The sequence below is a fragment of the Pseudomonas sp. BIGb0278 genome (assembly GCF_024809895.1).
Lineage (GTDB): Bacteria > Pseudomonadota > Gammaproteobacteria > Pseudomonadales > Pseudomonadaceae > Aquipseudomonas > Aquipseudomonas shirazensis.
Genome location: NZ_JANUEL010000002.1, coordinates 286,962 through 517,647 on the forward strand (window position 1 = coordinate 286,962; position 230,686 = coordinate 517,647).

General features: G+C 63.0%; 202 protein-coding genes and 5 pseudogenes (2 of these 207 only partly in view). 96 read left to right on the plus strand and 111 right to left on the minus strand.

Features of this window, described 5'->3' with window-relative positions; all coding sequences use genetic code 11:
- The 9 genes and pseudogenes from M2396_RS10025 to M2396_RS24335 form a co-directional block, all read left to right on the plus strand.
- Positions 1-234, plus strand: the 3' portion of a protein-coding gene (locus tag M2396_RS10025) for a phosphoribosyl-ATP diphosphatase (RefSeq protein WP_101315683.1). 102 nt of this gene lie to the left of the window's left edge; the window shows 234 of its 336 coding nt (coding positions 103-336); its start codon lies beyond the left edge, outside the window; it ends in the stop codon at positions 232-234.
- A 124-nt stretch (positions 235-358) separates the two neighbouring features.
- Positions 359-643, plus strand: a complete 285-nt coding sequence (locus M2396_RS10030) for a twin-arginine translocase TatA/TatE family subunit (protein ID WP_101315681.1) — start codon at positions 359-361, stop codon at positions 641-643.
- A gap of 3 nt (positions 644-646) precedes the next feature.
- Positions 647-1,063: a Sec-independent protein translocase protein TatB gene (tatB, locus tag M2396_RS10035; RefSeq protein ID WP_259074535.1), complete on the plus strand. Its 417-nt coding sequence runs from the start codon at positions 647-649 to the stop codon at positions 1,061-1,063.
- Entirely contained in the window at positions 1,060-1,851 is a 792-nt protein-coding gene (gene tatC / locus M2396_RS10040; protein ID WP_101315677.1) for a twin-arginine translocase subunit TatC, read from the plus strand. The genes tatB and tatC overlap by 4 nt, the downstream gene beginning before the upstream one ends.
- Positions 1,848-2,555, plus strand: coding sequence for a 16S rRNA (uracil(1498)-N(3))-methyltransferase (locus M2396_RS10045; RefSeq protein WP_101315675.1), 708 nt, complete (start codon positions 1,848-1,850; stop codon positions 2,553-2,555). The genes tatC and M2396_RS10045 overlap by 4 nt, the downstream gene beginning before the upstream one ends.
- Positions 2,556-2,688: 133 nt before the next feature.
- A pseudogene (locus M2396_RS24320) lies at positions 2,689-3,717 on the plus strand (methyl-accepting chemotaxis protein); the annotation flags it as partial.
- A gap of 141 nt (positions 3,718-3,858) precedes the next feature.
- Positions 3,859-4,572 carry a methyl-accepting chemotaxis protein gene (locus M2396_RS24325; protein ID WP_375140262.1) on the plus strand — a complete coding sequence of 238 codons (714 nt, stop codon included), beginning with the start codon at positions 3,859-3,861 and terminating at the stop codon, positions 4,570-4,572.
- A 151-nt stretch (positions 4,573-4,723) separates the two neighbouring features.
- Positions 4,724-5,812, plus strand: a pseudogene (locus tag M2396_RS24330) (methyl-accepting chemotaxis protein); the annotation flags it as partial.
- Positions 5,804-6,667, plus strand: coding sequence for a methyl-accepting chemotaxis protein (locus M2396_RS24335; protein ID WP_375140263.1), 864 nt, complete (start codon positions 5,804-5,806; stop codon positions 6,665-6,667). The pseudogene M2396_RS24330 and the gene M2396_RS24335, both read left to right, overlap by 9 nt.
- 41 nt (positions 6,668-6,708) lie before the next feature.
- On the opposite strand, the gene M2396_RS10060 is transcribed toward M2396_RS24335, so the two are convergent.
- The 7 genes from M2396_RS10060 to pip all read right to left on the minus strand — a co-directional run bounded on the left by M2396_RS10060 (position 6,709) and on the right by pip (position 15,497).
- Complete coding sequence (locus tag M2396_RS10060) at positions 6,709-7,443, minus strand: amino acid ABC transporter ATP-binding protein (protein ID WP_101322925.1); 735 nt, start codon at positions 7,441-7,443, stop codon at positions 6,709-6,711.
- Positions 7,436-8,398 carry an amino acid ABC transporter permease gene (locus M2396_RS10065; RefSeq protein ID WP_150571204.1) on the minus strand — a complete coding sequence of 321 codons (963 nt, stop codon included), beginning with the start codon at positions 8,396-8,398 and terminating at the stop codon, positions 7,436-7,438. The genes M2396_RS10060 and M2396_RS10065 overlap by 8 nt, the downstream gene beginning before the upstream one ends.
- A 79-nt stretch (positions 8,399-8,477) precedes the next feature.
- Complete coding sequence (locus M2396_RS10070) at positions 8,478-9,275, minus strand: transporter substrate-binding domain-containing protein (protein WP_101322924.1); 798 nt, start codon at positions 9,273-9,275, stop codon at positions 8,478-8,480.
- Between the two features lie 280 nt (positions 9,276-9,555).
- Positions 9,556-12,120 (minus strand): glucans biosynthesis glucosyltransferase MdoH, encoded by a 2,565-nt coding sequence (gene mdoH, locus M2396_RS10075; protein ID WP_101315667.1) that lies wholly within the window; start codon positions 12,118-12,120, stop codon positions 9,556-9,558.
- A complete protein-coding gene (locus M2396_RS10080; RefSeq protein ID WP_224785537.1) occupies positions 12,113-13,828 on the minus strand; it encodes a glucan biosynthesis protein G in 1,716 nt (571 codons plus the stop codon). The genes mdoH and M2396_RS10080 overlap by 8 nt, the downstream gene beginning before the upstream one ends.
- A gap of 263 nt (positions 13,829-14,091) precedes the next feature.
- A complete protein-coding gene (gene dtd, locus M2396_RS10085; RefSeq protein WP_101315663.1) occupies positions 14,092-14,529 on the minus strand; it encodes a D-aminoacyl-tRNA deacylase in 438 nt (145 codons plus the stop codon).
- Positions 14,526-15,497: a prolyl aminopeptidase gene (pip, locus tag M2396_RS10090; protein WP_101315661.1), complete on the minus strand. Its 972-nt coding sequence runs from the start codon at positions 15,495-15,497 to the stop codon at positions 14,526-14,528. Before pip ends, dtd begins: the two co-directional genes overlap by 4 nt.
- Before the next feature lie 186 nt (positions 15,498-15,683).
- On the opposite strand from pip, the gene M2396_RS10095 reads away from it, so the two are divergent.
- On the plus strand, positions 15,684-15,893 hold the full coding sequence (locus M2396_RS10095; RefSeq protein WP_188035180.1) for a hypothetical protein: 210 nt from the start codon (positions 15,684-15,686) through the stop codon (positions 15,891-15,893).
- Between the two features lie 52 nt (positions 15,894-15,945).
- On the opposite strand, the gene hutG is transcribed toward M2396_RS10095, so the two are convergent.
- The 7 genes from hutG to hutC form a co-directional block, all read right to left on the minus strand.
- Positions 15,946-16,749: an N-formylglutamate deformylase gene (gene hutG / locus M2396_RS10100; protein ID WP_188035179.1), complete on the minus strand. Its 804-nt coding sequence runs from the start codon at positions 16,747-16,749 to the stop codon at positions 15,946-15,948.
- A 10-nt stretch (positions 16,750-16,759) separates the two neighbouring features.
- A complete protein-coding gene (gene hutI, locus M2396_RS10105; protein ID WP_259074545.1) occupies positions 16,760-17,965 on the minus strand; it encodes an imidazolonepropionase in 1,206 nt (401 codons plus the stop codon).
- A 15-nt stretch (positions 17,966-17,980) separates the two neighbouring features.
- Positions 17,981-19,384 (minus strand): amino acid permease, encoded by a 1,404-nt coding sequence (locus tag M2396_RS10110; RefSeq protein WP_188035177.1) that lies wholly within the window; start codon positions 19,382-19,384, stop codon positions 17,981-17,983.
- Between the two features lie 155 nt (positions 19,385-19,539).
- On the minus strand, positions 19,540-21,072 hold the full coding sequence (gene hutH / locus M2396_RS10115; RefSeq protein WP_101315650.1) for a histidine ammonia-lyase: 1,533 nt from the start codon (positions 21,070-21,072) through the stop codon (positions 19,540-19,542).
- Between the two features lie 72 nt (positions 21,073-21,144).
- Positions 21,145-22,818, minus strand: coding sequence for a urocanate hydratase (gene hutU, locus M2396_RS10120; RefSeq protein ID WP_101315648.1), 1,674 nt, complete (start codon positions 22,816-22,818; stop codon positions 21,145-21,147).
- Between the two features lie 260 nt (positions 22,819-23,078).
- Positions 23,079-23,651: a HutD family protein gene (locus M2396_RS10125; RefSeq protein ID WP_259074549.1), complete on the minus strand. Its 573-nt coding sequence runs from the start codon at positions 23,649-23,651 to the stop codon at positions 23,079-23,081.
- Positions 23,648-24,358 carry a histidine utilization repressor gene (gene hutC / locus M2396_RS10130; RefSeq protein ID WP_178080811.1) on the minus strand — a complete coding sequence of 237 codons (711 nt, stop codon included), beginning with the start codon at positions 24,356-24,358 and terminating at the stop codon, positions 23,648-23,650. The genes M2396_RS10125 and hutC overlap by 4 nt, the downstream gene beginning before the upstream one ends.
- A gap of 145 nt (positions 24,359-24,503) precedes the next feature.
- On the opposite strand from hutC, the gene M2396_RS10135 reads away from it, so the two are divergent.
- Complete coding sequence (locus tag M2396_RS10135; RefSeq protein WP_259074551.1) at positions 24,504-25,868, plus strand: formimidoylglutamate deiminase; 1,365 nt, start codon at positions 24,504-24,506, stop codon at positions 25,866-25,868.
- Between the two features lie 4 nt (positions 25,869-25,872).
- On the opposite strand, the gene M2396_RS10140 is transcribed toward M2396_RS10135, so the two are convergent.
- The gene (locus M2396_RS10140) at positions 25,873-26,445 is read right to left on the minus strand and encodes a lipocalin family protein (RefSeq protein WP_150571212.1); all 573 of its coding nucleotides are present in this window, start codon (positions 26,443-26,445) and stop codon (positions 25,873-25,875) included.
- The gene (gene bamE / locus M2396_RS10145) at positions 26,442-26,696 is read right to left on the minus strand and encodes an outer membrane protein assembly factor BamE (protein ID WP_101315637.1); all 255 of its coding nucleotides are present in this window, start codon (positions 26,694-26,696) and stop codon (positions 26,442-26,444) included. The genes M2396_RS10140 and bamE overlap by 4 nt, the downstream gene beginning before the upstream one ends.
- A 222-nt stretch (positions 26,697-26,918) precedes the next feature.
- Here bamE and M2396_RS24340 point away from each other — a divergent pair.
- Positions 26,919-27,956 (plus strand): annotated as a pseudogene (locus M2396_RS24340) (cache domain-containing protein); the annotation flags it as partial.
- A 69-nt stretch (positions 27,957-28,025) separates the two neighbouring features.
- A complete protein-coding gene (locus M2396_RS24345; protein ID WP_375140264.1) occupies positions 28,026-28,811 on the plus strand; it encodes a methyl-accepting chemotaxis protein in 786 nt (261 codons plus the stop codon).
- A 53-nt stretch (positions 28,812-28,864) separates the two neighbouring features.
- Here the strand turns inward: M2396_RS24345 and M2396_RS10155 are convergent, their stop codons facing one another.
- The 3 genes from M2396_RS10155 to M2396_RS10165 form a co-directional block, all read right to left on the minus strand.
- Positions 28,865-29,461 carry a DUF924 family protein gene (locus tag M2396_RS10155; protein WP_101315633.1) on the minus strand — a complete coding sequence of 199 codons (597 nt, stop codon included), beginning with the start codon at positions 29,459-29,461 and terminating at the stop codon, positions 28,865-28,867.
- A gap of 3 nt (positions 29,462-29,464) precedes the next feature.
- Positions 29,465-30,475 (minus strand): class 1 fructose-bisphosphatase, encoded by a 1,011-nt coding sequence (locus M2396_RS10160; protein WP_101315630.1) that lies wholly within the window; start codon positions 30,473-30,475, stop codon positions 29,465-29,467.
- 176 nt (positions 30,476-30,651) lie between these two features.
- A complete protein-coding gene (locus M2396_RS10165; protein WP_259074558.1) occupies positions 30,652-33,102 on the minus strand; it encodes a glycogen/starch/alpha-glucan phosphorylase in 2,451 nt (816 codons plus the stop codon).
- A gap of 183 nt (positions 33,103-33,285) precedes the next feature.
- On the opposite strand from M2396_RS10165, the gene M2396_RS10170 reads away from it, so the two are divergent.
- Positions 33,286-33,690, plus strand: a complete 405-nt coding sequence (locus M2396_RS10170) for a YkgJ family cysteine cluster protein (RefSeq protein ID WP_101315626.1) — start codon at positions 33,286-33,288, stop codon at positions 33,688-33,690.
- Between the two features lie 847 nt (positions 33,691-34,537).
- Here the strand turns inward: M2396_RS10170 and M2396_RS10175 are convergent.
- From M2396_RS10175 to thiI, 4 genes are all read right to left on the minus strand, one after another.
- A complete protein-coding gene (locus M2396_RS10175) occupies positions 34,538-35,335 on the minus strand; it encodes a hypothetical protein (protein ID WP_259074562.1) in 798 nt (265 codons plus the stop codon).
- Positions 35,336-35,341: 6 nt separating this feature from the next.
- Positions 35,342-35,926 (minus strand): 2OG-Fe(II) oxygenase, encoded by a 585-nt coding sequence (locus tag M2396_RS10180; RefSeq protein ID WP_150571216.1) that lies wholly within the window; start codon positions 35,924-35,926, stop codon positions 35,342-35,344.
- 235 nt (positions 35,927-36,161) lie between these two features.
- Positions 36,162-37,982 (minus strand): translational GTPase TypA, encoded by a 1,821-nt coding sequence (gene typA, locus M2396_RS10185; protein ID WP_101315624.1) that lies wholly within the window; start codon positions 37,980-37,982, stop codon positions 36,162-36,164.
- A gap of 127 nt (positions 37,983-38,109) precedes the next feature.
- Entirely contained in the window at positions 38,110-39,564 is a 1,455-nt protein-coding gene (thiI, locus tag M2396_RS10190) for a tRNA uracil 4-sulfurtransferase ThiI (RefSeq protein ID WP_150571217.1), read from the minus strand.
- Between the two features lie 502 nt (positions 39,565-40,066).
- On the opposite strand from thiI, the gene glnA reads away from it, so the two are divergent.
- From glnA to ntrC, 4 genes are all read left to right on the plus strand, one after another.
- A complete protein-coding gene (glnA, locus tag M2396_RS10195; protein WP_101315620.1) occupies positions 40,067-41,473 on the plus strand; it encodes a type I glutamate--ammonia ligase in 1,407 nt (468 codons plus the stop codon).
- Between the two features lie 156 nt (positions 41,474-41,629).
- Positions 41,630-42,163: a chorismate mutase gene (locus M2396_RS10200; RefSeq protein ID WP_259074570.1), complete on the plus strand. Its 534-nt coding sequence runs from the start codon at positions 41,630-41,632 to the stop codon at positions 42,161-42,163.
- 262 nt (positions 42,164-42,425) lie between these two features.
- Positions 42,426-43,511: a nitrogen regulation protein NR(II) gene (gene glnL / locus M2396_RS10205; protein ID WP_101315616.1), complete on the plus strand. Its 1,086-nt coding sequence runs from the start codon at positions 42,426-42,428 to the stop codon at positions 43,509-43,511.
- Entirely contained in the window at positions 43,508-44,944 is a 1,437-nt protein-coding gene (gene ntrC / locus M2396_RS10210) for a nitrogen regulation protein NR(I) (RefSeq protein WP_101315613.1), read from the plus strand. Before glnL ends, ntrC begins: the two co-directional genes overlap by 4 nt.
- A gap of 485 nt (positions 44,945-45,429) precedes the next feature.
- On the opposite strand, the gene M2396_RS10215 is transcribed toward ntrC, so the two are convergent.
- On the minus strand, positions 45,430-45,867 hold the full coding sequence (locus tag M2396_RS10215) for a hypothetical protein (RefSeq protein WP_150571220.1): 438 nt from the start codon (positions 45,865-45,867) through the stop codon (positions 45,430-45,432).
- On the opposite strand from M2396_RS10215, the gene trmL reads away from it, so the two are divergent.
- Positions 45,866-46,321: a tRNA (uridine(34)/cytosine(34)/5-carboxymethylaminomethyluridine(34)-2'-O)-methyltransferase TrmL gene (gene trmL, locus M2396_RS10220; RefSeq protein ID WP_103435738.1), complete on the plus strand. Its 456-nt coding sequence runs from the start codon at positions 45,866-45,868 to the stop codon at positions 46,319-46,321. The two genes, M2396_RS10215 and trmL, sit on opposite strands and share 2 nt — an antisense overlap.
- 51 nt (positions 46,322-46,372) lie before the next feature.
- Here trmL and secB read toward each other — a convergent pair whose 3' ends face one another.
- Genes secB through M2396_RS10235 form a run of 3 tightly spaced genes read right to left on the minus strand, consistent with a single transcriptional unit; the run spans position 46,373 to position 47,566 of the window.
- Positions 46,373-46,858: a protein-export chaperone SecB gene (gene secB, locus M2396_RS10225; protein WP_103435737.1), complete on the minus strand. Its 486-nt coding sequence runs from the start codon at positions 46,856-46,858 to the stop codon at positions 46,373-46,375.
- Between the two features lie 38 nt (positions 46,859-46,896).
- A complete protein-coding gene (grxC, locus tag M2396_RS10230; protein ID WP_101315605.1) occupies positions 46,897-47,151 on the minus strand; it encodes a glutaredoxin 3 in 255 nt (84 codons plus the stop codon).
- A 1-nt stretch (position 47,152) separates the two neighbouring features.
- Positions 47,153-47,566 (minus strand): rhodanese-like domain-containing protein, encoded by a 414-nt coding sequence (locus M2396_RS10235; protein ID WP_101315604.1) that lies wholly within the window; start codon positions 47,564-47,566, stop codon positions 47,153-47,155.
- 204 nt (positions 47,567-47,770) lie between these two features.
- On the opposite strand from M2396_RS10235, the gene gpmI reads away from it, so the two are divergent.
- From gpmI to M2396_RS10255, 4 genes are all read left to right on the plus strand, one after another.
- Positions 47,771-49,303 carry a 2,3-bisphosphoglycerate-independent phosphoglycerate mutase gene (gene gpmI, locus M2396_RS10240; protein WP_188035172.1) on the plus strand — a complete coding sequence of 511 codons (1,533 nt, stop codon included), beginning with the start codon at positions 47,771-47,773 and terminating at the stop codon, positions 49,301-49,303.
- 118 nt (positions 49,304-49,421) lie between these two features.
- Complete coding sequence (locus M2396_RS10245) at positions 49,422-50,723, plus strand: murein hydrolase activator EnvC (protein WP_103435734.1); 1,302 nt, start codon at positions 49,422-49,424, stop codon at positions 50,721-50,723.
- Positions 50,724-50,797: 74 nt separating this feature from the next.
- Complete coding sequence (locus M2396_RS10250) at positions 50,798-52,114, plus strand: S41 family peptidase (RefSeq protein ID WP_101315598.1); 1,317 nt, start codon at positions 50,798-50,800, stop codon at positions 52,112-52,114.
- A gap of 7 nt (positions 52,115-52,121) precedes the next feature.
- On the plus strand, positions 52,122-52,886 hold the full coding sequence (locus M2396_RS10255; RefSeq protein WP_101315596.1) for a divergent polysaccharide deacetylase family protein: 765 nt from the start codon (positions 52,122-52,124) through the stop codon (positions 52,884-52,886).
- Between the two features lie 3 nt (positions 52,887-52,889).
- Here M2396_RS10255 and M2396_RS10260 read toward each other — a convergent pair whose 3' ends face one another.
- A complete protein-coding gene (locus tag M2396_RS10260) occupies positions 52,890-57,551 on the minus strand; it encodes a dermonecrotic toxin domain-containing protein (RefSeq protein ID WP_259074578.1) in 4,662 nt (1,553 codons plus the stop codon).
- Between the two features lie 167 nt (positions 57,552-57,718).
- Positions 57,719-59,722: a choline BCCT transporter BetT gene (gene betT / locus M2396_RS10265; RefSeq protein ID WP_150571523.1), complete on the minus strand. Its 2,004-nt coding sequence runs from the start codon at positions 59,720-59,722 to the stop codon at positions 57,719-57,721.
- Between the two features lie 423 nt (positions 59,723-60,145).
- On the opposite strand from betT, the gene betI reads away from it, so the two are divergent.
- The 3 genes from betI to betA all read left to right on the plus strand — a co-directional run bounded on the left by betI (position 60,146) and on the right by betA (position 64,089).
- A complete protein-coding gene (gene betI / locus M2396_RS10270; protein WP_101315590.1) occupies positions 60,146-60,811 on the plus strand; it encodes a transcriptional regulator BetI in 666 nt (221 codons plus the stop codon).
- A gap of 30 nt (positions 60,812-60,841) precedes the next feature.
- Positions 60,842-62,314: a betaine-aldehyde dehydrogenase gene (gene betB / locus M2396_RS10275; protein ID WP_150571524.1), complete on the plus strand. Its 1,473-nt coding sequence runs from the start codon at positions 60,842-60,844 to the stop codon at positions 62,312-62,314.
- 77 nt (positions 62,315-62,391) lie between these two features.
- On the plus strand, positions 62,392-64,089 hold the full coding sequence (gene betA / locus M2396_RS10280) for a choline dehydrogenase (protein ID WP_101315586.1): 1,698 nt from the start codon (positions 62,392-62,394) through the stop codon (positions 64,087-64,089).
- A gap of 36 nt (positions 64,090-64,125) precedes the next feature.
- Here betA and M2396_RS10285 read toward each other — a convergent pair whose 3' ends face one another.
- A complete protein-coding gene (locus M2396_RS10285) occupies positions 64,126-66,279 on the minus strand; it encodes a dermonecrotic toxin domain-containing protein (RefSeq protein ID WP_259074586.1) in 2,154 nt (717 codons plus the stop codon).
- Between the two features lie 160 nt (positions 66,280-66,439).
- On the opposite strand from M2396_RS10285, the gene M2396_RS10290 reads away from it, so the two are divergent.
- The 4 genes from M2396_RS10290 (at position 66,440) to trxC (ending at position 73,696) form a co-directional block, all read left to right on the plus strand.
- Positions 66,440-68,182 carry a potassium/proton antiporter gene (locus M2396_RS10290; RefSeq protein ID WP_101315582.1) on the plus strand — a complete coding sequence of 581 codons (1,743 nt, stop codon included), beginning with the start codon at positions 66,440-66,442 and terminating at the stop codon, positions 68,180-68,182.
- Between the two features lie 47 nt (positions 68,183-68,229).
- Positions 68,230-71,547 (plus strand): mechanosensitive channel MscK, encoded by a 3,318-nt coding sequence (mscK, locus tag M2396_RS10295; protein WP_259074590.1) that lies wholly within the window; start codon positions 68,230-68,232, stop codon positions 71,545-71,547.
- 75 nt (positions 71,548-71,622) lie between these two features.
- On the plus strand, positions 71,623-73,083 hold the full coding sequence (gene selO, locus M2396_RS10300; RefSeq protein ID WP_259074592.1) for a protein adenylyltransferase SelO: 1,461 nt from the start codon (positions 71,623-71,625) through the stop codon (positions 73,081-73,083).
- A gap of 178 nt (positions 73,084-73,261) precedes the next feature.
- Positions 73,262-73,696 (plus strand): thioredoxin TrxC, encoded by a 435-nt coding sequence (gene trxC / locus M2396_RS10305; RefSeq protein ID WP_101315575.1) that lies wholly within the window; start codon positions 73,262-73,264, stop codon positions 73,694-73,696.
- Here the strand turns inward: trxC and M2396_RS10310 are convergent.
- Positions 73,693-74,466 (minus strand): ParA family protein, encoded by a 774-nt coding sequence (locus M2396_RS10310; RefSeq protein WP_150571527.1) that lies wholly within the window; start codon positions 74,464-74,466, stop codon positions 73,693-73,695. The genes trxC and M2396_RS10310 overlap by 4 nt on opposite strands.
- Positions 74,467-74,782: 316 nt before the next feature.
- Here M2396_RS10310 and M2396_RS10315 point away from each other — a divergent pair, with 316 nt between their 5' ends.
- From M2396_RS10315 to M2396_RS10415, 21 genes are read left to right on the plus strand one after another with little or no spacing between them, the layout of a single operon-like run.
- Positions 74,783-75,502 (plus strand): beta-ketoacyl synthase chain length factor, encoded by a 720-nt coding sequence (locus tag M2396_RS10315; protein WP_256585649.1) that lies wholly within the window; start codon positions 74,783-74,785, stop codon positions 75,500-75,502.
- Positions 75,478-76,290 carry a 1-acyl-sn-glycerol-3-phosphate acyltransferase gene (locus M2396_RS10320; protein ID WP_259074597.1) on the plus strand — a complete coding sequence of 271 codons (813 nt, stop codon included), beginning with the start codon at positions 75,478-75,480 and terminating at the stop codon, positions 76,288-76,290. The genes M2396_RS10315 and M2396_RS10320 overlap by 25 nt, the downstream gene beginning before the upstream one ends.
- Positions 76,265-76,537: a phosphopantetheine-binding protein gene (locus M2396_RS10325; RefSeq protein WP_101315568.1), complete on the plus strand. Its 273-nt coding sequence runs from the start codon at positions 76,265-76,267 to the stop codon at positions 76,535-76,537. Before M2396_RS10320 ends, M2396_RS10325 begins: the two co-directional genes overlap by 26 nt.
- Positions 76,538-76,545: 8 nt before the next feature.
- The gene (locus M2396_RS10330; protein WP_101315566.1) at positions 76,546-76,800 is read left to right on the plus strand and encodes an acyl carrier protein; all 255 of its coding nucleotides are present in this window, start codon (positions 76,546-76,548) and stop codon (positions 76,798-76,800) included.
- Positions 76,797-77,342 (plus strand): hypothetical protein, encoded by a 546-nt coding sequence (locus M2396_RS10335; protein WP_101315564.1) that lies wholly within the window; start codon positions 76,797-76,799, stop codon positions 77,340-77,342. The genes M2396_RS10330 and M2396_RS10335 overlap by 4 nt, the downstream gene beginning before the upstream one ends.
- Positions 77,339-79,018 carry an AMP-binding protein gene (locus M2396_RS10340; RefSeq protein ID WP_259074605.1) on the plus strand — a complete coding sequence of 560 codons (1,680 nt, stop codon included), beginning with the start codon at positions 77,339-77,341 and terminating at the stop codon, positions 79,016-79,018. Before M2396_RS10335 ends, M2396_RS10340 begins: the two co-directional genes overlap by 4 nt.
- Positions 79,011-79,745: a glycosyltransferase family 2 protein gene (locus M2396_RS10345; RefSeq protein ID WP_150570355.1), complete on the plus strand. Its 735-nt coding sequence runs from the start codon at positions 79,011-79,013 to the stop codon at positions 79,743-79,745. Before M2396_RS10340 ends, M2396_RS10345 begins: the two co-directional genes overlap by 8 nt.
- Positions 79,742-80,680: a glycosyl transferase gene (locus tag M2396_RS10350; protein WP_150573367.1), complete on the plus strand. Its 939-nt coding sequence runs from the start codon at positions 79,742-79,744 to the stop codon at positions 80,678-80,680. The genes M2396_RS10345 and M2396_RS10350 overlap by 4 nt, the downstream gene beginning before the upstream one ends.
- Positions 80,667-82,205 carry a histidine ammonia-lyase gene (gene hutH, locus M2396_RS10355; protein ID WP_259074609.1) on the plus strand — a complete coding sequence of 513 codons (1,539 nt, stop codon included), beginning with the start codon at positions 80,667-80,669 and terminating at the stop codon, positions 82,203-82,205. Before M2396_RS10350 ends, hutH (M2396_RS10355) begins: the two co-directional genes overlap by 14 nt.
- Positions 82,198-82,623 carry a thioesterase family protein gene (locus M2396_RS10360; protein WP_103435713.1) on the plus strand — a complete coding sequence of 142 codons (426 nt, stop codon included), beginning with the start codon at positions 82,198-82,200 and terminating at the stop codon, positions 82,621-82,623. The genes hutH (M2396_RS10355) and M2396_RS10360 overlap by 8 nt, the downstream gene beginning before the upstream one ends.
- Positions 82,620-83,219: an outer membrane lipoprotein carrier protein LolA gene (locus tag M2396_RS10365; protein ID WP_150570359.1), complete on the plus strand. Its 600-nt coding sequence runs from the start codon at positions 82,620-82,622 to the stop codon at positions 83,217-83,219. The genes M2396_RS10360 and M2396_RS10365 overlap by 4 nt, the downstream gene beginning before the upstream one ends.
- Positions 83,170-85,530, plus strand: coding sequence for an MMPL family transporter (locus M2396_RS10370; protein WP_409035095.1), 2,361 nt, complete (start codon positions 83,170-83,172; stop codon positions 85,528-85,530). The genes M2396_RS10365 and M2396_RS10370 overlap by 50 nt, the downstream gene beginning before the upstream one ends.
- Positions 85,527-86,684 carry a sodium:proton antiporter gene (locus tag M2396_RS10375; RefSeq protein ID WP_259074615.1) on the plus strand — a complete coding sequence of 386 codons (1,158 nt, stop codon included), beginning with the start codon at positions 85,527-85,529 and terminating at the stop codon, positions 86,682-86,684. The genes M2396_RS10370 and M2396_RS10375 overlap by 4 nt, the downstream gene beginning before the upstream one ends.
- Complete coding sequence (locus tag M2396_RS10380; protein ID WP_259074618.1) at positions 86,671-87,918, plus strand: NAD(P)/FAD-dependent oxidoreductase; 1,248 nt, start codon at positions 86,671-86,673, stop codon at positions 87,916-87,918. The genes M2396_RS10375 and M2396_RS10380 overlap by 14 nt, the downstream gene beginning before the upstream one ends.
- A complete protein-coding gene (locus tag M2396_RS10385; RefSeq protein ID WP_259074621.1) occupies positions 87,915-88,646 on the plus strand; it encodes a class I SAM-dependent methyltransferase in 732 nt (243 codons plus the stop codon). The genes M2396_RS10380 and M2396_RS10385 overlap by 4 nt, the downstream gene beginning before the upstream one ends.
- Positions 88,643-89,128 carry a hypothetical protein gene (locus M2396_RS10390; RefSeq protein ID WP_259074623.1) on the plus strand — a complete coding sequence of 162 codons (486 nt, stop codon included), beginning with the start codon at positions 88,643-88,645 and terminating at the stop codon, positions 89,126-89,128. Before M2396_RS10385 ends, M2396_RS10390 begins: the two co-directional genes overlap by 4 nt.
- Positions 89,125-90,318, plus strand: a complete 1,194-nt coding sequence (locus M2396_RS10395; protein WP_259074625.1) for a beta-ketoacyl-[acyl-carrier-protein] synthase family protein — start codon at positions 89,125-89,127, stop codon at positions 90,316-90,318. Before M2396_RS10390 ends, M2396_RS10395 begins: the two co-directional genes overlap by 4 nt.
- Positions 90,315-90,785 carry a hotdog family protein gene (locus M2396_RS10400; protein ID WP_150570366.1) on the plus strand — a complete coding sequence of 157 codons (471 nt, stop codon included), beginning with the start codon at positions 90,315-90,317 and terminating at the stop codon, positions 90,783-90,785. Before M2396_RS10395 ends, M2396_RS10400 begins: the two co-directional genes overlap by 4 nt.
- Positions 90,778-91,506 carry a 3-oxoacyl-ACP reductase FabG gene (gene fabG / locus M2396_RS10405; RefSeq protein WP_101315537.1) on the plus strand — a complete coding sequence of 243 codons (729 nt, stop codon included), beginning with the start codon at positions 90,778-90,780 and terminating at the stop codon, positions 91,504-91,506. The genes M2396_RS10400 and fabG overlap by 8 nt, the downstream gene beginning before the upstream one ends.
- Positions 91,506-92,732, plus strand: a complete 1,227-nt coding sequence (locus M2396_RS10410) for a beta-ketoacyl-ACP synthase (RefSeq protein ID WP_259074627.1) — start codon at positions 91,506-91,508, stop codon at positions 92,730-92,732. The genes fabG and M2396_RS10410 overlap by 1 nt, the downstream gene beginning before the upstream one ends.
- A gap of 26 nt (positions 92,733-92,758) precedes the next feature.
- The gene (locus M2396_RS10415; protein WP_101315533.1) at positions 92,759-93,205 is read left to right on the plus strand and encodes an excinuclease; all 447 of its coding nucleotides are present in this window, start codon (positions 92,759-92,761) and stop codon (positions 93,203-93,205) included.
- A gap of 10 nt (positions 93,206-93,215) precedes the next feature.
- Here the strand turns inward: M2396_RS10415 and M2396_RS10420 are convergent, their stop codons facing one another.
- Complete coding sequence (locus tag M2396_RS10420; protein ID WP_101315531.1) at positions 93,216-94,103, minus strand: LysR family transcriptional regulator; 888 nt, start codon at positions 94,101-94,103, stop codon at positions 93,216-93,218.
- A gap of 74 nt (positions 94,104-94,177) precedes the next feature.
- Between M2396_RS10420 and M2396_RS10425 the strand changes: the two are divergent.
- Positions 94,178-95,466 (plus strand): annotated as a pseudogene (locus M2396_RS10425) (MFS transporter).
- A gap of 37 nt (positions 95,467-95,503) precedes the next feature.
- Here the strand turns inward: M2396_RS10425 and M2396_RS10430 are convergent.
- From M2396_RS10430 to pilM, 11 genes are all read right to left on the minus strand, one after another.
- Positions 95,504-95,851, minus strand: a complete 348-nt coding sequence (locus M2396_RS10430) for a YgiW/YdeI family stress tolerance OB fold protein (protein ID WP_101315527.1) — start codon at positions 95,849-95,851, stop codon at positions 95,504-95,506.
- Between the two features lie 310 nt (positions 95,852-96,161).
- Positions 96,162-97,226, minus strand: coding sequence for a uroporphyrinogen decarboxylase (gene hemE, locus M2396_RS10435; protein ID WP_259074631.1), 1,065 nt, complete (start codon positions 97,224-97,226; stop codon positions 96,162-96,164).
- A 154-nt stretch (positions 97,227-97,380) separates the two neighbouring features.
- A complete protein-coding gene (locus M2396_RS10440; RefSeq protein WP_101315523.1) occupies positions 97,381-98,799 on the minus strand; it encodes an FAD-dependent oxidoreductase in 1,419 nt (472 codons plus the stop codon).
- A gap of 123 nt (positions 98,800-98,922) precedes the next feature.
- Entirely contained in the window at positions 98,923-103,368 is a 4,446-nt protein-coding gene (gene gltB, locus M2396_RS10445) for a glutamate synthase large subunit (RefSeq protein ID WP_101315521.1), read from the minus strand.
- Between the two features lie 374 nt (positions 103,369-103,742).
- On the minus strand, positions 103,743-105,350 hold the full coding sequence (locus tag M2396_RS10450; RefSeq protein WP_181088359.1) for an AAA family ATPase: 1,608 nt from the start codon (positions 105,348-105,350) through the stop codon (positions 103,743-103,745).
- Positions 105,351-105,365: 15 nt separating this feature from the next.
- Positions 105,366-106,463, minus strand: a complete 1,098-nt coding sequence (aroB, locus tag M2396_RS10455) for a 3-dehydroquinate synthase (protein ID WP_101315517.1) — start codon at positions 106,461-106,463, stop codon at positions 105,366-105,368.
- Between the two features lie 97 nt (positions 106,464-106,560).
- Positions 106,561-107,079, minus strand: a complete 519-nt coding sequence (aroK, locus tag M2396_RS10460) for a shikimate kinase AroK (protein WP_101315515.1) — start codon at positions 107,077-107,079, stop codon at positions 106,561-106,563.
- A gap of 4 nt (positions 107,080-107,083) precedes the next feature.
- Positions 107,084-108,355: a type IV pilus secretin PilQ gene (locus M2396_RS10465; protein ID WP_150573352.1), complete on the minus strand. Its 1,272-nt coding sequence runs from the start codon at positions 108,353-108,355 to the stop codon at positions 107,084-107,086.
- On the minus strand, positions 108,276-109,250 hold the full coding sequence (locus M2396_RS10470; RefSeq protein ID WP_259074635.1) for a pilus assembly protein PilP: 975 nt from the start codon (positions 109,248-109,250) through the stop codon (positions 108,276-108,278). The genes M2396_RS10465 and M2396_RS10470 overlap by 80 nt, the downstream gene beginning before the upstream one ends.
- 32 nt (positions 109,251-109,282) lie before the next feature.
- Positions 109,283-109,819, minus strand: a complete 537-nt coding sequence (locus tag M2396_RS10475) for a PilN domain-containing protein (protein ID WP_259074637.1) — start codon at positions 109,817-109,819, stop codon at positions 109,283-109,285.
- Positions 109,819-110,715: a type IV pilus biogenesis protein PilM gene (pilM, locus tag M2396_RS10480; protein WP_259074638.1), complete on the minus strand. Its 897-nt coding sequence runs from the start codon at positions 110,713-110,715 to the stop codon at positions 109,819-109,821. Before pilM ends, M2396_RS10475 begins: the two co-directional genes overlap by 1 nt.
- A 160-nt stretch (positions 110,716-110,875) precedes the next feature.
- Between pilM and M2396_RS10485 the strand changes: the two genes are divergently transcribed.
- Positions 110,876-113,326 carry a penicillin-binding protein 1A gene (locus tag M2396_RS10485; RefSeq protein ID WP_259074641.1) on the plus strand — a complete coding sequence of 817 codons (2,451 nt, stop codon included), beginning with the start codon at positions 110,876-110,878 and terminating at the stop codon, positions 113,324-113,326.
- 507 nt (positions 113,327-113,833) lie between these two features.
- Here M2396_RS10485 and M2396_RS10490 read toward each other — a convergent pair.
- The 3 genes from M2396_RS10490 to rpmE form a co-directional block, all read right to left on the minus strand.
- Positions 113,834-115,102 (minus strand): malic enzyme-like NAD(P)-binding protein, encoded by a 1,269-nt coding sequence (locus M2396_RS10490; RefSeq protein WP_101315503.1) that lies wholly within the window; start codon positions 115,100-115,102, stop codon positions 113,834-113,836.
- A 180-nt stretch (positions 115,103-115,282) separates the two neighbouring features.
- Entirely contained in the window at positions 115,283-116,104 is an 822-nt protein-coding gene (locus M2396_RS10495; RefSeq protein ID WP_259074643.1) for a thermonuclease family protein, read from the minus strand.
- A gap of 2 nt (positions 116,105-116,106) precedes the next feature.
- Positions 116,107-116,322, minus strand: a complete 216-nt coding sequence (rpmE, locus tag M2396_RS10500) for a 50S ribosomal protein L31 (protein ID WP_101315499.1) — start codon at positions 116,320-116,322, stop codon at positions 116,107-116,109.
- Between the two features lie 179 nt (positions 116,323-116,501).
- On the opposite strand from rpmE, the gene M2396_RS10505 reads away from it, so the two are divergent.
- The 3 genes from M2396_RS10505 to M2396_RS10515 all read left to right on the plus strand — a co-directional run bounded on the left by M2396_RS10505 (position 116,502) and on the right by M2396_RS10515 (position 121,272).
- Positions 116,502-118,721, plus strand: coding sequence for a primosomal protein N' (locus M2396_RS10505; protein ID WP_259074646.1), 2,220 nt, complete (start codon positions 116,502-116,504; stop codon positions 118,719-118,721).
- Positions 118,722-118,844: 123 nt separating this feature from the next.
- Positions 118,845-120,581, plus strand: coding sequence for an arginine--tRNA ligase (gene argS, locus M2396_RS10510; protein WP_101315495.1), 1,737 nt, complete (start codon positions 118,845-118,847; stop codon positions 120,579-120,581).
- 1 nt (position 120,582) lies between these two features.
- Positions 120,583-121,272, plus strand: a complete 690-nt coding sequence (locus M2396_RS10515; protein ID WP_101315493.1) for an SPOR domain-containing protein — start codon at positions 120,583-120,585, stop codon at positions 121,270-121,272.
- Between the two features lie 71 nt (positions 121,273-121,343).
- Here M2396_RS10515 and M2396_RS10520 read toward each other — a convergent pair whose 3' ends face one another.
- Positions 121,344-121,763, minus strand: coding sequence for a TM2 domain-containing protein (locus M2396_RS10520; RefSeq protein WP_101315491.1), 420 nt, complete (start codon positions 121,761-121,763; stop codon positions 121,344-121,346).
- Positions 121,764-121,928: 165 nt separating this feature from the next.
- On the opposite strand from M2396_RS10520, the gene M2396_RS10525 reads away from it, so the two are divergent.
- Positions 121,929-122,561 carry a C40 family peptidase gene (locus M2396_RS10525; protein WP_103435688.1) on the plus strand — a complete coding sequence of 211 codons (633 nt, stop codon included), beginning with the start codon at positions 121,929-121,931 and terminating at the stop codon, positions 122,559-122,561.
- 41 nt (positions 122,562-122,602) lie between these two features.
- Here M2396_RS10525 and M2396_RS10530 read toward each other — a convergent pair whose 3' ends face one another.
- Positions 122,603-123,601, minus strand: a complete 999-nt coding sequence (locus M2396_RS10530; protein ID WP_259074651.1) for a type IV pilus twitching motility protein PilT — start codon at positions 123,599-123,601, stop codon at positions 122,603-122,605.
- 65 nt (positions 123,602-123,666) lie between these two features.
- Between M2396_RS10530 and M2396_RS10535 the strand changes: the two genes are divergently transcribed.
- The 9 genes from M2396_RS10535 (at position 123,667) to M2396_RS10575 (ending at position 130,250) form a co-directional block, all read left to right on the plus strand.
- Positions 123,667-124,353 carry a YggS family pyridoxal phosphate-dependent enzyme gene (locus tag M2396_RS10535; RefSeq protein ID WP_101315485.1) on the plus strand — a complete coding sequence of 229 codons (687 nt, stop codon included), beginning with the start codon at positions 123,667-123,669 and terminating at the stop codon, positions 124,351-124,353.
- A gap of 36 nt (positions 124,354-124,389) precedes the next feature.
- Positions 124,390-125,208: a pyrroline-5-carboxylate reductase gene (gene proC / locus M2396_RS10540; protein ID WP_101315483.1), complete on the plus strand. Its 819-nt coding sequence runs from the start codon at positions 124,390-124,392 to the stop codon at positions 125,206-125,208.
- Between the two features lie 10 nt (positions 125,209-125,218).
- Positions 125,219-125,809, plus strand: a complete 591-nt coding sequence (locus tag M2396_RS10545; protein ID WP_101315481.1) for a YggT family protein — start codon at positions 125,219-125,221, stop codon at positions 125,807-125,809.
- 86 nt (positions 125,810-125,895) lie between these two features.
- The gene (locus tag M2396_RS10550) at positions 125,896-127,035 is read left to right on the plus strand and encodes a homoserine O-acetyltransferase (RefSeq protein ID WP_101315479.1); all 1,140 of its coding nucleotides are present in this window, start codon (positions 125,896-125,898) and stop codon (positions 127,033-127,035) included.
- A 7-nt stretch (positions 127,036-127,042) separates the two neighbouring features.
- Positions 127,043-127,663, plus strand: coding sequence for a methionine biosynthesis protein MetW (metW, locus tag M2396_RS10555; protein ID WP_101315477.1), 621 nt, complete (start codon positions 127,043-127,045; stop codon positions 127,661-127,663).
- A gap of 27 nt (positions 127,664-127,690) precedes the next feature.
- Positions 127,691-128,125, plus strand: coding sequence for a DUF4426 domain-containing protein (locus tag M2396_RS10560; protein WP_259074657.1), 435 nt, complete (start codon positions 127,691-127,693; stop codon positions 128,123-128,125).
- Positions 128,122-128,718: an RdgB/HAM1 family non-canonical purine NTP pyrophosphatase gene (gene rdgB, locus M2396_RS10565; RefSeq protein WP_101315473.1), complete on the plus strand. Its 597-nt coding sequence runs from the start codon at positions 128,122-128,124 to the stop codon at positions 128,716-128,718. Before M2396_RS10560 ends, rdgB begins: the two co-directional genes overlap by 4 nt.
- The gene (gene hemW, locus M2396_RS10570) at positions 128,715-129,914 is read left to right on the plus strand and encodes a radical SAM family heme chaperone HemW (RefSeq protein ID WP_101315471.1); all 1,200 of its coding nucleotides are present in this window, start codon (positions 128,715-128,717) and stop codon (positions 129,912-129,914) included. The genes rdgB and hemW overlap by 4 nt, the downstream gene beginning before the upstream one ends.
- Positions 129,915-129,923: 9 nt before the next feature.
- Positions 129,924-130,250: a DUF3392 family protein gene (locus tag M2396_RS10575; protein ID WP_101315469.1), complete on the plus strand. Its 327-nt coding sequence runs from the start codon at positions 129,924-129,926 to the stop codon at positions 130,248-130,250.
- 154 nt (positions 130,251-130,404) lie between these two features.
- On the opposite strand, the gene trmB is transcribed toward M2396_RS10575, so the two are convergent.
- The 4 genes from trmB to M2396_RS10595 all read right to left on the minus strand — a co-directional run bounded on the left by trmB (position 130,405) and on the right by M2396_RS10595 (position 132,655).
- On the minus strand, positions 130,405-131,127 hold the full coding sequence (gene trmB / locus M2396_RS10580; RefSeq protein ID WP_101315467.1) for a tRNA (guanosine(46)-N7)-methyltransferase TrmB: 723 nt from the start codon (positions 131,125-131,127) through the stop codon (positions 130,405-130,407).
- A gap of 9 nt (positions 131,128-131,136) precedes the next feature.
- Positions 131,137-131,931, minus strand: coding sequence for a thiazole synthase (locus M2396_RS10585; protein ID WP_101315465.1), 795 nt, complete (start codon positions 131,929-131,931; stop codon positions 131,137-131,139).
- A 49-nt stretch (positions 131,932-131,980) separates the two neighbouring features.
- Entirely contained in the window at positions 131,981-132,181 is a 201-nt protein-coding gene (gene thiS, locus M2396_RS10590) for a sulfur carrier protein ThiS (protein ID WP_101315463.1), read from the minus strand.
- A 102-nt stretch (positions 132,182-132,283) separates the two neighbouring features.
- Entirely contained in the window at positions 132,284-132,655 is a 372-nt protein-coding gene (locus M2396_RS10595) for a DUF423 domain-containing protein (protein ID WP_101315461.1), read from the minus strand.
- A gap of 30 nt (positions 132,656-132,685) precedes the next feature.
- Between M2396_RS10595 and mtgA the strand changes: the two are divergent.
- Positions 132,686-133,431 (plus strand): annotated as a pseudogene (gene mtgA / locus M2396_RS10600) (monofunctional biosynthetic peptidoglycan transglycosylase).
- A 79-nt stretch (positions 133,432-133,510) separates the two neighbouring features.
- On the opposite strand, the gene rpoH reads toward mtgA, so the two are convergent.
- From rpoH to ftsY, 4 genes are all read right to left on the minus strand, one after another.
- Entirely contained in the window at positions 133,511-134,365 is an 855-nt protein-coding gene (gene rpoH, locus M2396_RS10605; protein WP_101315457.1) for an RNA polymerase sigma factor RpoH, read from the minus strand.
- Between the two features lie 104 nt (positions 134,366-134,469).
- Positions 134,470-135,495 (minus strand): permease-like cell division protein FtsX, encoded by a 1,026-nt coding sequence (gene ftsX / locus M2396_RS10610; protein WP_103435675.1) that lies wholly within the window; start codon positions 135,493-135,495, stop codon positions 134,470-134,472.
- Positions 135,492-136,163 carry a cell division ATP-binding protein FtsE gene (ftsE, locus tag M2396_RS10615; protein WP_101315453.1) on the minus strand — a complete coding sequence of 224 codons (672 nt, stop codon included), beginning with the start codon at positions 136,161-136,163 and terminating at the stop codon, positions 135,492-135,494. The genes ftsX and ftsE overlap by 4 nt, the downstream gene beginning before the upstream one ends.
- A complete protein-coding gene (ftsY, locus tag M2396_RS10620) occupies positions 136,160-137,704 on the minus strand; it encodes a signal recognition particle-docking protein FtsY (RefSeq protein ID WP_259074661.1) in 1,545 nt (514 codons plus the stop codon). The genes ftsE and ftsY overlap by 4 nt, the downstream gene beginning before the upstream one ends.
- Positions 137,705-137,936: 232 nt before the next feature.
- Here ftsY and M2396_RS10625 point away from each other — a divergent pair, with 232 nt between their 5' ends.
- The 6 genes from M2396_RS10625 to M2396_RS10650 all read left to right on the plus strand — a co-directional run bounded on the left by M2396_RS10625 (position 137,937) and on the right by M2396_RS10650 (position 145,233).
- Positions 137,937-139,292 (plus strand): pitrilysin family protein, encoded by a 1,356-nt coding sequence (locus M2396_RS10625; protein WP_259074663.1) that lies wholly within the window; start codon positions 137,937-137,939, stop codon positions 139,290-139,292.
- Positions 139,285-140,799 (plus strand): pitrilysin family protein, encoded by a 1,515-nt coding sequence (locus M2396_RS10630; protein WP_150570386.1) that lies wholly within the window; start codon positions 139,285-139,287, stop codon positions 140,797-140,799. Before M2396_RS10625 ends, M2396_RS10630 begins: the two co-directional genes overlap by 8 nt.
- Positions 140,799-141,401 (plus strand): 16S rRNA (guanine(966)-N(2))-methyltransferase RsmD, encoded by a 603-nt coding sequence (gene rsmD, locus M2396_RS10635; protein ID WP_101315445.1) that lies wholly within the window; start codon positions 140,799-140,801, stop codon positions 141,399-141,401. Before M2396_RS10630 ends, rsmD begins: the two co-directional genes overlap by 1 nt.
- A 95-nt stretch (positions 141,402-141,496) precedes the next feature.
- On the plus strand, positions 141,497-142,819 hold the full coding sequence (locus tag M2396_RS10640; RefSeq protein ID WP_259074667.1) for a pitrilysin family protein: 1,323 nt from the start codon (positions 141,497-141,499) through the stop codon (positions 142,817-142,819).
- Complete coding sequence (locus M2396_RS10645) at positions 142,812-144,179, plus strand: pitrilysin family protein (RefSeq protein WP_150573336.1); 1,368 nt, start codon at positions 142,812-142,814, stop codon at positions 144,177-144,179. The genes M2396_RS10640 and M2396_RS10645 overlap by 8 nt, the downstream gene beginning before the upstream one ends.
- Before the next feature lie 61 nt (positions 144,180-144,240).
- Positions 144,241-145,233 carry a hydrolase gene (locus M2396_RS10650; protein ID WP_259074669.1) on the plus strand — a complete coding sequence of 331 codons (993 nt, stop codon included), beginning with the start codon at positions 144,241-144,243 and terminating at the stop codon, positions 145,231-145,233.
- Positions 145,234-145,245: 12 nt separating this feature from the next.
- Here M2396_RS10650 and M2396_RS10655 read toward each other — a convergent pair whose 3' ends face one another.
- Together M2396_RS10655 and M2396_RS10660 are read right to left on the minus strand one after the other, a co-directional pair.
- Positions 145,246-146,100 carry a sulfurtransferase gene (locus M2396_RS10655; RefSeq protein ID WP_259074671.1) on the minus strand — a complete coding sequence of 285 codons (855 nt, stop codon included), beginning with the start codon at positions 146,098-146,100 and terminating at the stop codon, positions 145,246-145,248.
- Between the two features lie 31 nt (positions 146,101-146,131).
- Complete coding sequence (locus M2396_RS10660) at positions 146,132-146,797, minus strand: TetR/AcrR family transcriptional regulator (protein WP_101315435.1); 666 nt, start codon at positions 146,795-146,797, stop codon at positions 146,132-146,134.
- Between the two features lie 146 nt (positions 146,798-146,943).
- Between M2396_RS10660 and M2396_RS10665 the strand changes: the two genes are divergently transcribed.
- The 4 genes from M2396_RS10665 to ggt all read left to right on the plus strand — a co-directional run bounded on the left by M2396_RS10665 (position 146,944) and on the right by ggt (position 151,024).
- A complete protein-coding gene (locus M2396_RS10665) occupies positions 146,944-148,374 on the plus strand; it encodes a coniferyl aldehyde dehydrogenase (protein WP_259074674.1) in 1,431 nt (476 codons plus the stop codon).
- Positions 148,375-148,500: 126 nt separating this feature from the next.
- The gene (coaD, locus tag M2396_RS10670) at positions 148,501-148,980 is read left to right on the plus strand and encodes a pantetheine-phosphate adenylyltransferase (RefSeq protein WP_101315431.1); all 480 of its coding nucleotides are present in this window, start codon (positions 148,501-148,503) and stop codon (positions 148,978-148,980) included.
- 110 nt (positions 148,981-149,090) lie between these two features.
- Positions 149,091-149,342, plus strand: coding sequence for a YfhL family 4Fe-4S dicluster ferredoxin (locus M2396_RS10675; protein WP_101315429.1), 252 nt, complete (start codon positions 149,091-149,093; stop codon positions 149,340-149,342).
- Complete coding sequence (gene ggt, locus M2396_RS10680) at positions 149,342-151,024, plus strand: gamma-glutamyltransferase (protein ID WP_409035096.1); 1,683 nt, start codon at positions 149,342-149,344, stop codon at positions 151,022-151,024. Before M2396_RS10675 ends, ggt begins: the two co-directional genes overlap by 1 nt.
- A gap of 6 nt (positions 151,025-151,030) precedes the next feature.
- Here ggt and mutM read toward each other — a convergent pair whose 3' ends face one another.
- Both mutM and M2396_RS10690 read right to left on the minus strand, forming a co-directional pair.
- Positions 151,031-151,843, minus strand: a complete 813-nt coding sequence (mutM, locus tag M2396_RS10685; protein ID WP_101315427.1) for a bifunctional DNA-formamidopyrimidine glycosylase/DNA-(apurinic or apyrimidinic site) lyase — start codon at positions 151,841-151,843, stop codon at positions 151,031-151,033.
- Positions 151,844-151,846: 3 nt separating this feature from the next.
- Positions 151,847-152,665, minus strand: a complete 819-nt coding sequence (locus M2396_RS10690; RefSeq protein WP_178080808.1) for an HDOD domain-containing protein — start codon at positions 152,663-152,665, stop codon at positions 151,847-151,849.
- A 252-nt stretch (positions 152,666-152,917) separates the two neighbouring features.
- On the opposite strand from M2396_RS10690, the gene M2396_RS10695 reads away from it, so the two are divergent.
- Positions 152,918-154,114, plus strand: a complete 1,197-nt coding sequence (locus M2396_RS10695) for a class I SAM-dependent rRNA methyltransferase (protein ID WP_103435664.1) — start codon at positions 152,918-152,920, stop codon at positions 154,112-154,114.
- A 54-nt stretch (positions 154,115-154,168) separates the two neighbouring features.
- Here M2396_RS10695 and mgtE read toward each other — a convergent pair whose 3' ends face one another.
- A complete protein-coding gene (mgtE, locus tag M2396_RS10700; RefSeq protein WP_150570392.1) occupies positions 154,169-155,224 on the minus strand; it encodes a magnesium transporter in 1,056 nt (351 codons plus the stop codon).
- A 491-nt stretch (positions 155,225-155,715) separates the two neighbouring features.
- On the opposite strand from mgtE, the gene ilvD reads away from it, so the two are divergent.
- Together ilvD and M2396_RS10710 are read left to right on the plus strand one after the other, a co-directional pair.
- Entirely contained in the window at positions 155,716-157,557 is a 1,842-nt protein-coding gene (gene ilvD, locus M2396_RS10705) for a dihydroxy-acid dehydratase (protein ID WP_103435662.1), read from the plus strand.
- A 247-nt stretch (positions 157,558-157,804) separates the two neighbouring features.
- Positions 157,805-159,196 carry an L-cystine transporter gene (locus M2396_RS10710; protein ID WP_101315415.1) on the plus strand — a complete coding sequence of 464 codons (1,392 nt, stop codon included), beginning with the start codon at positions 157,805-157,807 and terminating at the stop codon, positions 159,194-159,196.
- A 33-nt stretch (positions 159,197-159,229) separates the two neighbouring features.
- On the opposite strand, the gene M2396_RS10715 is transcribed toward M2396_RS10710, so the two are convergent.
- A complete protein-coding gene (locus tag M2396_RS10715) occupies positions 159,230-159,745 on the minus strand; it encodes a dihydrofolate reductase (protein WP_259074680.1) in 516 nt (171 codons plus the stop codon).
- Between the two features lie 54 nt (positions 159,746-159,799).
- On the opposite strand from M2396_RS10715, the gene M2396_RS10720 reads away from it, so the two are divergent.
- On the plus strand, positions 159,800-161,191 hold the full coding sequence (locus tag M2396_RS10720) for a DUF2868 domain-containing protein (RefSeq protein ID WP_259074682.1): 1,392 nt from the start codon (positions 159,800-159,802) through the stop codon (positions 161,189-161,191).
- Positions 161,184-162,548, plus strand: a complete 1,365-nt coding sequence (locus tag M2396_RS10725; protein ID WP_150573027.1) for a GTPase/DUF3482 domain-containing protein — start codon at positions 161,184-161,186, stop codon at positions 162,546-162,548. The genes M2396_RS10720 and M2396_RS10725 overlap by 8 nt, the downstream gene beginning before the upstream one ends.
- A gap of 1 nt (position 162,549) precedes the next feature.
- Here M2396_RS10725 and M2396_RS10730 read toward each other — a convergent pair whose 3' ends face one another.
- From M2396_RS10730 to M2396_RS10750, 5 genes are all read right to left on the minus strand, one after another.
- Complete coding sequence (locus M2396_RS10730; protein WP_181088330.1) at positions 162,550-163,575, minus strand: putative 2-aminoethylphosphonate ABC transporter substrate-binding protein; 1,026 nt, start codon at positions 163,573-163,575, stop codon at positions 162,550-162,552.
- A gap of 30 nt (positions 163,576-163,605) precedes the next feature.
- A complete protein-coding gene (locus M2396_RS10735; protein ID WP_259074686.1) occupies positions 163,606-165,330 on the minus strand; it encodes a putative 2-aminoethylphosphonate ABC transporter permease subunit in 1,725 nt (574 codons plus the stop codon).
- A 1-nt stretch (position 165,331) separates the two neighbouring features.
- Entirely contained in the window at positions 165,332-166,390 is a 1,059-nt protein-coding gene (locus M2396_RS10740; RefSeq protein WP_259074687.1) for a putative 2-aminoethylphosphonate ABC transporter ATP-binding protein, read from the minus strand.
- A gap of 145 nt (positions 166,391-166,535) precedes the next feature.
- Positions 166,536-167,405: a LysR family transcriptional regulator gene (locus M2396_RS10745; protein WP_259074689.1), complete on the minus strand. Its 870-nt coding sequence runs from the start codon at positions 167,403-167,405 to the stop codon at positions 166,536-166,538.
- Between the two features lie 9 nt (positions 167,406-167,414).
- Complete coding sequence (locus M2396_RS10750) at positions 167,415-169,688, minus strand: heavy metal translocating P-type ATPase (protein WP_259074690.1); 2,274 nt, start codon at positions 169,686-169,688, stop codon at positions 167,415-167,417.
- Between the two features lie 134 nt (positions 169,689-169,822).
- Here M2396_RS10750 and cadR point away from each other — a divergent pair, with 134 nt between their 5' ends.
- Positions 169,823-170,266 (plus strand): cadmium resistance transcriptional regulator CadR, encoded by a 444-nt coding sequence (cadR, locus tag M2396_RS10755; RefSeq protein ID WP_101315398.1) that lies wholly within the window; start codon positions 169,823-169,825, stop codon positions 170,264-170,266.
- Between the two features lie 42 nt (positions 170,267-170,308).
- Here the strand turns inward: cadR and M2396_RS10760 are convergent, their stop codons facing one another.
- The 3 genes from M2396_RS10760 to M2396_RS10770 are packed head-to-tail and all read right to left on the minus strand — an operon-like array spanning position 170,309 to position 172,949.
- The gene (locus tag M2396_RS10760; RefSeq protein ID WP_101315396.1) at positions 170,309-171,280 is read right to left on the minus strand and encodes a thymidylate synthase; all 972 of its coding nucleotides are present in this window, start codon (positions 171,278-171,280) and stop codon (positions 170,309-170,311) included.
- 48 nt (positions 171,281-171,328) lie between these two features.
- Entirely contained in the window at positions 171,329-172,138 is an 810-nt protein-coding gene (gene lgt, locus M2396_RS10765; protein WP_101315394.1) for a prolipoprotein diacylglyceryl transferase, read from the minus strand.
- A 28-nt stretch (positions 172,139-172,166) separates the two neighbouring features.
- Positions 172,167-172,949 carry a sulfite exporter TauE/SafE family protein gene (locus M2396_RS10770; protein WP_101315392.1) on the minus strand — a complete coding sequence of 261 codons (783 nt, stop codon included), beginning with the start codon at positions 172,947-172,949 and terminating at the stop codon, positions 172,167-172,169.
- 131 nt (positions 172,950-173,080) lie between these two features.
- On the opposite strand from M2396_RS10770, the gene M2396_RS10775 reads away from it, so the two are divergent.
- Positions 173,081-173,827 carry an NRDE family protein gene (locus M2396_RS10775; protein WP_101315390.1) on the plus strand — a complete coding sequence of 249 codons (747 nt, stop codon included), beginning with the start codon at positions 173,081-173,083 and terminating at the stop codon, positions 173,825-173,827.
- Between the two features lie 23 nt (positions 173,828-173,850).
- Here the strand turns inward: M2396_RS10775 and ptsP are convergent, their stop codons facing one another.
- From ptsP to ilvA, 4 genes are all read right to left on the minus strand, one after another.
- The gene (ptsP, locus tag M2396_RS10780) at positions 173,851-176,130 is read right to left on the minus strand and encodes a phosphoenolpyruvate--protein phosphotransferase (protein WP_150570401.1); all 2,280 of its coding nucleotides are present in this window, start codon (positions 176,128-176,130) and stop codon (positions 173,851-173,853) included.
- Positions 176,131-176,152: 22 nt separating this feature from the next.
- Complete coding sequence (locus M2396_RS10785; protein WP_101315386.1) at positions 176,153-176,632, minus strand: RNA pyrophosphohydrolase; 480 nt, start codon at positions 176,630-176,632, stop codon at positions 176,153-176,155.
- A 126-nt stretch (positions 176,633-176,758) separates the two neighbouring features.
- On the minus strand, positions 176,759-177,184 hold the full coding sequence (locus M2396_RS10790) for a DUF2269 family protein (RefSeq protein WP_101315384.1): 426 nt from the start codon (positions 177,182-177,184) through the stop codon (positions 176,759-176,761).
- 91 nt (positions 177,185-177,275) lie between these two features.
- Positions 177,276-178,790 (minus strand): threonine ammonia-lyase, biosynthetic, encoded by a 1,515-nt coding sequence (ilvA, locus tag M2396_RS10795; RefSeq protein WP_259074695.1) that lies wholly within the window; start codon positions 178,788-178,790, stop codon positions 177,276-177,278.
- A 145-nt stretch (positions 178,791-178,935) separates the two neighbouring features.
- On the opposite strand from ilvA, the gene rpiA reads away from it, so the two are divergent.
- Positions 178,936-179,610, plus strand: coding sequence for a ribose-5-phosphate isomerase RpiA (gene rpiA, locus M2396_RS10800; protein ID WP_103435641.1), 675 nt, complete (start codon positions 178,936-178,938; stop codon positions 179,608-179,610).
- Between the two features lie 50 nt (positions 179,611-179,660).
- On the opposite strand, the gene M2396_RS10805 is transcribed toward rpiA, so the two are convergent.
- From M2396_RS10805 to M2396_RS10820, 4 genes are all read right to left on the minus strand, one after another.
- Complete coding sequence (locus M2396_RS10805; RefSeq protein ID WP_101315379.1) at positions 179,661-180,572, minus strand: SdiA-regulated domain-containing protein; 912 nt, start codon at positions 180,570-180,572, stop codon at positions 179,661-179,663.
- Between the two features lie 80 nt (positions 180,573-180,652).
- On the minus strand, positions 180,653-181,576 hold the full coding sequence (locus tag M2396_RS10810) for an SdiA-regulated domain-containing protein (protein WP_259074698.1): 924 nt from the start codon (positions 181,574-181,576) through the stop codon (positions 180,653-180,655).
- 176 nt (positions 181,577-181,752) lie between these two features.
- Positions 181,753-182,418 (minus strand): fumarylacetoacetate hydrolase family protein, encoded by a 666-nt coding sequence (locus M2396_RS10815; protein ID WP_101315375.1) that lies wholly within the window; start codon positions 182,416-182,418, stop codon positions 181,753-181,755.
- A 25-nt stretch (positions 182,419-182,443) separates the two neighbouring features.
- Positions 182,444-183,841: an FAD-binding oxidoreductase gene (locus M2396_RS10820; RefSeq protein WP_101315373.1), complete on the minus strand. Its 1,398-nt coding sequence runs from the start codon at positions 183,839-183,841 to the stop codon at positions 182,444-182,446.
- Positions 183,842-184,011: 170 nt separating this feature from the next.
- Between M2396_RS10820 and serA the strand changes: the two genes are divergently transcribed.
- Positions 184,012-185,241 carry a phosphoglycerate dehydrogenase gene (gene serA, locus M2396_RS10825; RefSeq protein ID WP_101315371.1) on the plus strand — a complete coding sequence of 410 codons (1,230 nt, stop codon included), beginning with the start codon at positions 184,012-184,014 and terminating at the stop codon, positions 185,239-185,241.
- Positions 185,242-185,364: 123 nt separating this feature from the next.
- Here serA and M2396_RS10830 read toward each other — a convergent pair whose 3' ends face one another.
- Entirely contained in the window at positions 185,365-185,841 is a 477-nt protein-coding gene (locus M2396_RS10830; protein WP_101315369.1) for a DUF4399 domain-containing protein, read from the minus strand.
- Positions 185,842-186,066: 225 nt separating this feature from the next.
- Between M2396_RS10830 and M2396_RS10835 the strand changes: the two genes are divergently transcribed.
- Positions 186,067-186,552, plus strand: a complete 486-nt coding sequence (locus tag M2396_RS10835) for an ABC transporter substrate-binding protein (protein ID WP_101315367.1) — start codon at positions 186,067-186,069, stop codon at positions 186,550-186,552.
- A 15-nt stretch (positions 186,553-186,567) separates the two neighbouring features.
- Here the strand turns inward: M2396_RS10835 and M2396_RS10840 are convergent, their stop codons facing one another.
- Positions 186,568-187,071: a DUF523 domain-containing protein gene (locus tag M2396_RS10840; protein ID WP_150573037.1), complete on the minus strand. Its 504-nt coding sequence runs from the start codon at positions 187,069-187,071 to the stop codon at positions 186,568-186,570.
- Positions 187,058-187,681 carry a 2OG-Fe(II) oxygenase gene (locus M2396_RS10845; RefSeq protein WP_101315362.1) on the minus strand — a complete coding sequence of 208 codons (624 nt, stop codon included), beginning with the start codon at positions 187,679-187,681 and terminating at the stop codon, positions 187,058-187,060. The genes M2396_RS10840 and M2396_RS10845 overlap by 14 nt, the downstream gene beginning before the upstream one ends.
- 120 nt (positions 187,682-187,801) lie before the next feature.
- On the opposite strand from M2396_RS10845, the gene M2396_RS10850 reads away from it, so the two are divergent.
- On the plus strand, positions 187,802-188,554 hold the full coding sequence (locus M2396_RS10850) for a DUF2059 domain-containing protein (protein WP_101315360.1): 753 nt from the start codon (positions 187,802-187,804) through the stop codon (positions 188,552-188,554).
- On the opposite strand, the gene M2396_RS10855 is transcribed toward M2396_RS10850, so the two are convergent.
- Entirely contained in the window at positions 188,555-189,478 is a 924-nt protein-coding gene (locus M2396_RS10855) for an alpha/beta hydrolase (protein ID WP_150570408.1), read from the minus strand.
- A gap of 116 nt (positions 189,479-189,594) precedes the next feature.
- Between M2396_RS10855 and M2396_RS10860 the strand changes: the two genes are divergently transcribed.
- The gene (locus M2396_RS10860) at positions 189,595-190,149 is read left to right on the plus strand and encodes a DUF6436 domain-containing protein (RefSeq protein WP_259074703.1); all 555 of its coding nucleotides are present in this window, start codon (positions 189,595-189,597) and stop codon (positions 190,147-190,149) included.
- Here M2396_RS10860 and M2396_RS10865 read toward each other — a convergent pair.
- Complete coding sequence (locus tag M2396_RS10865; protein ID WP_150573040.1) at positions 190,128-190,694, minus strand: sugar O-acetyltransferase; 567 nt, start codon at positions 190,692-190,694, stop codon at positions 190,128-190,130. The genes M2396_RS10860 and M2396_RS10865 overlap by 22 nt on opposite strands.
- A gap of 85 nt (positions 190,695-190,779) precedes the next feature.
- Here M2396_RS10865 and M2396_RS10870 point away from each other — a divergent pair, with 85 nt between their 5' ends.
- Complete coding sequence (locus M2396_RS10870; protein ID WP_259074705.1) at positions 190,780-193,143, plus strand: penicillin acylase family protein; 2,364 nt, start codon at positions 190,780-190,782, stop codon at positions 193,141-193,143.
- A 68-nt stretch (positions 193,144-193,211) separates the two neighbouring features.
- On the opposite strand, the gene M2396_RS10875 is transcribed toward M2396_RS10870, so the two are convergent.
- The 14 genes from M2396_RS10875 to M2396_RS10940 form a co-directional block, all read right to left on the minus strand.
- Positions 193,212-193,997, minus strand: a complete 786-nt coding sequence (locus M2396_RS10875; RefSeq protein WP_101315350.1) for a MetQ/NlpA family ABC transporter substrate-binding protein — start codon at positions 193,995-193,997, stop codon at positions 193,212-193,214.
- Between the two features lie 180 nt (positions 193,998-194,177).
- Entirely contained in the window at positions 194,178-195,113 is a 936-nt protein-coding gene (locus M2396_RS10880) for a sigma 54-interacting transcriptional regulator (protein WP_259074707.1), read from the minus strand.
- Between the two features lie 63 nt (positions 195,114-195,176).
- The gene (locus M2396_RS10885; protein ID WP_259074709.1) at positions 195,177-195,758 is read right to left on the minus strand and encodes an alpha/beta hydrolase; all 582 of its coding nucleotides are present in this window, start codon (positions 195,756-195,758) and stop codon (positions 195,177-195,179) included.
- Between the two features lie 179 nt (positions 195,759-195,937).
- Positions 195,938-196,339, minus strand: a complete 402-nt coding sequence (locus tag M2396_RS10890; RefSeq protein ID WP_101315343.1) for a biopolymer transporter ExbD — start codon at positions 196,337-196,339, stop codon at positions 195,938-195,940.
- A 1-nt stretch (position 196,340) separates the two neighbouring features.
- On the minus strand, positions 196,341-197,069 hold the full coding sequence (locus M2396_RS10895; RefSeq protein ID WP_101315341.1) for a MotA/TolQ/ExbB proton channel family protein: 729 nt from the start codon (positions 197,067-197,069) through the stop codon (positions 196,341-196,343).
- Positions 197,070-197,127: 58 nt separating this feature from the next.
- Positions 197,128-197,910, minus strand: coding sequence for an energy transducer TonB (locus M2396_RS10900; protein WP_259074712.1), 783 nt, complete (start codon positions 197,908-197,910; stop codon positions 197,128-197,130).
- Between the two features lie 348 nt (positions 197,911-198,258).
- On the minus strand, positions 198,259-199,248 hold the full coding sequence (locus M2396_RS10905) for a sulfate/molybdate ABC transporter ATP-binding protein (protein WP_101315337.1): 990 nt from the start codon (positions 199,246-199,248) through the stop codon (positions 198,259-198,261).
- A 3-nt stretch (positions 199,249-199,251) separates the two neighbouring features.
- Positions 199,252-200,124: a sulfate ABC transporter permease subunit CysW gene (cysW, locus tag M2396_RS10910; RefSeq protein WP_101315335.1), complete on the minus strand. Its 873-nt coding sequence runs from the start codon at positions 200,122-200,124 to the stop codon at positions 199,252-199,254.
- Between the two features lie 13 nt (positions 200,125-200,137).
- Positions 200,138-200,956 (minus strand): sulfate ABC transporter permease subunit CysT, encoded by an 819-nt coding sequence (gene cysT / locus M2396_RS10915; protein WP_101315333.1) that lies wholly within the window; start codon positions 200,954-200,956, stop codon positions 200,138-200,140.
- 89 nt (positions 200,957-201,045) lie between these two features.
- Complete coding sequence (locus M2396_RS10920; protein ID WP_101315331.1) at positions 201,046-202,053, minus strand: sulfate ABC transporter substrate-binding protein; 1,008 nt, start codon at positions 202,051-202,053, stop codon at positions 201,046-201,048.
- Between the two features lie 49 nt (positions 202,054-202,102).
- Positions 202,103-202,285 carry a sulfur starvation response protein OscA gene (gene oscA / locus M2396_RS10925; protein ID WP_101315329.1) on the minus strand — a complete coding sequence of 61 codons (183 nt, stop codon included), beginning with the start codon at positions 202,283-202,285 and terminating at the stop codon, positions 202,103-202,105.
- A 178-nt stretch (positions 202,286-202,463) separates the two neighbouring features.
- Positions 202,464-205,520, minus strand: coding sequence for an efflux RND transporter permease subunit (locus tag M2396_RS10930; RefSeq protein ID WP_259074717.1), 3,057 nt, complete (start codon positions 205,518-205,520; stop codon positions 202,464-202,466).
- The gene (locus tag M2396_RS10935; protein ID WP_101315325.1) at positions 205,517-206,584 is read right to left on the minus strand and encodes an efflux RND transporter periplasmic adaptor subunit; all 1,068 of its coding nucleotides are present in this window, start codon (positions 206,582-206,584) and stop codon (positions 205,517-205,519) included. The genes M2396_RS10930 and M2396_RS10935 overlap by 4 nt, the downstream gene beginning before the upstream one ends.
- Positions 206,581-207,669, minus strand: coding sequence for an efflux RND transporter periplasmic adaptor subunit (locus M2396_RS10940; protein WP_101315323.1), 1,089 nt, complete (start codon positions 207,667-207,669; stop codon positions 206,581-206,583). The genes M2396_RS10935 and M2396_RS10940 overlap by 4 nt, the downstream gene beginning before the upstream one ends.
- A 204-nt stretch (positions 207,670-207,873) precedes the next feature.
- Here M2396_RS10940 and M2396_RS10945 point away from each other — a divergent pair, with 204 nt between their 5' ends.
- Positions 207,874-208,329, plus strand: a complete 456-nt coding sequence (locus tag M2396_RS10945; protein WP_259074721.1) for an REP-associated tyrosine transposase — start codon at positions 207,874-207,876, stop codon at positions 208,327-208,329.
- A 215-nt stretch (positions 208,330-208,544) separates the two neighbouring features.
- Here M2396_RS10945 and M2396_RS10950 read toward each other — a convergent pair whose 3' ends face one another.
- From M2396_RS10950 to M2396_RS10980, 7 genes are all read right to left on the minus strand, one after another.
- Positions 208,545-209,438 carry an ABC transporter permease subunit gene (locus tag M2396_RS10950; RefSeq protein ID WP_101315320.1) on the minus strand — a complete coding sequence of 298 codons (894 nt, stop codon included), beginning with the start codon at positions 209,436-209,438 and terminating at the stop codon, positions 208,545-208,547.
- Positions 209,435-210,355 (minus strand): ABC transporter permease subunit, encoded by a 921-nt coding sequence (locus tag M2396_RS10955; RefSeq protein WP_101315318.1) that lies wholly within the window; start codon positions 210,353-210,355, stop codon positions 209,435-209,437. Before M2396_RS10955 ends, M2396_RS10950 begins: the two co-directional genes overlap by 4 nt.
- Positions 210,352-211,494 carry a polyamine ABC transporter ATP-binding protein gene (gene potA, locus M2396_RS10960; RefSeq protein ID WP_101315316.1) on the minus strand — a complete coding sequence of 381 codons (1,143 nt, stop codon included), beginning with the start codon at positions 211,492-211,494 and terminating at the stop codon, positions 210,352-210,354. The genes M2396_RS10955 and potA overlap by 4 nt, the downstream gene beginning before the upstream one ends.
- A gap of 57 nt (positions 211,495-211,551) precedes the next feature.
- On the minus strand, positions 211,552-212,646 hold the full coding sequence (locus M2396_RS10965) for a polyamine ABC transporter substrate-binding protein (protein ID WP_101315314.1): 1,095 nt from the start codon (positions 212,644-212,646) through the stop codon (positions 211,552-211,554).
- 174 nt (positions 212,647-212,820) lie between these two features.
- The gene (locus M2396_RS10970) at positions 212,821-213,918 is read right to left on the minus strand and encodes a polyamine ABC transporter substrate-binding protein (protein ID WP_101315312.1); all 1,098 of its coding nucleotides are present in this window, start codon (positions 213,916-213,918) and stop codon (positions 212,821-212,823) included.
- Between the two features lie 169 nt (positions 213,919-214,087).
- Complete coding sequence (locus M2396_RS10975; protein WP_101315310.1) at positions 214,088-215,449, minus strand: aspartate aminotransferase family protein; 1,362 nt, start codon at positions 215,447-215,449, stop codon at positions 214,088-214,090.
- A 48-nt stretch (positions 215,450-215,497) separates the two neighbouring features.
- Positions 215,498-216,856 carry a glutamine synthetase family protein gene (locus tag M2396_RS10980; protein ID WP_101315308.1) on the minus strand — a complete coding sequence of 453 codons (1,359 nt, stop codon included), beginning with the start codon at positions 216,854-216,856 and terminating at the stop codon, positions 215,498-215,500.
- A gap of 667 nt (positions 216,857-217,523) precedes the next feature.
- Between M2396_RS10980 and M2396_RS10985 the strand changes: the two genes are divergently transcribed.
- On the plus strand, positions 217,524-218,900 hold the full coding sequence (locus M2396_RS10985) for a glutamine synthetase family protein (protein WP_101315306.1): 1,377 nt from the start codon (positions 217,524-217,526) through the stop codon (positions 218,898-218,900).
- 48 nt (positions 218,901-218,948) lie between these two features.
- Here the strand turns inward: M2396_RS10985 and argA are convergent, their stop codons facing one another.
- Both argA and argE read right to left on the minus strand, forming a co-directional pair.
- Positions 218,949-220,247 carry an amino-acid N-acetyltransferase gene (gene argA, locus M2396_RS10990; protein WP_101315304.1) on the minus strand — a complete coding sequence of 433 codons (1,299 nt, stop codon included), beginning with the start codon at positions 220,245-220,247 and terminating at the stop codon, positions 218,949-218,951.
- Between the two features lie 126 nt (positions 220,248-220,373).
- Positions 220,374-221,516 (minus strand): acetylornithine deacetylase, encoded by a 1,143-nt coding sequence (argE, locus tag M2396_RS10995; protein WP_181105860.1) that lies wholly within the window; start codon positions 221,514-221,516, stop codon positions 220,374-220,376.
- A gap of 153 nt (positions 221,517-221,669) precedes the next feature.
- On the opposite strand from argE, the gene M2396_RS11000 reads away from it, so the two are divergent.
- The gene (locus tag M2396_RS11000) at positions 221,670-223,064 is read left to right on the plus strand and encodes an inorganic triphosphatase (RefSeq protein WP_259074728.1); all 1,395 of its coding nucleotides are present in this window, start codon (positions 221,670-221,672) and stop codon (positions 223,062-223,064) included.
- Here the strand turns inward: M2396_RS11000 and M2396_RS11005 are convergent.
- Positions 223,053-223,523, minus strand: a complete 471-nt coding sequence (locus M2396_RS11005) for an Lrp/AsnC family transcriptional regulator (RefSeq protein WP_101315298.1) — start codon at positions 223,521-223,523, stop codon at positions 223,053-223,055. The two genes, M2396_RS11000 and M2396_RS11005, sit on opposite strands and share 12 nt — an antisense overlap.
- Before the next feature lie 126 nt (positions 223,524-223,649).
- Between M2396_RS11005 and M2396_RS11010 the strand changes: the two genes are divergently transcribed.
- The 3 genes from M2396_RS11010 (at position 223,650) to M2396_RS11020 (ending at position 226,270) form a co-directional block, all read left to right on the plus strand.
- On the plus strand, positions 223,650-223,976 hold the full coding sequence (locus M2396_RS11010; protein ID WP_101315296.1) for a hypothetical protein: 327 nt from the start codon (positions 223,650-223,652) through the stop codon (positions 223,974-223,976).
- Between the two features lie 212 nt (positions 223,977-224,188).
- A complete protein-coding gene (locus tag M2396_RS11015; RefSeq protein ID WP_259074731.1) occupies positions 224,189-225,868 on the plus strand; it encodes a GspE/PulE family protein in 1,680 nt (559 codons plus the stop codon).
- An 87-nt stretch (positions 225,869-225,955) separates the two neighbouring features.
- Positions 225,956-226,270 carry a DUF2388 domain-containing protein gene (locus tag M2396_RS11020; protein ID WP_259074732.1) on the plus strand — a complete coding sequence of 105 codons (315 nt, stop codon included), beginning with the start codon at positions 225,956-225,958 and terminating at the stop codon, positions 226,268-226,270.
- A gap of 99 nt (positions 226,271-226,369) precedes the next feature.
- Here the strand turns inward: M2396_RS11020 and gcvH are convergent, their stop codons facing one another.
- The 4 genes from gcvH to M2396_RS11040 all read right to left on the minus strand — a co-directional run.
- Positions 226,370-226,753 (minus strand): glycine cleavage system protein GcvH, encoded by a 384-nt coding sequence (gene gcvH / locus M2396_RS11025; RefSeq protein WP_150573484.1) that lies wholly within the window; start codon positions 226,751-226,753, stop codon positions 226,370-226,372.
- Positions 226,754-226,805: 52 nt separating this feature from the next.
- Positions 226,806-227,888: a glycine cleavage system aminomethyltransferase GcvT gene (gene gcvT / locus M2396_RS11030; protein ID WP_259074735.1), complete on the minus strand. Its 1,083-nt coding sequence runs from the start codon at positions 227,886-227,888 to the stop codon at positions 226,806-226,808.
- A gap of 124 nt (positions 227,889-228,012) precedes the next feature.
- Positions 228,013-229,635 (minus strand): ABC transporter permease, encoded by a 1,623-nt coding sequence (locus tag M2396_RS11035; RefSeq protein ID WP_409035097.1) that lies wholly within the window; start codon positions 229,633-229,635, stop codon positions 228,013-228,015.
- A gap of 228 nt (positions 229,636-229,863) precedes the next feature.
- Positions 229,864-230,686, minus strand: the 3' portion of a protein-coding gene (locus tag M2396_RS11040) for an extracellular solute-binding protein (protein WP_101315285.1). Its footprint extends 179 nt past the window's final position; the window shows 823 of its 1,002 coding nt (coding positions 180-1,002); its start codon lies beyond the right edge, outside the window; it ends in the stop codon at positions 229,864-229,866.

A 230,686-nucleotide genomic window follows, 5' to 3' on the forward strand; every position in this document is an offset into this window, starting at 1 on the left:
AAGATCCTCGAGAAGGTCGGTGAAGAGTCGGTCGAGACCATTATTGCTGCCAAGGACGCTGCGCACAGCGGCGACTGCAGTGATGTCATCTACGAAACGGCTGACTTGTGGTTCCATAGCCTGGTGATGCTTTCGGCACTGGGGCAACATCCGCAGGCGGTGCTGGATGAGCTGGACCGCCGCTTTGGTTTGTCCGGGCATGATGAGAAGGCAGCGCGGCAGCCTTCGGCCTGATAGTGATGCACTGATTGATGGGGCTGCCTTGCAGCCTGTTCCGACCGATCCGGCGCCCCGGCAAGGCCGCTCCTGTACAAGGAGCGTATTGGCGAAGCCGACACACCTTTTTCAGGAGTACAAAATGGGTATTTTTGACTGGAAACACTGGATCGTCCTGCTGGTCGTGGTGGTCCTGGTGTTCGGCACCAAGAAGCTGAAAAACTTCGGCGGTGACCTCGGTGAGTCGATCAAGGGCTTTCGCAAGGCCATGAGCGATGAAGAGCACAAACCTGCCGAGCAGACCCCGCCGCCGGTGCAGCCAGTGCCGCCAACCCAGCAGCCGCATACCACAGCGCCGCTGACTCAACCGCACACCACCCTCGAGGGCCAGGCCCAGCCGGTCCAAGAGCAGCAGCGGAAAGACTGACCCATGTTCGGCATCAGCTTCAGCGAGTTGCTGCTCGTCGGCCTGGTCGCCCTGGTGGTGCTCGGCCCCGAGCGCCTGCCCGGCGCCGCGCGTACGGCGGGGCTGTGGATTGGCCGGCTCAAGCGCAGCTTCAACAGCATCAAGATGGAAGTCGAGCGCGAAATCGGCGCCGACGACATCCGCCGTCAGCTGCACAACGAGCACATCCTGTCGATGGAGCAGGAGGCCCGGCGCATTCTCAACCCACACGCAGAGCCACCCAAGCCAGCCCAACCGCCGGTAGACGCTGGCGCGCCGACCGTGCCGCTGGCAGAGCCACCAGCCGCCGTGCAGGCCCCTACTGCAGTGCCCGCCGAGCCGAGCACGCCTGTTGCCCCGGCCGCCATCCCTGAGCCGCCCCAGACGCCACGAGCCCCATGAGCGATAGACCGGACCACGACCAGCCGATGCCGCTGGTCTCGCACCTGACCGAACTGCGGACACGCCTGCTGCGCTGTATCGCGGTGATCTTCCTGATCTTTGCCGGGCTGTTCTCGTTTGCCCAGCAGATCTACACCCTGGTCTCGGCGCCGCTGCGCGACCACCTGCCGGCCAACGCGACGATGATCGCCACTGACGTGGCCTCGCCGTTCCTGACGCCGTTCAAGCTGACCATGATCGTTTCGCTGTTCCTGGCGATCCCGGTGATCCTCCACCAGATCTGGGGTTTCATCGCACCGGGCCTGTATCGCCATGAGAAACGCATAGCGATCCCGCTGCTGGTGTCGAGCATCGTGCTGTTCTATGCCGGCATGGCTTTCGCCTACTTCCTGGTATTCCCGCTGATCTTCGGCTTCTTCGCCAGCGCCACCCCGGAAGGGGTGTCGATGATGACCGACATCGCCAGCTACCTCGACTTCGTCATGACCTTGTTCTTCGCCTTTGGCGTGGCCTTCGAGATCCCGGTGGCTGTGGTATTGCTGGTGTGGATCGGCGTGGTCGACGTCAAATACCTGCGCAAGATCCGCCCCTACGTGATCATCGGTTGCTTCGTGGTCGGCATGGTCCTGACTCCGCCGGATATCTTTTCGCAGACCCTGCTGGCCGTACCGATGTGGTTGCTGTTCGAAATCGGCGTGCTCTGTGGTGGCCTGATCCGCAAGCGTGGCCCGCTCGATGAACCCGCTGCCGACGATCCGGAAGACCAGCCGCCAGCGACCCAGCCATGAACCTGCTGCTGCTTGAACAGGCCGACTTCATCGCGGCCGACCGCGTCGTGCTGGCTGATCGGCGCTTCACCCACATGCAGGAGATTCATCGCGTTGCAGTGGGCGACAACCTGCGCGTGGGTCAGATAAACGGGCTGATGGGGCAAGCCAGCGTGGTTCGCCTGGAGGGGCACGAGGCGGAGCTGCAGGTCAGCTTTGATCAGCAGCCACCGGCCAAGCTGCCGTTGACCCTGATCCTCGCCGTACCGCGGCCGAAGATGCTCCGCCGGCTGTTCCAGACCATCGCCACCCTCGGCGTGCCACGGCTGATCCTGCTCAACAGCTACAAGGTCGAGAAGAGCTTCTGGCAAACGCCGTTTCTCACCCCCGAGGCAATCCGCGAAAACCTTATCCTCGGCCTGGAACAGGCGCGCGACACGGTGCTGCCGGAAATCATCATCGAGAAGCGCTTCAAGCCGTTCGTCGAAGACCGGCTACCGGCCATCGCCGCCGACACCTTGGGTCTGGTCGGCCACCCCGGCGACTACCCGGCCTGCCCTCGCGCCGTGCAGCAGCCGGTCACCCTGGCAATCGGCCCGGAAGGCGGCTGGATCCCCTATGAAGTCGACTTGCTGGCCAAGGCAGGCCTGCAACCGGTGCAGTTGGGTGCACGCATCCTGCGGGTCGAGACTGCCGTCACTGCCCTGCTCTCGCGCATTTTCTGACTGATCGGTCAGAACTTTTCCGTCAAGTTTCCCCAGCCAAGGCCGATGCCCTGAGCAGCACAAGAAAAAATCTGCAGCGCCAACGCCGGGGGAGTCGAACATGTTCCAGTGGGTTGCCCAGTCTCTGGGAAATATGAGTGTCAGCCGCAAGCTCGGCTTTGGTTTTGGCCTGGTCCTGTTGCTGACCCTGGCAATCACCTTGACCGGCTGGTCCGGCATCAACGGCGTTACCTCGCGCGGTGACACGCTGGGCAACATCTCGGTGATCCATCAGTACACCCAGGAACTGCGCATCGCTCGCCAGCAATATGAGCGTGACCGCGACGAGAAAGGCGTCGCCGCGCTGGAAACAGCCTTGGGCAACCTGGACCGTCAGGTGCAATTGATGCTCGGCCAAATTGAGCAACCTGCCGACCTACAGCGCCTGGAGCAGCAACGTGAGGCGGTGCGTCAATACCAGCAAGCCTTTGCTGACATCCGCCAGGCCGGCCAGCGACGCGATGCCAGCCGCAGCGTGCTCGGCGACAGTGCCGACAAGGCCGCTGCGCTGATCAGCCAGGTCCAGCAGCGCCTGCTAGCGGCCGGCGATGTCAACCAGTACCAACACGCGGTCGAGGTCAGCGCCCTGCTGCAGCAGGCACGCTTCCAGGTGCGCGGTTACACCTACAGCGGTAAACCTGAATTCCAACAGACCGCTCTGACGGCCATCGACCAGGCCTTGGCCGTGCTCAACGCGCTGCCGACCAAGCTGCCGGCTGAATATGCCGCGGGCCTGGATGACGCCTCCACAGCGCTGGCCGCCTACCGCGATGCGGTCAATCAGTTTGCCAGTGCCCAGACCGCCGCCGAGCAGGCACTGCAGCGCATGACCGAGCAAGGCGCTGTGCTGATCGACACCAGCAAGCAGATGAGCAGTTCGCAAACCGAGGTGCGCGACCAAGGCACCCAGCAAGCCAAGACCGTGCTCGCCGGCGCCACCGCGTTGGCCCTGTTGCTCGGCCTGATCGCGGCATGGGCCATCACCCGCCAGATTGTTGTGCCACTGCGCTACACCCTGACCGCAGCCGAACGGGTAGCCAGCGGCGACCTCAGCCAGAACCTGCAGATCGACCGTCGCGATGAACTCGGCCAGTTGCAGGCCAGCATGCAGCGCATGACCGTGAGCCTGCGCGAGTTGATCGGCGGTATCGGCGACGGCGTCACCCAGATCGCCAGTGCGGCTGAAGAGCTGTCGGCAGTCACCGAGCAGACCAGCGCCGGGGTCAATAATCAAAAGGTCGAGACCGATCAGGTCGCCACCGCCATGAACGAGATGGCCGCCACCGTGCATGAGGTTGCGCGCAACGCCGAACAGGCCTCCGAGGCGGCCCTGGCAGCCGACCAGCAGGCCCGTGAAGGTGATCGCGTGGTCGGCGAAGCCATCGCTCAGATCGAGCGTCTGGCCAGCGAGGTGAACAACTCCAGCGAAGCGATGAATCAGCTCAAGGGCGAAAGCGACAAGATCGGCAGCGTGCTCGATGTGATCAAGGCAGTGGCTCAGCAGACCAACCTGCTCGCCCTCAACGCCGCCATCGAGGCCGCCCGCGCCGGTGAGGCCGGGCGCGGCTTTGCGGTAGTAGCCGACGAAGTGCGCAGCCTGGCCCAGCGCACACAGCAGTCGACCGAAGAGATCGAAGCGCTGATCGCCGGCCTGCAGAGCGGTACTCAGCGTGTAGCCAGCGTGATGGACGCCAGCCGCGACCTGACCGAGAGCAGCGTCGAGCTGACCCGCCGTGCTGGCGGTTCACTGGAGACGATCACCCGCACGGTGTCGTCGATCCAGGCCATGAACCAGCAGATTGCCACTGCCGCCGAGCAGCAGAGCGCGGTCGCCGAAGAGATCAACCGCAGCGTGATGAACGTGCGCGATATCTCCGACCAAACCTCGGCAGCCAGTGAAGAGACCGCCAGCTCCAGCGTCGAGCTGGCGCGCCTGGGCACCCACCTGCAGGGTCTGGTGGGGCGCTTCCGGCTCTAGAAGAGCAGCCGAACTGCGTACGGCTTAGGAATTTTCCTAGGCCTCGCAGTGAACTTTCCTACAGGATTTGCAGGTCAAGTCCTACAACCTCCGCGCCGATGAGCAGGCATGGCCACAGTCCGTGGTCATCTTGAATGGACGGAGGTATGCCATGTTCGGCTTTATCAATCGCACGCTCGGCAACCTGAGCGTCAGGCTCAAGTTGGCGCTGGGCTTCAGCGTGGTGCTGCTGCTTACCCTGGCCACCACAATAAGTGGCTGGAACGCCCTCGACGGCGCCATCAGTCGCTCGCAACAGCTCAGCGAAATCACCCGTATCAATGACTTGAGCAAGGACTTGCGCGCAGAGCGGATCACCTACCGGGTGCTCGCTGACGAGACCAGCAGGACGCGCATCAGTGCCATCATCGAGCAGCTCGAGAGCATGCTCGCCACCCTCCAGCAACGCAGCTCAGTCGACCAGTCACGCAAGCTGCTCACGCAAAAACTGGATCAGCTCAAGCGCCTGCGCGAAGACTTCGGCCTGCTCCAGCAAGCCGTGGCCAAACGCGGCCAGTTGCGCGTCGGTATGCAGCAGCAGGAACACACGCTGGGTGAGGCCATCGACGAGTTGCAGAACCAGACCCTGCTCAAGCTCTCGGCCGATGGCCAACAGAGCAACCTGATCAGCCTAATGGACAGCTTTTCGCGGCATGTCGAGGGTGCCAACCAGCAAAGCCTGCTGCCGGCCTATACCTACTCGCCGCTGGAGGCCTTCGCCAAGGTCGGCGACTCGGCGTTGGCCGCCGCCGACAGTACGCTTGCGCAATTGCGCGGTGCCCTTGCACCGTTGGGCCTGCCGCGCGCCCTGAGGGAGCGGCCAGGCACCGAGCTGGCGCGCTATCGCAGCAGCCTCGAGCAGTACCGCAGCGCTGCGATCGAGGTGGAGCAACTGCACGACAACATGGAGAAACTCGGCGACCAGCTGAGCGCCGCCAGCGTTGCCCTGGCCAAGCAGAAGATCGAGCAGCGCGACCATGAGGCGGTTGAAGACCGCTCGCTGCTGACCAGCGTCGCCTTGTTGGCCTTGGTGGTCGGGGTAATCGCCGCCTGGTTGATCACCGGCCAGATCATCCAGCCCCTGCGCCAGACCCTGGCCCAGGCCGCGCGTATTGCCCGCGGCGACCTCAGCCAACTGGACACGGTTGAGCGGCGCGACGAGCTGGGCCAGCTGCAGGCCAGCATGCGCGACATGACCGTGAGCCTGCGCGAGCTGATCGGCGGCATCGATCAGGGCGTCGGCCAGCTCTCCAGCGCTGCCTCGCAACTGGCTGTCGCCAGCCAGGACACCAAGGCACGGATCAACCAGCAGAAGGAGGATACCGACCAGGTCGCCACGGCCATGAACCAGATGAGCGCCACTGTGCAGGAGGTCGCGCAGAACGCCGAGCACGCTGCACAGGCGGCCACCAGTGCCGATCAGCAGGCGCAACAGGGAGATGCGGTAGTGACCCTGGCCGTGGCTGAGATCGAGCAGTTGGCCGCGCAGATGGACCACTGCCTGGAGGCCATGCACCACCTCGCGGCAGAGAGCCAGCGCATCGGCAGTATTCTGGATGTGATCAAGTCAGTATCGGTCCAGACCAACCTGCTGGCCTTGAACGCCGCCATCGAAGCAGCGCGAGCTGGCGAGGCGGGCCGTGGCTTTGCCGTGGTTGCCGACGAAGTACGCGGCCTGGCGCAACGAACCCAGCAGTCGACCGAAGAGATCGAACAGTTGATCGACAACCTGCACAGCGGTACCGATCAGGTCACGCAACTGCTCGACGACAGCAAGCAGCTCACCGAGCGCAGCGTCGAGCTGAGCCGCAAAGCCGGCGATGCCTTGGGCCAGATCACCCAGACGGTGTCCAATATTCAGGGTATGAACCAGCAGATCGCCACTGCCAGCGAGGAGCAAAGCGTGGTCGCCGAGCAGATCAACCGCAGCGTGCTGAGCGTACGTGATGTGTCCGATCAGACCAGCGCGGCGAGTGAGCAGACCGCCGCCTCAAGCGGCGAGCTGGAGCAGCTGGGCCGGCAACTGCGCAGCATGGTCGGTCGCTTCAGCCTGTAACCCGAGCCCGTCGCCAGTCCGGCTGGCGACGGACCCTGCACTTACAGCACCTGGCGCAGGAAAGCCTGAGCGCGCGGGTCTTTAGGCGAGTCAAAGAACGCCGCCGGTGCCGAATCTTCCAGCAACTTGCCATGATCGAAAAACAGCACGCGGTCGGCCACTTCGCGGGCAAAGCCCATTTCGTGGGTCACGCAGACCATGGTCATGCCTTCTTTGGCCAAGGTCTTCATCACGTCGAGTACCTCGCCGACCATTTCCGGGTCGAGCGCCGAGGTCGGCTCGTCGAACAGCATCACCTTCGGCTCCATCGCCAATGCGCGGGCAATCGCCACGCGCTGCTGCTGGCCACCGGACAGCCGCGACGGGAATTCGTTGGCCTTTTCGGCAATCCCGACCTTGTCCAGCAACGCCCGTGCCTTGGCCTCACGCTCGGCCTTGTTGCGTTTGCGCACGACCTTTTGCGCCAGGCACAGATTCTCCAGCACGGTCATATGCGGGAACAGGTTGAAGTGCTGGAAGACCATGCCGACTTCGCGGCGATAAGCATTGATGTCGGTTTTCGGGTCGGCCAGCGGTATGCCGTTGATCGACACGTGGCCGGCATCGAAGTGCTCAAGGCCGTTCAGGCAGCGCAGGAAGGTCGACTTGCCCGAGCCCGACGGGCCCAGTACTACCACCACTTCGCCCTTGGCTACACCGGTACTGACGTTATCCACCGCGCGCACCATCTGGCCGCGGGTGTCGAATACTTTCAACAGATCACGGACTTCAATCACTTTGCGCAAGCCTCCGCTCGAGCCGGCTGGCGAGGTGCGACAGCGGCAGGTTGATCAGCAGGTACAGCCCTGCCACGCAGAACCAGATTTCAAAGGTCGAGAACGAGGTGGTGATCGCCTCGCGCCCGCTCTTGGTCAGTTCGGTGATGGCGATCACCGAGACCAGCGAGGTGTCCTTGACCAGGCTGATGAACTGCCCGGCCAGCGGCGGCAACACCCGCTTGAACGCTTGCGGCAGGATCACATGGCGCATCGACTGGCTGGCATTCAGGCCCAGCGAGCGCGCGGCTTCGTTCTGCCCACGGGCAATCGACTGCACCCCGGCACGCACGATCTCGGCCACGTAGGCGCCGGTGAACAGCGCCAGCGCGGCCACCCCGGCGAACTCGCGCGAGAGGTTGAGCACCGTGCCGATGAAGAAATAGAAGATGAATATCTGCACCAGTAATGGCGTGCCGCGTACCAGCTCGACGTAGACCGTCGACAGATCGCGCAGGGTCGGGTTGTTGGACAACCGGCACAGCCCGGCAAACAGGCCGATCACCAGGCCCAGCGCCCCGGACACAACCGACAGCCACAGCGTGGTCCACAGGCCCCAGGCCAACGGCCCGGCCGCCCAATGGCGGGTGACACCGATCTGGTCGCCTTCGGCAACGTCATCGCCGCGGCTCAGTTGCAGGCTGTCTTTGACCACGTCCAGTACTTGCTGCTCGCCGTCTTCACCCTTGAGGGTAACGCGTGCGTTGTCGCCCTGGACTACGATCTCGGCAACCGTGCCATAGCTGGCGGCGCGCTGGGCTTCTTCAGCCTGGTAGGCGAAATACTGCGGGACGCGGTTCCAGCGCCACTCGTAGGCCATCATCGACGTGGCGAGGTACAGGCTGATGGCCAGACCGACCAGCACCAGCGCGGTCAGCCCGTGCCAGGGCCACTGGGCTTTCTTGTGTTTGATCACGTGGGTACTTCCGTAAATGCGAACGCGCAGGGTTTGCCTGCGCGTCGGGGGTCAAAGCCTGGGCTTGTGGCCTGGGCCCTTATTCCATTTCCTTGAGCCAGTCCTTGTTCTTGAACCACTTGTCGTGGATCCGATCATAGGTGCCGTCGTGCTTGATCTGGTGCAGGAAGTTGTTGATGAAGTTGATGCTGTCGTAGTCGCCTTTCTTCAAGCCGAATGCCAGTGGCTCGTAGGTGAAGGGTTCTTCGAGGAACAGCAGCTTGCCAGCGCCGGCCTTCTCGACCGCCACCACGTTGTAAGGGGCGTCGTAGACAAAGGCATCGGCCTTGCCGTTGACCACGTCCATGACCGCTTCCTGCTCGTTGTCATAGCCGTGGTACTTGGCTTTGCTGATGAGCTTCTTGGAAACCATCTCGCCGGTGGTGCCGAGCTTGGAGGTGATGCGGTACTTGTCGCTGTTCAGGTCCTTGTACGACTTGATCTCGCCCGCCAGCTCCTTGCGGATCAGCAGGGTCTGGCCGACCACGATGAACGGTTCGCTGAAGTTCAGGCGCAGGTTGCGTTCCTGAGTCAGGGTCATGCCGCTGCCGATCATGTCGAACTTGTTGGTCAGGAGAGCAGGGATGATGCCGTCGTAGGCGGTGGAGACGGTCTCCAGCTTGACGCCCATGGACTTGGCCATGGCTTTGAGGATATCGACTTCAAAGCCGATGATCTCGCCACGCTTGTTGGTCATCTGGAACGGCATGTAGGTGGGGTCCATACCGACCCGCAGGGTGCCGCTCTTGACCGCATCGTCGATGGCGCCGGCCTGGGCCGCAGTCACCGCGACCAGCGCCGTGACGCCGACCAGCAGTCGCGACAGGTATTTCTTCATCATCACCAAGTCCCCTAGCAAAGAAAGAGTACGAATCTTATTGTTGGCACGGCCGTACTGGCCTGCTCGGAATACCGGAAGCGATGCTAACGCATGCGCGGCTCGGGACCTAGAGCTGGGGGGGACTTTGTTGGCCAAAAAGAATGGGTATCTCGGGGGCCCTGGAGGGCGCTCTGCGCCCTTTTCGCGACACAAGGCCGCTCCTACACGGGATCGCGCTGTACCTGTAGGAGCGGCCTTGTGTCGCGAAAAGGGCCGCAGCGCGGCCCTCAGGGTTGTATCAGGCGCCGACCAACGTCGGCTGCCCATCACCCTCGGGATGCAACGGCAACAACGGCGAATGCGGATCGCTGTTGATCGAACTGCGCCAGGCGTCGATCCAGGCTGCATGTTCGCCGGCCCAGACCCGCTCGTGCAGACGCGACAGCGCGACCGGGTCGCTCAACAGCGCCAGGCGCGTATTGCCATCCAGCGCGGCCGGGCCGACTTCCAGCGCCTTGGCGATGCGCTCTTCACGCAGTGCCTCGATCGCCGCCGACTGGCCATGCCGGGCAGTGCCCATGGCGCAGGCAAGCGCATTCTGCCGCGGGTCGACCACAGCCCGCACGAAGCCGTCGTTCAATGCATGCCAACGGTTCTCGTGGGTGTACTGGTCAGTGGCGAGCAGCTCGGTTGGCGTGGCGTATTCCTCAGGAATCAGGAACAGCTTCTCGTCCTTGGCGCGCAGACCGAGGCCCACGCGGCTGGAAATCACCGATACCGGAATCGACAGCATCAGCGAACCAACAATCGGCACCAGCCACCACAGGAAGCTTGGGTTGAGCCAGGCTACCAGCACCGTCCAGGCCACACCGAGCAGGGTCTGCGGACCATGCCGACGCACCGCTTCGCTCCACGGCGTGGAGTCGTCATCACGCTGCGGCGAGTTCCAGGTCGCTGCCCAGCCGAGGAACGCGGCAAGCACGAAGCGGGTGTGGAAGATCATCCGTACCGGCGCCAGCAGCATCGAGAACAGCATCTCGATCAGCATCGACACGGTCACCTTGAAGCGCCCACCGAATTCGGTAGCGCCCTTGGCCCAGATCAGGATGATGCTCAAAAGCTTGGGCAGGAACAGCAACACCACCGTGGTGGAGAACAGCGCAATGGCCTTCTCCGGGTGCCATTGCGGCCACAGCGGGTACAGCTGGAACGGCTCAACGAAGTATTGCGGCTCCATCAAGGTGTTGGTCGCCAGCAACGCCGTCGACAGCACCAGGAAGAAGAACCACAACGGCGCGGACAGGTACGACATCACCCCGGTCAGGAACACCGCGCGGTGCACCGGGTGCATGCCTTTTACCAGGAACAGGCGGAAGTTCATCAGGTTGCCGTGGCACCAGCGACGGTCACGCTTGAGCTCGTCGAGCAGGTTGGGTGGCAATTCTTCGTAGCTGCCGTCCAGGTCATAGGCAATCCACACACCCCAGCCGGCACGGCGCATCAGCGCTGCTTCGACGAAGTCGTGGGAGAGGATCGCGCCGGCAAAGGCACCTTTACCCGGCAACGGCGCCAGCGCGCAGTGCTCGATAAAGGGCTTCATGCGGATGATCGCGTTGTGCCCCCAGTAGTGCGATTCGCCCAGCTGCCAGAAGTGCAGGCCAGCGGTGAACAGCGGGCCGTACACGCGGGTAGCGAACTGCTGCAGACGCGCATACAGGGTGTCCATGCCCGACGCCTTGGGCGCGGTCTGGATGATACCGGCGTCCGGGTTGGCCTCCATCAGGCGCACCAGGCTGCTCAGGCATTCACCGCTCATGACGCTGTCCGCGTCAAGCACGACCATGTACTTGTACTCGCTGCCCCAGCGACGGCAGAAGTCGTCGAGGTTGCCACTCTTGCGTTTGACGCGGCGGCGGCGGCGGCGATAGAAGATCCGGCCAAAGCCTTTGGCCTCGCGGCACACTTCAAGCCAGGCCTGTTGCTCGGCCACGGCGATATCCGGATCGTTGGAGTCGCTGAGTACAAAGAAGTCGAAGCGGTCGAGGTTGCCCGAGGCGGCGACCGACTCGAAGGTCGCGCGCAGGCCGGCGAATACCCGCGGCACGTCTTCGTTGCAGATCGGCATGACCAGCGCAGTACGCGCCTGGGCATCGATCGGCTCGTTGCCGGCACTGCTGCCGGAAATCTTGTACTTGTCGCGCCCGGTGAGCAGCTCCAGGAAGCCCATCAAGGCGGTCCAGAAGCCGGCCGAAACCCAACAGAAGAGAATGCCGAAGAGGATCAGGATCGAGGTCTGCAAGGCATACGGCCAGACCTGCACCACGGTGTCCCACAGCGGTTGGCTGAACACTTCGTCAAGGTCGACGAACGACCAGCCCTGGTACGGCAGGATGCCCTTCATGTACCAGCCAGCAACAATCGTCTGGCCGAGCATCAAGGTCAGCAGGATGTAACGGCGCATCGAGCCGACCCAGCGCCAGCGTGCCGCCGGCAGCTCGCGCTGGGGTGGTTGCGGGGCGTTGGGGCGGCCGGTCATGCGCCGCCACATGCGCACCAGCACATTGGTCCGCCATGGCTCTGGCAACACCCGGGTGCGAGTGATCGGCGGAGCGATCTTCAGGCTCAGGTTGCCATTGCTGTCAACGCCGAGCATCTCGGCCTCTTCCATTTCGCCGGCACTGCCGACGGTCAGGCGGGCAGCCACCGACGCCTCGGCAGAGCCGGCGGCCGGATCGGCCGCCAGACGCTGGTGCAGCTCGCTGAATGAGTTGCAGTCGGCCAGTTGCGCGCGCTGCTCGTCACTCAGGGGCAGGTGGGCCAGATACTCGGCAACCGAGACTGGCCGTAGGTTCGAATTACTCATCGGCAGGCAACTGATAGGTCCAGGTCTCGGTCAACACTTTCTCGGTGGTGGCCGGGGCCGCAGGGGTGGCTGCCGCGTCTGCAGCAGGTTGCTCGGCAGGCTTTTCAGCCTTGGCATGCTTGGCCGCAGCCTTGGCATGCTTGCTGTCCTTGGCCGGTTTTGGCGCTTCTACCGGGACGTCCTGCAGCAGCGCTGCACGCATCTCGGTGGACTTCTTCGGATCCTGGATCTTCAACCGCAGGGTCAGGCGCCAGCCTTTGGTTTCCGGGTTGTAGCGCAGGTTGTTCTCGACCACCTCGGCATTGTCGCCAACGCTGATCTGGCTGCGCACGGTGCTGTCTTCAGGCAGAGCGGCAAGCACGGGACCTGCGAAATCGACCAGGAAGGCTACGCTGCCATCCGGTTGACGGATCAGGTTGGACTGCTTGACGTCACCGGTGGAACGCAGGGTCTGCTTGACCCAACCCAGATCAGGGGCCTGGAACTTGGCCTCGTCGATGGTCCAGTGCAGGCGATAGTTGTAATCCGCTGACTGGCCTGGCTCAGGCAGGGTTTCCGGGCTCCAGAAGGCAACGATGTTGTCGTTGGTTTCATCAGCGGTCGGAATCTCGACCAGATCGACAGTGCCCTTGCCCCAGTCGCCTTGCGGCTCGATCCAGGCGCTTGGACGCTTCTGGTAGTTGTCGTCGAGGTCTTCATAGTCGCTGAAGGCGCGGTGGCGCTGCATCAGGCCGAAACCACGCGGGTTTTCCACGCTGAAGTTGCTCACGGCCAGGTGGCGCGGGTTGTTCAGCGGACGCCACAGCCATTCACCATTGGCTGCATGGATCGCCAGGCCTTCGGAGTCGTGCAGGGCTGGGCGGTAGTTGAGCACTTTGGACGGCTGGTTAGGGCCGAACAGATACATGCTGGTCAGCGGTGCAACGCCCAGACGGCTGACGTGGTCACGCAGGTAGATGCGCGATTTGACGTCGACGATGGTGTCGTTGCCCGGGCGTACGGTCAGCTTGTAGGCACCGGTGGAGCGCGGCGAATCAAGCAGGGCGTAGATCACCAGGTGCTTGTCGGCAGGCTTGGGCTTCTCGACCCAGAATTCGGTAAAACGCGGGAATTCCTCACCCGACGGCAGCGCGGTGTCGATGGCCAGGCCACGCGCAGAAAGGCCGTAGGCGTGGCCCTTACCGACTACGCGGAAGTAGCTGGCGCCAAGCAAGGTCATGATTTCGTCTTGCTTGTCAGCCTTGTTGATCGGGTAGAGCACGCGGAAACCGGCATAGCCGAGGTTTTCCACGGTCTTGGCGTCGTGCGGCACGTCGCCGAAATCGAAACGACTGGCGTCGTACTTGATCTCTTCAACCTTGGAGGCAGTGACTTCGTTGATTTTCACCGGCGTGTCGAAGTGCATGCCCTGGTGATAGAACGACAGCTTGAACGGGGTCTTGTCCTGAGCCCACTCGGCCTTTTCCTGGAGGAAGCGGATCTTCTGGTAGTCGGCGTACTTCATGTCACGGAACACCGTCGGCAGATTGCTCTTCGGTGCTTCGTACTTCTGACCGGCCAGATCCTTCGCCTTGGCGGCGACATCGTCAAGGTTGAATGCCCACAGCTGACCCGCGCTCAGCAGGCCGACCAAGGCCACGCCAGCCGCCAGGGCGGTACGCAACCGATTGCCGGGGATCTTTGGTGCATTACGGGGACTTACAATCACGAGCAACCCTCGCCGAAAACAGATCATGAAACCAACGGCCAGCTACAAATGCCGGGTTGGCGAGCACTGTTCGGACCCCGTAAGGGCTCAATGATTCCCCAAACGGCTCCAGACAGTCCTCAAGTCTTGGTACAACGAACCTGCGAACGCAGGTCCCTACAGCCGCGCGATTATCTAGCAGGCCGCGTGACAACGCATCAGGCGGCAACAACTATTTATCGTCAAAACCCTCTTGTTTTGTACAAACAAGCGGTTATTTCGCCTCAGATTTGTAACATAAATGTTACGGGGCCATCATTGACCAGATGGACCTGCATGTCGGCGCCAAAACGGCCACTGGCTACATCGTCGTGTGACGCCCGCGCCTGCCCCATCAGATACTCGAACAATTCAGCGCCAAGTGCAGGTGGCGCGGCGGTCGAGAAGCCCGGGCGCATGCCACTGCGGGTATCGGCCGCCAGGGTGAACTGCGACACCAGCAGCAAGCCGCCGCCAATGTCCTTCAGCGACAGGTTCATCTTGCCATCGGCATCACTGAACACCCGGTAGTTAAGCAGCTTGTGCAACAGTTTGTCGGCATGCTCGCGCGTATCTGCAGGCTCGACCGCCACCAATACCAGCAAGCCCTGCTCGACCGCACCGACCACTTCGCCGGCAACTTCGACGCGGGCGTTCTGCACGCGCTGCAGCAGGGCCTTCACGCTTCTTCCAACGGCAGGTCCAGCAAGCGCCGGGCCATCTGGTCGGCGGCGCGCACCAGCGCGTCGGTGATACCCGGCTCGGACGCGGCGTGGCCGGCGTCGCGGATCACTTTCAGCTCGCTGTTGGGCCAGGCCTGGTGCAGCTCCCAGGCGTTGTCCAGCGGGCAGATCACATCATAGCGGCCATGCACGATAACCGCCGGCAGGTGGGCGATGCGGGGCATGTCGCGGATCAGCTGATCGGGTTCGAGGAAGGCATCGTTGGTGAAATAGTGGCATTCGATACGGGCAATCGACAGTGCACGCTGCGGCTCGGAGAAGCGATCGACCACCAGCGGATTGGGCCGCAGGGTGGCGGTGCGGCCTTCCCAGGTCGACCAGGCCTTGGCGGCGTGCATCTGCGCGATCTGATCGTTGCCGGTCAGGCGCTTGTGGAAGGCCGTGACCAGATCGCCACGCTCGTCGTGCGGGATCGGTGCGATGTAGTCCTGCCAGTAGTCAGGGAACAGCCGGCTGGCGCCTTCCTGGTAGAACCAGCGGATCTCCTGGGCGCGGGCGAGAAAGATGCCGCGCAGGATCAGCCCGTGCACGCGCTCGGGGTGCTTCTGTGCGTAGGCCAGGGCCAAGGTCGAGCCCCATGAGCCGCCGAACAGCACCCATTTGTCGATGCCCAGGTGCTCGCGAATACGCTCCATGTCCTCGACCAGGTCCCAGGTGGTGTTGTTTTCCAGGCTGGCGTGCGGGGTGGAGCGGCCACAGCCGCGCTGATCGAAGGTAATGATGCGGTACAGGTTCGGGTCGAAATAGCAGCGGCTCTGCGCATCGCAGCCGGCACCCGGACCACCGTGGATGAACACCACCGGCAGACCTTCTGGCGAACCGCTCTCGTCGACATACAGCACATGCGGCGCTTGCACGGCCAGATCGTGACGGGCGTAAGGTTTGATCTGCGGGTACAGGGTCTGCATTGCGCACTCCATGAAGGGCTATTCTTCGGCTGCCGCCATCATAAACCCGAATCATGTCAGGGCGCATCGGCAACGCACGCTAACAGTCTGCGTCACCTGCGCAGTGCTACCGCCTTTAGGATAGCGACCCGCTCTTTCAACAGCCGGAAACACCCTAAGAAAATCCTGCATGTCGCCCTGCTGGCGTTGCTCGCGCCTGCTGCGTTCGCTGCTTCCGACGACCCGCGCCTGGAGCTGCGCAGCGCCATGCTGATGGCCGATGCGGCCCAGCAAGCCGCCGTAGCGCAGGGCTACAACATCGTCATCAACGTGCACGACCAGCACGGCAATCTGAAATACCTGCGGCGCGACGCCGCCGCTGGAGTGCAGGCTTACCAGGCGTCCGCGCCCGAGTGAAGCCTGCGCCTGCCTGGTCTCGAGCAACTGCACAGCCCTGTGCCGTGCGCGTCTAGCGCGCGTACCGCGCCTGCCCCCACGCAAGCATCACTTCGAGCAACTGGCGCAGCACTGCCTGAGTAGGCTGGGCCAGGTCTTCACGATAGGCGAACGGCTCGGTTTCGTTCATGTAGGTGCTCTGCGCCAGCTCCAGCTGCACGGCATGCACGTGTTGGGCCGGGGCGCCGTAGTGACGAGTGATGTGCCCGCCCTTGAAGCGTCCATTGAGCACATGGCTGTAGCCCGGCGCCTGGGCGCAGGTGCGCTGCAGTTGCTCGGCCAGTGCCGCGTCGCAACTGGCGCCATTGAAGGTACCGAAGTTGAAGTCCGGCAGCTTGCCGTCGAACAGGTGCGGGATGTGCGAGCGGATCGAATGCGCATCCCACAGCAGTGCATAGCCGAACTCTTCACGCAGACGCGCCAGTTCCCCGCGCAGGGTGTCGTGGTAGGGGCGCCAGATCTGCTCGAGATACTCCGCCCGCTGCGCCGCAGACGGCGCAAGGCCGGCAACGAACAGCGGCTCGCCGTCGAACAGGGTGGCCGGAAACAGCCCGGTGGTGGCCCCGGCATACAACGGCTGGTCATCTTCTGGCCGATTGAGGTCGATGACGAACCGCGAGTACTCCGCGGCGACCACGCTGGCACCCAGTTCACGGGCGAAGTCATACAGCCGTGGGATATGCCAGTCGGTATCGGGCAAGCTGCGCGCCTGTTCGACCAGGCCGTCGCGCACGGCGGCGGTCAAACCGAGGCCGGCGTGGGGCATGCTGATCAGCAGCGGCAGGCGGCCTTGGTGAAAGCTCAATACGTTGTCCATGAGGCCTCGCTCAAAAAGTTGATTGCACACCGCCGCGCACTACCCGCTTGGGCAAGTCGCCGCCCAGCCAGTACGCGAGGTCGGCCGGGCGATCGATCTGCCAGGCGACAAAGTCGGCGACCTTGCCGGCTTCCAGCGTGCCGTGAGTGCTGCCCAGGCCCAGTGCCGTGGCGGCATGCGCGGTAACCCCGGCCAACGCCTCTTCAGGGGTCATGCGGAACAGCGTGCAGCCCATGTTGAGCATCAGCCGCAGCGACAGGCCAGGCGAGGTGCCAGGGTTGAGGTCGCTGGCCAGAGCGATCTTCACCCCGTGCCGACGCAGCGCGTCCATCGGTGGCAGCTGGGTTTCGCGCAGGAAGTAGAACGCGCCCGGCAGCAGCACCGCGACGGTGCCCGCCGCGGCCATGGCAATGGCGTCGTCTTCGGTCATGAACTCCAGGTGATCGGCCGACAGCGCCTGATAACGGGCAGCCAGGCTGGAGCCGTGCAGCGATGACAACTGCTCGGCATGCAGCTTGACCGGCAAGCCCAGTTCGCGGGCCTTGATGAACACCCGCTCGACCTGCGCCGGCGAGAACGCCAGGTGTTCGCAGAAGGCATCGACCGCATCGACCAGGCCTTCGCCGGCCAACGCTGGCAGCAGCTCGTCGCAGATATGCTGGATGTAGTCATCGGCGCGCCCGGCATATTCCGGCGGCAGCGCATGGGCAGCCAGGCAGGTGCTGCGCACGGTCAGCGGCAGCGCTTCGCCCAGACGCCGAGCGACGCGCAACATCTTGCGTTCGTTGACCAGGTCCAGGCCGTAGCCTGACTTGATCTCAAGGGTGGTCACCCCATCGCGCATCAACGCTTCGACCCGCTGCCGGGCGCTGGCCAGCAGCTGCTCTTCGCTGGCCGCGCGAGTGGCGCGCACGGTGCTGGCAATGCCGCCGCCCTGGGCGGCAATCTCGGCATAGCTGACACCCTGCAAACGCTGCTCGAACTCGCCACTGCGGTTACCGCCAAACACCGCATGGGTGTGGCAGTCGATCAGCCCCGGGGTGACCCAGGCACCGCCCAGATCGACCGTCTCCAGGTCGGCCTGTGGCGCCAGCTCGGCGCGTGGGCCGATCCATTCGATCAGACCGGCGCGGGTGATGATCGCCGCATCCTCGATGATCGAATAGCTGCCGCCGACCATGCTTGCCACATGGCAGTGCTGCCATAACGTTGCCATACACTTCCTCCGTTACTAGCGGTGCAGCTCGGCCTGCTGCTCGGCCAACTGACCCTGACCTGCACGCGGCTTGCACCAGAGCAGGTAGGACGCGACCAGAAACACCACCCACACCACCCCGACCAGCAACGCTGCCTGAGTATCCGGGAAGTAGCCGAGCACACCAAAGATGAACACCATGAAGGCAATCGCCAGGGCCGGCCCATAGGGCCAGAACGGTACCGGGAACTTCAGTTTGGCTGCTTCCTCACGGCTCATGCTGCGGCGCATCGCCACTTGAGTGAGCAGGATCATCAGCCAGACCCAGACCGTGGCGAAAGTGGCGATCGAGGCGATCAGCAGGAACACGTTCTCCGGGATCAGATAGTTGAGCACCACGCCGATCAGCAGCGCCGCGCCCATCACTACCACCGTCAGCCACGGCACACCGTGTTTGGACAGCTGGGCGAAGCCACGCGGGGCATGGCCCTGCTGGGCCAGGCCGTACATCATGCGCCCGGCACCGAAGATGTCGCTGTTGATCGCCGACACTGCCGCAGAAATCACCACTACGTTAAGCACAGCAGCAGCCGAACCGATGCCAAGGTTGCTGAATATCTGCACGAACGGGCTGCCTTGGCTGCCGATCTGCGGCCATGGGTACAGGCTCATCAGCACAAACAGAGTCAGCACGTAGAACAGCAGGATACGCAGCGGCACGGCGTTGATTGCCTTGGGGATGACCCGCTGCGGGTCTTTCGCTTCGCCAGCAGTGATACCGATGATTTCGATACCGCCAAAAGCGAACATCACCACGGCAAACGAGGCGATCACCCCGGCAATGCCGTTGGGCATGAAGCCGCCATGCTCGAACAGGTTGCTCACGCCGACCGCCGAGCCACTACCGACCTGGCCCATGCCGAAGGCCATGATGCCAAGCCCGGCGAGGATCATCGCGACAATCGCGCCGACCTTGAGCAGCGACAGCCAGAATTCCATCTCGCCGAACACTTTGACGTTGCACAGGTTGAGCCCGCCGATCAGGAAGACGATGCCCAGCACCCAGATCCAACGCGCCACTTCAGGGAACCAGAAGCCCATGTAGATACCGAAGGCGGTCACGTCGGCGATACAGACAATGATCATCTCGAAGGCGTAGGTCCAGCCCAGCACAAAGCCGGACATCGGCCCCAGGTAGGTACTGGCGTATTGGCCAAAGGAGCCGGCGACCGGGTTGTGCACGGCCATTTCGCCGAGCGCGCGCATGACCATGAACACGGCGGCGCCACCGATCAGGTAGGCCAGCAGTACCGCTGGGCCGGCCATCTGGATGGCTGAGGCAGAGCCATAGAACAGCCCGGTGCCGATCGCCGAGCCGAGCGCCATGAAACGGATGTGGCGGGACGTCAGCCCGCGTTTTAGACCTTGAGATTGTTGCATGCTGCGTCCCTTTTATTTTTATGGACGGATTAGCGCGTTGGGGGCCGCTTTGCGGCCCTTCGCGGGTGAACCCGCTCCCACAGGTTACGGCGGCGCTGCAAATCCTGTGGGAGCGGGTTCACCCGCGAAGGCCTGCGCAGCAGGCCCCCAGCTTTTCACAGGCTTGGCAATACTCCAGCCGGCAACAACCCGGTCAGCGTACCTTCGGCCAGCAGCGCGCTGGCCATTTCAATATCCGGCGAGAAGAACCGGTCACGCTCGTAGTGGGCAACCTTGGCACGCAGGGCGCGGCGCGCCTGCTCCAGCTTGGCCGAGGTTTTCAGGCCCTTGCGCAGGTCCAGGCCCTGGCAGGCACCGAGCCATTCGATGGCAAGCACGCCACGCGTGTTCTCGGCCATTTCCCACAGGCGCTTGCCTGCTGCCGGCGCCATCGACACGTGGTCTTCCTGGTTGGCCGAGGTCGGCAGGCTGTCGACGCTGTGTGGGTGCGACAGCGCCTTGTTCTCACTGGCCAAGGCTGCGGCGGTGACCTGGGCGATCATGAAACCGGAGTTGACCCCACCGTTTTCGACGAGGAACGGCGGCAGCTGGGACATGTGCTTGTCCATCATCAGCGAAATGCGACGCTCGCTCAGCGAACCGATCTCGGCAATCGCCAGGGCCAGGTTGTCAGCGGCCATGGCCACCGGCTCGGCGTGGAAGTTGCCACCGGAAATCACATCACCTTCGGCGGCGAACACCAGCGGGTTGTCGGAGACAGCGTTGGATTCGATCGCCAGCACTTCCGCGGCCTGACGCAACTGGGTCAGGCAAGCGCCCATCACCTGTGGCTGGCAGCGCAGCGAGTACGGGTCCTGGACCTTGCCGCAGTTTTCGTGGGAGCGCGACACTTCGGTCGAGTCACCGAGCAGGTCACGGTAGCAGGCCGCGGCGTCAATCTGGCCGCGCTGGCCGCGCACTTCATGGATGCGCGCATCGAACGGCGAGCGCGAGCCCAGCGCGGCTTCGACGGTTAGGCCGCCGCAGGTGATCGCGGCGGCAAACAGGTCTTCAGCGTGGAACAAGCCGCGCAGGGCATAAGCGGTAGACGCCTGGGTGCCGTTGAGCAGGGCCAGGCCCTCTTTGGCGGCCAGGGTCAGCGGTTCGAGGCCGGCCACAGCCAGTGCTTCGTTAGCTTCCAGCCACTGCCCCTTGTAACGGGCCTTGCCCTCGCCGAGCAGCACCAGTGACATGTGCGCCAGCGGCGCGAGGTCGCCGGAGGCGCCGACCGAGCCTTTCAGCGGAATGTGCGGATAGACTTCGGCGTTGACCAGGCTGATCAGCGCATCGATGACCTTGCGCCGAATGCCGGAGAAACCACGACTGAGGCTGTTGATCTTGAGCACCATGATCAGCCGCACCAAAGCGTCGTCCAGCGGCGCGCCGATGCCTGCGGCGTGCGACAACACCAGTGAACGCTGCAGGTTCTCGAGGTCTTCACGGGCGATGCGGGTCGAGGCCAGCAGACCGAAACCGGTGTTGATGCCGTAGGCGGTGCGGTCTTCGGCGAGAATCTGCTCGACACAAGCGACGCTGGCATCGATCGCCGGGCCCGCGCTGTCGTCCAGGCGCAGCTTGACGGGTGCGGCATGAATGGCGCGCAGCTGGGCCAGGGTCAGGGTACCGGGCTTGAGGGTCAGTTCGGTCACTTCGCTACTCCATTGGCGGGGCCCGCAGGCCCCTTCTTGTTATTCAGTATCGGCGTTGTCGGCGGCGGCTGATCAGCCGTTGATCATCGGCAGATCGAGGCCCTGCTGGTTGGCGCAGTCAACGGCGATCTGGTAGCCCGCATCGGCGTGGCGCATGACGCCGGTGCCCGGGTCGTTGGTCAAGACGCGAGCAATACGCTCGGCAGCTTCATCGCTGCCATCACAGACGATGACCATACCCGAGTGCTGCGAGAAGCCCATGCCAACGCCGCCGCCGTGGTGCAGCGACACCCAGGTCGCGCCGCTCGCGGTGTTGAGCAAGGCGTTGAGCAGCGGCCAGTCGGACACGGCGTCGGAGCCATCCTGCATCGATTCGGTTTCGCGGTTGGGGCTGGACACCGAACCAGAGTCGAGGTGGTCGCGGCCAATCACGATCGGTGCCGACAACTCACCGCTGCGGACCATCTCGTTGAAGGCCAGGCCGAGCTTGGCACGCTGGCCCAGGCCAACCCAGCAGATCCGCGCCGGCAGACCCTGGAAGCTGATGCGCTCACGGGCCATGTCCAGCCAACGGTGCAGATGGGCATCGTCGGCGATCAGCTCTTTGACCTTGGCATCGGTCTTGTAGATGTCCTCGGCGTCACCCGACAGCGCCACCCAGCGGAACGGGCCGACCCCGCGGCAGAACAGCGGGCGGATATAGGCCGGGACGAAGCCTGGGAAGTCGAAGGCATTGCTGACGCCCTCCTCCATGGCCATCTGGCGAATATTGTTGCCGTAGTCGAAGGTCGGCACGCCTTGCTGTTGGAAGTCGAGCATGGCTTTGACGTGCACCGCCATCGACTGCTTGGCGGCCTTGACCACTGCCGCCGGGTCGGTCTGCGCACGGTCGCGGTACTGCTCCCAGCTCCAGCCAGCAGGCAGGTAGCCGTTGAGCGGGTCGTGGGCGCTGGTCTGGTCGGTAACCATGTCCGGGCGCACGCCACGCTTGACCAGCTCAGGCAGGATTTCGGCAGCGTTGCCGAGCAGGGCAATCGAGATCGCCTTGCCCTCCTGGGTGTATTTGGCGATACGCGCCAGGGCGTCATCGAGGTCGCTGGCCTGTTCGTCGACATAACGGCTGCTCAGGCGGAAGTCGATGCGGCTCTGCTGGCACTCGATGTTCAGCGAGCAGGCACCGGCCAGGGTTGCGGCCAGCGGCTGTGCGCCACCCATGCCGCCAAGGCCTGCAGTGAGCACCCACTTGCCTTTGAGGCTGCCGTTGTAATGCTGGCGGCCGGCCTCGACGAAGGTTTCATAGGTGCCCTGGACAATGCCCTGGCTGCCGATGTAGATCCAGCTGCCTGCGGTCATCTGGCCGTACATGGCCAGGCCCTTGGCATCCAGTTCGTTGAAGTGTTCCCAGTTGGCCCAGTGCGGCACCAGGTTGGAGTTGGCGATCAGCACGCGCGGGGCGTTGCTGTGGGTCTTGAACACGCCCACCGGCTTGCCCGACTGGACCAGCAGGGTCTCGTCGTCTTCCAGGCGGGTCAGGGTCTCGACGATCTTGTCGTAGCTCTCCCAGTTGCGCGCAGCACGGCCGATGCCGCCGTACACCACCAGCTCCTTGGGGTTCTCGGCCACTTGTGGGTCGAGGTTGTTCATCAGCATGCGCAGCGGCGCTTCGGTCAGCCAGCTTTTGGCGGTCAGCTTGTTGCCACGTGGGGCACGGATTTCTACGTCACGGTATTTGTTGTTGTCAGTCACGGGAGAGGTCCTTTGCGGTCATCCGACGGCGGGGTGTCGATGAGTAATATACAAACACACCTTTACTTGTATGTACAAGCATGGACAACCAAATTATTCGGAGCTCGCCGTTAGATAGCCGGGGGCGCTACGCACCCCTTTCGCGACACAAGGCCGCTCCTACAGGAACCGCGCATTAGCTTAGTGCGCGGTCTGTGCAGGAGCGGCCTTGCCGGGGCGCCGGACCGGTCGGAAAGGGTCGCGCAGCGGCCCCGGCAATCTCAAACCGTGATCAATTCAATCAGGCAAAACCGCCCCTGCACGTCCAACTCCAGCAACCCGTCGTTGCCTTCCAGGCGCAAACAGTCATACAACCCAAGCCGCTGCAGCTCGCGCCCGGCCATCTGCACTTCAACCTGGCTACCAGCGGCAAACAGCAACAGCGTCGACGACGAGCTATACAGGCGGCTGGTGCCATCGAACCACTGCAACCGCGCCCGATAGCGCTGCGGCGCGTAGATCAGGTTGAAGTCGCGGATCATCCCGCCCAGCAGCTTGCACTGAACCTGGCTCTCGCCGCCGAAGGCAAACGCATCGAACGCCAGCAACGGCCGGCTGAGCTGGCCGTCGACCACCAGACGCATGCCATCCCCCTGCAGCACACTGATGATCCGCTGGTACCCGGCAAAGCTGGAAAAGCCGCCCGACTCTTCGATATCGGCAATCGACAGGCGCCAGCCAAATCCATCCAGGCCATCGCCAGCATCGCGGGCGATCTCTTCGGTAAACCCGCCGCCGTTCTTCCATGGCATGCGCGGGTAATCCGCCGCGTGTAGCAACTGCATCTGGCTCATTTGCTGAAGCGTCCTTCCAGGCGATGGCGGGAACCGGGGTGAATCAGGCGTGCGGCGGTGACCGGCTGGCGACCCGACCAGGTGCGGCGGCGGATCAGCAGGCATGGCTCGCCGGCATCGATCTGCAGCAGGCGACACTCGTCCGGCTCGGCCAGAATCGCCTCGACCACGTGCTCGCCTTCAGTCAGTGGCGCCACCTGCGACAGGTAGGCATAGGGTGTCTGCCGGGTAAAGTCCTGCTTGAGGTAGTCCGGGGCAATCGCGGCGTTGACGTAGCGATCCTCGATCTGCACCGGCACGCCGTTTTCGTAATGCACGATCAACGAGTGGAATACTCGCTGGCCTTCGCGCATATCCAGCGCCAGGGCGCGCTCGGAACCTGCGGCCTCTTCGCCCAGCACGATCACCTGGCAACTATGCTGATGGCCACGGCCGGCGATCTCGTCGGCAATGTTGTTGACCTCGAACAGCGCGGAACGGCTCTTGGGCTCGGCGACGAACGTGCCGACCCCCTGCATGCGCACCAGCAACCCGTCAGCAGTCAGCTCGCGCAGGGCGCGGTTGATGGTCATGCGGCTGAAACCCAGCTGGTTGACCAGCTCGCTCTCGGACGGCACCCGGTGATGCGGCGGCCAGCTGCCGTTTTCGATCTGCTGGACGATCATCTGTTTGACCCGGGCATACAGCGGCGCCGGCCCTTCGCCCATCTGGGCAACCAGCGCGGAGACAGGAGGTGTCGGCACGGCTTTGATCCTTGTGCGGTTTGAGTGAGCAGTAGCTTGCCGCAGTTTACCGGGCAGGCAAACGCCTGTATATGTATATACAAGCTAACAAGAACAGGAAGATGCTTACATGTCCGTGTACTTTGCCGAGCGCGCCCTGCTCCCCAGCGGTTGGGCGCGCAACGTCCGTCTAGAGGTCGACGCCCAAGGCCAGCTTGCCAGCCTGCAGGTCGATGCCTCGGCAGACGGCGCCGAGCGCCTGGCCGGGCCGCTGCTGCCGGGCATGCCCAACCTTCATTCGCACGCCTTCCAGCGCGCCATGGCGGGCCTGGCAGAAGTGGCAGGCAACCCCAACGACAGTTTCTGGACCTGGCGCGAGCTGATGTACCGCATGGTTGGCCAGATCAGCCCGGAACAACTGCAGGTCATCGCCCGCCAGCTTTACATCGAGATGCTCAAGGCCGGCTATACCTCGGTCGCCGAGTTCCATTACGTGCACCACGATCGCGATGGCCAGCGCTATGCCGATCCCGCCGAGCTGTCACGGTGCATCAGTGCCGCCGCCAGCGCCGCCGGGATTGGCCTGACGTTGTTGCCGGTGCTGTACAGCCACGCAGGATTCGGCGGCCAGCCCGCCAGCGAGAGCCAACGCCGCTTTATCAATAGCAGCGAGCAATACCTGCGCCTGCACGAACAGCTCAAGCCAGTGCTAGCGGCACAACCGGCGCAGCGCCTGGGCTTGTGCTTCCACTCGCTGCGCGCGGTCACTCCCGAGCAGATTGCCACGGTGCTGGCCAGCGGCGAGCAGGACTGCCCGGTACACATTCACATCGCTGAGCAGCAAAAGGAAGTCGACGACTGCCTGGCCTGGAGCGGGCGTCGTCCGCTGCAATGGCTATATGAAAACGTCGAGGTCGACCGCCGCTGGTGTCTGGTACATGCCACCCACGCGGCGCCGGACGAGGTCGCAGCGATGGCCGAAAGCGGCGCGGTAGCTGGTTTGTGCCTGACCACCGAGGCCAACCTAGGCGACGGCATCTTCCCCGCGGTCGACTACCTGGCTCGGGGCGGGCGCATGGGGATTGGATCGGACAGCCACGTGTCACTCAGCGTGGTCGAGGAACTGCGCTGGCTCGAATACGGCCAGCGACTGCGTGATCAGCGCCGCAATCGGCTCTATCGCAGCGACCAGCCAATGGTTGGCCGCACCCTTTATGACGCAGCGCTCAGCGGTGGCGCGCAAGCCCTGGGGCAGCCGATCGGCGAGTTGACGGTGGGCAAGCGCGCGGACTGGCTGGTGCTCGACGGTGAGGACCCGTACATCGCTACTGCCGAAGGCGACGCCATTCTCAACCGCTGGCTGTTTGCCGGCGGCGACCGCCAGATCCGCGACGTGATGGTCAACGGCGCGTGGGTGGTGCGCCAGGGCCGCCATGCTCAGGAAGCCGAGAGCAACCGAGCGTTTGCCGAGGTGCTCGGCCAGTTGCTTGGCTGAGGGCTCAGTGTGCGGCGGCGATGTCGCGGTCGGCTACGCGCCAGATCAGGCGATTGGTGTCGTAGCCTTGCTGACGCGCCTTGGCCAGCAGGCTCTCGCGCTCCCAGGCCGGCAGGCTCGGCGTACGCGACAGGACCCACAGGTACTTGCGGTCCGGGCTGCCGACCAATGCGGTCTGATAACGCGAGTCGACATACAACACCCAGTACTCGCCCTTGGCCACACCAGGCGCCAGGCGGGTGAACCAATTGTCGAACTCGACCCAGAGCTTGTCGGTATGCCCGGCCTCCTGCGGCGTGGCGCTGCCTTCGGCGCGGATCCACTGGCCGTCGAGCATGCGGCAACGGTTGAGCACGCCGATGCTGCCATCAGGCCGGGCGTTGTAATGCGCCTCGGACTGCGCGCAGTCGCGCTGGAAGTACATCGGCAGGCGGGCCAGCTCGAACCATTTGCCCTGATAGCGCTTGAGGTCGACGGCGCCTGCCGTCTTCGGCGCCAACGGGTCATGGCTACCCGTGGCGCAGCCGCCCAGCAACAGGCTCAGGCACAGCCCAAGCAGCAGACTCACGTGCCTCATTTAAGGCCCTGCCCGGAGTACATCAATACTTTGTCCGCTGCATACTGCACACTGATAAAGCTGTTCTGGTCACCCCAGGTGCAACTGCTCATGCCCAGCGCGCCCGAGCACTCGGTAGGTGTACCCAGCAGTTGTTCGACCGCCGCGCGGTTCATGCCGGCGCTGAGTTTGGAGTAATTTTCCTGGTTGATCTTGCTGCACGCAGTCAGCACGACGCACAACGACAACAGGGCGAGGGAACGCAACGACATGAAGGGACACTCCTGGACACGGACATCAGGCGAGGCGCCTGTGGAGACCTTGGAGAGCAAAAAGCCTCCGTGGTTCCCTGACCGCAGCGCTTAAATGCCGGCCGTTGGTCGTCTGACCGGCCAACGACTCATGTTTTACCCGCACAAGTCGACACAACGAGCAGTGGAGCAGCAGCTTGCCCTACCCCCTGCCCTTCGACGTGCATTCGCGCAGACTCAGCCATGACCAAAAATCTCAAGTTCAGCCACAAGATCCTGCTGGCCGCAGCCCTCGTAGTCGCGGTCGCCTTCACCTGCTTCGTACTGTTCAACGACTACCGGCAACGCCAGTCGCTGCGCAGCGACACGCAGACGTCGCTGCAGGACCTGGGCAGCCTGACTGCAGGCAACATCCGCAACTGGCTCGACAGCCGCGTGCAGGTGCTCGACAGCCTGGCCCAGCAAGTGGCCGTCGATGGCCCCGGCAAGCCGAGCCTGGACCGTGCCCTGGCACTGCCGGTGTATGCCAACAACTTCCAGCTGAGCTACTTCGGCGGCCAGGACGGCAGCATGCAATCGGTACCCGCCGGCAACCGCGCCGCCGACTACGACCCGCGCCAGCGTGGCTGGTACAAGGCGGCAACTGCTGCCAACCAGACTATCGTCACCGAGCCGTACATTTCCGCCTCGGCTGGCAAGCTGGTGATCACCCTGGCCACGCCGGTGCAACAGGGCGGTCGCCTGCTCGGCGTGAGTGGCGTCGACACCGACCTGCAGACCATCAGCAAGCTGATCAACGCGCTGGACTTCGATGGCAATGGCCATGCCTTCATCGTCAACGGCGAAGGCAAGATCATGATCCACCCCAAGCCTGAGCTGGCCCTGAAAACCCTCGCCGATCTGTTCCCTGGCGACACGCCGCAGATCAGCAGCGGGCTGAAGGAAGTCGAGTTCGACGGGCGCAAGCAGTTCATCAACTTCACCCACGTCGACGGCATCTCGTCGGTCGACTGGTATGTCGCGCTGGTGCTCGACCAGGATGCCGCCTTCGCCATGCTCGGCGAGCTGCGCACGTCGGCAGCCGTGGCGACGCTGATCGCGATCATCGCCATCATTGCCTTGCTCGGCCTGTTGATTCGCGTGCTGATGCAGCCGCTGCATGCCATGGGCCGCGCCATGCGTGACATTGCCGAGGGCGAAGGCGACCTGACCCGGCGCCTGACCATCCATGCTCACGACGAATTCGGCAGCCTTGCCCAGTCGTTCAACCGCTTTGTCGAGCGTATCCACGAGTCGATCCGCGAAGTGGCCTCGGCGACCGGCCAGGTGAATGCCGTGGCCGGCCAGGTGGTGACTGCCTCCAACGCCTCGATCAACAACGCCGATCAGCAGTCGAGCCGCACCAGCAGCGTTGCCGCTGCAATCAATCAGCTCGGTGCCGCCGCCCATGAAATCGCCCAGAACGCCGCGCTCGCCTCGCAGCATTCGACCGCCGCGCGCGGTCTGGCCGAAGAAGGCCAGCAGGTGGTCGGGCAAACCATCAGCACCATGCATCAGCTGTCGGCGCGCATCAGTGACTCGTGCGAGAACATCCAGACACTCAATTCGCACACCAGCAACATCGGCCAGATCCTCGATGTGATCACCGGCATTTCGCAGCAAACCAACCTGCTCGCGCTGAACGCTGCCATCGAAGCCGCCCGCGCGGGCGAGGCCGGGCGTGGTTTTGCCGTGGTTGCCGATGAGGTGCGCAGTCTGGCCCACCGCACTCAGGAATCAGCGCAGCAGGTACAGCGTTTGATCGAAGAGCTGCAGGCCGGCGCGCAGATGGCGGTCAGCACCATGAACCAGAGCCAGCAGCAGAGCGAGCACAGCGTGGGGATTGCCAACCAGGCCGGTGAACGCCTGGGCAGCGTGACCCAGCGCATCGGCGAGATCGACGGCATGAACCAGTCGGTTGCCACCGCCACCGAAGAGCAGACGGCGGTGGTCGAGTCGATCAATCTCGACATCAGCGAGATCAATACGCTGAATCAGGAAGGCGTGCACAACCTGCAGAGCACCTTGCGTGCCTGCAACGACCTGGAACACCAGGTCGAACGGTTGCAACAGTTGGTTGGCAGTTTCAGAATCTGAGCCGGGTGCTGCCCCATTCGCCTACGCAGATGGGGCAGCCGCTCAGCGCTGCATCAGAACCGTGAACCCGGCTCGAGCAGGAAATCCATCTCTTCATCGGTGCTCGGACGGTCCAGCAGCAGATTGCGCTGCGGGAACCGGCCAAAGCGCTCGATCACGCGCTGATGCTGCTCGGCGTAGTCAAGGAAGCCTTCGAACAGGCGGCGGTTGGCCTCCGGTTGCTCGTCCAGCAACTGCCGATAGCGCTCGACACTAAGGTGCTGCCAGTCGAGCACCTCGGCGTGTTCCAGCACCAACAGCACGAACACCCGCTGGATCGGCAGCAACTGGTAATCCCAGTCATGCTGCAAACCCTGCATGGCCACTACCTGCGCGCGCCGGTCACCTTCAAAGGCGCGCGGCGTGTCGCGGTAGATCATGCGCGGCAGTTGATCGAGCAGCAGGATCAGGCCAAGCCAGCCCTGCGGGCTTTGCTGCCAGTCTTCGAGACCACCCGCCAGGGCCTGCTCGCACAGCGCGCCGAAACGCTCGCGCGCCTCGTCATCATGGTGCTTGCCGAACCACAGCGTGCTCTTCTCGTCAGCCACGGCCTGCGGGCTCTTGCCCGGACCGAACCACCACTCCAGCAACGGCTGCCAAGGTGCGAGCATGATTTATTCCTTGTGGTAGGCCGTAACGCGCTCGACCTCTTGCTTCGAGCCGAGGATTACCGAAACGCGCTGGTGCAGGCTGTCCGGCTGGATGTCGAGGATGCGTTGCTCACCGTTGGTGGCCGCGCCGCCGGCCTGTTCGATGATGAACGACATCGGGTTGGCCTCGTACATCAGGCGCAGCTTGCCTGGCTTGCTCGGCTCACGCGAATCGCGTGGGTACATGAACAGACCGCCACGGGTGAGGATGCGGTGCACATCAGCCACCATCGAGGCGATCCAGCGCATGTTGTAGTTCTTTTTCAACGGCCCGGTCTCACCGGCCAGCAGCTCGCCGACGTAGCGCTGGATCGGCGCTTCCCAGTGACGCTGGTTGGACATGTTGATAGCGAACTCGGCAGTGGTCTCCGGCACCTGGATGTTCTCGTGAGTGAGGACAAAGCTGCCCAGCTCGCGGTCCAGGGTGAAGCCTTTGACGCCGTTGCCCAGGGTCAGGATCAGCATGGTCTGCGGGCCATAGATCGCGTAACCGGCGGCGACCTGCTCGGTGCCAGGCTGGAGGAAGGCGTTTTCGTTGAGGGTTTCGTTCTGGCTCAGGTATTCCTGCGGGCAGCGCAGAACCGAGAAGATGGTGCCGACCGAAACGTTGACATCGATGTTCGACGAGCCGTCCAGTGGGTCGAACACCAGCAGGTAGGCACCCTTCGGGTATTTACCCGGGATCTGGTAGGCGTTGTCCATTTCTTCGGACGCCATGCCGGCCAGGTGACCACCCCACTCGTTGGCTTCGAGCAGAATGTCGTTGGAAATCACGTCGAGCTTTTTCTGCACTTCGCCCTGTACGTTTTCGGTGCCCATGCTGCCCAGCACGCCGCCGAGGGCGCCTTTGGACACGTGGTGGCTGATTTCCTTGCACGCGCGCGCCACCACCTCGATCAGGAAGCGCAGATCGGCAGGAGTATTGTTGCTGCGGGTCTGCTCAATCAGATAGCGACTCAGGGTAACGCGGGACATGTATGGCTCCGAAAGGGAAAGAGGGTGAAAAACCCTCGCAGTTTACAGTAATGCCGATGGTTTGGCGTAAAGGCTAGCTAGCAAACACACTCGCCTGGCCGATCAGACGGTCGAACCGGAGTCTAGTTCAGCACGGCACCGGCCGGCGGTCGGCCAGGTGCCCTGCCATGGTCAGCTCAATCCAACGCTTTCCAGATCTCGGTGGCGTACTCGCGGATGGTCCGATCCGACGAGAACCAGCCCATCCGCGAGGTATTGAGCACCGCCATCCGCCACCATTGTTCCGGCTGATGCCACAGCTCGTCGACCTTGCGCTGGGCGTCCCAATAGGCGTCGAAATCGGCGCAGACCAGAAAGCGGTCATGGTCGATCAGCGAGTCGATCAACTGGGTATAGCGCGACGGGTCATCCGGCGAGAACACCCCGCTGCGAATGGCGTGCAGCACATCGCTGAGGCGGTGCGACTCGGCCACCGCTGCACTGGCACCAAAGTCACCCGCGCGTTTGCGCGCCTCGACCTGCTGCGCCGTCAGCCCAAAGATGAACATGTTCTCTGCACCGACCTGCTCGCACATCTCGACGTTGGCGCCGTCCAGGGTGCCGATGGTCAGCGCGCCGTTGAGGCCGAACTTCATGTTGCTGGTGCCGGACGCTTCATAGCCGGCGGTGGAAATCTGCTCGGACAAGTCCGCCGCCGGGATGATGCTCTCGGCCAGGCTGACGTTGTAGTTGGGCAGGAATACCACCTTGAGCAGACCGCGCACGGTCGGATCGTTGTTGACCACCCGGGCGATGTCGTTGGACAGCTTGATGATCAGCTTGGCCTGGTGATAGCTGGCGGCCGCCTTGCCGGCGAAGATCTTCACCCGCGGCACCCAGTCGGTGCTCGGTTCGGCGCGAATTGCCTGATACAGCGCCACCGTGTGCAGCAGGTTGAGCAGCTGGCGCTTGTACTCGTGGATGCGCTTGACCTGTACGTCGAACATCGCTTCGGGGTTGACCGTCACGCCGACGCGGTCCTGGATGATACTCGCCAAGGCACGCTTGCTGTGCAGCCGCTGCGCAGCGAACTGCTTGCGAAACGCCGGTTGCTCGGCGAACGGTTCAAGGTCCTTGAGGCGCACCTCGGCGTCATCCAGCACCTCGCGCCCGAGGGCCTCGATCAGCATCGCAGTCAGCTGCGGGTTAGCCTGGTGCAGCCAGCGGCGGAAGGTGACGCCGTTGGTCTTGTTGTTGATCCGATCCGGGTAGAGCTTGTGCAGCTCGGCGAACACCGTGCTCTTCATCAGCTTGCTGTGCAGCGCGGACACGCCGTTGACACTATGCGAACCGAGAAACGCCAGGTTGCCCATGCGCACGCGGCGGCCGTTGTCTTCTTCGATCAACGACACCGCGCGCAACACGTCGAAATCGTGTTGGCCTTTGGCCCGCAGTGCATCGATATGATAGGCGTTGATCAGATAGATGATCTGCATGTGCCGCGGCAGCATGCGCTCCATCAGCGCCACCGGCCAGGTTTCCAGCGCTTCGGGCAACAGTGTGTGGTTGGTGTAGGCCAGGGTGCCGACGGTTACTTCCCAGGCTTTGTCCCATGGGATTTCATGCTGGTCGACCAGCAAGCGCATCAGCTCCGCCACCGCAATCGAGGGGTGGGTGTCGTTGAGCTGGATCGCCGCCGCATCAGGCAGGTTGAGCAAGCTCTTGTGCATGTTCAGGTGCCGGCGCAGCAGGTCTTGCAGCGAGGCGGAAACAAAGAAGTACTCCTGGCGCAGGCGCAGTTCCTGGCCCGCCTCGGTGCTGTCGGCTGGGTAGAGCACGCGCGAGATGCTCTCGGCGCGGGCCACCTCGGCGACTGCACCCAGGTGGTCACCGGCGTTGAAGCGCTCCAGGTGCAGCTCTTCCAGCGCGCGTGCACGCCACAGGCGCAGGGTGTTGACGCTGGACCCGCGCCAGCCGACTACCGGCGTATCGTAGGCAACCGCCCGCACGGTTTCGCCAGGGGTCCAGATCTGCCGCTGCTGGCCGTCGGCAGCCGTAACGGTTTCGACGCCACCACCAAAGCTGATCGGATAGATCACCTCGGCCCGCTCGAACTCCCACGGGTTGCCGAAATCCAGCCAGTTCTCGGTTTGCTCCTGCTGCCAGCCATCGACCACGGCCTGGCGGAACAAGCCGTGCTCGTAGCGGATACCGTAGCCATGGGCGGCAATGCCCAGGGTCGACATGCTTTCCATGAAGCACGCCGCCAGCCGGCCAAGGCCACCATTGCCGAGCGCGGCGTCCGGCTCCAGCAGACGAATGCGATCAAGGTCGACACCGAGGCCATCCAGCGCCTCGCGGGCGATTTCCAGGTAGCCGAGGTTGCTCAGGCTGTCGTACAGCAGCCGGCCGATCAAAAACTCGAGGGAAAGGTAGTAGACGCGTTTCTGGCTACGTCGGTAGGCCTGCCGGGTGTGGTCCATCCAGTGATCGACCATATGGTCGCGCGCAGCCAGGGCAATGGCTTCGAACCAGTCGTGATCAAAGGCGTGCTCCGGGTCCTTGCCGACCGCGTAGGTCAGCTTGGCCAATACAGCGGCACGGAACTCGGTGACCTCGACGTCACGTGCTTTGGGTTGCTGAGACATGTGACATCCTCGGGCAAGTGGGCGAAGGCAGGAGAGTGTTCAGACTAGACCCTTCGACAGGGGCTGGCAGTTGTTGTTCGCAGTTTTCATGCCGACAAGCATAATCGGGCGAAAGGTTGTTCACAATTTGAACAACTCCGGTATCATCGCGCGCCCCTCCACCGTGATTCGCTCCTTATAACTATGAAACCGACCTTGATTGCCGCGGCTGAAGTCGACCGCCTCGATACCTGGCAGCGCTACTCCAGCCATATGTGCGGGGGCTGCCATTCGACCTGCTGCACGCTGCCGGTGGAAGTGAAGATCAAAGACCTGATCCGTATCGGCGTGGTCGATGACTTCGACAAGGACGAGCCGGCCAAGAACGTTGCCAAGCGCCTGCAGAAGGACGGCATCATCGAGCGGTTCAACCAGAAGTCGGGGATCTTCACCTTGACCCGAATGAGCAACGATGATTGTCTCTATCTGGATCGTAAGAGCCGCCTGTGCACCATTTATGACAAGCGCCCCGATACCTGCCGCAACCACCCCAAGGTCGGCCCACGGCCGGGCTTCTGCGCGTACAAACCGAAGGTGGTCGGGCGCTGATGGTCGGGGCTGCGTCGCGGTCTCTCCCACCTAAGCCGCCCTCCTGAGCGGCTCGCTGCGGCGCTGGAGCGGTCGGAAAGCCAGCAGCGCCAAACTGAAATCTGGGGCCGCTGCGCGACCCCAAAATCCTCAGACAAAAACGCCTCGGCCTTTTGACAGGGGGCATTTTTTCTGTGGTCCAGGTACACATAAAGCAGCCTGCAACGCCGGTGCTCACCCCCAGCAGAGCGACTGTGAAGGCGCTATGTTTCGAACGTGCTCTGCGAGACACGCTGGCGCCGATGACGCACCACCATGACTATCACACCTATGGCAGGCAGTAGTGCAACCACACTACCCATGACGACTGCCGCTTCTATCGAGGCGTTGTTCATATCCACAACCTGTCGATAGAGTCGATCATTGAAGAGAACTCGACCGTCCAACGTAGCCAGCTCACGCACTACGCTCCCACCATTTACGCGTTCTGCCACGAGCACCACCTTGGAATTGATCCGAAGGCCAGAGGCTTTGTACAGCTTATGGGGCGTATAAATACGTTTTCCCTCCCGTTTCCCATCAAGCGTGTACGCTACACTGAAGTGCATCAACGAACGATCAACTTCCCAACTGCTCGGATAACCAGAGACTCTCCCCTCGAGGGCTGTCAACTTAGACATATCAGGGGCAACGTACACTTCACGCTGACTGACAAAAAGTGCAATGCACGCAAGCATGGTAACTAAACAAGCCGAAAGCGCTCCCGCGGACCTCAAGGGAGGAGACACTTTTAATAATCGCAAGAACTCGGAAAATGAGTACAAATGCCCCCCCTTACTCAAGCCGGGCACATCGGCACCGCCGGCCCTTAGTGATATCTATCAAGCCCAGCACCACCCCCACCAGGCGCGATGACCTGAATGGGTCCGATGTCAATGCTCCATCCTGGATACTCCGGCAACGGGAATATCATAACGCCACCGTCTCCACCGGGCTCGAAATACCCCCCACCGCCGGCGGTTATTCCGTACGGATAGGTATCGTCACGCCCCAGCCCTACTTCATGTGAGTCAGGGTCCCAGCGACTGACAGCAATTTGGCTCGTATAGCTTGCGCTGATTTTCGCGAGCGACACAAGTGCCAAATCCGGCGCCACCCAATAATCTGGATATGCCGCATTCGTATTTGTGGCGAAATGTTTTTCGACAACTGGCAAAATCAAAGATTGATACAAATTTTTAACCGCATCGGAGGTCACTATCCCCGCGGCAGTTGCGGTAACACCTACGCCAGTAAATACAAGTGCTGGACCGCTTGCACCGGCGAGCAAAGTAATGCTTGCGACAATCCCGGCAACATTACCAATAAGACTCAGGACATCTCCATTATCAAATTTTTGATTAGTCTTGTATTCAGCTGTGATCTTTAGAAATACCGTCGTCGCCGCAAGCGTGTTGGCTTTTATGTTGAGAAACGGTGTGAATCCCGCGGTCAGTTTTACGATAGAGATCACGCTCGCGACTGTAGCACCGGTTTGTGCTGTCTGGTTGACGAGGGAGAACCCGGACTTATCGGTGTTGTACTGATCCGTAAGGGAGGCAGCTGCGCCGCCCACCGCTACGGGCTTATCGACGTACCCCAGAATGATTTCGAATTTTTTCGACATCGTTCGTTACTCCCTGATCAGAGTCTTGAAAGCGATGCTCATGCGCAGCCTGTTGCAATTTGCTGCCGGCGCCCGCGCGCCATGCGGCACCTCGCCATTGAACACTACGACTCTCTTCGGCTTGGGCTGCACGGACAGCATAATATTTTCTTTGGCAGTATCGTAAAAGACCAGCTCTCCTCCCCAACATGTAGCCCAATACTCACTGCAGAACAGCATGACCGTTTTGCCGGGCAGCTCGACTGTATTGTCGTGGTGGATAGGACCGTCCTGACTACTTGTTTGGCCATTGGCGTAGACACCTAATAGCTTTGCCGAGGGTAGGTGCACCGCTTTGATCCGCGCCCAGATATCCGCGAGAAATGCCCAATCAGGTCGAGCCCGCAGCTCTAGCTCACAATCTTCAAGCTCGTCTCTGCGAGTACCTGCAATAAAGCTGTGCCAGCAGGGACGATCAAGAGGTGAATAGGGATAGGGCCAGCCATATCGCCAAAGCGAGCCGGTCAGCAGTTTCAAGATCTTGGTATGCTCTTCGTCCGTTATTCCATCATCAATCACACAAATACGTTCACCCGCAATGACAACCGACATAGTTCAATCTCCTTATCAAACATAACAAGTGAAGACCGAAGTTAAATCAGCACAAGAGAGCTGCACAGCGGGAAATATAGGCTGCGGGGGAGGTATTGTCGCTGATGGCTTTATGAAACTCACATCTACGACGAGCGCTATTCTTCAGCAGTGCATCGTAGCGAATTATGAAACTTGCAAAAAAAACGCCCCCGGCCTTTCGACCGGGGGCGTTTTCATTCAGCTAGATCTGGACTCAGATCTTGGCTTTCTTGGCAGCGCGGGTACGCTCGCTTTCGTCGAGGATCTTCTTGCGAAGACGGATCGACTTAGGCGTGACTTCGCACAGCTCGTCTTCCTGGATGTATTCCAGAGCCTGTTCCAGAGTGAAGCGAACTGGCGGAACCAGAGCGATGGTTTCGTCTTTACCCGAAGCACGCATGTTGTCGAGCTTCTTGCCTTTGGTTGGGTTTACACCCAGGTCGTTGTCGCGGCTGTTCTGGCCGATGATCTGACCGTTGTAGATCTCTTGACCGTGCTCGACGAACAGCTTGCCGCGCGCCTGCAGGGTTTCCAGCGAGTAGGTCAGAGCCTTGCCGGTTTCAACCGAAACCAGTACACCGTTCTGACGGCCGGACATGTGGCCCGACTTGACTGGAGCGTAGCGATCGAAGATCGAGGTCAGGATGCCAGCACCGTTGGTCAGGGTCAGGAACTGGTTACGGAAACCGATCAGACCACGAGCAGGGATGTTGTATTCCAGACGCACACGGCCTTTGCCATCCGGGACCATGTTGCTCAGGTCGCCTTTACGCAGGCCCATCTCTTCCATGACCTTGCCCTGAGCTTCCTCTGGGATGTCGATGGTGACGTTTTCGAACGGCTCTTGCTTGACGCCGTCGACTTCACGAATGATCACTTCCGGACGGCCCAGGGCCAGCTCGAAGCCTTCGCGACGCATGGTTTCGATCAGTACCGACAGGTGCAGCTCACCACGGCCGGAAACCTTGAACTTGTCTGCCGAGTCGCCTTCTTCAACGCGCAGTGCAACGTTGTACAGCAGCTCTTTGTCCAGACGATCCTTGATGTTACGCGAGGTCACGAACTTGCCTTCTTTACCGCAGAATGGCGAGTCGTTGACCTGGAAGGTCATGGAAACGGTTGGCTCGTCGACGGTCAGAGGCTTCATCGCCTCGACGGTCAGCGGGTCGCACAGGGTGTCGGAGATGAACAGCTCGTCGAAACCGCTGATGCAGACGATGTCGCCGGCGGCAGCTTCTTCAACGTCGACACGGTGCAGACCGTGGTGACCCATCAGCTTCAGGATACGGCCGTTACGCTTCTTGCCGTCGGTATCGATGGCAACAACCGGGGTGTTCGGCTTGACGCGACCACGGGCGATACGGCCAACGCCGATAACACCGAGGAAGCTGTTGTAGTCCAGAGCGGAGATCTGCATCTGGAACGGGCCGTCACGGTCAACAGCAGGTGGTGGAACGTGGTCGACAACCGCTTGGTACAGCGGGGTCATGTCTTCGGCCATGGCAGTGTGGTCCAGACCGGCAATGCCGTTCAGGGCCGAGGCGTAGACGACCTGGAAGTCCAGCTGCTCGTCGGTAGCGCCGAGGTTGTCGAACAGATCGAAGATCTGGTCCAGAACCCAATCAGGACGCGCGCCCGGACGGTCAACCTTGTTGATTACAACGATTGGCTTGAGGCCAGCTTCGAATGCCTTTTTGGTCACGAAGCGAGTTTGCGGCATAGGGCCGTCTTGGGCATCGACCAGCAGCAGCACGGAGTCGACCATCGACATTACACGCTCAACTTCGCCACCGAAGTCGGCGTGGCCGGGGGTGTCGACGATGTTGATGTGGTAGCCATTCCAGTTGATGGCGGTGTTTTTCGCCAGAATGGTAATACCGCGCTCTTTCTCCTGGTCGTTGGAGTCCATGACGCGCTCGTCATTGAGCTCGTTACGCTCCAGGGTGCCCGACTGACGCAGGAGTTTGTCGACCAGAGTGGTTTTACCATGGTCAACGTGGGCGATGATGGCGATGTTACGCAGATTTTCGATCACAAATGTATCTCGATCAGAGGATTCGGTTGCCGCCCATTCTAGACGGCCAATATGAAGGTAAAAGGCTCAGCGGGCCCGCGGGTCGGGAGGGCGATGGCGGATGCTGCCGCCATACAGCCCTGGCAGTTTATGCCGGACGATAAACACGCACATTGGCATGTCCCTCACTGAGCAGATGATGCGCATGCAGGCGACTCATGACGCCCTTGTCGCAATAAAGTAGGTACTGACGGTTGCCATCGAGCTGCTTGAAGCGGCTGTTGATGGCATAGAAAGGCATGGTCTGGACTTCGATACCGTCGATCACCAGAGGTTGATCCTCTTGCGCATCGGGGTGACGAATGTCGATGACGATCTGGCCTGGAGTGGCCTCGGCCACCTCTTCAATCTGAATGTCCTGGCTCAGTTCGTCGATCACATGGTCGATCGAGATGAAGCGAGCACGTTCCAGCGCGCGCTCCAGGATCTGCATATCGAACTGGGCCTCCTCATATACAACCCGCTGCGGTTTGGCGCAGGTAGTCGGGTTGACCGAGATGACGCCGCAGTATTCTGGCATGTGCTTGGCAAACTCGGCTGTGCCGATCTGATAAGCGGTATCGATGATGTCCTGTTTGTGGCTGGCCAACAGCGGACGCAGGACCAGCTTGTCAGTGGCCTGGTCGATCACTGTCAGGTTGGGCAGGGTCTGGCTCGACACCTGGGAAATCGCCTCACCGGTGACCAGCGCGTCGATCTGCAGGCGGTCAGCGATGTTGGCCGCTGCGCGCAGCATCATGCGCTTGAGGGTGACGCCCATGTAGCTGTTGTCGACCTTGCCGAGAATCTCGCCGACCACTTCTTCGAACGGCACGCTGATGAACAGCACGCGCTGGCTGCTGCCGTATTTTTTCCACAGGTAGTGAGCGACTTCCATCACCCCCAACTCGTGGGCACGGCCGCCGAGGTTGAAGAAGCAGAAGTGGGTCATCAGGCCGCGACGCATCATCTGGTAGGCAGCCACGGTGGAATCGAAACCACCGGACATCAACACCAGAGTCTGCTCCAACGCGCCCAACGGATAACCGCCGATACCTTGATGCTGATTGTGGATGACGTAAAGGCGCTGATTGCGGATTTCCATCCGCACCTTGATTTCCGGGTTCTTCAGGTCGATACCGGCGGCGCCGCACTGCTGGCGCAACTGGCTGCCAACATAACGGTCGACATCCATCGAGGTGAAGTCGTGGTGGCCGCCACGCTTGCAGCGTACGGCGAAGCGCTTGCCGGCCAGCAGATGGCCGTAATGCGCCTTGCACTTCTCGACGATATCGTCGAAGTCGCCCAGCGGGTATTCCTCTACCTGAAGGAAATGAGTGATCCCCGGCGTGCACGACAGCCGGTCGATGATCTCGCGCTGAAGCTTCTCGTCTTCGATGCGGGTGACCACTTCGAGATTATCCCAGACACCGTCAACCTTCAGCTCAGGGTCGATATCCTTGAGCACGTTGCGGATGTTCTTCGAGAGCTGACGGATGAAGCGCTTGCGCACCGGCCGGCTCTTGATGGTGATTTCTGGGAAGACTTTGACGATGAGTTTCATGGGTAAACAGCGCGCCCAGGGCCTGCCGAAAATGAGGGGCGCGAATTATAGCGGAAATTGCTCAGGATTTGACCAACTTTTGAACAGAAAGGTTTGAGATGAGTGCAAGAGATTGATTTTGCCGCGCCTGTGCCGGCTCTTTAGCGGCGATCCGGCGTCCCGGTGAACCCGCTCCCACAGGATGGTGCAAAGCCCAACTCCACCGCTATCCCTGTGGGAACCGGTTTACCCGCGAAGAGGTTCCAGAAAACGCCCCCGCAAAGATGCGCACTGATTTGGTGCGCGGCTGGCAATTTCCGCATCTAAAAGGTGCGCTTTTGCTCGGACCACTACCAATAAGTGCCCCTGAACGCCCGCTTTTATCTCAGACTCGCCATTTTCGGGCACTGGCATGCAATTTGCTCTCTTGTGAGGCAGGTAAGCTTGGCCGACTATCCGCGCCCAGCAACACCCTTTTTCCAGGGCAGCGGCCCACCGCGCTCTAGACCCTCCGGAGGACAACATGTCGAAGTCGGTTCAACTCATCAAAGATCATGACGTCAAGTGGATTGATCTGCGTTTCACGGACACCAAAGGCACTCAGCATCACGTGACCATGCCGGCGCGTGATGGTCTGGACGAAGACTTCTTTGAAGTCGGCAAGATGTTCGACGGTTCGTCGATTGCCGGCTGGAAAGGCATCGAAGCCTCCGACATGATCCTGATGCCGGTTGACGATACCGCTGTGCTCGACCCGTTCACCGAAGAGCCAACCCTGATCATCACCTGCGACATCGTCGACCCGTCGAGCATGCTCGGCTACGATCGCGACCCACGTGCGATCGCCAAGCGCGCTGAAGAGTACCTTAAGAGCACTGGCCTGGGTGACACCGTGTTCGCCGGTCCAGAGCCTGAGTTCTTCATCTTCGACGAAGTGAAGTTCCAGTCCGACATCTCCGGTTCGATGTTCAAGATCTTCTCCGAGCAAGGCTCGTGGATGACCGGTGCTGACATCGAAGGCGGCAACAAAGGCCACCGTCCAGGCGTCAAAGGCGGCTACTTCCCAGTACCTCCGTTCGACCACGACCACGAAATCCGTACTGCCATGTGCAACGCACTGGAAGAAATGGGTCAGATCGTTGAAGTTCACCACCACGAAGTGGCGACTGCCGGTCAGAACGAAATCGGCGTCAAGTTCAACACCCTGGTGAAGAAAGCTGACGAAGTCCAGGCCCTGAAATACGTCGTGCACAACGTTGCCGACGCTTACGGCCGCACCGCTACCTTCATGCCGAAGCCACTGTACGGTGACAACGGTTCGGGCATGCACGTGCACATGTCGATCTGGAAAGACGGCAAGAACACCTTCGCTGGCGAAGGCTATGCCGGCCTGTCCGATACCGCCCTGTACTTCATCGGCGGCATCATCAAGCACGGTAAGGCACTGAACGGCTTCACCAACCCGTCGACCAACTCCTACAAGCGTCTGGTCCCAGGTTTCGAAGCACCGGTAATGCTCGCCTACTCGGCCCGTAACCGTTCCGCCTCGATCCGTATTCCTTACGTCAGCAGCCCGAAAGCTCGCCGTATCGAAGCGCGCTTCCCGGACCCGTCGGCCAACCCATACCTGGCCTTCGCAGCCCTGCTGATGGCTGGCCTGGACGGCATCCAGAACAAGATTCACCCAGGCGATGCTGCCGACAAGAACCTCTACGACCTGCCACCAGAAGAAGCCAAGGACATCCCGCAAGTCTGCGGCAGCCTGAAAGAAGCTCTGGAAGAGCTGGATAAAGGCCGTGCGTTCCTGACCAAGGGCGGCGTGTTCTCCGACGACTTCATCGATGCCTTCATCGAGCTGAAGAGCGAAGAAGAAATCAAGGTGCGCACCTTCGTGCACCCGCTGGAATACGAGCTGTACTACAGCTGCTGATGTAAGCGACGCCTGTCGTCGCTAGGCATCAACTGAAGACGGCCTCCCTCGGGAGGCCGTTTTCCGTTTCGCCAGACTGGATTTTCAGAAGCGTCCGACTTGCGCACCCTCAGCATCACCGCACACTTCCAGCCTCCACTGAAAAGGAGACTGCCGATGCGCCTTGCCCCCTTTATCCTTGCCTGCGCCCTCGGCCTGAGCGGCTGCAGCGCCACCTCTGACGACCCCGCCTTCTCACCCCTGCTTGACCTGGTCGAGCGGCGACTGGCCGTGGCCGATGTGGTGGCGCTGCATAAATGGGATAACGCCCAGCCCGTCCAGGCAACCGAGCGCGAACAAGCCATCATTGCTGCCGTGCGCAACGCGGCGCCTGGCCATGGCCTTGACCCTGCGCGTGCAGCGGCGTTCTTTGACGATCAGATAGAGGCCAACAAGCTGGTGCAGTATGCGCGGCTGTCGCAATGGCAGCTCGCCGGAGCCGCGCCGGCACTACCACGACATGACTTGCAACGCATCATCCGCCCGCGGCTGGACGGCCTGCAGACAGACCTGCTGCACCAATTGGCGTCTTTCGATCAAACCCGCAGCCGCCAGTGCGCGCGCAAGCTGGCCCTGGCGTTGGCGCAACGCCAAGGCGATGCACTGCACCGTGCCGGCATGATCCGCGCCACCGGACAGCTCTGCGACTGAGCAAGCGACCAAGATGCTCTATATTGGTGCATGGCGGGGCCTACTGCTCTGCCATGCAGCCCAATATGGTTCAAGTGAATCGTTTCATCGATAGTTTTTGGCCTGCAATAGCGCATGAACAGGGCTTTTTCCGGCAATTGCGCTTCTTTTCGGAGCCTTGGTTTGTTTCTTGCATTTTCAAACCATCACGCGGATCACCAGCGCGCCCGCTCCTGGCTCAGCCAAGGGCGACCCATGTGCCAAAAGAGGTCGACGACGCCCCATGACCATCAGCGATGCGCAGCACCGTCTACTCCTGGACAACCTGACCACAGCGACCCTGCTGCTCAATGCCGAACTGCGCCTGGAGTACATGAATCCGGCCGCGGAGATGCTGCTGGCGGTCAGCGGTCAGCGCAGTCATGGGCAGTTCATCAGCGAGCTGTTCACCGAGTCGACCGAGGCGCTCAACTCACTGCGCCAGGCCGTTGAACAGGCTCACCCGTTCACCAAGCGCGAGGCGCAACTGACCTCGCTGACCGGGCAAAGCATCACCGTCGATTACGCGGTTACGCCGATCCTGCATCAAGGCCAGACCTTGCTGCTGCTCGAGGTGCACCCGCGTGACCGGCTGTTGCGTATCACCAAGGAAGAGGCCCAGCTGTCCAAACAGGAAACCACCAAGATGCTGGTGCGTGGCCTCGCCCATGAAATAAAGAATCCGCTCGGCGGCATTCGTGGCGCGGCGCAGTTGCTGGCCCGTGAACTACCCAATGATGGCCTGCGTGATTACACCAACGTGATCATCGAAGAAGCCGACCGCCTGCGTAACCTGGTCGACCGCATGCTCGGCTCGAACAAGCTGCCGTCGCTGGCGATGACCAACATTCACGAAGTGCTGGAGCGCGTCTGCAGCCTGGTCGAGGCCGAAAGCCAAGGCTGCATCACTTTGGTGCGTGATTACGACCCGAGCCTGCCGGACGTGTTGATCGACCGCGAGCAGATGATCCAGGCCGTACTTAACATCGTGCGCAACGCAATGCAGGCGATCAGCAGCCAGAACGAATTGCGCCTGGGCCGCATCAGCCTGCGCAGCCGCGCCGTGCGCCAGTTCACCATTGGCCACATCCGTCATCGCCTGGTAGCCCGCGTCGAAATCACCGACAACGGCCCCGGCATCCCGGCGGAACTGCAGGACACCCTCTTCTATCCCATGGTCAGCGGGCGCCCGGACGGTACCGGCCTCGGCCTGGCCATTACCCAGAACATCATCAGCCAGCACCAGGGCCTGATCGAGTGTGAGAGCCATGCCGGCCACACCACCTTCTCGATCTTCCTGCCTCTGGAACAAGGAGCCACTGCCCCATGAGCCGAAGTGAAACCGTGTGGATCGTCGACGATGATCGCTCCATCCGCTGGGTCCTGGAAAAAGCCCTGCAACAGGAGGGCATGACCACCCAGAGCTTCGACAGCGCTGACGGAGTCATGGGTCGCCTGGCCCGGCAGCAGCCGGACGTGATCATTTCCGACATCCGCATGCCTGGCGCCAGCGGCCTGGACCTGCTGGCGCAGATTCGCGAACAACATCCGCGCTTGCCGGTGATCATCATGACCGCGCATTCGGACCTGGACAGTGCGGTAGCCTCCTATCAAGGCGGCGCTTTCGAGTACCTGCCCAAGCCGTTCGACGTTGACGAGGCGGTCTCGCTGGTCAAGCGGGCCAACCAACATGCTCAGGAGCAGCAAGGCCTGCATGTCGCGCCGACGCTGACGCGCACGCCGGAGATCATTGGCGAGGCGCCGGCGATGCAGGAAGTATTCCGCGCCATCGGCCGCCTCAGCCACTCCAACATCACCGTGTTGATCAACGGTGAGTCGGGTACCGGTAAAGAGTTGGTTGCCCACGCCCTGCACCGTCACAGCCCAAGGGCTGCTTCGCCGTTCATTGCGTTGAACATGGCGGCGATCCCCAAGGATCTGATGGAGTCAGAGCTGTTCGGCCATGAGAAAGGCGCCTTCACCGGCGCTGCCAACCTGCGCCGTGGCCGCTTCGAGCAGGCCGATGGCGGCACGTTGTTCCTCGACGAAATCGGCGACATGCCAGCCGACACCCAGACCCGCCTGCTGCGGGTATTGGCTGACGGTGAGTTCTACCGCGTGGGCGGGCATATCCCGGTCAAGGTCGATGTACGCATCATTGCCGCAACGCACCAGAACCTGGAAACCCTGGTCCAGGCGGGCAAATTCCGTGAGGACTTGTTCCACCGCCTGAACGTGATCCGCATCCATATTCCGCGACTGTCCGACCGCCGTGAGGATATCCCCACCCTCGCCAGGCACTTCCTCGGCCGAGCGGCGCAAGAGCTGTCGGTCGAGCCAAAGCTGCTCAAGCCGGAGACCGAAGAGTTCATGCGCAACCTGCCGTGGCCGGGCAACGTGCGCCAGCTGGAGAACACCTGCCGCTGGATCACGGTAATGGCCTCTAGCCGCGAAGTGCTGGTGGGTGACCTGCCGCCGGAGCTGCTCAACCTGCCGCAGGATGCTGCGCCGGTGACCAACTGGGAGCAAGCACTGCGCCAGTGGGCGGATCAGGCGTTGGCGCGGGGGCAGTCCAACCTGCTCGACAGCGCGGTGCCGAGTTTCGAGCGGATCATGATCGAGACCGCACTCAAGCATACCGCCGGGCGTCGGCGTGATGCTGCGGTGTTGCTGGGTTGGGGGCGTAACACCCTGACCCGCAAGATCAAAGAACTGGGGATGAAGATCGACGGCGGCGATGAGGATGACGGCGACGATCATTGATCCACGCTTGACGCCATACACGCCGGGCCGCATAGCGGCCTTTTTCGACCGGTCCATCGCGCCCCTCTAGGAGCGGCCTTGCCGGGGCGCCGGACCGGTCGGAAAGGGCTGCGTAGCGGCCCCAGGATCTGCACAACGCCACAGAATCGCCGGGCCAGCTTCGCTGGCCTTTCCGACCGGTCCGGCGCCCCGGCAAGGCCGCTCCTACAGGGACCGCGCTCGGTTGCGGATCGGCGCAGTCTGTACCATGCACCGAGATCGTGCCCAACGCACCGCAGCAAGGCACAAACGACATCAAATCCCGGCCTAATCACCCGCAAACCCTAACAAACACAGCGTTTGAAAACCTGGCACGCCCCCTGCAATAGCTATTGCACAACCAGTTTCGGGGGCCCTGGTACAGGCAGGCCGGGTGACCCCTATTTTATTCGCAAGTCGAGCAAGTTCTGGGGACCTCGGTACAGGCAGGCCGGGAATCCCCTCTTTTATTCGTGCAGCCTCACCTGCACACGCCAACGTCCCGCGTCCTCTGCAGCGCTCCATTCGCCCTGCAGGGGGCGCGCGGCCACCACCGTCAGCAGCAAGCCCTTGTCGCTGTTCTGCAAACGCCAGCCGACCGGCTTCTCCTCCAGCATCAGTTGCCCGCGCTGCGCCTTGCCCTTCGCTTCGAACACAATCGCCACCGTACCTTCGACGTTCTCGCCATGCAGCTTTGGCTCTTCGTTGAACCACAGGTCAAGCCCGCCCTGCACTACTCCGATCTGCTCCAGCACACGCTCTTCAGGCGTGGTCAGGCGGCCGATCATCAAGCCGACCATCACCCCGACGATGGCCAGCGACAGCATTACCCGCGGGAACGCTTTCGAACGCTGATCCGGTTCAGGGGTAGAATGCTCGTCATCTTCACGCTTGGAGCCGTGCATGTTTCACGTCATCCTTTTTCAACCAGAAATTCCGCCGAATACCGGCAATATCATCCGCCTGTGTGCCAACAGCGGCTGCGCCTTGCACCTGATCGAGCCGATCAGCTTCGAGCTGGACGACAAGCGCCTGCGCCGGGCCGGGCTGGACTACCACGAGTATGCCACGCTCAAGCGCCACGAGAGCCTGGCGGCGTGCCTGGAAAGCCTCGGCCAGCCGCGTCTGTTCGCCTTCACCACCAAGGGCTCGCACCCGTTTCACGAGGTTGCCTACCAACCAGGCGATGCCTTCCTGTTCGGCCCGGAAAGCCGCGGCTTGCCGGCCGAAGTACTCGACGCCCTGCCCGCCGAGCAGAAGCTGCGCCTGCCGATGCGCCCGGGCTGCCGCAGCCTGAACCTGTCCAACACCGTGGCGGTGACGGTATATGAGGCCTGGCGCCAGCAGGGCTTTGTCTGAGCCACAAAAAAAGCGCCCAACAGGGCGCTTTTCTCGGTCTGGCAGCCGTGCTTATTGCAGCGACGGTGCTTCGCCAGCGGCCTGCATGCGCTCCATTTCCTGCGCGTACAGGGCGTCGAAGTTCACTGGCGACAGCATCAGCGCCGGGAACGAGCCGCGGGTTACCAGGCTGTCCAGGGTTTCGCGAGCGTACGGGAACAGGATGTTCGGGCAGAACGCGCCGAGGGTGTGGCTCATGGAAGCCGGGTCAAGGTTCTTGATCAGGAAGATACCGGCCTGCTGCACTTCCGCGATGAAAGCCACTTCGTCACCGTTCTTGACGGTCACCGACAGGGTCAGCACGACTTCATGGAAGTCGCCTTCGAGGGCTTTCTGACGGGTGTTGAGGTCCAGCGAAACAGCCGGCTCCCACTGCTGACGGAAGATCTGCGGGCTCTTCGGTGCTTCGAAAGACAGATCGCGCACGTAGATACGCTGCATGGAGAATTGTGCTGCGTTGTCGTCAGTGGCAGCGCCGTTGTTCTGTTGCTCAGTCATGGCTGATCCTAATCCTAATGGGTTGAATGCGGTGTGACTCAGGCCGCGAGGAGGCTGTCGAGCTTGCCCGCGCGCTCGAGGGCGTACAAGTCATCGCAACCACCGACGTGGGTGCTGCCGATCCAGATCTGCGGTACCGAGGTACGGCCGGCCTTCTGGCTCATTTCGGCGCGAACCTGGGGCTTGCCGTCGACCTTGATTTCCTCGAACGGCACGCCTTTGCTTTGCAGCAGTTGCTTGGCGCGGATGCAGAACGGGCAGTAGTCGCTGGAATAGACGATGACGGGCTTCATATCACTTCACCAGGGGCAGGTTATCGGCTTTCCAGCTGGAAATGCCACCGCTGAGCTTGGCCGCGGTGTAACCAGCTTTGAGCAGTTCACGGCAATGGGTACCGGATTGCTGACCCATGCTGTCGACCACGATCAGGGTCTTGTCTTTATGCTTTTCCAGCTCGGCCATACGGCTGGCGAGCTTGTCTTGTGGGATGTTCAGGGCGCCAACGATGTGGCCGGCCGCGAATTCCTTGCTGGTGCGGATGTCGAGCACCACGCCTTTGTCGGCGTTGACCAGTGCAGTCAGCTGGCCGTTGCTCAGGCTCTGGCCGCCACGACGGATTTCGTTGAGCAACAGCAGGATCAGCAGAACAAAGAAAATCGCCACCAGAATGAAGTGGTTTGTGGCAAATGTAATCAGGTTAGCAACCATCAGGTGTGTTCCACGCGATTGAAAATGTCGGCCAGTATACACAGCAGCCAAGGCCCACCAAAGCCCGCCCGCCGGGCAGGCGTGCAGCATTCATCTGCAAACGTTGCAGCGCCAGTCGGCAAACACGATGAATTTTCGCCTGGGGTGGCGCATTTGCCCTAAAATCGGGTCTTTATCATCTTCTGGCAACCGTGAGTGCGATTGATGACGAACACCCCCAAGCCTCTGGTCCTGATCATCCTTGATGGTTTCGGGCACAGCGAACACGTCGAATACAACGCCATCCTTGCCGCGCAGACGCCGGTCTACGATCGCCTTTGCGCTACCCAGCCGAACGGCTTGATCTCGGGTTCGGGCATGGACGTCGGCCTGCCTGACGGGCAGATGGGCAACTCCGAAGTCGGCCACATGAACCTCGGCGCTGGCCGCGTGGTGTACCAGGACTTCACCCGGGTGACCAAGGCCATCCGCGATGGCGAGTTCTTCACCAATCCGGTGCTCTGCGATGCAGTCGACAAGGCTGTCGGCGCCGGTAAGGCCGTGCACATCCTCGGCCTGCTCTCCGACGGTGGCGTACACAGCCACCAGGATCACCTGATCGCCATGGCCGAACTGGCCGCGCAGCGCGGCGCCGAGAAGATCTACCTGCACGCGTTTCTCGATGGCCGCGACACGCCGCCACGCAGCGCGCAGTCGTCGCTCGAACTGGTCGACGCAGCGTTCGCCAAACTGGGCAAGGGCCGCATCGCCAGCATCATCGGCCGCTACTTTGCGATGGACCGGGACAACCGCTGGGACCGCGTCGCTGCGGCCTACAACCTGATCGTCGATTCCAGTGCCGACCACACTGCGGCTAGCGCCGTGGAAGGGCTTGAGGCCGCCTACGCGCGCGGCGAGAGCGATGAATTCGTCAAGGCCACGCGGATTGGCGAAGCGGTCACTGTCGAAGATGGCGATGCGGTGATCTTCATGAACTTCCGTGCCGACCGCGCCCGCGAACTGTCGCGGGTGTTCGTCGAGCCTGACTTCAACGAGTTTGCCCGCACCCGCCAGCCAAAAGTGGCAGCCTTCATCGGCCTGACCCAGTACTCGGCGAAGATCCCCGCGCCGGCAGCCTTCGCCCCGGCCAGCCTGGACAACGTGCTTGGCGAATACCTGGCAAAAAACGGCAAGACCCAACTGCGGATTGCCGAAACCGAGAAGTACGCTCACGTCACCTTCTTCTTCTCCGGTGGCCGCGAAGAGCCGTTCGAAGGCGAAGAACGTATTCTCATCCCGTCGCCCAAGGTTGCTACCTATGACCTGCAGCCCGAGATGAACGCGCCTGAGGTCACCGACCGCATCGTCGAAGCGATCGAGCAGCAGCGCTACGACGTGATCGTGGTCAACTACGCCAACGGCGACATGGTCGGCCATACCGGCGTGTTTGCCGCTGCGGTCAAAGCCGTCGAGGCGCTCGACACCTGCGTCGGGCGCATTGTCGATGCCCTGGACAAAGTCGGTGGCGAAGCACTGATCACCGCCGACCACGGCAACGTCGAGCAGATGGAAGACGAGAGCACCGGCCAGGCGCATACCGCGCACACCACCGAGCCCGTGCCGTTCATCTATGTCGGCAAGCGCCAGCTCAAGGTGCGTAAAGGCGGCGTGCTGGCCGATGTAGCACCGACCATGCTGACCTTGCTCGGCCTGGAAATCCCGGCAGAAATGACCGGGACTTCGATTCTGGTCGAATAAACCGCCCGCTACACCGCTGTTTCCAGACAAACGCCCCGCTGCAGATGCCGCGGGGCGTTTTGTTTGCAGGCCCAGGCGGGCATACTAGGCCAGTCTCCATCCCTGGTACGCCCACTCCATGTTCCGCGCCCTGATCCTTCTCGCCCTGTCATGCCTGCTCAGCCCGGCCTTTGCCGATGAGCGCGCACAGACCCAGCAACAACTGGATGCCACCCGCCAGGACATCGCCGAGCTCAAGAAGATGCTGGGCAAGCTCCAGGAAGAAAAATCCGGTGTGCAAAAAGACCTGAAGAGCACCGAAACCGACATCGGTAACCTGGAAAAGCAGGTGGAGGCCCTGCAGCAAGAACTAAAAAAGACCGAGGGCGAACTGGAGCGCCTTGATACCGAGAAAAAAAAACTCCAGTCCGCCCGCACTGAACAACAAGGCCTGATTGCCAGTCAGGCCCGCTCGGCTTATCAGAACAACGGCCGCGAGGAATACCTGAAACTGCTGCTCAACCAGCAGAACCCAGAGAAATTTGCCCGCACCCTCACCTATTACGATTACCTGAGCAAGGCGCGTATGGAGCAGTTGCGCGTGTTCAACGAGACCCTGCGTCAGTTGGCCAATGTCGAGAAGGACATTGCCAGCCAGCAGGCGCAGTTGCTCGCCCAGAGCGGCAACCTCGACAGCCGCCGGCAGGAGCTCGAAGCCGAGCGCGACAAGCGCAAGGCGGTATTGGCCAAGCTCAACAGCGACTTGAAGCAGCGCGACCAGAAGCTGCAAGCCCGCGAGCAGGACCAGGCCGAGCTGGGCAAGGTGCTCAAGACCATCGAAGAAACCCTTGCGCGCCAGGCCCGCGAAGCTGAAGAGGCGCGGCAAAAAGCCCTGATCGCTCAGCGTGAAGCCGAACAACGCCGCCAGCAGGAGGCCTTGGCCGCACGCCAGGCCCCAGCCGAGGCGCCGGCCGAGCCACCGAAAAAGGCCCTGACCACCCTCGGCCCGATGGTTTCCGGCGATGGCGCCAGCTATGGCGGTGCGTTTTCTGCAGCGCGGGGCAAACTTCCATGGCCAGTCAATGGTCGATTGCTGGCACGCTTCGGTGATGCCCGTGGTGGTGATGCCCGCGCCAAATGGGATGGTGTGATGATCAGCGCCAGCAGTGGCACCCAGGTTCGCGCAGTGCACGGCGGCCGAGTGGTATTTGCCGATTGGTTGCGTGGGGCTGGACTTCTGGTCATTCTCGACCATGGTAATGGCTATCTGAGCTTGTATGGCCACAATCAACGCCTGCTCAAGAGCGCCGGTGATGTGGTCAAGGCTGGGGAAGCCATTTCCACCGTGGGTGACAGCGGTGGCCAGGAAAGCGCAGGTCTGTACTTTGCCATTCGTCAGCAGGGCCGCCCGAGCGACCCGGCGCAATGGTGCCGTGGCTAGGCATTTCAACTTATTTACGGTGGCTGCACCGAGGCTCCTGCGGGAGCGCCAACAGGATCAGGAGTTCGTTCGACATGCTGCACTCGCCTCGCCTCACCCAACTGGCCCTGACCGTCGCCCTGGCGATCGGCGCGCCCCTGGCTCATGCCGCCGAGCCGGCCAAGCCAGCCGCAACGCCAGCTCCCGAGGCCACGGCGAAGTCGCCGCTGCCGCTGGAAGAGCTGCGCACCTTTGCCGAAGTCATGGACCGCATCAAAGCGGCATATGTCGAACCGGTGGACGACAAGACCCTGCTGGAGAACGCCATCAAGGGCATGCTCAGCAACCTTGACCCGCACTCGGCCTACCTCGGCCCGGAAGACTTCCAGGAACTGCAGGAAAGCACCAGCGGCGAGTTCGGCGGCCTTGGCATCGAAGTGGGCATGGAAGACGGTTTCGTCAAAGTTGTCTCGCCCATCGACGACACCCCGGCCTCGCGTGCCGGCATCGAAGCCGGCGACCTGATCGTCAAGATCAACGGCGCGCCGACCCGTGGCCAGAGCATGACCGAAGCGGTCGACAAGATGCGCGGCAAGATCGGCGACAAGATCACCCTGACCCTGGTCCGCGATGGCGGCACGCCGTTTGACGTGACCCTCGCCCGTGCGGTCATTCAGGTCAAGAGCGTCAAGAGCCAGCTGCTGGAAAGCGGCTACGGTTATATCCGCATCACCCAGTTCCAGGTCAAGACCGGCGAAGAAGTCGGCAAGGCCCTGGCCAAGCTGCGCAAGGACAACGGCAAGAAGCTGCGCGGGGTCGTGCTCGACCTGCGCAACAACCCCGGCGGCGTGTTGCAGTCGGCGGTCGAAGTGGCCGACCACTTCCTGACCAAAGGCTTGATCGTCTACACCAAGGGCCGCATCGCCAACTCCGAGCTGCGCTTCTCGGCCGACCCGGCCGACGCCAGTGAAGGCGTACCGCTGGTGGTGCTGATCAACGGCGGCAGCGCCTCGGCTTCGGAGATCGTCGCCGGTGCCCTGCAAGACCAGAAGCGCGGTGTGCTGATGGGCACCGACAGCTTCGGCAAAGGCTCGGTGCAGACCGTGCTGCCGCTGGCCAACGACCGCGCCCTCAAGCTCACCACCGCGCTGTACTTCACCCCCAACGGCCGCTCGATCCAGGCCCAGGGCATCGTCCCCGATATCGAAGTGCGCCAGGCCAAGCTCACTGCCGAGGCCGACACCGAGAACTTCAAGGAAGCCGACCTGCAAGGCCACCTCGGTAACGGCAACGGCGGCGCCGACCGCCCGACCGGCAGCAGCAAGCGCAAAGAGCGCCCGCAGGATGATGACTTCCAGCTGAGCCAGGCACTGAGCCTGCTCAAAGGCCTGAACATCACCAAGGGCGAATGATCCGCTGATGCGTTATCTGCTGTTGACCTTGTTCTGCCTGCTGACCGGCGCCGCCCATGCGGCGCCGGCCAAGGCTTACATGAGCATCATCATCGACGACCTTGGCCAGAGCATCGAGCGCGACCAGCGCACCCTTGCCCTGCCCGGCCCGGTGACCATGGCGGTGATGCCTGATACCCCGCACGCCAGCGACTTCGCCCGTCAGGCCCATAAAGCCGGCAAGACGGTGATCCTGCACATGCCGATGGACCCAGCCACCGGCCCATATGCCTGGCACCCCGGCCTACCGACCGAAGAGCTCGCCCGGCGCCTCGACGCAGCGTTGCTCAAGGTGCCGTTTGCCGCAGGCGTGAACAATCATATGGGCAGCCGCATGACCGCTGAGCCAACTGCCATGGCCTGGTTGATGGCTGAGTTGCAGCGCCGTGACCTGTTCTTCGTCGACAGCCGCACCAGTGCCGCTACCGTGGCTGCCGCCAAGGCGCAGGAAGACTGCCTTGCACACGTGTCACGGGATGTATTTCTGGACGACGTGCGCACCAGCGAAGCCATCACCGCTCAGTTGCGTGAAGGCGTCGAGCTGGCCCGCAGGCAGGGCTCTGCTGTGCTGATTGGCCACCCCTACGCACAAACGCTGGAGGTTCTGGAAAGAGAAATGCCCCGGCTCAAGAGCCAGGGCATCGAACTGATAGAGCTGCGCCAGATGATCGCCGTGCGCAGCAATCTGGCCATGCCTGCACATGGCAAGCAAGGCCGCTACAGCAATCGCTGAAGCCTACTCGAACGGGATGATGCCGAGCACATCGGCCTTGGTCAGCTTGCTGCGGTAGATCTCCAACACCTCACTGTTCTGCGCTGCACGTAATTGAGCGTCGCGGCCCAACGCGCGCTGCGCCCAGGTTTTGAGGTGCCCGGCGACAAAATCAAGGTCAGCTGCGCCCTCGCTGGCGTAGTGGAAATGCGCCTCCCACAAGCCAATGCCTCGACCACGTCCGGACACGGCCAGCCGCTTGATTTCATAGATATCCAGGTAGTCGTTGCGGGGCAGCGGTCTGCGTTTGACGGTGCGTACAATAGTCAGTTGTTTCTGCTCGTGCAGGTACTTGAGCGCTCGTGCCGTTGGGTGAGTGGTGTTGAAGTAGATCGATCTGAGCAAGTCATCCTGGGTCGCCTGCAATGACTCGATGCCCGTTTCAAGATCTTCATACAACGCTGCATCGCCTTCACTGCGAGGCAGTGCTGCGAGCACCTCGCTGAGTTTTTCGCGGTGCAGCTCCAATACCGTGCTCAAGCCCAACGGCTCGTCAGATGAAACATAGCGCCGAGCGATCTTGACCACCGAATCCATCTCGTCCAACAGCGTGCGCCCGCGTCGGCGGACACTGGCAAGCCCTTGCGTCGATGGGGAAGCTCTGTCGAGCGGGTTGGACTCGGCGTCTTCGACCCATGCACTGTTCTGGCGTCTGAAAGTTTTCAAAACCTTGGAGTAGGAATCTCTTTGCTGGATAACCGACTCGCCATCGACCTGCACCTCCTCTCCCACCACGCTTCGGCCACGGTGCGTGCGGACCACTCGACGTATGCCGCCACGCTTCGCATAGAGAGGCGTACGCACCCTCGGTACATCCGCCAGCTCAAGTTCACGCAGGTCGCTGGCAATCTCGATCCTGACCGAATCCTTGAGTTTGCCGAGCGTCTGCTGGTATAGCCGCAGCTTGTCCGCTCGGATGACTCTCTTGCCCACGCTCAGCAAGTAATCGGCCATACTTGCTGCTTCCTCGTAGGCATCCATCACACCGTTCAGCACTTCCAGGCGCTCGCTCAGCGCGAGGTCCGCACCCGCCAGCTCGGCGTGCGCAGCACCAGCACTGGCCAACGCCGGGCCGTTGAGATAGTTCTGGTACTCGTTCAAGGTCGCTTCGTCGGCCCCACCAAGGCGATCCAGACTAAGCTCGGCAAGGTCCTGCAGCATACGGAATTCTAGGTCTACCGCGTTCGCTCGCCTTGTCTCGATGATCCGATTGAGCATCTGAGCCTTGGTGTCTCTGCCGCCTTCCTCGGATTTGAAATGAATCGTGCTGTCCTTTAGCGTTTCCTCGAGCAGGGCGTCGAACGGCCCGGACAGTTCGATCAACTCCTGCTCCCACACCTGCACGCCCTCAAGCGCCTTGGTGAAGTCCCGATAATGCTGGATTTCGACCTCGGTTTCCGGGAGGACCATCAGCTGCTCCCTTTGCTCCTCCACGTCTTCCTCGTTGATCATGTCCGCCAGACGGTTGTAGTAATGCCCACAGTTCTCGACCAGGCTGCGCCGAACATCGCTGCGCTGTGCGTCCAGCACCTGATCCAGCAATGGGTCAACGGACCTGACGGCAGTGATCTCGGTCAGAATACGATCATGTTTGCGGTCTACCTCGATCAGTCGTTTATAGCCACCGGCAACACGCTCGCTGTAGCGCTTCTGAAGGCTCCTGAGCAGCGCCAACTTGCTTACCTGAACGCTGTCCAGTGATGCCTCCTGTTCCAGATCAAGGATCAGCGCCTTGTTCTCGAACTCTTGCCTGATATATTTTTCAAGGTCTCGCCGCCGTGGTTCGCTGTCCACGATAAGCGCACTTTCCTGATTCTTGAGCAGAGCAAGCTGCTGCTTCTTGGTTTCCTGCAGGCGCTGAACGCGATTACGCGGCATACCGCCATCCAAGCGCAGCCGAGCATCGATACGCCACGCTCCGAACTCGCGCAGCAGCCACGGCCCGACGGCGCCGTCCCGGCCTTCAATGCGTGCGCCTTCGGCGCTGAGCGCCACCGCGTAGGTGTCCCCGCGCAGCGACACGTAATGCTGCCCGTCCTTGATGTACAAGCCTTGTTCAGGGCCAGCACTCAGCGGCTGGATGCCATTGAGCGATACAGCACTGCGCATCGCCAGCAAGGCCTGCCGCCGTTGAGGAGGCAGGACATTGAAGCCCTGCCCTCCACTGAAGGAAAAGTCCAGGTTCACGCTGGCCTGGTTGAGCACCTCGCCAGGCAGGTAAACCTTGCCTTGGACTGGGCGAGTCATCGCCGTGGATGCACCGTTGCCTGCGATTGTCGGCCCGCGCAACAGATCCAGCGGCGGTTGCTCTACGGGGACGGGCTCCTGCAACTGCGGCAACCGCGCATGCAGCAGCGCCATGCCGGCATTGAGGATCAGGTCGACAACCGCCGCTGAGCGCCCGAAGGCACTAGCTTGAGCCAACGCGGTGAGGTCATTGTCGACGCTCTTGGCCAGCTGCACCATCCAGGCCACCACTGCCACCGGCCCGCGCAGTTGCAAGGTAATCAGGTCGAACAGCAACCAGGCACCTTCACACAGAATGGCCCAACGGCTCTCGGCATTCGACACACTCTGCCGGTCAGCCAGCTCCACCAGCAGGTCGCGGTTTGCTGCATACATCTTTGCGTCGACATCAACGCGCCAATACTGCGGCCAGAACGCAGGCGGTTGCACGCGCTCGGGCAGGAGCGAGGAATCGATGATCGGCACACCCAGATGCGGCTCGGTAAATCCGCCGTGCGCATACACGCTTCGAGCCTGTGGCAGGATCCACTCAAGGATGTCCTGCTGCAAGGCCATATCGGAACGAATCGCCTGCATCATCGCATCCAGACTGGCAAACTCGCACACCGAGCGCGATGCATACAACGGCCGATATAGCACAACCACCGCAGGCTCGACGCAAAACAGCACATACATTCCACGCACCAGGTCGTAGTGCTCACTGCTGGGCTCGCGCCGAAATGCAAGTGGCATCAACATGCTGCCTGGCAACTGCTTGTCATCCAGCCCCCGGCAGTAATTGACCACGGCTTGCAGCGCGGCCTCACTCAGGCTACCTGCCAGTTTTGCCTGCAAGGCACTGAACAGGAAGGAACAACGCCATTCACGTGCGAAACGACTGACGCGCAGCTCACGCTGGGCCGGCTCATCCAGGCGGTCAGCGACATACACCGGATAATGAGCACCGATGTCGACACGCTGGATAAGTGCCTTGACGTACTCGACGTTCATCCAGTCCATGATCAGTTGATCGTCCCGATGCTCGATCGCCGTCACGGTAGCTCCGGCCAGTGAGCTCAAATTGCCTACGGCAAGCTGGGTAAGCGAAACCTTGCGCGTTTCAACCACCCCACCGCCAACACCCGCGCCCGCACCGCCGGGCACTCCCCTGGCCACGCTCAGGGTCAGCAACAGGTCATCCGCAAAGTAGTTGGCGTCGATCGGATGATCACTCAACATCTGCTCACGCAAACGCTGGCTGGCGTAGCCATGCAGGTCAAGAATGCCATCAAGTGCAGGGATACCGTCGGAGTCAGCCTGCGCCAAGGCCAGCTCGAACAGGCCACACTGGTAGGCAAAGCTGTCCTCGGAAGACGCTCTATTCAGTCCTGGAGGCAGGATCAGTTTGGTACTGCCAACGTTGGAATAGGCCGGGATGAAGAAGCTGGCAGGGTCGCTCAGCGAGGCATATGCCTGCTCAAGCGCGCTGACATCTGCCAACAAGGCGGGGCGCAGCCGCGACAGCGTCGCCAGGAGAATATCCAGCAACATTGCCGCCTGCTGCACAAAGCAGTCGCCCTCCAACGCAAAGCGGTGCCAGGTCATGGCCTCGAAGCGGTAACGCACGCCGAGCTCGTCGGCAAGCGCAGCAGCAAACTCGTCGAACGAGTCGAATGCACGGATGACCCCCGAGGGTGCGCACCACAGAAGGGACTCGCGCTCGTCCCATTGCGCCTGAATCAGCAGGTTTGGCAATGTCTCGCTGAAGGTAGCCCCGCCGATGTCCAGTTCGACCTGCACCAGATACACACCGGACGGCACATTGCCGCGTGCCAGCAGCTCGCGCACGCACTGCGCCTGCTGTTCATCCAGCACCTGCCAGGGCAAGTTGCAGAGTAGCGCCGATTTGAGCAGTTGCTGCAGCCAGCTCAGGTGGTCGACGCCCATGCTGCCAGTCGCCCAATAGTCGACCTGGGCCTGACAGAAGTCATCTGGCAACTGCCTGATCAGTTCATCGAAGGCTGTCTGCAGCCGCTCAGGCTTTATGACATCGCCCTCGCCGGTGGTCATGGAGTCTTCGATCGCATAAAAGCGCCTACCCGGTTCCAGGCAGAAGTACTGGGCAACGTTGTCTACCGGCGACAAGTCCAGCAACTTGCCGTCAATCAGCGCTTGCAGCACCAGGTCGACCAGCGACCGGAGAGGAAGCCCAGGTGTCATCAGCATCAGCCCTTCAGCTGAATGCATGTCAGGTCTGGCAGTCTTGAGAATGGGGTGGTGTTCGATCAAGAGTTGCATGATCCGCTCAGCCGCGATCTGGCGCAGGCCAGGGCGGTTGGCGAATTGAGCAGCTACGCTGGCGTGGAAATCAGAGGCTGTTGCGGATGGGTTGCTGGGCATGGCGGCACTTTCCTGAGGAGAAAGGGCTCAACCTAACGCGTAGTGGAGGGTGCTCCGGTGTTAGTTATTGCTGGGGTCGACACTGCGCCACCAGGCAGTTGGCGCAATAACGAAACAGGCCCTGTCCAATGGACAAGGCCTGTTTCAAGCAAAGCTGCGCACGTGTCCTAGCTGTACACGCGCCCCAGCACCTGGCGATGGCTCTCGAACTGATCAAGCACGTCGCGAACGATCTGCTCCGGCAAGAAGCCCATCAGGTCGTACTCCTGACTACCATCGTGCAGATAGACCTCGGCGCGATAATAGCGTTGGCGCACATCGGCCTCGCCTTGCACCTGTGCCTCGTTGGGCGCCGCCAGGTAGCCGTCCAGGCTGACCTCGTAGACGAACGGGTTGCCCTCTTCCATCATCACCCGCAGGCCCATCATATTGCGCGACTGGCCTAAGCGGGTCTCGACCTCGAAACCCTGCGCCTGCAGCTGCGCTGCGGCGTCCTTGAGGGCCGGACTGACGTGTTTGTCCATGAAGCGCTGAACCACCGCCTGGGTCGGCTGCAACTCCATCGCACTGAGCCGCTCGCTGAAACCGCGACGGCCGCGCGCGGCCAGCTCGGCCCGCTCCTGCTCCAGTTGCGCGTCCTGCTTCATGGCCTTGTACAAGCCGAACATGAACAGCACCAGCACCACCGAGAACGGCAGCCCTGCGAGCACGACCATGGTCTGCATGGCGGCGAAGTTGCCGGCCAGCAGCAGGCCAATGGTTACCAGGGTGATTACCACCGACCAGAACACCACCATCCAGTGCGGCGCGTCCTCGTCGACCTGGCCGCCCTTGCACGACAGGTTGGCCATCATCACCGCGCCGGAGTCGGCCGGGGTGAGGAACAGCACGAAGCCGACGAACACCGCCACCCCGATGACGATCTTGGCTGCCGGGAAGTATTCCAGCAGTTGGTAGATCGACATCGATGGCTGCTCAAGCGCCGTCTTGCCCAGCTCCACCGCACCATGGTTCATCACCAGGTCCAGTGCGGTGTTGCCGAAGATCGACAGCCAGGCCAGGGTAAAGCCCAGCGGGATCAGCAGCACCCCGGCAACCAGCTCGCGCACGGTGCGGCCCTTGGAGATACGGGCGATGAACATGCCCACGAACGGCCCCCAGGAAATCCACCAGGCCCAGTAGAACACGGTCCACAGGCCCAACCAGCGCTCGGACTTGCCCGCTTCGTTCTCGTACACATACAAGTCGAAGGTCTTCAGCACGATGCCGTTGAGGTAGTCGCCGGTGTTCTGCACAAAGCCGTTGAGCAGGTGCAGGGTATCGCCGGCCAGCAAAACGAAGATCAGCAGGCCGCTGAACAGCACGATATTCAAGTTGGACAGGCGGCGGATGCCGTTTTCCACACCCGATACCGCGGCCACCGTCGCCACCGTCGCCATGACCAGAATGACGATCAGCAGGTTAGTGTTGCTGTGCGTCATGCCGAACAGGTACTCGAGCCCCGAGGCAACCTGCATCGAGCCGATACCGAGGTTGGTCACCAGCCCCAGCAGGGTCACGAACATGCCGAAAATGTCCACCGCATGGCCGGCGCTGCCCTTGACCCAGCGCTCGCCCATCAACGGGTACAGCGCCGAACGCAAGGCCAGCGGCTGGTTGTGCCGATAGGCGAAGTAGCCGACTGCCAGGCCAACCAGGGCATAGATCGCCCAGCCGTGCAGGCCCCAGTGCAGGAAGGTCAGCTGCAGGCCCTGGCGCGCCGCTTCTGCGCTGGCCGAGGTGCCTTCGGGCGGGTTGAAGTAATGATCCAGCGGCTCGGACGCACCGAAGTACAGCAGCGAGATACCGATGCCCGACGAGAACAGCATGCCGGCCCAGGCACCGTAGCTGAAGTCCGGTTGGTCATCCTTGCCGCCCAGTTTGAGCTTGCCGAAGCTGGAGAAGGCCAGAACGATGACGAACACCAGGTAGCCGCCAATCACCAGCATGTAATACCAGCCGAAGCTGCGCGTCAGCCAGGTCTGGGCGACGTTGAGCACTTCACCGGCGGTGTCGGGTACAGCGATAAGCAAGGCAGTCAGAACAAGGATCAGCAGCGCAGAGGTGATGAACACCACGTTGTTGACCCGGACCCTCTCGGCGGGGGGTTTGGTTAGGGAGGCAGAACTCATTGCACGAATGCTCCGGGCAGTGCTGGGGTGGAGGCTAATCAGTCAATCCCGTGCAATTGGTCAATTAATGCCACTGCGACAGGTGTTATAAAAGCACTCAGGAAAACCGTGATCCCGTAGCGAAACGATGCACAACTACAGAGCCAAGCCCCGCTCCGAGGGCCCTGCGCGCAGTCTCGCGACCGCTCGGCAGATTCTGTATCGCGCAGCGCCCATGCCCGTCAACGCCTTGTATTCCGGGGGTTGCACGTTTTTCTGGGGTGCCAATCGATGCCTTTTCGACAGCCTTAAACAACTGTCAATGGCACAAATTGTCGCAGAGCTTATTCTTTATTGATTGAACGTTCAATCAAAACAAAATAGACTGGCCTTCGCCGAGGCAGCCGCTTGTCGTCTGCCCGCAGGCCTGAGGAGATTTGCCAGATGCCCAAGGTCGGTATGCAACCCATTCGCCGTCAGCAGTTGATCGAAGCCACCCTGCAGGCGGTCGATCAGGTCGGTCTGGGAGATGCCAGCATTGCGCTGATCGCCCGTTTGGCTGGAGTGTCGAACGGCATCATCAGTCACTACTTTCAGGACAAGAACGGCCTGATCGCAGCGACCATGCGCCACCTCATGAATGCGTTGAGCGAAGGCACCGTCGCCCGTCGACTAGCCCTCACCGACGACAGCCCGCGGGCGCACCTGAGAGTCATCGTCGAGGGCAACTTCGACGCCAGCCAGGTCAGCGGCCCGGCAATGAAAACCTGGTTGGCCTTCTGGGCCGCCAGCATGCACCAGCCGTCCTTGCACAGGTTGCAGCGGATCAACGATCACCGCCTTTATTCCAACCTGTGCTGCCAGTTTCGCCGCGTCCTGCCGCTCTACCATGCGCGCAAGGCCGCCCGTGGCCTGGCAGCCTTGATCGACGGCCTGTGGTTGCGTGGCGCGCTCTCGGGCGACGCGTTCGATACCGAGCAGGCAATTCGGATTGCCTACGAATACATGGATTTACAACTGGCTAAGCAGCACGCCCTGGATACAACGCCCCAGGCGGCTGAACGATCGCACGCAGCGACTGCCTCACTAGCAGGAGCGCAACGCGGCTAGCCAATCACACACTGCACTTGCGAGGATTCTATGGCCCGTTTCGGAACGCAAAAACTCTACATCGATGGTGGTTATGTCGACGCTGGCAGCGATGCCACCTTCGAAGCCATCAACCCGGCGACCGGCGAAGTCCTCGCCCACGTCCAGCGCGCCACTGCCGCTGACGTCGAACGTGCCGTCGAGAGCGCCGAACGTGGCCAGAAAGTCTGGGCCGCGATGACTGCCATGCAGCGTTCGCGCATCCTGCGTCGTGCCGTTGACATCCTGCGCGAGCGCAACGATGAGCTGGCCATGCTGGAAACCCTCGACACCGGCAAGTCCTACTCGGAAACCCGTTACGTCGACATCGTCACCGGCGCCGACGTGCTCGAGTACTACGCGGGCCTGGTCCCGGCCATCGAAGGCGAGCAGATCCCGCTGCGCGAAAGCTCGTTCGTCTACACCCGCCGCGAACCGCTGGGCGTGACCGCCGGTATCGGGGCGTGGAACTACCCGATCCAGATCGCCCTGTGGAAATCGGCGCCAGCCCTGGCGGCCGGCAACGCGATGATCTTCAAGCCGTCGGAAGTTACCTCGCTGACCACCCTGAAACTGGCCGAGATCTACACCGAAGCCGGCCTGCCGAATGGCGTGTTCAACGTCCTCACCGGCAGCGGCCGTGAAGTCGGCACCTTGCTGACCGAGCACCCGCGCATCGAAAAAGTATCGTTCACCGGCGGCACCACCACCGGCAAGAAAGTCATGGCCAGCGCCTCGAGCTCGTCGCTCAAGGAAGTCACCATGGAACTGGGCGGCAAGTCGCCGCTGATCATCTGCGCCGATGCCGACCTCGACAAGGCCGCCGACATCGCCATGATGGCCAACTTCTACAGCTCCGGCCAGGTCTGCACCAACGGCACCCGGGTATTCATCCCGGCGTCGATGAAAGCCGCCTTCGAAGCCAAGATCGCCGAGCGCGTTGCGCGCATCCGCATTGGCAACCCGGAAGACGAGAACACCAACTTCGGCCCGCTGGTCAGCTTCCAGCACATGGAAAGCGTGCTCGGCTACATCGCCAAAGGTAAGGAAGAAGGCGCCCGCGTCCTCTGCGGCGGCGAGCGTCTGAGCGAAGGCGACCTGGCCAAGGGTGCCTTCGTTGCGCCGACCGTGTTCACCGACTGCAGCGACGACATGACCATCGTCAAGGAAGAGATCTTCGGCCCGGTCATGAGCATCCTCAGCTACGAGACCGAAGAAGAAGTCATCCGCCGCGCCAACGATACCGAATACGGTCTGGCTGCCGGCGTCTGCACCAACGACATCAGCCGCGCCCACCGCATCATTCACCAGCTTGAAGCCGGCATCTGCTGGATCAACGCCTGGGGCGAGTCGCCGGCAGAAATGCCGGTCGGTGGTTACAAGCAATCCGGTGTCGGCCGCGAAAACGGCGTCAGCTCGCTGGCCCAGTACACCCGCATCAAGTCGGTTCAGGTCGAGCTCGGAGGCTACACCTCGGTGTTCTAAGCACCCTGTGTAGTTAGGCCCGCGCCTTATGGCGCGGGCGCTTTGCTCCCTGACACCGCCACAACGAGGGTACTTGCATGTCCCAACAGTTCGATTACATCATCGTCGGTGCCGGCTCGGCCGGTAACACCATCGCCACCCGCCTGACCGAAGACGCCAACGTCAGCGTGCTGCTGCTCGAAGCTGGCGGCCCTGACTATCGCTTCGACTTCCGCACCCAGATGCCGGCCGCGCTGGCCTTCCCGCTGCAGGGCCGTCGCTACAACTGGGCCTACGAAACCGATCCAGAGCCGCACATGGACGGCCGTCGCATGGAATGTGGCCGTGGCAAAGGCCTGGGTGGCTCGTCGCTGATCAACGGCATGTGCTACATCCGCGGCAACGCCATGGACTTCGATGGCTGGGCCAAGCTGCCAGGCCTGGAAGACTGGACCTACCTCGACTGCCTGCCGTACTTCAAAAAGGCCGAAACCCGCGATATCGGCCCCAACGATTATCACGGCGGTGACGGCCCGGTCAGCGTTGCCACGCCCAAAGCCGGCAACAACCCACTGTTCCACGCCATGGTCGAAGCCGGCGTACAGGCTGGTTACCCGCGCACTGAAGACCTCAACGGCTACCAGCAGGAAGGCTTCGGCCCGATGGACCGTTCGGTGACCAAGAACGGCCGTCGCTCGAGCACCGCGCGCGGCTACCTGGACCAGGCCAAGAAGCGCCCGAACCTGACCATCGTCACCCATGCCCTGAGTGACCGGATCCTGTTCGAAGGCAAACGCGCTGTCGGCGTGACCTACCTGGTCGGCGACAGTGAAGAGCGCATGGAAGCCCGTGCGCGCAAGGAAGTCATCGTCAGCTCCGGCGCGATTGCTTCGCCGCAACTGCTGCAACGCTCCGGCGTCGGCCCGCGTGCACTGCTCGAAAGCCTCGACGTGCCCGTGGTACACGACCTGCCAGGCGTTGGTGAAAACCTGCAGGATCACCTTGAACTGTACCTGCAGTACGCCTGCACCCAGCCAGTCTCGCTGTACCCATCGCTGCTGTGGTGGAACCAGCCGGCCATCGGTGCCGAATGGCTGTTCAACGGCACCGGTATCGGCGCCAGCAACCAGTTCGAGGCGGGCGGCTTCATTCGCTCCCGGCCTGAATTCGAGTGGCCGAACATCCAGTACCACTTCCTGCCGGTGGCGATCAATTACAACGGCTCGAATGGCGTCAAGGAACACGGTTTCCAGGCGCACATGGGCTCGATGCGCTCGCCTAGCCGCGGCCGTATTCAGCTCAAGTCCAAGGATCCGCGCCAGCATCCGAGCATTCTCTTCAACTACATGGCGACTGAACAGGACTGGCAGGAATTCCGCGACGGTATCCGTTTGACCCGCGAGATCATGGCCCAGCCTGCGCTGGACCAGTACCGCGGCCGCGAAATCAGCCCGGGCGCCCACGTGCAAACCGATGAAGAGCTCGACAAGTTCATCCGCGAGCATGCCGAAACCGCATTCCACCCGTCCTGCTCGTGCAAGATGGGCACCGACGAGATGGCCGTGGTCGACGATCAGGGCCGTGTGCATGGCATGCAAGGGCTGCGGGTGGTCGATGCGTCGATCATGCCGATCATCATCACCGGCAACCTCAATGCCACCACGATCATGATCGCCGAGAAAATCTCCGACAAGATCCGTGGCCGCCAGCCGCTGCCGCGCAGCACCGCCAAGTACTACGTGGCCAACGGCGCGCCGGTCAAAGGCAAGCCGATGCGGGAAGTGAAGCAGCCGTAACTCAGGCCAAATGGGGTCGCTTTGCGGCCCCAATCGTTACGTCGGCAGCGGAAAGAACCGCCGCATCAATGAATCATCTCCGCCTGCCCCCAACCGCAGCGCCAGCACCTCCCGATCAAACACCTCGCCACTACTCAGATCATGCACCAGGCCTCCTTGCAGAGGCTGCGCCAGCGCCCTCAGGCGCACCTCGATAAAGCGATACCGCGCATTGTCGACGGCGGTGATGCGCGTGACCTCGACATAGCGCCCAGGTAGCATCAACGACTCAGCCTCATCAGGTCTGCTGGAAAACGCCGCGACCGGTGTCGCCCGCACATGCTCGCCTGGTTCCAGCACATATACCACCGCGCCATCATCGAAGGCTGACCTGCCGAATATCTGCACCTCAGGGCTGTTGAACACCTCCCAAAGCACGTAGGGATTCTCGGTGAACGAGGTGAACTCGGTACTCACCAGTACATCTCCCACCGCGACCTGACCACTGCGAAAAGCCGCAGTACCGGTGCTGCGAATACTTGAAGCAGCGCGATACAAGGTGACCGGGCTGTGCTGACCAATCTGCTCGAGTGCCTCGCCCAGGGCATGGCTACGGTCGATACAGACCGCCAGCCGATCGTCCAGTGGTAGCCCGCGCCACAGGTTGTTGTAGCGCTGCGGCGCATGGCTGTACTCGGCTATCGCCGGCGCGCCATAGCCGAGTTCATCGCGATAGACCGCGTAAGGCTCACTGAACGCATCCAGATACCACCCGCGCTCATCAACCTGGCCGGCGTCGGCCCACGGCACCCGCGCCAGCGCCATTTGCTGACGGGCCAGAGCTTGATCGGAACGGAGCAATAGCGCGTCAGCGGCGGGCTGCATGAATTCTTCCCAGCTGTCGTCGGCAATCGCCAGCGGCGCCTCGAGCGTGCGCGGCGGTTGTAACCGACCTGGAGCAAACAGCTCGGTGGAGCGCATCAGTGCGCTGTCCAGGAGGATGAACAGGATATCCAGCAACACCGCCCACCAGACAGCTGCGCGCCACTCGCGCTTACCATTGACGGCCTGGTCCACATGCAGCGCGAGGCAACCGACACCTATGCCCAACGATGTCAGGGCCACTGGCCAACCCGCAATGCTCATGGGCGCCAGGATCAATGCCGCAGTTTGCAGCCCGGACAGCCAGCGCTGCCTGCGTAACTGAGCGTTGGTAGTAAGGCGCTCATCGGCATCACTGGCCAGGGTAACCAACGCCTGATCACGCAGGCGCACGAACACATCTCCGCGCAGCGGCTGGCTGCTGATCAGCAGCGTATGATCGGGCTGCGCCAGCAAGTCCAGGTACTTTTGCAGACGCGGACGCAGCGACTGGCTCAGCAAGTCACTGCCGACAAAATCGCTCATCAACCGCTCCTGCCCCTGCGCTGTTGCCGCTTGCTCGACCAGCCACGCCTCAAGCGTCTGCTCATCGTTGAGCAGCACCATGCCGGCATGCTCGCCTGCCAGATACAGGCAGCGTTTGCCACTGGGCAACGTACGCAGCAGCAGGGTTCGCGCCGCAACCCCGCCCAGACTCAGGCGAGCCCAACCGCTGAGGTGGTTGTCGCCATACGACAGGCGCAGAGCCTTGCGGGTCGCTGGCAACTGCGAGCGGACCAGCGAGGCCGCGAGTATTTCGTGCCGCTCATCGTTGCTCAGTGCAGCCTGGCCGAGTACAGCCAGAAACCGCGAGCGGGCTAACAGGCAGAAGTCCTCGCCGCGCTCGGCTCGAAACTGCGCCAAACGCTTGCGGTAGGTTGCCGCAAAGTCCATCGCCCAACACTGCTCCAGCACGCTCTGGGCCACCAGACGCAGCTCGTTGCGCTCATCGAAAACGGTATGGCTGGCGTCCACTCGATAGAAGCCGCCGTACACCGACAACTGGTCGATATTGGCCTGTTGCGCCGGGCTGAAGCGCTGGATCATCAGCTCGGTCAGGCTCATCGAGCGCCGCGGTGGGCCGCCGTGGCAAAAACCGGTGAAGGTCCGCGGGCTGCTGCTGGCGCTGTCGAACTCATGCCAGAACACCTGATCAGGGTCGAGCCAGTGACCGAGCTGACGGCGCAGCACATGGCCGGCGGCCTGACGGGCCAGCCCATGCAGGTCAGGGAACTGGCCCAGATAACGGCGGGCAATGTCCGCCAGAGGCATATCGTCGGGGTGGATCATGCGCGGTGGCCTGTGCAAATGGGAGCCCGCACTTCAACCTGGATGCCGCATCAATATGCGGTAACGCTTTACAGCCCGCGAGCGCCTCGGGTTAGAATCAGTTGGCACGCAACCTGCGTAACAGCGCCGCCTGTCCCCCCGTTTCTCCGGAGTACCGCCCTTGGATGCAAGCACCATCAACAGCCTGTTCCTGATCGGCGCATTGCTGGTGGGTGCAAGTATTCTGGTCAGCTCGCTGTCATCGCGCCTGGGCATTCCGATTCTGGTCATCATTCTGGCGGTCGGCATGGTGGCCGGCGTCGACGGCGGCGGGATCATTTTCAACAACTACCCGACTGCCTACCTGGTGGGCAACCTGGCGCTGGCGGTAATCCTCCTCGACGGCGGCCTGCGCACACGGGTGGCGAGCTTTCGCGTAGCGCTGTGGCCGGCGCTGTCGCTGGCCACGGTCGGGGTATTGATCACCACGGCGCTGACCGGCATGGTCGCAGCCTGGCTGTTCGATCTGAGCCTGATCCAGGGCCTGTTGATCGGCGCCATCGTCGGCTCGACCGACGCTGCGGCGGTGTTCTCGCTGCTCGGTGGCAAAGGCCTCAACGAGCGGGTCACCGCCACGCTCGAGATCGAATCGGGCAGCAACGACCCGATGGCGGTATTCCTCACCGTAACCCTGATCGACATGATCGCCAGCGGCCAGACCGGCCTGCACTGGAGCCTGCTCACTCACCTGCTGCGAGAGTTCGGTATCGGCGGCCTGCTGGGTTTGGGCGGCGGCTGGCTGATGCTGCAGATGGTCAACCGCATCAACCTCGCCAGCGGCCTCTACCCGATTCTGGTAGTGGCTGGCGGGCTGGTGGTGTTTTCGCTGACCAACGCCCTGCACGGCAGCGGCTTCCTCGCGGTTTATCTGTGCGGCCTGGTGCTCGGCAACCGGCCGATCCGCAGCCGCCACGGTATTTTGCACATGCTCGACGGCATGGCCTGGCTGGCGCAGATCGGCATGTTCCTGGTGCTCGGGCTGCTGGTCACGCCACATGACCTGCTGCCGATTGCAGTGCCGGCCCTGGGCCTGGCGCTGTGGATGATCCTGGTGGCGCGGCCGCTGTCGGTGTTCGCCGCGCTGCTGCCATTTAAGGCCTTCCATGACCGCGAAAAGGGCTTCATTGCCTGGGTCGGTTTGCGCGGCGCGGTACCGATCATTCTGGCCGTGTTCCCGCTGATGGCGGGGCTGCCGCAAGCGCAGCTGTTCTTCAACCTGGCCTTCTTCATCGTGTTGATCTCGCTGCTGGTGCAGGGCACCAGCCTGCCGTGGATGGCCAAGCTGCTCAAAGTCACGGTACCGCCAGACCCGGCACCGATCTCGCGCTCGGCGCTGGAGGTACACATCACCAGCGAGTGGGAGATGTTCGTCTACCGCCTCGGCGCAGAAAAGTGGTGCATCGGCGCCGCCCTGCGCGAGCTGAAGATGCCTGAAGGCACGCGGATTGCCGCGCTGTTTCGCGGCGAGCAGCTGCTGCACCCATCCGGCAGTACCGTGCTCGAAGTGGACGACATGCTCTGCGTGATCGGCCACGAGCATAACCTGCCGGCGCTGGGCAAGCTGTTCAGCCAGGCGCCACAACGTGGCCTGGACCTGCGCTTCTTTGGCGATTTCGTTCTCGAAGGCGATGCCGAACTGGGCCAGGTAGCAGCACTTTATGGCCTGCAACTGGACGGTTTGAACGCCGATATGGCGCTGGCGCAGTTCATCCGACAAAAGGTCGGAGGCGCTCCAGTAGTAGGCGATCAGATCGAATGGCACGGCACAATCTGGACGGTCGCAGTAATGGACGGGAACAAGATCGACAAAGTCGGCGTCAAATTCCCCGAAGGAACTCGCCCCGGCCCGGGCTTGTTCCTGTAGCCCTCGACTTGCCTCGTATCACACGAACCCCTGACAAGACTCTGCTTATGTCCCTGCGCGTGCACCTTCGCGCAGCCCTGCTCGGGCTGTGCCTGTCCCTCTCTTTCGGCGCCACCGCTGCCGAGGCCCCGACCACTGCCAGCGTGCAGAACAGCCTCGACAAGATCGCCGAGCGCAAGCTGCCCGAGGCTGACCAGAAGAGCCTGCAGCAAGTGCTCGAGCAGACCCTGAGCCTGCTCGCCAGCCAGCAGGACAGCGCGGCCAAGCTCAAGGCGCTGAAGCAGCAGTTGGCCGACGCGCCGCGCTTGACCAGCGAGGCCCAACGCGAGCTGGCCAAGCTCAAGGCGAGCACACCGGCTCCCGTCACCCAGCGCTATGCCAACCTGAGCGTGCCGCAACTCGAGCAACTGCTCAGCGAGCGCAGCACGCTGCAAGGCGAGCTGCAAAAGGCGCTGGCCGATGCCAACAGCCTGATGATCAGTTCGCAGACCCGCCCGGAACGGGCGCAAGCGCAGATCAGCAACAACCAGACGCGCATCCAGCAGATCAACAGCAGCCTCAAGTCCGGCAAGGACGCTGGCAAGGCCCTCTCCGCCGACCAACGCAATCAGCTCGCCGCCGAGCTCGCCTCGCTCAACGCGCAAACCCTGCTGCGCCGCCAGGAACTGGCCGGCAACGGCCTGCTGCAGGACCTGGGCAGCGCTCAGCACGACCTGCTGGTCGAGCGCACCGCGCGCCTGGAGCAGGAAATCCAGCAACTGCAGACGCTGATCAACGACAAACGCCTTGCGCAGTCGCAGCAAGCGGTGACCCAGCAATCGCTGGAAGCGCAGAAGTCCGGCGGCAGTGTCCTGCTGGCCAATGAGAGCGCCGCCAACCTCAAGCTCTCCGACTACCTGCTCAAGAGTACCGACCGGCTCAACGAGCTGACCCAGCAGAACCTCAAGACCAAAACTCAGCTCGACAGCCTGACCCAGGCCGATCAGGTGCTTGATGAACAGATCGACGTGCTCAAGGGCAGCCTGTTGCTGTCCAAGATCCTCTACAAGCAAAAACAGAGCCTGCCGCATTTGAAGCTCGACCGCGACCTGGCCGACCAGATCGCCGATATCCGCCTGTATCAGTTCGAGGTCAACCAGCAGCGCGAGCAGATGAGCAGCCCCGTCAGCTACGTCGATGGCGTGCTCGCCAGCCAGCCTGCCGAGGACGTCACGCCCGAACTGCGCAAGGCACTGTTGGAAGTGGCCATCACCCGCAGCGACCTGCTCGAACGGCTCAACCGTGAGCTTTCGGCATTGCTCAACGAATCGATCACCCTGCAGCTGAACCAGAAGCAGCTGGTCAGCACCGCTCAGGGGTTGCGCACCACCCTGGAAGAGCAGATGTTCTGGATCCCCAGCAACAAGCCGCTGGACTGGGAATGGCTGAGCAGCGTGCCCGGGCGCCTGATCGATCAGGTGGCCAACCTGCCGTGGGGTTCGGGCGTCAAGGAAGTGCTGCAAGGCCTCAGCCTGCGGCCATTGCTGTTCCTGCCGCTATTGCTGCTGATAGGAGTGCTGCAGTGGCGCCGGCGCTACTTGTATCAGCGCTTGAGCAAGGTGCATCAGGACATCGGCCACTTCAAACGCGACAGCCAGTGGCACACGCCGCAGGCGCTGCTGATCAACGTGCTGCTGGCGATGCCGCTGAGCCTGGCCCTGGCCTTGTGCGCGTATATCCTCCAGGTCGATGCACGCGGGCAGAATGCCAACCTGAGTGCTGCCTTGTGGCAGCTGGCTCAGGCCTGGCTGGTGTTCTACACCGCCTACCGGATTCTCGCGCCGGGCGGCGTGGCCGAGGTGCATTTCCGCTGGCACAAGCCGCAGGTGCAGTTCCTGCGTGGCTGGGTGCGGCGTCTGGGTACCGTGGTGCTGGCGCTGGTCGGGGTGGTCGCCGTGGCCGAACACCAGCCGTCGGCGCTGGCCAGTGACGTGCTTGGCATCGGCGTCGTACTGACCTGCTATGCCTTGATGGCCTGGTTGCTCAGCCGCCTGCTGTTGAGTAGCCCGGCGCACCGCGACACGTCACTGTTTCGCAAGATCGTCGGGGTGGCCTTCACGGCGCTGCCGATGGCGTTGTTCGTGGCCGTGTGCTTCGGCTACTACTACACCGCCCTGAAACTAACCGACCGTTTGATCTACACCTTGTACCTGCTGCTGTTCTGGCTGGTGATCGAGGCAGCGTTCGTACGCGGCCTGTCGGTTGCCGCGCGGCGCCTGGCCTATCAGCGCGCGCTGAGCAAGCGCCAGGCAAGCAAGGAAGGGCTCGACGGCGAGGTGATCGTCGAAGAGCCGACCCTGGACATCGAACAGGTCAACCAGCAATCGCTGCGCCTGATCCGCCTGGCCCTGCTCGGCGGCTTCATCGGTGGCCTGTACTGGGTCTGGGCAGACCTGCTTTCGGTGTTCGCCTACCTCAACAACTTCACCCTTTACGAGTACACCAGCGGTACCGGCGCCGCCGCCAGCATGGTGCCGATCAGCCTGGGCGACCTGCTCGGCGCACTGGTGATCATCGGCATCACCTTCGCCCTGGCCGGCAACCTGCCGGGCCTGCTCGAAGTGCTGGTGCTGTCACGCCTGAACCTGGCGCAGGGCAGCGCCTATGCCACCACCACACTGTTGTCCTACGTGATTGCCGGGGTCGGTTTCGTCAGTACCTTGTCGACCCTGGGCGTCAGCTGGGACAAGCTGCAATGGCTGGTGGCTGCACTGTCGCTGGGGATTGGCTTTGGCATGCAGGAAATCTTCGCCAACTTCATCTCCGGGATCATGATCCTGTTCGAGCGCCCGGTGCGTATCGGCGACACCATCACCATCGGCAACCTGTCCGGCACGGTGAGCAAGATCCGCATCCGCGCCACCACCATCACCGACTTCGACCGCAAGGACATCATCGTCCCCAACAAGACCTTCATCACCGGCCAGTTGATCAACTGGTCGCTGACCGACACGGTCACCCGGGTCACGCTGAAACTGGGCATCGACTACGGCTCGGACCTGGACCTGGTACGTGAACTGCTGCTCAAGGGCGCACATGACAACCCGCGCGTGCTGAAAGACCCAGAACCGCTGGTGTACTTCCTCAACTTCGGCGAGAGCTCGCTGGATCACGAGTTGCGCATGCACGTGCGCGACCTCGGCGACCGCAACCCGACCCTGGACGAGATCAACCGCTACATCAGCCGCGAGTTCAAGGCCCACGACATCAAGATCTCGGTGCGCCAGGTCGAAGTGTTCCTGATGGACACCCAGGGCCACAAACAGAAGCTGATCGCCGTTGAAGGTGGCGACGGGACAAAACCCGAAGGCACTCAACCGTTCTGACTGGACTCAAACCGGCATGCACCGCACACTCGCGGCGAGGGCCTGGCCCTCGTCCGCCATGCCAGGAGCCGGCCCGTGAAAGCCCTAGACCAACTGACCTTCGACAATCGCTTCGCCCGCCTCGGCGATGCCTTCTCCACTCAGGTACTGCCTGACCCGATCACCGAGCCGCGGGTGGTAGTGGCCAGCGAGTCGGCGATGGCCCTGCTCGATCTCGACCCGGCGCAGGCAGCGCTGCCGCTGTTTGCCGAGCTGTTCAGCGGCCACCAGTCCTGGCAAGACGCCGACCCACGGGCGATGGTCTACTCCGGGCACCAGTTCGGCGGCTATACGCCGCGTCTGGGCGATGGCCGCGGATTGCTGCTGGGCGAAGTAGTCAACGATGCCGGCGAGCACTGGGACCTGCACCTCAAGGGTGCCGGGCAAACGCCTTATTCGCGTATGGGTGATGGCCGCGCCGTGCTGCGCTCGTCTATCCGCGAGTTCCTCGGTTCCGAAGCCCTGCACGCCTTGGGCATCCCCAGCAGCCGCGCGCTGTGCGTGATCGGCTCGAGCACGCCGGTGTGGCGTGAGACCCAGGAGAGCGCGGCAATGATCCTGCGCCTGGCACAGAGCCATATCCGTTTTGGCCACTTCGAGTATTTCTATTACACCCGCCAGCCAGAACAGCAGCAGCTGCTGATCGACCATGTGCTGGAGCAGCATTACCCTGAATGCCGCAGCGCCGAGCAACCGTACCTGGCGATGTTCCAGACCATCGTCGAGCGCAACGCCGAGTTGATCGCGCGCTGGCAGGCCTATGGCTTCTGCCATGGGGTGATGAACACCGACAACATGTCGATCCTGGGCATCACCTTCGACTTCGGCCCGTTTGCCTTCCTCGACGACTTCGACGCCAACTTCATCTGCAACCACTCTGACAATCAGGGGCGTTACAGCTACAGCAATCAGGTGCCCATCGCCCACTGGAACCTCAGCGCACTGGCCCAGGCTTTGACTCCGTTTGTCGAGGTCGAGGCACTGAAGCAGGCGCTGGGCCTGTTCCTGCCGCTGTACCAGACCCACTACCTCGACCTGATGCGCCGCCGCCTGGGCCTGACTACCGCCGAGGACGACGACCTGCAATTGGTCGAAACCCTGCTGCAACGTATGCAGAGCGGCGGCGTCGACTACACGCTGTTCTTCCGCCGGCTTGGCGATCAGCCCGCCGCAGCGGCCCTGCAGGTAGTACGCGACGATTTTGTCGATCTGGCCGGCTTCGATGCCTGGAGCGCGACCTATCTGGCCCGCTGTGAGCGCGAGCCAGCCAACGCCGAGGGCCGCCGCGAGCGTATGCATGCGGTCAACCCACTGTACGTGCTGCGCAATTACCTGGCACAGAAGGCCATCGAAGCGGCCAATGGCGGTGACTACACCGAAGTGCGCCGCCTGCATCAGGTGTTGAGCAGGCCGTTCGAAGAGCAGCCGGGCATGCAGGCCTACGCCGAGCGCCCGCCGGAGTGGGGCAAGCATCTGGAAATCAGTTGCTCGTCGTGAGTAACTTTTGAGGACGTCGGGGGGGCGCTATGCGCCCCTTTCGCGACACAAGGCCGCTCCTACAGGCACCGCGCAATACCGACGTACGCGGTCAACTGTAGGAGCGGCCTTGTGTCGCGAAAGGGCTGCAAAGCAGCCCCAGAATTTCCGGTCAGAATCGCATTCATAAGGAGTCACAATGTCCGATCCACTAGTGATCCCCTGCCCACACTGCAACGGCCTCAACCGCCTGCCGGCCGAGCGCCTGAACGACACGCCCAAATGCGGCCGCTGCAAACAGGCCGTGTTGCTGAGCCGGCCGTTCGATCTGAGCGAGGCAAACTATGCCAGCCAGATCAAAGGCGATCTGCCCTTGTTGCTGGACGTCTGGGCCGACTGGTGTGGGCCGTGCAAGTCGTTCGCGCCGATCTTCACCCAGGCAGCGGCGCAACTGAGCGGTCGCTGCCGTTTGGCCAAGCTCGATAGCGAAGCCAACCGCAATCTGGCCAGCCAACTGGGCATCCGCTCGATCCCCAGCTTGATCCTGTTCAAGAACGGTCGCGAAATCAGCCGTCAGGCTGGCGCATTTCCACTCCACTCATTACTGGAGTGGCTGCGCAGCCAGGGCGTTTAGGCGTTTTCTTCGAGCAACGCGTGCAGCTCGACGAACTGCTGGGTCAGCTTGTGCCGCGGATCCAGGTGGATCAGCGGCAGGCTGGCATGGTGCGATTCGCGCATCTTCACCGAGCTGGTCAGGTACACCGGCAACACCGGCAGGCCCTCTTCGATCAGCTCATCGAGCATCTGCTGCGGCAGGCTGGCGCGTGACTGGAATTGATTGACCACGATGCCTTCGACCAGCAGGCCTTCGTTGTGGTCGTCCCTCAACTCTTCGATCTCGGCCAGCAGGCCGTACAGCGCCTGGCGCGAGAAACTGTCGCAGTCGAAGGGGATCAGCACTCGATCAGCCGCGATCAACGCTGATACCGCATAGAAATTCAGCGCCGGCGGGGTATCGATGTAGATCCGATCGTAATCCTCGTCGAGCTCTTCGAGCAATTTGCGCAGCTTGTTGATCTTGTGCTTGGCCTCGAGCTTGGGCTGCAGGTCGGCCAACTCCGCCGTGGCGGTAACCACGTGCAGGTTGTCGAATGGGGTTTCGTAGATATCGACCTTGTTCTTCTTCGAGAACGGCCCGGTCGACAGGCTCTGCTTGAAGAAGTCGGCGATGCCCATGGGGATGTCGTCGCCGGTCAGCCCGGTCAGGTACTGGGTCGAGTTGGCCTGGGAGTCCAGGTCGATCAGCAGGGTCCGGTAGCCTTCGTTGGCGCTGACCGCTGCCAGGTTGCAGGCAATGCTCGATTTGCCCACGCCACCTTTCTGATTGAATACCACGCGCCGCATGAGAGACCTCCGTGTATCAACGAATGCCCGAGTATGTGGCGAGGCCCGTGCATTGGCCAGCGCCACTTCGCTTAAGCCGCTCAAACGGCAGCCGACATGCGGGCTGCACCGCTTGTCGGAATTTGCCTGCACCACATGTCGGCGTTGTGCAAAACGTAAATGAACTTGTCTGATGGCGATTATGTAACCAGCAATTGCTACACATCGCTGGCGCCGTGATAATGCGCGCCACTCGGCGAATATGCCAACCCTGTCAGGTCGTTGTTACGAGTCATTCCTCGGCAAGGCAGTCCTTCAGGGCGGAATAAAAAGCACCGTGATCACCTTCGATATCAGCCAATGGCGTGCCTGGGCTCCAGGCCTGGTGACGCCTGCCGACTGGCAGGCGTGGGCCCAGGGCAGCCGACACAGCTGCAGTGAAGCGGCGTCGCCAGACGTCTCGTTCCTGCCGGCCATGCAGCGCCGTCGCCTGAGCAATCTGGCGCGCATGGCCTTTGCTGTCGGCTGGCCGCTGGCTGAAGGGTACGAGGCACTGCCGCTGGTATTTGCCTCGCGTCATGGCGAAACCCCGCGCACCTTTGCCATTCTCAGTGACCTGGCTGATCAGCAACCGTTGTCGCCGACCCAGTTCAGCCTGTCGGTGCACAACGCGGTAATCGGGCTGTGGTCGATCCTGCGCGGCGAAACCAGCGAGATGACCGCCATCGCCGCCGCCGGCGATGGCCTTGAGCAGGGCCTGCTGGAGGCTGCGGCGCTGTTGGCGGAGGGCGCGCCGGCGGTGTTGCTGATCGTCTGCGAAGAACTGCCGCCGGCGGTCTACGATGCCTGGGTCGACGATGTGCCTTTCGCCTACGCCCTAGGCCTGTTGGTCACCCCGGGTCAGCAGTGGCAACTGAGCCCTGGCCCGGCAGCCACGCAGTCGTTGCCGGCCGCCCTGCCACATGCCCTGAACTGGCTGCAGGCCACACTGAACGGCGTGAATTGCTTCACTCATACTTGGAAGCGGCGGTCATGGACCTGGCAACGGCAGCCGTGAGCAAGACCCGCGATCACTACTACTGGCGCCTGCTGGCGACAGCTGCGTGCTTTTGCCTGTTTGGTCTCGGCGGCCTGTGCCTGCGCGTGCTGGTGTTTCCGTTGCTCAGCTGCCTGCCGGGCGGAGTGGTGCGTCATCGTCAACGCGCGCGCTACACCATCAGCTGGCTGTTCTGGCAGTTCGTACGGGTGATGCGGTTCAGTGGCGTGCTCACCTACCAGATCGACGGCGCCGAGCGCCTCGGCCGCCCCGGGCAGATGATCATCGCCAACCACCCCTCGCTGATCGATGTGGTGTTTCTCATCGGTCTGGTGCGTCAGGGCAATTGCGTAATCAAGCAGAGCCTGTTCGACAACCCCTTCACCCGCGGTCCGGTCAGTGAAGCGCAGTACCTGGGCAACGATGGCAGCATGGACATGCTCGACAACGCCGTGCAATGCCTGCGCGATGGCCAGCCGCTGGTGATATTCCCGGAAGGCACACGCACCCCGCCCGGCCAGGCGCCGGCCTTTCATCGCGGCGCCGCCGCGATTGCCCTGCGCGGTGCGAAGATCATCACCCCCGTAACTATCAAGGTCAGCCCGACCACCCTGACCAAGAACGAACCCTGGTACCGCATCCCTCAGCGCCGCGTGCACTTGAGCCTGAGTGTCGGCGCCGATATCGACCCACAAACGTTCGCCGCCCTCGGACCTGCGCCAAAGGCGTCGCGCGCACTCAACGATTATCTGCATCAGTACTACATCAAGGAGCTCGCCATCGATGAGCGATCCACAGCAAGACCTTAACCGTGACCTCAAGCAATTGATCATCGACGCTCTCGGCCTGGAAGACATAGCCGTGGACGACATCGACGACCAGCAACCGCTGTTTGGCGACGGCCTGGGCCTGGACTCGGTGGACGCTCTCGAGCTCGGTCTGGCGATACAGAAGCGCTATGGCATCAAGATCGACGCCGACGCCAAGGACACCCGCAACCATTTCAGCAGCGTCGCCGCACTGGCGGCGTTCGTCACTGCCCGCAACGCCGCCTGAGAACTCACATGCAAACCCGCGAAGACATCTTCAATATTTTGCGCGATGCGCTGGTCGAGCTGTTCGAGCTGGAGCCAGAGCGCGTAACCCTGGACGCCAACCTGTATCAGGACCTGGAAATCGACAGCATCGATGCGATCGACCTGATCGACCACATCAAGCGCCAGACCGGCAAGAAAATCGCCGCCGAAGAGTTCAAGGCCGTGCGCACCGTCAATGATGTGGTCGAAGCGGTGTTCCGCCTGGTCAACCCGGCCGCATGAAACGCCTGATCGGCCTCGGTCTGGTCGTGGCTGGGGTGCTGTACCCGTTTGCCGTGCATTTCGGCCTGGCGCACTTTGCCCCGTGGCAGTTCGCCCTGCTGCTGGGTGGCCTGTGGCTGGCCCGCGCCTTGAGCGCGCCGCGTCGCCCCGCCAGCCTGTGCATGGCCGCGCTGGCGTTGGCCTTCTGCGCCCTGCTCGGGCTGAGCGACAGTGCCCAACTGCTGCGCTGGTACCCGGTGCTGATCAGCACCTTCATGCTCGGCCTGTTCGGCTCCAGCCTGCTCCACGGCATGCCCATGGCCGAGCGCCTGGCACGCCTGCAAGAGCCTGATTTGCCAGCGCGCGCGGTGCAGTACACCCGTCGGGTGACGCAGGTGTGGTGCCTGTTCTTTCTGCTTAACGGGCTGATCGCAGCGGGCCTGACCCTGTGGGCGCCACTGAGCTGGTGGACCCTGTACAACGGCCTGATCGCCTATATCGCGATGGGCCTGCTGTTCGCTGGCGAATGGCTGACAAGACAACGTGTGCGAGGACGCCCATGAACTGGATCAATCTTCACCACCTGCTGCGCCCGCTGGATGCGCCGCGCCAGGTGACCCAGGCGCCGGCGCTCGACCACGCCGAGCTGTGCACCCAGGCCTTGCGCCTCGCCGGTGGCCTGCAGCAGCGCGGCGTGCAGCGCCTGGCGGTGCACCTGGAAGACGCCGCCGAGTTGGCGATCGCCCTGCTCGGCGGCTGGCGCGCTGGCGTCACCGTGTTGCTGCCAGCCGATCTGCAAGCCGCCACGCGGGCGCGCTGGAGCGAGCAGGTCGACCTGTGGCTCAGCGACCAGGCCGGCGATCATTCATTGCTCAGCCTGCTCGGTGAGCCACTGCCGGCAGCCGACCTCGACCCGCACACCTGCTCGATCAGCCTGTGCACCTCCGGCTCCAGCGGCGAGCCCAAGCGCATCGACAAGCAGCTGAGCCAACTGGCCAATGAAGTCAGCGCGCTGCAGGCACTGTGGGGCGCCAGCCTGGGCGAGGCCTGGATCATTGGCAGCGTCGCCACCCAGCACATCTATGGCCTGCTGTTCCGCGTGCTCTGGCCACTGTGCGCGGGGCGCGGCTTCGAGCGCCGCCAACTGCCGTTCCCCGAAGACCTGCAACGGGCCAGCCGTGAACATGCAGACTTCGCCTGGGTGGCCAGCCCGGCCCTGCTCAAACGCATGGGTGACAACCTCGACTGGCCAGCGCTGGGCCACGTGCGCCGGGTGTTCACCTCCGGCGGCGCCCTGCCCGCCGAAGCCGGCCAGCGCCTGCAGCAGTTGCTCGGCCAATGGCCGACCGAGATCTTCGGCAGCTCTGAAACCGGCGGTATCGCCTGGCGTCAGGGCGACACCCTGTGGCAGCCCTTTGCCGAGGTGCAACTGAGCCAGGACGCGCACGGCGCCCTGCGCATTGCCTCACCCTACCTGCCCGTCGGGCATGTCGAGCAAACGGCCGATGCGGTCCAGTTCAGCACCGACGGGCGCCTGCGCCTGCTCGGCCGGCTCGACCGGATCGTCAAGCTGGAAGAAAAACGTGTGTCGCTGCCCCTGCTCGAACAAGCGCTGTGCAGCCATGCCTGGGTCAGCGAAGCGCGGCTGGGCATGCTCGAACAGGGCCGCGCCTACCTCGGCGCCTTGCTGGTGTTGTCGGCCAGCGGCCTGCACGCCCTGCGCAATCAGGGCCGACGCGCGTTGATCGAAGGCCTGCGACGGCACTTGGCCGATCATTGCGAAGCGGTCGCTCTGCCGCGGCGCTGGCGACTGCTGCGCCAGCTGCCGTTGACCAGCCAGGGCAAGCTGCCCGAGGCCCAGGTGCAGGCGCTGCTGCAAGCCCCGCGCAGCATGCAGCCAGAGCTGCTCGAACAGCGCCAGGAGCAGGACCAGCACCTGCTCACACTGCACGTGCCGCTGGACCTGGCCTGCTTCAGCGGGCACTTCCCGAAAACGCCGGTGCTGCCCGGTGTGGTGCAGGTCGACTGGGCGATTGCCCTGGCCAGCGAACTACTGCCGGGCCAGCGCCGCTTTGCCGGCATGGAAGTGCTCAAATTCCAGCAACTGGTGCGCCCCGGCGACGAAGTGCTGCTGAGCCTGCGCTGGGACAGCGAGCGCGGCAAACTCTACTTCGCCTACACCTGCGCCGGGCAGGCCTGCTCCAGCGGCCGCATTCTGATGGAGACGGTCGATGCATAAGCCTTGCGCAGTGATCCCGGTATACAACCACGAGCACGCGCTGCCAGCAGTAGTCAGCGACCTGCAGCGCGCCGGGCTGCCCTGCGTGCTGGTTGACGACGCCAGCAGCCCCGCATGCGCCTCAGTGCTGGCACAGCTGGCCACTCAAACGGACATCTATCTGGTCAGCCTGAGCGTCAACCAGGGCAAGGGCGGCGCGGTGATGGCCGGCCTGCGCGAAGCGGCGCGGCTGGGTTTCAGCCATGCACTGCAAGTAGACGCCGACGGCCAGCATGACCTGGGCGACATCGGCCGTTTTCTTGAGCTTTCGCAGAATGATCCACAGGCACTGGTGTGTGGTTATCCGCAATACGACGCCAGCGTGCCCAAGGGCCGTCTGTATGCGCGCTACCTGACCCATGTATGGGTGTGGATCAACAGCCTGTCGCTGCAGATTCCCGATTCCATGTGCGGTTTTCGCGTCTACCCGCTGCCTGCCACGCTGGCCCTGATCAACAGCGTCAAGCTTGGCCGGCGAATGGATTTCGATCCGGAGATCCTGGTGCGCCTGGCCTGGCGCAACCAGCCGATGCGCTGGCTGCCAACCCGCGTGCACTACCCGCAGGACGGCCTGTCGCACTTTCGCCTGGTGCACGACAACGCGCTGATCTCGACAATGCACGCCAAGCTGTTCTTCGGCATGCTGCTGCGCGCGCCGCTGATCGTCTGGCGCAGGTGGCGCGCATGACTACTCCTGCGCGGCACTGGGCACAGCATCAGGAGCGCGGCAGTTTCTGGCTGATGAAGCTGACCGCAACGCTGGTACGGCTGCTTGGCCGGCGCGTGCTGAGCCCGCTGATCCACGTCATCGTCGGCTACTTCTTCCTGTTCGGCCGCCGCGCCCGGCGCAGTGCCTGGCAATACCAGCAACGGCTCAGCGCATGCAACGGCGGACAGACACCGGCGCCGAGCCAGTGGCAGGTGTTCCGCCAGTTCATGGCGTTCGCCGACGCCCTGCTGGACAAGCTCGACGTATGGAATGGCCGCCTGCGCCTGGAAGACATCGAAATCGACGACCCAGCGCAACTGCGCACGCAATTGCGCGGCGAACGCGGGCAGATGCTGGTGGGCGCCCACTTGGGCAACCTTGAAGTGTGCCGGGCGCTGGCCGAACTGGGCGAGCAGGTGACCATGAACGTGCTGGTGCACACCCGCCACGCCGAGCGCTTCAACCGCCTGCTGGGCGAGGCCGGCGCGACCAATCTGCGCCTGATTCAGGTCAGCGAATTGGACCCGGCAGTGATGCTGCAGTTGTCCGAACGGCTCGAGCGCGGCGAATGGCTGGCGATTGCCGGTGATCGGGTACCGCTGCATGGCGCGCGTACCGTCGAGGTGGATTTCCTCGGCCACCGCGCCGCATTCCCGCAGGGGCCGTGGCTGCTGGCGGGGATCCTTGGCTGCCCGCTCAACCTGCTGTTCTGCCTCAAGCTGCAAGGCCGCTACCGAGTCACCCTCGAACCCTTTGCCGAGCGTGTGCAATGGCGCCGCGGCCAGCGCGACCAAGTGATTGCCGAATGGACCACGCGCTATGCGCAACGCCTGGCGCACTACTGCAGCCAAGCGCCGCTGCAGTGGTTCAACTTCTACCCTTTCTGGAAGACCGACGACGATGCATCCGCATGAGCCTGTAACTTTCGGTGAGTCGCACCTGGCCATCGAAGCTGTTGTAGCCCTGGCCGAACGCCGGGCCAGCGCCCACTTGCAGGACGACGCCGCCTACCGCGAACGCATCGCTCGTGGCGCGCGCTTTCTCGACACCCTGCTGAGCAAAGAAGGGGTGATCTACGGCGTCACTACCGGTTACGGCGATTCCTGCGTGGTGGCCGTGCCGCTGGAGCATGTCGAAGCGCTGCCGCAGCACCTGTACACCTTCCATGGCTGCGGCCTGGGCCGCCTGCTCGAAGCACCGGCGGTGCGCGCCGTGCTGGCGGCCCGCCTGCGCTCGCTGAGCCACGGCGTGTCGGGGGTGCGCCTGGAGTTGCTGGAGCGCCTGCGCGCGTTCCTCGAGCACGACATCCTGCCGTTGATCCCGGAAGAAGGTTCGGTCGGCGCCAGCGGCGACCTAACGCCGCTGTCGTACGTCGCCGCGACCCTGTCCGGCGAGCGCGAGGTCAGCTACCAGGGCCAGCGCCGCAGTAGTGCCGACGTGCACCGCGAGCTGGGCTGGCAGCCCTTGGTGCTGCGCCCCAAAGAGGCACTGGCATTGATGAACGGCACTGCGGTGATGACCGGCCTGGCTTGCCTGGCCTTCTCCCGCGCCGACTACCTGCTGCAACTGGCCACGCGCATCACCGCCCTCAACGTGATCGCCCTGCAGGGCAACCCGGAGCACTTCGACGAGCGCCTGTTCGCCGCCAAGCCGCATCCTGGCCAGACGCAAGTCGCCGCCTGGTTGCGCCAGGACCTGGCCATCGACGCCCCGCTGCCACCGCTGCACCGCCTGCAGGACCGTTACTCGCTGCGCTGCGCGCCGCATGTACTGGGCGTGCTGGCCGATAGCCTGGGCTGGCTGCGCGGTTTTATCGAAACCGAGCTGAACAGCGCCAACGACAACCCGATCATCGACGGCGACGCCGAGCGCGTACTGCATGGCGGGCACTTCTATGGCGGCCATATCGCCTTTGCCATGGACAGCCTGAAAACCCTGGTGGCGAACGTTGCCGACCTGCTCGACCGCCAGCTCGCGCTGCTGGTCGACACCCGCTACAACCACGGCCTGCCAAGCAACCTGTCGGGCGCCCCGGCCGAGCGGGCGATGATCAACCATGGCTTCAAGGCCGTGCAGATCGGCGCCAGCGCCTGGACCGCCGAAGCGCTCAAGCTGACCATGCCGGCCAGCGTGTTCTCGCGCTCCACCGAATGCCACAACCAGGACAAGGTGAGCATGGGCACCATCGCTGCGCGCGATGCCCTGCGCGTGCTGGAGCTGACCGAGCAGGTTGCCGCTGCGACCCTGCTGGCGGCGAACCAGGGCGTGTGGCTGCGTGCCCGCCAGGCAGAAAGCCATGCACTGCCGCCAGCACTGGCGCAGATGCACGAAGCCCTGCTCGTCGAGTTCGTCCCGGTGATCGAAGACCGCGCGCTGGAAGCCGACCTGCGCCACTGCCTGCTGCGCATCGGCCAACGTCACTGGAGGTTGCATGCGTAGTGCGGGAGTGATCCACGTCGACACTGAAGTGCTGGTGCCGTTTTTCGACGTCGACAGCATGCATGTGGTTTGGCACGGCCATTACGTCAAATACCTGGAAGTGGCCCGCTGCGCGCTGCTCGACCAGCTCGGCCACAACTACGTGCAGATGCAGGCGAGCGGTTTTGCCTGGCCGGTGATCGACCTGCAGCTGCGTTATATCCGCGGCGCCACCTTTGGCCAGCGCTTGACCGTGCGCGCGAGCCTGGTCGAGTGGGAAAACCGCTTGAAGATTCATTACCTGATCAGCGACGCCGAAACCGGCGAGCGGATGACCCGCGCGAGCACGGTGCAGGTCGCGGTGCACATCGACAGCGGCGAAATGCAACTGGCCTCGCCGCAGGTCATGCTCGACGCCGTGCAGAGGGTTTTGCCATGAAGCGCCTGTGCACACTGCTCACCCTTGCCCTGAGCCTGCTCAGCCCGCTGGCGCAAGCATTCAGCCTTGATGACCTGCAGCGCCAGCTCAGCGCGCCGGCGGTGGTCAAAGGCCCGTTCATTCAGGAAAAGCACCTGCGCGCCCTGCCCCAGCCGTTGCTGAGCAAGGGCCAGTTCGTGCTGGCCCGCGAGCATGGTTTGTTGTGGCTGTTGCAGACGCCGCTGCGCCAGGACTACCGGATCGACGCCAACGGCATTGCCCGGCGTGATCCGAGCGGCTGGCAGCGCCTGCCCAGCGCCAGTGCCGGCGCCGAGCAGAACCGGCTGTTCTTTGCCGTGCTGCAAGGCGACAGTGCCGGTCTCAAGCGCGACTTCGAACTGAGCCTGAGCGGTGACGCCACGCACTGGCAGCTGCAACTGACCCCGCGTTCGCTGCTGCTCAAACAGATCTTCACCCGCATCGACATCAGCGGCGGGCAGTTCGTCGAACAGATTCAGCTCAGTGAAACCCAGGGCGACAGCACGCTGCTGCGCATGACCGACAGCCATGGCGCCGCCGCCCTCAGCGACACGGAGCGCAGCGATTTTGTCGATTGAACGCTGGTTGCCGCGCGGCTTTCTCGCCCTGCTGCTGGTGATGCTGGCCATCGCCGGCTGGCAATGGCAGCGCGGCGCGCCGTTGTCGGCCGACCTGATGGCGCTGGTGCCGGGCGCCACCGAAGACGCCCTGGTCAAGCGCGCCGAACTGCGCGTGCAAGAGCCACTGAACCGCGAGGTACTGGTGCTGGTTGGCCACGCCGAACGCCAGCAAGCGCTGGCCCTTGCCGAACAACTGGCCGGCCAATGGCAGGCCAGCGGACTGTTCGAGCGCGTGCAGTGGAGCCTGCAGACAGACCTCGGCGCGGTCCGCGAGCAGTTGCTCGCCGGCCGCGTGGCGATGCTCTCGGCAGCTGACCGCGCGCAGCTGCGCGAACGGCCCGCGGCATTCATCGAGCAGCGCGTGCAGAGCCTGTTTGACCCGTTTTCCGGGTTCAGCCTGGTGCCTGCCCAGGACGACTGGCTGGGCTTGACCGGGCGTATTCAGAACAGCCAGCCGAAACCCGACAATATCGAACTGGACACGGCCAGTGGCGCCTTGATCGCGCAGGCCGATGGCCGCCAGTGGGTGCTGCTGCGGGCGCGCACCCTGGGTACTGCCTTCGATATGAAGCTACCGCTGCAGGTGGCCGAGCTGCTGGCTGACGCCCGCCGCCAGGCCGAACCGCATGGCGCCCAGTTGCTGGCCGCCAGTGGCCTGCTGTACGCGGCCGCCGGCCAGCAGCAGGCCAGCCGCGAAATCACCTGGGTCGGCGGTGGCGCGACGTTGAGCATTCTGTTGTTGCTGCTGCTGGCGTTTCGTCGCTGGCGGGCCCTGCTGGCGTTCGTGCCGGTGCTGACCGGCATGCTGTTCGGCTCGGTGGTGTGCGTGGCGCTGTTCGGCCACATGCACGTGATGACTCTGGTACTCGGTTCGAGCCTGATCGGCGTAGCGGTGGATTACCCGCTGCATTACTTGTCGAAGAGCTGGAGCCTCAAGCCATGGCGCAGTTGGCCGGCGGTACGCCTGACCCTGCCAGGGCTGAGCCTGAGCCTGGCGACCAGCTGCATCGGTTATCTGGCGCTGGCGTTCACGCCGTTTCCGGCCCTGACCCAGATTGCCGCGTTCTCGGCCGCCGGCTTGATCGGCGCCTACCTGTGCGCGGTGTGCCTGCTGCCGGCATTGCTGGGCCAGGTCGAGCTGAAGCCGGCGCAGTGGCCGCTAGGCATCGCGCAAGCCCTCACCGACTGGCGCGAGCGGCTGTTGCGCAGAGTGCCCAGCGCAGTGCTGCTGGTGCTGGTGCTGCTGTTTTGCGGCGCTGGGCTGTGGCAGCTGGACACGCGCAACGACATCCGCCAATGGGTAGCGAGCCCGCCGCAACTGCAAGAGCAAGCCCAGGCAGTCGCACGCATCACCGGCTACCAGCCAACCAGTCAGTTCTACCTGGTGCGCGGAGCTGATCAAGAGCAACTGTTCCAGCGCCTGCAGGCGCTGTCGGCCAAGCTCGACGAGCTGCATGACCTAGGCAAGCTCAAGGGTTATCTGAGCCTCTCGCAGATCGTCGCCAGCCCTGAGCAGCAGGCACAAACCCGGCAGGCGCTGGCCCACCTGAGCGACTATTGGCAGCCGCTGGTTGAACTCGGTGTGCCGCAAGCCGGCCTGCAAACCCAGCTGCAACAGCTGCAAACGTTGCCGCCCCTGAGCATCGAGCAGGCCCTCGCCGGACCGCTTGCTGAAGCCTGGCGACCGCTCTGGCTTGGCCAGGACGCTACCGGCGTCGCCGCCATCGTCAGTCTGCAAGGCCTGAGCGATGCCAGCCTGCTGCGCTTGCAGACCGACGGCCTGGATGGCGTGCAACTGGTCGACCGGCTCGGCGAACTCAATCAACTGTTCGCCGCCACCCAGATCAGCGCCGCCGAGCTCAAGCTGCTGTCCTGCGCACTGATCCTGGTGCTGCTGGCAGTCCCGTTCGGCCTGCGCGGTTCGCTGCGCATTGTCGCCCTGCCGCTGCTGGCAGCGTTATGCAGCCTGGCCAGCCTCGGTTGGCTGGGGCAACCGCTGACACTGTTCAGCCTGTTTGGCCTGTTGCTGGTCACGGCCATCAGCGTCGACTACGCCATCCTCATGCACGAGCGTATCGGCGGGGCTGCGGTGAGCCTGCTCGGCACCTTGCTGGCGGCTCTGACCACCTGGCTGTCGTTCGGCCTGCTGGCGCTGTCGCAGACGCCTGCGGTGAGCAACTTCGGCATGGCCGTCAGCCTCGGGTTGATCTTCAGTTTCCTGCTGGCGCCGTGGGCCGCGGCACGCGAGACGCCGGCGGTGCAGCCATGAGCATCGTCCTGTTCTGGCTCATGGCCCTGGCCTTGTTTGCCGTGGCCAGCGCATTCGGCAAACGCCTGGGGCTTATCCCTATCGTCAGCCAGCTGCTGTTGGCCGCGCTGGTGCTGCCGCTGCTGATGCTGTTGTGGGTACAACCGCACTGGCAGCTTGACGGCGCCCAGCTGATCGCCCCGAGCTGGCTGAAGACCCTCTACGGCTGCAGCTTTGCCCTGTTGCTGGGGCACATTCTTGCTGACGTCGCGCAGCTGCGCCTCGACCCGCAAGCATTGAAGATCGCCCTGCCCAGCTTCGCCGTGCCGTTTGCCTGCGGCCTGGCCTGCGCGCTGTGGCTGCTTGAACTGAGCGGGGTCAGCGCCCTGGCCATGGGCCTGGTGTTCGCCATCACCGCAATCCCAGTGCTGTACCTGTACCTGCGCGCCATCGACTACCCGCCAGCCGCCAGCCAGCGCCTGCTGCAGGCCGCGATCGTCATCGACCTGGCCTGCTGGCTGTTGCTCGGCATGGGCCAGGGCAGCCTGCAGCCGAGCAGCCTGGCCGTGCCGGCGCTGGCGGCGCTGACGCCGGTAGTGCTGCGAGGGCTGGGCCTGCGCGCGCCCCGTCTATACGGCCTGGTGTTCCTGCTACTGCTGGTTGCCGCCGAGCACTACCGGCTCAACGCGCTGATCTTCGGCGTTGGCTACCTGGCCTGCTTGCGCGTGCTTGGCCTGCAGCTACGCCTGCCGCTGCCAGACGCCAGCAACCGCCGCCTGCAACAAGGCCTGGCCGTGCCGCTGATCCTCACCTACGGCGTGGTCCAGATCGACCTGCAGCATGCCTTCGCAGGCTTCGACGCCAGCCAGCTGCTGGCGCTGCTGGTGCTGCCGATCCTGAGCAAGCTGCTCGGTAACTGGCTCGGTTTGAGCTGGGCGACCGCCTCGTTCGCCGGCGCCAGCAAGTGGCGCGAGAGCCTGCTGCTGAACATCCGCGGTCTCAGCGAAATCGTTTTTCTCAATCTGTTGCTGACCCAGCAGCTGATCAGCCCGGCGTTGTACTTCGCGCTGATGCTGATGAGCCTGATCGCTACCCTCATGCCTGCCTTCGCCGGCCTGCATCGCATCCCGCAGACTTCCCTCACACCGCCAAGGAGGCCACATGCCGAACTGTGAACTGCAACACCACCAGGTCGTGGTCATTGGCGCTGGCCCCTCGGGCGCCATCGCTGCCGCGTTGCTCAAGCGCCGTGGCCACGACGTGCTGATCATCGAGCGCCAGCGCTTCCCGCGCTTCTCCATTGGCGAAAGCCTGCTGTCGCACTGCATCGACTTTGTCGAAGAAGCCGGCATGCTCGAAGCGCTCGAAGCGGCGGGTTTCCAGTACAAGGACGGCGCCGCCTTTGCCTGGGGTGATGAGTACAGTGCGTTTGATTTCGGCGAAACCTTCAGCCAGGGCCGGCCGAGTACCTTCCAGGTCCAACGGGCGCGGTTCGACAAGCTGCTGGCCGACCAGGCCGAGGCCCAGGGCGTGGAAATCCGCTACGAGCACGAGATCATCAGCGCCGACATGAGCGCTGCGCAGCCACGCCTGCGCGCACGCCGGCCAGACGCCAGCGAATACGAAGTGCAGGCCGACTTCGTCCTCGATGCCAGCGGCTATGGCCGCGTGTTGCCGCGCCTGCTCGACCTGGAAGCACCGTCGAATTTCCCGGTGCGCCAGGCAGTATTCACCCACATCGAAGACCGCATCGATCTGCCCGGCTTCGACCGCAACAAGATCCTTATCACCACCCACCCGGAACACCGCGACATCTGGTTCTGGACCATCCCGTTCAGCGACGGTCGCGCCTCGCTGGGTGTCGTCGCGGCCGCCGAGCGCTTTGCTGCAGCGCCGACCGATCTGGACGCCTGCCTGCAGCATTTCGTGGCGCAGACGCCAAGCCTGGCCAAGGTCTTGGCCAACGCCGTGTGGGACACCCCGGCGCGGACCATCGGCGGCTACTCGGCCAACGTCAAAACCCTGCATGGCAACGGCTTTGCCCTGCTCGGCAACGCCGCAGAGTTTCTCGACCCGGTATTTTCGTCCGGAGTCACCATTGCCATGCGCTCGGCCAGCATGGCTGCCGCCCTGCTCGACCGCCAGTTGCGCGGCGAAGCGGTCGACTGGCAGCGGGAGTTTGCCGAGCCGCTCAAACGTGGGGTGGATACCTTCCGCGCCTATGTCGAGGGTTGGTATGACGGCAGCTTCCAGGACGTGATCTATCACCCCGGCAGCTCGCCGCAGATTCGCGCCATGATCAGCTCGATTCTGGCTGGCTACGCCTGGGATGAGCGCAACCCGTTCGTGGCTGAACCACGGCGCCGGCTGGCGACTCTGGCGGCGCTTTGCGCGAGGGGCCAGGCATGAGTCAGCCTCCGTTCCTCAGCGCCAGCTATGTCGAAGAAACTCGCTTTGGTTTCTGGTTCCTGCGCAGCCACACCTGGCAGCATCACGTACTACGGGTGGCGATCGACGACCTGCGTCAGTTGTTCGACAGCCCGCTGCCAGCGGCGCCGGTGCTGCTCGATGCCGGCTGCGGCCAGGGCAAATCGTTCAAGCATCTGCAGCGAGTGTTTGCGCCCGGCCGATTGATCGGTATCGATGCCGACCCGCACAGCCTGCAACTAAGCGACGCCGAAGCTGCGCGCCAGGGCCTTACGGTCGAGCTGCTGGGCAGCGACTGCGCCCAACTGCAGCTGGCAGACGCCAGCGTCGATATCGTCTTCTGCCATCAGACCTTTCACCATCTGGTGGAACAGGACCAGGCCCTCGCCGAGTTCTGGCGGGTGCTTAAGCCTGGTGGTTATCTGCTGTTCGCCGAATCCACCGAAGCCTATATCGACACCTGGGTGATCCGCTGGCTGTTCCGCCACCCAATGCATGTACAGAAGAGTGCCGAGGGTTATCTGCAGATGCTGCGCGAACAGGGCTTTGCCTTCACCGCGCGCAATGTCTCCTACCCGTACCTGTGGTGGAGCCGCGCCAAGGACTTCGGCCTGCTCGAACGGCTGCGCCTGCGCAAGCCGCCCGCGCCGGGCCAGCGCGAAGAAACCCTGGTCAATGTGGTCGCCCGCAAGCCGCTGGTGCAGCCATGAGGGCGCTGCTGCTGGCGACGCTGTGCCTGGTGCTGGCCGCCTGCAGCAGCCGCGCGCCGCTGCCCGCGCAGATGCCGCAGTTGCAGTTGCCCCAGCAGTTGCACGTGCAGCGCGAGCAGGCCGGCGAGCGCCAGGACTGGATGCTCGTGGTGCAGGCCGAGAACGGCCAACTGCGCTGGTCGCTACTCGATCTGCTGGGTATCCCCCAGGCACGCCAGTTGTTCGATGGTCAACACTGGCAGGCCGACGGCCTGTTGCCACCCAATCCGCCGGCACGCGAGCTGTTTGCCGCGCTGCTGTTTGCTCTGACCCCCTCCGAGCAACTGGCGCAGCTCTACCCGGATGCCCGCGAACAAGGCCAGCAGCGCTGGTTGGGCGAGCGTTGGCAGGTCAGCTATCGGCCGCCGGGCGCTTTTGACTTGAAACTGGCCCACGGCCTGCGTTATCTAGTCGGCCCCCTACCCAGCGAGCGCCTGCCATGACCGCCTACCTGAATGCGCTGGGCCTGACCTGCGCCCTCGGCCGTGGCCAGGCTGAGGTCGCCGCACGCCTGTTTGCCGGTGACTGTTCGGGCATGCAGGCCCAACCTGGGTGGATCCCGGAGCGCTGTCCGACCGTCGGCGCGGTGCAAGCTGAGCTGCCGGCGGTGCCGCTGCCAACGCAGCACAGCCGCAACAATCAATTGCTCTACAGCGCCGCTATGCAGATCGAGCCGGCAATCCGCCAGGCTATCGCCCGGTTCGGCGCGCAGCGTATCGCGGTGGTGCTCGGCACCAGCACCTCGGGGATTGCCGAGGGCAGCGCAGCCATCGCCCAGCAGCGCCGGAGCGGGCAGTTTCCGCCGGACTATCGCTACGACCAGCAAGCCCTCAGCGCGCCGGCAGAATTCCTTGCCGACTGGCTGCAACTGAGCGGCCCGGCCTATGTGATTTCCACCGCCTGCACCTCCAGCGGGCGGGCCTTGCTCAGCGCCCGGCGCCTGCTCGAGCTGGGCGTCTGCGATGCGGTGCTGTGCGGCGGCGTCGACAGCCTTTGTGGCCTGACCCTGAACGGCTTCAACTCCCTTGAGGCGATCAGCCAGGCACGCTGCAATCCGTTCTCGCAGAACCGTGACGGGATCAATATCGGCGAAGCGGCTGCGCTGTTTCTGATGACCGCAGAGCGTAATACCGATGGCCCTTCACTGGCCCTGCTCGGCGCTGGCGCCAGCAGCGATGCCTACCATATTTCAGCGCCTGACCCGAGCGGCGCCGGCGCGCGGCAAACCATGGCCCTGGCCTTGAACAACGCCGGCCTCGCGCCCGAACAGATCGACTACCTGAACCTGCACGGCACCGCCACCGAGCACAACGACGCCATGGAAAGCCTGGCGGTGCACGGCCTGTTCGGCGCGCAGCTGGCCTGCTCGTCGACCAAACCGATGACCGGCCACACCCTAGGCGCCGCCGGCGCGCTGGAAGCCGCCTTCTGCTGGCTGAGCCTGAGTGAGCACAACCCGCACGGCCAGTTGCCACCGCATGTCTGGGACGGCCAGGCCGACCCGCACCTGCCTGCCCTTAATCTGGTCGACGGCACGCAGCGGATGCATGCGGCGCGGCCACGCCGGATAATGAGCAACTCGTTCGCCTTCGGCGGCAACAATGTCAGCCTGATTGTTGGAGACACCCCATGATTGCCTGGCCTCTGGCCGAACTGCTGCCGCATGCCGGCGACATGATCCTGATCGATCAGGTCGACAGCTGCGACGACGAGCAGATCCACACCCGCAGCACAGTGCGCCCTGGCGGCCTGTTCAACCGCGCCGACGGCAGCCTGCCGGCCTGGCTCGGCCTGGAGCTGATGGCGCAGAGCGTTGCCGCCTATGCCGGTTGCCGCGCCCGTCGCGATGGCCGGCCGGTGGAGCTGGGGTTTCTCCTCGGCACGCGCAACTACCAATGTGATGTCGAACACTTCCCTGCCGGCGCCGAGTTGCACATCCACGCCCTGCGCTCGCTGGAAGACGACAACGGCATGGGTGTGTTCGAGTGTCACCTGCGCGGTCCGGGGCTGCATGCCAGCGCCCGCCTGAATGTCTATCGCCCGCCACAGGTCGCTGGTTACCTGACCGAAGCAGCCCCTGAGGAACCTTGCCATGACTGATACCATCCTGGTCACCGGGTCGAGCCGCGGCATCGGCCGAGCGATCGCCCTGCGCCTGGCGCGTGCCGGTTATGACCTGGTGCTGCATTGCCGCAGTGGCCGTGCCGAAGCCGATGGCGTTGCCGGCGAAATCCACGCCATGGGTCAACAGGCCCGGGTGCTGCAGTTCGACGTAGCCGACCGCGAAGCCTGCCGGGCCATCCTCGAACAGGATGTGGAGACCCACGGCGCCTACTATGGCGTGGTCTGCAACGCCGGCCTGACCCGCGATGGCGCCTTCCCGGCGCTGACCGACGCTGACTGGGACCAGGTCCTGCGGACCAACCTGGACGGTTTCTACAACGTTCTGCATCCGCTGAGCATGCCCATGATCCGCCGTCGCAAACCGGGCCGGATCGTCTGCATCACCTCGGTTTCGGGGTTGATCGGCAACCGCGGCCAGGTCAATTACAGTGCCTCCAAGGCCGGCGTGATCGGCGCGGCCAAGGCGCTGGCGATCGAGCTGGGCAAACGTCAGATCACCGTCAACTGCGTCGCCCCAGGGCTGATCGACACCGCCATGCTCGATGAGCACGTGCCGGTCGACGAGCTGATGAAGATGATTCCTGCCGGACGCATGGGCACGCCCGAGGAAGTCGCCGGCGTGGTCAATTTCCTGATGTCGGCGGAAGCCGCCTACATCACCCGCCAGGTGCTGGCGGTCAACGGAGGGTTGTGCTGATGCGTCGCGTAGTCGTCACCGGCATGGCCGGCATCACCTCCCTGGGCAGCGACTGGGCGACCATCGCCGGCCACTTCGCCAACCAGCGCAGCGGTATCCGGCGCATGGCTGAATGGGATCGCTTCAGCGAGTTGAACACGCGTCTTGCTGGCCCGATCGACGATTTCAAGGTGCCCGGCCACTGGACCCGCAAGCAGTTGCGCAGTATGGGCCGGGTATCGCGCCTGGCCGTGGCTGCGGCCGAGCAGGCGCTGGCCGATGCCGGCCTGCTCGATGATCCAATCATCCGCGATGGCCGCATGGGCGTGGCCTGCGGCTCGTCGACCGGCAGCACCGACGAGATCAAGGCATTCGGCAACATGCTGCTCAACTCGGTAGCCGATGGCCTCAACGCCAACTCCTACGTGCGCATGATGCCGCACACCACTGCTGCCAATATCAGCATCTTTTTCGGCCTGACCGGGCGCCTGATCCCCACCTCCAGCGCCTGCACCAGCGGCAGCCAGGGCATTGGTTATGCCTATGAAGCGATCAAGTTCGGGCGCTTGCCGATGATGCTCGCCGGCGGCGCCGAAGAGCTCTGTCCGACCGAGGCGATGGTGTTCGATGCGCTGTACGCCACCAGCCTGAAAAACGACACCCCGCAGCTGAGCCCACGTCCTTACGACAATGGTCGCGACGGCCTGGTGATCGGCGAAGGCGGCGGCATGCTGGTGCTCGAAGAGCTCGAGCATGCCCTGGCCCGCGATGCGCGCATCCACGCCGAGATCGTCGGCTTTGGTAGCAATGCCGATGGCCAGCACACCACCCGCCCCGAGCAGAGCACGATGCGCCGGGCCATGGAGCTGGCCCTGGAGGACGCTGCTCTGGCGCCAGAGGCCATCGGCTACGTCAACGGCCACGGTACCGCTACCGAACAGGGCGATATTGCCGAAACACTGGCCACCAGCAGCCTGTTTGGCCCGCACATGCCGATCAGTTCGCAGAAGAGTTTTCTCGGCCACACCCTCGGCGCCTGCGGCGCGCTGGAGTCGTGGTTCAGCATCGAGATGATGAACAGCGACCTGTATGCGCACACCCTCAACCTGGATGAAATCGATCCCCGCTGCGGCGAGCTGGACTACCTGCGCGGCGAGTTTCGCAGGATGAGCAACCAGCATGTGATGAACAACAACTTCGCTTTCGGCGGCGTCAACACTTCGTTGATATTCCGCCGCTGGCCCTGAACACACCCCGATCGAGGAACGATCCGATGCGCCTGAAGACCTGGACTGCCACCACCGCCCTGCTGCTCTGCGCCCTGCCCGGCATCAGCCAGGCACGCGATACCGCGCTGTACCTGCCCTTCGACAAGGTCGTCCAGCAAATGCTCGCCGAAAAGAAACTCGACGGTTCGGTGAAGTTTTATTTGGCCGGTGTACAGCCGCGCGGCAAGGTCAGCGTGATCCAGCCCGGCGCGGTCACCAACAAGAAGACCAATGCCTTCAACAAGACCGACCAGGGTGCCTGTGAGTGGGCCTTGCAGTCGGCCCTGCTGACCCTGCAGGACGCTGCGCGCCGGGCCAATGCCAACGCAGTGACCAACATCGCCAGCTACTACAAGAAGAACGAGCGCAAAGATGCCAGCACCTACGAGTGCCACGCCGGCGCCGTGATCGCAGGCGTCGCACTGAAAGGCGACCTGGCTCGCGTCGACTAAACCGCCGCCATCAGGCGTTGCCGATCAGCAGGTCGGCAAACGCCTTGGCCATCACCGAGCTGCCAGCCTGGCGCTGGACCAGCCACACGGCGGTATCCGCCCCTTCATCCAGCACCGTTCGATAGACCACGCCATCGATGCGCATGCGCTGGTACGAGGCTGGCAGCACCGAGACGCCGAGACCTGCCGAAACCAGGCCGATAATCGTCATCGCCTCGCCAACCTCCTGGGCAAAATGCGGGCTGAAGCCTGCCTGGCGGGCCAGCGCCAGCAACTGTGCATGCAAACCACTGCCGTAACTGCGCGGGAAGAACACGAACGGTTCACGGGCCAGATCAGCCATGTGTAACCCTTGTTCACTGGCGGCAACCAATGGGTGCGAAGCATTCAGCACTGCCACCAGCGGCTCACGGAACAGCTCGGTGACCTGCAGGCCGTCGGGCAACGGCATCGGCCGCATCAGGCCAACTTCGATCGATTCATCGAACACCGCCGCCGCAACATCACGGCTGCTCATCTCCTTCAAACTCAGGTGCACCGCCGGGTAGCGCTGACGGAACGCATGGATCGCCTTGGGGATCTTCGAGGTGAAGGGCGCTGAAGAAGTGAAGCCGATCTTCATCTCGCCGAGCTCGCCCAACTGCGCACGGCGGGCGACGTCGGCAGCTTTATCGACCTGTGCCAGCACCTGCCGCGCCTCCTCGAGGAACAAGCGCCCGGCCTCGCTCAGCTCGACCCGACGATTGGTGCGCTCGAACAAACGCGCCCCCAACTCATGCTCCAGCGCCTGAATCTGCTGGCTCAGCGGCGGCTGGGAGATGCCTAGCTGCTGTGCAGCCCGGCCGAAGTGCAGCTCCTCGGCCACGGCAATGAAGTAACGCAGATGACGCAATTCCATAGCTGCTCCGAACGAGTCGTTAAACGTCTTAAACAGGTCGAACAATATATTGGATCTAATCATTAGCCAGCTATATGATTTTTTCCAATCAGCAACATCGGCCAGCGCTTTTGAGGGACCCGTCGTGAAAACTGCTGCAATGCCCCACGTGATCGAAGCCGCCCCGCTGCCGGATATCTGGATTGAAAAAGGCAGCCCGGCGTTCATGAAAACAGTGCTGGCGCTATTCAGCGGCGGCTTTGCCACCTTTGCCCTGCTCTACTGCGTACAGCCGATGATGCCGCTGCTGTCGCAGGAGTTTGCCATCAACGCTGCGCAGAGCAGCCTGGTGCTGTCGGTAGCCACCGCCATGCTTGCCATCGGCCTGCTGATTACCGGGCCGATCTCCGACCGCATCGGCCGCAAGCCGGTGATGGTATTCGCCTTGGTCTGCGCCGCCCTGTCGACCCTGGCCAGCGCGGTGATGCCAAGTTGGGAGCTGGTGCTGGCGACCCGCGCGCTGGTCGGCCTGTCGCTGAGCGGGCTGGCGGCGGTGGCGATGACCTACCTGAGCGAAGAGATCCACCCACAGCACATTGGCCTGGCGATGGGCTTGTACATCGGCGGCAACGCCATTGGCGGCATGTGCGGGCGGCTGATCAGTGGCGTGCTGATCGACTTCGTCAGCTGGCACACAGCGATGCTGTGCATCGGCGGCCTGGCGCTGGTGGCAGCAGTGGTGTTCTGGAAGGTACTGCCCGAGTCGCGCAACTTCCGCCCGCAGACGCTGAATCCTCGCAGCCTGCTCAACGGCTTTGTCATGCACTTTCGCGACGCCGGCCTGCCCTGGCTGTTCCTCGAAGCATTTTTGCTGATGGGTGCATTCGTTACCCTGTTCAACTACATCGGCTACCGCTTGTTGGCCGAGCCTTATCACATGAACCAGGCACTGGTCGGGCTGCTGTCGATTGTCTACCTGTCGGGCATCTACAGCTCCGCCCAGGTCGGCGCCCTGGCCGACCGGCTGGGCCGGCGCAAGGTGTTCTGGGCAAGCATCGTGGTGATGGCCGGCGGCATGTTGATGACCCTGGCCAGCCCGCTGGCGATGATCATCGTCGGCATGCTGGTGTTCACCTTCGGCTTTTTTGGCGCGCACTCGGTGGCCAGCAGCTGGATCGGCCGGCGTGCGCTCAAGGCCAAGGGCCAGGCATCCTCGCTGTATCTGTTCAGTTACTACGCAGGGTCGAGTGTGGCGGGTACCGCGGGCGGGGTGTTCTGGCACATGGCCGGTTGGAACGGCATCGGCCTGTTCATCGGTAGCCTGCTGGCCGTGGCCTTGCTGGTGGCGCTGCACCTGAGCCGGCTAGCACCAAAAACCGCGTGAAGCCAAAGGCTGCACGCGGTCGCTTTGAAGTCATCGATCAGTTGATGATTTCGACCAGGTCGACATCCACTTCACGGCTCATCAGGTTTTTTTCCACTTCACCGGTCAGCTTGACCTTGGTCTTGTCGTTGAAGCCAGCTGCAGGCATGTCTTCATCGTCGATTTCAACCTTGATGGTGCCGGTGTTGTCCTTGAACTCGAACTTGTCGTCGTTATCCAGCTTCTTGGTAACGAAGCCCTGCAGGACCACACGAGTGTCGTCAGCCGCATCGTTGGCAGCGGCCACGGTGGTAACCGGCTGCGCGCCTGGGCCGGTGTAGGTGGTGGCCAGAGCAGCAGTGCTGAACAGTGGGGCAAGGATCAGAGCGAGGTAGCGAGCTTTCATGGTGATCAAGTCCTGTATCGGTTGAGATGGGACCAGATTAACGATGATCGCTGAATTTAAGCTTAACGCATAAAAAACCCGGCACATGGCCTAATGGTGTTCACTTAAGCTCTACGTCGCCTGCATGGGGGCCGCTTTGCGGCCCATCGCGACACAAGGCCGCTCCCACGCCGATCGCGTAAGCCGCTATTTAACGGGCAAGCGCGGGCATTGTGGGAGCGGCCTGGTGTCGCGATGGGCTGCGCAGCAGCCCCGGCATTCTTAGGTAAACAGCGTCAGGCACATGGCCGGGTTTTTATTCAGCGACTGATCACTGATGGTATTGCGCCGACAGGTCATGCACAGCGTTGATGAACGCACCCGCATGTTCCGGATCAACCTCAGGCGTGATGCCATGGCCAAGGTTGAACACGTGGCCAGTGCCTTTGCCATAGCTTGCCAGGATGCGCCCGACCTCCTGACGAATCGCCGCAGGCTTGGCGTACAGCACGGTCGGGTCCATGTTGCCCTGCAGGGCAACCTTGTCGCCGACACGGCGGCGGGCATCGCCGATCTCGCAGGTCCAGTCCAGACCCAGTGCATCAGCGCCACATTCAGCAATGCTCTCCAGCCACATGCCACCATTCTTGGTAAACACAATGACCGGCACCTTGCGCCCATCATGCTCACGGATCAGCCCGCTGATGATCTTGCGCATGTAAGCCAGTGAGAACTCCTGATACGCCGCCGCCGACAGGTTGCCACCCCAGGTATCGAAGATCTGCACCGCCTGCGCACCAGCCTGAATCTGCCCGTTAAGGTAGCTGGTAACCGACTGAGCCAGCTTGTCCAACAGCAGGTGCATCGCCTGCGGATTGTCATAGAGCATGGCCTTGCTCTTGCGGAAGTCTTTCGACGAGCCGCCTTCGACCATGTAGGTGGCCAACGTCCACGGGCTACCGGAGAAACCGATCAACGGCACGCGCCCATTGAGCTCACGGCGGATGGTGCTGACCGCATCCATCACATAGCCAAGGTCCTTGTGCGGATCAGGGATCGGCAGCGCCTCGATATCGGCGAGGGTGCTGACCACCTTCTTGAAACGCGGGCCTTCGCCGGTCTCGAAGTACAGGCCCTGGCCCATGGCATCAGGGATGGTGAGGATGTCCGAGAACAGGATCGCCGCATCCAGTGGGTAACGATCGAGCGGCTGCATGGTCACCTCGCAGGCGAACTGCGGGTTCTTGCACAGGCTCATGAAGTCGCCGGCCTGAGCACGGCTGGCGCGGTACTCCGGCAGGTAACGGCCGGCCTGGCGCATCATCCAGACGGGCGTGACGTCTACGGGTTGCTTGAGCAGTGCACGCAGGAAACGGTCGTTCTTCAGGGCAGTCATGTCGGCATCCGGAAAAAAAGTGCGGGCATTTTCTCAGACGCCAGCACAAAAGGCACGGCCAAGGCCATGCGTTTTGTCTATTGGGTGTCTTGGGTCAAACGATTTTGTATACAAGATGGCGGGAATGGGGCTGCTTTGCAGCCCCGGCGATCAGTCAGACCTCGAGATAATCCAGAATCCCCTCAGCCGCAGTACGGCCTTCAAAGATCGCAGTCACCACCAGATCCGAACCCCGCACCATATCCCCGCCAGCAAACACTTTCGGGTTGCTGGTCTGGTGCTTGAAGCGCGCCTGCTCCGGAGCAATCACCCGGCCCTGGCTATCGGTCTGGATGTCGAACTGCTCGAACCACGGCGCCGGGCTTGGGCGGAAACCAAAGGCGATCACCACCGCATCTGCCGGCAGGATCTCTTCGGAACCCGGAATCGGCTCAGGGCTGCGGCGGCCACGGGCGTCTGGCTCACCGAGACGGGTCTCGACCACCTTGACGCCTTCGACCTTGTCTTCACCGACAATCGCGATGGGCTGGCGGTTGTAGAGGAACTTCACGCCCTCTTCCTTGGCGTTCTTCACCTCTTTGCGCGAGCCCGGCATGTTCGCTTCGTCACGACGGTAGGCGCAGCTGACCGACTTGGCGCCCTGGCGGATCGAAGTCCGGTTGCAGTCCATCGCGGTGTCACCACCGCCGAGCACCACAACCTTCTTGCCAGCCATGTCGACGAAGTCTTCCGGCGACTTTTCAAAGCCCAGGTTGCGGTTGACGTTGGCGATCAGGAAGTCCAGCGCATCGTGCACGCCTGGCAGGTCTTCACCGGGGAAGCCGCCCTTCATGTAGGTGTAGGTGCCCATGCCCATGAACACGGCATCGTACTCGGCCAGCAACTGCTCGAGGGTGATGTCCTTGCCCACTTCGGTGTTCAGGCGGAACTCGATCCCCATGCCGGTGAAGACTTCGCGGCGATTGCTCAGCACGGTCTTTTCCAGCTTGAACTCAGGGATGCCGAAGGTCAGCAGACCGCCGATTTCCGGGTTGCGGTCGAACACCACCGGGGTTACCCCAGCGCGCACCAGCACGTCGGCGCAGCCCAGCCCAGCCGGGCCAGCACCAATGATGGCAACCCGCTTGCCGGTCGGTTTGACCTTGGACATGTCCGGGCGCCAGCCCATGGCGAAGGCGGTGTCGGTGATGTACTTCTCGACCGAGCCGATGGTCACCGCACCAAAACCGTCGTTGAGGGTGCAGGCACCTTCACACAGACGATCCTGCGGGCAGACCCGGCCGCACACTTCCGGCAGGGTGTTGGTCTGGTGCGACAGCTCGGCGGCCGCGAGGATGTTGCCTTCGGATACCAGCTTCAACCAGTTGGGGATGAAGTTGTGTACCGGGCACTTCCACTCGCAATACGGGTTGCCGCAACCCAGGCAGCGGTGCGCCTGGTCGACAGACTGCTGCGGCTTGAACGGTTCGTAGATCTCGACGAACTCCTTCTTGCGCTGGCGCAGCAGTTTTTTCTTCGGGTCTTTGCGCCCAACTTCGATGAACTGGAAGTCGTTGTTCAGACGTTCAGCCATTTTCAATACCTCTTCACAGCAGCTGCGAGCCGTTAGCTGCACGCCGCAAGACAATCACGTAAGCCGGGCAACACCCCATGCTGCTTTTGGCCGCAGCTTGGGGCTTGCCACTTGCAGCTGCTTTTACTGCGGGTTGGCACGGGTGCTGGACAACAACTGCTTGAGCGTCGCAGCCTTTGGCTTGACCAGCCAGAAGCGGCGCACATAGTCGTCCAGGTTTTCCGAGAGCTCACGCCCCCACTCGCTGCCAGTCTCCTCGACGTACTCGGCAAGGACTCGCGCCAGATGGCTACGGTAGGCTTCCATGGCTTCACCACTGATGCGCTGGATTTCCACCAGTTCGTGGTTGAGCTTGTCGAAGAAGCTGTTGTCCATGTCGAGCACGTAGGCGAAGCCGCCAGTCATGCCAGAGCCGAAGTTGTAACCGGTCTTGCCCAATACGCAGACAAAGCCGCCGGTCATGTATTCACAGCAGTGATCGCCGGTACCCTCGACCACCGCATGGGCGCCCGAGTTACGTACCGCGAAGCGCTCACCGGCAGTACCGGCAGCGAACAGCTTGCCGCCGGTGGCGCCATACAGGCAGGTGTTGCCGACGATAGCGCTTTCCTGGGTTTTGAACGGGCTGCCAGCAGGCGGCACGATGGTCACCTTGCCACCGGTCATGCCCTTGCCGACGTAGTCGTTGGCGTCGCCCTGCAGGTGCAGGTTGAGGCCACCGGCGTTCCACACGCCAAAGCTCTGCCCGGCAGTGCCCTTGAAGCGGAAGGTGATCGGCTTGGCGGCCATGCCCTGGTTGCCGTACAGCTTGGCGATTTCACCAGAGATACGCGCACCAATCGAACGGTCGCAGTTGCAGATGTCGAGGTCGAACTCGCCACCGGCCTGATCGCGGATCGCTGGCAAGGCCATCTCGACCATCTTCTCGGCCAGCTCGCCCTTGTCGAACGGCGGGTTCTTGTCGACTTCGCAGAACTGCGGCTTGTCGGCCGGGATGTGCGAGCTGCCCAGCAGCGGGCTGAGGTCCAGATATTGCTGACGCTCGGTGTCGCCCGGCAGCACTTCGAGCAGGTCGGTGCGACCGATCAGCTCGCCGAGGCTGCTAACGCCCAGTTTGGCCAACCACTCGCGGGTTTCTTCGGCAACGAAGGTGAAGAAGTTGATCACCATGTCGACGGTGCCGATGTAGTGGTCCTTGCGCAGCTTTTCGTTCTGCGTGGCTACACCGGTGGCGCAGTTGTTCAGGTGGCAGATACGCAGGTATTTGCAACCCAGGGCGATCATTGGCGCGGTACCGAAGCCAAAGCTTTCGGCGCCGAGAATGGCCGCCTTGATCACGTCGAGGCCGGTTTTCAGGCCGCCGTCGGTCTGCACCCGGACCTTGCCGCGCAGGTCGTTGCCGCGCAGGGTCTGGTGGGTTTCCGCCAGGCCCAGTTCCCACGGTGCACCGGCGTACTTGATCGAGGTCAGCGGCGAAGCGCCAGTGCCGCCGTCGTAGCCAGAGATGGTGATCAGGTCGGCATAGGCCTTGGCCACGCCGGCCGCGATGGTACCGACACCGGCTTCTGCTACCAGCTTGACCGAAACCAGCGCTTGCGGATTGACCTGCTTGAGGTCGTAGATCAGCTGCGCGAGGTCTTCGATCGAGTAGATGTCATGGTGCGGCGGTGGCGAGATCAGGGTTACGCCAGGCACTGCATAGCGCAGCTTGGCGATCAGGCCGTTGACCTTGCCGCCAGGCAGCTGGCCGCCCTCGCCCGGTTTGGCGCCCTGCGCGACCTTGATCTGCAGCACTTCGGCATTGACCAGGTATTCCGGGGTGACGCCAAAGCGGCCGGTGGCCACCTGTTTGATTTTCGAGCTCTTGATCGTGCCGTAACGGGCCGGGTCTTCGCCGCCCTCACCGGAGTTGGAGCGCGCGCCCAGGCGGTTCATCGCTTCGGCCAGTGCTTCATGGGCCTCGGGCGACAGCGCGCCGAGCGAGATGCCGGCCGAGTCGAAGCGCTTGAGGATGGCCTCCAGCGGCTCAACCTGGTCGATCGCCAGCGGCTGCTCGGCAACCTTGACCTTGAGCAGGTCACGGATCATCGACACCGGACGCTTGTCGACCAGCGCGGTGTATTCCTTGAACTTGGCGTAGTCGCCCTGCTGCACGGCTGCCTGCAGGGTGTTGACCACATCCGGGTTGTAGGCATGGTATTCGCCACCGTGGACGAACTTGAGCAAGCCACCTTGCTGGATCGGCTTGCGCGCGCTCCAGGCTTCGGCGGCGAGCAGCTTCTGATCGCCTTCGAGGTCGACAAAGCGCGCACCTTTGATGCGGCTCGGTACGCCCTTGAAGCTCAGGCCGACTACTTCGTCGGACAGGCCGATGGCTTCGAACAACTGCGCACCGCGGTACGAAGTGATGGTCGAGATGCCCATCTTCGACAGGATCTTGAGCAGACCTTTGGAGATGCCTTTACGGTAGTACTTGAACACTTCATCCAGATCGCCCAGCACTTCACCGGTGCGGATCAGGTCGGCCAGCACTTCGTAGGCCAGGTACGGGTACACCGCCGAGGCGCCGAAGCCGAGCAGCACAGCGAAGTGATGCGGGTCACGCGCGGTTGCGGTCTCGACCAGGATGTTGCTGTCGCAACGCAGGCCCTGCTCGGTCAGGCGGTGATGCACCGCGCCAACTGCCAGCGAGGCATGCACCGGCAGCTTGCCCGGGGCGATGAAGCGGTCGCTCAGCACCAGCTGGGTCTTGCCGCTGCGCACCGCTTCTTCAGCCTGATCGGCGATGTTGCGGATGGCCGCTTCCAGGCCCAGGCTTTCTTCGTAGTTGAGGTCGATCAGCTGCCGCTCGAAACCTTCGCGCTCGAGGTTCATCAGCGAACGCCACTTGGCCGGGGAGATCACTGGCGAGCTGAGGATCACGCGCGAGGCGTGCTCAGGCGATTCCTGGAAGATGTTGCGCTCGGCGCCGAGGCAGATTTCCAGCGACATCACGATCGCTTCGCGCAGCGGGTCGATCGGCGGGTTGGTCACCTGAGCGAACTGCTGGCGGAAGAAGTCGTACGGCGAACGCACGCGCTGCGACAGCACGGCCATCGGCGTGTCATCGCCCATCGAGCCGACCGCTTCCTGGCCCTGTTCGCCGAGCGGACGCAGCACCTGGTCACGCTCTTCGAAGGTGACCTGGAACATCTTCATGAACTGTTTGAGCTGGTCAGCGTCGTAGCTGGCCGCGCCCTGGTCGTCGCTCAGGGTGGCCTGGATGCGCGTGGCATGCTGGCGCAACCAGCGCTTGTACGGATGGCGCGACTTGAGGCGGTTGTCGATGGCGTCGGTATCGAGGATCTGCCCGGTTTCGGTGTCCACGGCAAAGATCTGCCCAGGGCCCACGCGGCCTTTGGCAACCACGTCTTCTGGCTGGTAGCCCCATACGCCGATTTCCGAGGCGATGGTGATGTAGCCATTGCGGGTGGTGACCCAACGCGCCGGGCGCAGGCCGTTGCGGTCGAGCAGGCAGACCGCGTGGCGACCTTCGGTCATGACGATACCGGCCGGGCCGTCCCACGGCTCCATGTGCATGGAGTTGTATTCGTAGAAGGCACGCAGGTCGGCGTCCATGGTCTCGACGTTCTGCCAGGCTGGCGGTACCAGCATGCGCACGCCGCGGAACAGGTCGATGCCGCCGGTAACCATCAGCTCCAGCATGTTGTCCATGCTCGATGAGTCGGAGCCGACCCGGTTGACCAGTGGGCCGAGCTCTTCGAGGTCGGGGATCAGGTCGTTGGCGAACTTGGTGCGCCGGGCCATGGCCCAGTTGCGGTTGCCGGTGATGGTGTTGATCTCGCCGTTGTGGGCGAGGAAGCGGAACGGCTGCGCCAATGGCCATTTCGGCAAGGTATTGGTCGAGAAGCGCTGGTGGAACACGCAGATCGCGGTCTGCAGGCGCTCGTCACCCAGGTCCGGGAAGAATGCGGCGAGGTCCGCCGGCATCATCAGGCCTTTGTAGATGATGGTCTTGTGCGAGAAGCTGCAGATGTAGTGATCGCTGTCGTGGGCGTTGGCCACGGACGAACGGCGACGGGCACTGAACAGCTTGATCGCGATGTCCTGATCGCTCAGGCCTTCACCACCGATGAACACCTGTTCGATCTGCGGCAGGCGCTCGAGGGCCAGACGACCCAGCACGCTGGTATCGATTGGCACCTTGCGCCAGCCGATCAGCTGCAGGCCGGCCGCGATGATTTCGCGGTCCATGTTGGCCCGCGCGGCTTCGGCTTTGATCGGGTCCTGGTTGAAGAACACCATGCCGACGGCGTACTGCTTGGGCAGTTCGGCAGCAAAGTGCTCTTTGGCCATGGCACGCAGGAACTGATCGGGCTTTTGCATGAGCAAGCCACAACCGTCACCGGTCTTGCCATCAGCGTTGATGCCGCCGCGGTGGGTCATGCAGGTCAGCGCTTGCATGGCCGTTTGCAGGAGGTGGTGACTTGGCTCGCCCGTCATATGGGCGATCAGGCCAAAGCCACAGTTGTCCTTGAATTCTTCGGGATGGTACAGACCTGTTTTCATAGACACATTCTCACCAGGTTCGCCCCTCGACGGAGGCAAATCTCTTTTTAGTACAACCACTTACCATCCACACCGGTCGAATGCCAGCTTTTTTGCGGGGGGCAACGTGAAACCATTGTTGCACAGCGACAGGGAAGCCCACAAATTCAAACGACGAATCGTTGTAAATTTATGTCGCATTTTTGAATGTTTTTGAACATTTGCCGTGGTACGGCATGGTTCGGAGTCTGAAGCGTTTCAGCCTGAACTGCAACTAGAGGCTTGTGGCCGGCAGTCTGGGACAGAAAAGCCTGCCGCGATCACACGCAGCAGGCTAGACGAAAGTCAGGAGTCGCTCAGCAACTGGGCGGCGGGGTGGTGCCGCCCGGAAGGTATCAGCGGGTCGTGGTCAGCTCTTGTTGGACGCTGCCGACGGTACGTGGCCAAGGTTTACCAGCCTGGACCTTCGCTGGCAAGTTCTTGATTGCAGCAACTGCAGCATCACGGTTGGCAAAGTTGCCGTAAGTGACGACGTAAAGCGGTTTGCCCTGCAAGGTTTTCTTGAAGTAGCGATAGTCGCCACCCTGCGCCTTGACGAACGACTGGGCCGACGCCTCGGAGCTGGTGCCGAGAATCTGTACTACATAGTTGCCGGCTTTCTGGCTGCCGTACCAGGCGCTGTTGCCGCTGCCGCCAGCGGCAGTCGACGCAGGCTTGGCGCTGGCAACCTGGGTTGGCGCCGGTGCCGGCTTGGCCGCTGCAACAGGCTTGGCTGGCTGGGTCGCTGGCTGAGCCGGAGCAGGCTTGGGCGCAGGTGCAACCGGTTGCGCTGGCGCGCTGGCGATTGGCTGCGCAGGAGCCGCGGCGGGGCCTGCCGGCACGCCTTCAGGCGGGGCAATGGTGGTCACGGTTGGTGGATTGGCAGGCTGCAATGCGGTGTTGCCGGCTGGACTGGCTTCTTCACCGTCACCCATGCCTGCAGCCTGGGCCAGCGGCTCGCGCATGACCGGTTGCGACTGGCCATTGAGCGGCAGTGGTGTTGGCTGCGAGCCGGAGAACTCGATAGCCGGGTTGCTGCTGTTGGCCTGGCCTTCGCCCAGCGGCAGTTGAGCCTGCGCTGCGGGTGCGTCGGTAGCAGGCTTGTCAGCGCCTTTCTTCGGCATCAGGACCGCCGCCGCTACGGCGACCACGACAACTGCAGACAGCGCGAGTACGTGTTTCTTAGGCATCTTGAACCCCATGGATGGTCGCTTCGCCGTGCTGCGCGTGGCGATCATGGCTTCGATCAAAGTGTCGCGGGCAACCTGGTTGATGTTGCCAGGCCAGCCATCCGCATGTTCGTGGATATCGGCGATCTGCTCGGCCGTGAATACCTCGATACCGCGGCCAGCGCCTTCCAGGCGTTGTTCAAGGTATTCGCGGGTTTCCTCCTCGCTGTAGGGTTCAAGCTCGATGATGTGGAAACGATCTCCCTCACCATTGAGCTGATCCAACCCAGCAATCAGCGAAGGCTCGCCAAACAGGAATACGTGCGGGCGCCCTTCGGCAACGCCTGCCGCCAATTCCAGCAACGCTTGGAGTGCCGACTCGTCGAGTTGTTCCGCATCGTCCACCAACAGATAGACTTCCTGGCCGGTCAGGGCCAGTTGCACCACCTGCGACAGGATCGCCTGCACTTCCGGCTGCGCCACGCCAAGCGCCTGAGCCACCTGGCCGAGCACGCTGGCCGCGTCACTGGCACCGCGGGCCGAGACCACCACGCTCTGCACCGACTGCTTGTTGGTGCTGGCGACCAGCGCCTGACGCAGCAGGGTCTTGCCGCTGCCCACCGGACCTGTGACCACCAGCATCAGGTGGCTGTAACGCGCCAGGTGATGCAGTTGGCCGAGCACTGGCTTGCGCTGGGCGGGGAAGAACTTGAAACCGGGCACACGGGGCGCGAACGGATCGTGGCTCAGCTGGTAATGGTCGAGAAACGCCTCATCGGCATGCAAACTGGTCATTGCGCTGTCACAACCTCAAAGCTGGGCCACAATGGCGCGGTAATCCGCTGCCAGCGTGGCCTGAAGGATCTCTTGCGGATAGTCGTCGGTAATCACGGCTTCGCCGAGCTGGCGCAACAGCACCAGCCGCATGCGCCCGTCGAGGACCTTTTTGTCGACCGCCATATGCTCCATGAAATGCGCCGGGGTCATTTCCTGTGGTGGCACCACCGGCAATCCTGCGTCCTGCAGCAGGCGAATCGAGCGATCACGTTCGGCCTGATCAATCCAGCCCAGACGCATGGACATTTCCAGCGCCATCACGGTACCTGCAGACACCGCCTCACCATGCAGCCAGACGCCATAGCCCATGTGGGTTTCGATGGCATGGCCAAAGGTATGGCCGAGGTTCAGCGTGGCGCGCAGGCCGGTTTCGCGCTCGTCGGCGCCCACAACCGCGGCCTTGGCCGCGCAGGAGCGACGAATCGCTTCGGTCAGCGCCGTGTTGTCGAGACCGCGCAGGGCGGTCATATTCTCTTCGAGCCAGGCGAGGAATGGCTTGTCGCAGATCAGGCCGTACTTGATCACTTCGGCCAGGCCTGCCGACAGCTCGCGCGCCGGCAGCGTCTTCAGGCTGGTGGTGTCGATCAGCACCGCATTGGGCTGATAGAACGCGCCGACCATGTTCTTGCCCAGCGGATGGTTGATGCCGGTCTTGCCACCCACCGACGAATCGACCTGGGACAACAGTGTGGTCGGCACCTGAATGAAGTCGACACCACGCTGGTAGCAGGCGGCGGCGAAACCGGCCATGTCACCGATGACCCCGCCGCCCAGTGCGATCACGGTGGTGCGGCGGTCGTGGCGAGCCGTCAGCAGGCCATCGAAAATCAGTTGCAGGGTTTGCCAGTTCTTGTGTGCTTCACCGTCCGGCAGTACCACCGGCAACACCGAATAGGCACCCAGGGTCTGGCTCAGGCGCTGCAGATACAGGGGCGCGACAGTTTCGTTGGAGACAATGGCGACCTGCCGGCCGGCAATGTGCGGGGCCAGCAGTTCAGGCTGGTCCAGCAGGCCTTCGCCAATGTAGATCGGGTAGCTGCGTTCGCCCAGATCGACCTTAAGTGTCTGCATGTATCCCCACAATGTCTGGAGCGCGGCGTCGCCTGGACGACACACGCGGTAAGGTTGAACCCCTGCCTCGGCGTTGGTGGCCGAGAATAGTCCCGGCTTAGCGGGGCGGCAACTGCTCGAGGCGCTCGAGAATATCCTGGACCACCATGCGCGGCGGCCGTTCGTCGGTTTCCACGATCACGTCGGCGATCTCGCGATAGAGCGGATCTCGCGACTCGAGCAAAGCACGCAGGGTCGCTTCCGGATTGGCGGTGCGCAACAGCGGCCGATTGCGATCGCGTGCCGTGCGCCCGACCTGCTGCTCAACCGAGGCGTGCAGATAGATCACCCGGCCACCGGCATGCAGAGCACGCCGATTGGCATCACGCATGACTGCACCGCCGCCGGTAGCCACGACTACGCCGTCCAGCTCACAGAGCTCGGCAATCATCGCTTCTTCACGATCGCGAAAGCCCGGCTCGCCTTCCTTGTCGAAGATCCACGGGATATTGGCGCCCGTCCGCAGTTCGATTTCCTTGTCGGAATCCTTGAACAGCAGGCGCAGCTCTTTGGCCAACAGGCGTCCGATGGTGCTTTTGCCAGCGCCCATGGGCCCTACAAGTATCAAATTTCGCACAGAATCAACGACTCACAGCAATCGCCTGGTCACTCATGATACGCGGAGTCAGGAAGACCAGCAGCTCGGATTTTTTCTCTTGTAATGCATCGCGTCGAAACAGCCGCCCAACATACGGCAGATCACCGAAAAATGGCACCTTGTCGACCACATTGTTTTGCGTAGTCGAGTAGACGCCACCGATGACGATGGTCTGGCCGTCGGCCACGCGCACCTTGGCGTTGACCTCGTTCTTGCGAATCGGTGGAACATCGTTGAGTGCATTGACGTAATCCGGCTCGTCCTTGGTCACGCGCACGGTCATGATTACCTGACCATCGGCGGTGATCTGCGGGGTAACTTCGAGCGATAGCGAGGCTTCGCGAAACGACACCGAGGTCGCGCCGCTCTTGCTGGTTTCCTGATATGGCACTTCGGTGCCCTTGAGGATGCGCGCGGTCTCCTTGTCGGCGGTCACCACCTTGGGCTGCGAGATGATTTCGCCATTGCCGCTCTTTTCCATCGCGCTGAGCTCCAGATCCAGCAAGGCGTCGCCGCGCAGCAACCCCAGGCCCACCGCTGAAGTTGGCCGATCCACGCCGAGATCGACGAACAGCCCTTTGCCGCTGCGGCCTTCGGCGCCGCTGAACGGCTTGCCCCAGCGCACCCCGAGGCTTTTTTCATAGTCGACGTTGGCTTCGACAATGCGTGCTTCGATCAGCACCTGCCGCACCGGCACATCCAGCTCGGTGACCAGTCGGCGCAGCTCGGCAAGTCGCTCTGCCGGTTGATGTGCCACCAGCGTGTTGGTCCGCGCATCGACACCCAGGCTGCCGCGCCCGGTCAGGATGCCGTCGTCGGCCAAGGTCGCCAGCAGCAACTCGGCCAGCTCCGCTGCCTTGGCGTGATGCACTGGCAACAACGCGCGTTCGAGCGGCTGCAACTGGGCGTCCAGCTCCCGGCCCAGCCGTTCTTCGCGGGATTGCCCAGCCAGCTCGGCCGCCGGCGCTACCAGCAGCACATTGCCTTCCTGCCGGCTCGCCAGCCCTTTGCTGCGCAGGACCAGATCCAGCGCTTGATCCCAGGGCACCTGTATCAACCTCAGCGTAACGTTGCCGTTTGCCGTATCACTGACCACCAGGTTGATCCCGGCATAGTCGGCCAGCACCTGCAGCACTGCGCGAACTTCAACATCCTGAAAATTCAGCGACAGCGGTTCACCCTGATAGGTCTTCGCTTGCGCCCCGTGCATCGCCAGAACCGTCGCCAGCAGCATTGCCAGTTGTCCGAGCTTCATCCATGCCTCCTTGCGTCACATGCTTTCGTAACCCAACCAGGGTTGATCGCTCCTGCCAGGCTCCACCAAGCAAGACCTGCTCGCGTACCTCCATCTGCCGTTCGTCGACCCGCACAACCACACCCTGGTCGCGACCCAATGGGTCACCCGCACGCACGCGATACAAACGCCCGGACCACCACACCAGAGCCTGATACTGGCCATCACGGGCGAGGCTGCCGACCATCTGCAACTGAGCCAGCGGCACCCAGGCCAGACCATCGGCTGCGCTGCGTGCAGACCAGGCCTGGAATGGATCGACCTGCGCTTGGGGTGCCCGCTGCCTGGCGGCTTCATGCGCTAGCGAGGTCGGCGCCGGTAACTGCTGGCCCGCGTCAAAGGCCTGCACGTGCAAGCGCAGCCGCAGCATCCCGGGCTGGTCTGCTGCGGCAAGCTGCAGGGTCGAGACGTGCAGCAGGCGGATCTGACCCAGCCAGTCATCCAGCCATGCCCGCAGCGCCGGGTAATTGCCGATCACCTGCAACTGCAGCGGCGCGACCAGGTAGCCGGCCGCCTGGCTCGGCTCGCCGACATCCACCTGCTCGATCAGCAGCCCATGGGCATGGCCTAACCGCGCCAACTGATCGAGCAGGTCGCTCATTTCCTGCCCAGCCGCCAAGCGCCAGCGGGCGTCCTGCAACTGCACCTTACTGTCAGCAAGTGCCTCCTGCGCGGCGGGCAAGTCCTGCACGCCTAGCGCCTTGACCCCGAACGCCTGCTCCAGTGCCTGCAGTGTTGCCGTCTGCATCCGGTAGGTGCGCTGCACACCCTCAAAGCGCATCAGCCAGGCCATACTGGCCACAATCAGCAGCGGTACGAGCAGCATCGCCAGCCTGGCCAGCAGCGAACTGCTCACCACTTGCTGCCAGTCGGGAGGCCATGGCCCGCTCACAGCTCAAGCGCCGACAGACGTGCCAGCAACAGGAACTCATCGCCGTCGGCAACTGCACGGATATGCTTCAGTTCAAGCGCGTCGAATTGCCTTGATTGCTGCAGATCGCGGATGAACTGCGCCACTACCGCAGGCGACGCCGCCAACCCGAGCAGTTGCAACTGCCCCTCCTGGATGGACATCTCAGTCAGCTGCAAACTGGCACCGAGTGCCCGTTCCAGCTCAGCGAACACCCTCGGCAGCAGGTCTTGGCCATTGCGCAGCGCTTGCAGCGCTGCTGACTGCGCCATTACATCAGCGTGGCTGCCCTGCACCGCCTTCAACTGCTGCAGTTGGATGTCGAGTCGGGCGACGTCAGCCTGGCGCTCGGCAATCGCCGCCAGTTGCTGCTGACCACGCTGGCGCGCCAGCTGGTCAAGCATGATCACGCCGGCGAGCGCCAGCAGCAGGCTGCCAATCAGTGCCAGCTGAAACCGTCGCAGCGCCGCCAGCCGCTGCCGTTCGCGCCAGGGCAGCAGGTTCAAACGCAGCATCAGCAGGCACCGCCGAGTGCCAGAGCGCAGGCCAGCGTCATGTGCGGCGCCACCCGCGCCAGCTCGGCACGATTGCTCAGGCCAGCCGAGCCCAGACCGTGCAACGGCGACAGCGCATCGCAGGGCAATCGAGCAGCGAAAGCGGGTAGCCAGCGTGATGCCTGTTCGCTGGCCGCGACCACCTGCACACCGTGCTCGCCTGGCAGCGCCGCTGCGCACAACTCAAGCACGCGCTGCAGGCGTGCATCGTCCGGCTCATGGGCGCCAAAAGTCAGTTCCTGACGCTGCGGCAGGCCACTTGCCGACCAGCTATGTAACGCTGCCCCGCCCTGCTCGATACGCAGCAAGGCCTGGCCGTCGGGCACCAGCCGGCGCAGGGCGATGCTGTCGACTTCGACTGCCACCGCGCACAGGCCTGCGGCCTCCAGCAGCTGCTCGAGCTGATCCAGTGAGCGCTGGCGGCAAGCGGCAACCAGCACATTGACATGCCCCACCGGCTCGACTGCCGGGCCGAGCACCTGAAAGTCCAACGCCAGGTCTTCCAGGGCAAACGGGAACATCTGCTCGGCATCGACCAGCAGCCGCTGCTCCAGTTGAGCCGCCGACAAGCCTGCAGGGAGGCAACAAAGCTTGCACAACGTCGCCCCGCCCGGCAGCGCAACTGCAACCTGCGCACACCGACTGCCGCAGCGCTCAAAGGCGCAGCGCAGCGCGTCTATCAGAGCATCTGGGGCTTGCGCCCAGTCATTGCCAACTGCCCCCGGCAGCGGCTGATACGCCCAGCCAACGACCTGCTCAGTCCCCTGGCGCCCATGCAATTGCAGCATGCGCACTGAGTCGGCGGCTATTTCCACACCCAACAATGAACCGGCATCCTTGCCCAAGCGTCCAAGCATCGCTGTCTCCCTGCTCCATGATTGTCAGCCCGCGCCATTGGCCCGACCGGTCGCCCCGACGGTCGCCCGATGGGGCGAAAACTGCTTATAATGCCCAGCGTTTTTGCCTGTCCGCCGGACCTGTGCGCACTCCATTTCTCAACCTGGACACCCAAAAGCCTTGATACGCCTGCTGAAGTTCTTCTGGTGGTCTTTCGTCGCAGTCATCTGTGCCCTCGTACTCGGTCTGAGCGGGGCGTTTCTGTATCTTAGTCCCAGCCTGCCCTCGGTCGACTCGCTCAGAAGCATCCAGTTGCAGATCCCCCTGAGGGTTTACAGCAGCGATGGCAAGCTGATTGCCGAGTTTGGCGAAATGCGCCGCTCGCCGATCCGCTTCGCGGAAATTCCCCCACAGTTCATTCAGGCGCTTCTGTCAGCCGAAGACGACAATTTCCTCAACCATTACGGGGTCGATCCGAGCAGCTTGATGCGTGCCGCGACCCAACTGGTCAAATCTGGTCATATCCAGACGGGTGGCAGCACGATCACCATGCAGGTGGCGAAGAACTTCTTCCTTACCAGCGAGCGCAGCTTCTCCCGCAAGACCAACGAAATCCTGCTGGCCCTGCAGATCGAACGCGAACTGACCAAGGACGAGATCCTTGAGCTGTACGTCAACAAGATCTACCTGGGTAACCGCGCCTACGGCATCGACGCCGCAGCGCAGGTCTACTACGGCAAGTCGATCCGCGACGTCAGCCTGGCGCAGATGGCCATGATCGCCGGCCTGCCGAAGGCCCCTTCGCGCTTCAACCCGCTGGCCAACCCGACCCGGGCCAAAGAGCGCCGCGACTGGATCCTCGGGCGCATGTACAAACTCGGCAAGATCGACCAAACCAGCTACGAGACCGCCCTGGCCGAGCCGCTTAATGCCAGTTACCACGTGCCGACGCCGGAAGTGAACGCGCCGTACATTGCCGAAATGGCCCGTGCTGAAATGGTTGGTCGTTATGGCAGTGAGGCCTACACCGAAGGCTTCCGGGTGACCACCACGGTGCCTAGCGATATGCAGAACATGGCCAACAGCGCCGTGCTCAATGGCTTGTCCGATTACGATGAGCGCCATGGCTACCGCGGCCCTGAGTCACGCTTCCCGGGCAAGACCCACGCCGCCTGGCTGCAGGAGCTGGGCAAGCAGCGCACCCTTGGCGGGCTGGAGCCAGCCATCGTCACCCAGGTCGACAAGACCGGCCTGAAAGTGCTCACCCGCAACGGCGAAGAGCAGGACGTGGCTTGGGAAACCATGAAATGGGCGCGGCCGTATTTGAACACCAACGCTCAAGGCCGGGCGCCACAATCGCCTGCCGATGTCGCCCAGGTCGGCGACCTGATCCGCGTGCAGCGCCTGGATGAAGGCAAGCTCAAGTTCAGCCAGGTCCCGGGCGCGCAGAGTGCGTTGGTCACCCTCGACCCGTACAACGGCGCGATCCGCGCCCTGGTCGGTGGCTTCTCGTTCGAGCAGAGCAACTACAACCGCGCCATGCAGGCCAAGCGTCAGCCGGGCTCGAGCTTCAAACCGTTCGTCTACAGCGCGGCCCTGGACAGCGGCTACACCGCCGCGAGCCTGGTCAACGACGCGCCGATCGTGTTTGTCGATGAGTACCTGGACAAGGTCTGGCGGCCGAAAAACGACACCAACACCTTCCTTGGCCCGATCCGCATGCGCGAAGCGCTGTACAAGTCGCGCAACCTGGTCTCGATCCGCCTGCTGCAGGCGATGGGCGTCGACCGCACCATCGACTACATCGCCAAGTTCGGCTTCAACAAGCAGGACCTGCCGCGCAACCTGTCGCTGGCGCTCGGCACCGCGACCCTGACCCCGATGGAAATTGCCACCGGCTGGAGCACCTTCGCCAACGGCGGCTACAAGATCAGCCCGTACCTGATCGAGCGCATCGAGAGCCGCAACGGCGATACCCTGTTTACTGCCAACCCTGCACATGTGCCGCAGGGCGGCGGCAGCGATGAGGCCGGCATCGCCGCGCCAGAGCAGCCGATCAGCAGCAGCGGCATGCCGGGCGAAGCGCCGACCGCCAACGCCCAGTTCAGTGCGCAGACACCAGTGCTCGCCGAACAGATCATCGACCCGCGCACCAGCTACATCCTCACCAGCATGCTGCAGGACGTGATCAAGCGCGGCACCGGCCGCCGGGCGATGGCTCTGGGCCGCACCGATCTGGCTGGCAAGACCGGTACCACCAACGAATCGAAGGACGCCTGGTTCTCCGGCTACAACGCCGACTACGTGACCACTGTCTGGGTTGGCTTCGACCAGCCAGAAACCCTCGGCCGCCGCGAATACGGCGGCACTGCGGCTCTGCCGATCTGGATGAGCTTCATGGGCGCCGCCTTGAAAGACAAACCCAACCACGCTCCGGCCGAACCTGAAGGCATCCTCAGCCTGCGGGTCGATCCGGTCAGCGGCCGCGCAGCGACCCCAAGCACGCCGAACGCCTACTTCGAACTGTTCAAGGCCGAAGATTCGCCGCCGTCGGTGGATGAACTGCGCAACGGCGCAGCACCTGGCAGCCCGCTGCCAGCGGACGAAGCAGCGCCGATGGACCTGTTCTAAGCCCAAAAGCCGGGGCCGCAGAGCGGCCCTAGCTCTTGATCTTGATCTGCTTTTGATCTTGATCCACCGGCGACTCAGGAGGCCGAGCGCAGGTCTTGCGGAGGGAGGTGACGGGCATGGATGCCCGTCAAGCGCTGCGGGCCAGGAGGGCCCGTTCAGTGCGGTCCTCCCGGGAGCAAGACCGGAGCGAGGGAACCCCGCAGCGCAGCGCAGGGGCCGGATGTGGAGCCAAGCATTTTTTTGGTTACTTTTTTGGGGCGTTTGCCAAAAAAGTGACTCGCCGTAAGGGCGAAAGGGGCCCGCAAGGCCACCACAGAAAATGGATAAGACCACAGGAACAGTGAGCGAACCACAGATAGCCGGGGCCGCTGCGCGACCCTTTCGCGACACAAGGCCGCTCCTACACGGACCGCCGTTGAGCTGCGCGGTGTGGCCGCCGCGGCAAACCAAACCCCAGCCATAAAAAAACCGGCCCATCAGAGCCGGTTTTTCATAACGCCATGCCTATTAACCGTTGAACACATCGTCCACGCTTTTCAGCGGGTAGTGCTTCGGATAAGGCAGGGTAGCAACACCGCTTTCGATCGCAGCCTTGGCCACCGCATCAGAAACCAGAGTAATCAAACGTGGATCCATCGGCTTCGGAATGATGTACTCACGACCAAACTCCAGGGCCTGCACGCCGTACGCATCGCAGACTTCCTTAGGCACTGGCTGCTTGGCCAGGTCCTTCAGAGCGATGGCCGCAGCGATCTTCATCTCTTCGTTGATGCGCTTGGCACGAACGTCCAGAGCACCACGGAAGATGAACGGGAAGCCCAGAACGTTGTTGACCTGGTTCGGGTAGTCGGAACGACCGGTAGCCATGATCACGTCGTTACGGGTGGCGTGAGCCAGTTCCGGGCTGATCTCTGGATCCGGGTTCGAGCAAGCGAACACGATCGGGTTGGCAGCCATCGACTTGAGGCCTTCAGCGCTCAGCAGATTCGGGCCGGACAGACCTACGAATACGTCAGCACCTTGCAGGGCATCAGCCAGGCTGCGCTTGTCGGTAGCGTGGGCGAACTGCGCCTTGTACTGATTCAGGTCTTCACGGCCGGAGTGGATAACACCGGTACGGTCGATCATGAAGATGTTCTCGACCTTGGCACCCATGCTGACCAGCAGTTTCATGCAGGAGATCGCGGCAGCGCCGGCGCCCAGGCAGACGATCTGCGCGTCTTCGAGCTTCTTGCCGGCGATTTCGAGGGCGTTGATCATGCCAGCCGCGGTGACGATGGCGGTGCCATGCTGGTCATCGTGGAATACCGGAATGTCGCACTGCTCGATCAGGGTGCGTTCGATTTCGAAGCACTCTGGCGCTTTGATGTCTTCGAGGTTGATACCGCCGAAGGTGATCGAGATACGGCGCACGGTGTCGATGAAGGCCTGTGGGCTTTCCGACTCGACTTCGATGTCGAATACATCGATACCGGCGAAACGCTTGAACAGAACGCCCTTGCCTTCCATGACCGGCTTGGAAGCCAGTGGGCCGAGGTCACCCAGGCCAAGAATGGCGGTACCGTCGGAGATCACTGCGACCAGGTTGCCCTTGCCGGTGTACTTGTAAGCCAGCTCTGGATCACGACCGATCTCGCGCACAGGTTCGGCAACGCCCGGGCTGTAGGCCAGGGACAGGTCGCGCGCAGTGGCGGTTGGCTTGGTGAGCTCGACGCTCAGTTTCCCCGGACGAGGCTGAGCATGATATTCGAGAGCGGCGGTTTTCAGGTCTGACATGGTGGGCAATTCCGCTTATTTACTGTTCTGACGGACCGCCGAGGATACGCAAAGTGCCGGGGGGCGACAAGACTGCCCGGTCACATGTGTCAAGGCCCATGGCCTACGACTTTACGCTACAACCCACGGGGCATGCGGGATTCAGTGTGTACAATTGCAGGCATTAATGTCTACAATTTTTTAGCCAGAGGCCCGTTTGAGCATGCTCGGATCGGTCAATGGCAGCAGCCAGCGACGCTGCCCGGGCTTGATCACACCCTTGCGGGAACGGTCGATCACCCAGCCGCGGACCTCGACCTGGCGCCCTTTGAGGTTATCGAAGAAGCGCGCCGGGAAGTGCCGCTGCAGACGAGCGGGCACCTGCACCACCACGCGTTCGCCAAGGTCCAGCCAGACCCCGCCCCGATTGCGCTCGATACGCCTGACGGTGCCGCTGAGCACGGCGAATCCGGACTGGCGCAGGGCGCTCTCGCGCTGCACCGGCGATTGCCGCCACAGCCCGAGGCGAGCAGAACGAGCCGCCTGCTCGGCCGCATCCTGACAGCTCGCCAGGCGCACATTGGGCGCTATGGCCACGCGCAAGCCAAGGCCCTCACTGAGCAGCACCGCCTCAAGATTGTCGCCATTACGCCCATAGATATGCGCCAGAGTGCGGCCATATTTGTCTTTCGCCTCAGCTCCGCGCACCAGCCCGACCCGGCCATCACTGGCCTTGATCAAAGCCTGCAGGCGCTGCCTGGCGGCTTCGGCATAGGGCTCGCTCGGGCGGCCCTTGCGCCCCAGCTCAGGGGCATTGATGCCGATCAGGCGTACGCTGCGGCCATCGCTCAGGCGCACGGTGTCGCCATCCAGCACCTGACGCACGGCGACTTGCTGCGGCTTGACCGGCAATGGGCAGAAGGCCTGCGCCGGCATGGCACAAATCGCGGCCATAAAAAAAGCGCCCACAAGGGACGCTTTTCGTTGCAGCAGCGCGAGAGCCAAGGGCTTCGCCATGCGCAATCTTACTTCTTGGCACCGAACATGCCGAAGCGATCTGCGAACTTCTGTACGCGACCACCGGTGTCCAGGACTTTCTGCTTGCCAGTGTAGAACGGGTGGCACAGGGAGCACACGTCGATCGCCAGCGGCTTGGCCAGGGTCGAACGGGTTTCGAATTTGGCGCCGCAGCTGCAGGTGACTGCAACTACTTCGTAGTTCGGATGAATATTCTCTTTCATGGTCACTTCCTCGAGCTGCGTGCCGCCACCCAACACCTATTGTTGAATACCGCACGTAATTAGGCGGGGAATAATACCAGAGCGCAGCGTCAGCGCAAGTTGTCGCACGCACCGACCGTCGTCTGCTAGGCTCGGCGCTGCCCTGAACTGTTCCGAAATGCCCTTCAGAGACCTTCTGCGTGTCCGACGTCATCCTGCGCCTTGCCCTGCCCTCGCCCCTGCGTCGCCTGTTCGACTACCGGGCCACGGCCGCCATGGCCCGCCAGCCGCTGACCCCGGGCATGCGTATCCGCGTGCCGTTTGGTCGGCGCGAGATGATCGGCATCCTGGTCGAGGTCTGCGCCACCAGTGAAGTGCCGGCCGACAAGCTCAAGCCTGCGATTGCACTGCTCGACCCAACCTCACCGCTGCCGCCAGCGCTGTTCAAGCTGTGCCTGTGGACCGCTCAGTACTATCAGCACAGCCTGGGCGATACCCTGAGCTGGGCGCTGCCAGTGCTGCTGCGCCAAGGCGAAGCAGCCGAAATCCGCCAGGAGCGGTTCTGGCAGGTCACCGCTGACGCGCGCCTGGACGACCCGCGGATTGCCCGCGCGCCGCGTCAGCGCGAAGCCCTGCAGACCTTGTCGCAGCACCCGCACGGCGTTGCCCACAGCCTGTTGAGTAAACTGGGCCTGAACAAGGACAGCCTCGACCTGCTGCTGGCCAAACAGCTGGTCCAGCTCGAGGTGCGCCGGCAACGCCCGGCTACCCGCCATGAACACTGGCTGGCGCAGCCGGAGCTGCCGCTCAACGACGAACAGCGGGCAGCCTTCGAAGCCGTGCGCTCGGGCTTTGGCAGCTTCCATGCGTTTCTGTTGGCAGGGGTTACCGGCAGCGGCAAGACCGAGGTCTACCTGCAACTGATCCGCGAAACCCTGGAGGCCGGCAAGCAGGCGCTGGTGCTGATCCCGGAGATCAACCTCGGCCCGCAGACCCTGGCGCGCTTCGAGCAGCGCTTCAATGCGCGCATCGCTCTGCTGCACTCGGCGGTGAACGACCGTGAGCGCCTGGATGCCTGGCTGGCGGCGCGGGATGGCGAAGCCGACATCATTATCGGCACCCGTTCGGCGCTGTTCACGCCAATGAAAAACCCTGGCCTGATCATCATCGACGAAGAGCACGACGGCTCATATAAACAGCAGGAGGGCCTGCGCTACCACGCCCGCGATCTGGCGCTGGTACGCGCGCATCAAGAGAACGTACCCATTCTGCTCGGATCGGCCACGCCCTCGCTGGAGAGCCTGCACAACGCCCACACCGGCCGTTACGGCCTGCTGCGCATGAACCACCGCGCCGGGGGTGCGAAACAGCCGCGCTTCCTGCGCCTCGACGTGCGCAGCCGGCCGCTGGACAGCGGCATCAGTGGCCCGCTGCAACAGGCCATCGGCAAGACCCTCGAAGCCGGCCAGCAGGTGCTGGTATTCCTCAACCGGCGCGGTTTTGCCCCGACACTGCTGTGCCACGACTGTGGCTGGATGTCGGGCTGCCCGCGCTGTGATGCACGCATGACCGTGCACCAGCGTTCCGGCGTGCTGCGCTGCCACCACTGCGGCTATGACGAGCGCCTGCCGCTGCGCTGCCCCAAGTGCGCGCATGTCGACCTGCGCCCAGTGGGTGCCGGCACCGAGCGCGCCGAAGAGCGCCTGAAAGTACTGTTCCCGGACTTCCCGGTATTGCGCGTGGACCGCGACAGCACATCGCGCAAAGACGCCATGCACAACCTGTTCACCACCATCCAGCGCGGCCAGCCGAGCATCCTCGTCGGCACGCAGATGCTCGCCAAGGGCCACCATTTTCCGCGAGTTACCCTGGTGGCGATCCTCGATGCCGATGGCGGGCTGTTCTCTGGCGACTTCCGCGCCAGCGAGCGCATGGCCCAGTTGATCGTGCAGGTCGCCGGCCGCGCCGGGCGCGCCGAAGAGCCGGGCAAGGTCATCGTGCAGACCCACCTGGCCGAGCACCCGCTGCTGGTGCAGTTGACTGAAGAAGGCTACTTCGCCTTTGCCGAACAGGCCCTGAGCGAACGCCGCAGCGCCGGCCTGCCGCCCTTCGCCCACCTCGCCCTGCTGCGCGCCGAAGCGCACAAGCCGGGCCAGGCCGAAGGGTTTCTGGATGAAGCGTGCAGCGCCGCCGAGCGCTTGCTGGCCGAACAAGGCGGCCAGGGCATCGAGTTGCTCGGCCCGGTGCCGGCACCGATGGAACGCCGCGCCGGGCGCTTTCGCGCGCAGCTATTGTTGCAGGCCAGCGCCCGCGCGCCGCTGCACCGGCTGATCAGCGCCTGGCTGCTGGAGCTGGAACAGATGCCCAGCGGGCGTCAGGTGCGCTGGTCGCTGGACGTCGATCCGGTCGACCTGTACTGAGCTGTTGACGCGCCGTTGATACCCGCAAAGGTTGGCAACCACGGCTCAGCCACGGATAATGCTCAGTTTTTCCACCTGCGCATCGAAGCGCTCCGCCGCGCTTGCGGTCGAAAAGAGATTCCGATGAAAGACACCATTCGCCAGCTGATCCAGCAAGCCCTCACCCAACTCGTCGCCGACGGTGTGCTGCCTGACGGCCTGACCCCGGCGATTCAGGTGGAAAACGCCCGCGACAAGACCCACGGTGACTTCGCCAGCAACATCGCCATGATGCTGGCCAAGCCAGCCGGGATGAAGCCACGAGACCTCGCCGAAAAGCTCATCGCAGCACTGCCGACCAGCGCTGACATCAGCAAAGTCGAGATCGCCGGTCCGGGCTTCCTCAACTTCTTCCAGAACACCGCCGCCCTGGCCGAGCGCCTTGATGCTGCCCTGGCCGATAGCCAGCTTGGCGTGCGCAAGGCTGGTCCGGCCGAGAAGGTCGTGGTCGACCTGTCGGCGCCGAACCTGGCCAAGGAAATGCACGTCGGCCACCTGCGCTCGACCATCATCGGTGACAGCGTTGCGCGAGTGCTGGAGTTTCTCGGCGACACGGTGATCCGCCAGAACCACGTCGGCGACTGGGGCACCCAGTTCGGCATGCTGATGGCCTACCTGCAGGAAAATCCGATCACCAGCGACGAGCTGTCTGACCTGGAAAACTTCTACCGCGCCGCGAAGAAGCGCTTCGACGAATCCGAAGAATTCGCCACCCGCGCCCGTGGTCTGGTGGTCAAGCTGCAAGCCGGCGACCCCGACTGCCTGGCGTTGTGGACGCGCTTCAAGGACATCTCGCTGTCGCACTGCCAGAAGACCTACGAGCTGCTCAACGTCAAGCTGAGCATGGCCGACGTGATGGGCGAAAGCGCCTACAACGCTGATCTGGCCAATGTCATCAGCGACCTCAAGAGCAAAGGCCTGCTGGTCGAAAGCCAGGGCGCGCAGTGCGTGTTCCTCGAGGAATTCAAGACCGCCGATGGCGAGCCGCTGCCGGTGATCGTGCAGAAGGCCGATGGCGGCTACCTGTATGCCACTACCGACCTTGCCGCCGTGCGCTACCGCAGCAACGTGCTCAAGGCCGATCGCGCGCTGTACTTCGTCGACCAGCGTCAGGCACTGCACTTCAACCAGGTATTTGAAGTGGCCCGCCGCGCAGGCTTTGTCGGCCACCCGATGCAGATGGAACACATGGGCTTCGGCACCATGAACGGCGCCGATGGCCGCCCGTTCAAGACCCGTGATGGCGGCACCGTCAAGCTGATCGACCTGCTCAACGAGGCCAAGGACCGCGCCTATGCGCTGGTCAAGGAAAAGAACCCGAGCCTGGCCGAAGACGAACTGCGCCAGATCGCCGAAGTGGTCGGTATTGGCGCGGTGAAATACGCCGACCTGTCCAAGCACCGCACCAGCGATTACAGCTTCAACTTCGAACTGATGCTCAACTTCGAAGGCAACACCGCGCCGTACCTGCTGTACGCCTACACCCGGGTCGCGGGCGTGTTCCGCAAGCTGGGCAAGGGTTACGACCAGCTCGACGGCCAGATCGTGCTGCAGGCCCCACACGAGCAGGACCTGGCCGCACGCCTGGCGCAGTTCGGCGAAGTGCTCAACAGCGTCGCCGACAAAGGTACCCCGCACGTGCTGTGCAGCTACCTGTACGACATCGCCGGGTTGTTCTCCAGCTTCTACGAGAACTGCCCGATCCTCGCCGCCGAAACCGCTGAACAACAACAGAGCCGCCTGCGCCTGGCCGCCCTGACCGGCCGCACGCTCAAGCAAGGCCTGGAGTTGCTCGGCCTGGAAACCCTGGAGCGCATGTAAGTTGGCTGCCAAGAAAAAACCTGCACCCAAGCGCGGCGCCAGCCGCCAACAGGCCCCTGCCAAACAGCCGATACCGGGTTGGATCTGGCTGGCGGTCGGCCTGACGGTTGGCGCGTTCATTGTCTTCCTGATGAAGCTCGAGCCTGGCGGTGATGACATCAAGCGGGCCAAGCCGGAACAGCAAAAACCGGGCAGGACTGCCGAAGCAGCCAAGACCACCGCGGCCACGCCGCAGGTACCGGTCAAGCCAAAGTACGACTTCTACACCTTGCTGCCTGAGTCGGAAGTGATCGTGCCGCCTGAGGCCGTGCCGGAGAAAACTCCGCCGGTACCGGCGCAGCCGGTGACCCCGGCCGAGGCTGCGAAAATCGATACAGCGCGCGCGCAGGCAGCACTGCTCGGGCAGACTCCGCCGCCGCCACCGCCGGTGATCAAGCCAGCGGCAACCACGCAGTTCTTCCTCCAGGCCGGTTCGTTCCGCAAAGAGGCCGATGCTGACAAGGTGCGGGCGCAGATCATCCTGCTCGGCCAGGTGGTCAAGGTCGAGTCGGGCACGGTCAAGGAGGAGACCTGGTACCGGGTGCTGGTCGGCCCTTTCAGCAACCGTGAACAACTCACGGTTGCCCAGAAGCAGCTGGCCGGTGCCGGCTTCAGCAACCTTCTGCTGCAACAGCGACAGACCCGTCAGTAGCTGAAAAGGCCTTGCCGCGAATCGCGCCAAGGCCTTTTTTTCAGCTCGTCATTGAGGCTGGAACGGATCAGTCAGACCCGGCCGCTGTTCACATCGGAAATCTGCCGGTTGAGCGTCCAGAAGTCGTAAAGGATGCCAAGCAGGAACAGGCCCCCGGTAAAGAAGTAGATGATCGCCGTGATCCATTTACCCATGTACAGCCGGTGCACGCCGAACAGCCCGAGGAAGGTCAGCAGTACCCACGCCAGGCTGTAGTTGACCCGACCCGACTGGAAGCGCATGTCTGCCTCGCGGTCCATCGCCGGGATCAGGAACAGGTCGATCAACCAGCCAATGCCCAGCAGGCCCAGAGTGAAGAACCAGATAGTCCCGGTAATCGGCTTGCCGTAGTAGAAACGGTGCGCGCCGAGGAAGCCGAAAATCCACAAAAGGTACCCCAGTACCTTGCTATGGGTGTCGTGATAAGGCGCCCCTTGTTGATAAGTATTCATTCCTAGCCCTCGTGGCTTAGCCAAAAATATTCTCAGAATAAATGTGACTTTTTCATGTGAAGCCGACGCATGGTTCCTTGCAGTCGACCAACGGATCATTTTTTGAGCAAAAAGCTGTTATAAAGTTGCGCGTCATCACCTAATCATCTTTCAAGAGCTTCATCTATGCCGCCTTTATTCAAGACATGGCTGACCCTCTGCCTCTTGTTACCCCTGGCAGCCCACGCCACCAATCGTGAGCAACGACTTCCCAACGGCTTCACTGGCTACACCACCAACGCCACCGTGAAGCATGCACCGGTCAAACATGCAGCAGCCAAATCGGCCAATCTGCGTGCCCGCCCAAGCAATGCTGCCAACGCCTTGCCGGCTGTGGCCATGTCCGCCAAGCAGAGCAGCAACGTGCTAAGCCGCGCGGTGAATGTGCTCGGCACCCCTTATCGCTGGGGCGGCAGCACGCCAGGCAAGGGCTTTGACTGCAGCGGGCTGGTGAAATATGCGTTCAACGACGTGGCAGACGTCGATTTACCGCGTACCTCCAATGCCATGGCCCAGGGTCACGGCGTCAAGGTTGCCAAGGGCGATCTGAAGCCAGGCGACCTGATCTTCTTCAACATCAAGAGCCGCCGGGTCAATCATGTTGCCATTTACCTGGGCAACGACCGCTTCATCCATGCACCGCGTCGTGGCAAGTCGGTCAGCATCGACCAACTGAGCAAGCCGTACTGGCAGAAACACTACGTAGTCGCCAAGCGCGTCCTGCCGAAGGATCAACAGCTGAGCCTGGCCAAGCGCTGACAGGTGCACGCGCTGGCCTCGCAACGAGGCCAGTGCAGATGCTACCCCGTTTCGATCACGCCTTCAGCGCGCAACTGTTGCAAAGCTGCATCCATGGTCTTCATCCCCGCCGCGCCTCCCGCCTGCATCAGTGAGTAGATCTGCGCCAACTGTCCCTCGCGGATCAGGTTGCGCACAGCCATGTTCGCCAGCAGAACTTCCCGCGCCGCAACCCGACCGGTACCGCGCCGTTTGACCAGCACCTGCGCCACGACCACGCGCAGCGAGTCGGCCAGGAGGGTACGCACCAGCGGTTTCTCGTCAGCGGCAAACACCTCCACCATACGGTCGATGCTGCTCACCGCCGAGCGCGTGTGTACGGTCGCCAGTACCAGATGCCCGGTCTGCGCCGCGCGCAGCGCCAGGCGGATCGACTCCAGGTCACGCAGTTCACCCAGCACGATCACGTCAGGGTCCTGACGCAGGGCGCTGCGCAGGCCTTGGGCAAAGTCACTGCTGTGCTGGCCGACCTCACGCTGGGTGACCAGGCTGCGCTGGCTGCTGTGGATAACTTCGATCGGGTCTTCCAGGGTGATGATGTGTAACGAGCGCTCACGATTGAGCCAGTCGACCAGTGCGGCCAGGGTGCTCGACTTGCCGCTACCCGTTGCCCCGCCGATCAGCACCAGGCCATCGGTGCACTGGGCAACAGCTTGCAATACATCTTCCAGACCAAGCTCGGCGATGCTTGGCACATGGCTCGGGATCAAGCGCAGGCTGGCGGCCAGGCCGTTACGCTGGCGAAACAGGTTGAGGCGGCAGCGGCAGCCCTGGTTCAGGGTCACAGCCAGATCCAGTTCGGCACCGGCCAGCCATTGCTGCATCTGGTGCTCAGCCAACAGCGGCGCCAGCCTTTGCTGCAGTTGGCCGGCAGGCATCGGCGGCAGATCGAGTCGGCGCAGGTCGCCGTCCACGCGCAGCAGTGGTGGTTCGGCCTCGGCCAGGTGCAGGTCGGATGCCCCCGCAGCAGCGGCCTGGGCCAGCAGGTCAGTCACGTCCATGAGACTCCCCAAAGGCTATCAAGCAGGTAGAATGGCGCAGATCACTGAGCCGCCGGCATTCTTCCATGTCCACCATAGCAGACCACCTCGGCGCCCTCGCCGCCCGTATCGACAGCGCAGCGCTCGCCTGTGGCCGCGACCCCGCCAGCATCAAGTTGCTGGCCGTGAGCAAGACCAAACCCGCCGCCGCCGTGCGTGAAGCCTACGCTGCCGGCGTGCGCGACGTGGGTGAAAACTACCTGCAGGAAGCCCTGGCCAAGCAAGATGAATTAACTGACCTGGCCTTGACCTGGCACTTCATCGGCCCCATTCAATCGAACAAGACCCGCGCGATTGCCGAGCATTTCGCCTGGGTGCATTCGGTAGACCGCTTGAAGATCGCCCAACGCCTGTCCGAACAACGCCCGACCGAGCTGGCGCCACTGAACATCTGCCTGCAGGTCAACGTCAGTGGCGAGGACAGCAAGTCTGGCTGTACCCCGGCTGAGCTGCCAGCATTGGCAGCAGCGGTGGCCGCACTGCCGGGCCTACGTTTGCGTGGTTTGATGGCCATCCCCGAGCCGAGCGATGAGCGCGCGGTGCAGGAGGCTGCCTTTGCCCGACTGCGCGAGCTGCAGGCCAGCCTGAATCTTGGCCTGGACACCCTGTCGATGGGCATGAGCCACGACCTCGAGGCCGCCATCAGCCAAGGTGCGACCTGGGTGCGTATTGGCACCGCCCTGTTCGGCGCGCGCGATTACGGGCAGGCTTGAATCCATGCTTTACTCACTTTTTTCTAAGGACCTGACATGAGCAAGACACGTATTGCCTTTATCGGCGCCGGCAACATGGCCGCCAGCCTGATTGGCGGCCTGCGTGCGCAGGGTCTGGACGCTGCGCAGATTCGCGCCAGTGACCCTGGCGCCGAGACCCGCAGCCGGGTTCGCGCCGAGCACGCAATCGAGGTGTTCGAAGACAACGCTCAAGCAATCGCCGACGCCGACGTAATCGTCCTGGCGGTCAAGCCGCAGGTCATGAAAAGCGTCTGCCAGAGCCTGCAGGCCAACCTGCAGGACGGCCAACTGATCGTCTCCATCGCCGCCGGGATCACCTGCGCCAGCCTGCAAGACTGGCTCGGCCCGCGCCCTGTGGTGCGCTGCATGCCCAACACCCCGGCCCTGTTGCGCCAAGGCGTCAGCGGCCTGTACGCCACCGAGCAGGTGTCTGCCGAGCAACGTCAGCAGGCCGAAGAACTGCTGTCGGCCGTAGGCACGGCGCTGTGGCTGGAGCACGAGCAGCAGCTGGACGCCGTAACGGCAGTCTCCGGCAGCGGCCCGGCGTACTTCTTCCTGCTGATCGAAGCAATGACCGCAGCAGGCGAAAAGCTCGGCCTGCCGCGCGAAACCGCTTCCCAGCTGACCCTGCAAACCGCCCTCGGCGCGGCGCACATGGCAGTCGCCAGTGATGTCGATGCCGCTGAGCTGCGCCGCCGAGTCACCTCGCCTGCCGGGACCACCGAGGCGGCGATCAAATCGTTCCAGGGCAATGCTTTCGAGGCCATCGTCGAACAGGCGCTGCAGGCCGCGGCAACGCGCTCCGCCGAGCTCGCCGAACAATTAGGCAAATAAGGAGCTGTTGATGAATGCACTGTCTGGCGCCGCTATTTTCGTGGTGCAAACCCTGGTCAGCCTGTATCTGGCGATCGTTCTGCTGCGCTTTGTGCTGCAACTGGTCAAGGCCGACTTCTACAACCCGCTGAGCCAGTTCGCGGTGCGCGCCACGCAACCGCTGCTCAAGCCTATCCGGCGCATCGTGCCGAGCATCTTCGGCCTGGATACCTCGTCGCTGCTGCTGGCGATCCTGATTCAGGCGCTGCTGATGGCCTTTGTGCTGATGATCACCTACGGCACCGCCGGTGACATCCTGCACCTGCTGATGTGGGCGATCATTGGCGTTACCTCGCTGTTCCTGAAGATCTTCTGGGTCGCGATGATCGTCATGGTCATCGTCTCCTGGGTTGCGCCCAACAGCCACAACCCGGCTGCCGAGCTCGCCTACCAGATCGCCGAGCCAGTGCTGGCGCCGTTCCGCCGCCTGATACCGAACCTGGGCGGCCTGGACATCTCGCCGATCTTTGCGTTCCTGGCGATCCAGGTGATCCAGTCGTTCGTGATGCCACCACTGGCAGCCTACGCCGGCATGCCGCAAGAGCTGTGGCGAATGATCTGACCCGTGCACCGCCAGCGGCAGCCTGTGCTTGCCGCTGGGGGTAGCGCTCTTTAGACTTACGCCTCCGTCAAGCGTGAGCAGGGTCGATGTCCACTGTCTTTCCCGAAGATTCCGTCGGTCTGGTAACACCGCAGACTGCCCGGTTCGATGAACCGTTGGCGCTGGCCTGCGGCCGATCGCTGGCCAGCTACGAGCTGGTCTATGAAACCTATGGCACGCTCAACAGCAGCGCGAGCAATGCCGTGCTGATCTGCCACGCGCTGTCTGGCCATCACCATGCCGCCGGCTTTCACCGTGCCGACGAGCGCAAGCCCGGCTGGTGGGACAGCTGTATAGGCCCTGGCAAGCCGATCGACACCAACCGCTTCTTCGTGGTCAGCCTGAACAACCTTGGCGGCTGTAACGGCAGCACCGGCCCGAGCAGCGTCAACCCGCTGACCGGCAAGCCCTACGGCGCCGACTTCCCGGTGCTCACCGTGGAAGACTGGGTACATAGCCAAGTGCGCCTGGCCGACCGTCTCGGCATCAACCAGTGGGCCGCCGTGGTGGGTGGCAGTCTCGGTGGCATGCAGGCCCTGCAATGGACCATCACCTACCCTGACCGGGTCCGCCACTGCGTCGATATCGCCTCCGCGCCCAAACTGTCGGCGCAGAACATCGCCTTCAACGAAGTTGCCCGCCAGGCCATCCTCACCGACCCTGAGTTCCACGGTGGCTCGTTCCAGGACCAGGGCGTGATCCCCAAGCGCGGCCTGATGCTGGCGCGCATGGTCGGCCACATCACCTACCTGTCGGATGACTCGATGGGCGAGAAATTCGGCCGCGAACTCAAGAGCGACAAGCTCAACTACGACTTCCACAGCGTTGAGTTTCAGGTCGAAAGCTACCTGCGCTACCAAGGCGAAGAATTCTCTGGTCGCTTTGACGCCAACACCTACCTGTTGATGACCAAGGCGCTCGACTACTTCGATCCGGCCGCCACACATGGCGGCGATCTGGCGGCAACCTTGAGCAACGTCACGGCAGACTACTGCGTGATCTCGTTCACTACCGACTGGCGCTTCTCGCCGGCCCGCTCGCGAGAAATCGTCGATGCGTTGATGGCCGCACGCAAGAACGTCTGCTATCTGGAAATCGACTCGCCGTACGGCCACGACGCCTTCCTGATACCAACGCCTCGCTACATGCTGGGTTTCTCGAACTACATGAACCGCATCGCCATCTGAGGACCGCATGAGAGCCGACCTGGAAATTATCCAAGACTGGATCCCCGCCGGCAGCCGGGTCCTCGACCTGGGCTGCGGCAACGGCGAGCTGCTGGCGTCGTTGCGCGACCTCAAGCAGGTCACCGGCTACGGCCTGGAGATCGATGCCGACAACATCGCCGCGTGCGTGGCCAAGGGCGTCAACGTCATCGAGCAGGACCTCGACAAGGGTCTGGGCAACTTTGCCAGCAACAGCTTCGACGTGGTGGTCATGACCCAAGCCCTGCAGGCGGTCGAATACCCCGACCGGATCCTCGCCGAAATGCTGCGGGTGGGCCGCGAGTGCATCATCACCTTCCCCAACTTCGGCCACTGGCGCTGCCGTTGGTACCTGGCCAGCAAGGGCCGCATGCCGGTTTCGGACTTCATGCCGTACACCTGGTACAACACTCCGAACATCCACTTCTGCACCTTTGCCGACTTCGAGCAGCTGTGCGTCGATCACCATGCCAAGGTCCTCGACCGGCTGGCCGTCGACCGCCTGCACCGCAATGGCATCGGCGGCCGGGTTTGGCCTAATCTGTTGGGAGAGATCGGCATCTATCGCCTCAGCAGCCCGAGCCTGAGCGAACACCAGATCGCCGTCTGACCCCGTACCGCTTGGAGGATTCGCCCGATGCGTCGACTCGCTGTATTACTGCTCGGCCTGTGCATGGCCCTACCGGTGCTGGCTGCCGATGCGGCCAAGGCCCAGCGCAAGGAAGTGTTCGGGGATGTCACCGTGCATTACAGCGCCTTCACTTCGAGCATGCTGCAGCCGGCGATTGCCACCGCCAATGGCCTGATCCGCAGCAAGAACCAGGGCGTGCTGACCGTGTCGGTGCTCAAGCGCGGCAAGCCGGACATGGCCATGGTCAGCGGCAGCGTCAAGGACCTCACCGGGCGCAGCAGCGCGCTTACGTTCCGCCAGGTCGGCGACCCTAGTGGCGTCAGCTACCTTGCCCAGTTCCCAATCGAGCAGGCGCAGACGCTGATCTTCGAACTCACGGTTGCCAGCGGCGGCGCCAGCCATTCTTTCAGCTTCAACCAGGAAGTGTTCCCAGGCGAATGATCAATCTTCAGCAACTCGTATTGGCCAGCCATAACGCTGGCAAGCTCAAAGAACTCCAGGCCATGCTTGGCGAGTCGGTGCACCTGCGTTCGATCGGCGAATTCAGCCAGGTCGAGCCGGAAGAAACCGGCCTGTCATTCGTCGAAAACGCCATTCTCAAGGCCCGCAACGCGGCGCGCATTTCCGGCTTGCCGGCACTGGCCGATGACTCGGGCCTGGCCGTGGACTTTCTCGGCGGCGCGCCGGGCATCTACTCGGCACGCTATGCCGATGGCAAGGGCGATGCCGCCAACAACGCCAAGCTGCTCGACGCGCTGAAAGACGTGCCGGATGAGCAACGTGGTGCGCAGTTCGTCTGTGTGCTGGCGTTGGTACGGCATGCCGATGACCCACTGCCGATCCTCTGCGAAGGCCTCTGGCACGGCAGCATCCTGCGTGCTGCCAGTGGCGAGCATGGCTTTGGCTACGATCCGCTGTTCTGGGTGCCCGAGCGCAACTGCTCGAGCGCAGAGCTCGCGCCGCTGGAGAAGAACCAGCTCAGCCACCGCGCCCGCGCCATGGCCCTGCTGCGTCAGCGTCTGGGCCTGGCATGACCGACAAGCCGTCGATCCAGCTGCTCCATCCGCGGGCCTCTGGCGCGCGCCTGGCATTGCCGGAGCTGCCCCCGCTGTCGCTGTACATCCATATCCCCTGGTGCGTGCGCAAGTGCCCCTACTGCGACTTCAACTCGCACCAGGCCGGCCCTGATCTGCCTGAAGAAGCCTACGTCGACGCCTTGCTGGCAGACCTTGAACAAGAGCTGCCTGCCGTGCAGGGCCGCACCATCAGCACGATCTTCTTTGGCGGTGGCACGCCAAGCCTGTTCAGCGCCGCTGCGCTGGACCGCCTGCTGCGGGGGGTTGAACAGCGCATTGCGTTTGCCGCCGATATCGAGATAACCCTCGAGGCCAACCCGGGCACCTTCGAGCAGGACAAGTTCAAGGCTTACCGGCAGACCGGTATCAATCGCCTGTCGATCGGCGTGCAGAGCTTCCAACCGGCCAAGCTGGAGAAGCTTGGCCGCATTCATAACGGCGACGAGGCGATCCGCGCAGCCGACATGGCGCGCGCAGCAGGTTTTGACAACTTCAACATGGACCTGATGCACGGCCTGCCCGATCAGTCGTTGGAGGACGCCTTGGGCGACCTGCAGCAGGCAATCGACCTGGGCCCGACGCACCTGTCCTGGTATCAGCTTACCGTCGAGCCGAACACGGTGTTCTGGAACCAGCCGCCCGAGCTGCCTGAAGACGACATCCTCTGGGATATCCAGGAAGCCGGGCAGTTGCTGCTGGCCAACAATGGTTTCCATCAGTACGAAGTGTCGGCCTATGCCCAGGCCGATCGCGCCGCACGGCACAACCTCAATTACTGGCGCTTCGGCGACTTCATCGGCATCGGCGCCGGCGCCCACGGCAAGCTGTCGTTCGCCGACGGGCGCATCCTGCGCACCTGGAAGACGCGTCTACCCAAGGACTACCTGAACCCGGCCAAGCCGTACAAGGCTGGGGAGAAGCTGCTGCCAGTGGATGAGCTGCCGTTCGAGTTTTTGATGAATGCGCTGCGCCTGACGGATGGGGTCGAGGCTGAGTTGTTCCACCGCCGCACCGGTCTGCCGCTGGCGCAGCTGGCCGAAGCCCGGCGCCTGGCCGAACAAAAGGGGCTTTTGCAGGTCGAACCGGATCGGCTGGCAGCAACACCGCGCGGCCAGTTGTTCCTCAATGACCTGCTGCAGTATTTCTTGACCTAAGGATGACCCATGGACCTGGTACTTGACCTGCTTGCGACCGTGTCGCGCTGGAGCCGCAGCAACCTGTCGGAGATCTCGCTGGCGCTGGTAGGCTGCCTGCTGGTGCTGTTCGGCACGGATATCAAGGGTTGGGTAGACCAGCGCCTGGGCGGCCTGGCCGGCGCGTTGCGCATACCATTCATGGCCTTGCTGGTGATGGTGGGCAGCGGTGCGGCGTTGATCTATGCCACGCCGTGGGTGATCAAGGGGCTCAGCCAGTTCAACAACTACGCATTGGCGCCGGTACTGCTGGTGGTGCTGGTGTTGATCGGTGTGGTGGCTGATCGTCGTGGTTGATGTGTAGACCGTGTGTTGGGGCGCTTTGCGCCCCTTTCGCGACACAAGGCCGCTCCTACAGGGGCGCGCAATGTCCAGAGCACGCGGTCGATGTAGGAGCGGCCTCGTGTCGCGAAAGGGGCGCACAGCGCCCCCAATTCAGCCGACGCCGGTATCAGTCAACCTTCTCGAACTTCAAATCCCAGACGCCATGCCCAAGTCGTTCGCCACGGCGTTCGAACTTGGTGATCGGCCGCTCTGTGGGGCGCGGTACATAGGTGCCATCCTCGGCCTGGTTGCGATAGCCCGGCGCGGCGCTCATCACTTCCAGCATGTACTCGGCATACGGTTCCCAGTCGGTGGCCATATGGAAAACGCCACCCGGCTTGAGCTTGCTGCGCACCAGTTCGGCGAACTCCAGTTGGACGATGCGGCGCTTGTGGTGACGAGCCTTGTGCCACGGGTCCGGGAAGAACAGCATCAAGCGATCAAGGCTGTTATCCGCGACACAGCGGTTGAGCACTTCGATCGCATCGCAGTCGTACACCCGCAGATTCTGCAGCCCCTGGGTCAGCACGCCATTGAGCAGCGCGCCAACACCCGGGCGGTGCACTTCGACGCCGATGAAGTCCTGCTCTGGTGCGGCAGCAGCCATCTCCAGCAGCGAGTGCCCCATGCCGAAGCCGATTTCCAGGGTGCGCGGCGCCGAGCGGCCGAATACCTGGTCGTAATCGACCGGGCTGTCGGCCAGCGGTAGCACGAACAGGGGCGCGCCCTGATCAAGACCACGTTGCTGGCCTTCGGTCATGCGCCCAGCGCGCATCACGAAACTCTTGATGCGGCGGTGCGGGCGCTCTTCGCCGTCAGCGGGGATCGGCGTATCTTGCGATTCAGTCATCAGAAACTCTTACTTGATCAGACCATCCAGCGGCGACGAGGCGCTGGCATACAGTTTTTTCGGCATACGCCCGGCCAGATAAGCCAGACGACCCGCATTGATAGCGTATTTCATGGCTTCGGCCATCAGCACCGGTTGCTGGGCGTGGGCGATGGCCGAGTTCATCAGCACCGCCTCGCAGCCCATTTCCATGGCGATGGTGGCATCGGAAGCGGTACCGACGCCGGCATCGACCAGCACCGGCACCTTGGATTCTTCAAGGATGATCTGCAGGTTGTACGGGTTGCAAATGCCCAGGCCGGTACCGATCAGGCCCGCCAGCGGCATCACCGCGATGCAGCCGATCTCTGCCAGCTGACGCGCGATGATTGGGTCATCACTGGTGTAGACCATCACGTCGAAACCTTCCTTGACCAGCACTTCGGCGGCCTTGAGGGTTTCGATCACATTGGGGAACAGGGTCTTCTGGTCGGCGAGCACTTCCAGCTTGACCAGGTTGTGGCCATCGAGCAGCTCACGGGCCAGGCGGCAGGTACGCACGGCTTCGATTGCGTCGTAGCAGCCAGCGGTGTTGGGCAGGATGGTGTAGCGGTCGGGTGGCAGCACGTCGAGCAGGTTCGGCTCGCCCGGGATCTGGCCCAGGTTGGTGCGGCGCACGGCGACTGTGACGATCTCGGCACCCGAGGCTTCGATGGCCAGGCGGGTTTCTTCCATGTCACGGTACTTGCCGGTGCCAACCAGCAGGCGCGACTGGAACGTGCGCCCGGCCAGGATGAAGGGCTTGTCGCTACGAACATTGCTCATCGTTGTTCCTCTGGAAAGGTTGCGGGACTTGCAGGTGAACGTCAGGCGACTAGCCGCCGCCGATGGCGTGCACCACTTCGAGCTGATCACCTTCGTTTAGCAGCGTGCTGTCGTGCTGGCTGCGCGGCACGATATCGAGATTGAGCTCGACAGCCACCCGGCGCCCAGTCAGCTCCAGCCGCGCGAGCAAGCCGGCAACGCTCTCACCGGCAGGCACTTCGTAGGGTTCACCGTTCAATTGAATGCGCATGCACACGGCCACCGTTGTTCTTTGGGGCCCGCATTCTAGCCCCGATCAACCTCTGAACCCAAGGGCGACAGCCGCCATTAGTCGCGATTGTGGACCAGCCGGTCAGCCCAGCCGCCACGCCGCCAAGCCCAGGCACAGCCAGCCGGCAAGGAAGCACAGGCCGCCGATGGGGGTGATCATGCCCAGCTTGCTCACGCCGGTCAGGGTCAGCAGGTAAAGGCTACCGGAGAACAGCACGATGCCCACGGCGAACAGACAACCGGCCCAGCCGACCAGCCGCCCTGGCAGATGCGCAGCCAGCAGGGCAACGCCAAACAGCGCCAGGGCATGCACCAGCTGATAGGTCACACCGGTATGAAAGATCGCCAGGTAGTCGGCAGTCAGGCGGTTTTTCAGGCCGTGCGCGGCAAACGCACCGAGGGCGACACCGGTGAAGGCAAAAAACGCGGCCAGCATGAGGAAGCTTCGAAGCATGGGGAGGACTCCTCGAGAGGGGTCTGTATAATGGCCGGTTCCATCGGTCCGGCCAAGCCATCGCCATGCTGTCATCCCTGATCCGTCGCTGCGTACGCGCCCTGCTCTGGTTTGCCGCCGGCAGTATCGTGCTGGTTCTGGTCCTGCGCTGGGTGCCGCCACCGGGCACCGCGCTGATGGTCGAGCGCAAGGTGCAGTCGTGGTTCAGTGGCGAGCCGATCGACCTGCAGCGTGACTGGCAGCCGTGGCAGGGCATATCCGATGACCTCAAGGTTGCGGTGATTGCCGGTGAAGACCAGAAATTTGCCAGCCACTGGGGTTTTGACATCCCGGCGATTCAGGCAGCGTTTGCCCATAACGAGCGCGGCGGCAACATTCGCGGAGCGAGCACCTTGACCCAGCAGGTAGCCAAGAACCTGTTCCTGTGGTCGGGCCGCAGCTGGTTTCGCAAAGGCCTGGAAGCCTGGTTCACGGCGTTGATCGAGCTGTTCTGGTCCAAAGATCGGATCCTTGAGGTGTACCTGAACAGCGTCGAATGGGGCCCTGGGGTATTTGGCGCCCAGGCCGCAGCGCGTTACCACTTTGGCGTCGACGCCAGCCGCCTGACGCGCCAGCAGGCCGCGCAACTGGCTGCAGTGCTGCCCAGCCCGCTGAAGTGGAACGCCGGCCGGCCGAGCACCTATGTTGCCAGCCGCGCAGGCTGGATTCGCCGGCAGATGAGCCAGCTGGGCGGCGCCGACTACCTGCAGCAGCTTGAGGCAGGCCGCAGCCAGTGAATTAGCCGCTGGCGTTCAGCAGCGACAAAAAAACCGCCTGCCCCATCAGGGCCAGGCGGTTTTTTCATTGCTGCGACGATCAGGCTGCGATCAGTGCCTTGACCTTGTTCATCGCATTCTTCTCGAGCTGGCGAATACGCTCAGCCGATACGCTGTACTTCTCGGCCAGCTCATGCAATGTGGCCTTCTCTTCAGCCAGCCAGCGCTGATAGAGAATGTCGCGGCTGCGATCATCCAGCCCGCTCAGGGCCTGGTGCAGATTGCTGGTGGAGTTATCGCTCCAGTCAGCGTCCTCGAGCTGCATCGCCGGATCGTAGCGGTGATCTTCAAGGTAATGCGCCGGCGATTGGAACGCGCTGTCGTCGTCCGCTTCAGCAGCAGGATCGAAGGCCATGTCATGGCCGCTCAGGCGGCTTTCCATCTCGCGCACTTCACGCGGCTCGACGCCCAGGCTTTCGGCGACACGATGCACTTCATCGTTGTTCAGCCAGGCCAGACGCTTCTTCTGGCTGCGCAGGTTGAAGAACAGCTTGCGCTGGGCCTTGGTGGTCGCGACCTTGACGATGCGCCAGTTGCGCAGGATGAACTCATGGATCTCGGCCTTGATCCAGTGCACCGCGAAGGACACCAGACGTACGCCCATTTCCGGGTTGAAGCGTTTGACAGCCTTCATCAGGCCGACGTTACCTTCCTGGATCAGGTCAGCTTGCGCCAGCCCATACCCTGCATAGCTGCGTGCGATGTGCACGACGAAGCGCAGGTGGGCCATAACCATTTGCCGAGCAGCCTCAACATCCTGCTCGTAAAAAAGACGTTCGCCCAGTTCACGCTCCTGCTCGGGCGTCAGCAGGGGAATGCTGTTCACCGTATGTACGTAGGCTTCCAGGTTTGCACCGGGGACCAACGCATAGGCAGGTTGCAACGAAGTGGTCATTCAAGAACCTCCGACTCACTGGATTCGTGCCTTGTGAGCACTGCCATAAATGACCGGAAACTGTCGTGCAAGTTCCCGTTTACGTCAATGATGGCGCAAAAACATTATCGTGGGGCCAGCTCATTCAAGTGGCGAGCCACCGCAATCCATGCACCGATATACCCTAACAACACCGCACCAATCAAGAGCGACAGACCGTCGGCAGCCGGCACACCGGCCAGCGCAAAGTCACTGCCATACAGCCCGGACAAGCCGATTACCGCGTCGTTGAGCCAGTTCAGGCCAAACGCCAGAATCGCCCAGGCCAGCAGCCCGGCGCCCAGCCCATACAGCGCGCCCATATACAGAAACGGCCGGCGTACGTAGCTGTCGGTACCACCGACCAGCTTGATCACTTCGATCTCGACGCGGCGGTTCTCGATATGTAGACGAATTGTGTTACCGATTACTAACAACAAAGCTGAAACCAGCATCACGGCCAGGCCAAAGACGAAACGATCGCCCAGCTTGAGGATCGCCGCCAACCGCTCGACCCAGACCAGGTCCAGCTGCGCCACATCCACCCGTGGAAGCTCAGCCAGGCGCTGGCGCAAGGCTTCCAGGGCCGGCTTGTCGACTTCGGTCGGGGTCACTACGACCACCCCGGGCAAGGGGTTGTCCGGCAACTCGCGCAGCGCCTGGCCGAGGCCCGACTGCTGCTGGAACTCTTCCAGAGCCTCTTCGCGGCTGACGAACTGGGCATCTGCTACGCCAGGCATGCCTTTGATTTCATCTCGCAGCGCTTCGCCTTCCCTGCTGCCCGCATCGAGCTTGAGGTACAGCGAAATCTGCGCAGCGCGCTGCCAGGAGCCGCCCAGTTGCTCGACGTTCTTCAGCAACAGCGACAGGCCCATGGGCATGCTCAGGGCCACGGCCATCACCAGGCAGGTGAAGAAGCTGCCGATCGGCTGCTTGGCCAACCGGCGCAGGCTGTCGAGCAGGCTGGCGCGGTGGCTTTCCAGCCAGGCGTGGAACAGGGTGCGGAAGTCCGGGCCGTCGTCGTCGCTGCCGCCGCGTTTCTTGCTTGGTTGCGGATCAGCGGGCTTGGGCGCAACGCGCTCGGAAACCTTGGGGGTGCGGGTAGTACTCATTGGCCAGCCTCGCCATCGCCGATCAGTCGGCCGCGTTGCAGGGTCAGCATGCGGTGGCGCATGCGGGCGATCAGTGCCAGGTCGTGACTGGCAATCAGAACGGTGGTGCCGAGGCGATTGATGTCCTCGAACACCCCCATGATCTCGGCCGCCAGGCGCGGGTCGAGGTTGCCAGTAGGTTCGTCAGCCAGCAGCAAAGCCGGCTGGTGAACGATGGCACGGGCAATACCGACGCGTTGTTGCTGGCCGGTGGACAGGTCCGCCGGGAACAAATCGCCCTTGTCGCTCAGTGCCACGCGCTCCAGCGCCGAATCAACGCGCTTGGCGATTTCCGGCTTGGACAGCCCGAGAATCTGCAACGGCAAGGCGATGTTGTTGAACACGGTGCGGTCGAACAGCAGCTGGTGATTCTGGAACACCACGCCGATCTGCCGGCGCAGAAACGGGATCTGCGCGTTGCTGATCTGGCCGAGGTCCTGCCCCGCCAGCAGCAGCTTGCCGCTGGTCGGGCGCTCCATGGCCAGCAACAGACGCAGCAAGGTGCTCTTGCCGGCGCCGGAGTGGCCGGTAACGAACAGGAACTCGCCGCGACGGGCGCGGAAACTCAGCTCATGCAGGCCGACGTGGCCGTTGGGGTAGCGCTTGGCGACCTGTTCGAATCGAATCATGAAGGCTCCCGCTCATTGAACAGGGCTTTGACGAACGGCTCGGCCTCGAAGGTGCGCAGGTCATCGATGCCTTCACCCACACCGATAAAGCGGATCGGCAGTTTGAACTGCTTGGCCAGGGCGAAGATCACCCCGCCTTTGGCGGTGCCGTCCAGCTTGGTCAGGGCCAGGCCGGTCAGCTCGACGCTCTGGTGGAAGTACTTGGCCTGGCTGATGGCGTTCTGGCCGGTGCCTGCATCCAGCACCAGCAGCACTTCGTGGGGTGCGTCGGCATCCAGCTTGGCGATGACCCGACGGACCTTCTTCAGCTCTTCCATCAGGTTGTCTTTGGTGTGCAGGCGGCCAGCAGTATCGGCGATCAGCACATCGGCGCCACGGGCCTTGGCGGCCTGTACGGCATCGAAGATCACCGAAGCCGAGTCGGCGCCGGTGTGCTGGGCGATGACCGGGATCTGGTTACGCTCACCCCAGACCTGCAACTGCTCGACCGCAGCGGCGCGGAAGGTGTCGCCGGCAGCCAGCATGACCTTCTTGCCATCGAGCTGGAGCTTCTTGGCCAGCTTGCCGATAGTGGTGGTTTTGCCAGCGCCGTTCACGCCAACCACGAGGATCACGTAGGGTTTGTGCTGGGTGTCGATGTGCAAGGGCTGCTCGACTGGGCGCAGCAGCGCGGTCAGCTCGTCCTGCAGCGACTTGTACAGCGCGTCGGCGTCGGCCAGCTGCTTGCGCGCAACCTTCTGCGTCAGGTTCTGCACGATCACCGACGTGGCTTCGACGCCGACGTCGGCGGTCAGCAAGCGGGTTTCGATTTCTTCGAGCAGATCATCGTCGATGATTTTCTTGCCCAGGAACAGGCTGGCCATGCCTTCGCCGATGCTGGCGCTGGTCTTGGACAGGCCTTGCTTGAGGCGGGCGAAGAACCCGGCCTTGGCAGGTTCGCTGGCAACGGCAGGGGCTGCGGCCGGCTCGACGACGGCAGGCAGAACGGCGGCGGCGACAACAGCCGGCTCAGGTTCGACGACTGGCGCGACAGCAACTACCGGAGCTTGTGGCTCTGGTTCTGGCGTTGGCTCGAGTACAGGAGCCTGAGCAACCAATTCAGGCTCGGCAACCACTTCAACCGCAACCGGCTCGACCAGCGGCCGCACAGGAATGATCGGTGGCGCAACTGGCTCAAGGTCCGGCACCAGCGCAACCGGCTCCTCGGCCACCGGCAGCACCAGATTGCTGACCGGCGGTGCAGTTTCAGCCACGGCCGCTGGCGCAAGCGGCTCACGTTCAGGTTCAGGCGCAGCCTCGACAACCGGCTGCGGCGCAATCACCGGCGCCGCTTCAAGCAGCACAGGCTCAGGCTCGGCCAGCGCCGCCGGCGCAACCGGAGCAGCCTGCTCGACGGGTGCAACAGGCTCTGCAACCTGGGTTTCAGGGGTTTGCGGCTGTTCGGCGACAGCTTGCTGTGGTTTCTTGCGGAACCAGCCGAACAGGCCTTTTTTCTCACCAGCCTCGGCCGGCGCTTTCTTGTCGTCGTTGGAACCAAACATGGAGGACGGCTATCTCAAGTCGCGATGAGCCATTAGTGGCGCATCTGGAATTCTCTATCACGCAGAACAGACTATCTTGAATCCGGCTGGTTCATGCGCAACGTTTTGTCGTAGGGTCCTGCGGGCCAGAACGGCGACAGGCATGGTCGCCAGGCAACCGGATCAGTATCCTAGCACCTCCTGGCCTGCTGACGCTAAACCGAAGCGGGCCGCCGTACAGGTTAATCATCGTATGAATGCTCTAGCCCGCCGCGCTGCTGGCCTGCTGCTCAGCACGCTCTGCCTGCCCCTGGCAGCACTTGCCGCCGATCCGCAACCGACCCACGAATTCATCCTAGACAACGGCCTCAAAGTGGTCGTGCGCGAGGACCACCGCGCCCCCGTGGTGGTCTCGCAGATCTGGTACAAGGTCGGCTCCAGCTACGAGACCCCAGGCCAGACCGGGTTGTCCCATGCGCTCGAGCACATGATGTTCAAAGGCAGCGCCAAACTCGGCCCGGGCGAAGCTTCGCGGATCCTGCGCGACCTCGGCGCTGAAGAAAACGCCTTCACCAGCGACGACTACACCGCTTATTACCAAGTGTTGGCGCGCGATCGCCTGCCGGTCGCGTTCGAGCTCGAAGCCGACCGCCTGGCCAGCCTGCGCCTACCGGCCGACGAATTCAGCCGTGAAATCGAAGTGATCAAGGAAGAACGGCGCCTGCGCACCGACGATCAGCCCAACGCCAAGGCATTCGAGCTGTTCAGCGCCATGGCCTACCCCGCCAGCGGCTACCACACGCCAACCATCGGCTGGATGGCGGACCTGGAGCGGATGAAAGTCGAGGAGCTGCGCCACTGGTACGAGTCCTGGTACGCGCCGAACAACGCCACCGTGGTGGTGGTCGGCGACGTTACCGTCGATGAAGTCAAAGGCCTTGCGCAGAAATACTTCGGCGCCATCCCGAAACGCGCCGTGCCGCCGTCCAAGCTGCCGCTGGAGCTGGCCGAGCCCGGCCTGCGCCAGTTGACCCTGCACGTGCGTACGCAGTTGCCGAGCCTGATCTACGGCTTCAACGTGCCAGGCCTGGCCACCGCCAAGGAGCCACGCACCGTGCATGCCCTGCGGCTGATCTCGGCGCTGCTCGACGGCGGCTACAGCGCGCGCATGCCAGCACGCCTGGAGCGCGGCCAGGAGCTGGTCGCCGGCGCGTCGTCCGGTTACGACGCGTTTACTCGCGGCGACAGCCTGTTCCTGATCTCGGCCACGCCGAATGTGCAAAAGCACAAGACCCTGGCTGATGTCGAAAAAGGCATCTGGCAGCTGCTCGACGAACTCAAGACCACTCCGCCAACCGCCGAAGAGCTCGAGCGTGTACGCGCCCAGGTCATCGCCGGGCTGGTGTATGACCGTGACTCGATCAGCAGCCAGGCCACCACCATCGGCCAGCTGGAAACCGTCGGCCTGTCCTGGAAGCTGATCGACAGCGAACTGGACGAGCTCAAGCAAGTGACCCCGCAGGACATCCAGGACGCCGCCCGCACCTATTTCACCCGCGAACGCCTGAGCGTTGCCCATGTACTGCCCGAGGAGTCCGCTCATGAGTGATCGCCGCCTTCCACGCTACGCCCTGATCGGTCTCGGCGCGGTTGCCCTGGCAGTCGCCGGCACCATTATGCTGACCCGCCCGGCGCAGTCCGATGCCGCTACCGCAACCACTACCGATGCCAAGCCTGCCAGCAGTGCCGCAAGACCAGCCAATACCCTGCAGTCGCTGGCCGAACTGGACGGCAAGGCGCCGAGCCGGCGTGAACTGAACATCCAGAGCTGGAACACCGCCGAAGGCGCCCGCGTGCTGTTCGTTGAAGCCCGCGAACTGCCGATGTTCGACCTGCGCGTGACCTTTGCCGCCGGCAGCAGCCAGGACGGTAACGTCGCTGGCTTGGCCACGCTGACCAACGCCATGCTCAACGAAGGCGTTGCCGGCAAGGACGTCACTGCAATCGCTGAAGGCTTCGAAGGCCTGGGCGCCGACTTTGGCAATGGTTCCTACCGCGACATGGCGGTAGCGACCCTGCGCAGCCTCAGCGCCAGCGACAAGCGCGAGCCGGCCCTGAAGCTGTTTGCCGAAGTGGTCGGCAAGCCGACCTTCCCCGCCGACGCGCTCAAACGCATCCAGAACCAGCTGCTGGCCGGTTTTGAGTACGAGAAGCAGAACCCGGCCAAGATCGGCGGCAAGGCGCTGTTCGCCAACTTGTATGGCGATCACCCATATGCCCAGCCGAGTGACGGCACTGCGCAGAGCATCCCGGCGATCACTCTGGAGCAACTGCGCGCGTTCCACGCCAAGGCCTATACCTCGAAAAATGCCGTGATCGCGCTGGTTGGCGACCTCAGTCGCAGTGATGCCGAAGCGATTGCTGCGCAGGTTTCCGCCGCGCTGCCGCAAGGCCCAGCGCTGGCCAAACCGGCCGAGCCGAGCGAACCGAAAGCGGGCCTGACCCACATCGACTTCCCGTCCAAGCAGACCCACCTGATGCTCGCCGAGCTGGGTATCGACCGCCAGGACAAGGACTGGCCAGCACTGTCTCTGGGTAACCAGATCCTTGGTGGCGGCGCCTTTGGCACGCGGCTGATGAGCGAGGTGCGCGAGAAGCGCGGCCTGACCTACGGCGTGTACTCGGTGTTCAGCCCGATGCAGGTCCGCGGCCCGTTCATGATCAACCTGCAGACCCGCGCCGAACTCAGCGAAGGGACACTCAAGCTGGTTCAGGATATCCTTGCCGACTACCTCAAGAGCGGCCCGACCCAGCAAGAGCTGGACGATGCCAAGCGCGAACTGGCCGGCAGCTTCCCGCTGTCCAATGCCAGCAACGCCAGCATCGTTGGCCAGCTGGGCGCAATCGGCTTCTACAACCTGCCTCTGACCTGGCTCGAAGACTTCATGCAGCAGTCGCAGAGCCTCACCGTCGAGCAGGTCAAGGCCGCCATGAACAAGCACCTGGCAGCGGACAAACTGGTGATCGTCACGGTCGGCCCGAAAGTCGCGCAGCAACCGCTGCCGCCGCCTACTGACAAACCCGCCGAGCAGCCGCTTGGCGTACCGGAGCATTAATGGCCAAGCCATCCACCCCCGCTCGCGCCAAGCCCGGCGTAAGCCAAGGCCAGGGTCACCTGCGCATCATCGCTGGCGAGTGGCGCAGCCGCCGCCTGCCGGTGCCAGACGGCCCGGGCCTGCGGCCTACCCCTGATCGCGTGCGCGAAACCGTGTTCAACTGGCTCGCGCCCTACATCGAAGGCGCGCAGGTGCTCGACGCCTTCACTGGCAGCGGTGCGCTGGTGCTCGAGGCCCTGTCGCGCGGCGCCGAAAATGCCGTGGCGCTGGACAACAACGGCGCCGCGGTCAGCAACCTCAAGGACAACCTCGAGCTGCTGCGCTGCGCCCGCGGGCAGATCCTCCAGACCGACGCCCTGCGTTATCTGGATGGCGAAGCGAAAAAACAGTTCGACGTGGTCTTTCTCGATCCGCCGTTCAATCAGGACCTGCTGGCCAACACCTGCAGCCTGCTCGAAGAACGCCAGTGGCTGCGCGAGCGGGCCTGGATCTACACCGAAAGCGAAGTAGCGCCGTCTTCGCTGCAGATGCCTGCCAGTTGGCGCCTGCACCGTGAGAAGAAGACCGGCCAGGTCCATTACGCACTGTGGCAACGCGGCTGACGCCCGCAGCCCACCTGCGTAATTAATTAACGCAGGTGGGTCACCCGCTTGATTGAAGCTGCTTCGTTCTAACGTCGAACAGGAGCGCTCCAATCATGACCTCGTCCGCAACCCCTTTGTCAGCCAGCCAGACGGTGCTCACGCAGCCGCCGCTGCAAAGCTTCAAACTCGACAACGGCCTGCAGGTCTATCTGCGCCAGGACCACCGCGCCCCGCTGGTCAGTGCGCAACTGTGGTACCACGTCGGCTCAAGCTATGAGCCGGCCGGCCAATCCGGCCTGTCGCATCTGCTCGAACACCTGATGTTCGAAGGCAGCAGCAAACTGGCATCGGGGCAGTACTCCAAACTGCTTACCCTGCTGGGCGGCGACCCCAACGCCTTCACCTCCGAAGATGCTACGTGCTTCCCGGTAACGCTGCCTGTCAGCCGCCTGGAGATCGTACTGGAAGCAATGGCCGATGCCATGGGCACTGCGCGCTTCGAGCAGTCGACCTTCGAGCGCGAGGTGCAGGTCGTGCTGGCAGAGCGACGCCTGCAGACCGACCAGAGCCCACTGACCATCGCCCTGGAGCGGGACAGGCTCCTGGCCCACGGCAGCAGCCCGTATGCGACCCCGATCATCGGCCATCAGGCCGATGTTGAAAGCCTCACCGCTCAAGCCGCGCGCCGTTGGTACCAGAACTGGTATCAGCCCGCCAACGCGACACTGGTGGTCGTGGGCGATATCGATCTGGCGCGCCTGCGCCGGTATGTCGAGCGCCATTTTGCCGCTGTGGCCCGCGCTCAAGTGCCATTCAATAGGCGCCCAACAGGGCCGACTGCGTTGCAATCGCGCAGCCAAACCGTGGCCTTGGCACAGATGCGCGAGGGTTTGATCATGAACTTCAACGTTCCCAGCCAGGCAACCGCAGTCGATGAGCAAGAGAGCTGCGCACTACGCCTGATCCCGGAACTGATGATGAATGGCGTCAGCTCGCGGCTGTATCGGCAACTTGTCAATCGCAGGCAGTTGATCCAGGCGATGCGCGCCGAGTACCGGCACCTGATGCGTGGCGACAGCCTGATGTCGTTTTTCATGTTCAGCAACCCCCAGCAAGGCACCCCGCAGCAAGCCGGCGAAGTGGTGTTGGACGAGCTGCAGGTGCTGGCCCAGACAGCGCCCAGCGAAGCGGAGCTTGAGCGCGCCAAGGCACGCTTGCTGGCCAATCTGGTGTTCGGCCGAGACATGATCAGCCAGCAGGCCGACGCCATTGGGCGATATGCCGCAATCGGCGTCGACCCTGCGTTTCTCGACCGTGAGCAGCACGCCATCGAGCAGGTCAGCGCAGACGCTGTGCGCCACGCAGCCCTCAGCTACCTGACCCGGGATCGACTGAGCATTACCTACATGATGCCCCAGGAGCAAACCCATGACTGATTCGACAAGCATTGCACCCACCGCCGTTACCGCCAACCTGTCCTCAGCCGAAGGCATCGACCTGAGCCAGTTCGAACAGGTTCGCACTGAGGTACAGGCCTGGCAGACCAGCCATGGCACCCAGGTACGGTTCGTCGAGGCGCGCCAATTGCCGATGGTTGACCTGATCGTTCTGTTCAATGCCGGCACCAGCGTGGATGCCGAACACAGCGGACTGGCAGCCTTGACGATGTATATGCTCGATGAAGGCACCGAGCGCTTGAACGCCGAGCAGTTTGCCGAACAGACAGAGCGATTGGGCGCGATCCTCAGCACGCAGATCCGCTTGGAGCATGCCTCGTTGTCGCTGCGCTGTCTGAGCAGCGAAGTGGTGTTGGCGCAGGCCGTGGCGCTGTTTACCGAGATGCTTGCACGGCCCGCCTTCGACGAACAGCAACTGGTCAAGGTCAAGCAGCAACTACGGGCATTCCAGAGCTCTCGCTACAACGCTGCGCCAACCCGCGCCCAGAGTGAACTGTTCAGCCGCTTGTATGCCGGGCACCCGTATGCCGCCCCATTGGGTAGCACTGAGCAGGGCATTCAGGCCCTGACCGCCCAGGATTTGCGTGATTTCCATCAGCGCGCTTACTCGGCCAACAATCTGCAGGTGTCGATCGTCGGCGATCTGTCGCGGGCGCAAGCCGAGGCGCTGGTCGAGCAGCTCGCCGAGGCTCTGCCGCAAGGCTGGGCCGCTGCCGAGTTGCCGCCGGTTCCGCCCACCAGCGCCGCCAGCGCACATGTGCCAACGCCTGCTGCAAACAACACCCTCCTGCTTGCGGTACCCATGAGCGGGCGGCCGTCGCAGGCAGACTATCCGGCGCTGGTTCTGGCAGCCGATGTCCTCGGCTCAGGATTCGACTCACGCCTGATGCAGGAGCTGCGGCAACGTCGCGGATTGACTTATCACATCAGTTGCCGGCCATCTCCGCTCAAGGCCGGCGGCGTGCTCGCCATCGGCTGGGACTGCGCCGCGCAATACCGCGAGGCGAGCCGCGAACTGGTCGCGGGCATGCTCGAAGCGCTGGTAAATGAGGGCCCCACCAACGCCGAACTGGAGCTAAGCCGTCGGCAGCTGTCTGGCCAGTTGGTACGCTCGGTGGCAACCAACAGCGGGCTGGTGGAGCTGTTGAGCAAAGGCAGCCATCAGGGCCTGCCCGCCGATCACCTGGTCACCTACCAGGCGCAGTTGAGCGCAGTCAGCGCACGCAGCGCACGCCACGCACTGCAGGAGCACCTCGACCTGAGTCGCATGGTGACCGTCAGCCTGGGCTCGGACCAACCGCAGCAGCCCTTGCCGCCGCTGCCACACAGCGACCGATAGCACAGGTACAGCGGCGCCGTTTCATGGCACTCTAGGCAGGCACATCACGAGCCGCCCCAGCATGCCCAGCCACACTGCCCAGTTCCGCCCGGCCACCGGCCTGACCAACCCTCACCTGCAAACCTTGTGGGGCCCGCTCTGGCGCAGATTGCCGGAGCTGGCCCGCAGTCGCGAGCGGCTCTGGCTGACCGATGGCGACTTCATCGACCTCGACTGGTACGGGCCGCATCAGCTCGACACGCCGTTAGTGGTGGTCCTGCATGGCCTCACCGGCTCGTCCAGCTCGCCCTACGTCAAGGGTTTGCAGCATGCCTTGCAGGCGCTCGGCTGGGCCAGTGTTGCGGTCAACTGGCGTGGCTGTTCGGGTGAGCCGAATCTGCTTGCGCGCAGCTATCACTCCGGCGCCAGCGAAGACCTTGCCGAAATCATCCAGCACCTGCGTGCGCAGCGGCCGCTGGCGCCGTTGTATGGGGTCGGTTACTCACTGGGCGGCAACGTGCTACTCAAGTACCTGGGTGAAAGCGGCGCCGCCAGTCAGTTGCAGGCAGCGGTCGCGGTATCGGTGCCGTTTCGCCTGGATCAATGCGCCGACCGCATCGGGTTGGGTTTTTCGAAAATCTATCAAGCGCACTTCATGCGCGAGATGCTGGCCTACGTGCAACACAAGCAGCAGTACTTTCGCGCCACCGGCCAGCAGCAGGGGCTGGACCAGATCGAGCAGTTAGGCGCGCTGGGCAAAATGCGCACGTTCTGGGATTTCGACGGCAAGGTCACCGCGCCGCTGCACGGCTTTGCCGATGCACACGATTACTATCGGCGAGCATCCAGCCGCTATTACCTGGGCGAGAACCGCACACCGACCCTGATCATTCACGCCAGCGACGACCCGTTCGTGTTCACCCATAGCCTGCCGACGCCTGAAGAGCTGCCGGCGCAGACCGAATTCGAACTGCATGCCCGCGGCGGGCATGTAGGCTTTGTCGAAGGCAGCCTGCGCAAGCCGGGGTATTACCTTGAGCGGCGCATTCCGCAGTGGCTGGCCGAGCGCGGTTAAGCGCTGACGGCCTCAGTCGCCAGTGGCCACGCCGCGCTGCGGGTCGTTGATCCACTCACTCCAGGAACCTGCATACAAGCGGCCTAACGGATAGCCGGCCAGCGCCAGGGCAAACAGGTTGTGACACGCCGTCACCCCCGAGCCGCAGTAGGCAACCAGCTGCTCTGGCGCGCGCCCGGCCAACTGCTCGGCAAAGCGCTGCTTGAGCTGTTCGACCGGCAGAAACCGGCCATCGGCGCCTAGGTTGTCGGTGAATGCCGCGCATCTGGCTCCGGGAATGTGCCCCGCCACCGGATCGATCGGCTCCACCTCACCACGAAAACGCGGCAAGCCGCGGGCGTCGAGCAAGGTCAGCTCAGGTTTGTCCAGCTCGGCCAGCAACTGCTCGGCATCGATCAATAGCTGCGTATCGGCCTCACCGCTGAAGCCGCCCTCGCGCTTGGGTGGCGAATCCAGGCTCAGCGGCAGTTGCGCGGCATGCCAGGCCTTGAGCCCGCCATCGAGTATCGCCACACCGTCGCGCTTGCCCAGCCACACCAGCAGCCACCAGGCGCGTGCGGCGAAGGCGCCAGGGCCGTCGTCATACAGCACCACCTCACTGGTGTTATCCACACCCCACTCGCGCAGCCGCTCGATCAGCCTTTGCGGGTCCGGCAACGGATGCCGGCCGGTCTGTCCCTTGACCACCTTGCCACTCAGGTCGCGCTCAAGATCGGCAAAGTGCGCGCCGGCGATATGCCCTTCGGCATAACTGCGCTGGCCGTAATCGACGTCCTCCAGAGCAAAACGACAGTCCAGAATCACCAGCCGAGGCGAGTCCAGACGCTCGGCCAACTGCTGTGGGGTGATCAACTGCGCGAGGGGCATGGCAATCTCCTGATCGAATGGCAGCAAGGCGTCAGTGCGCCAGGGCCTGGTTGAGAGGTATGTGAAATTCATCGCACAAGGCGTCGACAGCAGCGCGCGCATCGGCCGTAACGAAGCCCAGCTCCAGCACCAGCACTTGATAGACGCCGCGCTTGAAAGCTTCTTCACCCAGATGCGCCGAATGTTCGCGGGTGGTGCTGAGAAAGCGCACCCACGAAGTCAGCACGATCCAGGCATTGATGGTCAGCGACTCGATCTGCGCCGGCGCCATGGCGAGGATGCCTGCATCGACAAAGCCGCGGTAGATCGCCTGGCCCTGCACCAGGCAGCGCTGGGAAAAGCGCCGATAGCGGGCCGCCAGCTCCAGATCGCTCTCAAGCAGGTGCTCCAGGTCGCGATGCAGAAAGCGGTAGTTCCACATCGCCGCGAGCAGTGCCTTGAGATAGAAGCGTTTGTCTTCGACGGTCGCCGCGCGGCCCTGGGGCGGGCGCAGAAAGCTGTCGACCAGCTCTTCGTACTGACTGAACAGCACGGCGATGATCGCCTGCTTGTTGGGGAAGTGGTAGTACAGGTTGCCGGGCGACATTTCCATGTGCGCTGCGATATGGTTGGTGCTGACGCTGCGCTCGCCCTGCTGGTTGAACAGCTCCAGGCTGTTTTGCACGATGCGCTCACGGGTATTGATGCGTGGGGCCATGCTCAGCTCCAGGTTACGGGCAGTTCGATACCGCATCTTACGGTCAATCCAGCCACGGTTGCACGATTGCAGGCTGCTGACGGGTCGAAATCCTGATCGAATTAGAGTACAAGCTCTAGCACCTGTCCGGCCTCGCGGAGCCTGTGATGTCTTCAACCCTGAGCGCGCCTCCTGTGCATTCCGACCTCGACCTGCAAGCGACGTTCGCCCTGCAGCGACAGGCGTTCGCCGGCAACCCGTCGCCCCCTGCCGCGCAGCGCCGGCAATGGCTGAAAAGCCTGCGCGAAGCGCTGCTGGCAGACCAACAGCGCTTGATCGAGGCGATCGATGCCGACTTTGCCGGGCGTAGCGCCGACGAAACCCTGCTGGCCGAGCTGCTGCCCACGGTACAAGGCCTACGCGATGCCGAGCGCCAGCTGCAGCGCTGGATGCGGCCCTCGCGGCGCAAGGTCGGCCTGGCCTTTCAACCGGCCAGCGCGCGGGTGGAGTACCAGCCTTTGGGTGTGGTCGGCATTATCGTGCCGTGGAACTACCCGTTGTTTCTGGCCATTGGCCCGTTGACCGGAGCGCTGGCGGCGGGCAACCGGGTCATGCTCAAACTCAGTGAGGCCACCCCGGCCAGCGGAATCGCCCTGCAAGCGCTGCTGGCGCGGGTGTTTCCCGAGGACTTGGTCAGCGTGGTGCTGGGGGAGGTCGAGGTCGGCCAGGCATTTGCCCGCCTGCCGTTCGACCACCTGTTGTTCACCGGTGCCACCAGCATCGGCCGGCGGGTGATGCTGGCGGCGGCCAACAACCTGACTCCGGTAACGCTGGAGCTGGGCGGCAAGTCGCCGGTCATCGTTTCGTCCGATGCGGCCCTGGCCGGTGCCGCCGAGCGCATCGCCTTTGGCAAATTGCTCAACGCCGGCCAGACCTGCGTCGCGCCCGACTATGTGCTGGTACCGCGTGATCGTGTCGGCGCGTTTGCCGACGCCTACCGACAGGCCGTGCGCCGCCTGTACCCGAGCATCGCCGGCAACCGCGACTACAGCGCGATCATCAACCCGCAGCAACTGCAGCGGCTCGTGCACTTGCTCGCGGATGCCAGCGACAAAGGTGCTCAGGTGCTTGACCTGTATCCGCATGAAAGCCGCGAAGGTCGCCGCCTGCCGCCGCATCTGCTGCTGGATGTGAGCGATGACATGCAGATCATGCAGGACGAAATCTTCGGCCCACTGCTGCCGCTGGTGCCGTATGACAAGCTCGACGATGCGCTCGCCTACATCAATCAGCGGCCGCGGCCTTTGGCTTTGTATTACTTCGGCCAAGACCGCGCGCAGCAGCGGTTGGTACTGCAGCACAGCCACTCGGGCGGGGTGTGCATCAACGACACCCTGCTGCATGTTGCCCAGGATGACCTGCCCTTTGGCGGCGTCGGGCCTTCGGGCATGGGCCGCTATCACGGTCACGACGGCTTCCTGACCTTCAGCAACGCCAGGGCAGTACTGAGCAAGCAGCGGCTCAACCTGGCCCGGCTGATCTATCCGCCCTACGGCAAAGCACTGCAACGGCTGGTCTACAAGCTGTTCATTCGCTGACTCGCGCGCGCATGACAAGCCCTGCCCGGACTGTCTATAGTGCCTTGGTCAGGCCGTGCGACTTGGCCGGGCGCAGTCGCTGCGCTACCATCCGACTCCCCAACGCACTCCAGCCAGGATGACGCGATGAACCGAGTGTTGTACCCGGGTACTTTCGACCCGATTACCAAGGGCCATGGCGACCTGGTCGAGCGCGCTTCGCGTCTGTTCGATCATGTGATCATCGCCGTGGCGGCCAGCCCCAAGAAAAACCCACTGTTCCCGCTGGAACAACGGGTCGCTCTGGCGCGTGAAGTCACCAGCCACTTGCCCAATGTCGAGGTCATCGGCTTCTCCAGCCTGCTGGCGCATTTCGCCAAGGAGCAGAACGCCAATGTGTTCCTGCGCGGACTGCGTGCAGTGTCGGACTTCGAGTACGAGTTCCAGCTGGCGAACATGAACCGGCAACTGGCGCCCGACGTCGAAAGCCTGTTCCTGACGCCTTCGGAACGTTACTCGTTCATCTCCTCGACCCTGGTCAGGGAGATCGCCGCGCTGGGCGGAGACATCACCAAGTTCGTTCATCCAGCAGTGGCCGAGGCTCTCACCGAACGCTTCAAGAAGTGATCTGCAGCGCCTGAACGTCGCGCCCGCGTGCACTGCGGGCGCGATTGCGGCACAATTGCGGCCATTAGGTCTGAAACATGCCCGGGCCCAGAGCCCCGGCCGGAGCCCCCATGTCCCTGATCATCACCGACGATTGCATCAACTGCGACGTCTGCGAACCCGAGTGCCCGAACGCTGCCATCTCTCAAGGTGAAGAGATCTACGTGATCGATCCGAACCTGTGCACCCAGTGCGTTGGCCATTATGACGAGCCGCAGTGCCAGCAGGTCTGCCCGGTCGACTGCATCCCGCTGGATGAAGCGCACCCGGAAACCACCGACGAGCTGATGGCCAAATATCAGCGGATCACCGGCAAAGCCTAGTGATCAGCCTGCGCGGTTTGCGCCGGGCGGCGCTTGGTGCGGTTGTCACACTGCTGGCGACGGCCGCCCAGGCCCAAGTGCCTGGGCGCGCTGCGATTGCTAGCCCACACGCCGACGCGACCGCTGCCGCCCGCTTGATTCTCGAACAGGGCGGCAATGCCTTCGATGCCGCGATTGCCGTCAGCGCTGCGCTGGCCGTGGTCGAGCCTTACGGCTCCGGGCTGGGCGGTGGTGGCTTCTTCCTGCTGCGTGAAGCCGGCGAGACGCCACGCTACCGTTTTCTCGATGCCCGCGAGCGTGCGCCCGGCGCAGCAACCGCTGACATGTACCTGAAAGATGGCAAGCTCAGCCCGAGCCTGTCGATCAACGGTCCATTGGCCGCTGCCATCCCTGGCCTGCCGCAAGCCCTGGCTGATCTGGCCAACGCTCATGGCAAACTGCCGCTCAAGGACAGCTTGGCGCCGGCCATTCGCCTCGCCAATGAAGGTTTTGCCGTTGATCGGGTCTATCGCGACCGGGCGCAGATGCGTCTTGCAGCGTTGCGTGAGGATGCGCAGAGCGCGCGGCTGTTCCTGCGTGACAATCAGGTGCCGGCACTGGGCACACTGATCCGCCAGCCCGAACTGGCAGCTACCCTGCAACAGCTTGCCGCGCACGGCCGCGATGGTTTCTATCGCGGCCAGTTGGCGCAGCGGCTGGTGGCCGGTGTACGCCAGGCGGGCGGTATCTGGAGCCTCGACGACCTGGCCAGCTATCGCAGCGTCTGGCGCGAGCCTTTGCGCTTCAAGCTGGCCGACCAGCGCGAGCTGATCAGCAGCCCACCGCCCTCGGCCGGCGGTGTTGCTCTGGCGCAAAGCCTGGCGATGCTCCAACGCCTGCCGTGGCAGAGCGCCGAGCCGGTCCAGCGCAGCCACTATGTACTCGAAGTATTGCGCCGTGCCTACCGCGACCGCGGCCTGCTGGGTGATCCCGATTACGTCAGCAACCCAATCAACAAGCTCCTGGCACGCAGTTACCTGACCGGTCTGGCCGACGGTATCGACGTCTATCAAGCCACCCCAAGCAGTGCCCTGCCGCCCGCGCCGGCCTGGCGCGAAGGCGATCACACCACGCATTTTGCAGTGATCGATGCCGAGGGCAATGCCCTCGCTGCGACGCTTTCGGTCAACCTGCCGTTTGGTGCGGCGTTCACCGTGGCCGGTACCGGCGTCGTGCTGAACAACGAAATGGACGACTTTGCCGCCGACCCAGGTGGCAGCAACAGCTACGGCCTGGCCGGCAGCCAGGCCAACGCCGTGGCGGCGGGCAAGCGGCCGCTGTCGAGCATGAGCCCAAGCTTTATCGAGAGCCCGACCCAGTTCGCCAGCTTTGGCACGCCGGGCGGCAGCCGCATTCCGAGCATGGTGCTGCTGTCGATGATGGGCTTTCTACAGGGCCAACCGGTGCAGGATTGGCCGGCAACTGCGCGCTATCACCATCAATACCTGCCGGATGTAGTCGAGCACGAGCCGGGGGCGTTCAGTGCTGCCGAGCAAGCCCAGCTGGAAGCGCGCGGCTATCGCCTCAAGGATCTTGGTCGCAGCTATGGCAACCAGCAGGTGCTGTACTGGAACAAGCAGGCTGGCAGCGTTGAGGCTGCCAGCGACCCGCGCGGGGTTGGCCAGGCACTGGTGCTGCCCTGAGCGGCGTCAGCGCTGGCAGCGCGGGCAATACACACTGGCCCGCTGGCCCAGCTTGAGTTCGCGCAGGTCAGTGCCACATACCTTGCAGGGCATGCCGCCGCGACCATAGACAAACAGCTCCTGCTGGAAATAGCCCGGCTGGCCATCGCCGCCAACAAAGTCGCGCAAGGTAGTGCCGCCACGCTCGATGGCCGCTGCCAGCACCCGTTTGATCTCCAGCGCCAGCTTCAGATAACGCCCACGGGAAATACCGCCCGCCTCGCGGCGCGGATCGATGCCAGCGGCGAACAGCGCTTCGGTGGCGTAGATGTTGCCCACCCCGACCACGATCGCGTTGTCCATGATGAACGGCTTGACCGCCATCACCCGCCCACGTGACAGCTTGAACAGGCGGTCGCCGTCAAACAGCTCGGTCAGTGGCTCCGGCCCCAGCCGCAGCAGCAGTTCATGCTTGAGCGGATCAAGCGACCAGAGCATCGCACCAAAGCGGCGCGGGTCGGTGTAGCGCAGCGCCAGCCCGGACTCGAGTTCGATATCGACGTGTTCATGGCGGGACGCCGGCAAACCCAGTTCGACAAGGCGCAGGTTGCCCGACATGCCCAGATGGCTGATCAGCGTGCCGACCTCGGCGTTGATCAACAGGTATTTGGCCCGCCGCTCGACGCTGACGATACGCTGCCCGGACAACCGCACATCGAGGTCATCCGGGATCGGCCAGCGCAGACGCCGCTCGCGCACCACCACGCGACTGACGCGCTGGCCCTCAAGATACGGCGCAATGCCCCGGCGGGTGGTTTCGACTTCTGGCAATTCAGGCATCGGTCAGCGCCCGCCCAATTCGCGAATGGTCTGTTTGAGGTTCTCGAAGTCGTAGTCGGACAGGCCGATGTAATCGAGCACCAGCGCGCTGATCGCGTTCCACTCATGATCGACCGACTGATTGCCCAGCACCTGATACGACGAGCAGATGTGCTCGGCCATCTTCAGCACTGCCAAGAGGTTCTTCAGCTGGTTCTGGGTATTGCGCGAGGTTTCGTCGCGGAACACCGCCAGCGCGTTGTGGTGGTTGGCGATGGCCGCGCTGATGTGCTCGGGCAGGCGCCAGGACTTGGCGGTGAAGTAACCCACCACCGAGTGATTGGTGTTGAACGCGCGATTCTCTGTATCGACCACGCGGGTCTGCTCATCGGCTTTCGCGTAGCTCTCTTCGAGCACTTCCATATAGTTGGGGAAGCGCTTGAGCATCAACGGCACGCCGCAATCGTGGAACAGGCCCAGCGTATAGGCTTCGTCCGCTGCCTGAATGCCGACCCGCTTGGCCAGGGTCAGGCAGGTCATCGCAACGTCCTGGGCGGTGTCCCAGAAGCGGTTGAGGGTAACGATGGTCTCATCGCTCATCTCGCCCTTGATCGACTGCGCGTTGATCAGGTTGATGATCGAGCGGCTGCCGAGCAGGTTGACCGCACGCTGGATCGAGCCAATCTTGTTGCTCAGGCCAAAATGCGGCGAATTGACCAGTTTGAGCAAGGCCCCCGACAGCCCCGGATCCTGCGCGATCAGCTTGGCGATGGTTTCCAGATCGGGGTCGGGCATGTACTGCTCGAACTGCAGGTCGACCATGATCTGCGGCTGCGGCGGAATGGTGATGCCCTGCAAGGCGTGCTGGATCTGTTCGGCGGTGAGTTCCTGGGACATACGTACATACTCGATAAGGTCAGCCGATTCTAACCCCGGCGCCCCCCAACGCACCAACCACTGCATCATTGCAGCACGACCCAAGATTGCTACCCCAGGTGTCAGCCACCCTTGCAGCTCCCGCAGCGCTTCGTCATCCACCGCACCGACGGGCCTGGCAACAGGCTATAATCCCGCTCTTTTTTCCGGAGCGACGTCATGTCCCTGCCCAGCCTACGCCTCAAAGCCAATGCCGATCGCCGCCTGCGCGCCGGCCATCTGTGGGTCTACAGCAACGAAATCGATGTTGCCGCGACGCCACTGCAAGGCCTGCAAGCCGGCCAGCAGGCTGTGCTCGAGGCCGCCAACGGCAAACCGCTGGGCATCGTCGCGCTGAGCCCGAACAACCTGATCTGCGCGCGCCTGCTGTCGCGTGACATCAAGCTGCAGCTGGACAAATCGCTGCTGGTGCACAGACTCAACGTAGCCCTGTCGCTGCGTGAGCGCCTGTTCGACAAGCCGTGCTACCGCCTGGTCTACGGCGATTCCGACCTGCTGCCAGGGCTGGTCGTCGACCGTTTCTTCGACATCCTCGTGGTGCAACTGGCCTCGGCGACCATGGAGCAGCACAAGGACGACGTGATCGCCGCCCTGGTGCAGGTGCTCAAGCCGAGCGGCATCCTGTTCAAGAACGACTCCGCCGCGCGCGATGCCGAAGGCCTGCAGCGTTATGTCGAAACCGTTTACGGTGAAGTGCCGGACTGGGTCGCCCTGGAAGAGAACGGCGTCAAGTTCGAAGCCCCGGTGCGTGAAGGGCAGAAGACCGGCTGGTTCTACGATCACCGCATGAACCGTGCCCGCCTGGCGCCGTATGCCAAAGGCAAGCGCGTACTCGACCTGTTCAGCTACATCGGTGGCTGGGGCGTGCAGGCCGGCGTGTTCGGTGCCAGCGAAGTGTTCTGCGTGGATGCCTCAAGCTTTGCTCTGGACGGTGTCGAGCGCAACGCAGCACTCAATGGCATCGGCGACAAGCTGACCTGCATAGAAGGTGACGTGTTCGAAGCACTGCGCGAGCTGAAGGCCGCTGAAGAGCGCTTCGACGTGATCATCGCCGACCCACCCGCCTTCATCAAACGCAAGAAAGACCTGAAAAACGGCGAAGGCGCCTACCGTCGCCTGAACGAGCAAGCCATGCGCCTGCTCAACAAGGACGGCATTCTGGTCAGCGCTTCGTGCTCGATGCACTTGCCCGAAGACGACCTCAACAACATCCTGCTGACCAGCGCCCGCCACCTCGACCGCAACCTGCAGTTGCTCGAGCGCGGCGGTCAGGGCCCTGATCACCCGGTACACCCGGCGATCCCTGAAACCCGCTACATCAAGAGCATCACCTGCCGCTTGCTGCCCAACAGCTAAGCCGCTGGCCTGAGCGCGATGACAGCGACGCCTGGTCGCTGTCATCGCTGCTGCTCAGATATCCAGCACCTGCGAAGCAATGCCGAAGTAGATCAACACCCCCACTGCATCAGCCACCGACGTCACCAACGGCCCACTCGCCGTGGCTGGATCAAGGTTGATCCGGCTGAGCAGAAACGGCAGGCTCATGCCGATCAGGCTGCCAATCAAGACGATCACCAGCATGCTGCTGGCGACGATAAAGGCAATATCCGCACCGCCGCGCAACATCCCCAGCGAAGCTACCGCCACTGCCATGGTCGCACCCAGCGCCAGGGCCACGCCGCACTCGCGGCCAAGCATCCGCAGCCAGTCCGCCATGACCACTTCGCCGGTCGCCAGGCCTCGTACCATCAGGGTTGCCGACTGCGCACCGGCATTACCGCCGCTGTCGACCAGCAATGGCAGGAAGAACACCAGGGCGATATGCGCAGCGATGGTTTCCTCGAACGCGGCGATGCCCGCGCCCGAGAACAGGTTGCCGAACACCAGCAACACCAGCCACAGCACGCGCTTGCGGTACAGCAGCCCCAGCGTGGCGTCGCGCAGGTTGCCGACGTGATTGGCGATCAACGCGCCCTTGTGGAAGTCTTCGGTGGCTTCTTCCACCACCACATCCAACGCTTCGTCACAGGTCACCAGACCGACCAAGCGACCGTCGTCGTCGAGCACTGGCACCGCCAGCAGGTCATGCAGGCGAATCAACCGCGCCACCTCTTCCTGCAAGGTGTGCACGCTGACGCTGATGATATTGCGCACCATGACCTGTTCAATCGCCGCCTCGGGTGCTGCCAGGATCAGCTCGCGCAGCGACACGGTGCCGAGCAGGTTGCGCTGCTCATCGAGCACATAGGACTGATAGATGGTTTCGGCATCAGCCGCCTCGCGGCGCAGCATGTCGATCGCCTGACTGGCGCTCAAGCCACTCTCCAGGCTTGAGTACTGGCTGATCATCAGTGCACCGGCGGTGCCGGCAGGATGGAGCTGCGACCGCAGCAGGTGGTCACGTCGAGCCTGGGCGTCGCGGCGCTGCTTGGCTTGCGCGTCTACATAATCGGGGGAGTAGTGCATGTGTTGTCTCCAGGCGCCGACGCGGGCGCCTGCAGCCCTCACCCTCTCAGGTGCAAGCCTTCGGCAGCCCTGGCGCCAGCGCGCTCAGTGCCAGAATGCAGGTTCGTGATGAACTGAAAACTGGGAAGGTCCATTGAGGGTGTATCTCGTCGAGCCGCACATGCGGCGCGGCGATAATAGGCAGCTGGCGAGGGCACGTCAGCCAGCAATTGCCCGTTCGAGCGCATTTAGGAAAGCTCCTACGACAGTTCGGCCAATGCCTAGCCAATATCCACCCGGCACATCGGCCTCCCTTCACGGCCGCAGCGGTGTAGAATCGGCCTATTCATCGCCAGTCATCCCCGGCGGGTTTATGAGCTCTGGTCGAGCTTGCGGCGATCCCGTAGTGTTTTCGACCTCATCCGTGCCAGTGGCAACCGGCCTGCGGTGCAAAGGACAAGAGAAGCTCACTTCCCTTTTTTCTGACCTGATTCAGCCGCCAGGAGTGCTTCATGCCTGATTATCGTTCCAAGACTTCCACCCACGGCCGCAACATGGCCGGTGCCCGTGCCCTGTGGCGCGCAACCGGGATGAAGGACGAAGACTTCAAGAAACCGATCATCGCCATCGCCAACTCGTTCACCCAGTTCGTCCCGGGGCATGTGCACCTCAAGGATCTGGGCCAACTGGTCGCCCGCGAGATTGAGCGCGTCGGTGGCGTGGCCAAAGAGTTCAACACCATTGCGGTCGACGATGGCATCGCCATGGGCCACGACGGCATGCTCTATTCGCTGCCCAGCCGCGAGATCATCGCCGACTCGGTCGAGTACATGGTCAACGCCCACTGCGCCGACGCCATCGTGTGCATCTCCAACTGCGACAAGATCACCCCTGGCATGCTCATGGCTGCACTGCGCCTGAACATCCCGGTGATCTTCGTCTCCGGCGGGCCGATGGAAGCCGGCAAGACCAAACTCGCCAGCCACGGCCTGGACCTGGTCGACGCCATGGTCATCGCCGCCGACTCTACCGCCAGCGATGAAAAAGTCGCCGAGTACGAGCGCAGCGCCTGCCCGACCTGTGGCTCGTGCTCCGGCATGTTCACCGCCAACTCGATGAACTGCCTGACCGAAGCACTCGGCCTGGCCCTGCCTGGCAACGGTTCGACCCTGGCCACCCACTCCGACCGTGAGCAGCTGTTCCTCACTGCCGGCCGTACCATCGTCGAGCTGTGCAAACGCTACTACGGCGACAACGACGCCTCGGTGCTGCCGCGCAACATCGCCAACTTCAAGGCGTTCGAAAACGCCATGATGCTCGACATCGCCATGGGCGGCTCGACCAACACCATCCTGCACCTGCTCGCTGCAGCCCAGGAAGGTGAGGTCCAGTTCGACCTGCGTGATATCGACCGGCTGTCGCGCAAGGTGCCGCAGCTGTGCAAGGTTGCGCCGAACATTCAGAAGTACCACATGGAAGACGTCCACCGCGCCGGCGGCATCTTCAGCATCCTCGGCTCGCTGGCCCGTGGCGGCCTGCTGCACACCGACCTGCCGACCGTGCACAGCCCGAGCATGGAAGAAGCCATCGCCAAATGGGATATCACCCAGACCGACGATGAAGCTGTGCACACCTTCTTCAAGGCCGGCCCTGGTGGCATCCCGACGCAGACCGCGTTCAGCCAATCGACCCGTTGGGAAACCCTCGACGACGACCGTGAAAACGGCTGCATCCGCAGCTTTGAGCACGCCTATTCGCAAGAAGGCGGCCTTGCCGTGCTGTACGGCAACATCGCCCTTGATGGCTGCGTGGTGAAAACTGCCGGTGTTGACGAATCGATCCACGTGTTCGAAGGCAACGCGAAGATCTTCGAGAGCCAGGACAGCGCCGTACGCGGCATTCTGGCCGATGAAGTACAGGCCGGCGACATCGTGATCATCCGTTACGAAGGCCCGAAAGGCGGCCCGGGCATGCAAGAGATGCTGTACCCGACCTCGTATCTGAAGTCCAAAGGCCTGGGCAAGGCCTGCGCCCTGCTCACCGACGGCCGCTTCTCTGGCGGTACCTCGGGCCTGTCGATCGGCCACGCTTCGCCTGAAGCCGCTGCCGGTGGCGCGATTGGCCTGGTGCGCGATGGCGACAAGGTGTTGATCGACATCCCCAACCGCTCGATCAACCTGTTGGTCAGCGATGAGGAGCTGGCCACCCGCCGCGCCGAGCAGGACAAGAAGGGCTGGAAGCCGGTGGAAGTGCGTCCGCGCAAAGTCACCACGGCGCTGAAGGCTTACGCGCTGCTGGCAACCAGTGCCGACAAAGGCGCTGTGCGCGACAAGGCGTTGCTCGACGGGCTGTAAGGCTTTTCGGCAACAACAGACCGGCGCCTGGTGCGCCGGTTTTTTTTCGCCTGTAGTCAGCCTGCCCGCTCAGACAGCGCTCATCAGGTGAAACGGTTTGTTTATTGCGACGTCGAAGACGTTGTTATTCCATACCGACCTAAGCACATTCCATTCAGATATAAATTCGTTTGTTTTCAAGCTGTTAGCATTTGAGTTCGCAATCGCGCCCAGACGCGACGCCCCCTTTTTCGATCCCGGAGCTGTAATGAACCTGCCGTTGTCACTTAATCTGCTGGCGTTTCTGGCCCTGCTGCTGGGCCTGGCGCAAACCCGCCGCACCGATTGGAGCCTGGCCAAGAAGGTCCTGCTCGGGTTGGTCATGGGCGTAGGGTTCGGCCTGGCCTTGCACACTGTTTACGGCGCAGGGCATCCGGTGCTCAAGGCCACCATCGGTTGGCTCGATCTGGTCGGTAACGGCTATGTCGGGCTGTTGCAGATGATCGTCATGCCGCTGATCTTTGCCTCGATCCTCAGCGCAGTAGCGCGCCTGCACAATGCTTCGGCGCTGGGCCGGATCAGTGTGCTGAGCATCGGCACATTGCTGCTGACCACTGCCATCGCTGCCTTGATTGGCGTATTGCTGACCAACCTGTTCGGCCTCAGCGCCGAGGGCCTGGTCGCGGGCATCCCCGAAGCGGCGCGGCTGCAGGCGATCCAGAGCGACTATGCCGGCAAGGTCGCCGATCTGAATATCCCGCAGCTGCTGCTGTCATTCGTGCCGAGCAACCCGGTTGCCGATCTGGCCAAGGCCAAGCCGACCTCGATCATCAGCGTGGTGATCTTCGCCGTGTTCGTTGGCCTGGCGGCACTGCAACTGATCAAGGATGACCGCGAAAAAGGTGAACGCGCGCTGTCGGCCATCGACACCCTGCAAGCCTGGGTCATGCGCCTGGTGCGCCTGGTGATGAAGCTGACCCCGTACGGCGTGCTAGCGTTGATGACCAAGGTGGTCGCCAGCTCGAACATCGAAGACATCCTAAAACTGGGCAGCTTCGTGCTGGTGTCGTACCTCGGCCTGGGCCTGATGTTCGTGGTACATGGCCTGATCCTGGCCGCCACCGGAGTCAGCCCGCTGCGCTTCCTGCGCAAGGTCTGGCCGGTGCTGACTTTCGCCTTCACCAGCCGCTCCAGTGCGGCGAGCATTCCGCTCAATATCGAAGCGCAGACCCGGCGCCTGGGCGTGCCGCAGTCGATCGCCAGCTTCAGCGCATCGTTTGGCGCAACCATAGGCCAGAATGGCTGCGCCGGCCTCTATCCGGCCATGTTGGCGGTGATGGTGGCGCCAGCGGTGGGTATCGACACCTTCGATCCGCTGTGGATTGCCACCTTGATCGCGATTGTCACCTTGAGCTCGGCGGGTGTCGCAGGTGTGGGTGGCGGCGCGACCTTCGCTGCGCTGATCGTGCTGCCGGCGATGGGCCTGCCGGTCGAGCTGGTGGCGCTGTTGATCTCGGTCGAGCCGCTGATCGACATGGGCCGCACCGCGTTGAACGTGAATGGCTCGATGACCGCAGGCGTGGTCACCAGCCAGTTGCTCAAGAGTACCGACAAGGCCGTGCTGGACGATGACCAGCACGCCGAGCTGAGCCACACCTGAAACGCACAAGGGCCGCATCGCGGCCCTTGTCTATCAACGCTTGTTCCATACCTCGAAGTGGTAGCCAGGCTTGCCGTCTTCCGCCTGGGCTTCACTCGAATCCAGTGTCCACTGCTGCGCGTCGAACTCCGGGAACCACGCATCGCCCTGCGGCGACAGTTCGACCCGGGTCAGGTACATGCGGCTGACCAGCTCCTGCTCCAGCGCCAGCGCGTACAACTGCGCGCCGCCAATCAGCATCAGCTCATCGACGCCCTGCTCGTGCGCCCATTGCTCGGCACGGGCCAGCGCCTGCTCCAGCGAGGGGAACACCTCGGCGCCTTCCAGCTGCAAGCCAGGCTGGCGGCTGACGACGATGTTCAGCCGCCCTGGCAGCGGCCGGCCCAGCGAATCCCAGGTCTTGCGGCCCATGATGATCGGCTTGCCGAGGGTGGTGGCCTTGAAGTATTTGAAGTCCCCCGGCAGGTGCCAGGGCATGGAGTTGTCGATGCCGATCACGCGGTTGCTGGCGCAGGCCGCGATCAGGCTGAGGGGGAGAGATGTCTTCATGCCGACGAGGATAGCAAACCGCAGCTGGGTTAAGCTTGTGCCCTGACCTGTGCATTGGAAGACCTTGTGACTGCACCCACTCCACTCGACAAGCGCTGGCTCACCGAAGCGGTCCGCCTGCGCGAGGAACACGCCGGTCCTCTGGAAGATCAGGAAGCCAACCGCCGCGCCCGCCAGCAAGGCGGCGACCTTGCTGCGCGGATCGAAACCCGTGCCCTGTGGCTGGCCGAACGCGATGGCCTGGCCGAGGCGTTGCGCCACTGGAAACAAGGCGCACGGCTGGCCCTGCTGGCAATGATGATTCTGGCGGTAGTCAGCGGCGCCGGCCTCGGACTGGCCGCGCTTGGCGATGGTCAACGCCCGGTCAATGTGTTCTGGGCCCTGGGCAGCCTGCTCGGGCTCAACCTGCTGATGCTGATCGGCTGGGCAGGCGGCCTGCTGTTCGCCGGCGAGCAAGGGGCAACCCTGGGCCGGCTGTGGCTGTGGCTGAGCGAGCGCTTCGCCCGCGACGCCAAGGCCGCGCACCTGGCGCCGGCGCTGGTGGTGCTGCTGCAACGTAAGCGCCTCAACCGCTGGTTGCTCGGTACCCTGGTGCATGGCCTGTGGCTGTTGGCGATGATTGCCGCCGTGGTCATGCTGCTGGCATTGCTGGCAACCCGCCGTTACGGCTTTGTCTGGGAAACTACCCTGCTCGCCGCCGAGCCGTTCATTACCCTGACCCACACCCTTGGCGCCCTGCCCTCGCTGCTCGGCTTTGCCGTGCCGGACGAAGCGATGATCCGCGCCAGCGGCGCGACCCTGCCGGCGCTGGATGTAGCGCGCCAGGCCTGGGCCAGCTGGTTGCTTGGGGTGGTACTGGTGTATGGCCTGCTGCCGCGCCTGCTGCTGGCGCTGCTGTGCCTGTGGCGCTGGCGCCAGGGCCGTAACCGCCTGCAACTGGACGTGAGCCTGCCCGGCTATGCGCACTTGCGCGAAGCGCTGATGCCTAGCAGCGAACGGCTGGGCGTGCAGGACGCAGCACCGCAATTACTGCCGGAGTTTCACGCCGGGCACCTGGACGCCAGCGCCAGCGGTGCAGTGCTGGTGGGCCTGGAGCTGGATGATCAGCGCCCCTGGCCGCCGGCGTTGCCGGCTGGAGTGAGCGAAGCCGGCCTGCTCGACAGCCGCGAGTCGCGCAACAAGCTGCTTGAGCAACTCAGCCGCTTCCCGCCGGCCCGCCTGGCTATCGCCTGCGACCCGCGCCGCTCTCCAGACCGTGGCAGCCTGGCGCTGCTCGCCGAACTGGCGCGCAACGCAGGCGCCACGCGGATCTGGCTGCTGCCGGCGCTTACCGGGCAGACCTTGGACAGCGCGCGCCTGAGCGACTGGCACGAGGCCCTCGAGCGCCTCGGCCTGCCCTATGCCGACAGTGCCCCTTTGAACTGGTTGGAGCAAGGCCATGACTGAGCCGCTGAAACTGGCCGTGGTCGGCCACACCAATGTCGGCAAGACCTCGCTACTGCGCACGCTGACCCGTGACGTCGGTTTCGGCGAAGTCTCGCATCGCCCCAGCACCACCCGCCACGTCGAAGGTGCGCGGCTGTCGGTGGATGGCGAGCCGTTGCTGGACCTGTTCGACACGCCAGGGTTGGAAGATGCCATCGCCCTGCTCGACTATCTCGAACGCCTGGAACGGCCCGGCGAACGGCTGGATGGCCCAGCCCGGCTCGAGCGCTTTCTGCAAGGCAGCGAAGCCCGTCAGCGTTTCGAACAGGAAGCCAAGGTGCTGCGCCAGTTGCTCGCCAGCAATGCCGGGCTGTACGTGATCGATGCCCGTGAGCCGGTATTGGCCAAATACCGTGATGAACTGGAAGTGCTGGCCAGCTGCGGGCGGCCGCTGCTGCCGGTGCTCAACTTTGTCGCCAGCAGCGAGCACCGCGAGCCGGAATGGCGCGAAGCCCTGGCACGGCTGGGCCTGCATGCACTGGTGCGGTTTGATAGCGTGGCCCCGCCAGAAGACGGCGAGCGCCGCCTGTATGAAAGCCTCGCGCTGTTGCTGGAAGAGTCACGTCCCGCCCTGCAACGGCTGATCGAGGATCAGCAGGCGCAGCGTCTGGCCCGCCAGCACAGCGCCAAGCGCCTGATCGCCGAGCTGTTGCTCGATTGTGCCGCCTGCCGGCGTAGCGTCGAGGCCCAACCGGCGGCCGAAGCGCAGGCGATCGAAGCCCTGCGCCAAGCAGTGCGCCAGCGCGAGCAACGCTGTGTCGAGGGGTTGCTCAAGCTGTATGCGTTCCGCCGCGAAGACGCCAGCGCAGGCGACTTGCCGTTGCTGGATGGGCGCTGGGGCGATGATCTGTTCAACCCGGAAACCTTGAAACTGCTTGGTGTGCGCCTGGGCAGCGGCGTTGCTGCCGGTGCAGCCGCGGGCGCCGGCGTTGATTTGCTGGTGGGCGGGCTGACCCTGGGCGCCGCTGCGCTGGCCGGGGCAATCGCTGGCGGCGCATTGCAAACCGCACGCAGCTACGGCTCGCGCTTGCTCGGCAAGCTCAAGGGCCAGCGGGAATTGACGGTGGATGACGCTGTGCTGCGGCTGCTGGCGTTGCGTCAGCAGCAGCTTCTCAAAGCCCTGGACAGCCGCGGCCATGCGGCGCAGCAGAGCATTCAGCTGCAGGCGGGGGAAGACAAGGCCTGGCGCGAGGGCAAGCTGCCCGAAGCCCTGCACAAGGCCCGGGCACACCCGCAGTGGTCGTCGCTCAACCCTGGCGCGAGGCTCAATCAGGCCGAGCGCCAGGAGCAACTGGAGCAGTTGCTCGAGCAGCTTTGAGTTACTGCTGGGCGACCTTCTCTGACTTGCCGTCGTAGCGCTTGCGCCACTCGGCAAGGATCTTGTCGCGGTTCTGCGAGGCCCAGGCAAAGTCGTTTTTGATCAGGCGCTGCTCATAGTCTGCCGGCAACTCGGTCTGCGGCTTGGCCATGCCGGGGGCAGCGAGCACGGCGAAGTTCTCCTTATACAGGTCCATCGCCGCAGGGCTGGCCGAGAAGTCTGCCAGGCGCTTGGCGGCAGCGGCCTTGGGCGTGCCCTTGATCACCGCAGTGGCTTCAATCTCCCAGCCCAGGCCCTCCTTGGGCAGGATGATGTCCAGCGGCGCACCCTGGCGTTTGAGCTGCACGGCCGGGTACTCGAAGGAAATGCCGATCGGGAATTCACCCGACGCGGCCAGCTTGCACGGCTTGGAGCCGGAGTGAACGTACTGGCCGATGTTCTGGTGCAGGCCGTCCATGTACGCCCAGCCCTGCGGCTCGCCAAAGGTCTGCAGCCAGGCGCTGACGTCGAGGAAACCAGTGCCCGATGAGGCCGGGTTGGGCATGACGATCTTGCCCTTGTACTCAGGCTTGGTCAGGTCCTGCCAGCTGACCGGCTTGCTCAGGCCCTGCTTTTCGGCCTCGACGGTGTTGAAGCAAATGGTCGCGGCCCATACATCCATGCCCACCCAGGCCGGCGGATTGGCCGCGTCGCGGTAGTTCTTCGAGATCGTCGCCAGGTCCTTCGGCGCATAGGCTTCGAGCATTTTCTGCTGGTCGAGAATGGCCAGGCTGGACGCCGCCAGGCCCCACACTGCATCAGCCTGCGGGCGGTCTTTCTCGGCCAGCAGCTTGGCGGTAATGATCCCGGTGGAGTCGCGCACCCACTTGATCTCGATGTCCGGATTGGCCTTTTCGAAGGCCTGTTTGTAGGTCTTCAGCTGCTCGGCTTCGAGCGCGGTGTAGACCGTCAGCTGAGTCTCTGCGGCAGACACCTGCAGGCTGAAAATGGCGCTGATGGCAGCAGCAAGGGCAACTGGCTTGAACATGGTGCGGTTCCTTTCAGGGTGGGCAGGCAGTCAATGGCCGGGCGCGGATTGGCGCCAGGCCTGGGAGCGGCGCAGCAGGCCACGCGAGGCGGCGGCCAGCAGCAACGAAGCGGTAGCACTGGTGAGCAGGATCAGCGTCGACATCGCCGCAGCGCCGCCAACATTGCCGGCATCGTCCATGTTCAACACCGCCACGGCAGCGAGGATGGTGTCGGGGCTGTAGAGGAAGATCGCCGCCGACACCGTGGTCATCGCCGAGACGAACAGGTAGCGGATGATGTCGAGCAAGGCCGGCAGGCAGATCGGCAGGCTGACCCGCAGAAAATGCCGGTACAGCGGCGCCTTGAGCGACAGCGCTGCGGCTTCGAATTCGCCGTCGAGCTGGCGCAGGGCGGTGGTTGCGGTCATCTGTGCGGTAGTTAGATAGTGAGCAATGGTGCACACCACCAGCAGGGTCATGCTGCCGTAGAACACGTGCAGCGGGTTGCTGGCGAGGTTGAAGAAGAAGACGTAACCCAGGCCCAACACCAGCCCCGGCACCGCCATCGGAATGAAACTGAGCAGTCGCAGCGACTGGTTGAGCAGCCGTTGGCCCTGGGTTTTTTCCATCAGGTAGGCGCCGACGAAGATCACCAGACTGCCGATCAAGGCCGTGTACAGCGCCATGCTCACGCTGTTGCGATAGGCCAGCCAGCCACCGCCGGCGGTGTCTTCAAACAGGTAGTGCTTGACCGACAGCGACAAGTTGTAAGGCCAGAAGGTGACCAGCGACGAATACACCGCCATGCCCACCACCGCCAGCAGCACGCTGCACACCAGCACCACCACCGCGAGAAACACAGCATCGCGGCGGCGCGACGGCTTGGGCTCGAACACCTGCGCCCGGCCACTCATGGCCTGGCCCTGGCGCCGGCGGAGCCAGGCATCGACAGCAAAACTGAACAGCGCCGGCAGCAGCAGGACCATGCCGATCAGTGCACCTCGGCCAAACTGCTGCTGCCCTACCACGGCTTTGTAGGCTTCCAGCGCCAGCACCTGATAGTCACCGCCCACCACCACTGGCACACCGAAGTCGGTGATGGTCAGGGTGAACACCAGGCAGAATGCGGCAAACACGGCCTGGCGGGTCGCCGGCCAAGTCACGCTGATGAATGCCCGCACTGGTCCCGCGCCCATGCTCGAAGCCGCTTCGAACAGCCGCGCATCGGCCAGCGACAGCGCTGACAGCAGAATCATCAAGGCATGCGGGAAGGTATAGATGGCCTCACCGACAACGATGCCCCAGAAGCCGTAGATGTTGTCGTCGAGCAGGCTGCGCAGCAGGCCCTGGTTGCCGAACAGATACACCAGCGCAATCGCCGGCAACATCGACGGGGCCAACAACGGCAGCAGGGAAATCCCCCGCCACAGTGGCTTGGCCGGGATCAAGGTGCGCTGCAGGGAGTAGGCAAACAGATACGCCAGCGGTATGACGATAGCGGCCACGGTGAAGGCAACTGCCAGGCTGTTACCGAGCAGCCAGCGGAAGTTGGCGTTGGCAAACAGCTCGCGTGCTGCCAGCAAGCCGCCGCCCTGGCCGGCGTCGCCGCTGAAACCGCGCCAGAAGATCGCCAGCAGCGGCAGCAGCACTGCCATGATCAGCAGCACCAGCAGCAGGCTTTTGCCGCCGAGCACAAAGATCCGGTCGGCCAGCGCAACGCCGTTGCCTCGGTCCGCCGTGGCCAGGTTCAAGGGCATGGAGATTGGCCCGGCCATCTCAGGCAAACACCTGCAGGCTCTGCGGCGGCAGCGCCACCCAGATGTCCTGAGAACCAAGGCGCGGCATGGCCTCCGGCGCCAGCTCGGCAAGTAGGGTATGCCCCGGCAGAGTGTGCAGCTCAAAGGCCATGCGGCAACGGTTACCGAGGAAGGTGACTTCGCGCACCTTGGCCGGGAACAGGTTTTCTTCATGCACCAGCGGGTTGACCGTGATCGCCTCAGGGCGACAGAACAGCCTACCGCTGCTGGCCGCACCGGCATTGGCGGCCAGGCGCAGGTTCATCCCGCCGACCTGGGCGTGGCTGGCACTGTTGCGCTGGAACGGCAGCCAGTTGCCCTGGCCAACGAACTCGGCCACGAATGGCGTGGACGGCCGGTCGTAGATCGCTTGCGGGGTGTCGTACTGCTCGACCTGGCCGTTGTTCATCACGGCTATGCGGTCGGCCATCAACATGGCTTCGTCCTGGTTGTGCGTGACCATCAGGGTGGTGATGCCGAGCTGGCGCTGCAGTTGGCGCAGCTCGCCACACAGGTGCTCACGTACCCGCGCATCCAGCGCCGACATCGGCTCGTCCAACAACAACAAAGACGGCGCCGGGGCCAGGGCGCGGGCTAACGCCACCCGCTGTTGCTGACCACCGGACAACTGGCCTGGATATTTCTTCTCGCTGCCAAGCAGGCCGACCAACTCAAGCATCTGCCCGACCCGCTGGCGCGCTTGGTCGCGGCTGCTGGTATTCAGACCGTAGGCTATGTTGGCCTCGACCGTGAGGTTGGGGAACAGCGCATAGGACTGGAACAGGATGCCGTAGTCGCGGGCCTGCGGCGGCAGCTCGGAGATGTCGCGCTCGCCCAGGTACAGCTCGCCACGGTCCTGCCGCTCGAGGCCGGCGATGCAACGCAGCAGGGTGGTCTTGCCGCAGCCGGACGGGCCGAGCAGGCACACCAGCTCGCCGGCACCGATATCCAGGGAAACGTTGTTCAGCGCAGCGAAGGCGCCGAAGCGTTTGTCGATACCGCGCACTTTTACCGGTGCGCCAGGGGTAGCGTGGGTCATGGCCAGGCCTCGTGATCAGATAGAGGCCATGCTAGGGAGGCAATGCGAAGGTTCTGTGGCGTTCAGGGCAAAGCTGGCGATAGTGCCATAGGCAGATTTGGGAGTGGCCGTGCTGGCCTTTGCGCAATGAAGCCTGCCGCAGCACTTACACCTGAATACCTGATACTTCCTGCGCGACACCAAGAAACGCCGCTGGCAGGCGCGCCTGGCGCCGCTCCTTGAGGCAATACAGATACTCGTGCATGACCGGTGCACCTTCCAGGGTGAGCACGGCCAGCTCGGGGTTATGCGGTACCTCATGGCGGGCGATGATGCTGATGCCGATGTTGCGCAGCACGGCCTCGCGGATCGACTCGCGGCTGCCGATCTCGAGCAAGGTGCCGACCTTGACCCCACGCCCGGCAAGCATCTGCTCGGTCATCAGCCGCGTGGTTGAACCCTGCTCGCGCATCAGCAGGCAATGACCGGCCAGGGCATCGATGGCCAGCGTCTGCCGTTGCGCCAACGGATGGCTACGGTGCACGGCCACCACCAGCGGGTCTGTACCCAGCACTCGCCGCACCAGCCGTGCATCCTCAACCAGTTGCGAGGATGCGGCGACGTCCACGCGATAGTCTTCGAGCATCTCCAGCACCTGTTGCGAGTTGCCGATTTCCACCGCTACGTCCACCTGCGGCAGGCGTTGGCGAAAAATTTTCACCAGGTCGAGAATGTAATACGGCGCGGTGGCGGCGATGCGCAGACTGCCCTGGGCCTGGCCGCTGTTGCGTAGCTCGAACTCGATGTCCGCTTCCTGCTGCAGCAAGGTCTTGACCATCGGTAGCAGGCGCGCACCGCTCTCGCTCAATACCAGCCGGCGCCCACCGCGGTAGAACAGCTCCACCGCGTAGTGGCTTTCCAGCTGGCGAATCTGCGTGGTCACCGTGGGCTGGCTGAGCCCGAGCTTCTTCGCCGCCTGGGTGATGCTGCCCAGGCGGGCAACCATGTAGAAGGCCTTGAGCTCGGAACTCAGCATGCAGATCCCTTATTTGCGCAGCAGGCGCAGACCGTTGAACACTACCAGCAGGCTCACGCCCATGTCGGCGAAGACCGCCATCCACAGGGTGGCCATGCCGGTAAAGGTAACCACCAGGAAGATCGCCTTGATCCCCAACGCGAGGACGATGTTCTGGATGAGAATGGCCGCGCTGGCGCGGGAAAGCCTGACGAATGCCGGGATTTTGCGCAAGTCGTCGTCCATCAGGGCCACATCGGCGGTTTCAATCGCCGTGTCGGTTCCCGCTGCCGCCATGGCGAAGCCGATTTCAGCGCGGGCCAGTGCCGGTGCATCGTTGATGCCGTCGCCGACCATGCCGACCCGGTGCCCTTGGGCGTAGAGCGCTTCGATGGTCTTCAGCTTGTCGCTTGGCAGCAGGTTGCCCTCGGCTCGGTCGATACCTACCTGGGCAGCGATCGCTTGCGCGGTGTGCGGATTATCACCGGTCAGCATGACCGTTTTGATACCCAGCTCATGCAATTCGGCAATCGCCTGGCGGCTGCTGTCCTTGACCGTATCGGCTACGGCAAACAGCGCCAGCGGGCCGCTGCGATCGAGCAGCAGTACCACGGTCTTGCCTTGGCGCTCCAGCGTATCGAGCTGCGCTTCCAGTTGCGGCGAGCACAGGCCCAGCTCTTCGACCAGGCGATGGTTGCCCAGGTGGTACAGCTGGCCGTCGATCTCGCCACGCACACCGCGCCCGGACAGCGCGGCAAAGTTGCTGACGTCGCTCAACGGCAGTTGCTGCGCCTGGGCAAACTGCGCGATGGCCCGCGATACCGGGTGGTCGGAGCGCTCGCCGAGGCTGGCAGCCAGCGCCTGGGCGCGGTCTGCAAAGAGCGGATCAAGCGCGCTGAAATCGGTCTGCACCGGTTTGCCATGGGTGATCGTGCCGGTCTTGTCCAGGGCCAGGAAGTCCAGCTTGCGCCCGCCCTCCAGATACACCCCGCCCTTGATCAGAATGCCCTTGCGCGCGGCAGCGGCAAGGCCGCTGACAATCGTCACCGGGGTCGAAATCACCAGTGCACATGGGCACGCCACTACCAGCAGGACCAGTGCGCGATAGATCCAGTCAAACCAGACGCCGCCCATCAGCAGCGGCGGCAGAATCGCCACGGCCAGGGCCAGGGCAAACACCACCGGGGTGTAGATGCGCGAAAACTGATCAACAAAGCGCTGGGTCGGCGCACGCGCGCCCTGCGCTTCTTCCACAGCCTTGATGATCCGCGCCAGGGTTGACTGGCCGGCAAGGGCAGTAACTTTGTACTCCAGCGCGCCTTCCTGGTTGATGGTGCCAGCGAACAGCTTGTCGCCGACAACCTTCTCCACGGGCAGGCTTTCGCCGGTGATCGGCGCCTGATCGACACTCGATTGCCCGCTGAGCACTTCCCCGTCGAGGCCGATGCGCTCGCCAGGACGCACCCGCACCGACGCACCGAGCGCTACCCCACGCACTTCCACCTCAAGCCACTGGCCATCGGCCTGCTGCACAGTGGCCATGTCCGGGGTCAGCTGCATCAAGCCGCCGATGGCGTTGCGCGCGCGGTCCAGCGAGCGCGCTTCGATCAACTCGGCAACGGTGAACAGCACCATCACCATCGCCGCCTCGGGCCATTGGCCGATCAATACGGCGCCGGTCACCGCGATGCTCATCAGCGCGTTGATGTTGAGGTTGCGGTTTTTCAGGGCGATCCAGCCCTTTTTGTAGGTGCCCAGACCACAGCCAAGAATGGCTGCCAAGGCCAGCAAGGCCACCACCCACTCCGGCGCCAGCGCGCTGAAGTGCACGATTTCAGCGGTAATCGCCGCCACTGCCGACAGTGCCAGCGGCCACCAGTGGGTCTTGGCGGCAGGCGCAGCGGCGCTGTCTTCATCGTCAGTCAGCGGCTCGGCGCGCATGCCCAGGCTGTCGATCGCCCGCTCGATTGCGTCCGTGCCTTGCAGCGTATGGCGCACGCCGAGCACACGGTTGATCAGGTTGAATTCAAGCTGCTCGATACCGGCCATCTTGCCCAGCTTGTCCTGGATCAGACCTTGCTCGGTCGGGCAGTCCATGGCCTGGATGCGAAACCGGCTGAGCTGCGCATCGCTGCTGGCCTGCTCGGTCAGTTGCACCAGCGCAGGCGCAGGCTCGCCGCCACAGCAGCTGTGGGCCTTGGTGTCTTGGCAAGCGCTCTTGGCGGCATGCGCATGCTGGTGCTCATGGCCGTGGTCATGGGCGTCATGGTCATGCGCGTGGTCATGGCTGACAGGCTGGTTCATGGAGTCGTCCTTAGCTGATGCGCCGATCCCTTGAGCAGGCTTTGCGCGGCAAAGACGCTCGGTTACAGGGTAGTTATTGCCAAGTGAACACCCTGTAGCCACTATAGGGTCAAGCCATCTGCAGAGGATTTGTGATGAAAATCGGGGAATTGGCTAAAGCCACTGACTGCGCCGTCGAGACCATCCGCTACTACGAGCGCGAGCAACTACTGCCCGAGCCCGCCCGCAGTGACGGCAACTACCGGCTGTACACCCAGGCCCACGTCGAGCGCCTGACCTTCATCCGCAACTGCCGTACGCTGGACATGACCTTGGACGAGATCCGCAGCCTGCTGCGCCTGCGCGACAGCCCGGAGGGCCAATGCGGCAGCGTCAACGCGCTGATCGACGAGCACATCGACCACGTCCAGGCCCGCATCGACGGCCTGCTGGCACTGCAGGAGCAACTGGTGGAATTGCGCCAACGCTGCACCGCACCCGGGGCGGAATGCGCGATTCTGCAGCAGTTGGAGGTGAATGGTGCGGTGTCAGTGCCAGAGACCGAGCACTCGCATGTGGGCAGGAGTCATGGGCATTGATCAGGAATATCGCGGGGCACCTGACCCCGCGACCAATCCAAATCACACCGCCATCGGCGCCGTCAGTGGCGGGTGATGCTCGTAGCCTTCCAGGCTGAAGTCGCTCGGCTCGATCTTCTCCAGCCACTCCGGCTCGTACACCCCGGTCTTGGCAAACTCAGGCACGCGGTCGCTGATCACCAGTTTGGGTGCCGGCAAAGGCTCGCGGGTGAACTGCTCGTTGAGCATGTCCAGGTGGTTCTCGTACACATGGGCGTCGCCGATGAAGTAGGTGAACCAGCGCGGGGTGTAGCCGGTCAGGCGGCCGAACAGCGACAGCAGCGCAGCGCCTTCGGTGAGGTTGAATGGCGTGCCCAGGCCGAGGTCATTGGAACGGATGTAGAGGGTCAGGGAGATTTCCCTGGTCTCGACATTGGGGTGGAACTGGTACAGCAGGTGGCACGGCGGCAGGGCCATTTCGTCGAGCTGGGCGCAGTTCCAGCCGTGGAACAGGATGCGCCGGCTGCCCGGGTCGTTGGCGATGGTATCGAGGCACTGACGCACCTGATCGATGGCTTTGTAGAGGATGACGAACGCCTGGCCGTCTTCTTCGTCCTGGGCGATCTGGCGGAAGCCTTGTTGCTCGGCCATGGCGATGGCTGCCGGGTTGCTCAGCGGCACACGCTTGTAGCCTGGCCACTGGCGCCATTGCACGCCGTAGATTTCGCCGAGGTCGTCATGCCCCTGACGGAACGGGTTGGCCAGCCACTGGGCGTTTTCGTTGGCGTTCTGGTCCCAGACCTTGCAGCCCAGCTCGCGGAACTCGCCGGCGTTTTTCACCCCGCGCAGAAAACCGACCATCTCGCCGATGGCCGACTTGAACGCCAGGCGGCGGGTGGTCACGGCCGGGAAGCCTTTCTGCAGGTCGAAGCGCAGCATGGCGCCGGGCAGGCTGATGGTGCGCACGCCGGTGCGGTTGCTCTGCAGGGTGCCGTTGTCGATGACGTCGCGGACCAGATCTAGATACTGTTTCATGACTTACCTGTAACGAGAACGGCAGGGGGATCGCCCCTGCCGTGAAAATCAGACCGCGGCGTTGGCCGTGGGTTTACGGTTGTAGGCCAGCCAGATCAGCACGATGCCGCCAATGATCATCGGCAGGCAGAGCAACTGGCCCATGGTCAACCAGCCAAAGGCGATGTAGCCAAGCTGGGCATCAGGCACACGCACGAACTCGACGATGAAGCGGAAGATGCCATAGAACAGCGCGAACATGCCGGACACGGCCATGGTCGGGCGCGGCTTGCGCGAGTACAGCCAAAGGATCAGGAATAATGCCACACCTTCGAGGGCAAACTGATACAGCTGCGACGGGTGACGCGGCAGCTGCGCAGGGTCGCTGAACGGCGGGAAAACCATTGCCCACGGCACGTCGGTCGCCTTGCCCCACAGCTCGGCGTTGATGAAGTTGCCGATGCGCCCGGCACCCAGGCCAATCGGCACCAGCGGCGCTACGAAGTCCATCAGCTCGAAGAACGACTTGTTGTTGCGCTTGCCGAACCACAGCGCGGCCAGCATCACGCCGATAAAGCCGCCGTGGAACGACATGCCGCCCTTCCACACTTCGAATATCAGCGTCGGGTTGGCCAGGTAGGCGTGCAGGTCATAGAACAGTACATAGCCCAGGCGTCCGCCGACGATTACCCCCATCGACAGCCAGAACACCAGGTCAGAGAGCTTCTCGCGGCTCCAGGTCGGGTCGAAGCGGTTCAGCCGGCGCGAGGCCAGCAGCCAGGCACCGCCGATGCCGATCAGGTACATCAGGCCGTACCAATGGATTTTCAGCGGCCCGATGGCCAGGGCCACGGGGTCGATCTGCGGGTAAGGCAGCATGGTGATTCCTCTCGATCAAATCAGGCAGCTAAATCAAAAAACTCAGGCCGACGCAGAACAGCAACGCGGCGAACAGACGTTTGAGCAGGCGCGGCGACAGCTTGTGCGCCAGGCGCGCGCCATAACGGGCAAAAAACATGCTGGTCAGGGCAATGCCAAGCAGTGCCGGCAGGTACACGTAACCCAGGCTGTGCGGCGGCAGGTGGCTGTCGTCCCAGCCCAGCAGCATGAAGCTGAGGGCGCTGGCCAGGGCGATCGGCAAGCCGCAGGCCGATGAGGTCGCCACCGCCTGCTGCATCGGCAGGCTGCGCCAGGTCAGGAACGGCACGGTCAGCGAGCCGCCACCGATGCCAAAGATTGCCGAGGCCCAACCGATTACCACGCCGGCAACCGACAACCCAGGCTTGCCAGGGATGCCACGGCTGGCCTTGGGTTTGAGGTCGAGGGCCATCTGCGCGGCGACCACCAGGGCAAACACGCCAATGATCTTCTGCAGCATCGGGCCCTGGATCAACGAAGCGGTTTTGGCGCCGATACCCGCACCGATCAGGATACCAACGGTCATCCAGACAAAGACCGACCATTGCACCGCGCCTTTGCGCTGGTGCTCACGCACGGCGTTGATCGATGTGAAGATGATGGTCGCCAGCGAGGTGCCGACGGCCAGGTGGGTCAGCACCGAGGGCTCGAAGCCCTGCAAGGTGAAGCTGAACACCAGCACCGGCACGATGATGATCCCGCCGCCCACGCCGAATAGCCCGGCCAGGACGCCGGCGCAGGCGCCCAACAGCAGGTAGAGTACGAACTCCATTCGTCGACCCCATGACAATTCAGTCCGGCATGGTAACGGAAGCTGGCCTTGTGGCTCTAGTGAAGTCTGTGTCAGCTGATGGCCAGTGCCCGATGCAGTGGGTAGAGTGAGCAAAAACCAGAGGCTACGCCATGTGCCTGATCGTATTTGCCTGGCGGCCGGGGCATGCCCTGCCGCTGATCGTTGCGGCCAATCGTGACGAGTTCTATGCCCGCCCCAGTCAGGCGCTGGGCGCGTGGGACGACGCACCGGGGGTGTACGCCGGGCGCGACCTCGAGGCCGGCGGCAGTTGGCTGGGAATTGGTCCGAACGGGCGCTTCGCGGCGCTGACCAATATCCGTGACCCGCGCCAGCCACAAGGCCTGCGCTCTCGCGGTGAACTGGTGGCTGGTTACCTGCGCGGCGAGCTCGGCGTTGAGCAATACCTTGAGCAGGTGGCTAGCCGCAGCAGCGAGTACTCAGGCTTCAATCTGTTGATTGGCGACGAGCAGCAGCTGGGCTATCTGCACGCCTCTGACGCAGCGCCGCAATTGCTTGAGCCGGGCGTCTACGGGCTGTCCAATGCACGGCTGGATACGCCGTGGCCGAAGCTGGTGCAGACCCGCCAAGGCCTGCGCGAGTTGCTCGACGAGGCCGACCCGCAGCGGCTGCTGGGTTTGCTTGGCAACGCTCAGCCTGCGCTGGACGCCGATTTGCCGGACACCGGCGTTGGCCTGGCCACCGAGCGGCTGCTGTCGAGCGCATTCATTGCCAGCCAGAACTACGGCACCCGCGCCAGCACGGTGCTGCTTGTGCACAAGTCGGGGCAGCGGCGCATGCTCGAACGCAGCTTTGGTCCCTACGGCGGGCATCTGGGTGAGGTCGAGCTGGCGGTCTGAGCAGGGCCACCAGCATCCTTGGCTTAGAGGGTCTTGTTCGCGCCAGGCCCGATCATCCGCGCCAGGCCGAGGTTCTTCAGCGCCAGCTGCAGCGAGCTGTGGATAACTTGCGGGTTGTCGTGGCTCATGGCGTCGGCCAGCAGTTCCTTGGCCTTGCTCATGTTGACCTGACGCAGCATCCACTTGACCTTGGGCAGGTTGGTGGCGTTCATCGACAGGCTGTCAAAGCCCATCGCCATCAGCAGGATCGCTGCCGCCGGGTCACCGGCCATCTCGCCGCAGATACTCACCGGCTTGCCTTCGGCATGGGCATCGCGCACCACGGTTTGCACGGCTTGCAGCACTGCCGGGTGCAGGTAGTCATACAGGTCGGCGACCCGCGGGTTGTTGCGGTCGACCGCCAGCAGATACTGGGTCAGGTCGTTGGAGCCAACCGAGAGGAAGTCGACCTGACGCGCCAGCTCTTTGGTCTGGTACACCGCTGCCGGGATTTCGACCATCACCCCCACCGGCGGCATCGGTACGTCGGTGCCTTCGTCGCGCACCTCGCCCCAGGCACGGTGGATCAGGTGCAGGGCTTCTTCCAGCTCATGGATGCCGGAGATCATCGGCAACAGGATGCGCAGGTTATTCAAGCCTTCGCTGGCCTTGAGCATGGCGCGGGTTTGCACCAGGAAGATTTCCGGGTGGTCGAGGGTGACGCGAATGCCGCGCCAGCCGAGAAACGGGTTTTCTTCCTTGATCGGGAAGTACGACAGCGCCTTGTCACCGCCAATGTCCAGGGTGCGCATGGTCACCGGCAGCGGGTGGAAGGCAGCGAGCTGCTCGCGGTAGATCGCCAGCTGTTCCTTTTCGCTGGGGAAGCGCTGCTGGATCATGAACGGCACTTCGGTGCGGTACAGGCCAACCCCTTCGGCGCCGCGTTGCTGCGCCCGGGCCACGTCGGCGAGCAGGCCGGTGTTGACCCACAGCGGCATGCGATGGCCGTCCGGGGTTACGCAGGGCAGCTCGCGCAGTGCGTCCAGGCCTTTGGCCAGTTCGCGCTCTTCTTCGACGACTTCCTTGTACTGCTTGCGCAGCACATCGCTGGGGTTGGTGAAGACTTCGCCCTTGTAGCCGTCGACGATCATTTCGATGCCGTCGACCTTGGAGTACGGCAGGTCGACCAGGCCCATCACCGTCGGGATACCCATCGCCCGGGCCAGAATGGCCACATGCGAGTTACCCGAGCCAAGCACCGAAACCAGACCGGCAAGCTTGCCCTCCGGCACCTCGCCAAGCATCGCGGGCGTCAGCTCTTCACTGACCAGAATGGTGTTTTCGGCGTAGACCAGGGTCTGCGAACGGGCTTCCTGCAAGTAAGCCAACAGCCGCCGGCCAAGGTCCTTGACGTCGGAGGCGCGCTCGCGCAGGTAGTCGTCGTCCATCAGCTCGAAGCGGTTGACGTGCTCGCCGACCACCTGACGCAAGGCGCCCTGGGCCCACTGGCCGGTCTTGATCACTTCGACCACTTCGCCACCAAGGGCAGCGTCTTCGAGCATCATCAGGTAGACGTCGAACAGCGCCCGTTCTTCCGGGCGCAGCTGGGTGGCAAGCTTGGCCGACAGCTTGCGCATATCGGCGCGCACGCCTTCGAGGGCGTTATTGAACAGTTTCAGTTCGGCGTCGATGTCATCGACGGTCTTGTCCGGCACCACTTCCAGATCGGCGGGCGGCAGCATCACCACCGCCCGGCCTACCGCAGCGCCAGGCGAACCCGGTACGCCGACGAAGCGTGCCTCTTGAATGCCTTTGCCCTGACGGCCCAGGCCACGGATCGAACCGGTCGCTTCGGCGTGGGCGATAACCCCGGCCAGCTGCGCGCTCATGGTTACCAGGAAGGCTTCTTCGCCCTCGTCGAACTGGCGCCGCTCCTTTTGCTGGATGACCAGCACCCCAACCACTCGACGGTGGTGAATGATCGGCGCACCGAGAAACGACGCGTAGCGCTCTTCACCGGTTTCGGCAAAGTAGCGATAACGCGGGTGATCGGCGGCGTTTTCCAGGTTCAGCGGCTCTTCCCGGGTACCGACCAGGCCAACCAGGCCTTCGTTGGGGGCCATGCTGACCTTGCCGATCGAGCGTTTGTTGAGGCCTTCGGAGGCCATCAGCACGAACCGGTTGGTTTCCGGGTCAAGCAAGTAAACCGAGCAGACATGGCTGCCCATGGCTTCCTTGACGCGCAAGACAATGATCCCCAACGCCGTCTTGAGATCTTTGGCGGAGTTCACTTCCTGGACGATCTTGCGCAGCGTATTGAGCATGGCTCGGGGTCGAACTCCGTCGTCAGTCGCGCGTCAGCAGGCGCGGGGCTAGCTCTTTCAGGGCGCGGCGGTAAACCTCGCGCTTGAATGTCACGACCTGGCCCAGCGGATACCAATAGCTGACCCAGCGCCAGCCGTCGAATTCCGGTTTGCCGGTCAGGTCCATACGCACCCGTTGCTCGTTGCTCACCAGGCGTAGCAGGAACCACTTCTGTTTCTGGCCGATACACAATGGCTGGCTGTGCGTGCGCACCAGCCGCTGGGGTAGACGATAACGCAACCAGCCGCGGGTGCAGGCAAGAATTTGCACATCGTCACGCTCCAGGCCGACTTCTTCATTCAGCTCGCGGTACAGGGCATCTTCCGGCGTCTCATCAGGGTTGATACCGCCCTGGGGAAATTGCCAGGCATCCTGGTTGATCCGTCGAGCCCAAAGCACCTGTCCAGCATCATTGGTGAGAATGATACCGACGTTGGGGCGAAATCCATCCGGGTCGATCACGGCAGCAACCTCGAAAACGCATATTGCCGCATTGTTCCACAAAGCTCACAAGCGCAGCAACGCGCCTGCCGTGCTTATGTGCAGCCAGGTGAAATTCCCTGTGAAATGGGGCTGTTGCGGGCTGCCTCAGACCGGCTTGGCGCCCATCAGGCCCGCAATCGAGACAAAGCACACCGCACTGAACACGGCCAGTGCCAAGGTCAGGCGCAGGCTGCCAGGCTCAGCCCGGCGCAAGCGGTTGAGGCGGATCAGCAGCCACCACACACTCAGCGCACCGACGGTGTAGATCACGCTCGAGGCCAACAGCCAGGTCTGCCCCAGCGGCCAGCCGACCAGGTGCACCAGCCACCAGCCGGTGAATGGCATGCTCACCAGGCACACGCCGAGCAACAGCCAGACAAACAGCAGGGGGCGGCGCAGCAACTGGCTATAGACCGCAGCATCGCTGCGCTGGCGCAGCCGCCAGGTGTAGATGGCCAGGCCCAGGGCGCAGGCGAGCAACAGCACGGTGGCGACAACGTGCACGGTCTTCAGGGTGGTCAGGTATTCCATGTGCAGATCCTTGGGTTGCGCGTGCGGGCCTTGGCGCGGCTGGCTGATACAGCACCGCGCCGAGAAGCCTCTCGAGGTCTAGCTTAGCCCCTCAACCCAAAAACAGCCGGTAGGCCGGGTTTTCGCTTTCATCCCAGTACGGGTAGCCAATCTTGGCCAACGCTGCCGGCACCAGATGACGCTCGTCTTCGGGCACCTGCAAGCCGGCCACCACGCGCCCGTCTGCGGCGCCATGGTTGCGGTAGTGGAACATGGAGATATTCCAGCGCCCGCCCAGCTTGGTCAGGAAGTTGAACAGCGCCCCCGGCCGTTCGGGGAATTCGAAGCGCAGCACGATCTCGTCGTGGGCCCGCGCCGAATGGCCGCCGACCATATGGCGGATGTGCAGCTTGGCCAGTTCGTTGTCGGTCAGGTCGATAACCGGGAAGCCTTGCTCGATCAACTGCTGCACCAGCGCGGCGCGCGGGTCGGTATCGGGATGGGTCTGCACGCCGACAAAGATGTGCGCCTCGTCCGAGGTGTGCTTGCGGTAGTTGAATTCGGTTATCTGGCGCTTGCCGATGGCCTCGCAGAAGGCCTTGAAGCTGCCCGGCCGCTCGGGGATGGTCACGGCGATGATCGCTTCGCGCTTCTCGCCCAGCTCGGCGCGCTCGGCCACGTGGCGCAGGCGGTCGAAGTTGACGTTGGCGCCGGAGTCGATGGCGACCAGTGTGTGACCACTGACACCGCTCATTTCCACGTACTTCTTGATCCCGGCAACGCCTAAAGCGCCGGCAGGCTCGGTTATCGAGCGGGTATCGTCGTAGATATCCTTGATCGCCGCGCAGATTTCATCGGTACTGACCGTGATCACCTCGTCCACGTGCAGCTTGCAGATATCAAAGGTGTGCTGGCCGATCTGCGCGACCGCAACGCCATCGGCGAACAGCCCGACTTGCGGCAGCACTACTCGCTCGCCAGCGGCCAAGGCCGCCTGCAGGCAGTTGGAGTCGTCCGGCTCGACGCCGATCACCTTGATTTCCGGGCGCAGATATTTGACGTAGGCAGCGATGCCGGCAATCAAACCGCCGCCGCCGACCGGCACAAAGATCGCGTCGAGGCGGCCCGGGTGCTGACGCAGAATTTCCATGGCCACGGTGCCTTGGCCGGCGATGGTGTGCGGGTCATCGTAGGGGTGGATATAGACGAAGCCCTTTTCATCCACCAGCTTGAGCGAATAGGCCAGCGCCTCGGGGAACGAGTCGCCGTGCAGGACGACCTTGCCGCCACGCGAGCGCACGCCTTCGATCTTGATTTCCGGGGTGGTCTTGGGCATCACGATGGTGGCTTTGATGCCCAGCTCGCGCGCAGCCAGCGCCAGGCCCTGGGCATGGTTGCCGGCGGAGGCAGTGACCACGCCACGGGCCAGCTCTTCGGCAGTCAATTGCGCCAGCTTGTTGTACGCCCCGCGGATCTTGAACGAGAACACCGGCTGCAGGTCTTCACGTTTGAGCAGCACTTGATTGTTCAGGCGCTTGCTCAACTGGCCGGCACTGTGCAGCGGCGTTTCGACGGCAACGTCGTACACGCGCGAGGTGAGGATCATCTTGACGTACTGTTCGAGCATCGGGAAAGCATCACTGGCCGCGGGACAAGGCCTGCGAGTCTACCCCAGCGCCACGTCGGCGGACCACAGCAAAGCCGAGGTTTTGCCGGCACTTGCCGCTATACTGTGCGCCTCTCGAAACTCCCCAGCCCCACTCGGAGCCCGCATGACCCAGGACCAACTGAAACAGGCCGTCGCCCAGGCCGCTGTCGATCTCATTCTGCCCAAGCTGGACGACAAGAGCGTCGTTGGCGTCGGCACCGGTTCGACTGCCAACTTCTTCATCGACGCCCTGGCTCAGCACAAAGGCGCCTTCGATGGCGCGGTCGCCAGCTCCGAGGCCACTGCCCAGCGCCTCAAGGGCCATGGTATTCCGGTGTACGAGCTGAACAGCGTCAGCGAGCTGGAGTTCTACGTGGACGGCGCCGACGAGAGCGACGCGCACCTGAACCTGATCAAGGGCGGCGGCGCCGCACTGACCCGCGAGAAGATCGTCGCCGCCGTGGCCAAGACCTTCATCTGCATCGCCGACGGCAGCAAGCTGGTGCCGGTGCTAGGCGAGTTCCCGCTGCCGGTCGAAGTGATTCCGATGGCGCGCAGCCACGTTGCCCGCGAGCTGGTCAAGCTGGGCGGCGACCCGGTCTACCGCGAAGGCGTGCTGACCGATAACGGCAACGTGATTCTGGATGTGCATAACATGCAGATCACCAACCCGGTCGAGCTCGAGCGGCAGATCAACGCCATCGTCGGCGTGGTCACCAACGGCCTGTTCGCCGCGCGCCCGGCCGATGTGCTGCTGCTCGGCACCGCCGAAGGGGTCAAGACTCTCACCGCCGAGTAAACAGCGATGCGCCCACGGCCCCTGTTCAAGGTGGCCGTGGGCTGCGCTACTCAGTCAGCCGGCTGCTTGAACACGTAGAACAGGTTCGGCTCGCTGACCAGATAGATCGTCCCGGCATCATCCATGGCAATCCCCTCCGCCTGCGGCACCGTCTTCTGCAGGCCTTGCGAACCCTTGCGCAGCGACAGCGTACTCAGCGGTTTGCCCTTCACATCCAGCTCCACCACCAGCCGTGATTCATCCGACAGCGCCAGCAGATGGCCGCTGCGCTCATCGAACTGCAGGCTCGACAAGTCCTTCACGAACAACCGCGAATCGCGCTTGCGGTCCTGGTCGACCTGCACCGAATAAGGCTGTTCGGGATTATCGTGGGGGAAGCCGCGCACCTCATAAATCACCATCGGATCGCGCTCCTTGGCCACGAACAGGCGCTTGCCGGCCGAGTCGTAGGCCAGGCCCTCAAAGCCCTTGTTGCCGTTCAGGCCGATGCCCAGGCTGAGCTGCTCGGCGTCGTTGGCGTCGAGAAAGCGCGTGTTGTCATCCAGGCGTACCCGGATCAGCCGTTGCAGGCGCTCGTCGGTAATCACGTAGCTGTTGGGGCCGATGTACTCGACTGCCTCTGGATCACCGAAACCGGTCAACGGCACGCGGCGCAGAATGCGCCCGTCCAACGACAGTTCGATCAGCTCGGAGCGTTTGTTGGTGACGGTAAACAGGGTTTTACGATCAGGGTCGAAGGTCAGCGCCGATACATCGTCATCCAGGCCCTCGATGACCTGTCCTTCAAGCACCACCTGATAACGGTCCAGGCCGATGCTTTGCTCGGCCGGCTGCCACCAGGTCTTGAGGTTGAACCAGCCGCGCTCGAACAGTCGCGATTCATAACCCTTCACGCCGATCGCCAGTAACACGACAACAACTGACAGCAGCAACAGCACAGGCAAGCGGAGATAACGGCGCATGGAGGCAAACTCGGTGAATGGGAGGCAAAGCTAATCACGATCAGCTGAAGACAAGCTTAATGCCATCATTGCCTTTGCCGTTATTTCTTCTTGAAGCGGTAGAACAGATCCGGCTCGCTGACCATGTACAAGGTGCCGTGCTCATCCATGGCCACGCCTTCAGCGCGCGGGATACGGTCCTTGAGGCCGTTGAAGCCACCGAGCAGGGTCATGAAGCTGACTTGCCCGCCGGTTTCATCCAGTTCCAGCAGCATGTTCGAATCAGCCGACAGCAGCAGTGAGTGACCGGTACGCGGGTCGATGCTCATGCCCGACAGGTTGCGCAGGTCGAGTTCATCGCTAGGCACTGGCTGCTTGGTACCTGTAAGCGGGCTGCGACCATCGGTGGCCCAGGTGAACAAGCGCGGTGGACGCTCCTCGCCGAACAGCAGACGCTGGCGCAGCGGGTCCCAGGCAACGGCTTCGAAACCCTTGTTCTGATTGGCTGACTCACCCAGGTCGTAGCTGCGAAAATCGTCACGCTTGAGCTCGCGAGTCTCAGGCCCGACCATAACCAGGGTGAGCTCATGGTTGCGCTCATCGACAATGGCCAGATGGTCACCCTCAAGCACCGCCACGCCTTCCGGGTTCGACCAGCCATGCAACGGCATCTTGCGCAAGACGTCACCGTCCAGCGTCAGCTCGACCAGAAACGGGTTCTTGCCCATCACCGCAAACAGGGTTTTGGTCCGAGGGTTGTAGGCAAGGTCAGAAGCTTCGTCATCGTTCATGCCGGGCAGCACCTTGGCATCGATGTCGGCCGTGTAGTCCGGCAGCCAGATGCTTTCGCTGCGCTCGCCGGTGGTTTCGAAGCGCTCCTTGACCCAGAGCAGGCCACGATCATCCCAGTGCATGGCGAACACCACGCCATAACCGATCACCGCCACGACACCCAGCAAAAAGGGCCAACGCAGGAACAGGCGTCGCTTGCGGGAAGGGGGAGTTGAAGCGCTGGATGACGTCATGGCAGGAGATTCCTGAGACAGCCGAGCAGGGTTTGGCCGCGGCGAATGGGCTTTCGGGTAGCCGCATTATCCAGATCGTTTGTGAAAAAAATGACAAGCCTTGCATAAACATCGCGCTGGCTCCCGCTCTGGGGATTTGCTCCACCATGGAACCAGCGCGCTAGGCAAACAGCCCCTTAGAGCACCTTGCTCTCGAAGCGGCACACGCCAGGCAGTTCCAGCACCAGCTCGTCACCGGCCTCGAACGGGCCGACCCCAGCTGGGGTGCCAGTCAGGATCACATCACCGGCCTGCAGCGAGAACTGCGCGGCCATGTGCTGGATCATCGGCACGATCGGGTTGAGCATCAGCGCGCTACTGCCGTCCTGGCGCACGGCACCATTGATGGTCAGGCGTACCGGGATGTCGGTGAGGTCGTCGAATGCGCTGGCGGCCACGAACGGCGGCAGTACGCAGGCGCCATCAAAGCTCTTGCTCAGCTCCCACGGCAGGCCCTTTTCCTTGAGTTTGGCCTGTACGTCACGCAGGGTCAGGTCCAGCGCCGGGGCAAAGCCGGAGATGGCGTCGAGCACTTCTTCTACCGATGGCTTGGCCGAAAGGGACTTGCCCAGCAGCACGGCGATTTCGGCTTCATAGTGCACCGCACCACGATCGCTCGGGATCTTGAAGCCGCCCGCCAGAGGCACCACGCAGCTGCCAGGCTTGATGAACAGCAGTGGCTCGCTCGGGATGGGGTTGTCCAGTTCCTTGGCGTGCTCGGCATAATTGCGCCCAATGCAGACCACTTTGCCCAGCGGGAAGTGGATGCGCGTGCCGTCTACATACTGGTGCTGGTAACTCATGGCCGATTCCTTGTGCTGGCTGCTTTTATTCAGGAGCGAAGATCTTACCCGGATTCATGATGCCGTTAGGGTCGAAAACGGCCTTGATTGCCTTCATGCAGGCGATTTCTTGCGCTGAGCGACTGTAACCGAGGTAGTCACGTTTGGTCATGCCGACGCCATGCTCGGCCGAGATCGAGCCGTTGTAGCGCTGGACGATCTCGAACACCCACTTGTTGACCCTGGCGCAGGAGGCGAAGAAATCGTCCTTGCTCATGTCAGCGGGCTTGAGGATGTTCAGGTGCAAATTGCCGTCGCCGATATGGCCATACCAGACCACTTCATAGTCCGGGTAATGCTCGGCGACCACGGCATCGATCTCACGCAGGAAGGCCGGCACCTTGGAAACGGTGACCGAGATGTCGTTCTTGTACGGCGTCCAGTGCGAGATGGTTTCGGAGATGTACTCGCGCAGCTTCCACAGGTTTTTCAGCTGGGTCTCGCTCTGGCTCATCACCCCATCCAGCACCCAGCCCTGCTCGACGCAGTGCTCGAAGGTAGCCAGGGCGTCATTGGCCACGTCCTCGTTGCTGGCTTCGAATTCCAGCAGTGCATAGAACGGGCAGGCGGTAGCGAACGGCGGCGGGACATCGCCGCGGCCCATGACCTTGGCCAGGGCCTTGTCGGAGAAGAATTCGAAGGCGGTCAAGTCCAGCCGGCCCTGAAACGCGTGCAGCACCGGCATGATCGAGTCGAAATCAGCGGTGCCAAGAACCATCGCCGTGAGGTTGCGTGGCGCCCGGTCAAGGCGCATGGTCGCCTCGACGACAAACCCCAGGGTGCCCTCGGCACCGATGAACAGCTGGCGCAGGTCATAGCCGGTGGCGTTCTTGATCAGGTCCTTGTTCAGCTCGAGCAGCTCGCCCTTGCCAGTGACGACCTTGATGCCGGCCACCCAGTTGCGGGTCATGCCATAGCGGATCACCTTGATCCCGCCGGCATTGGTGCCGATGTTGCCGCCAATCTGGCTGGAGCCTGACGAAGCAAAGTCGACCGGATAATAAAGACCGTGTTCTTCGGCCAACTGCTGCAACTGACGAGTGATCACGCCAGGCTGGCAGACCACGGTGCGGTCGAACTCATTGAAGGCGAGCACCTGGTTCATGGCGTCGAAGGCCACTACTACTTCACCGTTGGCAGCGACGGCCCCGGCGGACAGGCCAGTGCGGCCACCGGAGGGGACCAGCGCAACTTGATGGCGATTGGCCCAGGCGACGATGGCCTGCACTTGTTCGATGGTCTTGGGCAGCACAATCGCGCTTGGCGCAGGCGGGTAATGCTTGGTCCAGTCCTTGCCGTATGCCTCCAGCGAAGCAGGGTCGGTAAGCACCTTGCCAGGGTCGACCAGGGTCAGCAGCTCTTCCATTACCGCAGGATGGGTCATCGCCGGAACTCTCGACTTATTCATAGTCACCCTGAGCACTCTTCACCTGTCGGTGGGAGCTCAGATTGTGTCGCGTATGCTAGCATAGCCCTCCCGCTGTTCGTGCTAAGGCCGACGCCGCGCCGCTTCACCTCCTCGCCATTATTTCTCCGGGATACAGGTTTACGCAGATGAGCAAGACTTCTCTCGACAAGAGCAAGATCCGGTTCCTTCTTCTTGAAGGTGTGCATCAGAACGCGGTCGATACCCTCAAGGCTGCCGGCTACACCAACATCGAGTATCTGACCGGTTCAATACCCGAAGCCGAGCTCAAGGAAAAGATCGCCGACGCGCACTTCATTGGTATCCGCTCGCGGACCCAACTGACCGAAGAAATCTTCGACTGCGCGAAGAAGCTGGTGGCGGTAGGTTGTTTCTGCATCGGCACCAACCAGGTCGACCTCGGCGCTGCTCGCGAGCGCGGCATTGCCGTGTTCAACGCGCCTTACTCGAACACCCGTTCGGTGGCCGAGCTGGTCCTGGCCGAAGCGATCCTGCTGCTGCGCGGCATCCCCGAGAAAAACGCTGCCTGCCACCGCGGCGGCTGGATCAAGAGCGCGGCCAACTCGTTCGAGATTCGCGGCAAGAAGCTCGGCATCGTCGGCTACGGCTCGATCGGCACCCAGCTGTCGGTATTGGCCGAAAGCGTCGGCATGCAGGTGTACTTCTACGACCCGCTGACCAAGCTGCCGCTGGGCAACGCCACGCAGGTGGCTAGCCTCAACGAACTGCTGGGTCTGGCTGACATCGTCTCCCTGCACGTCCCTGAGCTGCCATCGACCCAGTGGATGATCGGCGAGAAAGAAATCCGCGCGATGAAAAAGGGCTCGATCCTGATCAACGCCGCCCGCGGTACTGTGGTCGAGCTGGAAAGCCTGGCCAACGCGATCAAGGACAAGCACCTGATCGGCGCCGCCATCGACGTATTCCCGGTGGAGCCGCGCTCCAACGATGACGAGTTCGAAAGCCCGCTGCGTGGCCTGGACAACGTCATCCTCACCCCGCACATCGGTGGCTCGACTGCCGAAGCGCAGGCCAACATTGGCCTGGAAGTCGCCGAGAAGCTGGTCAAGTACAGCGACAACGGTACTTCGGTGTCGTCGGTCAACTTCCCGGAAGTGGCCCTGCCGGCCCACCCAGGCAAGCACCGCCTGCTGCACATCCACGAAAACATCCCGGGCGTGCTCAGCGAGATCAACAAGGTCTTCGCCGAAAACGGGATCAACATCTCCGGTCAGTTCCTGCAGACCGACGAGAAGGTTGGCTACGTGGTGATCGACGTCGATGCCGAGTATTCGGATCTGGCTCAGGAAAAACTGCAGCACGTGAAGGGCACTATCCGCTCGCGCGTACTGTTCTGAGCTTGATTGCAGGCTGAAGATATTGGGGCCGCGTTGCGGCCCTTCGCGGGTAACCCCGCTCCCACAGCAAACCTTGTGGGAGCGGGTTTACCCGCGAAGGGCCGCAACGCGGCCCCATTTACTTCACTTAACGGTAACGGTAATTTTCTGCGACTCAACGCTAGGCTTGAACGGCACATGATACTTGTCGCCCAGCACCAACTGCAGGGTGTGCTTGCCTGGTGTCAGGGTGATGGTCGCTTCAGTCTGCGCCTTGCCGAAATGCAGCACCTGCGGCCCAGCCGGCAGCGGCGCGTTGTTTTCCGGCATAAGGCTGGTCGGCAGCGGTGTATCGCTCAGTGGCTGCTTGTCGACATCTACCAGCAAGTGGTGGTGGCCGCTATGCGGAGTCTGGTCGCCAGCGGGTTTCAGCGCCATGCCTTCGATGGCAAATTTGACGGTAAAGGTCTTGTCGACCGTGGCACCATCCGCCGGGGAAACAATGAAGACCTTGGCATCCTTCGGCGGCTCCTGGCTTTGCAGGGCATCCGCTGCACTGGCCAGTACCGACGCCCCCATGAGCAGACCGGCAACGGCAGCACGCGAAAATAGGCTGTTCATTCACTTCTCCTGTGATTCACTTCATTGACCGCCGCCAGGTAACGATCGGCAGCGGAGCATCAACATAGTCCAAATGTGGCCCGAGGTGTCTGGGCCCGCTGTCACAAATAATTTATCAGCGGTTTAAACATTAGGAGAGACCCACGGTCATAGCCAGCGTTCGACCGCCACCACAAATAAAGCAGCGGCGAATGAAATTTACCTGCTGAACAAGAAGGGATACTCATGCGTTTGACCATTGGCGTACTGCTGACAGTACTGATCAGTCCGTTGGCCCAGGCCGAGCTGATAGACGAAATCAACGACCGGGGCGAACTGCGCATTGCCGTGCAAGCCGATACACCGCCTTATGCCTTCAAGCAGGACGAACATCTGGCGGGCTTCGATGTCGAGCTGGGCCAGGCCCTGGCCAAGGAGCTGGACCTGCGTGCCGAGTTCATCGAAACCCCCGCAGAACAGATATTGCCCGAGGTCGAGAGCGGCAAGAGCGATGTTGCCCTGAGCCAGCTGCGCGCTGCGCAGAAGGTCGACGCGGCACTGGATGTCAGCCAGCCGTTTGGCAGTGACAAGCTGGTAATCCCGTTCCAGAAAGACAACCCGGCCTTCGAGAGCGCAGTGAACAACGCCCTGCAGCGGATCAAGGATGACGGCAGGCTGGCGGACCTTGAAAAGAAATGGCTCAAGGGTGAGAGACCTACCGCCGGCCAGTAACCTGCTGATGACATCTCAGTGGTCGAGGGCTGCCAGGGCCTGCTGCGCCTCGGCCAACTGCAGCTCGCTGAACACCAGCACGCCTTCGCGGCGCAGCAGCGCAGTAGTCACGCCCTGCCCCGCCACTTTGACCCCGCTGAAGCTGCCGTCGTAGGTCAGTTGGTTACCGCAGGAGGGGCTGCCGGACTTGAGTACGGCGACCCGGATGCCGTGCCGACGCACCAGCGCCAGGGCGATCTGCGCACCCGCCAGAAACGCCGCACTGACGTCCTCGCCCGACACCGTAATCACCTGCGCCTGCCCGTCGAGCACCTGCGCGCCCTGCCCGCCGGGGATTTCTGCAGGTGGCCGCGGGGTCGGCAAGCCGCCAGCTACCTCCGGGCACAGCGCTACCACACGACCCTCGGCCTGCCAGCCTTGCAGCACGTCCGGATGGCCACTGGCACGCCCGTCGTAGCGCACCGGCTGGCCCAGCAGACACGCGCTGACCAAAACCGGCGACAATTCAGAACGGCTCATTGCCACGCCTACGGAACCAACCCGTCAACGACAAGCGCTCACGCCCGGCCGCCAGCACTTCGTGGGGCACGTCGCCGGACAGAAACACCACCAGTGTGCCCGCTGTCGGCGCTACGTCATGCACGCGCTGGTCATCGAGGAACATGCGCAACTCGCCGCCGTCGCCGGGCTGCCAGTCCTGATTGAGATAGATCACAGCCGACACGGCGCGGCGGTCGTCATCGCGAAAGCGGTCCAGATGGCGCCGATAGAACGCCCCCGGCGGATACAGGGCGAAATGGCATTCGTAATCTTCAAGGCCGATGAACAAGCCCTGATTGATTGCCTGACGCAGCGCGTCCATGGTGTCCAGGTAACGGTCGCAAGCGCTCGACTCGCCAGGCTCCAGCCAGCGGATGTGATCGCCACGGATCGCCTCGCGAACCTCTAGCGTGCCGCCACGGCCAACCCCGGCAGGGTTGAGCTGGCCGTCGCCGGCGCGCCGCCGGCATTCAGCGGCCAGCGCGCTGACCAGCTCGGCCGGCAAAAAGTCGGCCTGCTGCGACCAGCCCTGGCTGGCCAGGTCATCGACAATCGCGGACAGCTTGGAAACATCGGAAGTAATGTGCATGGCGCATCATAGCCATTCGCCCAGGCCCCCTCCAGCGCCACTTGGCTGACCGGCGTCATTGCGTCTCGACAAACTCCCACTGCGCCACGGACAATAGCGCACTGCCGACAGGAGTCCTGAATGCGCCGTTTGTTTTCCCTGCTGTTGCTGATGATCTGCACCATGCCTGTCTGGGCAGACAGCCTCGATCAGCTGTACAAGGCCGCCGGCTGGCCCGACCAGCGCGCCCATTTCAATGATGCCGTGAGTGCTGCCCAACAGCGCTACCGCAACAGCCTGCCGCCTGCGGTTTACCAGGCGCTGGTGAGCAACAGCAACCAACGCTTCCAGGCCCAGGCCATGGACCAGCGCGCACAGGCGCAGCTACGCAGCAAGCTGGCCAACCCGGCGCCAGCCTTGGCGTTCTTCAATTCGCCGTTGGGGCGCAAAGTGGTGGCCGCCGAGTTGCTCGCCACACGCAAGGACCAGTTGGCCAAGAACGCCAAAGGCCTGCCCAAGCTGCAGGTCAGCGACACCCGGCAACTGATCATGGGCCACCTGGCCCAGGCCCTGCCCGCGCGCGAAGCCGGCGCCGAAGTCAGCCTGGCGATCGCCGGCGTGGCTGCCGACAGCCTCAGCTCGATGATCCCAGGGCTGTTTGGTGGAGGTCAGGCGCAAGGGTTGCTCGACGGCCAGCGCCAGCGCCTGATGAACCAGATCGGCGAAGACCTCAACAACACCTTGCTCTACGTCTACCGCGAGCTCAGCGATGCCGAACTGGAAGAGTTCGCCAACTTCGCCGAGTCCGCCGACGGCCAGGCGTACTACCAGGCGGCACTGGCGGCAGTGCGTGCGGGGCTTGCGGTCGGCCAGAACGGCAATCAGCTCAAGTAATCAGCCCAGCCGCTGGCTGATGAAATCGAGGTAGCGCTGACGGGTTGCCGGCAGTTCATTGGCCAGATGATGGCGCGCCTCTGGCAGCAGCAGGATCTGCGGATCAGCGAACTTGGCCTTGAGCACCTTGAGGTTGTAACGCCAGTCGACCGTGCCATCCGCCTCGCCCTGCACGATCAACGGTCTGCGCGTGCTCGGCGGCGCCGCCTCGATCCGCTTGACCCAGCTCATCAGCGCACCTACCCAGGCAGTCGGCAAGCGCCGTGGTTGCAGCGGGTCGGCCTGCAGAAACGGCAGAAACGCCGGGTCGTTGCTGTTTTCGCTGAACTGGCGCTGGATGCCGTTGACGAAGTGGCGCAGCAACCGATAGCTGAGCTTGGACCAGTGCCACGCCCGCGGCCGCACCAGCGGTGCCAGCAGGATCAGCTCGCCATCGACCGGGCTGTGTTCGCCGGCATGCAGCACGTGATCGACCGCGATCGCGCCACCGGTGCTCTGCCCGCATAGATGCCACGGGCGTGGCAGCTCCAGCTCGCGGGCCTGGCCGAACAGCGCCACCAGTGTCTGCTGATAAAGCCCGAAGTCACTGATGCTGGCCCGCTCGCCACTGGACAGACCATGCCCGGGCAAATCACAGCTGACCACCGCCAAGCCCTTGCTCAGTGCCCACTCGATGACATGCCGGTACAGCCCCATATGGTCATAGTAGCCGTGCAGCACGAACAGCGTCGCCACCGGCTGCGGCGGCAGCCAGGCCTGGCCGACCAGCTCGAAACCGCCCGCCTCGAAGCTGCCGAGCAAACGCTGCACAGGCAGATCCAGGCCATAGAAGCGCTGGTACGCAAGCGCCTGGGCAGATAACGGCTGGCGGCTCGACAATGGCGCGAGGCCGCTGCGCAGGTCGACGTTGAAAGGAGCAGGCATCGGCAAAATCCGCGAACAAGTATTGATCTGGGATATTCAGCTCAAGCGCGGCGCATGGCAAGCTGGGCGCCCCTCCAACTCATTGCAAAAAGCGAGTACCGCAGCTGCGGCCCCCCATGAAAAAGCTGTCGACCTTGGCCATCACCCTGCTCTGCGCCGCCGTGCTCTGGTGGGCTTACGACAGTTTCCAGTCACGTTATCTGCGCCCGTTCGCCAATCAGGCCACGCTGTTCGATGGTAGCCAGTTGCGCCTGCCCGCCGAGCTTGCCGGCCCCGGGGCGATCCGTGTGGTGCATTTCTGGGACCCGGCCTGCCCGTGCAACGTCGGCAACCAGCAACATCTGAGCGAACTGGTCGAACAGTTCACGCCGCAGGGAGTGAGTTTCTATCTGCTGCAAAAGCCCGCCAGCCATGGCGCGCTGCCGGCCAACCTGGCCGCGCTCAAGGTCCTGCGCGAGCTGCCCGGCAGTGCCAGCCTGCCCGCCAGCCCTGCGGTGGCGATCTGGGACCGCCAGGGCCGACTGGCCTACTTCGGCCCGTACAGCGAAGGCGCGGTGTGCAACTCAAGCAACAGCTTCATCGAGCCGATCCTCAAGGCCTTGCTCGAGAACCGCAATGTCAGCGCCTCCAACACCCTCGCGGTCGGCTGTTACTGCCCTTGGGCTGACTGACGCTCGCGGGCCGGATTGCCCACCACAACCGCACCGGCGGCGACATCGCGGGTAACCACGCTACCAGCACCAATCACCGCGTCATCACCGATGGTGACCCCCGGCAGAATGATCGCACCGCCACCGATCCAGACGTTGTTGCCGATGTGCACCGGGCGCCCGCTTTCCAGGCCGGTGCGGCGCACGTCCGGGTCGAGCGGATGATCGGCGGTGTAGATCTGCACCGACGGCGCGATCTGGCAGTCGTGGCCAATGTGTACCGGCAGCACGTCGAGGATCACGCAGCTGAAGTTGATGAAGGTGTTGGCGCCGATACTGATGTTGTAGCCATAGTCGCAGTAGAACGGCGGGCGGATGATCACGCCCTCGCCGACTGCGGCAAGATGCTCGGCCAGCAATGTATGGCGGCTGAGCTTGAGCTGCTCGTCGCTGCCGTTGTAGCGGTCCATCCACTGCTTGTTGCTGCGTTGCTCAGCCTGCAACTCGGGGCAGCCTGCGTGATAGAGCTGGCCGCTGAGCATCTTCTGTTTTTCGCTGAGGGACATGCAGACTCCTTTGGGGGCTATGCTGGTGGCGCGATTCGGTCAATGATCTGACAACCGTTTGCGTTGATATGCACAAGGAGTTCTGATGAAACGCAGCTTGTCCGTGCTGGTCGTGGTGATTGCCGTGGCCGCTGCCGGCGGTTACTGGTATGTCCACAGCAAGCAGCCCCAACGCCACGGCGAACTGAGCCTGCGCGGCCTGCAAGCGCCGGTCAACGTGCGCTACGACGAGCGCGGCGTGCCGCACATCCAGGCGCAGAGCGAAGCCGACCTGTACCGCGCGCTGGGCTATGTGCACGCCCAGGACCGGCTGTTCCAAATGGAGATCATGCGCCGCCTGGCCCGTGGCGAGCTGGCCGAAGTGCTCGGCAGCAAGCTGGTCGCCACCGATACCCTGTTCCGCAGCCTGCGCATCCGCGAGCAGGCCGCCCGCATGGTCCAGCGTCAGGATCGCCAAGGCCCCGCCTGGCAAGGTTTGCAGGCCTATCTGGATGGGGTCAACCAATGGCAGGCCAGCCACCCCAAGCCGGTCGAGTTCGACCTGCTCGGTATCACCCCACGCCCCTTCAGCGCCGAAGACACCCTGAGCATCGCCGGGTATCTGGCCTACAGCTTCGCCGCCGCGTTTCGCACTGAACCGGCGCTGACCTATATCCGCGATCAGCTTGGCGCCGATTACCTGAACATCTTCGACCTGGAATGGCAGCCAGAAGGCGCCCTCGCCCCGCGCCTGGCAGCCGCCGACTGGCGCAGCCTCGAGCAACTGGCCAGCGCCAGCCAGGATGCTCTGGCCGCCGCCGGTCTGCCGCAGTTCGAGGGCAGCAATGCCTGGGCAGTTTCAGCCAGTCGCACCCGTAGCGGCCGCCCGCTGCTGGCCGGCGACCCACATATCGGCTTTGCCGTGCCGGCGGTGTGGTATGAGGCCGAGCTGGCGGCGCCGGGTTTTGAGTTGTATGGCTACTTCCAGGCACTCAACCCGTTTGCACTGCTCGGCCACAACCGCGATTTCGGCTGGAGCCTGACCATGTTCCAGAACGACGACGTCGACCTGATTGCCGAGCGCAGCAACCCGGCCAATCCTGAACAGGTGATGATCGACGGCCAGTGGCAAACCCTGCAGCGCAGCCAGCAGCAGATCGCGGTCAAGGACGCAGCGCCGGTCGAGATCACCCTGCGCAGCTCGTCCCACGGGCCGATCGTCAACAGCGTGCTCGGCGAAACGGCGGGCCCCACGCCGATTGCCATGTGGTGGGCGTTTCTGCAAACCGAAAACCCGATTCTTGAGGGCTTCTACCAGCTCAACCGCGCCGACAGCCTGAACAAGATGCGCCTGGCGGCGGTGAAGATTCAGTCGCCCGGGCTGAACCTGGTGTGGGCCAATGCCGCTGGCGACATCGGCTGGTGGGCCGCGGCGCAGTTGCCAATCCGCCCGGAGGGGGTCAACCCGGCGTTCATCCTCGACGGCAGCAGCAGCCAGGCAGACAAGCTTGGCTTCTACCCCTTCAGCCTCAACCCGCAGCAGGAAAATCCAGCCAGCGGTTACATCGTCTCGGCCAACTTTCAGCCACCGGCCACGATCCCGGTGCCGGGTTACTACAACCTTGCCGACCGCGGCCGCCAGCTTGACCGGCAACTGGCCAACCCGCAGATCAAGTGGGACACAGACAACAGCCAGGCGCTGCAACTGGACACCGCCAGCGACTACGGCCCACGCCTGCTCGCGCCATTGCTGGCGACCCTGCGCGAAGCTGCCGAGGGCGTGCAGGAGCAGGAGCTGGTCGAGCAATTGGCAGCCTGGCGCGGTGACTACCCGCTGGATTCGACCAGCGCGACCCTGTTCAACCAGTTTCTGTACGAGTTGGCCCATGCCGCACTGCATGATGAGCTGGGCGATACCTGGTTCACGATGCTGCTCAACACCCGCGCCATCGATGCCGCCCTTCCCCGACTTGCAGCTGATCCGGAATCACCCTGGTGGAGCCAGCGCGGGACCAGTCAACCTGCAGGGCGCAGTGCGGTGGTGCGCGAGGCCTGGCACAAGACGCTGGCCCACCTTGGCGAAACCTTTGGCGCCGACCCGGCCAACTGGCAATGGGGCAAGGCGCATACCCTGACCCATAACCATCCGCTGGGCGTGCAGAAGCCGCTCAACCTGCTGTTCAACGTCGGCCCGTTTGCCGCGCCGGGCACCCACGAGGCGCCGAACAACCTCTCGGCCAAGATCGGCCCCGCGCCATGGCCGGTGAACTATGGGCCGTCGACCCGGCGAATCATCGACTTCGCCGACCCCGCCCAGGCATTGAGCATCAACCCGCTCGGCCAGAGCGGCGTGCCGTTCGACCGGCATTATCGCGATCAGGCCGAGGACTACATCGAAGGCCGTTATCAGCGGGCGCAGCTGGGCGTGATCCCTGCGCGCAGTACCTTGCGCCTGCTGCCCGCCGAATAGCCTTTCGCAGAAACAAAAACGCCGACGCAAATGCGTCGGCGTTTTTTTCAGGGCAGTCAGCGTGCAAATCAGAACGCTGGCAGTACCGCACCGCTGTATTTCTTGGCGATGAACGCTTTCACTTCCGGGCTGGTCAGCGCTTTGGCCAGTTTCTGCATGGCATCGCTGTCCTTGTTGTCCGGGCGAGCCACCAGGAAGTTGACGTACGGCGAGTCGCTACCTTCGATGATCAAGGCGTCCTTGGCCGGGTTCAGACCTGCTTCTAGGGCGTAGTTGGTGTTGATCATGTCCAGGTCAACCTGGTCCAGCACGCGCGCCAGCATGGCCGATTCGAGTTCCTTGAACTTGAGGTTCTTAGGGTTCTCGGCGATGTCTTTCGGCGTGGCCAGGGCGTTTTTCGGGTCTTTCAGGGTGATCAGGCCAGCCTTCTGCAGCAGGATCAGGGCGCGGCCGCTGTTGCTGCCCTCGTTGGGGATGGCAACGGTAGCGCCGTCTTTCAGCTCGCTGAGGTTCTTGATCTTCTTCGAGTAGCCGCCGAAGGGTTCAACGTGGACACCGATCACGGTGACCAGGTTGGTGCCTTTACCTTCGTTGAAGCTCTTCAGGTACGGCAGGGTCTGGAAGTAGTTGGCATCCAGGCGCTTCTGATCGACCTGCACGTTCGGTTGCACGTAGTCGGTGAAGACCTTGATCTCCAGATCGACACCTTCCTTGGCCAGGGTCGGCTTGATCAGTTCGAGGATCTCGGCATGCGGCACCGGGGTGGCAGCGACTACCAGTTTCTCGGCCGCATGGGCAACGCCAGTCAGCGCCAGGGCAGCAGCCAGGGCCGCAGTCAGCAGGGATTTCTTCATGGTGATCCTTAAGTAAGCTGAGCCATCGGCGACGGCAATATAGGGGGCCCGGCGCAAGCTGCGCTGGGCGTGAAGCGGACGATACCGGGATTTTATATTCCGGAACAATATCTTTTGATTAGCTGCTTATATCAAAAAGAATTGGCCATCATCGACTTCGCTTATTAGCCACATGATCGACTATTCGAGTGCCGCCAATGCTGACTCGAGCAACTGGCGCAGGGCTGCGCTGGTGTGCGGCTCCCGGCTATGACCGAGCTGGCTCAGTCGCGCCGCCAGGCTGGCCAGCGGTGCGCTGTCGGGCAGGTCGAGTTGCTCGGCGAGGATCTCGTCGCCATCGCTCACCAGCAGGGCGAAATGGATGACGTTTTCCAGCTCTCGGGTATTGCCCGGCCAGGTATGCGCCTCCAGCGCTTGCTGGGCCAGGTCGCTGATCAGTGGCACCGGCCGCTCCAGCCGGGCGCTGTAGATGCCGACGAAGTACTCGGCCAACGGCAGGATATCGCCTACCCGCTCACGCAGTGCCGGCAGTTCCAGCTCGCCCTCGTGCAGGTACAGGTAGAGCCGCTCGTTGAAGCGCCCTGCCGCCACGGCCAGGGCCAGGTCAATGCTCGAAGCGGCAACCAGGCGCACGTCGACCGGCTGCGGCTGCTGCGCACCGACCCGGGTTACTTCACGGTTTTCCAGCGCGGCGAGCAACTTGGCCTGAATCGCCAACGGCAGGTCGGCAATCTCATCCAGGTACAGCGTGCCGCCATTGGCCGAACCAAACCAACCGGCCCGGCTGCTGGCGGTGCCGCCGTGGCTGCCGGCGCTGTAGCCGAACAGCTCGGCATTGGCGTAGGTATGGCTGATGGCGGCGCAGTTGACCGAAACGAACAGGCCGGCGCGGTCGCTGGCGCGATGGATCTGCCGCGCCAGCAGCTCCTTGCCGGTGCCGGTTTCGCCACGGATCAGCACCGGCAGCGGCTGCACTGCCAGACGCTCCAGGTCTCGGCGCAGCTGCTGCGAGCGCGGGTCGACAAACACCAGCGCCTTGGCGCGAATGCTCAGCGGGCTTTTATCCAGCTCGGGGAAGGTCAGCAGCGGCTGGCCGAAAGGGGCGTGCAAGGTCATGACAAACTCCCGCCGGGCCATCAGCAGCCGGGCGTCTCAGGCATTCTGTGGATAACTGCCGGGTCAGGCGCGCCGTAGCGTGCGCTGCTCGATCCGGCTTTGCAGGCGGTACAGGTAGGCAAAGCCCTGCTCCCAGCGCTCATGCCCGGACTTGACGTTGATATGCCCGGCATTGGCCAACAGGCCCGCCTCGGCCGCCCATTCCTGGGCCAGATACAGCGCCCGCGGCACGCTCACCGCTGGGTCGTTGTCCGAGCTCACTACCTGGCTGGCAAACGGCAACGCCTGCAGCGGGATCGGCGCGAAGTTGCGCAGCGCCGGCGCGCAGGTTGGCCGTTCGACATCCGCCGGTGCCACCAGCAAGGCGCCACGTACCCGTGCGAGCAAGGCCGGGCTGGCCGCAGCGGCCCAATGGGCAACGGTGATGCAGCCCAGGCTGTGGGCAATCAGGACTACCGGCGTACTGTCGGCGGCAATCGCCTGCTCCAGCGCCTGCACCCAATCGCGCCGCTGCGGCGTCAGCCAGTCGGCCTGCTCGACCCGAGCGCTGTTGGGCAGGCTGCGCTGCCAGTGGCTTTGCCAATGATTGTCTGGCGATCCTTGCCAGCCCGGCACAATCAGGTAACGAATTGACTCATTGCGCATGGGGACGCCTCCAGGAAGTTTGCGTGCTTGTTGACCAGTATAGGGAGCGGGATATATCCGTAAAGGAATAAGAAGCTATGTATTTATAACCAATTTACGTTTCGCGAATAAAAAAAGGGCCATCCCCCTGCCAAGAGGTATGGCCCTGAAGCACTTGCCTGAAGAGGTTACGACGGGCTCTAGCGTGCGGTTATCACCGCCAGCTTGGTGATCCCGGCGCGTTCGATGGCCGCCATGGCGCGGGCTACTTCGCCGTAATTGACGCCATCGTCGGCCTGCAGTTGCACTCGCACCTCGGCGTCCTTGAGCTTGGCCGCCTTGAGGTTGCTTTCGAGCAGGTCTGGCTGGATCTCGTCCTTGTTGATGAACAGCTTGCCGCCACCATCGATGCTGACCACCAGCGGGTCTTTCTGCTCGACCGGGGCCACGGCTTCGGTCTTGGGCAGGTTGATCGGTATGGCGTTGGTCAGCAGCGGTGCGGTGACGATGAACACCACCAGCAGCACCAGCATGACGTCGACCAGTGGCGTGACGTTGATTTCACTGAGGACTTCGTCGTTGTCCTGGGTTGAAAAGGCCATATCAGGACGCCTCTTTCACGGGCTGGGTGAAGCCGGCCTGAGGCTTGTGTGCGGTCGGGTGGACCAGCACGCGGAAGGCGCTCTTCTGGGCCAGGCTGTAGAAGTCATGGGCAAAGTCATCGAGGTCGGCAGCGGTCAGCTTGAGCCGGCGCAGGAAGTAGTTGTAGACCAGCACCGCCGGCACCGCGACGGCAATACCAACGCCGGTTGCAACCAGTGCCGCACCGATCGGCCCGGCCACGGTTTCGAGGCTGGCCGAACCTGCCGCACTGATGCCCTTGAGCGCTTCCATGATGCCCCAGACGGTGCCGAACAGGCCGATGAAGGGCGAGGTGCTGCCGATACTGGCGACTACAGCAAGGCCGGTTTCCAGCGAGCGCCGTTCACGTACGATCTGCTGGCGCAGGGCACGCTCGAGGCGGTCCTGATGGTTGATCGACTGGCTAAGGTCGCTGGCATGGCCAGGCTCACCCACGGCGATGGCGGCGTACCCGGACTGCGCCACGCGGGCCGCCGGGCCTGGCAGTTCGTGGCTGAGCTCGGCCGCCGAGTCGAGGCTGGAGGCAGCCCAGAACTGCTTGTGAAAGCGTTTGTCCTGGTTCTTCAGGCGCACGAACTGTACGGCCTTGATCAACGCCAGGCCCCAGGTGGCGACAGAGAACACAACCAGCAGCCAGATCACGGCTACTTCAACGGACTCGAGGGGAGATGCGGATGCCAGCAGGCTCATGATGAAGTCTTCCTATGTTCGGTCGGTATACGGTTCAGGTGCATGTTCAGGGGTGTAATCAGCGCAGCTTGAAGTCGATCGGCACACTCACCCAGCCGGACTGGGCGACATCGCCCTGCTTGGCCGGGACAAAGCTCCAGCGCTTGACGGCCGCCAGTGCGGCGTCGTCGAGGGCCGGGCGGCCACTGCTTTTCTGAATCTGGATCTGGCCGGGCTTGCCGCTGGCCATGACCTCGACCCGCAGCAGCACGGTGCCTTCCCAGCCGCGGCGCTGGGCCATCTGCGGGTATTCCGGCGCCGGGTTCTTCAGGTAGGCAGCGTTGGCCGACGGCGGCGTGACCGGCGCTGGCGTTGGCGCAGGTGCTGCAACTGGCGGCGGCGGAGTTTCCACCGGTTTCGGCACGGGCTTGGCGACAGGCTTTGGCACCGGCTTGGATTTCGGTTTAGGCACAGGCTTGGGCGCAGGTTTGGCCGCCAGCTCATCGACTACCGGCGGCGGTGGCGGCTCGACTACCGGAGGCGCTGGTGCAGGCGGTGGCGGTTCGACCACGGGCGGGGCCGGTGCGGCAAACTCGATGGTCATGGGTGGGATCTGTGGTGGCACGACCGGTAACGGCGGGGTCGGGCTCTGGCTGATCCAGTACGCCGCCGCGCCATGCAACGCCACTACCAGCAGGGCCAAGGCCCATTTGTCGCGGCGCTTGAGGCCGCTGACCGGCGTGCGTTGCAGGCGCAGCTGGCCGAGCGGCAGGCGAAGCGTGCGTCCAAGCTCGACCAGGTCGCCCGGGGCCGGGCGCCATGGCTGGTCGTAGGCCCTAACGGCCGTATGGACATTACCCATTGATCAAACTCCTGGGGTCTCGATTCATGGCTGAATCATCGATGCCAGACGCTTATCTCTGAAAGTAATGTTTAAACGTAAAGTTAGAACTTTATTGAATATTGGTATTAGGGGGAAGGCCGCAGCCCGCGTGGTTCGTGGGCTGGCCGTGAGGGCGGGGATTTTGATGCCTGGGCGGCATTTGAAATATTCCTGGAAGGCATTGGTCTTGCGAGGGATGGGGCTGCTTTGCAGCCCAATCGCGACACCAGGCCGCTCCTACAGAGGCCGCGCCGTGTCAGGGACTGCGCGGTCCCGGTAGGAGCGGCCTGGTGTCGCGATTGGGCCGCAAAGCGGCTCCAGAATGGATCAGATATCAGCCACCTTCTGCCAAACCTTGGGCCGGAAGAACAACGTCTCGCCCCGCGCCAGCCCGGTCAGGCTGTCATGGTCCTTGACCACCTCGGCTTCGATCAGCTCGCTCTGCCCTTCCACCTTCAAGGTCACCCGCGTGGTCGCGCCCAACGGCCGAATATCACGCACCTCGGCCGCATGGTGGCCTTCGGTTTCATGCCGCGACAACGACACCTCGTGTGGGCGGAACAGCACATGGTTGCCTTCACTCAGGCTCATGCGGTTGGAATCACCAAGGAAGTGATAGACGAAGTCGTTGGCTGGCTTTTCATAGACCTCACCCGGCGAGCCGATCTGCTCGATCACGCCCTTGTTCATCACCACGATGCGGTCGGCGACTTCCATCGCTTCTTCCTGGTCGTGGGTAACGAATACCGAGGTCAGGTTGATGTCTTCGTGCAGCCGCGCCAGCCAGCGGCGCAGCTCTTTACGCACCTTGGCATCCAGCGCACCGAACGGCTCGTCGAGCAGCAGTACCTTGGGCTCGACCGCCAGGGCGCGAGCCAGAGCGATACGCTGACGCTGGCCGCCGGACAGCTGCTCGGGGTAACGGTCGGCCAGCCAGTCGAGCTGGACCATGTTCAACAGCTCATGGACCTTCTCGGCGATGCGGCTTTCGCTCGGCCGCTCGCCCTTGGGCTTCATGCGCAGGCCGAAAGCGACGTTGTCGAACACGCTCATGTGGCGGAACAGCGCGTAATGCTGGAACACGAAGCCGACGTTGCGATCACGCACGTCATGCCCGGAGACATCTTCGCCATGGAAGACGATGCTGCCATCGTCCGGCGTCTCGAGGCCGGCGATGATCCGCAGCAGGGTGGTCTTGCCGCAGCCCGACGGGCCGAGCAGAGCCACCAGCTCGCCGCTGTTGATATCCAGGTTGATGTTGTCCAGAGCCTGGAAGCTGTTGAAGCGCTTGCTGACGTTACGAACTTCGATCGACATGAATTATTCCTCCGCTGCGCTTTGGCGCAGACGGTTAATACGGTTCTCGCTCCACTGCTTGAGCAGCAGGATGAAGAGCGCCAGGATCAGCAGCAAGCTCGCCACGCTGAACGCCGCGACGTGGTTGTATTCGTTGTAGAGGATTTCGACGTGCAGCGGCAAGGTGTTGGTAACCCCGCGGATATGCCCGGAGACCACCGACACCGCACCAAACTCGCCCATCGCTCGCGCAGTACACAGCACCACGCCGTAGATCAGGCCCCATTTGATGTTGGGCAGGGTCACGTGCCAGAACATCTGCCAGCCATTGGCGCCAAGCAGGCGCGCGGCCTCTTCCTCTTGAGTGCCCTGCTCTTGCATCAGCGGGATCAGCTCACGGGCCACGAATGGCACGGTAACGAAGATGGTCGCCAGGACGATGCCCGGCAAGGCGAACACGATCTGGATGTCGTGATCCTGCAGCCACGGCCCGAAGAAGCCCTGCGCGCCGAACATCAGCACATAGACCAGACCGGCGATTACCGGCGACACCGAGAACGGCAGGTCGATCAAGGTCACCAGGATGCTCTTGCCGGCAAAGTTGTACTTGCTCACGCACCACGCCGCACTGACCCCGAACAGCAGGTTCAGCGGCACCGAAATGGCCACCGCGAGCAAAGTCAGCCTGAGCGCCGACAGTGCATCGGGCTCGAAGATCGCCTCGAAGAACGTACCGAAGCCGTTCTTCAGCGCTTGGGAAACCACGATCACCAGCGGCAACAGCAGAAACAGCGCAAACACCAGCCAGGCCGAAATGATCAGCACCCGCCGTGAGGTGGCGCTGCCGCGGCGGGCGGCGTTGGCGGCGGCCGTTGCGCCTAGAGTTGAAGCAGACATGGGCGGTCCTCCTTCAAGGGGTTTCGATGCGCCGCTGAAGCAAGTTGATCAGCAGCAGCAGAATGAAGGAAACCACCAGCATCAAGACGCCGATGGCAGTAGCGCCGGTGTAGTCGTACTGGTCGAGCTTGACCATGATCAGCAACGGCAAGATTTCGGTCTTCATCGGCATGTTGCCGGCAATGAAGATCACCGAGCCGTACTCGCCAACACCGCGAGCAAAGGCCAGCGCGAAGCCGGTCAACCAGGCCGGCAGCAGCGCCGGCATGAGGATATGGCGGAATACCTGCAACGGTTTCGCGCCCAGGCAGGCAGCCGCTTCTTCGACTTCTCGGGGGATGTCCGCCAGCACCGGCTGCACCGTCCGCACCACAAATGGCAGGGTGACGAAGGTCAGCGCCAGGGTGATACCCAGCGGCGTGTAGGCGATCTTGAAACCGAGGTCGGTGGCGAACTGCCCGACCCAGCCGGACGGCGCATACAGCGCGGTCAGGGCGATGCCGGCGACTGCCGTGGGCAAGGCGAACGGCAGGTCGATCATCGCGTCGATGATCTTGCGCCCGGGGAAGGTGTAGCGCACCAGCACCCAGGCCAGCAGGGTGCCGATGATGCCGTTGATGATGGCGGCGAACAGGGCAGTGCCGAAACTCAGTTTCAGCGCGGCAATCACTCGCGGGGCGCTGATGATGTTCCAGAACTGCTCCCAGGTCAGCTGCGAGGCATGCACGAACATGGCCGCCAGCGGTATCAGCACGATCAGGCTGAGGTACACCAAGGTGTAGCCCAGAGTCAGCCCGAAGCCGGGTATGACGGGGGATATACGACGTGACATAAAGGTCCCTGGTTTAACGCATCAAGCCCGGGACAAGTCCCGGGCCCATGCAGGCTACTGAAGCTCCAGTGCGGCACTGTACTGCCGAGTTACTGCGCCTGGTAGATCTGATCGAACACACCGCCATCGTTGAAGAATTTCGGCTGTGCAGTTTTCCAGCCGCCGAAGTCCTTGTCGATGGTCACCAGGTCAAGTTTGGGGAATTGCTTGCCATATTCGGCAGCCACTTTCTGGTCACGCGGGCGGTAGAAGTTCTCGGCGGCAATTTTCTGCCCGGCCGGGCTGTACAGGTACTTGAGGTATTCCTCGGCGATCTGCTCGTTGCCTTTCTTCTGCGCGTTCTTGTCGACCACTGCCACTGGCGGCTCGGCGAGGATCGACAGCGAAGGCACGACGATTTCGAACTTGTCGCCGCCGCCATCTTCCTTCAAGGCCAGGAACGCTTCGTTTTCCCACGCCAGCAGCACATCGCCCTGACCGTTGTTGACGAAGGTGATGGTCGAGCCGCGGGCACCGGTGTCCAGCACAGGCACGTGCTTGAACAGCTGCTGCACGTATTCCTGGGCCTTGGCTTCGCTGCCGCCGGCTTTCAGGCCATAGGCCCAGGCGGCGAGGAAGTTCCAGCGAGCGCCGCCGGAGGTTTTCGGGTTGGGAGTGATCACCGACACGTCGTTCTTGACCAGGTCGCCCCAGTCCTTGATGCCTTTCGGGTTGCCTTTGCGCACCAGGAAGACGATGGTCGAGGTGTACGGTGTGCTGGCGTCCGGCAGGCGGGTCTGCCAGTTCTCTGGCAGAGTCTTGCCGAGCTTGGCGATTTCGTCGATGTCGCCGGCCAGGGCCAGGGTCACCACGTCGGCGCGCAGGCCGTCGATCACTGCACGGCCTTGCTTGCCCGAGCCACCATGGGATTGCTGAATCTTGACCTTGTCATCCGGGTGCGCCTGCTGCCAGTGCTTGATGAACTCGGCGTTGTACTGCTGATACAGCTCACGGGTTGGGTCATAGGACACGTTGAGCAGTTCGTAGTCCTTGGCGATGGCGGAACCGGCAAACACGGCACTGGCCAGAGCGGCGAGCGCATAACGGCGGATGGACATGGTGAAGCTCCCGAATTGGCTTTTTTTCTAATTGGTAAGTAGTGCGCGATCAGCCGGTCTTGTTGCCGGGCTGCTGCAGGCGGAACTTCTCCTTGCGCTCGATCTGCACGACCTGAGCGTTATGCACGGTGATCTCCACCGCGCCGAAGCGCAGGTCGCGCAGGGCGGCCTGGATCTCACGCAAAATGGTCGCTTCGTCCTGACCGTCGATGCTACGCAGGGATGCACTCATGCTCGTTCTCCTGTGAGTGAAGTGCCGGGCAGGGGTTTGAAGGGGATTTGCGCCTGGCTTGAAGCTGATAATAGTGAGGCGCGGATATTCTTAAAAATACTATTTAAGAATGTTTATATAACCAAAAGCAGAAAGGCCATTGCGCTGGGCAATGGCCTTTTCTGAACGGCGCGCGGTATTAGCTGGAGGACTGTTCTGGCTCGCGAATCTTGTACCAGGCCACATACAGCGCCGGCAGGAACAACAGCGTCAGCAGCGTTGCACTGATGATGCCGCCAATCATGGCGTAGGCCATCGGCCCCCAGAACACCTCGCGGGCAATCGGGATCATGCCCAGGCTGGCCGCCGCTGCGGTGAGCAGGATCGGCCGGCGGCGATGGTTGGTCGCCTCAAGCACCGCAGCCCAGGGCGACAGGCCCTGCGCCTCGAATTCGTCGATCTGGGTGACCAGGATCACCGAGTTGCGGATGATGATGCCGATCAGCGCCAGGATTCCGAGGATCGCCACAAAGCCCATTGGCGTACCCGTCGGCACCAGCGCCAGCACCACCCCGATCAAGCCCAAAGGCGCCACGCTGACCACCAGGAACAGCTTCTGCACGCTGTGCAGCTGGATCATGAGGAAAGTCGCCATGAGGAACAGCATCAACGGAATAACCTGGCCAATTGGCCCCTGCGCCTTGCCGCTCTCCTCGACCGTACCGCCGGTGGCCACTTCGTAGCCCGGCGGCAACTTGCTGGCGAACTCTTCGATATCCGGTTTGAGCTGTTTGACCAGGTCGGTCGGCTGGATATCACCGTTGACCGAGGCCTTGATGGTGATGGTCGGCTTGCGATCGCGGCGCCACACCAGCGGCTGCTCCAGCTCGTAGCGCACCGTGGCAATCGACAGCAGCGGGATCGAGGTGCCGTTGGGAGTCAGTATCTGCAGGTTCTGCAAGGTATCGGGCGAGCCGCGCTCGCTGTCTTCGGCGCGGGCGATCACGTCGACCAGGTAGATGCTGTCGTTGACCTGGGTGATCGGCACGCCGCTGACAATGCTGTTCATCACATTGGCGACGTCTTCGGACGACAAGCCCAACTGACGCGCCTTGTCCTGAGCGATCTCGACCCGTAGGACTTTGCCCGGCTCGTTCCAGTCGAAGATCATCTCGCCTATGTGCTGATTGCTGTCGAGCATGGTCGCCAGGTCGATCGCGTGCTTGCGCACCAGGTCGATGTCCTTGCCGCTGATCCGGTACTGGATTGGCCTGCCCACCGGCGGGCCCATCTCCAGCGACTGCACATTGCTGCCAATGCCGACGAAGTCTTCGCGCAGCAGCTTGCGCAGCCGGTCCATCAGCCCGGCACGCTCCTCCAGGCCTTTGCTGACGATCACCAGCTGGGCGTAGTACGGGTTCTGCAGCTGCTGATCGAGCGGCAGGTAGAAACGGATCGCGCCCTGGCCGATGTAACTGCTCCAGTGCACCAGATCGGGGTCGTCCTTGATCTTCGCTTCAAGCCGATCGACCACCTTCCGGGTCTCCTCGATCGAGGCGTTTTGCGGCAGGTTGAGGTCGACCAGGATTTCCGGGCGGTCCGAGGACGGGAAGAACTGGTTCTGCACAAAGCGCATCGAAAACAGCGCCAGAACGAAGATCAGCACCGTGCCGATGATCGTCCACCAGCGGTTGCGCATGCACCACAGCAAACCATGCTCGAAGGCACGACCGACACGGCCGGTCTTGGCTTCGTGCTCCTTGACCTTGTTGGCCTTGAGTATATGCACGCCGAGTACCGGGGCGAAGAACACCGCCACCACCCACGACACGATCAACGCCACTGCGATCACCGCGAACAGGGTGAAGGTGTACTCGCCGGCAGAGCTGGCGTTGAGCCCGATGGGCACAAAGCCGGCCACCGTGACCAGGGTGCCGGTCAGCATCGGGAAGGCCGTCGAGGTATAGGCAAAGGTGGCCGCCTGCTCCTTGGTTTCGCCCATTTCCAGGCGCGTGACCATCACCTCGACGGTGATCATCGCGTCATCCACCAGCAGGCCGAGGGCGATGATCAGGGCACCCAGCGAGATCCGCTGCATGGTGATGCCGCTGTATTCCATGAACAGGAACACCATCGCCAGCACCAACGGGATCGAGCACGCCACCACCAGCCCGGCGCGCACGCCGAGGCTGACGAAGCTTACCGCCAACACGATCAGTACCGCCTCGAACAAGGCACTGGTGAAGCCGCCAACTGCCTTCTTCACTACCACGGCCTGATCCGACACGGTGTGCACACCAACCCCGACCGGCAGGTTGGTGATGATCTGGTCCATCTTGGCTTTCATCTCGGCGCCGAACGCCTGGATGTTGCCGCCGGCTTTCATGCCAATGGCCAGGCCAATCGCCGGCTGGCCGTTGTAACGGAACATCGGTGCAGGCGGGTCGGTATAGCCGCGCTGGATATTGGCGATGTCGGCCAGGCGGAAGAAGCGATCATTGATCCGCAGGTTGACGCCCTCGAGGTCTTTCTCGGAGCTGAACTGGCCGCTGGTGCGCACCGAAATCCGCTCAGGGCCGGCCTCGATCACCCCCGCTGGGGTAACTGCGTTCTGTGCTTGCAGAGCCTGCATGACCTGGCGCTGGTCGATCCCCAGCGCCGCCAGTTTGCGCGTCGAGAAGTTCAGGTAGAGCACTTCGTCCTGCACGCCAAACAGCTCGATCTTGCCGATGTTAGGCACTTCGCGGGCTTCGGCGCGGGCCTGCTCGACGTAATCGCGCAGTTGCCGCTGGCTCAGGCCATCGGCGGTGAAGGCATAGATGGTGCCGTAAACGTCGCCGAATTCATCGTTGAACGCCGGGCCCTGAATACCTTTGGGGAACTGGCCGCGAATGTCGTCGATCTTCTTGCGCACCTGGTACCAGATGGCCGGAATATCCGGCGCCTTGGTGGTATCGCGCAGATACACATAGACCGTCGACTCACCGGGGCGGGTATAGCTTTTGACGTAATCGAGCGAGTCCAGCTCTTCGAGCTTTTTCTCGATGCGGTCAGTGACCTGATTGAGCGTCTCGTCCTGGGTCGCGCCGGGCCAGCGGGTCTGGATGACCATGGTCTTGATGGTGAACGACGGGTCTTCTTCACGGCCCAGGTTGAAGTAGGAGAACACCCCCATCAGCACACTGACGAACATCAGGTACCAGACAAAGGACTGATGCTTGAGCGCCCATTCGGACAGGTTGAAGCTTCCTTTCATTGCGCATCCTCGTCAAAGCTGACCGGCTGGCCGGGCTTCAAGCTGTTCACGCCGGCAGTCACCACGCGCTCGCCCGGCTGCACGCCGGAGGCCACGACGATGCTGCTGGCGGTGCGGTCGATCAGGGTCACGTCGCGCAGGGCCACGGTCTTTTGTTGAGTGTCGAGGACCCACACCTGGGTCTTGCCGTCGCGTTCGAGCAAGGCGCTCAGCGGCAACTCGCTACGCGGGGTGACCGCCGAGGACAGGTTGACGCTGATCGCCGTGCCCAGGTGGAACGCTGCGGGGGTACTGGCCAGGGTCAACCGCGCACGCCGGGTGCGGGTGGTGGCGTCGGCTTGCGGCTCCAGCTCGCGCAGGGTCGCGGTGGTATTGACCGCAGGGTCGAGCTGCGCGGCAACAGTGAAAGTCAGGTCTTTGCTCAATTGTTCGGCCAGGCCGATTGGCAGGTCGATGACCGCCTCTTTGACGTCGGGGCGGGCCAGCGTGACCACTTCCTGGCCAGCGCTGACGGTTTGCCCGGCCTCGGCACGCCAGGCGGTGACCACCGCGGCGTTGTCGCTGCGCAGGGTGCTGTAGTCGAGCTGGTCGCGGGCCTGGCTGACTGCGGCGCGCGCTTGTTCGAGCGAGGCACCGGTGGTTTTCAAGTCGGTCTGGGCGATGTCCAGTTGCGCCTGGGCGCCAACGCCGCGGTCGTACAGCTGCTGCTGGCGACGGGCATTGGCCTGGGCATTGATCCACTGCGCCTGGACCCGCGCCAGGTCGCCCTCGGCGGCGCGCAGCTGGTTCTGTTGATCGGTCGGGTCGAGGGTGGCGAGGATATCGCCCGGTTTGACCTGGGCGCCGACATCGAGCCAGCGCCGGGCGATCCGTCCTGACACGCGAAAGCCCAGGGTGCTTTCATAGCGAGCCTGGATCGTCCCGGCGAAGCGCCCCAACTGCGCCTGAACCTGCGGCTGGACCACGGTCGACAGCACCGGGCGGACCGGTTCGGCAGCCTCCTCGTCCTTGCCACAGCCGCCCAGCAGCGCAGCCGAGCAGAGTATCAGCAGCACTGCTTTCATGGCGCGGCGCCTCCGTCCTTGGCGTTGACTTTCTCGACCTGCATACCGGGGTGCAACAGCTGCCCGCCGCTGACCACCACGGTCTCGCCGCCTTTGACGCCATCGGCAATCACCACTCTGCCGGTGAGATAGCGGCCGACCTGGACTGGGCGCAGTTCAACCTTGTCGCCCTCACCGACCACCCACACTGCCGGCTCCTTGAGCGCCTTGGTCAAGGCCGACCACGGCAGTTCGATGCTCGGCCGGCCCTGGGTGCGGCCGCTGGCGGTGACGGGCGAGCCGAGTTGCATGCCGGCGGGCACACTCTGCAGGGCGACCTTGATCTGCACCGTGCCGCTGTCGGCGGACACCGTCGGGGTCACTTCGCGCACCTGGCCCTGCGCCTGCACCTGCGGGTTGTCGAGCAGCTTCACGATCACTGGCGCGTCGCTGGGCGGCGCCATCAGCAGCGATTCGTAGACGTTGAAGACCGCATCGCGATCACCGTCCACGGCCAGGCCAAAGATCGGCATGGTCGCCTGCACCACCTGGCCAACCTCGGCCTGGCGCGAGGTGATGACGCCATCGGCGTCGGCAACCAGCGCGGTGTAGCTCAGTTGCTCCCTGGCATTGGCCAACTGCGCCTGAGCGGCCTTCAAAGCACTTTGATTGCCGCGCAGCGCCGCCTCGGCAGAATCATATTCGCTGCGGCTGGTGTAGCCCTTGGGCAGCAGTTTCTGCTGGCGAACGAAGGCCGCGCTGGTCTGGGTTACCCGCGCCTGCGCAGCAAATACCTCGGCCTTGGCCGAGTCGACGTTGTTCTGCAGGTCCTTGGGATCGAGCCGCGCCAGCACCTGATTGGCCTTGACGTGATCACCGACGTCGACGCTGCGCGAGATGATCTTGCCGCCGACCCTGAAAGACAGGTCGGTCTGCACACGCGCCTGCACGTCACCGGTAAGGGTCACGTTGGCGGCAAAATCTGTGGTCTGGACTTGCTGTACACCTACTCTGGGCAATTCCGGCGGGGCAATTTCTTCTTTGCAACCCACCAATAGCGACAAATAACCCAGGCAAGCGACCGACAATAGGCGCCTCAACGGCATGCGTGCTCCTTGCTTGCGCGCGAATGGTTCGAGGGATGCGACTGTTAGCGTAGATCAGGGTTCCGCAATCGGCACTGATAGGGGTCAGTCAGCCTGACTGATCCTGTAAAGAGTCACGAATGTCATACCCGGAAACGAGAAGCACCGCGTTCTCCATGCGGCAACGGCTACGGTTCAAGAGGGCGTCAAACTCAAGGAAGAACCATGACATTCGCCGAATCCTACCTGCTGCGCCGTGGCCGCTGGTCCGAGCCTGGCAGGCGTTATTTACTGACCACGGTCACTCATCAGCGTGAAGCGCTGTTTGGTCAATTACACACAGCACGCATCGTTGTGCAGCAGCTGCGTTTGTCAGATCAGGAACAGGACTGCCAGTCGTTGGCCTGGGCGGTGATGCCAGATCATGTGCATTGGCTGATCGAATTGAAGTCGGTGACGCTGGGGACTTTGATGCGCAGGTTCAAGTCGAGATCCAGTCTTGCCTTGCACAAGGCCGGCGTTCGCTATAAGCCGGTTTGGCAAGCCGGGTATCAGGATCGGGCGCTGCGTAGGGAAGAAAGCATGCGCAGTGTAGCGACGTATATCGTTGAGAACCCAGTACGGGCCAAGCTTGTCGACAGCATTGGCGATTACCCGCATTGGGATACGGTCTGGCAGTAATTCCGTGTCGTGGCCTTCGCGGGTAAACCCGCTCCTACAGGGTTCTGAGGAACTCATGAAAATGAGGTGACCCAGCAAGTACGGATCACTCACACACCATTGAAAGCTGAGCGGTATCGGGGCCGCCACTGGCACCGCGATGCCCTTGAAACGATCGCGATGCCTGTGGGAGCGGGTTTACCCGCGAAGGGCCGCGAAGCGGCCCCCGAGGTAGGTCAGACGGACGCTGCAGTCTGCGCCGGGCGACGTACCTGAGGCTGGCCAACGCTTGCCGCTGCACCCTCCTCGATAGCCTGCTGGATGGCCTTGCGGCGATGCTCTTCAGCGCGGCGGCTGAAGTACCAGACCATGAAGGTCACCAGCGATACCGACAGCAGGATCAGGCTGGCCACGGCGTTGATCTCGGGTTTGACCCCGAGCCGCACTGCCGAGAACACTTCCATCGGCAAGGTAGTCGAGCCCGGCCCAGAGACGAAGCTGGCCAGTACCAGGTCATCCAGCGACAACGCGAACGACATCATGCCGCCCGCCGCCAGCGACGGCGCGATCATCGGGATGGTGATCAGGAAGAACACCTTCCACGGCTTGGCACCGAGGTCCATCGCCGCTTCTTCGATCGACAGGTCCAGTTCACGCAGGCGCGCCGACACCACTACCGCCACGTAGGCTGCGCAGAACGTGGTGTGGGCGATCCAGATGGTGACGATGCCGCGCTCCTGCGGCCAGCCGATCATCTGCGCCATGGCCACGAACAGCAGCAACAGCGACAGACCGGTGATCACCTCGGGCATGACCAACGGCGCCGTGACCAGGCCACCGAACAGCGTGCGGCCCTTGAAGCGGGTGACCCGGGTCAGCACGAACGCGGCCAGGGTACCCAGCGCCACCGCGGCGACCGCGGTGTAGCAGGCGATCTCCAGCGAGCGCATCACCGAGCCCATCAGCTGGGTGTTGTCGAGCAGACCGATGTACCACTTCAGCGACCAGCCGCCCCATACCGTTACCAGCTTGGAGGCGTTGAACGAGTAGATCACCAGGATCAGCATCGGCAGGTAGATGAACAGCAAGCCGAGCACCAGCATCAGCTTGGAAAAACTGAAACGCTTCATGCTCTGCCCTCCATCTCTTTGGCCTGGCTACGGTTGAACAGCAGGATCGGTACGATCAGGATCGCCAGCATCACTACCGCCAGCGCCGAGGCTACCGGCCAGTCACGGTTGTTGAAGAATTCCTGCCACAGCACTTTACCGATCATCAGGGTTTCCGGACCGCCGAGCAGTTCCGGAATGACGAACTCACCCACCACCGGAATGAACACCAGCATGCAGCCGGCAATGATGCCGTTTTTCGACAGCGGCACGGTGATCTTCCAGAAGCTGTTGAAGGTGCTCGAACCGAGGTCCGAAGCGGCTTCCAGCAGGCTCTGGTCGTGCTTCACGAGGTTGGCGAACAACGGCAGGATCATGAACGGCAGGTATGAATAGACCACGCCGATATACACCGCCAGGTTGGTGTTGAGGATCTGCAGTGGCTGATCGATCAGACCGATCCACATCAGGAAGCTGTTGAGCAACCCGTTGTTGCTGAGGATGCCCATCCAGGCGTAGACCCGGATCAGGATCGCGGTCCAGGTCGGCATCATGATCAGCAGCAGCAAAACCGTCTGGCTTTCCTTGCGCGCGTTGGCGATGGCATAGGCCATCGGATAACCGATCAGCAGGCACAGCACGGTGCTGATGAAGGCCATCTTCAACGAGCCGAGGTAGGCCGAGATATACAGCTCATCCTCGGTCAACAGCCCATAGTTGGCCAGGTTGAGCACCAACTGAATCTTGTCTTCGACGTAGGTGTAGATCTCGGTGTACGGCGGGATCGCCACGTCGGCTTCGGCAAAGCTGATCTTCAACACGATGAAGAACGGCAGCATGAAGAACAGGAACAGCCAGATGAACGGCACGCCGATCACCAGGTGCCGTCCCTCCGGGACCAGCCGCTGGAAGGCTCGCTTGAGCTTGCGGATTTTCATGAGCGCAGTACCACGCCGCTGTCGTCTTCCCACCACACGTAGACTTCGTCGCCCCAGGTTGGGCGGGTGCCCTGGCGCTCGGCGTTGGCCACGAACGACTGGACGATCTTGCCGCTCGGCAGCTCAACGTAGAACACCGAGTGGCCGCCCAGGTAGGCGATGTCATGCACCTTGCCGCGCGACCAATTGTATTCGTAGCTGGGCTGCTCGGTGGTGACCAGCATCTTCTCTGGACGCAGCGCGTAGAGGATGCTCTTGTCCTCGACCGAGGTGGAAACACCGTGGCCGACGTAGATATTGCGCTCAAGCTCGGGGCTGGCGATCAGCGCGTGTCCCTCGGCGTCGTCGACCACCTGCCCTTCGAACAGGTTGACGTTGCCGATGAACTCACACACCAGGCGGCTGGTGGGGGTTTCGTAGATGTCGATCGGCGAGCCGATCTGAGCGATCCAGCCCAGGTGCATGATGGCGATGCGCTCGGCCATGGTCATGGCTTCTTCCTGGTCGTGGGTCACCATCACGCAGGTCACGCCGACCCGCTCGATGATCTGCACAAGTTCCAGCTGCATCTGCGAGCGCAGCTTTTTGTCCAGCGCGCCCATCGGCTCATCGAGCAGCAGCAATTTCGGCCGCTTGGCCAGCGAGCGCGCCAGCGCCACCCGCTGGCGTTGGCCACCGGACAGCTGGTGCGGCTTGCGCTTGGCGTACTGGGTCATGTGCACCAGCTTGAGCATCTCGTCCACGCGGGCGTCGATCTCGGCCTTGGGCATCTTGTCCTGCTGCAGGCCGAAGGCGATGTTCTGCGCCACGGTCATGTGCGGGAACAAGGCGTAGGACTGGAACATCATGTTGATCGGCCGCTCGTACGGCGGCATGTCGGTGATGTCGACGCCATCCAGATAGATGCGCCCTTCGCTCGGCCGCTCGAACCCGGCCAACATGCGCAGCAGGGTCGATTTACCGGAGCCGGAGCCACCCAGCAGGGCGAAGATCTCGCCTTTGCGGATTTCCAGGGACACATCGTCCACGGCAATTGTTTCGTCGAACTTCTTCGTGACCCGGTCGATCTTGACCAGCACCTGCTTGGGTTGCTGGCCACCCTCGAGGGCTTTCTTATAGGCACTGGAGGCAACTGCCATGAGTGAAACTCCCAACAAGATTTTTAAGCCCGCCCTCAAGGAGGCGGGTCTGGATGATTATTTGCCCGACTTGACCTTGGTCCAGCTGCGGGTCATCAAACGTTGCACCTTGGGCGGCAACTCGCTGTTGACGAACATCTTGTCCAGTACTTCCTGCGGTGGGTAAACCGCGGCGTCGTTCCTGACATCCTGGTCCATCAGCGCGCCAGCCTTGGGGTTCGGGTTGGCGTAACCGACGTAATCGCTGACCTGGGCGATAACCTCAGGCTTGAGCAGATAGTTGATGAAAGCGTGGGCCTCTTTGCTGTTTTTCGAGTCGGCCGGAATCGCCAGTACATCGAACCAGAGGTTGCCGCCTTCCTTGGGAATCGCGTAGGCCAGGTTGACACCCTTCTTCGCTTCTTCAGCGCGGGCCTTGGCCTGGAACACATCACCGGAGAAACCGGCGGCCACGCAGATGTCGCCGTTGGCCAGGTCGGTGATGTATTTGGAGGAATGGAAGTAGGTCACGTATGGGCGCACGGCCAGCAGCTTTTTCTCGGCGGCGGCGTAATCCTTGGGGTTGCTGCTGTTGGGATCGAGGCCCATGTAGTTGAGCACCGCGGGCAGCATTTCGTCAGCCGAATCGAGGAAGGCCACACCGCATTTGGACAGCTTCTTCATGTTTTCCGGTTCGAACAGCACTGCCCACGAGTCGATGCTGTCGACGCCGAGCACGGCCTTGACCTTGTCGACGTTGTAACCGATGCCATTGGTGCCCCACAGATACGGCACGGCGTAGAGATTGCCGGGGTCGTTCTTCTCCAGGCGCTTCATCAGCGCCGGGTCGAGGTTGGCATAGTTGGGCAGCAGACTGCGGTCGAGCTTCTGGAATGCGCCCGCCTTGATCTGCTTGCCGAGGAAATGGTTGGACGGCACGACCACGTCATAGCCGGTACGACCGGCGAGCAGCTTGCCTTCCAGGGTTTCGTTAGAGTCGAAAACGTCCTGCACTGGTTTGATCCCGGTTTCTTTCTCGAAATCGGCGAGGGTGGTTGGCCCGATGTAGTCCGACCAGTTGTACAGATGCACCGTAGGCGCCGCTTGGACGCTGCATGCCAGCGTCAGGCCCGCTCCGGCCAGCAAGGCCTTGCGAAGTACAGATTTAGACAAGTGGATGCTCCTTGGCAAACAGTGCATTCGGTGACGGTAGCCGTCAGTGATAAAGGCGCCGCCAGACTGGCAAAACCGGCGCGCAACTTACCCTTGCAGGAACGCTGCGGCAAACTTATTCGTCGCAGTGCGCCTCCGGGCCGAAAACCGCGGCCCAGAGGCTTTCACTCAGGCTTACTTGCCCGACTTGATCTTGGTCCAGCTGCGGGTGATCAGACGCAGGGTGCCTGCATCGAGATCGCTGATTGCGTACAGCTGTTTCTTCACCGCATCCGACGGGTAGATGGCCGGGTCGCTGGTGATGTCCTTGTCGACCAGGGCAGTCGCCGCCTTGTTGCCGTTCGGGAAGCGCACGGCGTTGGTGATCTCGGCCATGACTTCAGGCTGCAGCAGGTAGTTCATGAACTGATAGGCAGCGTCGAGGTTGCTGGCATCCTTGGGGATGGCGACCATGTCGTAGAAGGTGCCGGCACCTTCCTTGGGAATGGTGTACGCCAGCTTGACCTTGTCGCCAGCCTCGTGAGCACGGGCTTTGGACTGTTCGAGGTCACCCGAGTAGCCGACTGCAACACAGATGTTGCCGTTGGCAAGGTCGGAGATGTACTTGGACGAGTGGAAGTACGCCACCGATGGGCGGATCTTCATGAACAGGTCTTCGGCTGCTTTCAGGTCAGCCTTGTCTTTGCTGTTGGTCGGCTTGCCCAGGTAGTGCAAGGCGGCCGGGATCATTTCGGTCGGGGCGTCGAGGAAGGTCACGCCGCAGCTCTTGAGCTTGGCCATGTTCTCTGGCTTGAACACGGTGTCCCACGAGTCGATCTTGTCCACGCCCAGCGCGGCCTTGACCTTCTCCGGGTTGTAGCCGATACCGATCGAACCCCACATGTACGGGAAGGCGTGCTTGTTGCCTTCGTCGCTGGCATCGCCAACGGCCTTGAGCAGGTCTTCGTCGAGGTTTTTCCAGTTGGGCAGCTTGGAGCGATCCAGCTCCTGATAGACGCCGGCCTTGATCTGTTTGGCGAGGAAGTTGTTCGACGGTACGACGATGTCGTAGCCAGACTTGCCTGCCAGCAGCTTGGCCTCGAGGGTCTCGTTGCTGTCGAACACGTCGTAGACCACTTTGATGCCGGTCTGCTTTTCGAACTTGGCCACGGTATCCGGGGCAATGTAGTCCGACCAGTTGTAGACGTGGAGTACTTTGTCGTCAGCCTGAACTGCGGTAGCCATGGCACCCATGAGGGCGGCGGCCAGCAACGTCTTGCCCATTTTCTTCATGCGTAATGCTCCAGAATTTATTATCAAGCCATCTGTTCAGCAGCCAGGTCCCATGGTGCAAGCGCTGGGCGACTGAATCAGTCGCTAGTCTGGCAAGTTACAAGGCGCTGTATCAACAACAGCAGACCCTTGTAACCGCTTAATGTCACAACGCTAGCGTAGCAGGCGGCTATTTCACCGCCTCATAGGTCAAGTCCAGGCACTTGCGCGCCTTTTCCACCAGTTCGTCGATCTCGGCATGGGAGATCACCAGCGGCGGTGCGATGATCATGGTGTCGCCTACGGCGCGCATGATCAGGCCATTGTCGAAGCAGAAGTTACGGCAGATCATGCCGACGCCCTTGCCCTCATAACGGCTGCGAGTTGCCTTGTCCTTGACCAGCTCGATCGCGCCGAGCAAGCCAAGGCCGCGCACTTCGCCTACCAATGGGTGGTCCTGCAGCTCACGCAAACGCTTTTGCAAATACGGTGCCGCTTCTGTCCTGGCGCGCTCGACGATGTGCTCATCGCGCAGCAGGCGCAGGTTTTCCAGGCCGACCGCAGCCGCCACCGGGTGCCCGGAGTAGGTGAAGCCGTGGTTGAAATCGCCGCCTTCGCTGAGTGCTTGGGCCACCTTGTCACGCACGATCACACCGCCCATGGGGATGTAACCGGAGGTCAGCCCCTTGGCGATGGTCATCAGGTCAGGCTTGAGGTCGTAGTAGTCCGAACCGAACCACTCGCCGGTGCGGCCGAAACCGCAGATCACTTCATCGGCAACGAACAGGATGTCGTATTTGGCGAGGATCTCCTTGATCTTCGGCCAGTAGGTTTCTGGTGGAATGATCACCCCGCCAGCACCCTGGATCGGCTCGGCGATAAACGCCGCAACATTGTCTTCGCCGACTTCGAGAATCTTCTGTTCCAACTGCTCGGCCGCCCACACACCGAAGGCGTCCGGGCTCATGTCACCGCCCTCACCGAACCAATACGGCTGAGGAATATGCACGATGCCCGGGATCGGCAAGCCGCCCTGCTCGTGCATGCCACTCATGCCGCCCAGGCTGGCACCGGCCACGGTCGAGCCGTGATAGCCGTTGATGCGACCAATGATGGTCTGCTTGTGCGGCTTACCCTTGAGCGCCCAGTAATGGCGAACCATGCGCAGCACGGTGTCGTTGCCTTCTGAGCCGGAGCCGGTGAAAAACACATGAGTCATGCCCGCCGGGGCCACGTCGCTGATCGCCTTGGCCAGCTCCAGCGCCGGCGGGTGGGCGGTCTGAAAGAACAGGTTGTAGTACGGCAGCTCGCGCATCTGCTTCTCTGCCGCCTGCACCAGCTCTTCACGCCCGTAACCGACCGCAACGCACCACAGCCCGGCCATGCCGTCGAGGATCTTGTGACCCTCGCTGTCCCACAGGTGCACGCCCTCAGCCTTGGTGATGATGCGCGGGCCCTTCTCCTTCAGCTGTTTGTAGTCGCTGAAAGGGGCCAGGTGGTGCTCACCGCTGAGGGTTTGCCAGTCACGGGTTTGCGGGTTGTTGACGCTCATGTGCTTCTCCGTTGTACGACAGCCGCGCTCCTGCGGGCCGGGTTTGGTTCAGACGGCAAACAGCAGGAATTCACGTTCCCAGGAGCTGATCACGCGTTTGAAGTTTTCATGTTCGGCGCGCTTGGTGGCGACGTAGCCGGCGATGAATTTCTTGCCCAGGTACTGCTCCAGCTCATGGCAGTTCTCCATGCGTTCCAGTGCATCTTCCAGGGTCAGCGGCAGGCGCAGGTTGCGCCGCTCGTAGCCACGGCCCTGCACCGGTGCGCTTGGTTCGATGGCCTGGATCATGCCGATGTAGCCACACAGCAGGCTGGCAGCGATGGCCAGGTACGGGTTGGCATCGGCGCCTGGCAGACGGTTCTCGACTCGGCGGTTCTGCGGCCCGGCATCCGGCACACGCAGGCCGACGGTGCGGTTTTCTTCACCCCACTCGACGTTGACCGGCGCCGAGGTATCGGGCAGGAAGCGGCGGAACGAGTTGACGTTGGGGGCGAACAGCGGCAACACATACGGGATGAACTTCTGCAGCCCGCCGATGTGGTTGAGGAACAGCGCGCTCATGCTGCCGTCGGCGTTGGCAAAGATGTTCTTGCCGGTCTGCATGTCGACCACGCTCTGGTGCAGGTGCATGGCGCTGCCCGGCTCGCCGGTCATTGGCTTGGCCATGAAGGTGGCGGCAACGTTGTGCTTGAGCGCAGCCTCGCGCATGGTCCGTTTGAACACCAGTATCTGGTCGGCCAAGTGAAGTGCATCACCGTGACGGAAGTTGATCTCCATCTGCGCCGTGCCGTCTTCGTGGATCAGCGTGTCGAGGTCCAGCTGCTGTAGTTCGCACCAGTCATAGACGTCTTCGAACAGCGGGTCGAATTCGTTGGCGGCTTCGATCGAGAACGACTGGCGGCCGGTTTCCGGGCGGCCCGAGCGGCCTACCGGCGGCTGCAGCGGGAAGTCCGGGTCTTCGCTGCGCTTGGTCAGGTAGAACTCCATCTCCGGCGCGACGATTGGCTGCCAGCCCTTGTCGCTGTAGAGCTTGAGCACTTTCTTCAATACGTTGCGCGGCGACAGCTCGATCGGGTTGCCCTTTTTGTCGTAGGTGTCGTGGATCACCTGAGCAGTTGGCTCGATGGCCCAAGGCACGAGAAACACCGCGTTCTCGTCAGGTCGGCAGATCATGTCGATGTCGGCCGGGTCGAGCAGTTCGTAATAGATGTCATCGTCGACATAGTCGCCGGTCACGGTCTGCAGCAGCACGCTCTCAGGCAGGCGCATGCCCTTTTCGGCGATAAACTTGTTGGTCGGCGAGATCTTGCCGCGGGTGATGCCGGTCAGGTCGCTGATCATGCATTCCACTTCGGTGATCTTGTGTTCTTTCAACCAATCGGTGAGCTGGTCGAGGTTGTTACTCATAAATACCTCAGGAGGTAAGGTGGCCCGGTCGGGATAGCTCGGGCAGTGCTGACGTCGGGCGTCGATCAAGGCGGTAGCCGGCTCGGCGCAAGGGCCGCAGCAGACCCGCGCCTTGATTCTGGATGGAGTAGCCGGGCATTGCAAAACTGCGCGCACAGGACGTCATCGGAACCACGCCGACGGCGGGATTCCTTGAAGCATTCACAGGGCAGAACAAGCGAAGGGGGTGCAGCAGACTGCGACGTAAGGCGTATGGACCGGGGCGACCGTCAATTATTGCGGCCAGAGCATCAGCCTCAGCAAATGGCTGAGCGTTGCCCTTGCGGCGGACGGATTGAGTCCCTGAAAGCACTGCACAGACAGCACCTGCAGGTCGCGACAAGCGGACCATATGACCCTCGTATTATTGTGTTTTGGGTTGCGACCGAGCTTAGCCTTGTTCATTTTTTTACACAACACCTCCGTAAAAAATAAAAGACAGGCAGGCCGAGATAACCCTTTTCGGCTTAAATAGCGGATAATGCTTCGCCCCGATATGCAGCAAATCTGCCGTAGATGTGCCATTTCAGGGCGTTAAGGGGTTGGCTTGACTTCGGTTTGCGTTTCCGATTGACTGGAACTGCAAGCCCCCCTTGATTGATATTTTTAACAACAAAGGTGTTGCATCATGTCGGTACCCCCGCGTGCCGTTCAGCTTAACGAAGCGAACGCGTTCCTTAAGGAACATCCTGAGGTTCTCTACGTTGACCTTCTGATTGCAGATATGAATGGTGTGGTGCGCGGCAAGCGCATTGAGCGCACCAGCCTCCACAAGGTTTACGAGAAAGGCATCAACCTGCCGGCCTCCCTCTTCGCCCTCGACATCAACGGTTCGACCGTTGAAAGCACGGGCCTGGGTCTGGACATCGGCGATGCGGACCGCATCTGCTACCCGATCCCTGACACCCTGTGCAACGAGCCGTGGCAGAAGCGCCCTACGGCTCAGCTGCTGATGACCATGCACGAGATCGAAGGCGAGCCGTTCTTCGCCGATCCACGTGAAGTGCTGCGCCAGGTCGTGAGCAAGTTCGACGACATGGGCCTGACCATCTGCGCCGCATTCGAACTCGAGTTCTACCTGATCGACCAGGAAAACGTGAACGGCCGTCCACAGCCGCCGCGCTCGCCGATCTCGGGCAAACGCCCGCAGTCGACTCAGGTCTACCTGATCGACGACCTCGACGAATACGCCGACTGCCTGCAGGACATCCTTGAAGGTGCCAAAGAGCAAGGCATCCCGGCTGACGCCATCGTCAAGGAAAGCGCCCCGGCGCAGTTCGAAGTCAACCTGCACCATGTGCCTGATGCGCTCAAGGCCTGCGACTATGCAGTGCTGCTCAAGCGTCTGATCAAGAACATTGCCTACGACCATGAAATGGACACCACGTTCATGGCCAAGCCGTACCCCGGCCAGGCTGGCAATGGCCTGCATGTGCACATCTCGATCCTGGACAAAGATGGCCACAACATCTTCACCAGCGAGGATCCCGAGCAGAACGCCGCGTTACGCCACGCAGTCGGCGGTGTGCTCGAGACCCTGCCCGCGTCGATGGCGTTCCTGTGCCCGAACGTCAACTCGTACCGCCGCTTCGGTTCGCAGTTCTACGTGCCCAACGCACAGAGCTGGGGCCTGGACAACCGTACCGTCGCCGTGCGCGTGCCGACCGGCTCGCCCGACTCGGTCCGCCTGGAGCACCGTGTAGCGGGCGCCGACGCCAACCCGTACCTGATGATGGCAGCGGTGCTGGCAGGCGTGCACCACGGCCTGACCAACAAGATCGAACCGGGCCCGGCGATCGAAGGCAACTCGTACGAGCAGCTTGATCAGAGCCTGCCGAACAACCTGCGCGATGCCCTGCGCGAGCTGGACGACAGCGAAGTGCTGAACAAGTACATCGATCCGAAGTACATCGACATCTTTGTCGCGTGCAAGGAAAGCGAGCTGGAGGAGTTCGAGCACTCGATCTCCGACCTCGAGTACAACTGGTATCTGCACACCGTGTAAATGAAAACGCCGTCTGATCAGACGGCGTTTTTCATAGTGGCGTGAGGTTTACAGGGTCTTCTCGAAGATCTTCGAGTTGCGCTGGAAGTTGTACAGCGAAGCCCGCGCCGCCGGCAGCCGCTCGACGCCACTGGGCTCGAAGCCGCGTTCGCGAAACCAGTGCGCAGTGCGCGTGGTCAGCACGAACAGGGTCTTCAGCCCGAGCGTGCGCGCCCGCGATTCGATCCGCTCGAGCAGGTCATCGCCACGGCCGCCGTGGCGGTACTCCGGGTTGACCGCCAGGCACGCCAGCTCCCCCGCCGACGAATCGGCAATCGGGTACAACGCCGCACAGGCGATGATCAGACCGTCGCGCTCGACCACACTGAACTGCTCGATCTCACGCTCCAACACCTCGCGCGAACGGCGCACGAGAATGCCCTGCTCTTCCAGCGGGCTGATCAGCTCAAGCAAACCACCGACGTCTTCGATGCTCGCCTCACGGACGATCTCGAACTGCTCCTGCGCCACCAAAGTGCCGCCGCCGTCGCGGGTGAACAGCTCGGTGAGCAGCGCACCGTCTTCGGCATAACTGACGATATGGCTACGCGCCACGCCGCCCTTGCACGCCTCGCCGGCGGCATCGAGCAGTTCGCCCTGATAGTCGCTGCCCAGCCGTGCCAGGTGCGGCGCGATCTGTTGCGGGCGCAGCTCGCGCACCAGCCGACCGTTTTCATCGAGCAGGCCGGGTTCGGCGCCAAACAGCAGCAGTTTGTCGGCGGCCAGTTCGATAGCTGCGCGGGTGGCGACGTCTTCGCAGGCCAGATTGAAGATCTCGCCGGTCGGCGAGTAGCCCAGCGGCGACAGCAGCACGATCGAGCGTTCGTCGAGCAAGCGATTGATGCCCTTGCGGTCGATCCGGCGGACTTCACCGGTGTGGTGGTAGTCGACCCCTTCGAGCACGCCGATCGGCCGTGCAGTGACCAGGTTGCCGGACGCCACGCGCAGTCGTGCGCCCTGCATAGGCGAGGAGGCCATGTCCATCGACAGGCGCGCCTCGATTGCCACGCGCAAGGCGCCGACCGCGTCGATCACGCAATCCAGGGTGGCGGCATCGGTAATGCGCATGCCGTGGTGGTAATGCGGGGTCAGGCCACGGGCGGCCAGGCGGCTTTCGATCTGCGGGCGCGAGCCGTGCACCAGCACCAGGCGCACGCCAAGGCTGTGCAGCAGCACCAGGTCGTGGACGATATTGCCAAAGTTGGGGTGATCGACGCCGTCGCCGGGCAGCATGACGACGAAGGTGCAGTCACGGTGAGCATTGACGTACGGCGAAGCGTGGCGGAGCCAGGTTACGTAATCGGGCATGACAGGGCCTGTGGCTAAGTGGACGGAGAACGGTCAAGACGCACAACGGTGCGAGGTCATCGTCGGAACAGGCTTGCGGTCACGCGCACTCTCCTCTAGGCAGGAACGAATCAGCTCAATGGACGTTTAGCTCAGGCAATAGTGCCTGATCAGGTCACGCAATAGACGCACGGTAGGCTCGATACGTGACATTTCAAGGTATTCGCCGGGCTGGTGAGCACAGGCGATGTCGCCCGGCCCAAGCACAATGGTCTCGCAGCCCAGCTGTTGCAGGTACGGCGCCTCGGTGGCGAAGGCCACCGCTTCGGCGCGGTGCCCGGTCAAGCGCTCGGCCACACGTACCAGCTCGCTGTCGGCGGCCTGCTCGAACGGCGCCACCTCAGGGAACAACGGTTTGTAGTCGATGCTCACCTGATGCTGCTCGGCCAGCGGCACCAGCTTGGCGCGAATGGCCGCGCGCAGCTGCTCCGGGTCCATCCCGGGCAATGGCCGCAGGTCGAACTCGAGCGCGCACTGGCCGCAGATCCGGTTGGGGTTGTCGCCACCGTGAATGCAGCCAAAGTTCAGCGTCGGCGTCGGCACGGTGAACTGCGGGTTGCTGTAGGTTTGCTGCCATTGCTGGCGCAGGCCGATCATCTCGGTCATCACTGCGTGCATCGCTTCCATCGCACTGTGGCCCAGGCTTGGGTCTGACGAATGGCCGCTGCGGCCGAGAATATCGATGCGTTCCATCATGATGCCCTTGTGCAGGCGAATCGGCCTGAGCCCGGTCGGCTCGCCGATCACCGCTGCGCGGCCAAGCGGCTGACCGGCCTCGGCCAGGGCGCGGGCGCCGGACATCGAGCTTTCTTCGTCGCACGTAGCAAGGATCAGCAGGGGTTGTTTGAAGTCATGTTCGAGCAGCGGCAGCACGGCCTCGATCACCAGCGCGAAGAAACCTTTCATGTCGCAACTACCCAGCCCAACCCAGCGATCGCCCACCTCGGTCAGTTTCAGCGGGTCGCTCTGCCACAACTGCTCGTCGAACGGCACCGTGTCGCTGTGGCCAGCCAGAATCAGCCCGCCAGGGCCCGTGCCGCGGCTGGCCAGCAGGTTGAACTTGCCGGGGGTGACCTGCTGGATATCGCATGTGAAGCCAAGGTCAGCCAGCCAACCGGCGAGCAAGTCGATTACCACGCGGTTGGACTGATCCAGTGCGGGCTGGGTGCAACTGACCGATGGCGCGGCGATCAGGGCGGCGAACTGGTCTTTCAGCGATGGCAACGGCATGCGCGGATTCCTCGAAAACGTCGGCCCATCATAACAACGCCTGACGTAGACGGCGCAAGGCCGCTGCACCGGGGCAACCGACCAGTCGGATCACAGCAGCACGGCTGACTGCTGTAGACTGCCTTGCAACGATGCCCCTCCTTCGAGCCCGCGATGCACAAAGAAACCGAACTCAAACTCCGCGCCAGCCGCGAGACTCTCACCGCCCTTCGTGAGCACCCCCTGCTGAAGAAGCGCAACAAGTCCGGCTGGCAGACCCGCGAACTGCTCAACCAGTACTTCGACACCCCTGAGCGTGAGCTGTCCGCCGCGCGTGTCGCCCTGCGTCTGCGCCGCGATGGCGATGCCGTCATCCAGACCCTCAAGTGCCGTGGCCAGAGCGTCGCAGGCCTGTCTGAGCGCAACGAATTCGAGTGGCCGCTGGAAAAAGCCAAGCTCGACCTGAAAAAACTCGACGCCAGCTGCTGGCCCGAGCAACTCGCCGAGCTCGACAAAAAGACCATCAAACCGCTGTTCACCACCGACTTCACCCGCGAGTTCGCCGAGATCTCCTGGGGCCGCGGCAAGGCCAAAGTGGTTATCGAAGCAGCGCTGGACCAAGGCTTTGTCATCGCTGGCAAGCGCAAGGAAGAAATCTGCGAGCTGGAGCTTGAGCTGCGCGAAGGTTCCGCTGAAGCCCTGCTGGAACTGGCCGCCGAGCTGGCCGCGAGCCTGCCCTTGATGCCCTGCGACATCAGCAAGGCCGAGCGCGGCTATCGCCTGCTTGAGCCAGACAGCTACGAGCTGGACCTGCCGAGTGCCGAGCTCGACGCCGAAATGCCGGTCGACGATGCCTTCACCGCCCTGGCCTGGCAATTGCTGGCGAGCAGCCAACGGCTGGCCGAGCAGTACCGCCACAGCGGCCACTGGCGCCTGCTGCAGGACTGGGTGCAGTGCCTGAGCGAGCTGCGCGCCCTGGCCGGCAGCATGGGCCAGGCCGCGCCGCGCGCGACCACCAGCGCCCTGCGCGCCAGCCTCGACGCGCTGCTGGAAGACTGGCGCCCGCTGGTACAGGCCGGTAACGACGACGAAGACGTCCGCCGCGCCGCGCCCGAGCAGTTCAGCGAAGAGCTGCAAGACCCACGCTGGGGCCAGTTCTCGCTGGAAACCTCACGCTGGCTGCTGGCCCGCGCCTGGACCGTCGAGCGCAAAGGCCGTGGCGAACGCCAGGGCAAGGCGCAGTTGGCCAACTGGCTGCAACACCTGGTCGGCGAAGAAGCCCGCGCGCTGAAGCTGCAAGAGCGTTATGTGCAGCAGCCGGAAGACCTTGGCGAGCAGTTGCCACGCATCGAAACCCTGCTGACCTGGCTGCGCCACGCCCGCCAGGTGCTCGACGTGCCGCAAATGGATCGCCTCTATGGCGAGCTGAACAAGCTGCACAAGCTGGCTGAGCAGCCGTTGGGCGAGGAAGAGAACGACGAACTGCTGATCGCCCGCGTCGAGCAGGCCCGTGCGATCGAGCAGAACCGCGCCTGGAAGCACCTGCTCAAGTCGCCGTCAACGCGCTAACGGCAGGCTGGTCGTGGACTTGATTTCGGACAAGGCCACGATCGAGTTGACCTCCTGGATCCCTGGCACATTCGACAGCTTTTCGAAGAAGAATCGTTCGTAAGCTTCGATGTCCGGGGTGACAATGCGCAACAGGAAGTCGACCGACCCCATCAGCACGTAACATTCCAGCACCTCGGGGAATTCACGGATCGCTTCGGTGAAGCCGGCGAAGTTGGACCGCCCGTGGGCGTTGAGCTTCACCTCGGCAAAGATCTGTGTATTCAGGCCGACCTTCTTGCGGTCGAGCAGGGTCACCTGAGCGCGAATCACCCCCTCTTCCTTCAGCCGTTGAATACGCCGCCAGCAAGGTGACTGCGACAGGCCGACGCGTTCGGCAATCTGCGCGCTGGACAATGAAGCATCCTCTTGTAGCAGCTGCAGGATGCGCCGGTCATAGGCGTCCAGTTCGCTTTGCATTAATTATTCTCCAAGGCGCCAATAGGCGAATTGATCAATCTGCCTAGCTGACAAATCGTCTCAATCATAGCGAAAAAATGCCGCCTGCCGCGTGGCAGAATTTCTTCCGTCCTGGAGGAGAATCATATGAACGCACTTGAACGGCCCGACACCCTGCCCCGCTCCGACGTCTGGGCCGCCAGCGCGGCGCACAGCCACGTGCGTTATCAACTGCAAGCCGAGGCTGAGCCAGACAGCCTGTGCCGAGTGCTGAACCTGTTCGCGATGCAGTTCCTCACGCCCAATAGTGTGCAGATGCGTCAGCAGGGCGACTGGCTGGAGCTGGAAATCGGCATTGATGGTTTGAGCTGGCATCGCGCCGAAGTCATCGCCCAGAAGCTGCGCAATCTGGTTTGTGTCGGCGAAGTCGAGCTGAGCAACTTGCCGCAGTTGCAAGGCGTAGCAGCAGGCTGATAGGTGCTGGGCCTGCTTCGCAGGCTACAGGTTTAGGCGGCGCTACAAGTCCCGGTGGGAGCGGGTTCACCCGCGAAGGGGCGCAAAGCGGCCCCAATTTACTGAATACGACGCAAATTTCAGCCAGTAAAACCCCGCAATCGTTGCATCGACGCCAAAGCTGTCCAGGCGGCTAGCCTTGCCTGTACCTTTTCGGCACGGACGCCGCCGCGATGCATACCCAAGACAGCCACGACCTCGACCTCAAACGCCTCCTCGACGCTCTGCTCGCCGACCACCGCCTGCAACCCGGTGACGTCCTGCGCGCCCTTGAGCAGCCAAACCAGTGCAGCAGCCACCCGCTCGAAATCATCGCCAGCCTGAACCTCAGCGATCAGCAGCGCCCCGGCCATGTCCTCGATCTGGACAGCCTGTGCCAATGGCTGGCCGATGTCGTGCAGCAGCCCTTCGTCCGGCTCGACCCGCTGCAGATCGACCTGGCCCAGGTCGGCAGCCTGATCTCGCGCGCCTTCGCCGACCGCCATGGCATCCTTGCTCTGGCGGTCGATGTGCACAGCGTCACCGTGGCCAGTGCGCAGCCCTTTCAGCGTGAGTGGGAGCATGATCTGGCACGCAGCCTGGGCAAGCGCGTCCAGCGTGTGCTGGCCAGCCCGGTGCACATTCGCCAACTGAGCCAGAGCCTGTTCCGCCTGGCCCACTCGGTGCAGGGTGCCGGCCTGCAACAGGATGCCAGCCTTGGCGAGCTCGAGCAGTTGCTGGAGTTGGGCAAGCGCCAGGGCGAGGCTGGCGCGGAGGATGCGCACATCGTGCATATCGTCGACTGGCTGCTGCAGTACGCGATCGAGCAGCGCGCCAGCGATATCCACCTCGAACCGCGCCGTGAACAAGGCCAGCTGCGCTATCGCATCGACGGCCTGCTGCACACGGTGTATGCCTTTCCGCTGGCCGTGACCCTGGCGCTGGTGAGCCGCCTCAAGCATCTTGGCCGCATGGATGTTGCGGAGAAACGCCGACCGCAGGACGGTCGCCTGAAGACGCGGCTGGCCGGCGAGATGGAAGTCGAGCTGCGCCTGTCGACCCTGCCCACCCCGTTTGGCGAAAAGCTGGTGCTGCGCCTGTTCGACCCGCAGCAGTTGCATGAGGACTTCGACCGGCTCGGCCTCGATGGCGAGCTGCGGCACCGCTGGCAGGCACTGCTGCGCCAGCGTCAGGGCATCATTCTGGTAACCGGGCCGACCGGCTCGGGCAAGACCAGCACGCTGTACGCGAGCCTCAAGCGGTTGGCCACGCCTGAGATCAACCTGTGCACCATCGAAGACCCGATCGAGCGGCTGGAACCCGCTTTCAACCAGCTGCAGGTGCAGCCCAGCCTTGACCTGGGCTTTGCCAACGGCGTGCGCGCCCTGCTGCGGCAAGACCCGGACATCATCATGATTGGTGAGATTCGCGACCGTGAAACCGCTCAGGTGGCCATGCAGGCAGCGCTGACCGGCCATCTGGTGTTGTCGACCCTGCACACCAACGATGCCTGCGCAGCGATTGTTCGCCTGCAAGAGTTGGGCGTTGCCGATTACCTGATCAAAGCCACATTGATCGGGGTGATGGCCCAGCGCTTGGTGCGCACCCTGTGCGCCACCTGCAAAGGCCAGTCAGCGCAGCCGCCTATCCCCTGCCGGGCATGCCGCAGTACCGGTTACCTGGGCCGTATCGGGCTATTTGAGCTGCTCACACCGGGTACAGCCCTGCTCGGCAGCATTGGCCCGGCGACCGACCTGGCGGAGCTGCGTCAGCATGCCCTGCGCGATGGCCTGCGCGATCTGCGCAGCGACGGTGAGGCCAAGATCGCCCGCGGGCTGACCAGTCTGAGTGAAGTGCTGAGCGTCTGCAGCTGACGAATATTCCTTAGCGCGCAAGGAACTTGGCCTGTGTATCGAGCATCCAAGCAAGCATTATCCGCCCACCCTCCTAGGTACTTCAGCATGCGTTTCAAAACAGCCATCGCCGCCGCTGTCCTGCTTTCGCTGCCCGTTGGCTCGGCCATGGCCGACAGTTTCTGGCACAACGTCATCTCGTCCGGCGCAACTACTGCGTCGACCTACCTGACGTTCAAGGATCACAAGATGATCGTCGCTGCGCAGGACGATGCCGGCAGCTTCGTTGCCAGTGCAGGGGCTATTCGCGGGCCGTTCCTTGAAGCTGCGATGCGTCAGGTACGAGCCGACAATCCAGGCCTGGAGGCAAGCGACATGCAACTGGCCAATGCCATCCTGGCCAAAAACGCTGTAGCTGAATAAGCCCGCGCTGTTGCTACCGATGGTGGCGACTGAGTGATAGCGACCGCTCCTGGGCCAGCCGTGCCGGCCCAGGAGCGATAAGCGCCGCAGCGGAGGCGATTACTCGCCGATAGCGGCCTTGTAGCCAGCGGCGTCGAGCAGCTTGTCCAGCTCGGCAGTGTTGGTCGGCTTGAGTTTGAAGATCCACGACTCATAAGGGCTGTCGTTGAGCGATTCGGGGCTGTCCGCCAAGGCTTCGTTGACCGCAATCACTTCGCCCGACACCGGCGCGTAGATATCCGATGCGGCCTTGACCGACTCGACCACGCCAGCAGCGTCGCCTGCTGCGAACACTTTGCCAACTTCAGCCAGCTCAACGAAAACCACGTCACCCAGAGCCTCCTGGGCGTGATCGCTGATGCCAACGGTTACCGTGCCATCGGCTTCCAGCCGTGCCCATTCGTGGCTTTCGGCAAAACGCAGTTCGGCGGGAATATTGCTCATGTCGTAGGGTCCTCGATGTCAGGGATCAGCGGTCGACCCGCCAGGTAATTTTTCAGATAAGAATCTTGCCGTGGCGCACGAAGGTCGGTTTGACCACCCGCACCGGGTACCACTTGCCGCGAATTTCGACCTCGGCGCGCTCGCCGGTGGCCATCGGCACACGCGCCAGGGCAATCGACTTGCTCAGCGTAGGAGAGAAACTACCACTGGTGATCTCCCCTTCGCCAATCCCGGCGACGCGAACTACCTGATGGGCACGCAGCACGCCGCGTTCTTCGAGCACCAGCCCAACCAGTTTTTCCTGCACGCCGTGCTCGATTTCATTGAGCAGCGCACTGCGGCCGATGAACTCGCGCTCGGCCGGCTGCCACGCAATACACCAGCCGAGGTTGGAGGTCTGTGGGGTGTGCTGCTCGTCGATGTCCTGGCCGTACAGGTTCATCCCGGCTTCCAGGCGCAAGGTATCGCGCGCGCCGAGGCCACTGGGGGCGATACCGGCGCCAACCAGGTCATTGAAAAAAACCGGGGCTTGTTCGGCGGGCAGAATGATCTCCAGGCCGTCTTCGCCCGTGTAGCCGGTGCGCGCGATGAACCAATCGCCCTCGGCCACGCCTTCGAATGGCTGCAGCTCACGGATCAGCGCTGCGCGCGACCAGGACACCAGCTCAGCCACCTTGTCGCGAGCACGGGGGCCCTGGATGGCGATAATGGCCAGCTCCGGACGTGGCGTGACGTTGACCTCGTAGCCGGCGCTGTGCGCCTGCAGCCAGGCGACGACCTTGGCTCGGGTAGCGGCATTGGCCACCAGCCGATAGCCCGCTTCGGTGCAATACACGATGAGGTCGTCGACTACCCCGCCCTGTTCATTCAGCAGGGTGCTGTAGAGCGCCTTGCCTGTACTGCCGAGGCGGGCCACGTCATTGGCCAGCAGGTACTGCAAGCAGCGTGTGGCTGCTGGGCCATCGACATCGATCACCGTCATGTGCGAGACGTCGAATACGCCGCAGTCAGCGCGCACCTGATGGTGCTCCTCGACTTGCGAGCCATAGTGCAGGGGCATGTCCCAACCGCCAAAGTCGACCATCTTGGCGCCTAGCGCCAAATGCCAGTCGTACAAAGGTGTGCGCTGTCCCATGGGTTTCTCCTTCCGGGCGTGGCGAAGCGGCGACGGTCGGCGACGTTTAATCGTCACCTGATCTTGTAGGACCCGCCGCAGCGAATGGCGCGCATTGTAGCGGCAAGGGCGCGGACTGGCATCCTCAGTGAGTCTGACCCGGGCGACGGGCCGAACGGCGTATCAGGCCGATGACCGGCAACAGGCCGACTAGCACCAGCGTCAGCGCGGGCAGCGAAGCGCGTGCCCACTCGCCCTCGCTGGTCATCTCGAACACCCGTACGGCAAGGGTATCCCAGCCGAACGGACGCATCAGCAAGGTTGCCGGCATCTCCTTGAGCACATCGACGAACACCAGCAAGGCAGCGCTCAGAGCGCCCGGTACCAGCAACGGCAGATATACCTTGAAAAACAATCTCGGCCCGCCGACGCCGAGGCTGCGCGAGGCTTCCGGCAGTGACGGTCGAATCCGCTCGAGGCTGCTTTCCAGCGGGCCATAGGCGACCGCGATAAAGCGCATCAGATAGGCCAGCAACAATGCCGCCAGGCTGCCCAGCAGCAACGGCCGGCCGGCACCGCCCAGCCATTGCGACAGCGGCACCACCAGTTGATTGTCGAGGTAACTGAACGCCAGCATGATCGACACCGCCAGCACCGAGCCGGGCAAGGCATAACCCAGGTTGGCCAGGCCGACACCAGCGCGGATAGCCCCGGTCGGTGCCTGGCGGCGGGCAAACGCCAGCAGTAACGCCGCGCTGACCGTGATCAGTGCCGCCATCGCGCCAAGGTACAGGGTGTGCATGACCAGGCCGACATAGCGCTCATCAAGGTCGTGCCGGCCACGCTGCCAGAACCACACCAGCAGTTGCAGCAGCGGGATGACGAAGGCGCAGGCGAACACCAGCAGACACCAGCCGCTGGCCGCCCACGCCTTGAGCCCGCGCAGGTGATACAACGCCTGCACCCGTGGCCGCTCGTTACCGCTGCGGCTGGCACCGCGAGCGCGGCGTTCGCCATACAGCACCAGCATCACCACCAACAGCAGCAAACTGGCCAGCTGGGCCGCGCTGGACAGGCTGAAGAAGCCGTACCAGGTCTTGTAGATGGCGGTGGTGAAGGTGTCGAAGTTGAACACCGCTACGGCGCCGAAATCCGCCAGGGTTTCCATCAGCGCCAGGGCGATGCCGGCGCCGATGGCGGGCCGCGCCATCGGCAACGCAACCCGCCAGAACGCCTGCACCGGCGAAAGGCCCAGGACCCGCGCTGCTTCCATCAGGCCTTTGCCCTGAGCCATGAAAGCGCTGCGCGCGAGCAGATACACGTAGGGGTAGAACACCAGCACCAGCACGGTGATTACCCCGCCGGTCGAGCGCACGCGCGGCAGGCGCATCGGCCCGAACAGCTCACGCAGGGCGCTCTGCACCGGCCCGGCGAAATCCAGCAGGCCAACGAATACGAACGCCAGCACATAGGCCGGAATGGCGAACGGCAGCATCAAGGCCCAGTCGAGCCAGCGCCGCCCGGGGAACTCGCAGAGGCTGGTGAGCCAGGCAAGGCTCACCCCAAGCACGGTAACGCCGATGCCCACGCCAAGCACCAGGGTCAGGGTATTGCCCAGCAGACGGCTCATTTGGGTGTCGAGCAGGTGCGACCAGATCTGCATATCGACCGACTGCCACGACAGCAGCAGAACACTCAGCGGCAGCAGTACCAGAGCGGCGATCAGGCCGACCGGCAGATACCAGCGGCGTTGGGGAGCGTGGGACAAATCCAGAGTCTCGTTTATGAGTTGGGGCTGCTTTACGGCCCTTCGCGGCGGTCCGGCGTCCCGGCAAGCCCGCTCCCACAGGGAACGCGCGAAGTCTGACTCCAGCGTTGTACCTGTGGGAGCGGGCTTGCCGGGACGCCGGACCGCCGCGAAGGGCTGCAGAGCAGCCCCATTGGCTTAACTGACCGGCATCACCCCGAAGGGAATTTCAAGCATAAAGCCTGGCGCTTAGTTCCAGCCAGCCCGATCCATCAGGCGGATCGCCTCTGCCTGGCGCTTGCCGGCCACTTCCACCGGCAGGCTGTCGGCCTTGAACGTGCCCCAGGCGGCCACTTCAGCCGATGGCTTGACCTGTGGGTTGGCCGGGAACTCCTGGTTGATGTCGGCAAACAGCTTTTGCGCTTCTTCGCCGGTCATCCACTCCACCAGTTTTTTCGCCGCTTCCGGGTGCGGCGCATGCTTGGTCAGGCCGATGCCCGAGAGGTTGATGTGCACGCCACGGTCACCCTGATTTGGCCAGAACAGCTTGATCGGCAGATCGGGCTGCTGCTTGTGCAGGCGGCCGTAGTAGTAGGTGTTGACCACGCCCACGTCGCACTGGCCGGCTTCGATGGCCTGTAGCACAGCGGTGTCATCGGAGAACACGTCAGTGGACAGGTTACCGACCCAGCCCTTGATGATCTGCTCGGTCTTGGCCTCGCCGTGAGTCTCGATCATGGTCGCGGTCAGCGACTGGTTGTAGACCTTTTTCGCAGTGCGCAGGCACAGGCGCCCTTCCCACTGCTTGTCGGCCAGCGCCTCGTAGGTGCTCAGCTCGCTCGGTTTGACCCGCTCGGTGGAGTAGACGATGGTCCGCGCACGCAGGCTCAGACCGGTCCAGTCATGGGACTTGGCGCGGTACTGAGGGGGGATGTTGGCGTCGATGACGTCCGACTTGATCGGCTGCAAAATGCCCATCTGCTCGGCCTGCCAGAGGTTGCCGGCATCCACGGTCAGCAGCAGGTCAGCCACGCCGTTCTGGCCCTCGGCCTTGATGCGCTGCATCAGCGGC

Bases quoted from the DNA above. Each gene is read 5' to 3' on its own strand.
- hemW (WP_101315471.1), top strand. From the start codon at position 128,715: ATGACCGACAAGCCGTCGATCCAGCTGCTCCATCCGCGGGCCTCTGGC.
- bamE (WP_101315637.1), bottom strand. From the start codon at position 26,696: ATGTCGTTGCGTTCCCTCGCCCTGTTGTCGTTGTGCGTCGTGCTGACT.
- M2396_RS10250 (WP_101315598.1), top strand. From the start codon at position 50,798: ATGCTGCACTCGCCTCGCCTCACCCAACTGGCCCTGACCGTCGCCCTG.
- pip (WP_101315661.1), bottom strand. From the start codon at position 15,497: ATGCAGACCCTGTACCCGCAGATCAAACCTTACGCCCGTCACGATCTG.
- M2396_RS10430 (WP_101315527.1), bottom strand. From the start codon at position 95,851: ATGAAAGCTCGCTACCTCGCTCTGATCCTTGCCCCACTGTTCAGCACT.
- M2396_RS10415 (WP_101315533.1), top strand. From the start codon at position 92,759: ATGCGCCTGAAGACCTGGACTGCCACCACCGCCCTGCTGCTCTGCGCC.
- M2396_RS10340 (WP_259074605.1), top strand. From the start codon at position 77,339: ATGAACTGGATCAATCTTCACCACCTGCTGCGCCCGCTGGATGCGCCG.
- M2396_RS10375 (WP_259074615.1), top strand. From the start codon at position 85,527: ATGAGCATCGTCCTGTTCTGGCTCATGGCCCTGGCCTTGTTTGCCGTG.
- mgtE (WP_150570392.1), bottom strand. From the start codon at position 155,224: ATGCACTACTCCCCCGATTATGTAGACGCGCAAGCCAAGCAGCGCCGC.
- M2396_RS11005 (WP_101315298.1), bottom strand. From the start codon at position 223,523: ATGCAAAGCGAACTGGACGCCTATGACCGGCGCATCCTGCAGCTGCTA.
- trxC (WP_101315575.1), top strand. From the start codon at position 73,262: ATGTCCGATCCACTAGTGATCCCCTGCCCACACTGCAACGGCCTCAAC.
- M2396_RS10335 (WP_101315564.1), top strand. From the start codon at position 76,797: ATGAAACGCCTGATCGGCCTCGGTCTGGTCGTGGCTGGGGTGCTGTAC.
- M2396_RS10370 (WP_409035095.1), top strand. From the start codon at position 83,170: ATGGCGCCGCCGCCCTCAGCGACACGGAGCGCAGCGATTTTGTCGATT.
- cysW (WP_101315335.1), bottom strand. From the start codon at position 200,124: ATGTCTGCTTCAACTCTAGGCGCAACGGCCGCCGCCAACGCCGCCCGC.
- M2396_RS24335 (WP_375140263.1), top strand. From the start codon at position 5,804: ATGACCGTGAGCCTGCGCGAGCTGATCGGCGGCATCGATCAGGGCGTC.
- hutG (WP_188035179.1), bottom strand. From the start codon at position 16,749: ATGGACAACGTATTGAGCTTTCACCAAGGCCGCCTGCCGCTGCTGATC.
- M2396_RS10835 (WP_101315367.1), top strand. From the start codon at position 186,067: ATGCGTTTGACCATTGGCGTACTGCTGACAGTACTGATCAGTCCGTTG.
- trmL (WP_103435738.1), top strand. From the start codon at position 45,866: ATGTTTCACGTCATCCTTTTTCAACCAGAAATTCCGCCGAATACCGGC.
- M2396_RS10630 (WP_150570386.1), top strand. From the start codon at position 139,285: ATGAGTGATCGCCGCCTTCCACGCTACGCCCTGATCGGTCTCGGCGCG.
- M2396_RS10730 (WP_181088330.1), bottom strand. From the start codon at position 163,575: ATGTTCAAGCCAGTTGCCCTTGCTGCTGCCATCAGCGCCATTTTCAGC.
- pilM (WP_259074638.1), bottom strand. From the start codon at position 110,715: ATGCTTGGACGCTTGGGCAAGGATGCCGGTTCATTGTTGGGTGTGGAA.
- M2396_RS10325 (WP_101315568.1), top strand. From the start codon at position 76,265: ATGAGCGATCCACAGCAAGACCTTAACCGTGACCTCAAGCAATTGATC.
- M2396_RS10345 (WP_150570355.1), top strand. From the start codon at position 79,011: ATGCATAAGCCTTGCGCAGTGATCCCGGTATACAACCACGAGCACGCG.
- M2396_RS10310 (WP_150571527.1), bottom strand. From the start codon at position 74,466: ATGCGGCGCGTGGTATTCAATCAGAAAGGTGGCGTGGGCAAATCGAGC.
- gcvT (WP_259074735.1), bottom strand. From the start codon at position 227,888: ATGGGACAGCGCACACCTTTGTACGACTGGCATTTGGCGCTAGGCGCC.
- hemE (WP_259074631.1), bottom strand. From the start codon at position 97,226: ATGACTGCCCTGAAGAACGACCGTTTCCTGCGTGCACTGCTCAAGCAA.
- M2396_RS10180 (WP_150571216.1), bottom strand. From the start codon at position 35,926: ATGTCGGTTGTCATTGCGGGTGAACGTATTTGTGTGATTGATGATGGA.
- M2396_RS10385 (WP_259074621.1), top strand. From the start codon at position 87,915: ATGAGTCAGCCTCCGTTCCTCAGCGCCAGCTATGTCGAAGAAACTCGC.
- rdgB (WP_101315473.1), top strand. From the start codon at position 128,122: ATGATCAATCTTCAGCAACTCGTATTGGCCAGCCATAACGCTGGCAAG.
- M2396_RS10140 (WP_150571212.1), bottom strand. From the start codon at position 26,445: ATGAGGCACGTGAGTCTGCTGCTTGGGCTGTGCCTGAGCCTGTTGCTG.
- M2396_RS10815 (WP_101315375.1), bottom strand. From the start codon at position 182,418: ATGAGTTACCAGCACCAGTATGTAGACGGCACGCGCATCCACTTCCCG.
- trmB (WP_101315467.1), bottom strand. From the start codon at position 131,127: ATGACTGAATCGCAAGATACGCCGATCCCCGCTGACGGCGAAGAGCGC.
- M2396_RS10810 (WP_259074698.1), bottom strand. From the start codon at position 181,576: ATGACGTCATCCAGCGCTTCAACTCCCCCTTCCCGCAAGCGACGCCTG.
- M2396_RS10410 (WP_259074627.1), top strand. From the start codon at position 91,506: ATGCGTCGCGTAGTCGTCACCGGCATGGCCGGCATCACCTCCCTGGGC.
- M2396_RS10125 (WP_259074549.1), bottom strand. From the start codon at position 23,651: ATGAGCCAGATGCAGTTGCTACACGCGGCGGATTACCCGCGCATGCCA.
- M2396_RS10880 (WP_259074707.1), bottom strand. From the start codon at position 195,113: ATGACCTTGCACGCCCCTTTCGGCCAGCCGCTGCTGACCTTCCCCGAG.
- M2396_RS10045 (WP_101315675.1), top strand. From the start codon at position 1,848: ATGAACCTGCTGCTGCTTGAACAGGCCGACTTCATCGCGGCCGACCGC.
- hutC (WP_178080811.1), bottom strand. From the start codon at position 24,358: ATGGGCGAAGGGCCGGCGCCGCTGTATGCCCGGGTCAAACAGATGATC.
- M2396_RS10365 (WP_150570359.1), top strand. From the start codon at position 82,620: ATGAAGCGCCTGTGCACACTGCTCACCCTTGCCCTGAGCCTGCTCAGC.
- M2396_RS10155 (WP_101315633.1), bottom strand. From the start codon at position 29,461: ATGCTCGCACCTTGGCAGCCGTTGCTGGAGTGGTGGTTCGGTCCGGGC.
- M2396_RS10465 (WP_150573352.1), bottom strand. From the start codon at position 108,355: ATGAAGCTCGGACAACTGGCAATGCTGCTGGCGACGGTTCTGGCGATG.
- M2396_RS11000 (WP_259074728.1), top strand. From the start codon at position 221,670: ATGCACAAAGAAACCGAACTCAAACTCCGCGCCAGCCGCGAGACTCTC.
- M2396_RS10660 (WP_101315435.1), bottom strand. From the start codon at position 146,797: ATGGCCCCACGCATCAATACCCGTGAGCGCATCGTGCAAAACAGCCTG.
- mdoH (WP_101315667.1), bottom strand. From the start codon at position 12,120: ATGAGTAATTCGAACCTACGGCCAGTCTCGGTTGCCGAGTATCTGGCC.
- ptsP (WP_150570401.1), bottom strand. From the start codon at position 176,130: ATGCTCAATACGCTGCGCAAGATCGTCCAGGAAGTGAACTCCGCCAAA.
- M2396_RS10400 (WP_150570366.1), top strand. From the start codon at position 90,315: ATGATTGCCTGGCCTCTGGCCGAACTGCTGCCGCATGCCGGCGACATG.
- M2396_RS10860 (WP_259074703.1), top strand. From the start codon at position 189,595: ATGAAAAAGCTGTCGACCTTGGCCATCACCCTGCTCTGCGCCGCCGTG.
- M2396_RS10165 (WP_259074558.1), bottom strand. From the start codon at position 33,102: ATGTCTCAGCAACCCAAAGCACGTGACGTCGAGGTCACCGAGTTCCGT.
- M2396_RS10865 (WP_150573040.1), bottom strand. From the start codon at position 190,694: ATGTCCCTCAGCGAAAAACAGAAGATGCTCAGCGGCCAGCTCTATCAC.
- M2396_RS10535 (WP_101315485.1), top strand. From the start codon at position 123,667: ATGTCCACCATAGCAGACCACCTCGGCGCCCTCGCCGCCCGTATCGAC.
- argA (WP_101315304.1), bottom strand. From the start codon at position 220,247: ATGCCCGATTACGTAACCTGGCTCCGCCACGCTTCGCCGTACGTCAAT.
- M2396_RS10550 (WP_101315479.1), top strand. From the start codon at position 125,896: ATGTCCACTGTCTTTCCCGAAGATTCCGTCGGTCTGGTAACACCGCAG.
- M2396_RS10710 (WP_101315415.1), top strand. From the start codon at position 157,805: ATGAACCTGCCGTTGTCACTTAATCTGCTGGCGTTTCTGGCCCTGCTG.
- cysT (WP_101315333.1), bottom strand. From the start codon at position 200,956: ATGTCACGTCGTATATCCCCCGTCATACCCGGCTTCGGGCTGACTCTG.
- rsmD (WP_101315445.1), top strand. From the start codon at position 140,799: ATGGCCAAGCCATCCACCCCCGCTCGCGCCAAGCCCGGCGTAAGCCAA.
- tatC (WP_101315677.1), top strand. From the start codon at position 1,060: ATGAGCGATAGACCGGACCACGACCAGCCGATGCCGCTGGTCTCGCAC.
- M2396_RS10595 (WP_101315461.1), bottom strand. From the start codon at position 132,655: ATGCTTCGAAGCTTCCTCATGCTGGCCGCGTTTTTTGCCTTCACCGGT.
- mscK (WP_259074590.1), top strand. From the start codon at position 68,230: ATGTCCCTGCGCGTGCACCTTCGCGCAGCCCTGCTCGGGCTGTGCCTG.
- grxC (WP_101315605.1), bottom strand. From the start codon at position 47,151: ATGAAGCCCGTCATCGTCTATTCCAGCGACTACTGCCCGTTCTGCATC.
- fabG (WP_101315537.1), top strand. From the start codon at position 90,778: ATGACTGATACCATCCTGGTCACCGGGTCGAGCCGCGGCATCGGCCGA.
- M2396_RS10935 (WP_101315325.1), bottom strand. From the start codon at position 206,584: ATGAAAGCAGTGCTGCTGATACTCTGCTCGGCTGCGCTGCTGGGCGGC.
- M2396_RS10820 (WP_101315373.1), bottom strand. From the start codon at position 183,841: ATGACCCATCCTGCGGTAATGGAAGAGCTGCTGACCCTGGTCGACCCT.
- M2396_RS10955 (WP_101315318.1), bottom strand. From the start codon at position 210,355: ATGAAAATCCGCAAGCTCAAGCGAGCCTTCCAGCGGCTGGTCCCGGAG.
- M2396_RS10970 (WP_101315312.1), bottom strand. From the start codon at position 213,918: ATGAAGAAAATGGGCAAGACGTTGCTGGCCGCCGCCCTCATGGGTGCC.
- M2396_RS10890 (WP_101315343.1), bottom strand. From the start codon at position 196,339: ATGGCCTTTTCAACCCAGGACAACGACGAAGTCCTCAGTGAAATCAAC.
- M2396_RS10745 (WP_259074689.1), bottom strand. From the start codon at position 167,405: ATGCTGAGTTCCGAGCTCAAGGCCTTCTACATGGTTGCCCGCCTGGGC.
- M2396_RS10665 (WP_259074674.1), top strand. From the start codon at position 146,944: ATGTCTTCAACCCTGAGCGCGCCTCCTGTGCATTCCGACCTCGACCTG.
- M2396_RS24325 (WP_375140262.1), top strand. From the start codon at position 3,859: ATGAACGAGATGGCCGCCACCGTGCATGAGGTTGCGCGCAACGCCGAA.
- M2396_RS10920 (WP_101315331.1), bottom strand. From the start codon at position 202,053: ATGTCCATCCGCCGTTATGCGCTCGCCGCTCTGGCCAGTGCCGTGTTT.
- potA (WP_101315316.1), bottom strand. From the start codon at position 211,494: ATGGCAGTTGCCTCCAGTGCCTATAAGAAAGCCCTCGAGGGTGGCCAG.
- argS (WP_101315495.1), top strand. From the start codon at position 118,845: ATGAAAGACACCATTCGCCAGCTGATCCAGCAAGCCCTCACCCAACTC.
- rpmE (WP_101315499.1), bottom strand. From the start codon at position 116,322: ATGAAAGAGAATATTCATCCGAACTACGAAGTAGTTGCAGTCACCTGC.
- M2396_RS10390 (WP_259074623.1), top strand. From the start codon at position 88,643: ATGAGGGCGCTGCTGCTGGCGACGCTGTGCCTGGTGCTGGCCGCCTGC.
- M2396_RS10750 (WP_259074690.1), bottom strand. From the start codon at position 169,688: ATGAACCAGCCTGTCAGCCATGACCACGCGCATGACCATGACGCCCAT.
- proC (WP_101315483.1), top strand. From the start codon at position 124,390: ATGAGCAAGACACGTATTGCCTTTATCGGCGCCGGCAACATGGCCGCC.
- tatB (WP_259074535.1), top strand. From the start codon at position 647: ATGTTCGGCATCAGCTTCAGCGAGTTGCTGCTCGTCGGCCTGGTCGCC.
- M2396_RS10245 (WP_103435734.1), top strand. From the start codon at position 49,422: ATGTTCCGCGCCCTGATCCTTCTCGCCCTGTCATGCCTGCTCAGCCCG.
- M2396_RS10135 (WP_259074551.1), top strand. From the start codon at position 24,504: ATGTCCGTGTACTTTGCCGAGCGCGCCCTGCTCCCCAGCGGTTGGGCG.
- M2396_RS10420 (WP_101315531.1), bottom strand. From the start codon at position 94,103: ATGGAATTGCGTCATCTGCGTTACTTCATTGCCGTGGCCGAGGAGCTG.
- argE (WP_181105860.1), bottom strand. From the start codon at position 221,516: ATGCCGTTGCCATCGCTGAAAGACCAGTTCGCCGCCCTGATCGCCGCG.
- ftsY (WP_259074661.1), bottom strand. From the start codon at position 137,704: ATGTTTGGTTCCAACGACGACAAGAAAGCGCCGGCCGAGGCTGGTGAG.
- oscA (WP_101315329.1), bottom strand. From the start codon at position 202,285: ATGAGTGCATCCCTGCGTAGCATCGACGGTCAGGACGAAGCGACCATT.
- M2396_RS10875 (WP_101315350.1), bottom strand. From the start codon at position 193,997: ATGAAGAAATCCCTGCTGACTGCGGCCCTGGCTGCTGCCCTGGCGCTG.
- M2396_RS10855 (WP_150570408.1), bottom strand. From the start codon at position 189,478: ATGCCTGCTCCTTTCAACGTCGACCTGCGCAGCGGCCTCGCGCCATTG.
- M2396_RS10285 (WP_259074586.1), bottom strand. From the start codon at position 66,279: ATGATCCACCCCGACGATATGCCTCTGGCGGACATTGCCCGCCGTTAT.
- hutH (WP_259074609.1), top strand. From the start codon at position 80,667: ATGCATCCGCATGAGCCTGTAACTTTCGGTGAGTCGCACCTGGCCATC.
- M2396_RS10695 (WP_103435664.1), top strand. From the start codon at position 152,918: ATGTCCCTGCCCAGCCTACGCCTCAAAGCCAATGCCGATCGCCGCCTG.
- M2396_RS10525 (WP_103435688.1), top strand. From the start codon at position 121,929: ATGCCGCCTTTATTCAAGACATGGCTGACCCTCTGCCTCTTGTTACCC.
- M2396_RS11020 (WP_259074732.1), top strand. From the start codon at position 225,956: ATGCGTTTCAAAACAGCCATCGCCGCCGCTGTCCTGCTTTCGCTGCCC.
- M2396_RS10980 (WP_101315308.1), bottom strand. From the start codon at position 216,856: ATGAGTAACAACCTCGACCAGCTCACCGATTGGTTGAAAGAACACAAG.
- M2396_RS10030 (WP_101315681.1), top strand. From the start codon at position 359: ATGGGTATTTTTGACTGGAAACACTGGATCGTCCTGCTGGTCGTGGTG.
- M2396_RS10725 (WP_150573027.1), top strand. From the start codon at position 161,184: ATGACTGAGCCGCTGAAACTGGCCGTGGTCGGCCACACCAATGTCGGC.
- M2396_RS10110 (WP_188035177.1), bottom strand. From the start codon at position 19,384: ATGCAACAATCTCAAGGTCTAAAACGCGGGCTGACGTCCCGCCACATC.
- M2396_RS10945 (WP_259074721.1), top strand. From the start codon at position 207,874: ATGACATTCGCCGAATCCTACCTGCTGCGCCGTGGCCGCTGGTCCGAG.
- betT (WP_150571523.1), bottom strand. From the start codon at position 59,722: ATGAGTTCTGCCTCCCTAACCAAACCCCCCGCCGAGAGGGTCCGGGTC.
- M2396_RS11010 (WP_101315296.1), top strand. From the start codon at position 223,650: ATGAACGCACTTGAACGGCCCGACACCCTGCCCCGCTCCGACGTCTGG.
- M2396_RS10235 (WP_101315604.1), bottom strand. From the start codon at position 47,566: ATGGTTGCTAACCTGATTACATTTGCCACAAACCACTTCATTCTGGTG.
- M2396_RS10895 (WP_101315341.1), bottom strand. From the start codon at position 197,069: ATGAGCCTGCTGGCATCCGCATCTCCCCTCGAGTCCGTTGAAGTAGCC.
- M2396_RS10805 (WP_101315379.1), bottom strand. From the start codon at position 180,572: ATGCGCCGTTATCTCCGCTTGCCTGTGCTGTTGCTGCTGTCAGTTGTT.
- M2396_RS10840 (WP_150573037.1), bottom strand. From the start codon at position 187,071: ATGAGCCGTTCTGAATTGTCGCCGGTTTTGGTCAGCGCGTGTCTGCTG.
- gcvH (WP_150573484.1), bottom strand. From the start codon at position 226,753: ATGAGCAATATTCCCGCCGAACTGCGTTTTGCCGAAAGCCACGAATGG.
- M2396_RS10440 (WP_101315523.1), bottom strand. From the start codon at position 98,799: ATGGCTGAACGTCTGAACAACGACTTCCAGTTCATCGAAGTTGGGCGC.
- M2396_RS10475 (WP_259074637.1), bottom strand. From the start codon at position 109,819: ATGCTGCGTTTGAACCTGCTGCCCTGGCGCGAACGGCAGCGGCTGGCG.
- M2396_RS10360 (WP_103435713.1), top strand. From the start codon at position 82,198: ATGCGTAGTGCGGGAGTGATCCACGTCGACACTGAAGTGCTGGTGCCG.
- mutM (WP_101315427.1), bottom strand. From the start codon at position 151,843: ATGCCTGAATTGCCAGAAGTCGAAACCACCCGCCGGGGCATTGCGCCG.
- thiI (WP_150571217.1), bottom strand. From the start codon at position 39,564: ATGAAACTCATCGTCAAAGTCTTCCCAGAAATCACCATCAAGAGCCGG.
- secB (WP_103435737.1), bottom strand. From the start codon at position 46,858: ATGACTGAGCAACAGAACAACGGCGCTGCCACTGACGACAACGCAGCA.
- M2396_RS10985 (WP_101315306.1), top strand. From the start codon at position 217,524: ATGTCGGTACCCCCGCGTGCCGTTCAGCTTAACGAAGCGAACGCGTTC.
- M2396_RS10645 (WP_150573336.1), top strand. From the start codon at position 142,812: ATGACTGATTCGACAAGCATTGCACCCACCGCCGTTACCGCCAACCTG.
- ntrC (WP_101315613.1), top strand. From the start codon at position 43,508: ATGAGCCGAAGTGAAACCGTGTGGATCGTCGACGATGATCGCTCCATC.
- M2396_RS10520 (WP_101315491.1), bottom strand. From the start codon at position 121,763: ATGAATACTTATCAACAAGGGGCGCCTTATCACGACACCCATAGCAAG.
- M2396_RS10585 (WP_101315465.1), bottom strand. From the start codon at position 131,931: ATGAGCAATGTTCGTAGCGACAAGCCCTTCATCCTGGCCGGGCGCACG.
- M2396_RS10215 (WP_150571220.1), bottom strand. From the start codon at position 45,867: ATGCACGGCTCCAAGCGTGAAGATGACGAGCATTCTACCCCTGAACCG.
- M2396_RS10975 (WP_101315310.1), bottom strand. From the start codon at position 215,449: ATGAGCGTCAACAACCCGCAAACCCGTGACTGGCAAACCCTCAGCGGT.
- ftsE (WP_101315453.1), bottom strand. From the start codon at position 136,163: ATGATTCGATTCGAACAGGTCGCCAAGCGCTACCCCAACGGCCACGTC.
- ilvD (WP_103435662.1), top strand. From the start codon at position 155,716: ATGCCTGATTATCGTTCCAAGACTTCCACCCACGGCCGCAACATGGCC.
- M2396_RS10070 (WP_101322924.1), bottom strand. From the start codon at position 9,275: ATGAAGAAATACCTGTCGCGACTGCTGGTCGGCGTCACGGCGCTGGTC.
- gltB (WP_101315521.1), bottom strand. From the start codon at position 103,368: ATGAAAACAGGTCTGTACCATCCCGAAGAATTCAAGGACAACTGTGGC.
- M2396_RS10650 (WP_259074669.1), top strand. From the start codon at position 144,241: ATGCCCAGCCACACTGCCCAGTTCCGCCCGGCCACCGGCCTGACCAAC.
- M2396_RS10845 (WP_101315362.1), bottom strand. From the start codon at position 187,681: ATGCACATTACTTCCGATGTTTCCAAGCTGTCCGCGATTGTCGATGAC.
- M2396_RS10625 (WP_259074663.1), top strand. From the start codon at position 137,937: ATGAATGCTCTAGCCCGCCGCGCTGCTGGCCTGCTGCTCAGCACGCTC.
- M2396_RS10330 (WP_101315566.1), top strand. From the start codon at position 76,546: ATGCAAACCCGCGAAGACATCTTCAATATTTTGCGCGATGCGCTGGTC.
- aroB (WP_101315517.1), bottom strand. From the start codon at position 106,463: ATGCAGACACTTAAGGTCGATCTGGGCGAACGCAGCTACCCGATCTAC.
- M2396_RS10850 (WP_101315360.1), top strand. From the start codon at position 187,802: ATGCGCCGTTTGTTTTCCCTGCTGTTGCTGATGATCTGCACCATGCCT.
- M2396_RS10760 (WP_101315396.1), bottom strand. From the start codon at position 171,280: ATGAAACAGTATCTAGATCTGGTCCGCGACGTCATCGACAACGGCACC.
- M2396_RS10770 (WP_101315392.1), bottom strand. From the start codon at position 172,949: ATGGAGTTCGTACTCTACCTGCTGTTGGGCGCCTGCGCCGGCGTCCTG.
- rpiA (WP_103435641.1), top strand. From the start codon at position 178,936: ATGACCCAGGACCAACTGAAACAGGCCGTCGCCCAGGCCGCTGTCGAT.
- rpoH (WP_101315457.1), bottom strand. From the start codon at position 134,365: ATGACCACTTCGTTGCAACCTGCCTATGCGTTGGTCCCCGGTGCAAAC.
- ilvA (WP_259074695.1), bottom strand. From the start codon at position 178,790: ATGCTCGAACAGTACGTCAAGATGATCCTCACCTCGCGCGTGTACGAC.
- M2396_RS11015 (WP_259074731.1), top strand. From the start codon at position 224,189: ATGCATACCCAAGACAGCCACGACCTCGACCTCAAACGCCTCCTCGAC.
- hutI (WP_259074545.1), bottom strand. From the start codon at position 17,965: ATGGCAACGTTATGGCAGCACTGCCATGTGGCAAGCATGGTCGGCGGC.
- M2396_RS10175 (WP_259074562.1), bottom strand. From the start codon at position 35,335: ATGTCGAAAAAATTCGAAATCATTCTGGGGTACGTCGATAAGCCCGTA.
- coaD (WP_101315431.1), top strand. From the start codon at position 148,501: ATGAACCGAGTGTTGTACCCGGGTACTTTCGACCCGATTACCAAGGGC.
- M2396_RS10900 (WP_259074712.1), bottom strand. From the start codon at position 197,910: ATGGGTAATGTCCATACGGCCGTTAGGGCCTACGACCAGCCATGGCGC.
- M2396_RS10675 (WP_101315429.1), top strand. From the start codon at position 149,091: ATGTCCCTGATCATCACCGACGATTGCATCAACTGCGACGTCTGCGAA.
- M2396_RS10395 (WP_259074625.1), top strand. From the start codon at position 89,125: ATGACCGCCTACCTGAATGCGCTGGGCCTGACCTGCGCCCTCGGCCGT.
- M2396_RS10740 (WP_259074687.1), bottom strand. From the start codon at position 166,390: ATGACCCACGCTACCCCTGGCGCACCGGTAAAAGTGCGCGGTATCGAC.
- M2396_RS10255 (WP_101315596.1), top strand. From the start codon at position 52,122: ATGCGTTATCTGCTGTTGACCTTGTTCTGCCTGCTGACCGGCGCCGCC.
- M2396_RS10575 (WP_101315469.1), top strand. From the start codon at position 129,924: ATGGACCTGGTACTTGACCTGCTTGCGACCGTGTCGCGCTGGAGCCGC.
- M2396_RS10530 (WP_259074651.1), bottom strand. From the start codon at position 123,601: ATGGACGTGACTGACCTGCTGGCCCAGGCCGCTGCTGCGGGGGCATCC.
- gpmI (WP_188035172.1), top strand. From the start codon at position 47,771: ATGACGAACACCCCCAAGCCTCTGGTCCTGATCATCCTTGATGGTTTC.
- M2396_RS10735 (WP_259074686.1), bottom strand. From the start codon at position 165,330: ATGGCCGGGCCAATCTCCATGCCCTTGAACCTGGCCACGGCGGACCGA.
- metW (WP_101315477.1), top strand. From the start codon at position 127,043: ATGAGAGCCGACCTGGAAATTATCCAAGACTGGATCCCCGCCGGCAGC.
- M2396_RS10350 (WP_150573367.1), top strand. From the start codon at position 79,742: ATGACTACTCCTGCGCGGCACTGGGCACAGCATCAGGAGCGCGGCAGT.
- betB (WP_150571524.1), top strand. From the start codon at position 60,842: ATGGCCCGTTTCGGAACGCAAAAACTCTACATCGATGGTGGTTATGTC.
- M2396_RS10260 (WP_259074578.1), bottom strand. From the start codon at position 57,551: ATGCCCAGCAACCCATCCGCAACAGCCTCTGATTTCCACGCCAGCGTA.
- M2396_RS10940 (WP_101315323.1), bottom strand. From the start codon at position 207,669: ATGCCGTTGAGGCGCCTATTGTCGGTCGCTTGCCTGGGTTATTTGTCG.
- M2396_RS10715 (WP_259074680.1), bottom strand. From the start codon at position 159,745: ATGAAGACATCTCTCCCCCTCAGCCTGATCGCGGCCTGCGCCAGCAAC.
- thiS (WP_101315463.1), bottom strand. From the start codon at position 132,181: ATGCGCATTCAATTGAACGGTGAACCCTACGAAGTGCCTGCCGGTGAG.
- M2396_RS10160 (WP_101315630.1), bottom strand. From the start codon at position 30,475: ATGTCCCGCGTTACCCTGAGTCGCTATCTGATTGAGCAGACCCGCAGC.
- ftsX (WP_103435675.1), bottom strand. From the start codon at position 135,495: ATGAGTACTACCCGCACCCCCAAGGTTTCCGAGCGCGTTGCGCCCAAG.
- glnL (WP_101315616.1), top strand. From the start codon at position 42,426: ATGACCATCAGCGATGCGCAGCACCGTCTACTCCTGGACAACCTGACC.
- M2396_RS10380 (WP_259074618.1), top strand. From the start codon at position 86,671: ATGCCGAACTGTGAACTGCAACACCACCAGGTCGTGGTCATTGGCGCT.
- M2396_RS10870 (WP_259074705.1), top strand. From the start codon at position 190,780: ATGAAACGCAGCTTGTCCGTGCTGGTCGTGGTGATTGCCGTGGCCGCT.
- betA (WP_101315586.1), top strand. From the start codon at position 62,392: ATGTCCCAACAGTTCGATTACATCATCGTCGGTGCCGGCTCGGCCGGT.
- M2396_RS10490 (WP_101315503.1), bottom strand. From the start codon at position 115,102: ATGTCAGACCTGAAAACCGCCGCTCTCGAATATCATGCTCAGCCTCGT.
- glnA (WP_101315620.1), top strand. From the start codon at position 40,067: ATGTCGAAGTCGGTTCAACTCATCAAAGATCATGACGTCAAGTGGATT.
- M2396_RS10775 (WP_101315390.1), top strand. From the start codon at position 173,081: ATGTGCCTGATCGTATTTGCCTGGCGGCCGGGGCATGCCCTGCCGCTG.
- M2396_RS10200 (WP_259074570.1), top strand. From the start codon at position 41,630: ATGCGCCTTGCCCCCTTTATCCTTGCCTGCGCCCTCGGCCTGAGCGGC.
- M2396_RS10320 (WP_259074597.1), top strand. From the start codon at position 75,478: ATGGACCTGGCAACGGCAGCCGTGAGCAAGACCCGCGATCACTACTAC.
- M2396_RS10640 (WP_259074667.1), top strand. From the start codon at position 141,497: ATGACCTCGTCCGCAACCCCTTTGTCAGCCAGCCAGACGGTGCTCACG.
- M2396_RS10830 (WP_101315369.1), bottom strand. From the start codon at position 185,841: ATGAACAGCCTATTTTCGCGTGCTGCCGTTGCCGGTCTGCTCATGGGG.
- M2396_RS10905 (WP_101315337.1), bottom strand. From the start codon at position 199,248: ATGTCGATCGAAGTTCGTAACGTCAGCAAGCGCTTCAACAGCTTCCAG.
- M2396_RS10450 (WP_181088359.1), bottom strand. From the start codon at position 105,350: ATGACCAGTTTGCATGCCGATGAGGCGTTTCTCGACCATTACCAGCTG.
- M2396_RS10885 (WP_259074709.1), bottom strand. From the start codon at position 195,758: ATGCGCAATGAGTCAATTCGTTACCTGATTGTGCCGGGCTGGCAAGGA.
- cadR (WP_101315398.1), top strand. From the start codon at position 169,823: ATGAAAATCGGGGAATTGGCTAAAGCCACTGACTGCGCCGTCGAGACC.
- M2396_RS10655 (WP_259074671.1), bottom strand. From the start codon at position 146,100: ATGCCCCTCGCGCAGTTGATCACCCCACAGCAGTTGGCCGAGCGTCTG.
- serA (WP_101315371.1), top strand. From the start codon at position 184,012: ATGAGCAAGACTTCTCTCGACAAGAGCAAGATCCGGTTCCTTCTTCTT.
- M2396_RS10950 (WP_101315320.1), bottom strand. From the start codon at position 209,438: ATGAAGCGTTTCAGTTTTTCCAAGCTGATGCTGGTGCTCGGCTTGCTG.
- M2396_RS10170 (WP_101315626.1), top strand. From the start codon at position 33,286: ATGAAACCGACCTTGATTGCCGCGGCTGAAGTCGACCGCCTCGATACC.
- M2396_RS10560 (WP_259074657.1), top strand. From the start codon at position 127,691: ATGCGTCGACTCGCTGTATTACTGCTCGGCCTGTGCATGGCCCTACCG.
- betI (WP_101315590.1), top strand. From the start codon at position 60,146: ATGCCCAAGGTCGGTATGCAACCCATTCGCCGTCAGCAGTTGATCGAA.
- lgt (WP_101315394.1), bottom strand. From the start codon at position 172,138: ATGCTGCCTTACCCGCAGATCGACCCCGTGGCCCTGGCCATCGGGCCG.
- M2396_RS10545 (WP_101315481.1), top strand. From the start codon at position 125,219: ATGAATGCACTGTCTGGCGCCGCTATTTTCGTGGTGCAAACCCTGGTC.
- M2396_RS10790 (WP_101315384.1), bottom strand. From the start codon at position 177,184: ATGGAATACCTGACCACCCTGAAGACCGTGCACGTTGTCGCCACCGTG.
- M2396_RS10930 (WP_259074717.1), bottom strand. From the start codon at position 205,520: ATGAAAGGAAGCTTCAACCTGTCCGAATGGGCGCTCAAGCATCAGTCC.